Origin of the sequence: Cryptosporangium minutisporangium, from assembly GCF_039536245.1 — a bacterium.
Classification (GTDB): Bacteria; Actinomycetota; Actinomycetes; order Mycobacteriales; family Cryptosporangiaceae; genus Cryptosporangium; species Cryptosporangium minutisporangium.
Genome location: NZ_BAAAYN010000044.1, coordinates 169,866 through 397,289 on the forward strand (window position 1 = coordinate 169,866; position 227,424 = coordinate 397,289).

221 protein-coding genes, 1 tRNA gene and 5 pseudogenes (2 of these 227 running past the window's edge) are annotated in these 227,424 nt (G+C 70.7%); 116 read left to right on the forward strand and 111 right to left on the reverse strand.

Translation table 11 applies throughout. The features are described from left to right. Positions 1-509, reverse strand: the beginning of a protein-coding gene (locus ABEB28_RS31110) for an aminotransferase-like domain-containing protein (RefSeq protein WP_345732044.1). Its footprint begins 874 nt before the window's first position; only the first 509 of its 1,383 coding nucleotides appear in the window; it begins with the start codon at positions 507-509; its stop codon lies beyond the left edge, outside the window. 121 nt (positions 510-630) lie between these two features. Between ABEB28_RS31110 and ABEB28_RS31115 the strand changes: the two genes are divergently transcribed. Both ABEB28_RS31115 and ABEB28_RS31120 read left to right on the forward strand, forming a co-directional pair. Further along, positions 631-1,854: a Tm-1-like ATP-binding domain-containing protein gene (locus ABEB28_RS31115; RefSeq protein WP_345731811.1), complete on the forward strand. Its 1,224-nt coding sequence runs from the start codon at positions 631-633 to the stop codon at positions 1,852-1,854. Continuing rightward, a complete protein-coding gene (locus ABEB28_RS31120; protein ID WP_345731812.1) occupies positions 1,851-2,687 on the forward strand; it encodes a phosphoenolpyruvate hydrolase family protein in 837 nt (278 codons plus the stop codon). Before ABEB28_RS31115 ends, ABEB28_RS31120 begins: the two co-directional genes overlap by 4 nt. On the opposite strand, the pseudogene ABEB28_RS31125 reads toward ABEB28_RS31120, so the two are convergent. The 4 genes and pseudogenes from ABEB28_RS31125 to ABEB28_RS31140 all read right to left on the reverse strand — a co-directional run. After that, positions 2,676-3,008, reverse strand: a pseudogene (locus tag ABEB28_RS31125) (DUF5615 family PIN-like protein); the annotation flags it as partial. The gene ABEB28_RS31120 and the pseudogene ABEB28_RS31125 overlap by 12 nt on opposite strands. A gap of 33 nt (positions 3,009-3,041) precedes the next feature. Continuing rightward, positions 3,042-3,272 (reverse strand): DUF433 domain-containing protein, encoded by a 231-nt coding sequence (locus ABEB28_RS31130; protein WP_345731813.1) that lies wholly within the window; start codon positions 3,270-3,272, stop codon positions 3,042-3,044. Positions 3,273-3,386: 114 nt separating this feature from the next. Next, entirely contained in the window at positions 3,387-3,521 is a 135-nt protein-coding gene (locus tag ABEB28_RS31135) for a hypothetical protein (protein WP_345731814.1), read from the reverse strand. 483 nt (positions 3,522-4,004) lie between these two features. Beyond that, positions 4,005-4,075 (reverse strand) — tRNA-Gly (locus tag ABEB28_RS31140). Between the two features lie 140 nt (positions 4,076-4,215). Between ABEB28_RS31140 and ABEB28_RS31145 the strand changes: the two genes are divergently transcribed. Both ABEB28_RS31145 and dcd read left to right on the forward strand, forming a co-directional pair. Then, entirely contained in the window at positions 4,216-5,355 is a 1,140-nt protein-coding gene (locus tag ABEB28_RS31145; protein WP_345731815.1) for a low temperature requirement protein A, read from the forward strand. Positions 5,356-5,403: 48 nt separating this feature from the next. Next, positions 5,404-5,985 (forward strand): dCTP deaminase, encoded by a 582-nt coding sequence (dcd, locus tag ABEB28_RS31150; RefSeq protein WP_345731816.1) that lies wholly within the window; start codon positions 5,404-5,406, stop codon positions 5,983-5,985. A 156-nt stretch (positions 5,986-6,141) separates the two neighbouring features. Here dcd and ABEB28_RS31155 read toward each other — a convergent pair whose 3' ends face one another. The 5 genes and pseudogenes from ABEB28_RS31155 to ABEB28_RS31175 all read right to left on the reverse strand — a co-directional run bounded on the left by ABEB28_RS31155 (position 6,142) and on the right by ABEB28_RS31175 (position 13,790). Continuing rightward, positions 6,142-7,170 carry a hemolysin family protein gene (locus tag ABEB28_RS31155; RefSeq protein WP_345731817.1) on the reverse strand — a complete coding sequence of 343 codons (1,029 nt, stop codon included), beginning with the start codon at positions 7,168-7,170 and terminating at the stop codon, positions 6,142-6,144. A 326-nt stretch (positions 7,171-7,496) separates the two neighbouring features. Further along, positions 7,497-8,789, reverse strand: a pseudogene (locus ABEB28_RS31160) (hemolysin family protein); the annotation flags it as partial. A 195-nt stretch (positions 8,790-8,984) separates the two neighbouring features. After that, positions 8,985-11,360, reverse strand: coding sequence for a heterodisulfide reductase-related iron-sulfur binding cluster (locus ABEB28_RS31165; protein ID WP_376981596.1), 2,376 nt, complete (start codon positions 11,358-11,360; stop codon positions 8,985-8,987). A gap of 227 nt (positions 11,361-11,587) precedes the next feature. Beyond that, complete coding sequence (locus tag ABEB28_RS31170; protein ID WP_345731818.1) at positions 11,588-11,884, reverse strand: DUF4235 domain-containing protein; 297 nt, start codon at positions 11,882-11,884, stop codon at positions 11,588-11,590. Between the two features lie 97 nt (positions 11,885-11,981). Next, positions 11,982-13,790, reverse strand: a complete 1,809-nt coding sequence (locus ABEB28_RS31175) for a serine/threonine-protein kinase (protein WP_345731819.1) — start codon at positions 13,788-13,790, stop codon at positions 11,982-11,984. A 316-nt stretch (positions 13,791-14,106) separates the two neighbouring features. On the opposite strand from ABEB28_RS31175, the gene dnaK reads away from it, so the two are divergent. The 4 genes from dnaK to ABEB28_RS31195 are packed head-to-tail and all read left to right on the forward strand — an operon-like array spanning position 14,107 to position 18,505. After that, complete coding sequence (gene dnaK / locus ABEB28_RS31180) at positions 14,107-15,987, forward strand: molecular chaperone DnaK (RefSeq protein ID WP_345731820.1); 1,881 nt, start codon at positions 14,107-14,109, stop codon at positions 15,985-15,987. Then, a complete protein-coding gene (gene grpE, locus ABEB28_RS31185; protein ID WP_345731821.1) occupies positions 15,984-16,790 on the forward strand; it encodes a nucleotide exchange factor GrpE in 807 nt (268 codons plus the stop codon). The genes dnaK and grpE overlap by 4 nt, the downstream gene beginning before the upstream one ends. Before the next feature lie 18 nt (positions 16,791-16,808). Beyond that, positions 16,809-18,008 (forward strand): molecular chaperone DnaJ, encoded by a 1,200-nt coding sequence (gene dnaJ, locus ABEB28_RS31190; protein WP_345731822.1) that lies wholly within the window; start codon positions 16,809-16,811, stop codon positions 18,006-18,008. Then, positions 18,005-18,505: a heat shock protein transcriptional repressor HspR gene (locus tag ABEB28_RS31195; RefSeq protein WP_345731823.1), complete on the forward strand. Its 501-nt coding sequence runs from the start codon at positions 18,005-18,007 to the stop codon at positions 18,503-18,505. Before dnaJ ends, ABEB28_RS31195 begins: the two co-directional genes overlap by 4 nt. 79 nt (positions 18,506-18,584) lie before the next feature. On the opposite strand, the gene ABEB28_RS31200 is transcribed toward ABEB28_RS31195, so the two are convergent. Next, entirely contained in the window at positions 18,585-19,340 is a 756-nt protein-coding gene (locus ABEB28_RS31200; protein WP_345731824.1) for an SDR family NAD(P)-dependent oxidoreductase, read from the reverse strand. A 110-nt stretch (positions 19,341-19,450) separates the two neighbouring features. Here ABEB28_RS31200 and ABEB28_RS31205 point away from each other — a divergent pair, with 110 nt between their 5' ends. The 3 genes from ABEB28_RS31205 to ABEB28_RS31215 all read left to right on the forward strand — a co-directional run bounded on the left by ABEB28_RS31205 (position 19,451) and on the right by ABEB28_RS31215 (position 22,363). After that, positions 19,451-21,040 carry an SDR family oxidoreductase gene (locus tag ABEB28_RS31205; RefSeq protein WP_345731825.1) on the forward strand — a complete coding sequence of 530 codons (1,590 nt, stop codon included), beginning with the start codon at positions 19,451-19,453 and terminating at the stop codon, positions 21,038-21,040. Between the two features lie 92 nt (positions 21,041-21,132). After that, on the forward strand, positions 21,133-21,558 hold the full coding sequence (locus tag ABEB28_RS31210) for a MarR family winged helix-turn-helix transcriptional regulator (protein WP_345731826.1): 426 nt from the start codon (positions 21,133-21,135) through the stop codon (positions 21,556-21,558). A gap of 283 nt (positions 21,559-21,841) precedes the next feature. Continuing rightward, positions 21,842-22,363 (forward strand): hypothetical protein, encoded by a 522-nt coding sequence (locus tag ABEB28_RS31215; protein WP_345731827.1) that lies wholly within the window; start codon positions 21,842-21,844, stop codon positions 22,361-22,363. Between the two features lie 10 nt (positions 22,364-22,373). On the opposite strand, the gene ABEB28_RS31220 is transcribed toward ABEB28_RS31215, so the two are convergent. Both ABEB28_RS31220 and ABEB28_RS31225 read right to left on the reverse strand, forming a co-directional pair. Continuing rightward, the gene (locus ABEB28_RS31220; RefSeq protein ID WP_345731828.1) at positions 22,374-22,925 is read right to left on the reverse strand and encodes a hypothetical protein; all 552 of its coding nucleotides are present in this window, start codon (positions 22,923-22,925) and stop codon (positions 22,374-22,376) included. Positions 22,926-22,979: 54 nt separating this feature from the next. Then, positions 22,980-23,543: a hypothetical protein gene (locus ABEB28_RS31225; protein ID WP_345731829.1), complete on the reverse strand. Its 564-nt coding sequence runs from the start codon at positions 23,541-23,543 to the stop codon at positions 22,980-22,982. 168 nt (positions 23,544-23,711) lie between these two features. Between ABEB28_RS31225 and clpB the strand changes: the two genes are divergently transcribed. After that, complete coding sequence (gene clpB / locus ABEB28_RS31230) at positions 23,712-26,312, forward strand: ATP-dependent chaperone ClpB (protein ID WP_345731830.1); 2,601 nt, start codon at positions 23,712-23,714, stop codon at positions 26,310-26,312. 88 nt (positions 26,313-26,400) lie between these two features. Here clpB and ABEB28_RS31235 read toward each other — a convergent pair whose 3' ends face one another. Further along, a complete protein-coding gene (locus tag ABEB28_RS31235) occupies positions 26,401-27,222 on the reverse strand; it encodes an aldo/keto reductase (protein WP_345731831.1) in 822 nt (273 codons plus the stop codon). A 59-nt stretch (positions 27,223-27,281) separates the two neighbouring features. Beyond that, the gene (locus ABEB28_RS31240) at positions 27,282-28,655 is read right to left on the reverse strand and encodes a hypothetical protein (RefSeq protein ID WP_345731832.1); all 1,374 of its coding nucleotides are present in this window, start codon (positions 28,653-28,655) and stop codon (positions 27,282-27,284) included. 438 nt (positions 28,656-29,093) lie between these two features. Between ABEB28_RS31240 and ABEB28_RS31245 the strand changes: the two genes are divergently transcribed. The 6 genes from ABEB28_RS31245 to pyrE all read left to right on the forward strand — a co-directional run bounded on the left by ABEB28_RS31245 (position 29,094) and on the right by pyrE (position 34,379). Next, positions 29,094-30,089, forward strand: a complete 996-nt coding sequence (locus ABEB28_RS31245) for a DUF695 domain-containing protein (RefSeq protein ID WP_345731833.1) — start codon at positions 29,094-29,096, stop codon at positions 30,087-30,089. 124 nt (positions 30,090-30,213) lie between these two features. After that, positions 30,214-30,753, forward strand: a complete 540-nt coding sequence (locus ABEB28_RS31250) for a hypothetical protein (protein WP_345731834.1) — start codon at positions 30,214-30,216, stop codon at positions 30,751-30,753. 79 nt (positions 30,754-30,832) lie between these two features. Then, positions 30,833-31,633 (forward strand): SDR family NAD(P)-dependent oxidoreductase, encoded by an 801-nt coding sequence (locus tag ABEB28_RS31255; protein WP_345731835.1) that lies wholly within the window; start codon positions 30,833-30,835, stop codon positions 31,631-31,633. A gap of 30 nt (positions 31,634-31,663) precedes the next feature. Beyond that, complete coding sequence (locus tag ABEB28_RS31260; RefSeq protein ID WP_345731836.1) at positions 31,664-32,719, forward strand: GNAT family N-acetyltransferase; 1,056 nt, start codon at positions 31,664-31,666, stop codon at positions 32,717-32,719. A gap of 43 nt (positions 32,720-32,762) precedes the next feature. Continuing rightward, entirely contained in the window at positions 32,763-33,833 is a 1,071-nt protein-coding gene (locus tag ABEB28_RS31265; RefSeq protein ID WP_345731837.1) for an NAD-dependent epimerase/dehydratase family protein, read from the forward strand. 9 nt (positions 33,834-33,842) lie between these two features. After that, complete coding sequence (gene pyrE / locus ABEB28_RS31270; protein WP_345731838.1) at positions 33,843-34,379, forward strand: orotate phosphoribosyltransferase; 537 nt, start codon at positions 33,843-33,845, stop codon at positions 34,377-34,379. Positions 34,380-34,477: 98 nt separating this feature from the next. Here pyrE and ABEB28_RS31275 read toward each other — a convergent pair whose 3' ends face one another. From ABEB28_RS31275 to ABEB28_RS31285, 3 genes are all read right to left on the reverse strand, one after another. Further along, positions 34,478-36,298 carry a hypothetical protein gene (locus tag ABEB28_RS31275; protein ID WP_345731839.1) on the reverse strand — a complete coding sequence of 607 codons (1,821 nt, stop codon included), beginning with the start codon at positions 36,296-36,298 and terminating at the stop codon, positions 34,478-34,480. 187 nt (positions 36,299-36,485) lie between these two features. Then, positions 36,486-37,901 (reverse strand): hypothetical protein, encoded by a 1,416-nt coding sequence (locus tag ABEB28_RS31280; RefSeq protein WP_345731840.1) that lies wholly within the window; start codon positions 37,899-37,901, stop codon positions 36,486-36,488. 1,300 nt (positions 37,902-39,201) lie between these two features. Next, on the reverse strand, positions 39,202-39,939 hold the full coding sequence (locus tag ABEB28_RS31285; RefSeq protein ID WP_345731841.1) for a DedA family protein: 738 nt from the start codon (positions 39,937-39,939) through the stop codon (positions 39,202-39,204). A gap of 116 nt (positions 39,940-40,055) precedes the next feature. On the opposite strand from ABEB28_RS31285, the gene ABEB28_RS31290 reads away from it, so the two are divergent. Continuing rightward, positions 40,056-41,420, forward strand: a complete 1,365-nt coding sequence (locus ABEB28_RS31290; protein WP_345731842.1) for an FAD-dependent oxidoreductase — start codon at positions 40,056-40,058, stop codon at positions 41,418-41,420. Here the strand turns inward: ABEB28_RS31290 and ABEB28_RS31295 are convergent. Next, positions 41,400-42,023, reverse strand: a complete 624-nt coding sequence (locus tag ABEB28_RS31295) for a TetR/AcrR family transcriptional regulator (RefSeq protein ID WP_345731843.1) — start codon at positions 42,021-42,023, stop codon at positions 41,400-41,402. The two genes, ABEB28_RS31290 and ABEB28_RS31295, sit on opposite strands and share 21 nt — an antisense overlap. A gap of 103 nt (positions 42,024-42,126) precedes the next feature. On the opposite strand from ABEB28_RS31295, the gene ABEB28_RS31300 reads away from it, so the two are divergent. Together ABEB28_RS31300 and fbaA are read left to right on the forward strand one after the other, a co-directional pair. Then, on the forward strand, positions 42,127-43,698 hold the full coding sequence (locus tag ABEB28_RS31300) for an MFS transporter (RefSeq protein ID WP_345731844.1): 1,572 nt from the start codon (positions 42,127-42,129) through the stop codon (positions 43,696-43,698). A 140-nt stretch (positions 43,699-43,838) separates the two neighbouring features. Next, complete coding sequence (gene fbaA, locus ABEB28_RS31305; RefSeq protein ID WP_345731845.1) at positions 43,839-44,870, forward strand: class II fructose-bisphosphate aldolase; 1,032 nt, start codon at positions 43,839-43,841, stop codon at positions 44,868-44,870. Positions 44,871-44,937: 67 nt separating this feature from the next. Here the strand turns inward: fbaA and ABEB28_RS31310 are convergent, their stop codons facing one another. Then, positions 44,938-46,047 carry an LOG family protein gene (locus ABEB28_RS31310; protein ID WP_376980436.1) on the reverse strand — a complete coding sequence of 370 codons (1,110 nt, stop codon included), beginning with the start codon at positions 46,045-46,047 and terminating at the stop codon, positions 44,938-44,940. Positions 46,048-46,280: 233 nt separating this feature from the next. On the opposite strand from ABEB28_RS31310, the gene ABEB28_RS31315 reads away from it, so the two are divergent. After that, positions 46,281-46,703, forward strand: coding sequence for a DUF3151 domain-containing protein (locus ABEB28_RS31315; protein WP_345731846.1), 423 nt, complete (start codon positions 46,281-46,283; stop codon positions 46,701-46,703). Between the two features lie 104 nt (positions 46,704-46,807). On the opposite strand, the pseudogene ABEB28_RS31320 reads toward ABEB28_RS31315, so the two are convergent. Further along, positions 46,808-47,581: pseudogene (locus ABEB28_RS31320) on the reverse strand (MinD/ParA family ATP-binding protein); the annotation flags it as partial. Positions 47,582-49,461: 1,880 nt separating this feature from the next. Then, positions 49,462-50,346: a diacylglycerol/lipid kinase family protein gene (locus ABEB28_RS31325; RefSeq protein ID WP_345731847.1), complete on the reverse strand. Its 885-nt coding sequence runs from the start codon at positions 50,344-50,346 to the stop codon at positions 49,462-49,464. An 89-nt stretch (positions 50,347-50,435) separates the two neighbouring features. Here ABEB28_RS31325 and ABEB28_RS31330 point away from each other — a divergent pair, with 89 nt between their 5' ends. From ABEB28_RS31330 to ABEB28_RS31340, 3 genes are all read left to right on the forward strand, one after another. Further along, on the forward strand, positions 50,436-51,722 hold the full coding sequence (locus ABEB28_RS31330) for an adenylosuccinate synthase (protein ID WP_345731848.1): 1,287 nt from the start codon (positions 50,436-50,438) through the stop codon (positions 51,720-51,722). Positions 51,723-51,996: 274 nt separating this feature from the next. Continuing rightward, positions 51,997-53,112 carry a transporter substrate-binding domain-containing protein gene (locus tag ABEB28_RS31335; RefSeq protein WP_345731849.1) on the forward strand — a complete coding sequence of 372 codons (1,116 nt, stop codon included), beginning with the start codon at positions 51,997-51,999 and terminating at the stop codon, positions 53,110-53,112. After that, a complete protein-coding gene (locus ABEB28_RS31340; protein WP_345731850.1) occupies positions 53,109-54,173 on the forward strand; it encodes a hypothetical protein in 1,065 nt (354 codons plus the stop codon). Before ABEB28_RS31335 ends, ABEB28_RS31340 begins: the two co-directional genes overlap by 4 nt. A 33-nt stretch (positions 54,174-54,206) precedes the next feature. Here the strand turns inward: ABEB28_RS31340 and pdxR are convergent, their stop codons facing one another. After that, positions 54,207-55,682: a MocR-like pyridoxine biosynthesis transcription factor PdxR gene (gene pdxR / locus ABEB28_RS31345; protein ID WP_376980434.1), complete on the reverse strand. Its 1,476-nt coding sequence runs from the start codon at positions 55,680-55,682 to the stop codon at positions 54,207-54,209. A gap of 114 nt (positions 55,683-55,796) precedes the next feature. Between pdxR and ABEB28_RS31350 the strand changes: the two genes are divergently transcribed. From ABEB28_RS31350 to purD, 4 genes are all read left to right on the forward strand, one after another. Beyond that, complete coding sequence (locus ABEB28_RS31350) at positions 55,797-57,302, forward strand: CoA-acylating methylmalonate-semialdehyde dehydrogenase (RefSeq protein WP_345732046.1); 1,506 nt, start codon at positions 55,797-55,799, stop codon at positions 57,300-57,302. An 11-nt stretch (positions 57,303-57,313) separates the two neighbouring features. Continuing rightward, complete coding sequence (locus ABEB28_RS31355; protein WP_345731852.1) at positions 57,314-58,663, forward strand: aspartate aminotransferase family protein; 1,350 nt, start codon at positions 57,314-57,316, stop codon at positions 58,661-58,663. 120 nt (positions 58,664-58,783) lie between these two features. After that, the gene (locus ABEB28_RS31360) at positions 58,784-59,200 is read left to right on the forward strand and encodes a hypothetical protein (protein ID WP_345731853.1); all 417 of its coding nucleotides are present in this window, start codon (positions 58,784-58,786) and stop codon (positions 59,198-59,200) included. A gap of 177 nt (positions 59,201-59,377) precedes the next feature. Beyond that, a complete protein-coding gene (gene purD / locus ABEB28_RS31365; protein ID WP_345731854.1) occupies positions 59,378-60,622 on the forward strand; it encodes a phosphoribosylamine--glycine ligase in 1,245 nt (414 codons plus the stop codon). Between the two features lie 4 nt (positions 60,623-60,626). On the opposite strand, the gene ABEB28_RS31370 is transcribed toward purD, so the two are convergent. Together ABEB28_RS31370 and ABEB28_RS31375 are read right to left on the reverse strand one after the other, a co-directional pair. Then, the gene (locus ABEB28_RS31370) at positions 60,627-61,724 is read right to left on the reverse strand and encodes a WD40 repeat domain-containing protein (RefSeq protein ID WP_345731855.1); all 1,098 of its coding nucleotides are present in this window, start codon (positions 61,722-61,724) and stop codon (positions 60,627-60,629) included. 496 nt (positions 61,725-62,220) lie between these two features. Further along, on the reverse strand, positions 62,221-63,021 hold the full coding sequence (locus tag ABEB28_RS31375) for a hypothetical protein (protein ID WP_345731856.1): 801 nt from the start codon (positions 63,019-63,021) through the stop codon (positions 62,221-62,223). A 159-nt stretch (positions 63,022-63,180) separates the two neighbouring features. On the opposite strand from ABEB28_RS31375, the gene ABEB28_RS31380 reads away from it, so the two are divergent. Further along, complete coding sequence (locus ABEB28_RS31380; protein ID WP_345731857.1) at positions 63,181-64,242, forward strand: glycoside hydrolase family 6 protein; 1,062 nt, start codon at positions 63,181-63,183, stop codon at positions 64,240-64,242. Between the two features lie 11 nt (positions 64,243-64,253). On the opposite strand, the gene ABEB28_RS31385 is transcribed toward ABEB28_RS31380, so the two are convergent. The 3 genes from ABEB28_RS31385 to ABEB28_RS31395 all read right to left on the reverse strand — a co-directional run bounded on the left by ABEB28_RS31385 (position 64,254) and on the right by ABEB28_RS31395 (position 66,851). Continuing rightward, positions 64,254-65,444, reverse strand: coding sequence for an RNA polymerase sigma factor (locus tag ABEB28_RS31385; RefSeq protein ID WP_345732047.1), 1,191 nt, complete (start codon positions 65,442-65,444; stop codon positions 64,254-64,256). A gap of 86 nt (positions 65,445-65,530) precedes the next feature. Beyond that, positions 65,531-65,911, reverse strand: a complete 381-nt coding sequence (locus tag ABEB28_RS31390; RefSeq protein ID WP_345731858.1) for a YciI family protein — start codon at positions 65,909-65,911, stop codon at positions 65,531-65,533. Positions 65,912-65,993: 82 nt separating this feature from the next. Beyond that, positions 65,994-66,851 carry an oxygenase MpaB family protein gene (locus ABEB28_RS31395; RefSeq protein WP_345731859.1) on the reverse strand — a complete coding sequence of 286 codons (858 nt, stop codon included), beginning with the start codon at positions 66,849-66,851 and terminating at the stop codon, positions 65,994-65,996. A gap of 343 nt (positions 66,852-67,194) precedes the next feature. Between ABEB28_RS31395 and ABEB28_RS31400 the strand changes: the two genes are divergently transcribed. Then, a complete protein-coding gene (locus ABEB28_RS31400; RefSeq protein ID WP_345732048.1) occupies positions 67,195-68,043 on the forward strand; it encodes a serine/threonine-protein kinase in 849 nt (282 codons plus the stop codon). Between the two features lie 8 nt (positions 68,044-68,051). Here ABEB28_RS31400 and ABEB28_RS31405 read toward each other — a convergent pair whose 3' ends face one another. After that, a complete protein-coding gene (locus ABEB28_RS31405) occupies positions 68,052-68,759 on the reverse strand; it encodes an endonuclease/exonuclease/phosphatase family protein (RefSeq protein ID WP_345731860.1) in 708 nt (235 codons plus the stop codon). Positions 68,760-68,887: 128 nt separating this feature from the next. Here ABEB28_RS31405 and ABEB28_RS31410 point away from each other — a divergent pair, with 128 nt between their 5' ends. Next, positions 68,888-70,402, forward strand: coding sequence for an alpha/beta hydrolase fold domain-containing protein (locus tag ABEB28_RS31410; RefSeq protein ID WP_345731861.1), 1,515 nt, complete (start codon positions 68,888-68,890; stop codon positions 70,400-70,402). A 56-nt stretch (positions 70,403-70,458) separates the two neighbouring features. On the opposite strand, the gene ABEB28_RS31415 is transcribed toward ABEB28_RS31410, so the two are convergent. From ABEB28_RS31415 to ABEB28_RS31435, 5 genes are all read right to left on the reverse strand, one after another. Beyond that, the gene (locus tag ABEB28_RS31415) at positions 70,459-71,772 is read right to left on the reverse strand and encodes a sugar transferase (RefSeq protein WP_345731862.1); all 1,314 of its coding nucleotides are present in this window, start codon (positions 71,770-71,772) and stop codon (positions 70,459-70,461) included. A gap of 582 nt (positions 71,773-72,354) precedes the next feature. Continuing rightward, entirely contained in the window at positions 72,355-73,599 is a 1,245-nt protein-coding gene (locus ABEB28_RS31420; RefSeq protein WP_345731863.1) for a glycosyltransferase family 4 protein, read from the reverse strand. Then, positions 73,596-74,426 (reverse strand): YveK family protein, encoded by an 831-nt coding sequence (locus tag ABEB28_RS31425; protein WP_345731864.1) that lies wholly within the window; start codon positions 74,424-74,426, stop codon positions 73,596-73,598. Before ABEB28_RS31425 ends, ABEB28_RS31420 begins: the two co-directional genes overlap by 4 nt. Then, positions 74,419-75,600: a glycosyltransferase family 4 protein gene (locus ABEB28_RS31430; protein WP_345731865.1), complete on the reverse strand. Its 1,182-nt coding sequence runs from the start codon at positions 75,598-75,600 to the stop codon at positions 74,419-74,421. The genes ABEB28_RS31425 and ABEB28_RS31430 overlap by 8 nt, the downstream gene beginning before the upstream one ends. Continuing rightward, positions 75,597-76,745, reverse strand: coding sequence for a glycosyltransferase family 4 protein (locus ABEB28_RS31435; RefSeq protein ID WP_345731866.1), 1,149 nt, complete (start codon positions 76,743-76,745; stop codon positions 75,597-75,599). The genes ABEB28_RS31430 and ABEB28_RS31435 overlap by 4 nt, the downstream gene beginning before the upstream one ends. An 84-nt stretch (positions 76,746-76,829) precedes the next feature. On the opposite strand from ABEB28_RS31435, the gene ABEB28_RS31440 reads away from it, so the two are divergent. Beyond that, positions 76,830-78,527 carry a lipopolysaccharide biosynthesis protein gene (locus ABEB28_RS31440; RefSeq protein WP_345731867.1) on the forward strand — a complete coding sequence of 566 codons (1,698 nt, stop codon included), beginning with the start codon at positions 76,830-76,832 and terminating at the stop codon, positions 78,525-78,527. A gap of 141 nt (positions 78,528-78,668) precedes the next feature. On the opposite strand, the gene ABEB28_RS31445 is transcribed toward ABEB28_RS31440, so the two are convergent. Continuing rightward, on the reverse strand, positions 78,669-79,937 hold the full coding sequence (locus ABEB28_RS31445) for a glycosyltransferase (RefSeq protein ID WP_345731868.1): 1,269 nt from the start codon (positions 79,935-79,937) through the stop codon (positions 78,669-78,671). 208 nt (positions 79,938-80,145) lie between these two features. Between ABEB28_RS31445 and ABEB28_RS31450 the strand changes: the two genes are divergently transcribed. From ABEB28_RS31450 to ABEB28_RS31475, 6 genes are all read left to right on the forward strand, one after another. Then, entirely contained in the window at positions 80,146-82,104 is a 1,959-nt protein-coding gene (locus ABEB28_RS31450; protein ID WP_345731869.1) for an O-antigen ligase family protein, read from the forward strand. A 44-nt stretch (positions 82,105-82,148) separates the two neighbouring features. Next, positions 82,149-82,523, forward strand: a complete 375-nt coding sequence (locus ABEB28_RS31455) for a VOC family protein (RefSeq protein ID WP_345731870.1) — start codon at positions 82,149-82,151, stop codon at positions 82,521-82,523. Between the two features lie 32 nt (positions 82,524-82,555). Beyond that, positions 82,556-83,707 carry a serine hydrolase domain-containing protein gene (locus ABEB28_RS31460; protein WP_345731871.1) on the forward strand — a complete coding sequence of 384 codons (1,152 nt, stop codon included), beginning with the start codon at positions 82,556-82,558 and terminating at the stop codon, positions 83,705-83,707. Between the two features lie 70 nt (positions 83,708-83,777). Then, the gene (locus tag ABEB28_RS31465; protein WP_345731872.1) at positions 83,778-85,613 is read left to right on the forward strand and encodes a SpoIIE family protein phosphatase; all 1,836 of its coding nucleotides are present in this window, start codon (positions 83,778-83,780) and stop codon (positions 85,611-85,613) included. A gap of 5 nt (positions 85,614-85,618) precedes the next feature. Beyond that, on the forward strand, positions 85,619-86,350 hold the full coding sequence (locus ABEB28_RS31470) for a VOC family protein (protein ID WP_345731873.1): 732 nt from the start codon (positions 85,619-85,621) through the stop codon (positions 86,348-86,350). After that, on the forward strand, positions 86,347-86,880 hold the full coding sequence (locus tag ABEB28_RS31475; RefSeq protein ID WP_345731874.1) for a DinB family protein: 534 nt from the start codon (positions 86,347-86,349) through the stop codon (positions 86,878-86,880). Before ABEB28_RS31470 ends, ABEB28_RS31475 begins: the two co-directional genes overlap by 4 nt. A gap of 25 nt (positions 86,881-86,905) precedes the next feature. Here the strand turns inward: ABEB28_RS31475 and ABEB28_RS31480 are convergent, their stop codons facing one another. After that, positions 86,906-87,292: a tautomerase family protein gene (locus tag ABEB28_RS31480; protein ID WP_345731875.1), complete on the reverse strand. Its 387-nt coding sequence runs from the start codon at positions 87,290-87,292 to the stop codon at positions 86,906-86,908. 58 nt (positions 87,293-87,350) lie between these two features. On the opposite strand from ABEB28_RS31480, the gene ABEB28_RS31485 reads away from it, so the two are divergent. Continuing rightward, positions 87,351-87,803, forward strand: a complete 453-nt coding sequence (locus ABEB28_RS31485) for a MarR family transcriptional regulator (RefSeq protein ID WP_345731876.1) — start codon at positions 87,351-87,353, stop codon at positions 87,801-87,803. On the opposite strand, the gene ABEB28_RS31490 is transcribed toward ABEB28_RS31485, so the two are convergent. After that, a complete protein-coding gene (locus tag ABEB28_RS31490) occupies positions 87,791-88,270 on the reverse strand; it encodes a cupin domain-containing protein (RefSeq protein WP_345731877.1) in 480 nt (159 codons plus the stop codon). The genes ABEB28_RS31485 and ABEB28_RS31490 overlap by 13 nt on opposite strands. Positions 88,271-88,408: 138 nt before the next feature. Between ABEB28_RS31490 and ABEB28_RS31495 the strand changes: the two genes are divergently transcribed. Genes ABEB28_RS31495 through ABEB28_RS31515 form a run of 5 tightly spaced genes read left to right on the forward strand, consistent with a single transcriptional unit; the run spans position 88,409 to position 94,466 of the window. Next, positions 88,409-88,771, forward strand: coding sequence for a YciI family protein (locus ABEB28_RS31495; protein WP_345731878.1), 363 nt, complete (start codon positions 88,409-88,411; stop codon positions 88,769-88,771). A gap of 50 nt (positions 88,772-88,821) precedes the next feature. After that, positions 88,822-89,976: an RNA polymerase sigma factor gene (locus ABEB28_RS31500; protein ID WP_345732049.1), complete on the forward strand. Its 1,155-nt coding sequence runs from the start codon at positions 88,822-88,824 to the stop codon at positions 89,974-89,976. A gap of 57 nt (positions 89,977-90,033) precedes the next feature. Then, a complete protein-coding gene (locus ABEB28_RS31505) occupies positions 90,034-92,778 on the forward strand; it encodes an AAA family ATPase (protein WP_345731879.1) in 2,745 nt (914 codons plus the stop codon). A 56-nt stretch (positions 92,779-92,834) separates the two neighbouring features. Further along, positions 92,835-93,659 (forward strand): alpha/beta fold hydrolase, encoded by an 825-nt coding sequence (locus ABEB28_RS31510; RefSeq protein ID WP_345731880.1) that lies wholly within the window; start codon positions 92,835-92,837, stop codon positions 93,657-93,659. Positions 93,660-93,668: 9 nt separating this feature from the next. Further along, positions 93,669-94,466, forward strand: a complete 798-nt coding sequence (locus ABEB28_RS31515; protein ID WP_345731881.1) for an alpha/beta hydrolase — start codon at positions 93,669-93,671, stop codon at positions 94,464-94,466. Positions 94,467-94,512: 46 nt separating this feature from the next. Here the strand turns inward: ABEB28_RS31515 and ABEB28_RS31520 are convergent, their stop codons facing one another. Further along, the gene (locus ABEB28_RS31520; RefSeq protein WP_345731882.1) at positions 94,513-95,274 is read right to left on the reverse strand and encodes a DeoR/GlpR family DNA-binding transcription regulator; all 762 of its coding nucleotides are present in this window, start codon (positions 95,272-95,274) and stop codon (positions 94,513-94,515) included. A gap of 68 nt (positions 95,275-95,342) precedes the next feature. On the opposite strand from ABEB28_RS31520, the gene ABEB28_RS31525 reads away from it, so the two are divergent. Both ABEB28_RS31525 and ABEB28_RS31530 read left to right on the forward strand, forming a co-directional pair. Continuing rightward, the gene (locus ABEB28_RS31525; protein WP_345732050.1) at positions 95,343-95,708 is read left to right on the forward strand and encodes a DUF4406 domain-containing protein; all 366 of its coding nucleotides are present in this window, start codon (positions 95,343-95,345) and stop codon (positions 95,706-95,708) included. 16 nt (positions 95,709-95,724) lie between these two features. Next, positions 95,725-96,105: a PPOX class F420-dependent oxidoreductase gene (locus ABEB28_RS31530; RefSeq protein WP_345731883.1), complete on the forward strand. Its 381-nt coding sequence runs from the start codon at positions 95,725-95,727 to the stop codon at positions 96,103-96,105. A gap of 9 nt (positions 96,106-96,114) precedes the next feature. Here the strand turns inward: ABEB28_RS31530 and ABEB28_RS31535 are convergent, their stop codons facing one another. From ABEB28_RS31535 to ABEB28_RS31555, 5 genes are all read right to left on the reverse strand, one after another. Further along, positions 96,115-96,699 carry a TIGR03086 family metal-binding protein gene (locus tag ABEB28_RS31535; RefSeq protein ID WP_345731884.1) on the reverse strand — a complete coding sequence of 195 codons (585 nt, stop codon included), beginning with the start codon at positions 96,697-96,699 and terminating at the stop codon, positions 96,115-96,117. Between the two features lie 84 nt (positions 96,700-96,783). Continuing rightward, positions 96,784-97,080 (reverse strand): chorismate mutase, encoded by a 297-nt coding sequence (locus ABEB28_RS31540; RefSeq protein WP_345731885.1) that lies wholly within the window; start codon positions 97,078-97,080, stop codon positions 96,784-96,786. Between the two features lie 77 nt (positions 97,081-97,157). Next, positions 97,158-99,938 carry a helix-turn-helix transcriptional regulator gene (locus ABEB28_RS31545; protein WP_345731886.1) on the reverse strand — a complete coding sequence of 927 codons (2,781 nt, stop codon included), beginning with the start codon at positions 99,936-99,938 and terminating at the stop codon, positions 97,158-97,160. A 336-nt stretch (positions 99,939-100,274) separates the two neighbouring features. After that, entirely contained in the window at positions 100,275-100,475 is a 201-nt protein-coding gene (locus tag ABEB28_RS31550; protein WP_345731887.1) for a hypothetical protein, read from the reverse strand. 63 nt (positions 100,476-100,538) lie between these two features. Further along, the gene (locus ABEB28_RS31555; RefSeq protein ID WP_345731888.1) at positions 100,539-101,789 is read right to left on the reverse strand and encodes an alkaline phosphatase; all 1,251 of its coding nucleotides are present in this window, start codon (positions 101,787-101,789) and stop codon (positions 100,539-100,541) included. A 180-nt stretch (positions 101,790-101,969) separates the two neighbouring features. On the opposite strand from ABEB28_RS31555, the gene ABEB28_RS31560 reads away from it, so the two are divergent. The 3 genes from ABEB28_RS31560 to ABEB28_RS31570 are packed head-to-tail and all read left to right on the forward strand — an operon-like array spanning position 101,970 to position 102,954. Further along, on the forward strand, positions 101,970-102,254 hold the full coding sequence (locus ABEB28_RS31560) for a putative quinol monooxygenase (protein WP_345731889.1): 285 nt from the start codon (positions 101,970-101,972) through the stop codon (positions 102,252-102,254). A gap of 9 nt (positions 102,255-102,263) precedes the next feature. Then, a complete protein-coding gene (locus ABEB28_RS31565; protein ID WP_345731890.1) occupies positions 102,264-102,632 on the forward strand; it encodes a RidA family protein in 369 nt (122 codons plus the stop codon). Positions 102,633-102,642: 10 nt separating this feature from the next. After that, on the forward strand, positions 102,643-102,954 hold the full coding sequence (locus ABEB28_RS31570) for a peptidoglycan-binding domain-containing protein (RefSeq protein ID WP_345732051.1): 312 nt from the start codon (positions 102,643-102,645) through the stop codon (positions 102,952-102,954). Between the two features lie 67 nt (positions 102,955-103,021). Here ABEB28_RS31570 and ABEB28_RS31575 read toward each other — a convergent pair whose 3' ends face one another. Next, complete coding sequence (locus ABEB28_RS31575; RefSeq protein WP_345731891.1) at positions 103,022-103,198, reverse strand: hypothetical protein; 177 nt, start codon at positions 103,196-103,198, stop codon at positions 103,022-103,024. Between the two features lie 150 nt (positions 103,199-103,348). Between ABEB28_RS31575 and ABEB28_RS31580 the strand changes: the two genes are divergently transcribed. From ABEB28_RS31580 to ABEB28_RS31590, 3 genes are all read left to right on the forward strand, one after another. Beyond that, entirely contained in the window at positions 103,349-103,708 is a 360-nt protein-coding gene (locus ABEB28_RS31580; RefSeq protein WP_345731892.1) for a PadR family transcriptional regulator, read from the forward strand. Further along, positions 103,705-104,691 (forward strand): permease prefix domain 1-containing protein, encoded by a 987-nt coding sequence (locus ABEB28_RS31585; RefSeq protein WP_345731893.1) that lies wholly within the window; start codon positions 103,705-103,707, stop codon positions 104,689-104,691. The genes ABEB28_RS31580 and ABEB28_RS31585 overlap by 4 nt, the downstream gene beginning before the upstream one ends. Positions 104,692-104,757: 66 nt before the next feature. Further along, positions 104,758-104,931: a hypothetical protein gene (locus ABEB28_RS31590; RefSeq protein WP_345731894.1), complete on the forward strand. Its 174-nt coding sequence runs from the start codon at positions 104,758-104,760 to the stop codon at positions 104,929-104,931. A 4-nt stretch (positions 104,932-104,935) separates the two neighbouring features. On the opposite strand, the gene ABEB28_RS31595 is transcribed toward ABEB28_RS31590, so the two are convergent. From ABEB28_RS31595 to ABEB28_RS31625, 7 genes are all read right to left on the reverse strand, one after another. Then, entirely contained in the window at positions 104,936-105,766 is an 831-nt protein-coding gene (locus ABEB28_RS31595) for a maleylpyruvate isomerase family mycothiol-dependent enzyme (protein WP_345731895.1), read from the reverse strand. 63 nt (positions 105,767-105,829) lie between these two features. Then, positions 105,830-106,243 carry a PPOX class F420-dependent oxidoreductase gene (locus tag ABEB28_RS31600; RefSeq protein ID WP_345731896.1) on the reverse strand — a complete coding sequence of 138 codons (414 nt, stop codon included), beginning with the start codon at positions 106,241-106,243 and terminating at the stop codon, positions 105,830-105,832. 83 nt (positions 106,244-106,326) lie between these two features. Next, positions 106,327-107,133: an SAM-dependent methyltransferase gene (locus ABEB28_RS31605; protein ID WP_345731897.1), complete on the reverse strand. Its 807-nt coding sequence runs from the start codon at positions 107,131-107,133 to the stop codon at positions 106,327-106,329. A 186-nt stretch (positions 107,134-107,319) separates the two neighbouring features. Next, the gene (locus tag ABEB28_RS31610; RefSeq protein ID WP_345731898.1) at positions 107,320-107,451 is read right to left on the reverse strand and encodes a hypothetical protein; all 132 of its coding nucleotides are present in this window, start codon (positions 107,449-107,451) and stop codon (positions 107,320-107,322) included. Between the two features lie 121 nt (positions 107,452-107,572). Continuing rightward, a complete protein-coding gene (locus tag ABEB28_RS31615) occupies positions 107,573-108,478 on the reverse strand; it encodes a DMT family transporter (protein WP_345731899.1) in 906 nt (301 codons plus the stop codon). 205 nt (positions 108,479-108,683) lie between these two features. Next, positions 108,684-109,160 (reverse strand): DinB family protein, encoded by a 477-nt coding sequence (locus ABEB28_RS31620; protein WP_345731900.1) that lies wholly within the window; start codon positions 109,158-109,160, stop codon positions 108,684-108,686. Positions 109,161-109,179: 19 nt separating this feature from the next. Further along, complete coding sequence (locus ABEB28_RS31625; RefSeq protein ID WP_345731901.1) at positions 109,180-110,142, reverse strand: helix-turn-helix transcriptional regulator; 963 nt, start codon at positions 110,140-110,142, stop codon at positions 109,180-109,182. Between the two features lie 80 nt (positions 110,143-110,222). Here ABEB28_RS31625 and ABEB28_RS31630 point away from each other — a divergent pair, with 80 nt between their 5' ends. The 3 genes from ABEB28_RS31630 to ABEB28_RS31640 all read left to right on the forward strand — a co-directional run bounded on the left by ABEB28_RS31630 (position 110,223) and on the right by ABEB28_RS31640 (position 112,531). Next, positions 110,223-111,326 carry an epoxide hydrolase family protein gene (locus ABEB28_RS31630; RefSeq protein ID WP_345731902.1) on the forward strand — a complete coding sequence of 368 codons (1,104 nt, stop codon included), beginning with the start codon at positions 110,223-110,225 and terminating at the stop codon, positions 111,324-111,326. Between the two features lie 92 nt (positions 111,327-111,418). Beyond that, the gene (locus tag ABEB28_RS31635) at positions 111,419-112,180 is read left to right on the forward strand and encodes a phytanoyl-CoA dioxygenase family protein (RefSeq protein WP_345731903.1); all 762 of its coding nucleotides are present in this window, start codon (positions 111,419-111,421) and stop codon (positions 112,178-112,180) included. Between the two features lie 111 nt (positions 112,181-112,291). Further along, a complete protein-coding gene (locus ABEB28_RS31640; RefSeq protein ID WP_345731904.1) occupies positions 112,292-112,531 on the forward strand; it encodes a hypothetical protein in 240 nt (79 codons plus the stop codon). Positions 112,532-112,536: 5 nt separating this feature from the next. On the opposite strand, the gene ABEB28_RS31645 is transcribed toward ABEB28_RS31640, so the two are convergent. Genes ABEB28_RS31645 through ABEB28_RS31655 form a run of 3 tightly spaced genes read right to left on the reverse strand, consistent with a single transcriptional unit; the run spans position 112,537 to position 113,757 of the window. After that, the gene (locus ABEB28_RS31645; protein ID WP_345731905.1) at positions 112,537-112,854 is read right to left on the reverse strand and encodes a hypothetical protein; all 318 of its coding nucleotides are present in this window, start codon (positions 112,852-112,854) and stop codon (positions 112,537-112,539) included. Then, positions 112,851-113,192: a hypothetical protein gene (locus ABEB28_RS31650; protein WP_345731906.1), complete on the reverse strand. Its 342-nt coding sequence runs from the start codon at positions 113,190-113,192 to the stop codon at positions 112,851-112,853. The genes ABEB28_RS31645 and ABEB28_RS31650 overlap by 4 nt, the downstream gene beginning before the upstream one ends. A gap of 52 nt (positions 113,193-113,244) precedes the next feature. Then, positions 113,245-113,757 carry an Lrp/AsnC family transcriptional regulator gene (locus tag ABEB28_RS31655; RefSeq protein ID WP_345731907.1) on the reverse strand — a complete coding sequence of 171 codons (513 nt, stop codon included), beginning with the start codon at positions 113,755-113,757 and terminating at the stop codon, positions 113,245-113,247. A gap of 89 nt (positions 113,758-113,846) precedes the next feature. Between ABEB28_RS31655 and ABEB28_RS31660 the strand changes: the two genes are divergently transcribed. Then, positions 113,847-115,019 carry an MFS transporter gene (locus ABEB28_RS31660; RefSeq protein ID WP_345731908.1) on the forward strand — a complete coding sequence of 391 codons (1,173 nt, stop codon included), beginning with the start codon at positions 113,847-113,849 and terminating at the stop codon, positions 115,017-115,019. 6 nt (positions 115,020-115,025) lie between these two features. Here ABEB28_RS31660 and ABEB28_RS31665 read toward each other — a convergent pair whose 3' ends face one another. Continuing rightward, positions 115,026-115,556: a GNAT family N-acetyltransferase gene (locus ABEB28_RS31665; RefSeq protein ID WP_345731909.1), complete on the reverse strand. Its 531-nt coding sequence runs from the start codon at positions 115,554-115,556 to the stop codon at positions 115,026-115,028. A gap of 73 nt (positions 115,557-115,629) precedes the next feature. Further along, complete coding sequence (locus ABEB28_RS31670) at positions 115,630-115,875, reverse strand: hypothetical protein (RefSeq protein WP_345731910.1); 246 nt, start codon at positions 115,873-115,875, stop codon at positions 115,630-115,632. A 102-nt stretch (positions 115,876-115,977) separates the two neighbouring features. Between ABEB28_RS31670 and ABEB28_RS31675 the strand changes: the two genes are divergently transcribed. From ABEB28_RS31675 to ABEB28_RS31690, 4 genes are all read left to right on the forward strand, one after another. Beyond that, positions 115,978-117,048, forward strand: coding sequence for a hypothetical protein (locus tag ABEB28_RS31675; protein ID WP_345731911.1), 1,071 nt, complete (start codon positions 115,978-115,980; stop codon positions 117,046-117,048). A gap of 10 nt (positions 117,049-117,058) precedes the next feature. Further along, a complete protein-coding gene (locus ABEB28_RS31680; protein WP_345731912.1) occupies positions 117,059-118,018 on the forward strand; it encodes an RNA polymerase subunit sigma-70 in 960 nt (319 codons plus the stop codon). A gap of 63 nt (positions 118,019-118,081) precedes the next feature. Continuing rightward, positions 118,082-118,666: a dihydrofolate reductase family protein gene (locus ABEB28_RS31685; RefSeq protein WP_345731913.1), complete on the forward strand. Its 585-nt coding sequence runs from the start codon at positions 118,082-118,084 to the stop codon at positions 118,664-118,666. Positions 118,667-118,963: 297 nt separating this feature from the next. Then, positions 118,964-120,046: a MerR family transcriptional regulator gene (locus tag ABEB28_RS31690; RefSeq protein WP_345731914.1), complete on the forward strand. Its 1,083-nt coding sequence runs from the start codon at positions 118,964-118,966 to the stop codon at positions 120,044-120,046. Here the strand turns inward: ABEB28_RS31690 and ABEB28_RS31695 are convergent. Beyond that, complete coding sequence (locus ABEB28_RS31695; RefSeq protein ID WP_376980426.1) at positions 119,964-120,623, reverse strand: winged helix-turn-helix transcriptional regulator; 660 nt, start codon at positions 120,621-120,623, stop codon at positions 119,964-119,966. The genes ABEB28_RS31690 and ABEB28_RS31695 overlap by 83 nt on opposite strands. Positions 120,624-120,691: 68 nt before the next feature. Between ABEB28_RS31695 and ABEB28_RS31700 the strand changes: the two genes are divergently transcribed. The 5 genes from ABEB28_RS31700 (at position 120,692) to ABEB28_RS31720 (ending at position 123,581) form a co-directional block, all read left to right on the forward strand. Then, the gene (locus tag ABEB28_RS31700; RefSeq protein WP_345731916.1) at positions 120,692-121,168 is read left to right on the forward strand and encodes a pyridoxamine 5'-phosphate oxidase family protein; all 477 of its coding nucleotides are present in this window, start codon (positions 120,692-120,694) and stop codon (positions 121,166-121,168) included. Next, positions 121,165-121,842 carry an alpha/beta fold hydrolase gene (locus ABEB28_RS31705; RefSeq protein WP_345731917.1) on the forward strand — a complete coding sequence of 226 codons (678 nt, stop codon included), beginning with the start codon at positions 121,165-121,167 and terminating at the stop codon, positions 121,840-121,842. The genes ABEB28_RS31700 and ABEB28_RS31705 overlap by 4 nt, the downstream gene beginning before the upstream one ends. A 64-nt stretch (positions 121,843-121,906) precedes the next feature. After that, complete coding sequence (locus ABEB28_RS31710; RefSeq protein WP_345731918.1) at positions 121,907-122,086, forward strand: hypothetical protein; 180 nt, start codon at positions 121,907-121,909, stop codon at positions 122,084-122,086. 20 nt (positions 122,087-122,106) lie between these two features. Next, a complete protein-coding gene (locus ABEB28_RS31715; protein ID WP_345731919.1) occupies positions 122,107-122,994 on the forward strand; it encodes an MOSC domain-containing protein in 888 nt (295 codons plus the stop codon). A 2-nt stretch (positions 122,995-122,996) separates the two neighbouring features. Continuing rightward, positions 122,997-123,581 carry a GNAT family N-acetyltransferase gene (locus tag ABEB28_RS31720; protein WP_345731920.1) on the forward strand — a complete coding sequence of 195 codons (585 nt, stop codon included), beginning with the start codon at positions 122,997-122,999 and terminating at the stop codon, positions 123,579-123,581. On the opposite strand, the gene ABEB28_RS31725 is transcribed toward ABEB28_RS31720, so the two are convergent. The 3 genes from ABEB28_RS31725 to ABEB28_RS31735 are packed head-to-tail and all read right to left on the reverse strand — an operon-like array spanning position 123,578 to position 125,595. Then, a complete protein-coding gene (locus ABEB28_RS31725) occupies positions 123,578-124,336 on the reverse strand; it encodes a hypothetical protein (RefSeq protein WP_345731921.1) in 759 nt (252 codons plus the stop codon). The two genes, ABEB28_RS31720 and ABEB28_RS31725, sit on opposite strands and share 4 nt — an antisense overlap. Continuing rightward, positions 124,333-124,833, reverse strand: coding sequence for a SigE family RNA polymerase sigma factor (locus ABEB28_RS31730; RefSeq protein WP_345731922.1), 501 nt, complete (start codon positions 124,831-124,833; stop codon positions 124,333-124,335). The genes ABEB28_RS31725 and ABEB28_RS31730 overlap by 4 nt, the downstream gene beginning before the upstream one ends. Positions 124,834-124,860: 27 nt before the next feature. Further along, positions 124,861-125,595 carry a TioE family transcriptional regulator gene (locus tag ABEB28_RS31735; RefSeq protein WP_345732052.1) on the reverse strand — a complete coding sequence of 245 codons (735 nt, stop codon included), beginning with the start codon at positions 125,593-125,595 and terminating at the stop codon, positions 124,861-124,863. A gap of 89 nt (positions 125,596-125,684) precedes the next feature. Between ABEB28_RS31735 and ABEB28_RS31740 the strand changes: the two genes are divergently transcribed. Continuing rightward, positions 125,685-127,292 carry a DUF6194 family protein gene (locus ABEB28_RS31740; RefSeq protein WP_345731923.1) on the forward strand — a complete coding sequence of 536 codons (1,608 nt, stop codon included), beginning with the start codon at positions 125,685-125,687 and terminating at the stop codon, positions 127,290-127,292. A gap of 37 nt (positions 127,293-127,329) precedes the next feature. On the opposite strand, the gene ABEB28_RS31745 is transcribed toward ABEB28_RS31740, so the two are convergent. Beyond that, positions 127,330-127,557 (reverse strand): hypothetical protein, encoded by a 228-nt coding sequence (locus ABEB28_RS31745; protein WP_345731924.1) that lies wholly within the window; start codon positions 127,555-127,557, stop codon positions 127,330-127,332. A gap of 75 nt (positions 127,558-127,632) precedes the next feature. On the opposite strand from ABEB28_RS31745, the gene ABEB28_RS31750 reads away from it, so the two are divergent. Further along, complete coding sequence (locus ABEB28_RS31750) at positions 127,633-128,253, forward strand: TetR/AcrR family transcriptional regulator (RefSeq protein WP_345731925.1); 621 nt, start codon at positions 127,633-127,635, stop codon at positions 128,251-128,253. Here ABEB28_RS31750 and ABEB28_RS31755 read toward each other — a convergent pair. From ABEB28_RS31755 to ABEB28_RS31765, 3 genes are all read right to left on the reverse strand, one after another. Next, positions 128,250-128,822, reverse strand: a complete 573-nt coding sequence (locus ABEB28_RS31755; RefSeq protein WP_345731926.1) for a GNAT family N-acetyltransferase — start codon at positions 128,820-128,822, stop codon at positions 128,250-128,252. The genes ABEB28_RS31750 and ABEB28_RS31755 overlap by 4 nt on opposite strands. 50 nt (positions 128,823-128,872) lie before the next feature. Further along, on the reverse strand, positions 128,873-129,691 hold the full coding sequence (locus tag ABEB28_RS31760) for an aldo/keto reductase (protein ID WP_345731927.1): 819 nt from the start codon (positions 129,689-129,691) through the stop codon (positions 128,873-128,875). A gap of 81 nt (positions 129,692-129,772) precedes the next feature. After that, positions 129,773-130,165, reverse strand: a complete 393-nt coding sequence (locus tag ABEB28_RS31765) for a nuclear transport factor 2 family protein (protein WP_345731928.1) — start codon at positions 130,163-130,165, stop codon at positions 129,773-129,775. Positions 130,166-130,259: 94 nt separating this feature from the next. On the opposite strand from ABEB28_RS31765, the gene ABEB28_RS31770 reads away from it, so the two are divergent. Together ABEB28_RS31770 and ABEB28_RS31775 are read left to right on the forward strand one after the other, a co-directional pair. Next, positions 130,260-130,820 (forward strand): PadR family transcriptional regulator, encoded by a 561-nt coding sequence (locus ABEB28_RS31770; RefSeq protein ID WP_345731929.1) that lies wholly within the window; start codon positions 130,260-130,262, stop codon positions 130,818-130,820. A 49-nt stretch (positions 130,821-130,869) separates the two neighbouring features. Continuing rightward, positions 130,870-131,088, forward strand: coding sequence for a hypothetical protein (locus ABEB28_RS31775; RefSeq protein WP_345731930.1), 219 nt, complete (start codon positions 130,870-130,872; stop codon positions 131,086-131,088). A gap of 18 nt (positions 131,089-131,106) precedes the next feature. On the opposite strand, the gene ABEB28_RS31780 is transcribed toward ABEB28_RS31775, so the two are convergent. Continuing rightward, a complete protein-coding gene (locus tag ABEB28_RS31780) occupies positions 131,107-131,610 on the reverse strand; it encodes an NUDIX domain-containing protein (RefSeq protein WP_345731931.1) in 504 nt (167 codons plus the stop codon). Between the two features lie 45 nt (positions 131,611-131,655). Next, complete coding sequence (locus tag ABEB28_RS31785) at positions 131,656-132,195, reverse strand: CGNR zinc finger domain-containing protein (protein WP_345731932.1); 540 nt, start codon at positions 132,193-132,195, stop codon at positions 131,656-131,658. Positions 132,196-132,231: 36 nt separating this feature from the next. On the opposite strand from ABEB28_RS31785, the gene ABEB28_RS31790 reads away from it, so the two are divergent. Together ABEB28_RS31790 and ABEB28_RS31795 are read left to right on the forward strand one after the other, a co-directional pair. Then, the gene (locus tag ABEB28_RS31790; protein ID WP_345731933.1) at positions 132,232-133,233 is read left to right on the forward strand and encodes an EamA family transporter; all 1,002 of its coding nucleotides are present in this window, start codon (positions 132,232-132,234) and stop codon (positions 133,231-133,233) included. Between the two features lie 38 nt (positions 133,234-133,271). Further along, positions 133,272-133,574, forward strand: a complete 303-nt coding sequence (locus tag ABEB28_RS31795; RefSeq protein ID WP_345731934.1) for a hypothetical protein — start codon at positions 133,272-133,274, stop codon at positions 133,572-133,574. Positions 133,575-133,576: 2 nt separating this feature from the next. Here the strand turns inward: ABEB28_RS31795 and ABEB28_RS31800 are convergent, their stop codons facing one another. From ABEB28_RS31800 to ABEB28_RS31850, 11 genes are all read right to left on the reverse strand, one after another. After that, positions 133,577-133,981, reverse strand: coding sequence for a YkvA family protein (locus ABEB28_RS31800; protein WP_345731935.1), 405 nt, complete (start codon positions 133,979-133,981; stop codon positions 133,577-133,579). Between the two features lie 94 nt (positions 133,982-134,075). Next, complete coding sequence (locus ABEB28_RS31805; RefSeq protein WP_345731936.1) at positions 134,076-134,546, reverse strand: GNAT family N-acetyltransferase; 471 nt, start codon at positions 134,544-134,546, stop codon at positions 134,076-134,078. After that, entirely contained in the window at positions 134,543-135,724 is a 1,182-nt protein-coding gene (locus ABEB28_RS31810; RefSeq protein ID WP_345731937.1) for an MFS transporter, read from the reverse strand. Before ABEB28_RS31810 ends, ABEB28_RS31805 begins: the two co-directional genes overlap by 4 nt. After that, on the reverse strand, positions 135,714-136,082 hold the full coding sequence (locus ABEB28_RS31815; protein ID WP_345731938.1) for a hypothetical protein: 369 nt from the start codon (positions 136,080-136,082) through the stop codon (positions 135,714-135,716). Before ABEB28_RS31815 ends, ABEB28_RS31810 begins: the two co-directional genes overlap by 11 nt. 48 nt (positions 136,083-136,130) lie before the next feature. Next, entirely contained in the window at positions 136,131-137,057 is a 927-nt protein-coding gene (locus tag ABEB28_RS31820) for a helix-turn-helix domain-containing protein (RefSeq protein ID WP_345731939.1), read from the reverse strand. Between the two features lie 48 nt (positions 137,058-137,105). Continuing rightward, entirely contained in the window at positions 137,106-137,738 is a 633-nt protein-coding gene (locus ABEB28_RS31825; RefSeq protein ID WP_345731940.1) for an ABC transporter, read from the reverse strand. Continuing rightward, positions 137,732-139,294 (reverse strand): hypothetical protein, encoded by a 1,563-nt coding sequence (locus ABEB28_RS31830; protein ID WP_345731941.1) that lies wholly within the window; start codon positions 139,292-139,294, stop codon positions 137,732-137,734. The genes ABEB28_RS31825 and ABEB28_RS31830 overlap by 7 nt, the downstream gene beginning before the upstream one ends. Next, positions 139,291-140,160, reverse strand: a complete 870-nt coding sequence (locus tag ABEB28_RS31835) for an ABC transporter ATP-binding protein (RefSeq protein ID WP_345731942.1) — start codon at positions 140,158-140,160, stop codon at positions 139,291-139,293. The genes ABEB28_RS31830 and ABEB28_RS31835 overlap by 4 nt, the downstream gene beginning before the upstream one ends. Continuing rightward, positions 140,157-140,987, reverse strand: coding sequence for a cupin domain-containing protein (locus ABEB28_RS31840; RefSeq protein ID WP_345731943.1), 831 nt, complete (start codon positions 140,985-140,987; stop codon positions 140,157-140,159). Before ABEB28_RS31840 ends, ABEB28_RS31835 begins: the two co-directional genes overlap by 4 nt. Continuing rightward, positions 140,984-141,526, reverse strand: a complete 543-nt coding sequence (locus ABEB28_RS31845; protein WP_345731944.1) for an RNA polymerase sigma factor — start codon at positions 141,524-141,526, stop codon at positions 140,984-140,986. The genes ABEB28_RS31840 and ABEB28_RS31845 overlap by 4 nt, the downstream gene beginning before the upstream one ends. 92 nt (positions 141,527-141,618) lie before the next feature. Continuing rightward, positions 141,619-142,455, reverse strand: coding sequence for a TIGR03619 family F420-dependent LLM class oxidoreductase (locus tag ABEB28_RS31850; protein WP_345731945.1), 837 nt, complete (start codon positions 142,453-142,455; stop codon positions 141,619-141,621). Positions 142,456-142,529: 74 nt separating this feature from the next. On the opposite strand from ABEB28_RS31850, the gene ABEB28_RS31855 reads away from it, so the two are divergent. Next, positions 142,530-142,925, forward strand: a complete 396-nt coding sequence (locus ABEB28_RS31855) for a VOC family protein (protein WP_345731946.1) — start codon at positions 142,530-142,532, stop codon at positions 142,923-142,925. Positions 142,926-143,035: 110 nt separating this feature from the next. Continuing rightward, positions 143,036-144,724 (forward strand): tetratricopeptide repeat protein, encoded by a 1,689-nt coding sequence (locus tag ABEB28_RS31860; RefSeq protein ID WP_345731947.1) that lies wholly within the window; start codon positions 143,036-143,038, stop codon positions 144,722-144,724. Positions 144,725-144,726: 2 nt separating this feature from the next. Here the strand turns inward: ABEB28_RS31860 and ABEB28_RS31865 are convergent, their stop codons facing one another. Both ABEB28_RS31865 and ABEB28_RS31870 read right to left on the reverse strand, forming a co-directional pair. Next, on the reverse strand, positions 144,727-148,062 hold the full coding sequence (locus ABEB28_RS31865; protein ID WP_345731948.1) for an NACHT domain-containing protein: 3,336 nt from the start codon (positions 148,060-148,062) through the stop codon (positions 144,727-144,729). A 32-nt stretch (positions 148,063-148,094) separates the two neighbouring features. Further along, entirely contained in the window at positions 148,095-148,889 is a 795-nt protein-coding gene (locus ABEB28_RS31870) for an alpha/beta hydrolase (protein ID WP_345731949.1), read from the reverse strand. 55 nt (positions 148,890-148,944) lie between these two features. On the opposite strand from ABEB28_RS31870, the gene ABEB28_RS31875 reads away from it, so the two are divergent. Both ABEB28_RS31875 and ABEB28_RS31880 read left to right on the forward strand, forming a co-directional pair. Beyond that, positions 148,945-149,118 (forward strand): glycine zipper domain-containing protein, encoded by a 174-nt coding sequence (locus ABEB28_RS31875; protein ID WP_345731950.1) that lies wholly within the window; start codon positions 148,945-148,947, stop codon positions 149,116-149,118. A gap of 88 nt (positions 149,119-149,206) precedes the next feature. After that, the gene (locus tag ABEB28_RS31880) at positions 149,207-149,953 is read left to right on the forward strand and encodes a maleylpyruvate isomerase family mycothiol-dependent enzyme (RefSeq protein WP_345731951.1); all 747 of its coding nucleotides are present in this window, start codon (positions 149,207-149,209) and stop codon (positions 149,951-149,953) included. Positions 149,954-150,069: 116 nt separating this feature from the next. On the opposite strand, the gene ABEB28_RS31885 is transcribed toward ABEB28_RS31880, so the two are convergent. Next, positions 150,070-150,435, reverse strand: coding sequence for a VOC family protein (locus tag ABEB28_RS31885; RefSeq protein ID WP_345731952.1), 366 nt, complete (start codon positions 150,433-150,435; stop codon positions 150,070-150,072). 72 nt (positions 150,436-150,507) lie between these two features. On the opposite strand from ABEB28_RS31885, the gene ABEB28_RS31890 reads away from it, so the two are divergent. Both ABEB28_RS31890 and ABEB28_RS31895 read left to right on the forward strand, forming a co-directional pair. Next, entirely contained in the window at positions 150,508-150,915 is a 408-nt protein-coding gene (locus ABEB28_RS31890) for a MarR family winged helix-turn-helix transcriptional regulator (protein ID WP_345731953.1), read from the forward strand. 703 nt (positions 150,916-151,618) lie between these two features. Further along, entirely contained in the window at positions 151,619-152,437 is an 819-nt protein-coding gene (locus ABEB28_RS31895) for a MerR family transcriptional regulator (RefSeq protein WP_345731954.1), read from the forward strand. Between the two features lie 18 nt (positions 152,438-152,455). On the opposite strand, the gene ABEB28_RS31900 is transcribed toward ABEB28_RS31895, so the two are convergent. Next, a complete protein-coding gene (locus ABEB28_RS31900; RefSeq protein ID WP_345731955.1) occupies positions 152,456-153,700 on the reverse strand; it encodes a helix-turn-helix domain-containing protein in 1,245 nt (414 codons plus the stop codon). Positions 153,701-154,037: 337 nt separating this feature from the next. Between ABEB28_RS31900 and ABEB28_RS31905 the strand changes: the two genes are divergently transcribed. Beyond that, on the forward strand, positions 154,038-154,289 hold the full coding sequence (locus ABEB28_RS31905; RefSeq protein WP_345731956.1) for a hypothetical protein: 252 nt from the start codon (positions 154,038-154,040) through the stop codon (positions 154,287-154,289). Positions 154,290-154,297: 8 nt separating this feature from the next. Here the strand turns inward: ABEB28_RS31905 and ABEB28_RS31910 are convergent, their stop codons facing one another. From ABEB28_RS31910 to ABEB28_RS31920, 3 genes are read right to left on the reverse strand one after another with little or no spacing between them, the layout of a single operon-like run. Continuing rightward, a complete protein-coding gene (locus tag ABEB28_RS31910; RefSeq protein WP_345731957.1) occupies positions 154,298-155,086 on the reverse strand; it encodes a vWA domain-containing protein in 789 nt (262 codons plus the stop codon). Further along, positions 155,083-156,798 (reverse strand): hypothetical protein, encoded by a 1,716-nt coding sequence (locus tag ABEB28_RS31915; protein ID WP_345731958.1) that lies wholly within the window; start codon positions 156,796-156,798, stop codon positions 155,083-155,085. The genes ABEB28_RS31910 and ABEB28_RS31915 overlap by 4 nt, the downstream gene beginning before the upstream one ends. Then, a complete protein-coding gene (locus tag ABEB28_RS31920) occupies positions 156,795-157,877 on the reverse strand; it encodes an OmpA family protein (RefSeq protein WP_345731959.1) in 1,083 nt (360 codons plus the stop codon). Before ABEB28_RS31920 ends, ABEB28_RS31915 begins: the two co-directional genes overlap by 4 nt. 403 nt (positions 157,878-158,280) lie before the next feature. On the opposite strand from ABEB28_RS31920, the gene ABEB28_RS31925 reads away from it, so the two are divergent. After that, positions 158,281-160,059, forward strand: coding sequence for a sensor histidine kinase (locus ABEB28_RS31925; RefSeq protein WP_345731960.1), 1,779 nt, complete (start codon positions 158,281-158,283; stop codon positions 160,057-160,059). 8 nt (positions 160,060-160,067) lie between these two features. On the opposite strand, the gene ABEB28_RS31930 is transcribed toward ABEB28_RS31925, so the two are convergent. From ABEB28_RS31930 to ABEB28_RS31940, 3 genes are read right to left on the reverse strand one after another with little or no spacing between them, the layout of a single operon-like run. Continuing rightward, on the reverse strand, positions 160,068-160,733 hold the full coding sequence (locus tag ABEB28_RS31930; protein ID WP_345731961.1) for a response regulator transcription factor: 666 nt from the start codon (positions 160,731-160,733) through the stop codon (positions 160,068-160,070). 27 nt (positions 160,734-160,760) lie between these two features. Beyond that, on the reverse strand, positions 160,761-162,158 hold the full coding sequence (locus tag ABEB28_RS31935; RefSeq protein WP_345731962.1) for a sensor histidine kinase: 1,398 nt from the start codon (positions 162,156-162,158) through the stop codon (positions 160,761-160,763). A gap of 56 nt (positions 162,159-162,214) precedes the next feature. Continuing rightward, positions 162,215-163,216, reverse strand: coding sequence for a nitronate monooxygenase (locus tag ABEB28_RS31940; RefSeq protein WP_345731963.1), 1,002 nt, complete (start codon positions 163,214-163,216; stop codon positions 162,215-162,217). 81 nt (positions 163,217-163,297) lie between these two features. On the opposite strand from ABEB28_RS31940, the gene ABEB28_RS31945 reads away from it, so the two are divergent. After that, positions 163,298-164,110: an alpha/beta fold hydrolase gene (locus ABEB28_RS31945; protein WP_345731964.1), complete on the forward strand. Its 813-nt coding sequence runs from the start codon at positions 163,298-163,300 to the stop codon at positions 164,108-164,110. Here ABEB28_RS31945 and ABEB28_RS31950 read toward each other — a convergent pair. Both ABEB28_RS31950 and dnaE read right to left on the reverse strand, forming a co-directional pair. Next, complete coding sequence (locus ABEB28_RS31950; protein ID WP_345731965.1) at positions 164,095-164,640, reverse strand: DUF6300 family protein; 546 nt, start codon at positions 164,638-164,640, stop codon at positions 164,095-164,097. The two genes, ABEB28_RS31945 and ABEB28_RS31950, sit on opposite strands and share 16 nt — an antisense overlap. 2 nt (positions 164,641-164,642) lie before the next feature. Further along, entirely contained in the window at positions 164,643-168,188 is a 3,546-nt protein-coding gene (gene dnaE / locus ABEB28_RS31955) for a DNA polymerase III subunit alpha (protein WP_345731966.1), read from the reverse strand. Between the two features lie 313 nt (positions 168,189-168,501). Between dnaE and ABEB28_RS31960 the strand changes: the two genes are divergently transcribed. Further along, positions 168,502-169,917 carry a serine/threonine-protein kinase gene (locus ABEB28_RS31960; RefSeq protein ID WP_345731967.1) on the forward strand — a complete coding sequence of 472 codons (1,416 nt, stop codon included), beginning with the start codon at positions 168,502-168,504 and terminating at the stop codon, positions 169,915-169,917. Between the two features lie 214 nt (positions 169,918-170,131). Here ABEB28_RS31960 and ABEB28_RS31965 read toward each other — a convergent pair whose 3' ends face one another. Beyond that, positions 170,132-171,253, reverse strand: a complete 1,122-nt coding sequence (locus ABEB28_RS31965; RefSeq protein WP_345731968.1) for an NAD(P)H-dependent flavin oxidoreductase — start codon at positions 171,251-171,253, stop codon at positions 170,132-170,134. Positions 171,254-171,339: 86 nt separating this feature from the next. Between ABEB28_RS31965 and ABEB28_RS31970 the strand changes: the two genes are divergently transcribed. The 3 genes from ABEB28_RS31970 (at position 171,340) to ABEB28_RS31980 (ending at position 174,963) form a co-directional block, all read left to right on the forward strand. Beyond that, positions 171,340-172,056: a TetR/AcrR family transcriptional regulator gene (locus tag ABEB28_RS31970; protein ID WP_345731969.1), complete on the forward strand. Its 717-nt coding sequence runs from the start codon at positions 171,340-171,342 to the stop codon at positions 172,054-172,056. Between the two features lie 20 nt (positions 172,057-172,076). Continuing rightward, entirely contained in the window at positions 172,077-173,591 is a 1,515-nt protein-coding gene (locus ABEB28_RS31975; RefSeq protein ID WP_345731970.1) for an acetyl-CoA acetyltransferase, read from the forward strand. 142 nt (positions 173,592-173,733) lie between these two features. After that, positions 173,734-174,963 carry an outer membrane protein assembly factor BamB family protein gene (locus ABEB28_RS31980; RefSeq protein ID WP_345731971.1) on the forward strand — a complete coding sequence of 410 codons (1,230 nt, stop codon included), beginning with the start codon at positions 173,734-173,736 and terminating at the stop codon, positions 174,961-174,963. 154 nt (positions 174,964-175,117) lie between these two features. Here ABEB28_RS31980 and ABEB28_RS31985 read toward each other — a convergent pair whose 3' ends face one another. The 3 genes from ABEB28_RS31985 to ABEB28_RS31995 form a co-directional block, all read right to left on the reverse strand. After that, complete coding sequence (locus tag ABEB28_RS31985; RefSeq protein WP_345731972.1) at positions 175,118-175,714, reverse strand: hypothetical protein; 597 nt, start codon at positions 175,712-175,714, stop codon at positions 175,118-175,120. A 362-nt stretch (positions 175,715-176,076) separates the two neighbouring features. Then, positions 176,077-176,670, reverse strand: coding sequence for a recombinase family protein (locus tag ABEB28_RS31990; RefSeq protein WP_345731973.1), 594 nt, complete (start codon positions 176,668-176,670; stop codon positions 176,077-176,079). A 37-nt stretch (positions 176,671-176,707) separates the two neighbouring features. Continuing rightward, a complete protein-coding gene (locus ABEB28_RS31995) occupies positions 176,708-177,064 on the reverse strand; it encodes a recombinase family protein (protein ID WP_345731974.1) in 357 nt (118 codons plus the stop codon). Between the two features lie 211 nt (positions 177,065-177,275). Here ABEB28_RS31995 and ABEB28_RS32000 point away from each other — a divergent pair, with 211 nt between their 5' ends. Next, a complete protein-coding gene (locus ABEB28_RS32000) occupies positions 177,276-178,118 on the forward strand; it encodes a helix-turn-helix domain-containing protein (protein ID WP_345731975.1) in 843 nt (280 codons plus the stop codon). A gap of 25 nt (positions 178,119-178,143) precedes the next feature. Then, positions 178,144-178,350, forward strand: a complete 207-nt coding sequence (locus tag ABEB28_RS32005) for a DUF397 domain-containing protein (RefSeq protein WP_345731976.1) — start codon at positions 178,144-178,146, stop codon at positions 178,348-178,350. 92 nt (positions 178,351-178,442) lie between these two features. Here the strand turns inward: ABEB28_RS32005 and ABEB28_RS32010 are convergent, their stop codons facing one another. Together ABEB28_RS32010 and ABEB28_RS32015 are read right to left on the reverse strand one after the other, a co-directional pair. Beyond that, positions 178,443-179,231, reverse strand: a complete 789-nt coding sequence (locus ABEB28_RS32010) for a hypothetical protein (protein WP_345731977.1) — start codon at positions 179,229-179,231, stop codon at positions 178,443-178,445. Positions 179,232-179,286: 55 nt separating this feature from the next. Then, on the reverse strand, positions 179,287-179,730 hold the full coding sequence (locus ABEB28_RS32015; RefSeq protein WP_345731978.1) for a MarR family winged helix-turn-helix transcriptional regulator: 444 nt from the start codon (positions 179,728-179,730) through the stop codon (positions 179,287-179,289). Between the two features lie 73 nt (positions 179,731-179,803). Between ABEB28_RS32015 and ABEB28_RS32020 the strand changes: the two genes are divergently transcribed. Further along, on the forward strand, positions 179,804-180,178 hold the full coding sequence (locus ABEB28_RS32020; protein ID WP_345731979.1) for a cupin domain-containing protein: 375 nt from the start codon (positions 179,804-179,806) through the stop codon (positions 180,176-180,178). A 177-nt stretch (positions 180,179-180,355) separates the two neighbouring features. Here the strand turns inward: ABEB28_RS32020 and ABEB28_RS32025 are convergent, their stop codons facing one another. Next, positions 180,356-180,952, reverse strand: a complete 597-nt coding sequence (locus tag ABEB28_RS32025; RefSeq protein WP_345731980.1) for a hypothetical protein — start codon at positions 180,950-180,952, stop codon at positions 180,356-180,358. A 198-nt stretch (positions 180,953-181,150) separates the two neighbouring features. On the opposite strand from ABEB28_RS32025, the gene ABEB28_RS32030 reads away from it, so the two are divergent. Both ABEB28_RS32030 and ABEB28_RS32035 read left to right on the forward strand, forming a co-directional pair. Beyond that, positions 181,151-181,576: an OsmC family peroxiredoxin gene (locus ABEB28_RS32030; RefSeq protein ID WP_345731981.1), complete on the forward strand. Its 426-nt coding sequence runs from the start codon at positions 181,151-181,153 to the stop codon at positions 181,574-181,576. 213 nt (positions 181,577-181,789) lie between these two features. Beyond that, on the forward strand, positions 181,790-182,104 hold the full coding sequence (locus ABEB28_RS32035; RefSeq protein ID WP_345731982.1) for an STAS domain-containing protein: 315 nt from the start codon (positions 181,790-181,792) through the stop codon (positions 182,102-182,104). 60 nt (positions 182,105-182,164) lie between these two features. On the opposite strand, the gene ABEB28_RS32040 is transcribed toward ABEB28_RS32035, so the two are convergent. The 5 genes from ABEB28_RS32040 to ABEB28_RS32060 all read right to left on the reverse strand — a co-directional run bounded on the left by ABEB28_RS32040 (position 182,165) and on the right by ABEB28_RS32060 (position 186,952). Next, complete coding sequence (locus ABEB28_RS32040) at positions 182,165-182,713, reverse strand: GAF domain-containing protein (protein WP_345731983.1); 549 nt, start codon at positions 182,711-182,713, stop codon at positions 182,165-182,167. Beyond that, entirely contained in the window at positions 182,710-183,021 is a 312-nt protein-coding gene (locus tag ABEB28_RS32045; RefSeq protein ID WP_345731984.1) for a hypothetical protein, read from the reverse strand. The genes ABEB28_RS32040 and ABEB28_RS32045 overlap by 4 nt, the downstream gene beginning before the upstream one ends. A gap of 192 nt (positions 183,022-183,213) precedes the next feature. Beyond that, the gene (locus ABEB28_RS32050) at positions 183,214-183,666 is read right to left on the reverse strand and encodes a response regulator (protein WP_345731985.1); all 453 of its coding nucleotides are present in this window, start codon (positions 183,664-183,666) and stop codon (positions 183,214-183,216) included. A gap of 127 nt (positions 183,667-183,793) precedes the next feature. Further along, complete coding sequence (locus ABEB28_RS32055) at positions 183,794-185,458, reverse strand: PAS domain-containing sensor histidine kinase (protein ID WP_345731986.1); 1,665 nt, start codon at positions 185,456-185,458, stop codon at positions 183,794-183,796. Positions 185,459-185,515: 57 nt separating this feature from the next. After that, entirely contained in the window at positions 185,516-186,952 is a 1,437-nt protein-coding gene (locus tag ABEB28_RS32060; protein ID WP_345731987.1) for a sensor domain-containing phosphodiesterase, read from the reverse strand. 115 nt (positions 186,953-187,067) lie between these two features. Here ABEB28_RS32060 and lpdA point away from each other — a divergent pair, with 115 nt between their 5' ends. The 5 genes from lpdA (at position 187,068) to purB (ending at position 193,458) form a co-directional block, all read left to right on the forward strand. Beyond that, the gene (gene lpdA / locus ABEB28_RS32065) at positions 187,068-188,468 is read left to right on the forward strand and encodes a dihydrolipoyl dehydrogenase (RefSeq protein ID WP_345731988.1); all 1,401 of its coding nucleotides are present in this window, start codon (positions 187,068-187,070) and stop codon (positions 188,466-188,468) included. Between the two features lie 192 nt (positions 188,469-188,660). Further along, on the forward strand, positions 188,661-189,320 hold the full coding sequence (locus ABEB28_RS32070) for a hypothetical protein (protein ID WP_345731989.1): 660 nt from the start codon (positions 188,661-188,663) through the stop codon (positions 189,318-189,320). Between the two features lie 295 nt (positions 189,321-189,615). Beyond that, entirely contained in the window at positions 189,616-190,956 is a 1,341-nt protein-coding gene (locus tag ABEB28_RS32075) for an MFS transporter (RefSeq protein ID WP_345731990.1), read from the forward strand. Positions 190,957-190,990: 34 nt separating this feature from the next. After that, positions 190,991-191,956: a zinc-binding dehydrogenase gene (locus tag ABEB28_RS32080; protein ID WP_345731991.1), complete on the forward strand. Its 966-nt coding sequence runs from the start codon at positions 190,991-190,993 to the stop codon at positions 191,954-191,956. An 83-nt stretch (positions 191,957-192,039) separates the two neighbouring features. After that, positions 192,040-193,458 (forward strand): adenylosuccinate lyase, encoded by a 1,419-nt coding sequence (purB, locus tag ABEB28_RS32085; RefSeq protein WP_345731992.1) that lies wholly within the window; start codon positions 192,040-192,042, stop codon positions 193,456-193,458. Positions 193,459-194,008: 550 nt separating this feature from the next. Here purB and ABEB28_RS32090 read toward each other — a convergent pair. Both ABEB28_RS32090 and ABEB28_RS32095 read right to left on the reverse strand, forming a co-directional pair. Further along, positions 194,009-194,224, reverse strand: a complete 216-nt coding sequence (locus ABEB28_RS32090) for a hypothetical protein (RefSeq protein ID WP_345731993.1) — start codon at positions 194,222-194,224, stop codon at positions 194,009-194,011. A gap of 144 nt (positions 194,225-194,368) precedes the next feature. Next, positions 194,369-194,590, reverse strand: a complete 222-nt coding sequence (locus tag ABEB28_RS32095; protein ID WP_345731994.1) for a hypothetical protein — start codon at positions 194,588-194,590, stop codon at positions 194,369-194,371. Between the two features lie 454 nt (positions 194,591-195,044). Here ABEB28_RS32095 and ABEB28_RS32100 point away from each other — a divergent pair, with 454 nt between their 5' ends. From ABEB28_RS32100 to ABEB28_RS32120, 5 genes are all read left to right on the forward strand, one after another. Further along, positions 195,045-195,299 (forward strand): hypothetical protein, encoded by a 255-nt coding sequence (locus ABEB28_RS32100; RefSeq protein ID WP_345732053.1) that lies wholly within the window; start codon positions 195,045-195,047, stop codon positions 195,297-195,299. A 116-nt stretch (positions 195,300-195,415) separates the two neighbouring features. Then, positions 195,416-196,267, forward strand: a complete 852-nt coding sequence (locus ABEB28_RS32105) for a helix-turn-helix domain-containing protein (protein ID WP_345731995.1) — start codon at positions 195,416-195,418, stop codon at positions 196,265-196,267. A gap of 177 nt (positions 196,268-196,444) precedes the next feature. Next, positions 196,445-198,316 carry an ABC transporter substrate-binding protein gene (locus tag ABEB28_RS32110; RefSeq protein ID WP_345731996.1) on the forward strand — a complete coding sequence of 624 codons (1,872 nt, stop codon included), beginning with the start codon at positions 196,445-196,447 and terminating at the stop codon, positions 198,314-198,316. Positions 198,317-198,933: 617 nt separating this feature from the next. Beyond that, positions 198,934-199,287 (forward strand): hypothetical protein, encoded by a 354-nt coding sequence (locus ABEB28_RS32115; protein ID WP_345731997.1) that lies wholly within the window; start codon positions 198,934-198,936, stop codon positions 199,285-199,287. Between the two features lie 150 nt (positions 199,288-199,437). Beyond that, positions 199,438-199,734: a hypothetical protein gene (locus ABEB28_RS32120; protein ID WP_345731998.1), complete on the forward strand. Its 297-nt coding sequence runs from the start codon at positions 199,438-199,440 to the stop codon at positions 199,732-199,734. Positions 199,735-199,804: 70 nt separating this feature from the next. Here ABEB28_RS32120 and ABEB28_RS32125 read toward each other — a convergent pair whose 3' ends face one another. Further along, the gene (locus ABEB28_RS32125; RefSeq protein ID WP_345731999.1) at positions 199,805-200,437 is read right to left on the reverse strand and encodes an NAD(P)-dependent oxidoreductase; all 633 of its coding nucleotides are present in this window, start codon (positions 200,435-200,437) and stop codon (positions 199,805-199,807) included. 95 nt (positions 200,438-200,532) lie between these two features. Here ABEB28_RS32125 and ABEB28_RS32130 point away from each other — a divergent pair, with 95 nt between their 5' ends. The 4 genes from ABEB28_RS32130 to purL all read left to right on the forward strand — a co-directional run bounded on the left by ABEB28_RS32130 (position 200,533) and on the right by purL (position 204,447). Continuing rightward, positions 200,533-201,096: a TetR/AcrR family transcriptional regulator gene (locus ABEB28_RS32130; protein WP_345732054.1), complete on the forward strand. Its 564-nt coding sequence runs from the start codon at positions 200,533-200,535 to the stop codon at positions 201,094-201,096. Between the two features lie 155 nt (positions 201,097-201,251). Next, a complete protein-coding gene (purS, locus tag ABEB28_RS32135; RefSeq protein WP_345732000.1) occupies positions 201,252-201,512 on the forward strand; it encodes a phosphoribosylformylglycinamidine synthase subunit PurS in 261 nt (86 codons plus the stop codon). Continuing rightward, positions 201,509-202,186, forward strand: a complete 678-nt coding sequence (gene purQ / locus ABEB28_RS32140; protein ID WP_345732001.1) for a phosphoribosylformylglycinamidine synthase subunit PurQ — start codon at positions 201,509-201,511, stop codon at positions 202,184-202,186. The genes purS and purQ overlap by 4 nt, the downstream gene beginning before the upstream one ends. Then, a complete protein-coding gene (gene purL / locus ABEB28_RS32145; protein WP_345732002.1) occupies positions 202,183-204,447 on the forward strand; it encodes a phosphoribosylformylglycinamidine synthase subunit PurL in 2,265 nt (754 codons plus the stop codon). The genes purQ and purL overlap by 4 nt, the downstream gene beginning before the upstream one ends. A gap of 161 nt (positions 204,448-204,608) precedes the next feature. Here the strand turns inward: purL and ABEB28_RS32150 are convergent, their stop codons facing one another. Then, positions 204,609-206,984, reverse strand: coding sequence for a carboxypeptidase regulatory-like domain-containing protein (locus ABEB28_RS32150; RefSeq protein ID WP_345732003.1), 2,376 nt, complete (start codon positions 206,982-206,984; stop codon positions 204,609-204,611). A gap of 388 nt (positions 206,985-207,372) precedes the next feature. Here ABEB28_RS32150 and ABEB28_RS32155 point away from each other — a divergent pair, with 388 nt between their 5' ends. Next, on the forward strand, positions 207,373-207,699 hold the full coding sequence (locus tag ABEB28_RS32155) for a sterol carrier family protein (RefSeq protein WP_345732055.1): 327 nt from the start codon (positions 207,373-207,375) through the stop codon (positions 207,697-207,699). A gap of 37 nt (positions 207,700-207,736) precedes the next feature. Here ABEB28_RS32155 and ABEB28_RS32160 read toward each other — a convergent pair whose 3' ends face one another. Then, entirely contained in the window at positions 207,737-208,201 is a 465-nt protein-coding gene (locus tag ABEB28_RS32160; protein WP_345732004.1) for a cupin domain-containing protein, read from the reverse strand. Positions 208,202-208,542: 341 nt separating this feature from the next. On the opposite strand from ABEB28_RS32160, the gene purF reads away from it, so the two are divergent. Beyond that, positions 208,543-210,069 (forward strand): amidophosphoribosyltransferase, encoded by a 1,527-nt coding sequence (gene purF, locus ABEB28_RS32165; RefSeq protein ID WP_345732005.1) that lies wholly within the window; start codon positions 208,543-208,545, stop codon positions 210,067-210,069. Between the two features lie 98 nt (positions 210,070-210,167). Then, entirely contained in the window at positions 210,168-211,298 is a 1,131-nt protein-coding gene (gene purM, locus ABEB28_RS32170) for a phosphoribosylformylglycinamidine cyclo-ligase (protein ID WP_376980440.1), read from the forward strand. A gap of 170 nt (positions 211,299-211,468) precedes the next feature. Here purM and tgmB read toward each other — a convergent pair whose 3' ends face one another. From tgmB to ABEB28_RS32190, 4 genes and pseudogenes are all read right to left on the reverse strand, one after another. Further along, positions 211,469-212,413, reverse strand: coding sequence for an ATP-grasp ribosomal peptide maturase (tgmB, locus tag ABEB28_RS32175; RefSeq protein WP_345732007.1), 945 nt, complete (start codon positions 212,411-212,413; stop codon positions 211,469-211,471). Between the two features lies 1 nt (position 212,414). Further along, a complete protein-coding gene (tgmA, locus tag ABEB28_RS32180) occupies positions 212,415-212,855 on the reverse strand; it encodes a putative ATP-grasp-modified RiPP (RefSeq protein ID WP_345732008.1) in 441 nt (146 codons plus the stop codon). Between the two features lie 466 nt (positions 212,856-213,321). Beyond that, a complete protein-coding gene (locus ABEB28_RS32185; RefSeq protein ID WP_345732009.1) occupies positions 213,322-213,516 on the reverse strand; it encodes a DUF3073 domain-containing protein in 195 nt (64 codons plus the stop codon). Between the two features lie 204 nt (positions 213,517-213,720). Continuing rightward, a pseudogene (locus ABEB28_RS32190) lies at positions 213,721-214,048 on the reverse strand (Rossmann-fold NAD(P)-binding domain-containing protein); the annotation flags it as partial. A 527-nt stretch (positions 214,049-214,575) separates the two neighbouring features. Between ABEB28_RS32190 and bldC the strand changes: the two are divergent. The 9 genes and pseudogenes from bldC (at position 214,576) to ABEB28_RS32230 (ending at position 227,068) form a co-directional block, all read left to right on the forward strand. Beyond that, on the forward strand, positions 214,576-214,782 hold the full coding sequence (gene bldC / locus ABEB28_RS32195) for a developmental transcriptional regulator BldC (RefSeq protein ID WP_035858691.1): 207 nt from the start codon (positions 214,576-214,578) through the stop codon (positions 214,780-214,782). A 319-nt stretch (positions 214,783-215,101) separates the two neighbouring features. Beyond that, a complete protein-coding gene (locus ABEB28_RS32200) occupies positions 215,102-216,514 on the forward strand; it encodes a tetratricopeptide repeat protein (protein WP_345732013.1) in 1,413 nt (470 codons plus the stop codon). After that, positions 216,511-218,049 (forward strand): Hsp70 family protein, encoded by a 1,539-nt coding sequence (locus ABEB28_RS32205; protein WP_345732014.1) that lies wholly within the window; start codon positions 216,511-216,513, stop codon positions 218,047-218,049. Before ABEB28_RS32200 ends, ABEB28_RS32205 begins: the two co-directional genes overlap by 4 nt. 205 nt (positions 218,050-218,254) lie before the next feature. Then, positions 218,255-218,524 (forward strand): hypothetical protein, encoded by a 270-nt coding sequence (locus ABEB28_RS32210; RefSeq protein ID WP_345732015.1) that lies wholly within the window; start codon positions 218,255-218,257, stop codon positions 218,522-218,524. Between the two features lie 44 nt (positions 218,525-218,568). Then, a complete protein-coding gene (locus ABEB28_RS32215) occupies positions 218,569-221,619 on the forward strand; it encodes an FtsK/SpoIIIE domain-containing protein (RefSeq protein WP_345732017.1) in 3,051 nt (1,016 codons plus the stop codon). Next, a complete protein-coding gene (locus ABEB28_RS32220) occupies positions 221,616-222,116 on the forward strand; it encodes a hypothetical protein (protein ID WP_345732018.1) in 501 nt (166 codons plus the stop codon). Before ABEB28_RS32215 ends, ABEB28_RS32220 begins: the two co-directional genes overlap by 4 nt. Before the next feature lie 101 nt (positions 222,117-222,217). After that, positions 222,218-223,849: pseudogene (locus ABEB28_RS43230) on the forward strand (endonuclease Q family protein); the annotation flags it as partial. 162 nt (positions 223,850-224,011) lie between these two features. Beyond that, the gene (locus ABEB28_RS43235; RefSeq protein ID WP_425559021.1) at positions 224,012-225,712 is read left to right on the forward strand and encodes an ATP-dependent helicase; all 1,701 of its coding nucleotides are present in this window, start codon (positions 224,012-224,014) and stop codon (positions 225,710-225,712) included. A gap of 105 nt (positions 225,713-225,817) precedes the next feature. Then, the gene (locus tag ABEB28_RS32230) at positions 225,818-227,068 is read left to right on the forward strand and encodes an exonuclease domain-containing protein (RefSeq protein ID WP_345732020.1); all 1,251 of its coding nucleotides are present in this window, start codon (positions 225,818-225,820) and stop codon (positions 227,066-227,068) included. On the opposite strand, the gene ABEB28_RS32235 is transcribed toward ABEB28_RS32230, so the two are convergent. After that, positions 227,065-227,424, reverse strand: the end of a protein-coding gene (locus ABEB28_RS32235) for an FAD-dependent oxidoreductase (RefSeq protein WP_345732021.1). The gene runs 675 nt beyond the window's last position; the window shows 360 of its 1,035 coding nt (coding positions 676-1,035); its start codon lies beyond the right edge, outside the window; its stop codon occupies positions 227,065-227,067. The two genes, ABEB28_RS32230 and ABEB28_RS32235, sit on opposite strands and share 4 nt — an antisense overlap.

Sequence of the window (227,424 nt, forward strand, 5' to 3'; positions counted from 1 at the left end):
CGGGTCGGCAGACCGTCCCGGGTGTACTGGTCGGCGATCGCCTGACGCAGTACCGGTAGCCCGGCCGGGAAGTAGCCGTCGGTGGCCAGGTACGCGGTGAGCTCGCCGGCCAACGGGCGTCCGAGCACGTCGGCAGCGACCGGCGATGCGGGGAGCGAGCCGGTCGAGAGGTCGACGATGTCGACCGGTGCGCTGGTGAACGAGAACAGGCGGCCGCTCGGACGGCCGTTCAGCTGGCTGCGCGCCGAGCGGACGCGGGAGCCGGAGCCTCGGTTGGTGGCGAGGTGGCCGCGGGCTTCGAGCGCCTCGTACGCGGCGGTGACGGTGCCTCGGGAGACCCGGAGTGCGGTGGCGAGTCCTCGTTGCGGCGGCAACAGGGCACCGGCCGGCACCAATCCCGCGTCGATCAGTTCGACCAGCGCGGCGACCAGGTCCTCGGTGAGCGTGGCGCGGCCCGTCGTCCAACGGCCGAGCAGGCGGCAGAGCTCGCTCGCGTCGAGTGCCGTCATCGCCACCGGTGCACTGTCTCACTGTGCGGCGTCCGCGGCGTGGGCCAATCGGCAGGAATTGGCCCGGACCGTGGGTGCCGTCTGCGCCTAACCTCGGGTACCCCGGCGAAAGGTGAGGTCAATGGCGACCGTTGCGCTGCTCGGCACGTTCGACACCAAGGGCGACGAGTACACCTGGCTCCGCGACCGGCTCCGCGAGTTCGGCGTCGACGTCATCACGATCGACGTCGGTTCGTTCTCCACCAGCACGCTCGCGGACGTGCGCTCCGACGAGGTGCTGGCCGCAGCCGGCGCCGACCCCTCCACGCTGCGCGAACGCCGCGATCGCGGCGAGATGATGACCGCGATGGGAACCGGCGCCGCCCTCGTCGTCCGCCGCTTGTTCGACCAGGGCCGGGTGCACGGGCTACTCGCCGTAGGTGGCTCCGGTGGTTCGTCGGTGGCGGCGCCCGCCATGCAGGCGCTGCCGATCGGCGTCCCCAAACTGCTTGTTTCGACGATGGCCAGCGGCGACGTCCAGCCTTACGTCGGCGAAGTGGACGCGACGTTGATGTACTCGGTCGTCGACGTCGCGGGCATCAACTCGGTCTCGGAGGCGGTGCTCGGGAACGCCGCAGCCGGCATCGCGGGCATGGCCCGCGCGTACGAACGGCGGGCGCCGACGGCCGACCGTAAGCCACTCGTCGGGCTGACGATGTTCGGCGTCACCACCCCGGCCGCGGACGAGGCGCGCGAGCGCCTGACCGAGCTCGGCTACGAGGTGCTGGTCTTCCACGCGACCGGCACCGGCGGTCGGGCGATGGAGAAGCTCGTCGAGTCGGGGATGCTGGCCGGGGTCTGTGACCTGACGACGACCGAGCTCTGCGACGACCTCGTCGGCGGGGTGCTCAGCGCCGGTCCGGGGCGGCTGGAGGTCGCCGGGCGGCTGGGCGTGCCGCAGGTGGTCAGCGTGGGGGCGCTGGACATGGTCAACTTCGGGCCCCGCGAGACGGTGCCGCACCAGTTCGAGGAACGGAACCTGTTCGTGCACAACCCCACGGTGACGCTCATGCGGACGACGCCGGAGGAGATGGCCGAGCTCGGGCGCCGGATCGCGTTGAAGCTGGCGGCGTCGACCGGGCCGACCGCGCTGTTCCTTCCGCTTCGCGGCGTCAGCGCGATCGACGTCGACGGCGGACCGTTCCGGGACGCATCCGCGGACGCGGCCTTGTTCGACGCGCTGCGGTCCGAGCTGGCCGGGTCGGGTGTGTCGGTGTTCGAGCTGGACGTGGCGATCAACGACGCCGGGTTCGGCGCCGCGGCGGCGGAGGCGCTGCACGCGTTCATCAAGGGAGCTTCGACATGAGCAGGCAAGAGGTTCTGGCGAGGTTCCGGGCTGCGGTCGCGGCCGGTCGGCCGATCATCGGCGGCGGCGCCGGCACCGGGATCACCGCGAAGTCCGCCGAGGCCGGCGGTATCGACCTGCTGATCATCTACAACTCGGGCCGGTTCCGGATGGCTGGTCGCGGGTCGCTCTCCGGGCTACTGCCCTACGGCGACGCGAACGCGATCGTGATGGAGATGGCCTCTGAGGTACTTCCGGTCGTTTCGCGGACGCCGGTGCTGGCCGGAGTGTGCGGCACCGATCCGTTCCGCGTGATGCCGTACTTCCTGCGCCAGATTCGCGACATCGGATTCGCCGGTGTACAGAATTTTCCGACGGTCGGCCTGATCGATGGGGTGTTCCGCGCGAACCTCGAAGAGACCGGAATGGGGTACGGGCTCGAAGTCGACATGATCCGGCAGGCGCACGAGCTGGACCTGCTCACTGCGCCGTACGTGTTCGACGAGGAGCAGGCCGCCGACATGGCGCGCGCCGGTGCCGACATCCTGGTGCCGCACATGGGCCTGACGACGTCCGGGACGATCGGTGCGCAGACGGCGCTCACACTTTCCGAGGCCGCGGCGCGGGTTCAAGCGTTGGCGGACGCCGCTCGGCGGGTGAACCCGGACATCCTCTGCCTGTGCCACGGCGGTCCGATCGCCGAGCCGGCCGATGCGCAGTACGTGCTCGCGCACACCGAGGGCGTGGTCGGTTTCTTCGGAGCGTCGTCGATCGAGCGCCTCCCCACCGAGGTGGGCATCCGCAAGCAGACCGAAGACTTCAAAGCGCTGACGTTCAAGTCCTCAGGGCAGTAGTGGCAGCCGACGAATCCGAAGGCAGTCGTCGCCCAGCACTGCCACGGCGCCTTCGACCAGATCCCCTTCCATCGACTCGAGGTTGGCGAGGATGATCGCCGCTTGGTCGGCGGCGCGGCGGCCGACCAAGCGGCGGATCAGTACTACCGACGGCCTCCGCGAGCGGCGCATCGCGAGTAACGCGCCGAAGTCGGTATAGGCCGAGATCAGGACTCGGATTTCGGCATCCGCCCGTTCGAGAAGTTCGAGGTCGGAAGCGGCCTGCATGCCGTAGTCGCGTACGTGCGCGGCATCGTGCGGCTTCGGCGAGGCACTTCGCGACGAGCGGGGAGACGTTGTTGTCCACCAGGAACTTCAAGCCGAAAGCCTCAGCGGAAGCGCCCTTTCTCGGACCGCGACCGCTGCGAAGCGGAGGGCTTCCGTGATGTCGTCCGGCGTCAGATCGGGGAGCTCAGTGCAGATCTCGTCTGAGCTCATTCCGTCGGCGACCATGGCCACGACAGTCGTCACCGGAATCCGCAGTCCATGGATGCACGGTTGGCCGTCCATGATCGCCGGATCCACGGTGATCCGTTCGAACACCATGTGGCGGACCGTACTCCGCAGGTCAGGGGCTAGCGGCGGTGTGATGCTGCTACTAGCCAACTGCGGCGTCGTCCATCTCATTCCAACGAGTGTGCCTGAGGTTGATGCGCTCGGTCAGGGGCCGGACGGGGGGCGGATGTTGATGGGCGCGTCGAAGTCGTAGAACTCGGTCGTCGACGTGCCGTCGCGGCCCGTCACCGTGATCCGCCGGATGACATCGTCGGCGACCCACACCTCGATCCGGGACACCGTCGACGGATACTCCAGCTCGAACCAGGCCAGCTGACCTCGGCGTCAAGGTTCATGGCGAGTAGGACGACCCCATCGACCTTTCAGGCGTCTCGAGGGCCTGGAGCCGAGGGTCGGATAGGCCACCGCGTCAGTCCAGATGCCGAGAACGCCCGCGACGGTCGCCAGTCCCGGCAACACGAGCGAGCCAGACCAGGACGACATCTGGCGCACCGCAATTTGGCCACCGTCGGACGCCGAGCAACCGCCATCCGTAATCACGGCGCCTACCTCCAGGTCTAAGGCCCTCCGCCCGACCGATTGTCGAGTGGTCAACGCTTTGCTGATCGGTGAGGGGTTGGGAACTCGGCAATCCGTGGTGACGACCTGAGCGGGTGACGCACCGCGACCCTCGCACCGTGGGGTTTCCGGGGCTCGGCCCCGGAGCGAAATGGCGAAGAGGCCCTGGTCAGCGCGTTCCGCTGACACAGAGCCCCACCTTTGAGCGGGTGACGGGAATCGAACCCGCACTGTCAGCTTGGGAAGCTGATGTTCTGCCATTGAACTACACCCGCAGCGCTGGCTACTTTAGCGTCTCTTCGCAGCCATCGAGGCGGCACCCCATAGGATCGGGCACCAAAACAGGAATCTCCGTGCGTAGCAACGGTTGCAACGGTGTAATCGTCGCAACGGCCACCGCCACGGGGAGACCACTATGACCGTGCCCACGCAGCGCTACTGGCGTCGCGCCGAACTCCGCCGCGACGAGGAGGACGGCCGGCACCGCCCGGTCGGCTGGCTCGAGCTCTTCTTCGACCTGGTCTTCGTCGTCATCATCGGCGTGCTCGCCGAGGAACTCATCCACGACACCCACCACTTACCTGGCTTCGCCCTCCAGTTCATGGCCGTCTTCTGGGTCTGGAACGCGTTCACGTACTACAACGAACGGTTCGAGAGCGACGGGCTGGAGAACCGTCTCTTTACGTTCCTGGCGATAGTTACCGTCGCGGGCCTCGCCGTCTGGGCACCGCACGGGCTCGACGACAACTACGTCGGGTTCGCCGGGGCGTATCTGGCCGCCCGCGGTCTGAACATCGCACTCTGGCTCCGGGCCGGCGTCCACGAGCGGACTTTCCTGCCCATCGCGCTGCGGTTCGCCACCGGCTACGCGATCGCCGTCGCGTTGATCGTGGCCAGCACCGCCTTCGACGGAGCGCTCCGCACCACCCTCTTCGGCCTCGCGGTCGTCGTCGAGATCGTCACGCCCTCGTTCACCGCGAAACAGCAGAGCGTGCTTCCGCCGCTGAGCCGGTCGAAGTGGCCGGAGCGGTTCGGGCTGTTCACGATGATCGTGCTCGGCGAGACGATCATCGGGGTGATCCATGCCCTGTCGGATGCCGAGGACAAGGACCTGGTCAGCGGCGTCCTGGGGCTCGCGATCGGCTTCGCGTTCTGGTGGCTGTACTACGACTTCATCGCCCGGCGTCCGTCCCGCCAGCAGATCCTGACCGCGCTGGCATGGGTCTACCTGCACCTGGTCACCCTGCTCGCGATCACGGTCGCCGGCGCGGGGGTGAGCATCGCTCTCTCCGGCCACGACGTTCCGGGCCTGCTGTTCGTGGGCGTCGGTGCGGCGCTGGCGTCCCTCGGCGTTCTGGAGACGACGCTGGAGCGCGACAAGTCGGAGCCGACCCACCGGATCTTCAGCCCGGCTCTGAAGATCGGCTTGGGCGTCGGCCTCGCCGCGGTGGCGTTGCTGCCGCTGCATTGGTCACCCGTGGTGGCGCTCGCGACCTGCCTACTCGTGCTCGCGGTGCCGGCGCTCTACGGCGCGCGGGTCTGGTACCAGCGGTAGACGGGAACGGGGCAACAGCGCTCGGAACCCCGCCGGTAGGGTGCGGACATGCTGCTCTCCGACCGGGACCTTCGCGCCGAGATCGACGCAGGCCGGCTGGGCCTCGACCCGTACGAGCCGGAGCTCGTGCAGCCCTCCAGCATCGACGTGCGACTGGACCGCTGGTTCCGGGTGTTCCGGAACATGCAGTACACGCACATCGATCCGGCGGAGCGTCAGGACGACTTGACCGAGCTGGTCGAGACGCCGGACAAGAGCCCGTTCGTCCTGCACCCCGGCGAGTTCGTGCTCGGTTCGACGCTGGAGCAGGTCACGCTCCCCGACGACCTGGCCGGGCGGCTCGAGGGCAAGTCCAGCCTCGGCCGCCTGGGCCTGTTGACGCACTCCACTGCGGGCTTCATCGACCCGGGGTTCTCCGGTCACGTGACGCTGGAGCTCTCGAACGTCGCGAACCTGCCGATCACGCTCTGGCCCGGCATGAAGATCGGCCAGCTCTGCCTGTTCCGGTTGTCGTCGCCGGCGTCCGAGCCGTACGGGTCGGCGGTGTTCGGCTCTCGGTACCAGGGCCAGCGGGGGCCGACGCCGTCGCGCTCGTGGCAGAGCTTCCGCACCTGGTCCACCGAGCGCTGACGCGCGTCCCGGCCGAGCGCTGACGCGCTCGGTCGCGCTGATTTACGTCAAACTCGCCTCCAGCAGCGTCGTGGAAGCGGATTCGACGTAAATCAGCGCCGACGCACGTCGACGCGGGCCGACGCGCCGCGGTACTCCGCGGCGCGCCCGGTGGCGTCAGACCGCGGCGGCCTCTTCGCCGAAGACCGCGTGCAGGACGTCGTCGAGCGTCACCACGCCCACCGGCGTCACGCCGTCGGTGACCAGGACGAAGTGCACCCGCTCCCGCCGCATGAGCACGAGCAGGTCGGCCAGCGTCGTCGACGGCGGCACGGCCTTCAGCGTCCGGATCTTCGACGGCGGCAGCGGCGCACGCCGCTCCGCCCCGCTGATCCCCAACACGTCCTTGACGTGCACGAATCCGAGGATCTCCCGGCTCTCCCGATCCACGACCGGGAACCGCGAGCGCCGGACCCGGGTCGCGAGCACCTCCAGTGCCGCCGGGCTGACCTCCTGGTTGACGGTGTCGACCTGCGGCCAGGGCACCGCCACCGTGCCTGCGGTCTTCTCCGCGAGCGAGAGCGCGCCGGTGATGCGCTTGTGGTCCTCGGCGTCGAGCAGTCCTTCGGTCCGTGACTCGGCGACCAGGCTGGCCAGCTCGTCCGCGGTGTAGACGGTCTTCACCGCGTCCTTCGACTCGATGCCGATCGCCCCGAGCAGTGTCCGGGAGACCCACTTCAGCGCCACCAGGATCGGCCGGGTTGCCTGGGCGAACCAGAGCATCGGCGCACCGAGCCACAGCACGGCCTTCTCCGGGCCGGCCAGCGCGATGTTCTTCGGCACCATCTCACCGAGCACGGTGTGCAGGAACACCACGATCGCCAGCGCCAGCACGAACGCGATCGGGTGCAGCAGATCGTCGGGGACGCCGAGCGAGTGGAACGGCGCTTCGAGCAGGTGGGCGAGCGTCGGCTCAGCGATCGCGCCGAGGCCGAGCGAACAGATCGTGATGCCCAGCTGGGCGCCGGCGATCATCAGCGGGATCTGGTTCATCGCCCGGAGCGCCGCTGCAGCCCGGCGGGAGCCGAGCGCCGCCATCGGCTCCAGCTGCGTGCGGCGGGACGCGATCAGCGCGAACTCGCCACCCACGAAGAACGCGTTCCCGAGCAGCAGCAGGACCGTGACGGCCAACGCGAGCGTGCTCACTGGGCCTTCCCTCGTGACCCGACCGACGAGAGGTTCCCGTCGCCTTGGGGCGCTGTCGTCTGTTCGGACGCCGCTGAGCTGCGCTCCGCGGCACGGGCTGCATCGTCGTGCTGCTCGACCTGCTCCGGCGCGTCGCCGTCACCAGCGCTGGACGCGGCGACCGCGGCGTCCCCGGAGCCCTCGGAGCCCGCAGCGTCCGAAGAGCGGAGCGCACGGGGGCGGTCGGTCTCCGACGCGTCGCCGGTTTCGCGCGCGGACGCCGCCCGGGCGGCCGCAGCCTCCGCGGCCCGGGCGCGCTGCTCCTCGAGCCACTCCGCCGCCGGCCGCACCTTCACCTGCTCGATGCGGTGTCGCTCGACCGACGTGACGATGAACGTCCAGCCGTTGAACTCCACCCGTTCGCCCTCGACCGGAATGCGTCCGAGCTGCGACATCACGAAACCTGCGAGCGTCTCGTACGGGCCGTCCGGCAGCCGGAACCCGGTCTCCTCGGCGAGCTCGTCCTCGCGCAGCAGGCCGGGCACCAAGCGGGCCTGGTCGGCGTCGGGCGCGGTGATCCGGGGTGCGTCCAGGCTGGTGGGCGGGTCGTACTCGTCGTCGATCTCGCCGACCAGCTCCTCCACCAGGTCCTCGGTCGTGACGATGCCGTCGGTGCCGCCGTACTCGTCGACGACGACCGCCAGCTCGGCACCGGCCGCACGCAGCGCCGCGAGCACCCCGTCGAGATCGAGGCTCTCCGGGACCAGCACGGGATCACGCGAGATCGACCGGGCCAGCGTCTCCGAGCGGCGCTGGGCCGGTACGCCGAGCGCGTCGATGACGCCGACCACGCCCACGACCTGATCGAGCGTGTCGATGTAGATCGGGAACCGGGTGTGGCCGGACGCGGTGGCCAGCGCGAGCAGGTCGTCGACGGTGGCGGTCGCCTCCAGACCGACGACGTCCACGCGCGGCGTCATCGCCTCGGCTGCCCGCTTGTCGCCGAACCGGATCGTCCGCTGGAGCAGCGTCGCGGTCTCGGTCGGCAGCGCGCCGGCCCGGGCGGAGATCGCGGCCAGCAGCCCGAGCTCCTCGGGGGAGCGGGCGCTGGCCAGCTCCTCCTGTGGCTCGATGCCCAGGCGTCGGACGATGATGTTCGCGGTGCCGTTGAGCACCGCGATGATCGGCCGGAGAATCGTCGAGAAGACTCGGAGCGGCCCCGCGGTCCAGAGCGCGACACCGCGCGGACGGGCCAGCGCCGCGTTCTTCGGGACCAGTTCGCCGAAGAGCATCGAGATGAGCGTCGCCAGCAGCAGCGCGATCGCGACCGCCACGCCGTCGGCGAGGTTCTTACTGCCCGGCAACAGGGACGTCAGCGGGTGCAGCAGCTGTGCGATCGCGGGCTCGGCCAGGTATCCGGTGAGCAGCGCGCTGAGCGTGATGCCCAGCTGCGCGCCGGAGAGCTGGAACGAGAGGGAGTGCAGCGCGTTGGAGAGCCGTCGCGCTGAGCGGTCACCCTGGGCGGCCTGCTCCTCGATGCTCGCTCGGTCGACCGTGACCAGCGAGAACTCCGCCGCCACGAAGAAAGCGTTCGCGGCGGTCAGCACAGCGAACGCGATCAGGGGTAGTAGGACGTCTATGACCGGTCACCTCTTCTTGAGGCGACTATGTCGGGGTCTCACGACAACCAATGGTACGGCTCGATGTCTCGCCGCACCCGTATCAGTCCTGTCGGACATGTAACGCTTCCCGACCCACACGGCCCGATCGGCCCGTGAACGTCGGAGGGCGGCCACCCCGGTGAAGGGACGGCCGCCCTCCTGGCGGGAGAAAGCTCAGCTCGTGGCGGGCTTGTCCGCCGTCGCGGTGCCGTTCGGGCTTCCCGCCGCGCCGGGCTCGCTCGCCGGCTCGTTGGGGCCGACCTCCTCGGCGGAGATCGGGTTGCCGACCGGCGTCGCGCTCGCCTTCTCCGTCGTCGAAGCTGGTGCCGAGGCGGCCGCCGGCTGGATCGCCTTCAACAGCACCTGCGAGACGTCCAGCACCTCAACCGAGTCGGACGCCGTCCCGGCGGCCTTCGCGCCGGTCACACCGTCGGAGAGCATCGTCAGGCAGAACGGGCAACCGATCGCGACGACCTCGGCGCCGGTCGACAGCGCCTCCTCGGTCCGCTCGACGTTGATCCGCTTGCCGATCCGCTCTTCCATCCACATCCGGGCTCCACCGGCGCCGCAGCAGAACGACCGCTCCTTGAAGCGCGGCATCTCGGTCAGCTTGGAGTTCGGCGACGCGTCGACAACCGCGTCGAGCACCTCGCGCGGCGCCGAGAACACCCGGTTGTGCCGGCCCAGGTAGCAGGGGTCGTGGTACGTGATGTTCTGCTCCAGCGGCGTGACCGGCGTCAGCTTCCCGTCGCGGACGAGCGTCGAGAGCAGCTCGGTGTGGTGGACGACCTCGTAGTGGCCGCCGTCCTCCCCGATGCCCGGGTACTCGTTCTTCAGCGTGTTGAAGCAGTGCGCGCACGTGGCGACGATCTTCTTGTCCTTGGGCTGACGCTCCTCGAACGCCGCGTTCAGGACCTCGACGTTCTGCATCGCCTGCATCTGGAACACGAACTCGTTGCCGATCCGGCGGGCCGGGTCACCGGTGCAGGTCTCACCGGTACCGAGGATCGCGAACTCGACGCCGGCCTCGTGCAGCAGCGTGGCCACGGCCTTGGTGACCTTCTTCGCCCGGTCCTCCAGCGCGCCGGCGCACCCGACCCAGAACAGGTACTCGACGTCCTCGGGGAGCGGCTCGCCCTGCTCGACCTTGCGGACCTCGAACCCGAGGTTCTTGGTCCACTCCTCGCGGTCGTTCGGGTTGGCGCCCCAGGGGTTGCCCTTGTTCTCGATGTTCCGGAGCATCACGCCGGCTTCCGACGGGAAGCTGGACTCGATCATCACCTGGTAGCGGCGCATGTCGACGATGTGGTCGACGTGCTCGATGTCGACCGGGCACTGCTCGACGCAGGCGCCGCAGGTGGTGCAGGACCAGAGCACGTCCGGGTCGATGACGCCGAGCGACTCCGCGTCGCCGATGAGCGGACGCTCGGCCTCGGCCAGCGCGACCGGGGAGACGCCCTTGAGTTGCTCCTCCGAGGCCTTCTCCTCGCCCATCATGTCCTTGCCGCCCCCAGCCTGCAGGTACGGCGCCTTGGCGTAGGCGTGGTCGCGCAGCCCGGTGATCAGCAGCTTGGGGGAGAGCGGCTTACCGGTGTTCCAGGCCGGGCACTGCGACTGGCAGCGACCGCACTCGGTGCAGGTCGTGAAGTCGAGCATGCCCTTCCAGCTGAAGTGCTCGACCTGGCTGACGCCGAAGACGTCCTTCTCCGGGTCGGCCTCCTCGAAGTCCAGCGGCTTGCCCTCGCTGGTCATCGGCTTCAGCGCGCCGAGCGAGACCGCGCCGTCGGCGTTGCGCTTGAAGAAGATGTTGAAGAACGCGCTGAACCGGTGCCAGGCGACGCCCATCGTCGGGTTGAGGCCCAGGACGATCATCCAGGTGAACGACACGATCACCTTGACCGCGGCGGTGAGCACGATCGCGGTCTCCAGCGTGCTCTGCGACATGCCGGAGAACGCCGTCGCCAGCGGGTAGCTGAACGCGAAGTGGATGCTCCACGCGTCGTCGTGGCCGGTCAGCACCGCTTCGAAGGCGCGGATCAGCAGGATGCAGAGCGGCACCGCGAGGATCACGAATTCGACGAAGTACGCCTGCCAGAAGTTCGACCCGGCGAAGCGCGACTTGCGTCGAGCGTTACGCGGGTGAGCTTTCTGCCGGATCACGGCGAGCACGGCGATCGCGATGATCGTGGCGACCGACAGGAACTCGGTGATGAATTCGTACGGCCAGAAGTGCCCGATGAGCGGCAGCACCCAGTCCGGGGCGAACAGCTGCCCGATGGCGTTGACCAGCGTCAACACCAACAGGATGAAGCCGAACGCCACGAACCAGTGGGCGACACCGACGGCGTGCCACTTCACCATCTTCGTGTGGCCGACGAACTCGCGGAGCATCGTCTTGGTGCGCTCGCCCTTGTCGTTCGTCCGCGAGTAGTCGGGCGCACCGAGTTTGATCGTTCCGACGATCGTCATGATCGCGCGGACGAAAAGGGTGAGGCCGACGACGGCCACCCCGAGGGCGATAACCGTGGCAATGATCTGGACGGCGTCCATTGCTGACGATCCTCCTGCGGGATCAGCGCGCTTCACTGGGCACAACGGGCGTGCCCGGCAGCCTACGCCGAGGTTAACCCGTCAGTAACGTGACGCGCCTCTCAGCGCCGTTCGGGTACCCCATCCATCGGTCTTGACCAGGAAGGACGCCTGCGAGATGTGGCAGCGGTAACGCTGTTAGGCAAGGCTAATCCGGTCGCCTGAGGGGGTGTGGAGCGCGCTGGACGTCAGCCGACGTCGCGCAGGCCGGGCGGGAGCGCGCCGCGCCGCTTGCGCCAGTACTTGGCCGCGTTACGAGCGGCGAGCAGCTGAGCCAGACCGATCACCGCACCGGAGAGCAGCGCGAAGCCGATGGCTTCCTTCCAGGCGACGTCCGGGTCTTCCGGGTTGTTCGGCGGCGGGTTACCGGTGGCCGCGCGCCAGGAGCCGTCGAGGCCCTTCTTCGCGACGAAGGCGGCGGCAGCGACCGCACCCCCACCGACGACCTTCCAGAGCAACTTTTCGGAGACGGTCTCCTGCGACACGGGTTTCCTCCCAGAGACGCTGCGGTGAGCGGAGGCGCACGGGGTCGGGCGCTCGCGAGCAACCCTTCCCCTTCGCCCCGCACCCTACGCAGGCGAATTACTTGGGTGTGAGCGAGCCCGCAATCTGCTCGAAGCCCACCAAGTAGTCGCCATAACTCTTCTCGGGCGCCCGCAGCGAGATCTCGTAGAACGTGTCGCCCTGAACGAATCGGAAGATCCGCACACGGTGGGTCTGGTTCACGACGACGCCGGTGTGGGTGAATTCGAGAACCGCGCCTCGGTGTTCGCCGTACGTCTGCTCCCGTAACAGGGCCCTGGAGTAGTCCGGGAACGAGCCGAGCTTCTGCGCCGCCGCTTCCTCTTTCTGGAGCTGCTGGAGGGCGCTGCCGTCCGCCGGCCCGACGATCACCAGCACGTACGGGCTGCGCCGCAGGACGGTGTTGTCGTCGGTGTGCTGGGCAGGCGTCAGGTGGTCGAAGTAGCAGCCCTCGTGCCCCTGCTTCTCGATCTCCGCCGGGTCCTCCAGGCAGTAGACCTGCCAGGTCTCCGGGTAGCGGAGCGAGTACTGGTCGCTGCTGTACTGATTGCCCGACGGTGGCGCGCTCGTGGTGGCCGTCGGCGAGGCTGAGGGCGTTCGGCCGGTACCGTCGCCGGACAGGTCCAGCCAGCCGTTCTTGCGCGCCGCAACACCGGCGGCGCCGGCCAGCAGCACGACCAGGACGGCGGCGAGCAGCCAGAGGCCCAGCTTGCTACCGTGCTGCTCGGGGGCGGGCGGACCCGGTGGCGCCGCGATCGCACCGTAGCCGTGCGGTGGCACGGAGGTCGGCGGCGTGCCACTGGACATCTGGTGAACGGCGGCCGGATCGAAGCCGGGGCCGCCGGAGACCGGCCGCGGACCGGAGAGGTCGGGTACGAACGGCACTGATGCCCGGCCCCAGTCGGCCTGCGGGCTCGGGTCGAGCCGGTATTCCTGGGGCGCCGACGTGATCGGTCCGGGCGGATCGGCCGGCATCCACCAGGCCGGCCGCTCCGGCGGCGTCCCCCACGACGTGGCGGACAGGTTCTCGACCGGCAGGCCGTCGGCGACGCGGCGCAGCGCCCCGCGGGTCCGGACGGCGTCCCACCGCTGCTCGGGGTCCTTGTCCAGCAAGCCGGCGATGACCGGCGCGAGGTTACCGGCCCGCAGAGCAGGTGGAACCGGCTCCAACGTGATCGCCGTGATCACCGCGAACTGCTCGTCGCGCGCGAACGGCGCCTTGCCCTCGACGGCCGCGAAGAGCGTGCAGCCCAGCGACCAGAGATCGGACGGTGGGCCGACGTCACCGCCGGTGAGTCGCTCCGGGGAGAGGTAGGCCGGGGATCCGACCAGGTGACCGGTGCGGGTCAGGGACGCGTCCCCGGAGACCGAGGCGACGCCGAAGTCGGTGAGGACGGCGCGCTCGCCCTGTTCGCCCGCGCACACCAGCACGTTCGCCGGTTTGACGTCCCGGTGCAGGACGCCCGCCCGGTGGGCGTGGTCGAGCGCGTCCAGTACCTGCAGGCCGAGCGTGGCAGCGCGCTGCGGTGACATCGGGCCGTCGGCGCGGAGTACCTCGGCGAGGTTGCGCGCTTCGACGTACTCCATGACGATCCAGACCCGGTCCGGCTCCGGCAGCACGTCGTACACGCCGACGACGCCGGCGTGACGCAGCCGGGCCGCGGCTCTGGCCTCGCGCAGGTACCGCTCGCGGAGACGCTCGGCTTCGGTCGACGGGAGTCCGTGCGGGATCGGGACTTCCTTGACGGCCACGTCGCGATGGAGCAGGTCGTCGGTGGCACGCCAAACCGTGCCCATGCCACCGCTGCCCAGGTGTGGTCCCAGGCGGTACCGGCCGCCGACGAGTCGGCCGTTTGCCCCGTCCGTCACGGCGAGAAGGCTAATGCCCTTCGTCGTCGATGCGTGTCCGCTCCGCGACTCGTAACGGATCGACACAGATTAGTGCGCTTCCGCGGTTACCGTCCGGACGGTGCCACCGCCCGGCCTGCCCTATCCGACATCGACCCCGCTGGGCGGCGTGTCCAAATCTGCCCCCGGTGGTGAGGAACAAGACAGCGCGAGCTATCGTTGAGCCGATCAGCAAACTTGCGCGAGGTTGACTCAAGTTCGGTGAGTCCGGAGAGCAACCCTCGAACGAGACAACTGCGCGGAGACTTTCTCCGCAACCCCCTAGGAGGAGGGATCCATGGCACGAGCGGTCGGCATCGACCTCGGTACCACCAACTCGGTCGTCAGCGTCCTCGAGGGTGGCGAGCCGACGGTCATCGCCAACGCCGAGGGCAAGCGGACCACTCCGTCGATCGTCGCTTTCGCCAAGAACGGTGAAGTTCTCGTCGGCGAGGTCGCGAAGCGTCAGGCTGTGACGAACGTCGAGCGGACGATTCGCTCGGTGAAGCGCCACATCGGCACGGACTGGACCGTCGACATCGACGCGAAGAAGTACACCCCGCAGGAGATCAGCGCGCGGGTGCTGCAGAAGCTGAAGCGGGACGCGGAGTCGTACCTGGGTGAGCCCGTCACCGACGCGGTGATCACGGTTCCGGCGTACTTCTCCGACCACCAGCGGCAGGCCACCAAGGAAGCCGGCACGATCGCCGGTCTGAACGTGCTGCGGATCGTGAACGAGCCGACCGCGGCGGCGCTGGCCTACGGCTTGGACAAGGGCGAGAAGGAACAGACCATCCTGGTCTTCGACCTCGGTGGCGGTACGTTCGACGTCTCGCTGCTGGAGATCGGCGACGGCGTGGTCGAGGTCAAGGCCACCTCCGGTGACACCAGCCTCGGTGGTGACGACTGGGACCAGCGCCTGGTCGACTACCTGGTGAAGCAGTTCTCCGCTCAGAACGGCATCGACCTGTCGAGCGACAAGATCGCGATGCAGCGCATCCGCGAGGCGGCCGAGGTCGCCAAAATCGAGCTATCGGGTCAGCAGTCCACCAACGTGAACCTGCCGTACATCACCGGCGGTCCCAATGGTGCGCTGCACCTGGACGTGAACGTCTCCCGGGCGGAGTTCCAGCGGATGACCGCTGACCTGCTCGACCGCTGCAAGGGCCCGTTCCACCAGGCGATCAAGGACGCGCAGATCCGGGTTGCCGACATCGACCACGTGGTCCTCGTCGGTGGTTCGACCCGTATGCCGGCCGTGACCGACCTGGTCAAGGAGCTGACCGGCGGCAAGGAGCCGAACAAGGGCGTCAACCCGGACGAGGTCGTGGCCGTCGGTGCCGCGCTGCAGGCCGGTGTGCTCAAGGGTGAGGTCAAGGACGTCCTGCTGCTCGACGTGACCCCGCTGTCGCTGGGCATCGAGACCAAGGGCGGCATCATGACCCGCCTGATCGAGCGGAACACGACGATCCCGACCAAGCGCTCGGAGATCTTCACGACCGCCGACGACAACCAGCCGTCCGTGCAGATCCAGGTTTACCAGGGCGAGCGCGAGATGGCGGCGTACAACAAGAAGCTCGGAATGTTCGAGCTGACCGGCATTCCGCCGGCGCCGCGCGGCGTCCCGCAGATCGAGGTCACGTTCGACATCGACGCGAACGGCATCGTGAACGTGTCCGCCAAGGACCTCGCGACGGCCCGCGAGCAGAAGATGACGATCACCGGTGGGTCTGCCTTGAACAAGGACGACATCGACCGGATGATGCGCGACGCCGAGGCGCACGCCGAAGAGGACAAGCAGCGTCGGGAGCAGGCCGAGGTCCGCAACGTGGCCGAGTCCCTGCAGTACCAGACCGAGAAGTTCCTGGCCGAGAACGGCGACAAGATTCCGGCCGACAAGAAGACCGAGCTGTCCGACGCCCTGTCGGAGCTGCGGTCGGCGCTGGGCGGCAGCGATCTCGAGGCGATCAAGACGGCCCAGGAGAAGGTCGCGAAGATCTCCCAGGAGGTCGGCACCGCGATGTACGCGAACACGCAGGCCGCGACCGGTGCGGCCGAGGCCGGCGAGGGCCCGACCGCGACCGGCGCCACGCCGCCGCCGTCCGCCGCGGCCGGTGGTGACGACGTCGTCGACGCGGAAATCGTCGACGACGAGAACCGTGGGGGCGCTCAGAAGTGAGCACGACGAACGACGGGCACTCCGAGGAGCAGCCGAAGGTCGTGATCCGCGACCGGCGCCGCATCGATCCGGAGACCGGGGCGCCGCGGGAGATCGCGGTGTCCAGCCTCGGCGGGGATACGGCGGGGGCTGGTTCCTCCGCCGCCCCCGCGGCGGAGGAACCGTCGGACGGTGGCAACAACGTCGACGCCCCGGCCGCTGGGTCGGCCGGGGTGCACGACAGCGTGGGGGAAGGAGGCGGTATGAGCGCGACCGAGGTCTCCGAACAGACCTCCGACGGCGGTGAGGCAGCCGCCAAGCTGACGGTCGAGCTCGCCGAACGAACCGCCGACCTGAAGCGAGTGACGGCCGAGTACGCCAACTACCGGCGTCGGGTCGAGCGCGACCGTCAGGTCGTGGCCGACCAGGCCACCGGGGCGGTGCTCACCGCTCTGCTCCCGGTTCTCGACGACGTGGACCGGGCGCGGGCGCACGGCGACCTGACCGGTCCGTTCGGGGCGGTGGCAGAGCAGTTGGTCGCGATTCTCACCAAGCTGGGGCTGAACGCGTTCGGTGAGAAGGGCGATCCGTTCGACCCGACCTATCACGAGGCGGTCGCGCACACCACGAGTCCGGACGTCACCGAGACAGCCTGCATCGACGTGCTCCGCAAGGGCTACACGCTCGGTGACCGGCTGTTGCGGGCGGCGATGGTCGCGGTGGCCGATCCGGCGAGTCCGGGTGGCGACTCTGCTTCGGAGCAGTCGGGATCGGGTGCGAACATAGCTGGCGTCGAGACGTCTGGTGAGTCGTCCGCCGAGTGACGAAGGGAGGCGCGCCCGGTGAGTACCAAGGACTGGATCGAGAAGGACTACTACGCGGTCCTGGGCGTGTCGAAGGACGCTTCCCCGGATGTCATCAAGCGGGCGTACCGCAAGCTCGCGCGTGATCTCCACCCTGACAAGAACCCCGGCAACAGCGAGGCCGAGGCCCGGTTCAAAGAAGTTTCCGAGGCCTACGGCGTCCTGTCCGACGAGCGGAAGCGCCGCGAGTACGACGAGGCGCGGACGCTCTTCGGCTCCGGCGCGTTCCGGCGTCAGGCCGGAGCCGGGGGGTTCGGGGGCGCTGGCCCCGGCGGCATGCCGTTCGACTTCACCGATCTGTTCAACGCCTCGCAGACCGGCGCCGGTGGGCCGGGGCCGGCCGGTGGTGCGCACCGCGCACGCGGCGGCGGCCTCGGCGACCTGTTCGGGGCGATGTTCGGCGGCGGCAGGCAGCCCGGCTCGTCCAATCGCGGCGGTGACATCGAGACCGAGGCGACGCTCGACTTCGCCGAGGCGGCCCGAGGGGTCACCGTCCCGCTGCGGTTGCACGCGCCGGGCGTCTGCGAGACGTGTCAGGGCAGCGGTGCCAAGCCGGGCACCAAGCCGCGCACGTGTCCACTCTGCCTCGGTACCGGGCTGGTGAGCCGGAACCAGGGCGCGTTCTCGTTCTCCGAGCCGTGCCGGGAGTGCCAGGGCGCCGGCTCCGTGGTGGACGAGAAGTGCTCGGACTGCAAGGGCACCGGTGGCATCACGAAGACCCGGACGATGCACGTGCGGATCCCGGCCGGGGTCAGCGACGGGCAGCGGATCCGGCTCAAGGGCAAGGGCCAGCCGGGGCAGCGGGGTGGGCCACCTGGCGACCTCTACGTCGTCGTCCACGTCCGGCAGCACACGCTGTTCGGCCGGAGTGGACTCAACCTCACTCTGACCGTGCCGGTCACGTTCCCCGAGGCGGTGACCGGTACCGAGATCCGGGTACCGACGCTCGACGGGTCGGTGACCCTGCGGATTCCGCCGGGGACGCCGAGCGGGCGAACCATGCGGGTCCGTGGAAAGGGCGTCCGGAAGGGCGATTCCCCTCCGGGTGACCTGCTGGTCACCATCGAGGTCGAGGTGCCCCACAACCTCAACGAGGCCGCCCGGAAGGCGCTGGCCGACTTCGCCGCCGCCACACCGGGTAATCCTCGGGCGCACCTGGAACGGGAGGGAGCGCGATGAGTGAACCGGCACGGTCGGCGCGCCCGGCTCCGGCGCCTCGGTCGGCGCAGGCCCGACGAGCCGGCGGATCGTTCGACAACGCCGATCTGGAGATCGAGATCGACGTGGCGTTCGAAGGCCCGGTGTTCGTCATCTCGGTGGCGGCGCAGCTGGCCGGTATGCACCCGCAGACACTCCGCCAGTACGACCGGCTCGGGCTCGTGCAGCCCGGCCGGTCGGCCGGCGGTGGTCGGCGGTACAGCGCGCGGGACGTCGTCCTGCTGCGGGAGATCGCCCGCCTCTCCCAGGAGGAGGGCGTCAATCTCGCCGGCATCAAGCGGATCATCGCGCTGAGCAAGCAGGTCCGCGAGCTGGAAGAGCAGGTCGAGGACCTGATCGCCGAGGTGCACGCGGCACGGCAGGAGGCCGCCGAGGCGCGGGCCGCCATGCCCTACCGCGGCGAGTTGGTGCCGCTGAGCCAGACCGTGTTGCCGGTCTGGCGTCCCAAAGGTCGCTGAACACGCCGAGAGCCGCCCGGGTATCAGCCCGGGCGGCTCTCGGCGTGTCGGCCGGGCCGGCGATCCGGCCCAACGGCTGTCACCAGGGAATGACCTCGCGGTCCTGCCAGAGCAGGCCGGTCGGGGCCGGTGAGCCGTCGGGCTGCGCCTCCGGACGGGTGCACAGCCAGAGCACGGTGTCGGCGCCCTCGGCCGCGGAGCGGGGTGCACTCGGACCACCCATGTCGGTTCGGCTGCGCCCGGGAGCGACCGCGTCCACGAAGACGCCGCGGCGGCCGAGCCCGGTCTCGTAGGCGAAGTTACGGGTCAGTGCGTTCAGCCCGGCCTTGGCCACCCGGTACGGCGCGACGCCGCCGGTGTTGCCGGGCCCGGTCATCCGGCCCTCGTCGGCGGAGATGTTGACGATCCGCCCCGATCGGCGAGCCATCATGCCCGGAGCGAACGCTTGGATCAGCAGGAACGGCGCGTCGAGCACGACTGCCGAGACCGACCTCCACTCGCCGTACGTCGCCTTGAGGGTTTTGGAGGTTCGGTTGCCCAGGATGCCGGCGCCGTTGACCAGGAGATCGAACTCGCCCAACTCCCCGAGCTTCTCCGGCAGGCGGCTGACCAGACCGGGCTGGCTCAGATCGCACGGCGCGGCAACCGCGTCCAGCCCGTCGGTGCGAAGTTTGAACACCGCCTCGTCCAGGCGTTCCGGGTCTCGCGCCACGCAGACGACGGTGGCGCCCGCTCTGCCCAACCCCGCTGCGACTTCGTAGCCGATGCCCCGACTTGCGCCGGTGACCAGTGCGACCTTGCCTTGCAGCTTGCTCCCGCCCAGATCTCGCTCCACGCGACCAGCCTCCCGAATCAGCCGCCGGGGCGCCAAGTCCGACCCGCGTCCGGCCGGTGGATGCCCCGCGCCAAGATGCAGAAACGGACAAAGCGCGGAACGATCGCGGTATGCGCATTCTCGTAACGGGCGCTACTGGCTACATCGGCGGGCGGTTGGTGCCGAGGCTGCTCGAACAGGGCCACCACGTCCGCTGCCTGGCCCGTACCCCCGCGAAACTCCGTGACCTTCCCTGGGCGTCCCGAATCGAGATCGTCCAGGGTGACGTCACCGATCCGGAGGTCGTCCGGACGGCCGCGGACGGGATCGACGTCCTCTACTACCTGGTGCACAGCCTCGGGAGCCGCGGGTTCGACGACCTCGACCGGCGCGCCGCCGAGACGGTCGCGCAGGCCGCGGCGGACGCCGGCGTCCGCCGCATCGTGTACCTGGGTGGGCTCTACCCCAAGGGGGTGCCGGCGGACGCGCTCTCGCCGCACCTGCGCTCCCGGACCGAGGTCGGCAGGATCTTCCTGGACTCCCCGGTGCCCACCGTGGTGCTGCAAGCAGCGGTGATCATCGGTTCGGGCTCCGCGTCCTTCGAGATGCTGCGGTACCTCACCGAGCGGCTGCCGGCCATGGTGACGCCGCGCTGGGTGCGCAACCGGGTCCAGCCGATCGCGGTCCGAGACGTGCTGCGCTACCTGGCGGCCTGCGCGCACATCGAACCCTCCTCGATCTCCGGTCAGCTCGACGATGATCGGGCCGGGGAGAGTGCCGGGCGAAAAGGATTCATTCCGGACGGCGTCAACCGGGTGTTCGACATCGGCGGGCCGGACGTCCTGACCTACCGGGACATGATGCAGCGCTACGCGCGCGTCGCCGGCCTGCCCCGCCGGGTGATCGTGCCGGTCGGCGTGTTGTCGCCGAAGCTCTCGGCGCAGTGGGTGAACGTCGTGACGCCGGTGCCGCGGGGGATCGCGATTCCGCTCGTGCAGTCGCTGGTGCACGAGGTGGTCTGCGGTGAGCACGACATCGCCGACTACGTGCCGGACCCGCCGGACGGGCTGACTCCGTACGAGGACGCGGTCGACCTCGCACTGCGGCGGATCCGCGAGGACGCGGTGGAGACCACCTGGTCCTGGGCCTCGACGCCCGGCGCGCCGAGCGACCCCCTGCCCAGCGACCCCGAGTGGTCGGGCGGTAGTGCCTATACGGACGTGCGCGAGCGGGTGGCTGCCGCGTCCCCCGCGACGCTCTGGCGGGTCGTCGCCGGGATCGGAGGGGAGAACGGCTGGTATTCGTTCCCGCTCGCGTGGTCGGTGCGCGGCTGGCTGGACCGGCTGATCGGCGGGGCAGGGCTGCGACGGGGCCGACGCGACCGGGACGAGATCCACGTCGGCGAGGCGCTCGACTGGTGGCGGGTCGAGGAGATCGAGCCCGGTCACCTGCTGCGGCTGCGGGCGGAGATGCGGGTGCCCGGCCGAGCCTGGTTGGAGCTGACGGTTTCGCCGGATCCGGCCGGTTCCCGATACCGCCAGCGGGCGGTGTTCCTGCCGCGAGGGCTGGTCGGACACGCCTACTGGCTGAGCATCGTGCCGTTCCACGGCATCGTTTTCGGGGGAATGGTCCGGAACATCACCCGGGCTGCCGAGCGCGCGGAGAACGGTCGTCCGATGGTGACGCCGACGGGTCTCCCGCTGCAGTCACCGCTTCGCTGAGCGGAACCCAAGAATCTGCTGAGCTGCGACGGCACAAAGTAGGTACGTGCAAGTACCCTGCTCGGAATGACGTGGCCGACGGAGGAGCGCCGGTGAGCGAGCAGGACCACGACCGGGTCGAACGTGAGTTGTCGCTGCTCATTCGGCAGGCGCGGACGTTGATGGTCACCAGTGCCTCCAAGGTTCACACCGGTCTGGAGCTCAGCGCTTACGCGACGCTGCGGCTACTCGACACGGAAGGGCCGCTGCGGGCGTCGACGATCGGCGAGCGTTTCGCGCTGGACAAGTCCACGGTCAGCCGGCAGCTCAGCCGACTGATCGACTGGGGCCTGGTCGAGCGGACACCGGATCCGTCGGACGGCCGGGCGCACCTGGTCGCGATCACGCCGACCGGGCACGAGCGGCTGATGGGCGTCAGCCAGGAGCGGAAGCAGGAAGTGCGCCGCATGCTCGAGCGCTGGGACGAGAAGGACGTTGCCGAGTTCGGCCGCCTACTAGAACAATTCAACCGTAAGTGAGCGGCCCGCCGAGAACGACGCTGACGGCCATCTCGCTCGGTTGCGACCAAACCCGGGTCGCGGCCCTCACTGCGACGGACGCCAGCGCCGTCCTCGGCGGGCTCCAGGTTTCAAGCACTGCACGCGCCTGGCGGCGCTTTCAAGCAATGCGCCTAGCGGCGCTTCACGAGCCACTGCGTCGGGGGACGCTGCGCCGCGCGGCGGCATTGGCGGCCCGTCGGGCGTGGACGGCGTGTGACAGGGGATATTGATGTCAGGTGACTACGCCTGACGAGGAGAGACGGTGCGACGGAGAAACTGGCTGGCGATCCAGGTTGAGCTGATCGCCGGCCACGGCCAGCCACTCTGGCCACGCCCGGGACGGCTGTTCGCGGTGGCCCGCTCGCACACGTTCGCGGAGTTCGCGGCCGCGGTCGACCAGGCGATGGCGCGCTGGGACCTGCCGAAGTCGTCCGAGTTCGTGCTGGCGGACGGCGTCCGGGTGGGGCCGGAGAAAGGCGCCGAGGACAGCACGCTGGTGAAGATCGGCGAGCTCAACCAGGGTGACCAATTCGCCTACCTATTCGACCTCGAGGCCCGCTGGGAGCACCTGTGCACGGTCGTCGAGCGTCCGTTCGATCCCCGGAAGACGCGCCTGAGCGGTGTGCCCGACCTGCCGACTCCGTACTGGGGGTGGGGGTCGCTGCCCGACCAGCACGGCCTGCGCTGGGTGAAGGACGACGGTGAGAAGCCGGGGCCGCGCCAGCCCGCGCAGCCCTACGGCGACCTGCCGCCGCTCCTCCCCGGCTGGGGGGTGGCGGCGTAGGCTCGCGAGCTCACGCCCCGCCGAGCAGGCGACGCTTGTGCGACGAGCGCCGCAGACCGGTCACCAGCGCGATGATCCCGCCGATCGTGACGCCGAGGCACGGCAACGCGGTCAGTGCGAGGATGCCGCCGGTCAACCCACCGGCGAGCTGGCCGAGCTCCGGCGCCTCGCCGATGGCGAACGGCGGGCCGCAGCTGATCTGGTAAGCGCCGTCGGTGGCGACCGAGAAGTCGGTCACCCGCTGCCAGTCCCGGCCGTCGCGAGTGACCGTGAACGACGTCTTGGTGCCGTGGGTGGTGATGCCCTGGTCGAAGGAGCACGAGTCGGTGGAACCTTCCAGCTCCCAGGCGGCGTACCGGGTCCCAGCGGAGAGCTGCACGGTGGCTTCCGCTTGCGGACCGTCGTTCCGGTACTCGAACGGCGGGATCGACCTGGTCGCCGAGACGATGCCGACCACGAAGCCGCCGACGCCGACCGCAGTGAACAGCACGGCGATCACCGCCGCGGCGGCATACCAGCGTCTACGCGGTCGGAGTCGGCCTGGGTCGATCGGGTGGCTCATGGCAGCGATGGTGCCCCTCCGACGCTATGCCCGTTGGCCGTCCGGACGGACGGATCACCTGTACGGGCCTCTGGTCTGCAGGCGTCGCTTGTGGGACGAGCGACGCACACCGACCACCAGCGCGATCACACCGCCGACCACGACGCCCAGGCAAGACAGGCCGAGAACCGAGAGGAAGGCTCGGGCGACCAGCCCGCCGAACTCGTCATCGTCGGCCGACTCGCCGAGCGCGGACTGACTCGCTTCGCACCGGTAGGTATAGGCGCCGTCGTAGGCGACGGTGATTTCGGCTACCCGCAGCCACTCCCGACCGTTGCGGGTGACCGTCACCCTCGACGACAGGGGCTCCGAATCGATGCCGTCGCCGAGGACACAGGTATCCGAGGCGCCTATGGGTACGTAAAGGGCGTAGCGGGTGCCGGCCTCGAGTGCCACCGAGACGTTCCGACCGTTGCTCTCATGGATGGAGTGGAAGCTCGGGATCGCGCTGATCGCAATCACTCCCGCGTAGAGGAAGACTCCGATCCCGACCGCGACGAACAGGCCGGTGATGGCGGCGGCGATGGCGTACCAGACACGGCCGGGGCGAAGCACGCGGGGATCGATCGGCTGCGCCATGGCGGCTCCCTCCGCGGGGCTGCCTCGATGGTCTCCGCTCGGTCAACCCTGGCGGCGATCGGGCAAACTTGAGTGGAATACACTCAAGTTTGTTGCCGTTCTTCGAATCGACAGTCCCAGTTCGGGACAGACCCAGTGAGTCGTCTGACGGGAGCTCCGCAGCTAGCTATGAACGCTGAGATCCTTACCACCAAGAGCCGCGAGGTGCTGGCCACGGCCCTGTCCGCGGCGTCCGATGCCGGGCACGCGACGATGGAGCCCGCGCACCTGTTGGTCGCGCTGCTCGACGTCGACGGTTCGACTGCGCCTGCCCTGCTGCGTGCCGTGGGGGCGAGCCCTGAGCAAGTTCGGGTCCGTGCCACGTCCGCGCTGCGGCGCCTGCCCAGCGCGTCCGGCGCCAGCGTCGCCCAGCCCCAGGTCGCGCGGGCGACGCTGAACGCGATCGAGGCCGCCGAGCGGATCGCCAAGCCGCTCGGCGACGAGTTCGTCTCCACCGAGCACCTGCTAGCCGGTCTGGCAAAGGCGGGCGGCGAGGTCAGCGACTGGCTGAAGTCGGTCGGCGCCGGCGAGGACGCGCTGGTCAGCGCGTTCACCACGGTCCGCGGGGGCAACCGCCGGGTGACGTCGCCCGATCCGGAGGGCACGTACAAGGCCCTGGAGAAGTACGGCATCGACCTCACCGAGCGGGCCCGGGAGGGCAAGATCGACCCGGTCATCGGCCGGAACGCCGAGATCCGGCGGGTGGTCCAGGTGCTCTCCCGGCGCACGAAGAACAATCCGGTGCTCATCGGTGAGCCCGGCGTCGGTAAGACCGCGGTCGTCGAGGGCCTCGCCCAGCGCATCGTCGCCGGCGACGTGCCGGAGTCGCTGCGGAACAAGCGGCTGATCTCGCTCGACCTGGGTGCGATGGTCGCCGGCGCGAAGTACCGCGGTGAGTTCGAGGAGCGGCTGAAGAGCGTCCTCGAGGAGATCAAGAGTTCCGACGGGCAGATCGTCACGTTCATCGACGAGCTGCACACGGTGGTCGGCGCGGGTGCGTCCGGCGACTCGTCGATGGACGCAGGCAACATGCTCAAGCCGATGCTGGCCCGCGGTGAGCTGCGCATGGTCGGCGCCACCACGCTCGACGAGTACCGCGAGCGGATCGAGAAGGACCCCGCGCTGGAGCGGCGCTTCCAGCAGGTCATGGTCGGCGAGCCGAGCGTCGAGGACACCATCGGCATCCTCCGTGGCCTGCGCGAGCGGTACGAGGCGCACCACCGGGTGCGGATCACCGACGCTGCGCTGGTCGCCGCCGCGACGCTGTCCGACCGCTACATCACGTCCCGCTTCCTGCCCGACAAGGCGATCGACCTGGTCGACGAGTCGGCGTCCCGGCTGCGGATGGAGATCGACTCCCGTCCGGTCGAGATCGACGAGAAGCAGCGCGCGGTCGACCGGCTGCGGATGGAGGAGCTCGCGCTGGAGAAGGAGTCCGACGCGGCCTCCGTCGAGCGACTCAAGCGCATCCGGCAGGACCTCGCCGACCGGCAGGAGGAGCTCGCCGAGCTCAACGCCCGCTGGGAGCAGGAGAAGGCCGGCCTGAACCGGGTCGGTGAGCTGAAGCAGAAGCTGGACGACGTGCGAGGGCAGGCCGAGCGGGCTCAGCGCGAGGGTGACCTGGCGCAGGCGTCGCAGCTGCTCTACGGACAGATTCCGGCGCTGGAGAAGGAGCTGGCCGAGGCCTCCAGCACGGCCGAGGCGACCACTCCGATGGTCAAGGAGGAGGTCGGCGCCGGGGACATCGCCGACGTCGTCGCGCAGTGGACGGGTATCCCGGCCGGCCGGCTGCTGGAGGGTGAGACCGCCAAGCTGCTCCGGATGGAGGACGAGCTCGGCCAGCGTCTGATCGGGCAGAAGGAGGCCGTGTCCGCGGTGTCGGACGCGGTGCGCCGGGCCCGGTCCGGGGTGGCCGACCCCGACCGTCCGACCGGCTCGTTCCTGTTCCTGGGTCCGACCGGTGTCGGTAAGACCGAGCTGGCCAAGGCGCTGGCCGAGTTCCTGTTCGACGACGAGCGGGCGATGGTCCGGATCGACATGAGCGAGTACGGCGAGAAGCACTCGGTGGCTCGGCTCGTCGGTGCTCCGCCCGGTTACGTCGGGTACGAGGAGGGCGGTCAGCTCACCGAGGCGATCCGGCGGCGTCCGTACACGGTCGTCCTGCTCGACGAGGTGGAGAAGGCCCACCCGGACGTGTTCGACATCCTGCTGCAGGTGCTGGACGACGGCCGTCTGACCGACGGGCAGGGCCGGACCGTGGACTTCCGGAACACGATCCTGGTGCTGACCTCCAACCTGGGCTCGCAGCTGATCACCGACCCGTCGCTGGACGACAAGGGGCGGAAGGACGCGGTGATGGAGGTCGTCCGGGCGCGGTTCAAGCCCGAGTTCCTCAACCGGCTCGACGACGTGGTGGTGTTCCACGCGCTGGGCACCGAGGAGCTGACCCGCATCGTCGACATCCAGCTCGACCGGCTGGGCGCGCGGCTGTCCGACCGCCGGCTCACGCTGCAGGTCAGCGATGCTGCCCGGGAGTGGCTGGCGATCGGTGGGTTCGACCCGGTGTACGGCGCCCGGCCGCTGCGGCGGCTGGTGCAGTCCGCGATCGGTGACCAGCTGGCGCGGGCGCTGCTCGCCGGTGAGGTCGTGGACGGCGACACGGTCTACGTCGATGTCGACGCCGAGCGCGACTCGCTGGTGGTGAGCTCGGAGCCGATCATTCAGCTCTGACGCGCTGATCTACGCCGAATCCGCCTCCACGGCTTCCGTGGGGGCGGATTCNTCACGTGAGCGCCCCGTCGCGGCGCGCCGCGACGCGTCAGAACGTCGCGGTGTCGGGGTCGGCGCCGATGCGCTCGCCCGGCAGCGCGCTGATCGCCGCCATCTGGTCGGCGTCCAGCTCGAAGTCGAAGACCTCGAAGTTCTCGCGGATCCGGCTCGGCGTCACCGACTTCGGGAACACGATGTTCCCGAGCTGGATGTGCCACCGCAGCACGGTCTGCGCAGGCGTCCGGCCCACCGCGTCGGCGATCTTGGCCAGCTCCGGCTCGTCGAGCAGCCCCTGGCCCTGCCCGATCGGGCTCCACGCCTCGGTCAGGATGCCGTGCTGCGTGTTGTAGGCGCGCAGCTCGTCCTGGTTGAAGCCGGGGTGCAGCTCGATCTGGTTCACCGCGGGCACCACGTCGGTCTCCGCCATCAGCCGGTCGAGGTGCGACTTGTGGAAGTTCGACACACCGATCGCCTTGGCCCGGCCGTCGGCCAGGACCCGCTCCATCGCCTGGTACGCGTCGACGTACCGGTCCTGGTCGGGGCGCGGCCAGTGGATCAGGTACAGATCGACGTAGTCCAGGCCGAGCCGCTTCAGGCTGGCGTCGAAGGCCTCGGCCGCACGTCCGTGGTCGGCGTTCCACAGCTTCGTCGTGACGAAGATGTCTTCCCGGGGAACGCCGGACTCCCGGATCGCCTGCCCGACGCCCTCCTCGTTGCCGTACGCGGCGGCCGTGTCGATGTGCCGGTAGCCCGTTTCCAGCGCGGTGCGTACCGGTCCGACCACCTCGTCCGCCGGCACCTGCCACACGCCGAAGCCCAGCTGCGGGATTCGGACTCCGTTGTTCAGGGTCAGATAAGGCACGTCACCCATGTGGGTCCTTCCTGTGATCGGTACCGATCAAGGATCTCCCACGGCCGAAGAGCGGAAACCTACCGGCCCGCGATCGCCGCGCGGAGCGCAGCGGTCTCGTCCTTGTCCGGTCCGTACGCGGCGACCAGGTTTCCGTTGCGGCGGTCGAACTGGGCGACGAACGGCCGCCCGTTGGACGAGCCGAGGTAGGCGGCGGTCGGCGTGCCCTCCGACGACCACGGCACCCGGTCCTTCCCGGCCGCCGCGGCGCGGATCAGCGTCCGCCACTCGGCGAGGTCCTGGTCGGTCGGCGTCCGCTCGTACCAGCCGGGTGCGCTGCGGTCGAACGTCGTCACGACCTCGGCGTCGGTCATCGTCGGAGTCTCGCAACCGGGCGCACCGGGCAGGCAGGCCACCGCTTCCGGAGCCGGGCCGACGGCGCTCGCGTTCGCGCTGACCTGGTACGACGTCGTCGAGCTCCCAGCGCCCGGCGCGGTCGCGGCGGCGTAGAACGACCGCCACGAGGCGGTGGCGATCCGGCACGTAACGGCGGTCGCTGCGGCGGCGGCGACGGCCACGCGCCCGGAGCGGCAGCGGCCGAGCACCCTGCGGCCGCTGATGACCTTGCTGTTGAGAACCGCGGTCACCGGCGTATCGGTCGAGACGTTCCGGATCCGGCCGGTGACCGTGCAGCCCTGGGCGTTGCACGCGCTGCGCAGCGACCCGTCGAAGCGCAGGCTGCGGTAGGCGTCGTAAGTGCCGGTCCGCAGCAGGGGCAGCGCCAGCGCGACGTCCCGAGCGATCTCGGCCGTGGCGGCGGGAGGCGTGACCGCCACCATCAGCGCGACCGGCCGGCTCTCCTCCGTCAGCAGCTCGCCTTCCAGCCGCACGACCTGGTGCGGCTTCGTGACCGTGACCCAGAGCGCGCCGGCCGATGCCTCGACCCGCCGCGCCTTCATGCCGTTGATCTCGGTCGTGGGCGGCATGTCGTCGAGCTCCAACGAGCCGAACCCGTCGTCGACGGCGGTCGCCAGGTCCTCCGGGCGCAGCGTCTCGGCGAGGTCGAGGCCGATCGTGGTGTCGGCGATCGCGACCCACACCCGGTCGTAGGTCTCCGCCCGGTTGTCGGTTCCCCACCAGGCAGCGCGTGCCCGCACGTAGGTCGTGGAGTCGACGACCAGTACGTCGCCGACGGTTCCGTGGCGTCGGATCTTTCCCGCTCCGTCGCCGGCGCCGTTGATGCGGACGTCGATCGCCAGCTCTTCCCCGGCCGCAGTCTCCACCGTGCCGTGGACCCGGACGCCGTCCGCCGTCCGCAGGGCGGAGGTGGCGGCCCGGACGTGGTTGGCGACCGAGTCGTACGTGACCATCTTTCCGTCGATCGGGCTGCAGCCCGTCAAGGCGAGCACGAGCACCGCAGCGCTCGCCAGCAGGACCGACCCCCGGAAACGCAAGCGGACACGCCTCCCCGTCTGCCATCGGCTATTCGTCCGAAGCGTCAGTTTACGGACGCCACTGTCCGGACTCACCGTAGCGACCCCTCGCACCCGTACTTGTAGTAGGCGGGACATTACGGGCTACCCTCCGCCTTCCCGTTCAGTCACGATTCGTCCCATCCGAGCCGGGCCGCGCTTCCGTCCCGTCCTGATGGGTCGAAGCCTCAATGATCCGAAGCCGCCGCCGTTTCGGATTGGTCCGTCGGGTACCTGACGCAGAAATCCGTCCCTACTACGCGAAGGCTGCGTCGCGCCGATAACCGCAGCCCGGCTAATCCGAGCGATTCGCCCGATCGGGCCACGCCGCGCGAGCGTGCGGTCACCTGACGTCATCGATCGGATGTCTGGGCCGGACCGCTGCGGCGGGCGCTGGCGCGGGTTGGCAAACTGCCTTCCATGGCGCTGTTCGAACGTCGCACGCGCGACCCCCGGGACAGCATTGCCGCGTTCTGGAGCTGGTGGGCACGCGCTCGCGACCAAGTGGGCGCCGGGCTCGACCGCGACGACCTCGGCAAGCTGCATCGAGACCTCACCGGACGAGTCCGCGCCATCCATCCGGAGCTGGCCTGGGAACTGACGTCCGGACGCGAGGCCAAGCACGCGCTGGTGGTCAGCCCGGAGGGCTCTCCGGCGTTGCGTCCGGTGACCGAACGCTGGCTGCGGGCCGGGCCGGGACCGGACGCCGACTGGGAGTACTACGCCTCCCGGCAGCCCGATCCGGCGGCGTACACCGGCTCGGTCCAGCTCGGGGGCCGGCCGTTCCACCCGGGCTCCGCCCGGTTCGGATTCGAGATCGACCTCGACCGCGCACGGGTGCACGTGGCGGTCTGGCACCCCGACTTTCCCCGGTTGGACGAGGCGATCCGGCTGCAGGCGTCGTTCCTGCTCCTCGACTGGGCCCTCGGTGAGGACGACGTCGAGCGCTGGCTGGGCGAGGTCAAGGTCACCGGGGAGGACCAGCCGTACGGCGTCGACGCGCTGCGCGCGGCTGTGGCGGAGCTGGCTGCCCACTACAAGCACGGTGAGTGGGTGACCGTGGACGGGTTCGACGACCGTGACCGGCCGGTCGCGGTCCGGGTTCGGGTGCCGTTCGCCCGCCTCGACTATCCGCTCTACGACCTGCACGGACGAGTGCGGATGGCGTTCGCGCCCGGCTCGGCGGAGGAGGCCGCGCTCGACGGCATCCAGAACGGGTTGCTGGGTCGGCTCGGTGACTCCGCCGTGCTGGTGGCGGTCGTGACCGTCTCCGGCGTCCGCACGCTGCACCTCTACGCGGACAGCAACGGCGTGGTGCCGGACCAGGTGGCGGCTTGGGCGACGCAGCAGTCCATCCAGATCACGCCGGAGTGGCGTCCCGATCCCGGCTGGGAAGCGGTTCGCGGCCTCTACTGAGACGGCTCCACCGCACCACGGGGTGAACGATCTCAGTCAACTCACATCTGTCACTTAAGGAATCGACCGTTCTACGGCAGGGTAAGGGGCCTGCACTCGGCTCATACCCGCAGAGAGGAACGGCATGACCAACACACCGCCCCCGCCGTACGCCGCACCACCGCCGGTACCCGGCCAGGAGCCACGCCCTCCGCGGCCGACCACGGTCACCGCAGCGGCCGGCATTCTGGTGGGTCTCGCGGTTTTATCTCTCATCAGCGTGATCGTCTCGATGCTCACCCGGGACACCGTCCAGCGGGCCACCGACGAGTACCTGGAGGCGAACAACACCACCAGCGGTGGTAGTTCGACGCTCCAGGAAGTCATCGGCATCGTGTTCGGCCTGCTCTTCGCTGCGGCATTCGTCGCGCTCGCGCTCGGCGTCCTGCGTGGCTCGAACGTCGCCCGGATCATCACCTGGGTGGTCTCCGGCCTGGCGCTCTGCTGCGTCGGCGTCGGGACGGCCGCGTCGCTGCTGGTCATCGCGAAGTACCTGCCGGGCGGGTACCTCGCCTACTCGTACACGCTCACCGCTGTCGAGCTGATCGGGTTCATCGCGGTCATCGTGCTGTTGGCGCTGCCGGCGTCCAACGCCTACTTCCGCAAGCCGCAGGCTGGGTTCTGATCTCCACCGACGCGGGGTCGACGGCGCAGGCCGTCGGCCCCGCGTCGTGTCAGTAGCGCTGATCCGGAAGGATGCACGCATGACGACAGCACTGGTCACCGGCGCGACGGCCGGGCTCGGCGCAGCGTTCGCCCGGGCACTCGCCGCCGAGCGACGCGACCTGGTCCTGGTTGCTCGCGACGCCGACCGCCTCGCCGCGACGGCGACGGAACTGACCGAGAAGTACTCCGTCGAGGTCGAGGTACTCCCCGCCGACCTGGTCAGCGACGAGGGCTGCGCGTTGGTCGAGGCCCGCTTGGCGGACGCCGCTCGCCCGGTGGAGCTGCTGGTCAACAACGCGGGCATCGGGCTCCGCTCGGGCTTCGTCGAGAACACGATCGACGACGAGGAGCGCATGCTGCGGCTCAACGTCCGGGCGGTCATGCGGCTCACCCACGCGGCGGTGCCGGGGATGATCGCGCGCGGTCACGGCGACGTGCTCAACGTGTCGTCGGTCGCGGGCTTCGGACCTACCGCGCCGGGCTCGACGTACTCGGCCACCAAAGCCTGGGTGACGACGTTCAGCGAGTCGGTGCACCTCACGCTGAAGCACCAGGGCGTCCGAGTGATCGCGCTGTGCCCCGGCTTCGTCCGCACCGAGTTCCACCAGCGTGCGGACATCCCGACCGGCGACATCCCGGACGCGCTCTGGCTCGACGCCGACAAGGTCGTTCGGGACGCGCTCGCCGACCTGCGCCGGGGCCGCCCCACCAGCGTGCCGAGCGTCCGCTACAAAGTTCTGGGCGGGATCGTGCGCTACGCACCACGCCCGGTTTACCTCCGGTTGATCGGGCGCGCCGCGAAGACCGTCGGCAGGACGACTACACCGCCGAGAGACTGAACGGGCGTCGAGTCGCCCAGGGGTGATCGCGTGCAGACGTTGACGGTGGAGGCGGTAGACCCGCGGAGCGACGAGGCGTTCCGGCGCTGGTTCTCGGTGCTGACCGCCGCGCACCCGGTCGACCAGCCGCACCTGCCCCCGCCGGTGCTCACCGAGGCGCGGGACGACGCGCCGCCGCCCGACGACCCGTACGACCGCTGGCACCACCTGGTCGCCGTGGCCGGAGGCGAGAGCGTTGGCGCGGCGCGGATCGAGCTGACGTCCGACAGCCCGAACCTGGCGTACTTCGAACTCGTCGTCCGTCCGGACCAGCGCCGCCGAGGGATCGGCTCGGCGCTGCTCGCGGGCGTGGAGAGCTGGGTGCTCGGGTCGGGCCGTGCGGTGGCGCTCAGCGAGACGCGGCGTCCGTTCCAGGATGAGCGGGAGGGCGGCGCAGGGCCCGACGGTGGTGCGGCGTTCGCGGAGAGACACGGCTACCGCGCCGGCCCGGTCTCGGTGCTGCGGACGCTGGATCTTCCGGTAGCGGAGCAGCGACTGGCCGCCGCCGATCCCGGCCCGGTGCCCGGCTACCGGGTGGTGACGTGGACTGATCGCTGCCCGGAGGAGTTGCTGGAGGCGCGCGCCGCGCTCAACACGGAGATGTCCACAGATGATCCGGCGGCCGGTACACACCGTCAGGCCGAGGTGTGGGACGGCGCCCGGGTGCGGGCGTACGAGGACCGGTCGATCAGCCACGGGCGGCGTAAGTTGTGCGCCGGCGCCGTCCACGAGCGCACCGGCGAGCTGGTCGCGGCGACGGTGATCGCCGGCGTCGGTGCGCAGCGGACCCACGTTCACCAGTGGGGGACGGTCGTGGGACGGAAGCACCGCGGGCATCGACTCGGGATGCTCGTGAAGGTCGCGAACCTGCGGCACCTGGCTTCCGCGTGGCCCGAGGCGCGGCAGATCTCGTCGTGGAACGGCGATGCGAACGCGTCGATGATCGCGATCAACGCGGCCCTCGGGTACCGGGTCGTCGGTGACGGGACCGATTGGGAGAAGGTGCTCGGCTCCAGCCCCAGCGTCGGAGAGCGCGTTCGCCGGTAGCCGAACCGGTCGGATTCCCGGCCCCGGCGGGTGAGGGTGGGGCATGCGACTTCTCGTACTCGGTGGAACGAAGCTTCTCGGGAGTGCGGTGGTACGTGCTGCCCTGGATGCCGGCTGGCACGTCACGACGCTGACCCGAGGTCTCCACGGTGCGCCGCCGCCGGGTGTCGACGCCCGGACCGGTGACCGGACGACACCCGCCGGGTTGGCCGCGCTCGGCGACGACGAGTGGGACGTCTGCATCGACACGTCGGGGTACGTGCCGCGGGACGTCCGGCTGAGTGCGCGGACGCTCGCCGGCCGGGTCGGACGCTACGTGTTCGTCTCGACCGTCAACGTGTACCCGGACTGGCCGGAGCGGCCGGTGACCAGCTCCTCCCCGGTCAGCGACTGCCCGCCCGACGCTGGACCGGACGACGGTGACTACGGGTACCTGAAGTCCGGATGCGAACGGGCGGTGCTCGAGTCGTTTCCGGACGCCACGACGATCAACCGCGCGGGGCTGATCTTCGGTCCGCGGGACAACATCGCCCGGGTGTCGTGGTGGGTCCAACGGGTGGCGGCCGGCGGCGAGGTGCTGGCACCGGGGCGTCCGGACCAACCGCTGGCGCTGATCGACGCGCGGGACATGGCGGAGTGGATGCTGGGCGCGCCGCCCGGTGCGTTCGTCGTCAACTCGGCCGCGGGTACCCAGACGTTCGGGTCCCTGCTCGCCACCGCGCGGGACGTCACCGGGTCGGACGCGCGCTTCACCTGGGCGGACGACCAGGTGCTGCTGGACGCGTCGGTGGAGCCGTGGACCGAGCTGCCGCTCTGGCTGCCTGAGTCGATGTCCGGGCACGCGTGGGATCTGGACGTGTCCGGCGCGTACGCAACCGGTCTGCGCATCCGCCCGCTGGCTGAGTCGATGTCCGGGCACGCGTGGGATCTGGACGTGTCCGGCGCGTACGCAACCGGTCTGCGCATCCGCCCGCTGGCTGAGTCGCTGGCCGACGTCTGGGAGTGGGTGCGGGAGCACGGGCTGCCCTCGCCCGAGGACGCCGAGCGCCCCACCGAGCTGGAGAAGCGGATGTCCCGCGAGCGCGAGCAGAAGATCCTCACGGGCCTCGCCTAGGCTGGCGGCGTGGCCGACCGTGATGAGCTCCTCGACCTGATCCGTGACCTCGCCGTCGTGCACGGCAAGGTGACCCTCAGCAGTGGCCGTGAGGCCGACTACTACGTCGACCTGCGCCGGGTGACGCTGCACCACGCGGCGGCGCCGCTGATCGGCGGTGTCCTGCTCGACACCACGGCCGATTGGTCGTTCGACGCCGTCGGTGGGCTGACGCTCGGCGCCGACCCGGTCGCCGCCGCGATGCTGCACGCCGCCGCCGCGCGAGGCCGCAAGCTCGACGCGTTCGTCGTCCGCAAGGGCGAGAAGGCCCACGGCCTGCAGCGACGGATCGAGGGCCCGGACGTGGCCGGGCGTCGCGTCCTCGCGGTGGAGGACACGTCGACCACCGGCGGCAGCGTGCTCACCGCGGTGGAAGCCCTGCGGGCAGCGGGCGCGGAGGTCGTCGGTGTGGCGGTCGTCGTCGACCGGGGAGCCGGACCGGCCGTCGAGGCGGCCGGCCTGCCGTACCGCGCCGCCTACTCGCTCGCCGACCTCGACCTCAGCTGAACCGTCCGGCTCGGCAGCGAGCGCAGCCGGGCCACTGACGGCGGAGACGCGAACGGCCCACCGCGGAGCGCGGCGGGCCGTTCGGCGGCGAGACGGAGTCAGCTCGGCTGCGGCGCCTGGCTGCGGACGTCGTTGAGCGACTTGTGCATCTCGTCCTTGTACTTGTCCGGCGACTGGAACCAGACGCCGACCTGGTAGGTCAGGGTGCCGCCCGGCTTGTCGGCGAAGAAGTGGCTGAAGTCGACTGCGTAGAACCCGTCGTCGTTCTTCGGGATCTCGACGTACGTGGTCGTGGCGTCGGACTTCTTGAGGTTGGGCTCTTCCTCGTCGTCGAACCAGGCCTCGTTCATCGTCTGCTGCTCGGTCGCCGTGCAGCCGGTCGGGCAGCGCCGCAGCATGATGTTGAAACGCTGCTGGTGACTGGTGCCCTCGGTCTTGACGCAGCCCCACGCGTTGGCGTCCGGGAGCTCGTCGATGGAGCCGCGCAGGCAGCTCCAGCCCTCCGGCAGACGGAACGCGAACGGCCAGCCGGTCAGGTCGAGCAGCTGGGTCTTGTCCTCGCTCCCCCAGGTCGGACCGATGACGGTGACGGGCTCGGCGTCCTCGCGGATCGTCGGCGTCGTGCTCGGGAGCGGCGACCGGGACGGCGTCGGACTCGGGCCAGCGGTCTCGGCCGGCAGTGGGCTGGCCGACGGCTTCGGCTTGGCGACCGGCTGCTTCGCCTTGTCGTCGTCGCCGCTGTTGATGAACACCACCGCGAAACCTACGGCGACGATCACCAGGGCGGTCACCGCGGCGATCAGCCCGATCAGCATGCCGGCACTACGTCGGTTGGGGTCGTCCGAGGGCGGCGGGGCTGCGTAGGGCGAAGCGACGCCGTTCGGGTCGTGCGGGACGGCGGGGTCGCCGTAGGCCGGTGCGCCCTGGTCCGGGTAGCCGCCGCCCTGGGCGGGATAACCGCCACCTTGGTCGGGATAGCCGCCGCCCTGGTCGGGATAGCCGCCGCCCTGGTCGGGGCTGACGTAGCCGCCCGCAGCGAACGAGGCCGGAGGCCCGGAGTGCGGTGGTGCGGACTGGGGCGGTGCCGACTGGGGGTCCGGCTGGCCGATCGGTGACGAGAACGGGTCGCTCGCCGGCGGCCCGGACTGGGGCGGCCCCGCCTGCGGTGCTCCGAACTGCGGGGGTCCGGACTGCGGCGGTCCGTACTGCGGTGGCCCGGACTGGGGCGGAGCGAACGGGGATGGGGTCTGCGGTGGCCCCGATTGGGGAACTCCGGACTGGGGCGCCGCGGAGACGGGTGCGGAGTACGGCGTCGAGGAGACCGGCGGGGAGTACTGCTCGGCTGCGGGCGGCCCGGCCTGGGTCGGCATCTGCGGCTGGCCGGGATAGGGCTGCCCGGGACCCGGCGGCTGGCCGGGGTACGAGGGTTGGCCGGGGTACGAGGGCTGGCCGGGGTAGGACGCCTGCGGCTGCCCGTACGGCTGCTGGCCCGGGTACTGTCCGGGCGCTGCCCACTGCGGATTCGGCGCGCCCGGCGCCATACCGGCCAGCGCGGCGCCGACCAGCGCGGTGGGGTCGGTGCCCGGCGGCAGCGCCTGCGGAATCACGTTCAGGATGCGCTCGACGCCACGTCGTCCGGGCTCGTACCGACTGGCCACCCAGGGCCGCTGCCCCTGCAGGTCGCCGGCGTGCGCGGCGACGAACTGCGGATTGGTCGGGTCGACCGATGCGCGGTCGCGATTGACCAGGTCGGCGAATGCGTTCCGCCACGCCGGGTCGGCGCCGGCCTCCTGGGTGAGCGCGACCATCACGACCGGGCGTCCGCCCTGGTCGACACCGCTGAACAAGTCGGCCACCGCTGCGTGGTGCACCAGCCGGACCTGGGTGAACGCGCCTAACTCGTCGCCGGGTTGGGTCATCGGGGTTCTCGCTCCACTCGCTTCCATGCGTGACCCGGCACCGGACCGGCCCCGTTGGCCCAGTGATGTTACGGCCCTGAGTGACAGGTCAGCCCGGCCGAGGCTACACGGCCCGGTCACCCCGGGAGGCAGTTGCGCCTCCGTCCGCGGCCCGGTAACAACCCGGAAATCACGAACCAGGGAAACGTTAAGGCGTCTGGGTCCGGATGTCGTTGGTGACCTTCTGAAGCTCGGCCTGTTCGGAGGGCGGGCTCGTGCCGACGACGACGACCTGCCAGCGCAGTGGTTCGCCGCGCCCGTCGCCGAAGAAGTGACTCATGACCAGCCGGTACTCGTTGTACTTGGCATCGGCCGACTCGTGGTAGCTCGTCGTCGCGTCGCCCCTGGTGAGGGGACCGGGCACGTCGTTGGTCAGTAGGGTCTGCTCCGCGCCGTCGCACGGCGCGTCGCACTCGCGGACACCGATCTCCACGAGGGTTCCCGCGCGGCCAGGCGGGCGGCACACGGCGCCGTCGCTGTTCTTCCCGTCGACGACCTGCGCTCCGTCGCACATCCAGCCGACCGGGACGCGGAACGCGAACGGCCATCCCGCACGCTGTTCGGTGCGCGTCTGCTCGCCGGAGGCGAATACCGCGCCGACGACCACGACCTGCAGCTCCTGCTTGAGCTCCGGAAGATTGCCCGCGCGCTGTTGGGCGTTACGGCTAGGGGCCGACGCGACGGACTCGGAGGCTGCCGGAGTGGAGGACGACGGAGCCTCGTCGTCGTTACCGCCGGACACCGCGAAGATCGTCACCAGCCCGCAGACTGCGAGAACGACCACGGTGAGGACGGCGACCAACGCCAGGACCGCCGTCCGTGCGCCGTTCCGCCGAGGTGGCTGGGGCTGGGGCTGCGGTTGGGGCGGCAGCTGCGGCCGTGGGAACGAACCGGTGTTGCTCGCGATCGGTCCGCCGGGGCCCGGCCCGCCCCGGCCGCCAGGCGCACCGGGTCCGCCCTGGCCACCCGGTCCGGTCGGGCCACCCGGTCCGGTCGGGCCACCCGGTCCGGTCGGGCCACCCGGTCCGGTCGGGCCACCCGGTCCGGTCGGGCCACCCGGTCCGGTCGGGCCACCCGGTCCGGTCGGGCCACCCGGTCCGGTCGGGCCACCCGGTCCGGTCGGGCCACCCGGTCCGGTCGGGCCACCCGGTCCGGTCGGGCCACCCGGTCCGGTCGGGCCACCCGGTCCGGTCGGGCCACCCGGTCCGGTCGGGCCACCCGGTCCGGTCGGGCCACCCGGTCCGGTCGGGCCACCCGGTCCGGTCGGGCCACCCGGTCCGGTCGGGCCACCCGGTCCGGTCGGGCCACCCGGTCCGGTCGGGCCACCCGGTCCGGTCGGGCCACCCGGTCCGGTCGGGCCACCCGGTCCGGTCGGGCCACCCGGTCCGGTCGGGCCACCCGGTCCGGTCGGGCCACCCGGTCCGGTCGGGCCACCCGGTCCGGTCGGGCCACCCGGTCCGGTCGGGCCACCTGGTCCGGTCGGGCCACCCGGTCCGGTCGGGGCACCTGCGGCCGGGCCCGGCGAGCGCTGTGCCGTCGGCGGGCCCGGGTGGGGGATGGGCACTGTCGGGTTGTGAGCCCCGGGAGGGAGCGGGCCGTGTTTCGGTGCGCCCTCGGCACGCACCGCGGCGTCGCCCGCTCGGCCGGCCGGTGTGCCGGCGTGCACGGGGGAGCCAGGCTGCGGAACCGGCGAGCCGGCCGCACCGTCGGGTCCGGCCGGCGCGGAGGGTGCGGTTGCGGGGGAGGCTGCTGCGGGTGGCGCGGACGCCGCCGCCGGTGACCCGGTGGGCTCGACGGCGGGGATCGGCTCGGTCACCTGGGACCCGCTGGTCGGTGCGGCTGCGTCACCGGTCGCGGTGGGGGCGTTCGGTCCGGACGTCCCAGCGGGTTGCCCAGTCGGTATCGGCGCTGTCGGCTGGCCGGAGTCGGCGATCGGGGCGCCGGGCGAACTCATCGGCGCTTGCGGGGCCGGTTGTCCGGACGCGGGCTGCCCCGAGGCGGGCTGCCCCGAGGCGGGCTGCCCCGAGGCGGGCTGGGCCGAGGCGGGCTGGGCCGACGTCGGCTGGGGCGGCGTCGGCTGGGGCGGCGCGGAGGGCTGGCCGGCCGCGGCCGGTGACTGCGGCTGCTGCCCGGAGAACGCCCCCTGCTGCTGGGGAGCCGCCTGCGGCGCGGGCCGGGGGGCCGGTGGCTGCGGACCTGGCTGGTTCGGGTGCGGCGCCATGGGCTGCGGCCCGGCCTGCCCCGCTTGGCCGACACCGGGCTGGCCGACGCCCGGCTGCGGTGAACCAGGGTGGGGTGAACCAGGGTGCGGTGAACCAGGGTGCGGCGAGCCCGGCTGCGGCGGACGGGGAGCGTGGAGCAGCGCGCTCGGGTCGGTGCCCTCGGGTACCGCGCCGGGCAGGGCCGTCAGGATCCGCTCGGCACCACGTCGACCTGGCACGATGCGGCTGGCCGCCCAGGGACGGCGTCCGTATAAATCGCTGACGTGCACCGGGACGTCGAGAGGGCCGAGCGTCGTGGCGTCCTTCGCCACCGCATCGGTGAACTCGGCCGACCAGTTCGGGTCGCGCCCGGCCTGCTCGGTGAGCGCGATCAGCACGACCGGACGCCGTCCGTTGCGCTCGAAGCCGGTGAACAGCTCCACGGTCGGCGTGTGGTGGATCAGACGCAGACCGGTGAACGGGCCGAGATCGCTCGCCGACGTCGTCATGTGCCTTCTCCGCCCGGGTCGACCGCCGTAGATCGATGCGGCCAGTTCTCGCTGTTCCGAGGCCGATGCCACGGCTGAGCTGGCTCGGAGACTAGCAGCGTGGAGCCAGCGCGGTCCGGTGTCCTCGCGTGCCCGGTCGACTATCCGACAGCGGTCAGAACTTCGGCGGCGTACCGGACCCGAGCGGCGCCTCGTCGGCGGCCGCCTCGGGCTCGTTCTTCTTGTGCCGACGACTGCGGATCCACTCGATCAGGACCGGCAGGATCGAGAGGAAGATGATGAACGCGATGCCGGGCACGAGGTACTTGTCGATCGGGAAGTTCTCGTCCACGACGTCGCCGAGGAAGTACCCGAGCAGCACGATTCCGTCGACCCAGAGGATCGCGCCGACCACGTTCCACAGGAAGAACTGCCTGGTGGGCATGCCGAGCATTCCGGCGACCGGGTTGAGGAACGTCCGCACGATCGGAATGAACCGAGCGAACACGACGGCCTTGGCCGGACCGAACTTCACGAAAGCCTGCTCGGCCTTCTCCACGTAGATGCCCTTGAACAGCCGCGAGTTGGGCCGGTCGAACAGTCGCCTGCCGTACTTGGCGCCGAGGAAGTGCCCGAATTGGGCCCCGGCGATCGCGCAGATGGGACCGCCGATCAGCATGCCCGGGAGGCTCAGCGACGCGCCGACGATCGTCGCGCCGGTCGCCGACGTCGCGATCCCGGCGAGGAAGAGCAGCGAGTCGCCAGGCAGGAAGAAGCCCAGCAGCAGGCCGGTCTCGGCGAAGAGGATCGCCCAGATGCCGAACAGGCCGAAGGTCGTGACCAGATACTTCGGATCGATCGGGTTCGCGGCGAGCAGCTCGTTGGCGGCGTGGACGGTCTCGGATACCTGCACGCGCCGAGGCTACCGTGGCTTTCCTAGGAGCCGCCTGAGCCCGTTCCCGGCGTCTGCTGTACGCCTACGTAGCGTTACCTGCTGTTGAAGAGCGCACCGCGCGTTAGCGTGTGGGGATGGCAGAGCGGCTGATCGTGATCGGCGCTGACGCGGCCGGGATGAGCGCGGCCAGTCAGGCGCGGCGTCGGCGCGATCATCGGGACCTGGAGATCGTCGCCTTCGAGCGGGGAACGCACACGTCGTACTCCGCCTGCGGCATCCCGTACTGGATCGCCGGGCTGGTCGACGAGCGCGACGACCTGATTGCCCGCACCCCCGAACAGCATCGCGACCGGGACATCGATGTCCGCACCGGCCACACGGTCCTGGGCATCGACCTCGACCGCCGGACGGTTACGGTGCGCGAGCCGCTCGGCGACGAGAGCTCCCACGAATTCGACCAGTTGATGGTGGCCACCGGCGGCGAACCGGTCCGGCCGGACTGGCCGGGCATCGACGGCCGCGGCGTGCACGGCGTCCAGACGCTCGACGACGGCGAGGCGGTCAGCGCGTCGCTGCGGTCCCGGGACGCCAAGCGGGCGGTCGTGATCGGCGGCGGGTACATCGGCGTCGAGATGGCCGAGGCGCTGATCCGGCACGATCTCCAGGTGACACTGGTCGAGCGCGCCGAGCAGCCGATGAACACGCTCGACCCGGACATGGGGGCGCTGGTCACCGATGCGCTGAAGGGCTTCGGGGTGGACGTCCGGACCGGCGTGACGGTGCAGGGCGTCGAGCTGGACGACGACGGCTGGGTGCGTGCGGTCGCCACCGACGCGGGTGAGTTCGCGGCCGACGTCGTGGTGCTCGGGCTCGGCACCCGTCCCGGCGTGACGCTGGCCCGGGACGCCGGCCTGCCGATCGGGCCGAGCGGCGGCATCGTCACCGACCGCCGGATGCGCGTTCCGGGGCATGACGGCATCTGGGCTGCCGGTGACTGCGTCGAGGTGGTGCACCGGGTGACCGGGCGTCCGGCGGCGATCCCGCTCGGCACGCACGCGAACAAACAGGGACGTGTCGCGGGCATCAACATCGGCGGCGGGTACGCGACGTTCCCCGGCGTCGTCGGTACCGCGGTGACGAAGGTCTGCGAACTGGAGATCGCCCGCACCGGGCTCCGCGAAGCCGAGGCCGAGGAGGCGGGGTTCGCGGTGGTCAGCGCCTCGATCGAGTCCCACACGGTCGCGGGTTACTACCCGGGAGCGAACACCGTCACGGTGAAGCTGGTCGCCGAACGGGGCACCGGGCGACTGCTCGGCGGACAGATCGTCGGGGGAAACGGGGCCGCGAAACGGATCGACGTGCTGGCGGTCGCGCTCTGGAACGGGATGACGGTCGACGAGATGACCGGCCTCGACCTCGGGTACGCGCCCCCGTTCTCGCCGGTCTGGGATCCCGTCCTCGTCGCTGCTCGAGCGGCGTCAGACGCGGTGCACGGCTGACTCGAGCAGCCGGGTAATCATGTCGTCGACCTGGGCGTCCAGATCGGGCCAGGGGAAGTTGGGTCGGGCCTGACGCAACATCACGATGCCGTGCAGCGCGCACCAGAACTGCATGGTGAAGAGGTTCGCGTCGACGTCGTCCGGCAGCGCCTGCCGGACGATCCGCAACACGGCGTCGTAGGCCCCGACACCCAGATATTGGACGCCCTCGGGCAGCGGTACGCGCTCCGCGGTGAACAGCACCCGGTACCGCGCGGGCTCGCGCATGCCCGAGTCCACATAGGCGTGGGAGATCGCCAGGATTCGCTCCCTGGGATCGTCGCCGGCAGCGGAGGCCGCGGATTCGACCTCCTCGGTGAGCATGTCGAGCCAGCGGCTCTTCACCGCCCGCTGGAGCGCGCCGATGTCGTCGAAGTGCAGGTAGATCGACGTGGTGGCGACCCCGACCTTCCGGGCGACCGCCCGTAGCGAGAGCGCGCTCGGTTCTCCGGTCTCGTTCAGCAAGCCGCATGCCGCGCTGACGATCTCTTCCCGCAGTCGATCGCCCTCCCCGCGCCTGGCCGGACGGCGCCGAGGGCTGTTCGTCGTCACTTCGGCAGACATGCGCTCCCTCTCTCCGCGCTCATCCTATCCGTTGACAGTGGTAGGGCAACGGGCGTACACCTACAGGCGTCAGGCTACGGCCGTACAGGAACGCGGAGGGATCGTGGAAGAGACCAAGCAGCACCCGGGCTGGACGCTGGCCGTGGTGTGCGCGGCGATGTTCATGCTCTTGCTCGACCTCACGGTGGTGGCGGTCGCGCTCGGCGAGCTACAACGCGACTTCGACGCCGACCTCGCCGAGCTGCAGTGGGTGGTGGACGCGTACACGTTGCCGTTGGCCGGGCTGCTCCTCACCGCCGCGACGCTCGGTGACCGGGTCGGGCGTCGGCGGATCTTCGCGGCCGGACTGGTGTTGTTCACGATCGGCTCGCTGGCGTGTGCGCTGGCCTGGTCCGCGCTCTCACTGGACGCGTTCCGCGCGCTCCAAGGCGTCGGGGCGGCGTTGCTGTTCGGCACCGGCCTACCCCTCATCGGGGCTGCGTTCCCCGATCCCCGTCGGCGTGCCGGAGCGATCGGGGTCTTCGGCGCCACGCTGACCGGCGCAACGGCGGTTGGTCCGCTGGTCGGTGGTGCGCTGGTCGACGGGCCGGGCTGGCGCTGGATCTTCCTGATCAACGTTCCGATCGGGTTGGCCGCGCTTGTCGCCACGCGGTGGCGGCTGAGCGAATCGCGTCCGGAGAACGCCCGCCGGGCCGACTGGCCGGGCACCGTCCTGCTCAGCGCCGGGCTGTTCGCGCTGCTGCTGGGGCTCATCCGGGGCCACGCGGACGGCTGGGGTTCGCCGCTGATCGTCGGCTTGTTCGTCGCCGCAGGCGTCCTCGTTGTCGGTTTTGTCGTGCGGCAGGCTACGGCGGCGCAGCCGATGGTCGACCTGAGCCTGTTCCGCTCGCCGACCTTCACCGGCGCCGCCCTGTCGGTGTTCACGGTCTCGGCGGCGCTCGTCGGGGCCACGACCTACCTGTCGCTGTACTTCCTCAACACGCTCGGGTACACGCCGTTCGAGGCCGGGCTGCGGTTCCTGCCCCTGACTCTCGCCTCGTTCGTTGCGGCGCCGCTGGCCGCCCAGGTCGCCCACCGGGTCTCGCCCCGACTGACGGTCGGCGGCAGCGTGCTGCTGGCCGCGCTGGGGATGGCGCTGATGAGCCAGGTGGACGGGGGGTCGGCGTGGACCGCGCTCGTTCCGGGCTTCGTCATCGCCGGGATCGGCATGGGCGTGCAGGGCGCGGTCGTGTCGCAAGCGTCGCTCGCCGCGGTGGAGCCCGCGCGGGCCGGCATGGCGACCGGTGTCGTCAACACGCTCCGACAGCTCGGGGTGGCGGCGGGTGTGGCGGTGTGGGGCGTGATCTTCCAGGCTCGGGTGGGGGACGAGGTGACGTCGCAGCTGTCCGGCTCGGGGCTGCCCGACAGCGACGTGCGGACGCTGGCCGACGCCGCAGGCGCCGGGGCGGGAACGCAGATCGTCTCGGCGGTGCCCGAGGCGCTGCGGGATCTGGTGAGCGCGGCGGCCCACTCGGCGAGCGCCGCCGGGATCGGCCGACTCATGTCGATCGGAGCCGTGGTCTCGGCGGTCGTCGGGGTGGCGGCGTTGATCCTGGTGCGGGTACCCGCGTCCACGTCGCCGGAGGCGGGCCCGGAGTCGGCGGTGGACGCCACCCCGGCCGGCGCCGCGGTCTGACGGGTCGGCCGGCGGGCGTCCGATCGCGCCCGGTTGGCGTGATCATTCCCGCTTTGTCTGGGCGGGCGGCTGCGACGTGCCCCGCTGGCAGGGAATACTGCGGGATTGAAGACGGCCGCACGACCCCGAGGAGCGCACTGATGCCTATCGCCACCCCCGAGGTGTACGCCGAGATGATCGACAAGGCGAAGGCCGGTTCCTTCGCCTACCCGGCCATCAACGTGTCCTCCTCGCAGACCCTGAACGCGGCCATCCGCGGCTTCGCGGAGGCGGAGAGCGACGGCATCATCCAGGTGTCGACCGGTGGCGCCGAGTACCTCTCCGGCCCGACGGTGAAGGACATGGTGACCGGCTCGGTCGCGCTGGCCGCGTTCGCCCACGAGGTCGCCAAGAAGTACGACGTCAACATCGCGCTGCACACCGACCACTGCCCGAAGGACAAGCTCGACGGGTTCGTCCGGCCGCTGCTCAAGATCAGCCAGGACCGGGTCGCCGCCGGCGAGAACCCGCTGTTCCAGTCCCACATGTGGGACGGTTCGGCGATCGACCTCGACGAGAACCTGAAGATCGCCCAGGAGCTACTGGCCGAGGCCGCCAAGGCGAAGATCATCCTCGAGATCGAGATCGGCGTCGTGGGCGGCGAAGAGGACGGCGTCGCGCACGACATCAACGAGAAGCTCTACACCGCCGAGGGCGACTTCCTGCACACGATCGACGCGCTCGGCAGCGGCGAGAAGGGCCGCTACCTGCTCGCCGCGACGTTCGGCAACGTGCACGGCGTCTACAAGCCGGGCAACGTCGTGCTCAAGCCCGAGGTGCTCAAGCGGGGCCAGGAAGTGGCGACCGAGAAGCTGGGCCTGGCGGCCGGGTCGAAGCCGTTCGACCTGGTCTTCCACGGCGGCTCGGGCTCGCTGCTGGAGGAGATCCACGAGTCGCTCGACTACGGCGTCGTGAAGATGAACGTGGACACCGACACCCAGTACGCGTTCACGCGGCCGATCGTCGACCACGTCTTCAAGAACTACGACGGCGTCCTGAAGGTCGACGGCGAGGTCGGCAACAAGAAGACCTACGACCCGCGGAGCTGGGGCAAGAGCGCCGAGGCCGGCATGGCCGCCCGCGTCGCCGAGGCCTGCCAGGCCCTGCGGTCGGCGGGCACCGCGAAGAAGTAGTCGTGTTCGAGGCGTTGCACGTTTGCGTTCCCTCTGAGGGCTGCGAACGTGCAACGCCTCTTCCGGCTCAGCCGCCGGTGAGCAGCGCCACCGCCTCGTCCACGTCGTCGGTGAGGTGGACCCGCGCCGGCTCGGTCGGCGCCTGGGCGAACAGCGGCCTGAGCAGCGCCTCCACCGGCAGCACCTCCGTCCAGTAGCGACGGTCCAAGAAAATCATCGGCCCGGACGCCCCGTCGCTGTTGTAGAACGCCTTCGTCGCGGCCTGGAACACCTCCTGGACGGTGCCCGCCTTGCCCGGCGCGAAGACGATGCCGCCACGCGCGGCTCGCAGGATCGTGTCCTCCCGGATCGCGTTCGAGAAGTACTTCGCGATCTGCCCGGCGAACAGGTTCGCCGGTTCGTGTCCGTAGAGCCAGGTCGGGATCGACAGCCCACCCGCCCACGGCTCCGCGCTCGGATACCGGGACCGCACCGCCAACGCCGCCGCGGTGTACGGCTCGTGGTCGGCGAAGTACGGCGCCGCCGTGAGTTCCTCGAGCGCGGACGGGAGCGCGGCGTCGGGGAGGTAGGCGCCCAGGTTCGCGGCCTCCATCACCCCCGGCCCACCGCCGGTCAGCACCAGCGCCCCGGCCCGGGTCAGCGCGTGCCCGAGCGCGGCTGCTTCCCGGTACGCGACCGATCCGCGTGGCTCGGCGTGCCCACCCATGACGCCCACCACCGGCCCGGCGTCCGGCGCGGACTTCCACGCGCCCAGCGCGTCGGTCAGCGCGTTGTCGATGCCGTGGTCGTGCAGGCGCTGGGACAGCGCCTCGCGAATCGGCGGCAGCGGGCCGCCGTGCTCCACGAAGTGCTCGTACACGGCCGTGTCGTACATCCCGGCGAAGCCGCCGCGCTCGAACCCCGCGGTGAGGTCGGCCGGGGTGTAGAGCGTCGACGGGTGGGTCGGGTACGGCGCGTGGGCGAGCTCCGGCACGACGGAAGCCCCGCGGCCGACGAGATCGGCGGCAACCTCCGTCGAGAGCCGGCACCCGAGGAACAGGGCGTCGTCCACCGCGACGCCGCTCAGGTCGATGCCGGTGAGGTCCAGTCCTTGGACGGCGAGCCCGGCGAGGCTTCGTTTGTCCAGCCACAGGCGGAGTTCGGCCAGGGTTTCGATTTCGTCCGGGGTGGCGTCCACCGTCCCATATTGCCGTCCGGGGCAAATCCGGCCGGCCGCCTGGGCGAATCCGGTGCAGTTCGTGTCAGATCCCCGACGTCCCGAATTTCCGGCGAGTTTCCTTGGAACGCGCGGCATGGTTTCCGCCCGGTGATTTGTTATTGCGAGCTAGCGGCGCAATTGCGTCGCGTAATACTGCCCACACCTGCAGGTACGTCGGTCCGCCACGTCCTCCCGCCCGTCAGGATGAACCCATGAGCCTTCCTCGTGACCTCCTCCCGCAGCCGCCCTCGACGCTCCTGCCGGAGGACCCGGAGGAACTGGCGGCCGTCCGAGCCGCCGCGGCCGGCGAGGAGGACCCGTCTGCCGTCGCGGCCCGCTACCCGACCAGCAGTGGCGCCTGGGCTGTCCTGGCCGACCAGGCGTTCGCGAAGGGCGACGCGATCGCCTCCTACGCGTACGCCCGCACCGGCTACCACCGCGGCCTCGACGCGCTGCGCCGCAACGGTTGGAAGGGCCACGGCCCGGTGCCGTTCTCGCACGAGGGCAACCAGGGATTCCTCCGGGCGCTGAACGCGCTGGCCCGCGCGGCGCTGGAGATCGGCGAGTCCGACGAGGCCGCCCGCTGCGCCCAGTTCCTCCGCGACTCGGACCCGTCTGCAGCAGACCGCATGTAGACGCACCTCGGACCGAACGAACGGCGGGCGCCCGGATGCCGGGTGCTCGCCGTTGTCGTCCGCGGGTCAGTGCACAGCCACCGGGGACGCCGCCGAGCGCCGCGTCAGAGGCCCTCGGCGATCGCCGCCGCGATGCGGAGCCACGCGTTGCGGGTACGGGACGAGAGATCGCCGTAACGGATCGGCTCGCCCGAGTCGAGCAGCCGCTCGTACGGCGCCAGCAGCACCGCCCGGGTCCGCGCCGCGAAGTGCCGCTGGATCGCCGGGAGGTCGACGTCCTTCCGGCTGGCCGGCATCGCGACCACGGTGACCGCCCGGCGCACGAGTTCGTGCCGCCCGGTCTGGTCGAGGTGGTCGAGCATCCGCGCGGCGGTCTCCGCGGAGTCGCCACGCGCAGACATCGTCACGACCAGCTGGTCGGTGGCGTCGATCGCGGCTTGCCAGTTCTCCGCCCGGACGTTGTTGCCGGTGTCGACGACGATCAGCTTGTAGAACCGGCTGACGACCTCGCGGATGTTGACGAACGCCTGCGCGGTGAGCATCTCACCGGCGGTCGCCGACTCGTCCGACGCCAGGACGTCGAACATCGCCTCGCCCTGGGACCGGACGAACGGTGTCAGGTCGCCGACCTTGCCCCCGCTGCTCTGGAAACTGGGGAGTGCGCGCAGCACGTCGCGGACGGTGTGCACGTGGTAGTCCTGCTGGGAGCGCATGCCCAGCGTGCCCTGGGTCTCGTTGTTGTCCCAGGCCAGCACGTATCCGCCGCGGTTCTGGCCGAACGTCATCGCGGTCATCAGCACGGCGACCGTCTTGCCGGCGCCGCCCTTCGGGTTCACCACGGTCACCTGGCGCAGCCCGCCGAAGTTCCGCCGGACCTTCCCCACCGCGTCGCGGTACTCGATCTCCCGCTTGGAGAGCTGCGGGCTCACGGTGCCGAACGTGACCCGCCGGATCAGCGCCGGCACGCCCATCGTCGGCTCCGGCGGTCGCGGGCGGTGTGCCCGCCGAGCGGCGAACTCCTCCGCGGTCGGCGGTACCGCCGGCTGGTCGAAACTCTGCGGCGTCGGACCGGTCCGCCACTCCGGCTGCGGCCGTGGGTGCTGTTCCCGTGCCTGCTGCGGACGCTCGGCAGCAGCGTCCGGCGCGGGCCGGTAGGAGTAGTGATCCGCGGGCCGATGCAGGTCGTGCGGGGCCGGCGGCGGTACCTGCGGCTGGGCTTCGGAGTGCGGTGGTGCGGCTGCCTGCGGTGGTGCTGGGTACTGGCCTTGGGCGAGCGGATCTGCGGCGGGCGGAGCGGACCACTCCTGGCTCGGCGGCGACTGATGCCCCGCCTCCGTGGACTCCGTCGGCCAGTGTGGCGCGGTCAGCGGATCGGGGTCGGCCGGCTGTCCGGACACGGGGTGCTCGAACACCGGCTGCCCAGAAATCGGCTGCCCTGAGATCGGCTGCCCTGAGATCGGCTGCCCGTAGTCCGGCTGCCCGGAAGTCGGCTGCCCGTACACGGGCTGGCCGGATGTGGGCTGGCCGGACGTGGGCTGGCCGGATGTGGGCTGGCCGGACGTCGGGTGGGCGGCCTGCGGCTCCCCTGACGTCGGTGCACCGGAAACGTGTGCGCCCGACACCGGGTTCGGCGCCGCGTACCCCTGCTCACCGGCTGGCTGCGCGGGCCACTGCGTCTGGTTCGGATCCGGCTGCGGCCACTGCTGGGCCGGCCACTGCTGAGCGGGCTGCTCCGGCCCCTGCTGGGCCGGGTGGGCCGGCGGCGGCTGGGCCGGCCACTGCTCCGACGGCTGCTGAGCCGGCCACTGCTGCTCCGACGGCTGCTGAGCCGGCCACTGCTGCTCCTGCGCCGGCCACTGCTGCCCCGCGGCCGGTGGCGGCCACTGGTTCTCCTGCCCCGGCCACTGCGTCTGTGCCGGCCACTGCTGCTGCGCGGGCCACTGGTTCTCCTGGCCCGGCCACTGCTGCTGGGCCGGATCCTGCTGCGGCCACTGTTGCTGCGCGGGCCACTGCTGTTCGGGCGCCGGCCACGCAGCCTGCTGCGGCCACTGCGCGGGCTGCTGCGCCGGCCACTGATCCGGCTGCTGATTCGGCTGCTGACCCGGAGGCTGTTGGGCGGGCCACTGCTCCGGTTGCTCGCCGGGCCACTGCTGCGGTTGCTCGGTCGGCTCGGCCTGGCCGGGCCAGCCCTGCGCCGACGGTGGCTGCCACTCCTCGCTCGGAGCCACCCCGGGCACGGTCTGCGCGTACGGACCGGGATGCGGGGGCGGCGTCGACTGAGGGCTGCCCGGAGTCGGCCAGTGCGGCATCGCCGGCTGTTCCGACGGCGACGGCGGGGCCGACGTGGTGGCGTCCGGACCCGGCTGCGCGGGCACGTCGGGCGTGTCGGAGAGCCGGACCACCCCGTTGCTGGCGGTGGTGCTGTCTACCCACCCCGAACCGCTCTGCAAATGCTCGGCCTTGGGCGTGCCGTTGGGTGGCGTCTCCGAGCCGTCCGTAGACGGCCACCCGATCGCAGACGGCTCGCCGGGCAAGTCGGCGTGCGCATCGGAGTCAGGACGGCCATTGGCCTCACCGTTGCTCTGGCCGGTGCCTTGCACGGGATTGGAACCCCCCAACGTTGTGGCCGGAGCATTGCAGAGTCTGGACCCGGTGTGGAGTGAGGATCGTCCAGCCAGCCCGTGCGCAGGAGGCTGAACCACCCTCAGCATGCCCAGTATCCATACTGCCGGTACCTACCGACGGCTGATAACGCCGGTTATTGGGTGTACACACCCCACGCTCCGCGCTCCATCCACCACGTCCGCTTCCGGGTAACGGTGCCGCTCACGCCGTCGTCGACCACCGGAACGCCCCCCGCGGAGGAGTCCGGTGCGTCGTTCGTCACGATGTTGAAGGACACGGCCCGGCCGCGCGCGCGTCGGACTTCGATCTCACCGTGGGCGCGGCGGCGGCCGAACAGGCCGCGCGGACGCGGGACCGGCAGCGCCAACCCCACCTCCAGGACGCCGTCCACCGGATCCGCGGTGGCCACCAGCGGCAAGCCGGTGAGGGTGGAGTACCCGTCGGCGTTGGCGATCGCGCAGGCCAGCAGCGGCTCGGTGCCGTCGGTGAGCACGTTGTCGTCGACGTCGATCCGGGCGTGCCAGGCGACCGGCCGGCCGGAGGAGTCCGCGCCGCCGAGCAGCGCACCGTGCAGCGTCACCGAACCGCCGTCGTGCCGCAGGAGGTCGACCCGGCGCTCGGTGCCTCCCAGGACGGCGGCGGCCACGTCCGCGGGCTGGCGCGGCAACCCCAATTTCGCCGCGAGATCGGCGTCCGAGTGCGCTTCGAGAGGCAGCACCCCGATGGCGGGGAGGTCCGGCACCGTGCGGTCGCTGGGCAGATCGGCGGGGCGCTCGCCGCCCCGCGGCAGCGACCGGCGGACCATCCGGCGCAGCACCGCCCGCAGCTGTCCGTCGCCACCGGCGACCACCAGACGGGCACCGTCCACCGTCGCCCGTTTGACGGCGGCGTCGACATCGCTGTCCGAATCCAGCTCGACTACCTCGACGTCCGCGCCCTTCCGCAGCGCGTCGCGACAGGACAGCACGGGCACCCGGGTTGCAACGCCCGGACCCGGCGCGAGTAGCAGCACGTCCACGTTCGTTAGCCTTACATCCTGTCCGTGTCGGCTGTGCCCCCACCCCGGGGAAACCGGCACGGCCCATTACCGGGGTTGATGGAGGACGTATGCCCGCGATCGTGCTCGTCGGTGCCCAATGGGGGGACGAGGGGAAGGGTAAGGCCACCGACCTTCTCGGCGACAAGGTCCAGTGGGTCGTGCGTTACCAGGGCGGGAACAACGCCGGCCACACCGTGATCACCCCGGACGGGGAGAAGTACGCGCTCCACTTGATCCCCTCCGGCATCCTGACGCCCGGCGCGACGTCGGTGATCGGGAACGGCGTGGTGGTCGACCCGGCCGTGCTGATCGGGGAGATGGACGGCCTCATCGAGCGTGGCGTCGACGTGTCCCGCCTGAAGATCTCGGCGGACGCGCACTTGATCATGCCGCACCACCGAGCGCTGGATAAGGTCACCGAGCGTTATCTCGGCAAGGCGCGGATCGGCACCACCGGCCGGGGCATCGGCCCGGCGTACGGCGACAAGCTGGCCCGGATCGGTATCCGGGTCGCCGACCTGCTCGACCCGGGCATCCTGAGCCGCAAGCTCGACACGGTGCTCGCCGAGAAGAACCAGATCCTGGTCAAGGTCTACAACCGCAAGGCGCTGGACCCGGCCGCCGTGGCCGAGGAGTACCTGGGCTACGCCGAGCGACTTAAGCCGCACATCGCCGACACCCGGCTGCTGTTGAACAAGGCGCTGGAGCACGGCGACACGATCCTGCTCGAAGGCTCGCAAGGCACGCTGCTCGACGTCGACCACGGCACCTATCCGTTCGTCACCTCGTCGAACCCGACCTCCGGCGGAGCCTGCGCGGGCAGCGGCATCGGCCCGACCCGGATCACCAAGGTGATCGGGATCCTGAAGGCGTACACGACGCGGGTCGGATCCGGCCCGTTCCCGACCGAGCTGAACGACGAGTACGGCGAGCGGCTCCGCAAGATCGGCGGCGAGGTCGGCGTGACGACCGGCCGCAACCGGCGGACCGGCTGGTTCGACGCGGTGATCGCTCGGTACGCGACCCGGGTGAACGGCCTGACCGACATCTTCCTGACCAAGCTCGACGTGCTGTCGGGGCTCGACCGCGTGCCGATCTGCGTCGCTTATGACGTCGACGGCGAGCGGATGGACGACATGCCGATGACGCAGACCGACTTCCACCACGCGAAGCCGATTTACGAGTACCTCGACGGGTGGTGGGAGGACCTGTCCGACATCCGGACGTTCGCCGACCTGCCGAAGAACGCGCAGGCCTACGTCACCCGGCTCGAAGAGCTGTCCGGCACGCAGGTGAGCGTGATCGGCGTGGGGCCGGGCCGCGACCAGAATGTCGTCGTCAGGGATCTCGTCTGATCGTTTGTGACCGGTTTGGTCGGGACGCGGAGTGACGTCAGTTCGCCGACGGGATCGCCGCGATCGTCCGCCGCCAGGGGGCCGGTCTGTACTGACGGCCGTGTCCACCGGCTAGTCGCGCCGCGCGGGGGCTACGTCCCCGCGCGGCGCTTTTGCGCTGGGCCGGGGCCGTGTTTGTGAGGTGATCGACGGCGGTCGGGTCCGCGGCTGATGCACGATCCCGCTATAACGGCGGTACGAGACGACGCTGCTGGGCGTGCGGAAGGCGGTGACGATGGGTTCTTCGCCCACGGACGACGAGCAGCCGTCGCCGCCACCCGACCCGCCGCCCTCCGACGAAACCGCCGGCAGCACCGCTCCGGGCGGGTTCACCGCACCGCCGCGCAGCGGTCTGCCGCCGCGGTGGGTCGGCGGCGGCCGGACGTTATCCAAGTTCGACGGCCTCGGCCTCGCCGCCCGGCTGGCCCGGCTGGCGGTGGTGGTGTTCCTGCTGGTGGGCGCCGTCGTTGTCGCCGCGGTGACGGTCAGCGGTGTCGGCCCGCCCTCCCAGGACGATCTCCGGCGGCAGGCCGGACTGCTCGACAAGCGTCAGCTGCTGATCGGCGTCAAGGACGACCAGCCCGGGATGTCGCTGCTGGAGAACGGCGTCTACCGGGGTTTCGACGTCGAGATCGCGTACCTGGTCGCCGCCAGCCTCGGGTTCACCCCGGACGACGTGCGCCTCCTGACGATCGAGAGCGAGGACCGAGCCCGGCGCCAGGCACTCGACGTGAAGACGAAGAAGATCGTCACGGTCGACCTGGTCGTCGCCACGTTCAGCATCACCGCCGCGCGCGAGGCCGACCCGGACGTCACGTTCTCGGCGCCGTACCTGCGCACCGAGCAGTCGGTGCTGACGCGGAAGAAGTCCGGCAAGCCGTACGAGGCGCTGTCCGACCTGGCCGGCCAGACCGTCTGCACGCTCAACACCACGACGTCGAAGCAGAACCTCGAGGCCGCGGGCGTCAACCCGGTCGGGAAGAACAAGATCAGCGAGTGCGTCCGCGGCCTCCGGGAGAAGCGGTACGACGCGGTCTCCACCGATGCGGCGATCCTGGCCGGGTTCGTGTTCCAAGACCCCGAAGCGTTCACGATCCACGACATAGGCGCCGAAGGCAGTGAGCTCTACGGCATCAACGTGGGCACGAATGAGGCGCTGAAGACACTCGTCGACCTGGCGCTCTACCGCTCGTACACCGAGCCGACCGACCGCCGCTGGGAGACCGCGTACGACACCTATCTGCGCCGGGAGCAGCCGGCCGCGATGCCGCAGCAAGTCGCCGTCGCCAAGCAGCCCGACGTCGAGAAGCCTTCGGTGCGGATCTGGCCCTGGCAGGAGCAACAACAGTGACCCGGCCGCAGCCGGTCATGCTCCCGGCCCGCCGACGTCGGGGCCGGGACCAGCAGTGGATGCTCACCGCGTTACCGGCTTTCCCGCTGCTCCTGCTCGTGCTGCGACTCTGGTACCTCAGCCGGCAGGACCTGCAGACGATGCTGCTGCTGGTGCAGAACGTGAGTCCGCTCGGGTTGATCGGCTCCCTGCTGATCACGTTGGTCTGGGTGCCCCCGGTGTTCATCCTGGTGGGGCGGGCGTTGGGGGCACTGCTGCTGGTCAGCTCGATCGACGCCGGCCGGTCGTGGCTCGCCCGTGCCGCCGGTCGGACCCCGGGGTGGGTGGTGCTGTCGGCGGTCGGGGTCGCGGCCGTCACCTGGCAGCTGCGATTCCTGCCGACGCTCGGCATGCTGCTGCTCGTCATCCTCGCGCTGGACGTCCGGCTGCGGTACGAGGACCACCCGCAGCTGGTCCGGCTGGCGTGCGTCGTCGTGCCGGTGGCCTGCTCCGTGCTGGGCCTGCTGCTGTTCGGCCCGGCCACCCTGGACGCTCTGCGGGCCGGTGAGGCGGAGACCGCGTTCCTGCTGATGGGGCCGGTGCTGGCGCTGCCGTTCCTGACCGGACCGTTGCCGGCACCGTCCGCCCGGCTGGTGACGCACTGGGTGGCGATGGCGGGGCTGGTGATCGGGCCGATCCTGGTCGCCGCGATCTTCGTCCAGGCACCGGTGCTGCCGGCCGTCGCGGTGGAACTCAAGCCGGACGTGGCCGGGCTGAGCCCCGAGGCCGACGACCCCGGGGTCGGGGAGCGGGACGACGTCACCGTGGTGCGCGGTCAGGTGATCACGGTGGACGACCGCACGACGACGCTGCTGGAGTCCGGCGGCAAGGTCCAGTTCGTCCCGAACGACGCGGTGATCTCGCAGGTGCTCTGCCCCGACCCGATCGCACCGCCGTACAGCGCGGTGACCGTGCACGGGTGGCAGGTCGAGCGGGCGATGCTGTCCTGGCTGGCGCCGTCGCGCTCGCAGACGGCGGAGCCCGACCCCCGCTGCCTCGGACGGCCCGCCCCACGACGCTGAGCGCCCGGGCGCGGCGATGCACGATTGTGGCCCCTATGACGGCCGCGAAGGTGCAAGGTCGCGCCAGGCGGTGGCCAGCTCGGCGATACCGGCGTCGATGCGGTCGGTGGGCACGCTGGCGAAGCCGATCTTGACCGCGTTCAGTCGCCTCGGGGCGCGCAGGTGGTAGGCGTCGCTCGGCTCGATCAGGACGCCACGGGTGCGTGCCGCCGCAGCGAGCGCGCGGCTGTTCAGATCGGGAGGCCCGACGGCCCAGAGGGCGGTGCCCCCGGCCGGGAAGGTGTCGCCGAAGGCCGGGCGCCACGCCAGGTGTTCCTCCACGGCCGCCACCGTGCGCCGCCACCGGTCACGCAAGATGGTCCGTGCCCGGCGGAGTGCCCGCGCGTAGTCGCCCGACGTGATCAGCAGCGCCAGAGCGCGTTGTTGCTGGCCAGGGACGTGACGTACGTGGAACCGGCGCCGTTCCCGCAGGGCGGCGACCAGCCGGGCGTCCGCCACCAGGAAGCCCAGTCGGAGGCCGGGAGCCAGGAACTTCGAGAAGCTGCCCAGGTACACGACCTGTCCGCGGTGGTCGAGCGCTTTCAACGCGGGCGTCGGACTACCGGAGTAGCGGAACTCGGCGTCGTAGTCGTCCTCGATGATCACCAGGTCGGGCGACGCGTCCAGCAGCTGGTGCCGGCGCCCGACGGTGAGCGTGACGTTCGTCGGGTACTGGTGGCTCGGCGTCACCGCCACCGCATCGCAGGAGGCCAGCGTGTCGGTCGGCACCAGCCCGCCACCGTCCACGTCCAGGGGCACCAGCGACGCTCCGGCCCGCACCGCGATGTGCCAGAGGTCCGGGTAGCCGGGATCCTCGACGGCCAGCCGTTTGCCCGGGCCGAGCAACTCACCGGCGATCAGCGCCTGGCCCTGCTGGGAGCCGAGCGTCACCAGCACCTGCGACGGGTCCGCGTCGATGCCGCGGGCCGGAAGGATGTGGCGGCACAGCGCCTCGACCAGCATCGGGTCGTCCGCGTCGCCGCTGTCGGACAGGCTCGGCCAGAAGTGCGGTGGCTCCAGCGCGGCGCGCAGGGCCCGCTGCCAGGCGCGGCGAGGGAAGAGATCGGCCGAGGGCTGACCGCTGAGGAACGGGTAGCGGTAGCGCTGCCAGTCGCGGGGGCGGTGCGAGATCGGCAGGTCGGCGTCGGGCGCCTGGACCAGCCGGGCGTCCCAGTCGAATCGGCCGTCCGTCCGCCGCGGGGCGGGCTCGGGCTCGGGCCGTAGCTCGGCGTTGACCGCGAGACCCGACCGTGGCATCGGCGTCACGTAGCCCTCGGCGATGAGCTCCTGGTAGGCGGTGACGACGGTGTTCCGGGAGACGCCGAGTGCGGTGGCGAGTTCGCGGGACGACGGCAACCGGCCTTCGGCCCCGATCCGCCCGGAAAGGATCTCCCGCTCCAGCGCGACCCGCAGTTGCCGGTAGAGCGGCACGCTGCTGCTCCGGTCCAGCTCGGCCAGGAGGGTCACCACACCAGCCTCGCACGCAACTGGACCCATTACAACGGCGTGAACTGGATCTTGGCACTGGTCCAGATCCGGGTGACGGTAGCCCTGGACCCCCACGACCCCCCGAAGGAGAAGCCGATGCGCACCGTCCCGCACTGGATCGACGGCAAGCCGACCGAGGGCGCCGTCGACGCCGGCGAGGTCCGCACCGGGCCGGTGTACGACCCGAGCAGCGGCGAGCAGATCGCCGCCGTGCCCTTCGCCGGCGCCGCAGACGTCGACACCGCCGTCGCCGCCGCGAAGGCCGCGTTCAAGACCTGGCGACGTTCGAGCCTCGCCCAGCGCACCCGCGTCCTGTTCGCGTTCCGGGAGCTGCTCGACCGCCACACCGACGAGCTGGCCCGCATCATCAGCCGCGAGCACGGCAAGACGGTCCCGGACGCCAAGGGCGAGGTCGCTCGCGGGCTGGAGATCGTCGAGTTCGCCTGCGGCATCGGCGAGCACATCAAGGGCGACCAGAGCCCCAACGTCTCGACCGGCGTCGACTCGTTCTCGGTGCGCCAGCCGCTGGGCGTCGTCGCCGGCATCACGCCGTTCAACTTCCCGGTCATGGTGCCGCTGTGGATGGCGCCGATCGCGATCGCCTGCGGCAACACGTTCGTCCTCAAGCCGAGCGAGAAGGACCCGTCGGCCGGCGTCCGGCTGGCCGAGCTGTGGGCCGAGGCCGGCCTGCCCGACGGCGTCTTCAACGTGCTGCACGGAGACAAGGTCGCGGTCGACGGCCTGCTGAACCACCCGGACGTCGCCGCGGTGAGCTTCGTCGGTTCGACGCCGATCGCGAAGTACATCCACCAGACCGCCAGCGCCAACGGCAAGCGTGTCCAGGCCCTCGGCGGCGCGAAGAACCACATGGTCGTGCTGCCCGACGCCGACCTGGACCTGGCCGCCGACGCCGCGGTCAGCGCGGGCTACGGTGCGGCCGGCGAGCGGTGCATGGCCGTCTCGGTCGTCGTCGCGGTCGGCGCGGTCGCGGACGAGCTGGTCGGCAAGATCGCTTCCCGGATCCCGAGTGTCAAGGTCGCACCGGGCGACGCGGCCGGCGCCGAGATGGGTCCGGTCATCTCCGCCCAGCACCGCGACAAGATCAAGAGCTACATCGACCAGGGCGAGGCCGCCGGTGCCACGCTCGTCGCCGACGGCCGCGCGGTCAGCGTCGAAGGCCGCGAGAACGGCTACTGGGTCGGCCCGACACTCTTCGACAACGTCGGCAAGGACATGTCGATCTACACCGACGAGATCTTCGGCCCGGTGCTCTCGGTCGTCCGCGCCGAGACCTACGACGACGCGCTCGAGCTGGTGAACAGCAACCCGTACGCGAACGGCGTGGCGCTGTTCACCTGCGACGGCGGCGTCGCCCGGCAGTTCGGGCTCGACGTCGAGGTTGGCATGGTCGGCATCAACGTGCCGATCCCGGTGCCGGTCGCCACCTACTCTTTCGGTGGCTGGCGGAACTCGCTCTTCGGCGACGTGCACATGTACGGGGCCGAGGGCGTGCGGTTCTGGACCCGAGGCAAGGTCGTCACGACGCGGTGGCCCGACCCGTCCCACCGTGGCGTCGACCTGGGTTTCCCCCAGAACAAGTAAGGAGCACTTGAATGACCGACGTCGAAGCTGGCGCGCGCGCCTACGAGCTGGACCGCGCGCACGTTTTCCACTCCTGGTCGGCGCAGTCGCTGATCAAGCCGATGGTGGTGGCCGGCGCGCAGGGCTCCTACATCTGGGACCCCGAGGGCAACCGGTACCTCGACTTCACCTCGCAGCTGGTGTTCACGAACATCGGGCACCAGCACCCGAAGGTGGTCGCCGCGATCCAGGAGCAGGCGGCGAAGCTCTGCACCGTGGCACCGGCGTTCGCGAACGACGTCCGGAGCGAGGCGGCGCGGCTGATCGTCGAGCGCGCGCCGGAGGGCCTGAACAAGGTCTTCTTCACCAACGGCGGCGCGGACGCCAACGAGAACGCGGTCCGGATGGCCCGGCTGCACACCGGTCGCCGCAAGGTGCTGACGACCTACCGCAGCTACCACGGCAACACGGCCACCGCGATGCAGATGACCGGGGACCCGCGCCGGTGGCCGAACGACGGCGCCGCGACCGACGTCCACCACTTCTTCGGGCCGTACCTGTACCGCTCGCCGTTCTGGGCGACGACCGAGGAGGAGGAGAACGACCGCGCGCTGGCCCACCTCGAGGCGACGATCCAGCTCGAGGGCCCGTCGACGATCGCCGCGATCGTGCTGGAGTCGATCCCTGGTACCGCCGGAATCCTGGTACCGCCGGGCGGTTACCTAGCCGGGGTCCGGGAGCTGTGCAACCGGTACGGCATCGTGTTCGTCGCCGACGAGGTGATGGCGGGCTTCGGCCGGGCCGGCGAGTGGTTCGCGGTGGACCACTGGGGCGTCACCCCGGACCTGATCACGTTCGCGAAGGGCGTGAACTCGGGTTACGTGCCGCTGGGCGGCGTCATCATCTCCGACGAGATCGCCGCGACGTTCGCCGAGCGTCCGTTCCCGGGCGGCCTCACGTACTCCGGTCACCCGCTGGCGTGCGCGGCGGCGGTCGCGACGATCAACGCGATGGCCGAGGAGGGCGTCGTCGAGAACGCAGCCCGGGTCGGCGAGGAGGTCTTCGAGCCCGGCCTGCGCGACCTGGCCTCCCGTCACCCGGTGATCGGTGAGGTCCGGGGCCTCGGCGTGTTCTGGGCACTCGACCTGGTGCGCAACCGGGAGACCCGGGAACCGCTGGTGCCCTACAACGCGGCCGGCGCCGACAACGCGCCGATGGCCGAGTTGCTGGCCGAGGCGAAGCGCCGCGGGCTGATCCCGTTCGTCAACATGAACCGGATGCACGTGGTGCCGCCGTGCACGATCAGCGACGGTGAGGCCAAGGAAGGCCTCGCGATCCTCGACGAGGTGTTCACCGTGCTGGACCGGCACTACCAGGGCTGATCCACGTTGCGGGGCGGGGCCGGTCGCGTTGGCGGCCGGCCCCGCGTCGCTGGACGGCACGTCACGGCGAGTTAATGAAACGGTACATCTTCTCTGCAATAGGCATGATCTACTCAAAAGGTGTCTCTACCGCTCTGCGTCCTCGCGCTCTCTCTCGGAACGGCGGTCGGTGCGGTACGCGGTAGCTGCCGATGTGCGTCCGCGCTCGCCGTTCTTGCTCCGGTCTGGGTCCTCGCCAACGGTCCCGTGGAGGGCCTGGTCCTCTGGACGCTCGACAGCGAGCACGGGCTCACGATGGCCGACCTGCTGACGATTCCGATGCTCTCGCTGGCAACCTGGCGGCTCGGACGGAGCACCGAGGTGCAGCGGTGGCTCGCTGCCCGGTCCGGGCCGGCGCCGCGTCCCCGGGTCGCACCACACCGGGTCACGCTGACGCGACTCGGCGGCCGACGGGCTCGGTCCGGCCCGCGCTCGGCGGCGCGCCTGTCCGACAGCGGCGTGACCATCGCCCCCGCCCGCGCCAGCAACCCCCACTGACCACCCGACGGGGTGGTTTCCCGAAAGCCAACCTCTGCGGGACCCGGGAGAGGTGGTCTTCCTACAAAACCCGCCCCGCGCCCGCCCTGCGGGCCCCGCGCGCCCGGTGCGGGTGGCGGTGTCCACAGCTTGGCGGCCGGGGCACCGGGCGACTGGCGCCGCCACTAGGCTCGTCGCGTGCGCGTCCTCGTAATCGGATCCGGTGCCCGCGAACACGCCCTGTGTACGGCGCTGGCAGCTGACCCCTCCGTCGAGCGTCTCGTCTGCGCTCCCGGCAATGCCGGCATCGCCGCGATCGCTCAGATCGAGCCGGTCAAGGCGACCGACCCCTATGCCGTCGCCGCGCTGGCCCGCCAGGTCGACGCCGACCTCGTGGTGATCGGACCCGAGGCGCCGTTGATGGCCGGCGTCGCCGACATGGTGCGCGAGGAGGGCGTCCCGGTCTTCGGCCCGGACGCCGCGGCCGCGCGCATCGAGGGTTCGAAGTCGTTCGCCAAAGCCGTGATGAGCGCGGCGCGCGTCCCCACCGCCGAATCCCGCACCTGCGACGACGCCCCACAGGTGGAGGCCGCCCTCGACCTGTTCGGCGCCCCGTACGTGGTGAAGGCCGACGGGCTCGCCGCGGGCAAGGGCGTCGTGGTCACCAACGACCGCGCCGCGGCCCTCGCCCACGCGGCGGAGTGCGGACGGGTCGTGATCGAGGAGTACCTCGACGGCCCGGAGGTGTCGCTGTTCGTCATCACCGACGGCAGCGCGGCCGTCCCGCTGCTCCCGGCGCAGGACTTCAAGCGCATCGGCGACGGCGACACCGGCCCCAACACCGGCGGCATGGGTGCGTACACGCCGCTGGCCTGGCTACCCGAAGGCTCGGTCGACGAGGTGATGCGTGATGTCGTCACGCCCACGCTCAACGACCTCGCCAGCCGGGGCACCCCGTTCGTCGGCGTCCTCTACGTCGGGTTGGCGATCACGGCCCGCGGGCCGCGGGTGATCGAGTTCAACGCGCGCTTCGGTGACCCCGAGACGCAGGTCGTCCTCGCGATGCTGGAGACGCCGCTGGCCGGGCTGCTGCACGCGGCCGCCACCGGGACGCTCGGCGCCCACCCGCCGCTGCAGTGGCGCGACGGCTCCGCCGTCACCGTGGTGATGGCCTCGGCTGGGTACCCCGGCACCCCGCGCACCGGGGACGTCATCACCGGCGCCGACCAGCCCGGAGTGCTGCACGCCGCGACCGCGCGCAACGACGCCGGAGAGCTGGTGACCAGCGGTGGCCGGGTGCTCTCGGTGACCGGCACCGGCGACGACCTGGCTGCGGCCCGCGCGGCGGCGTACGCGAAGGTCCAGCAGATCACGTTCGAGGGTGCCCAGTTCCGCTCCGACATCGCCGCCAAGGCCGAGGCCGACGAGATCACCGTCGCCTGACGGGTCACACGCTCCAGATCCGGAGTTTGCCGTCGGCCTCGGCGGCGGCGAGGTACTTGCCGGTCGGGCTGAACGCCAGCGCGTCCACGAACCGGAACTCGCCGGACGGCGGGTTGCCGACCGACCTGAGCGTCGTCGGGTCGTAGAGCTTCACCGGCCCTTCGATGCTGGCGCAGACCAGCATCTTGCCGTCCGGCCGGAACGCGAACGCGCCGATGGAATCGGTCTTCGGTACCGGGACCGTGCGCCCGGTGCGCGCGTCCCACTGGTGCAACCCGGACGCGCTGACGGTGGCGACCACTCGCCCGTCCGGTCGGTAGATCAACTCGTCCCCCGCCGTCCCCACGGTCGTCGACGGCGTGTCCGCCTGACGGATCCGCTGCCGCGTCGCGACGTCCCAGAACGACACCGAACCGTCGTCGGAGAGCGTGGCCAGCACCCTTCCGTTCGGGCTGAACTTCACGGCGGTCACCGCGACTTCGTACGCCGAATCTTCGGGCGTCGCTCGGATCGGAGCACCGAGCTGCTGGCCGTTCGTCGGATTCCAGAGCCGAACGGTCCCGTCCGCACTGGCGGTGGCGACCAACCGCCCGTTCGGTGAGAACGTCACACCGTTCACGACGCCCATCCGCCCGGCGCCGAACGGCCGGGTCACCAGCCGCCCGGTGTCGAGGTCCCAGACCTCCACCGAGCCGCGCATCCCACCGGCGACCAGCCGGCTTCCGTCCCGGCTGAACTCGAGCGACTTCATGTCCTGGGCCCCGGCCGCCGGCATGCCGTTCGTCGAGTCGAACCGCGCCAGCCGTGCCTTCCGCCCGACCTTCCACAGCGTGACGGTGCCGTCGACGTTGGCGGTCGCGTAGAGGTCGCCGTACCGGCGGTCGAACTCGACGTCGTTCGCCCGGACGTCGACGTCGGCAACCACCTTCCAGGTCGGTCCGAACGGCGACGGGGACGGGGTGACCGCGACGCTCGGAGCGCCGCCGTTCGTCACCCGGGGAGCGGCCAGCGCCGCCGCGGCCAGCCCGACGACCAACAGCAGCACCCCGACGCCGAGAATCCAGCCCAATTTCGAGCGGCGCGGTGGCGGAACCACCGCCATTTCCGGATCTTCTTCTCCGGCGAGCAGGGCCTGAATGCGTGCGGCAAAAACGTGGTCGCGGTCCAACTCGAATTGCAACGTTCGAATTGCCGCATCTTTCGCGTCGTCGTCCGTGGGATGCTCCGTTATTCGCTGATACGCACCGCGTCCGGCGTCGCTGAGCAGTAAACGATCGGCAACCGCTTTGAACAGTGATCCGAACGTGGGATCCGCTTCAGCCTCCGCCGGGTTCGCGTCCGCTCGTACCAAACGACTGGTTATCGCCTCGATGGCCTGAGAAGCGGGTACTGCGTCCACGGGTGTTTCCCCCTGTGCCAGTAGCGCTCGGCGGCCGTGGCTCGGCCGGGCGGAACAGGGGCAGAATAACGCGGACGCCGGGCTCTCCGGCTACGCTCACGCCATTTCCGTGCGGACGTCCGATGTCCGATTGAACGATGTCACCCAACGGGAATCGAGTGCGAAAACCACGCGTTCCGTGCGGACTGCCGCCGGTGTCTCAGTCGGCCTCAGACGCCGCCCAGGTGCCGTCGTCGCTCACCGTGATCCGGTAGGTCAAGTCGTCACCGTTCGTGAACATGAGAAGGCACTGGTAGGTGCCCACACCGGTCGCGTCGACGGCCTCCTCCAGGCAGACGGCGTCGGCGACCGTGACGCCGGCCGCGCTGCTCGACTCGAGCTGCCGCTCGAGCTGACCGGTCGTCATCACGGTCACCGACTGCAGGTAGGCCGGGATCGCCACCGCGATCGCCAGACCCAGGACGAGGGTCCAGAGCGCGAAGCTCCCGACCAGCGCACCCGCGAACACGGCCCAGTAGCGGCCGCCGGGGAGGCCGAGAGCGCGGGCGTCGCTGGAACGGCGGGCGGCAGAGATCGCGCCGAAGATCCCGAAGAGCACGGTGAAGACCCCCACCGGCCAGGCTTTCGGGCCGTCGAAGGCGGGTGCCCAGCTCGGAGCGGCGGCGTAGCCGTATCCGTAACCGGGCGAGTCGAAGCTCACCGGGCGCGCGGCCGGCGGGTAATCGCCCGGGAACGAGCCGGTCGGGGAGTACGGCGGGATCGAAGCAGCGCCGCGGGTCCAGGCCTGGTTCGCGCCGGCGAGCGCGGCGGCGGGGGCGGGGAGCGCGGCGTCGGGGACCGGGAGCGCGAGCGCGCGGTCCGGCGAGACGAACCGGACCTCGGTGGCCGGCGGGTCGAAGCCTTCGGGCCCGGCGATCGTGGGAAACGACAGCCCACCATCCGCGGTCGGCGTCGACTCGGCGGTGTTCGGGGTCGGCTGGTTCGCGGTGGAGCTGGTCATCGGGGCTCTCCAGGGAGGAAGCGTGGTTCGCGCTACCCCGACGTCGTCCCCCGTTCGTCGGACGCCATCTGATTCGGGCATCCGCACCCGCTCTGCACCGGCGGCGAAACGGTGGGCCCGAAGCATCAGGTGCGGACCGGACCGGCCGATGAACCGGTCATGCGGACGCTCGGCGGTCGGCGCCGTGGGCTGCGTGTCCTCGCCGCCGCCGCGATCAGCATCACCACCCTCGCTGCGGGTGAGCCGACCTCGACGAGCCTCGAGCGCGCTTTCGCGCAGCCCGGTAACGCACTGGTGGCCACCGCGGCCGCCACCACGCCGAACGCCCAGCGGGCCATCGTCCGCAGCCGTGCGCTGTTCACCGCGCCCGGCAGCGCGGCAGCCGTCGCCCTGGCCAGAACCCCGCGGTCGGATACCCGCACCCGAACGCTGCTCGGCAAGATCGCCGGCCAACCGCAGGCGGTGTGGCTCGGTGACTGGCTCAGCCCGGTGAAGGCGCGGACGCAGGCGGCGTCCCTGGTAGCCGCCGCGAAGAAGGCCAACAAGCTGCTGCCGGTCGTGCTCTACAACATCCCGTTCCGTGACTGCGAGGGCTACTCCGCCGGTGGCGCGAAGAGCGATACCGCCTACCGCACCTGGGTGAACCACGTCGCGGCCGGTCTGGCCGGTGGCAAGGTCGTCGTGGTCCTGGAGCCGGACGCGCTACCCCACCTCGATTGCCTCACCGCCGCCCGGCAGGCGTCCCGGCTGGCCTTGCTGCGGTACGCCGTGGCGAAGCTGACGAACACACCCGGCGTCGCCGTGTACCTGGACGCCGGGCACAGCTCGTTCAAGCCGGCCGCCACGATCGCCACCCGGCTGGAGCAGGCCGGCATCGACCAGGCCGCCGGGTTCGCGTTGAACGTCGCGAACTTCCAGACCACGGCGCGCGAGCTGGAGTACGGACGGCAGGTCTCGGCCGCCTCCGACGGTGCGCACTTCGTGATCGACGTGAGCCGCAACGGCAACGGCCCCTGGACCGGCACGCTGTCCTGGTGCAATCCACCGGGACGGGCGCTCGGGGCTCGGCCGACCACCTCGACCCGCGACCCGCTACTGGACGCGACGCTGTGGGTGAAGACGATCGGGCTGTCCGACGGCACCTGCCGAGCCGGCGCACCGAAGGCGGGTGTCTGGTGGCAGGCGTACGCGATCGGGTTGGCGTCCCGCGCGCGGTGGTGATCCCCGGCCGCTCAGAGCTCGGAGATCGCTCGCCGCAGGAACGCCTGTTCGGACTCGTTGTCGGTGCGGGCCAGCGCGGCCTCGAACGCGGCCCTGGCCTCGGCGTTGCGGCCGAGGCGGCGCAGCAGGTCGGCGCGGACGGCGTGGAACAGGTGGTAGTCGCCCAGCGGTAGTGCGTCGACGAGCGGAAGTGCCGCAGCCGGCCCCTCCACCTCGGCGATCGCGACGGCCCGATTGAGCGCGACCACCGGGGTCGGGGTCAGCGTCAGCAACTGGTCGTAGAGCCGCCGGATCTGGGTCCAGTCCGGTTCCGGTCCGTCGGTGTGCACCGCGCTGATCGCCGCCTGCACCTGGTACGGGCCGGGCTGCCCGCGCCGCAGGCATTGGCGGACGAGAGCGCGACCCTCCGTGACCAGCGTCGCGTTCCACTTCGATCGGTCCTGCGCCGTGAGAGGTACCAGCGTGCCGTCGGCGCCCACCCGGGCGTCCCGGCGGGCTTCGGCGAGCAACATCAGCGCCAGCAGCCCTCGCGCCTCGGGTTCGTCGGGCATCAGCTCGACCAGGAGCCGGCCCAACCGGACCGCCTCCGCGCAGAGCTCGGCGCGGACGAGCCGGTCACCGGCGCTGGCTGCGTACCCCTCGTTGAAGATGAGGTAGACGACCGCGAGCACGGCGCGCAGGCGGTCCGGCAGGTCGGCCTCCCGCGGCATCCGGTACGGGATGCGAGCCGCGGCGATCTTCTTCTTCGCGCGGGTGATCCGGGCCGCCATCGTCGGCTCGGGCACCAGGAAGGCGCGTGCGATCTCCGGAGTCGTCAAGCCACCGAGCAGGCGCAAGGTGAGGGCGACCCGCGCGGCCGGTGCGAGCGCGGGGTGGCAGCAGGTGAAGATCAGCCGGAGCCGGTCGTCCTGCACGGCACCCACCTCCTCCGGTGGCTCGTCGTCCAGCAGGGCCACTGCCTGGGCATGGCGCGCGTCCCGACTGCGCTCGCGGCGGAGGCGGTCGATGGCGCGATTGCGGGCAGTGGTGATCAGCCACCCGGCGGGGCTGGGTGGCACACCCTCGGTCGGCCAGCGGCCGACGGCGGCGGTGAACGCGTCCTGGACGTACTCCTCGGCCAGGTCGATGTCGCCGCAGACGCGAACCAGGACGGCGACCGTGCGCCCGTACTCGGCCCGGAACACGGCCTCGATCTCCTCGATCGTGGCCCTGGGGCCGGCGCCGTCCGCTACGGGTGCCGGTCCGTGCGCCGCCGGGCTGTGGCGCACGGAGCCGGTGTCCGGGGTGGTCAGGAGCCCGCCCAGTGGAAGGGACGGACCTCGATCGGCAGCCCGATCGTCGCGGCGGTCTTCCGCCCCCAGCGCAGCGCTTCGTCCAGATCCTCGGCCTCGATGACCGTCAACCCACCGAGGTACTCCTTGGCCTCGATGAACGGGCCGTCGGTGAGCAGTACCTCGTCGCTGGACAGGGACCCGTTCGGGAGGAGTTCGCCGGTCGTCCGCACCACGGTCGCGGTGCTCGGCGCCTCCAGGCCGCCGGAGAACACCCAGGCGCCGGCGTCCCTCATCTCCTGCTCGAGCTTCGCGACGTTCTCCATGATCCCGGCGAGGGTCTCCGGCTGTGGCGCCTCGCCCTCGGGCTGGTAGACGCTGAGCAGGTACTGAGCCATCGTGAAACTCCGTTCGATCGGTTGCTCCGTCAGCCCTTACACGAACGGACCCCGGCCGGATCGACAACTCCTCCGAGAAATTTCAGTGTCGGCGCGCCACCCGGCGGTGGGCGGCGTACGCACGGGAGATCAGCCGGACCCGCGGTGGCATCCGCGACCACACCGCGCCCATCGTCCGCATCACCCGGCGGAACCGGCGTTCGTCACGGTCGGTCCAGGTGATCCCGAGCTTCTCCCGGACCACCGGCGGGAACACCCCGTGGTTCAGCCACCGCAGCGGCCGGGCGACGAGGGGTGCGGCACCGCGCCAGAGAACCTTCGGCACGCCCGGGTAGGGCGAGTCGCCGAAGTGGTCGAAGAGCTGCAACAGCCGTAACGCCGCCGGCGTCGGTTCCAGGACGTCGGCGCACATCCGGTCCCAGTACGCGCAGAAGGCGGCGTAGTCGGGAGGCACTGGGCGCATGCTCAGCCCGTACATCGCGTACCAGTCGACCGACTCCCGGTAGAGCTGCTCCTTCTGCGCGGCGGTCAGCTCGATCCCACCGATCTCGATGCCGAAGAAGATCGCCCGGACGAACGTCGCGTGGGCCCAGTAGTACGTGTCCGGGTCGAGCGCGTGGTACCGGCGGCCCTGGTCGTCGACGCCGGTGATCGGCTCGTGGTACCGGCGGATCTGTTCGGCGGTCGCCGCGGCGTCCGAGCCGTCGTACACGACACCGAGAATCTGCGGGAGCGAGCGGATCAGCCGGTCCCAGGGATCGTCGTAGACGTCGGAATGTTGCGTCACGCCGGCCCCCAGCGCCGGAAGCATGTTCTGGAGAATTCCGTACGCCGCTCCGTGGAGGTAGCCGAGCCGGGAGCCGAAGTGCTGCCAGACCATCGAGTTCGGCCCGAACGGCTCCGGCGTCACCCCGTGCGCCGCGGTAGCCGGAGCGTCCATGGATCCTCCCCGCAGAGCACTCTGGTGGCATCCCTGCCACCAATTAGACCGAACCATGCCACGGTCGAGGAATGAGGGGAACAGCCGCTAACCGGTGTTCCCGAAGTGGGAATCCCGCGCGTTCGGGAATTGCGGGGGCAGTGTGGAGGCTGATCGGCGCTACGGAGGAACGGATTATCGTCCGAACGGACGATCACCCTGGTCACGGTATTGGCGCTTCCGTCGTCTCTATTAAATGAACCTAGTAAAAGCGTGAAGACGGCGCAGTTGGTTTGGTGTCGCATCGGAACCCACCTAACGTACCGAATGCAAGTGGGGATGCAGTCATGGGGTGGGGGAGCCGATGCGGGTGATCGCTGGGCGATACGAATTGCAGAGAGAATTGGGCGTGGGGGGAATGGGGGCAGTCTGGCTGGGGCGGGATCAGGTACTAGGGCGATCGGTGGCGATCAAAGAGGTTCGGCTGGCGCCGGTGGACGCGGTCGGCACCACGAAGCTCACCGCGGCAGCGTTCCGGGAGGCGAGGACCGCGGCAGCTCTGAGCCACACCCATATCGTGCCCGTGTACGACGTGGTGGAGCACCGCAGCCGACCGTGGATCGTGATGCTCGCGATCGAGGGGCCGACGCTCCTCCAGCGGGTCCTGGACAGTGGGCCGCTCGACGTCGACACCGTGGCGACGATCGGGGCGAGCCTGGCGTCGGCGCTGGACGCCGCCCACGAGCAGGGCATCGTGCACCGGGACGTGAAGCCCGCCAACGTTCTGCTCGCCACCGACGACCATCCGTGGCTCACCGACTTCGGGATCGCCCAGACGCTCGCCGGGGCGTCGTCGACCTCGTGCCGGGCGAAGGGGAGCCCGGGGTACGCCGCACCGGAGCAGGTGCGCGGGGAGCCGCCGGGTCCGGCGGTGGACGTCTTCGGGCTCGGCGCGACGCTGTACTACGCGGTCGAGGGTGAGCACGCGTTCAGCGGCGACGACGGCTGGGCGACGTTGATGGCGCCCGAGTTCGGAGTGGTCCGTACGCCGGAGCGAGCGGGCTGGTTGGAACCGATCCTGCTGCGCATGCTGGCCCGGCGCCCGGCCGACCGTCCGACGCTCACCCGGATCCGAGAGGCCTTGCGGACGGGTCGGCTCCCGCAGCGTCGCGGTCCCGTGCGTGGGTGCTTGCCGCGGCTGCGTCGTCGCTGAGACGTCGCCTACTCCGCCGCGGCGGCACTGGCCGGCGTCACGGTCGCGACGAGGGCACGGTGATCACCCACCGGAAGAATGCGGGAGTGCACGGACTCGACCGTGAGTCCCTGCGTGATCACGTAGTCGATGGTCCGATCGGGGTGCCGCAGCGGAAAGGTCTGCAGCCCGGCCGTCGCGATCCAACCGGCCGCCTCGACGGCCGGGACCACTACCGACGGGGGCAGGTTGAGGTCACCCATCAACAGGTGCGGACCAGGGCGGCGGCGAAGCACGTCGATCACGGACGCGAGCTGGATCTCCGCGAGCGCCGGCCGGAAGTCGAGGTGGGTGACGCCGACCGAGAGCGTCTCCCCTGCGGTGTGCACGTGAGCGAGGATGGCGACCCGCTGCTCGGCCCCCTCGTACCGGGACGTCTGGGGCAGGATCACGACCTCGCGATCACCGAGGTCGCCGTCGACGAGCAGCGCGTTGCCGTACTCACCGCCCTCCATCTCCATGGCGGCCCCGAAGCACGACTGCATGCCGGTCTCCTCCGCCGCGAGCGCGGTGAGGTCGGTCCCGCCGGAGCGGGTGGTACACCGGTCCACCTCCTGCAGGGCGATCACCGAGGCACCCAACTCGGCGCAGGCCTTGCCGAGCAGCCCGGGCTCGATCGAGCCCGACTCGGTCCGCCCGTGCTGGATGTTGAACGTTGCGACAACCACGGACCCCATCCGGGTGCCCCTTTCTGTCTGCCTTAAAGGCGCTTACCCCGCAGGTGGGTCACACATGTTTGGGAGGCGGAACGGGTAGCGATCGGTCATCTCCCCACGATGAGAGCTCTGCTGGATGAGAGGACACGATGCACCCGCCACGCCTCCCGCTCCCCGGCGACGTCGACCGGGCGGTGGCCGACGACCACGTCGTCGTGCTCCGCCTGCTCGAACACCTCCAGGCGGGGCCCGGCGACCGCCGGGCGCTCGCCGATCAGCTAGTGCACCGGTTCTCGTTGTTGTCCACCGGGATGGAGCAGGTGGTCCTCCCTGCACTGGAGAAGTACAGCGGCGACGCCGGGCCGCGGCCGACCTCCGCGATCGTCGCCGAAGCGATCAGCGGGCAGCACGCGGCGAAGGAGCGGCTGGCCGTGCTGGACGCCGCCGAGCCGGGCGAGCCGGAGTTCGCGCAAGCGCTGCTCCGATTGATCGAGGGCACCCGGGTCCACCTCGCCCAGGTCGCGGACGAGTTGCTGCCGGTGCTGCGCGCCTCCGGTGCAGACCTGCAGGCGCTCGGCCGGGAGTATTTGGCGGCGCGTCGACGCTCGTCCGGCCACGCGCACCCCGATGCTCCGGCGTCGCCGGCTGCGTCCCGGATCGTCGCGGCCGTGACCTCGGTGATCGACGGGCTCCGTGATCGGTCGTCCGGGCGCACCGACCGGCTGGCCACCGACGCATCCGGGTTGCTCGACCACGACGCCCAACTGGTGATGGACGCGTTCGCGCGGCTGGAGCCAGCGCCGCTGGACACGCTGGAGGTGGCCGAGGCGCGGCAGCGCCCGTCCATCGCGTCCGTGGTGTCGGCGCCGCCCCCGGTGCCGGTGGGGAAGCAGACGATCGCCGGTGTGCCGGTGGTGCTGTTCCGGCCGACCGGAGCCGAGGAGCAGTTGCCGGTCGTCGTGTACGCGCACGGTGGCGGGGGTGTGCTCGGCGAGGCCGTCGACGCCACCGCGCAGGCGCTCTGCGATCAGCTGGACAGCGCGGTCGTCAGCGTCGACTACCGGCTGGCGCCGGAGCACCCGTTCCCGGCCGGACATGAGGACTACCGGGCCGTGCTGGAGTGGGTGCTGGCGAACGCGGCGGAGTTGGGTGCGGACCCCGCCCGGGTCGTAGCGGCCGGGGAATCGATGGGCGCGAACATCGCCGCGTCGGCGTGCCTAGGGCTGTCCGGAACCGGGTCGGTGGGCTCCCGGCGGCCGGCGGCGCTGCTGATGATCGTGCCGGTGACCACCGTACGGCAGGACACGCCGTCCATGCTGGACGCAGCGGACGCGGCGACGCTCGACCGGCCGTCGTTGGACTGGTTCCTCACGCACCTGTTCGCGCAGCCCACCGACGCGGTGGATCCGCGCTTCGCCGTGCTGGAGGCACCCACGGAGGCGTTGGCCGCGCTGCCGCCGACCCACGTGATCACCGCCGACCGCGACCCGCTGCGGGACCAGGGCGAGCAGTTCGCCGTGCGACTGGCCGAGGCGGGCGTACCGACGACCGTGCGCCGCTACGCAGGGGTGCCGCACGGGTTCTTCGCCCTCGGCGCCGACGTGCAGGCGTCCGTCCAGGCGCAAATGGACGCCGCCGAAGCGATCCGCCCCCACCTCGCGTAGCGCTTACTACGGTGCTGGGGCCCGCCCACGGCAGCGTCGCCCTGGACGGGCCGCCACTACCTACCGCCGGCGCGTAGTACTTCTAGGAAGGTGCGGATGAACACCTTCACGTCGAGCCAGAGGGACCAGTTCTCGATGTAGTAGTTGTCGAACCGCGCACGGTCGGAGATCGGCGTGTCCCCGCGCAGGCCACTGACCTGAGCCAGGCCGGTGAGCCCGGCAGGCACCCGGTGCCGGTACGCGTACTGGCGGTGCTCCGCGGAGAACCGCTCGACGAAGTACGGGCGCTCCGGCCGCGGTCCGACGATCGTCATGTCACCGCGCAGGATGTTCCAGAGCTGTGGCAACTCGTCCATCGACGTCCGGCGCAGGACCCGGCCGACGGGGCCGACCCGGCTGTCCTCCGCGATCGACCAGTTGGTGGCGGACTCCGCCTCGTTGCGCGGCCGCATCGAGCGGAACTTGTACAGGACGAACGGCCGCCCGTCGCGCCCGACCCGCTGCTGCTCGAACAGCACGCCCGGACCGCCCTCCAGCCGCACCGCCACCGCGATCAGGGCCAGCAGCGGGCTGAGCAGGACCAGCCCGACCGCCGCGACGATGAGGTCGACCGCCCGCTTCATCAGCCACATCGGGCCGTTCAGCCGGGGCTGCCGGATGCGCATGATCGGGATCGCGCCGATGTGGTCGGGCAGTCCGGTCTGGGTGTGGAACTCGCGCATCCGCGGCACGACCAGCAGGTCGCAGCGGGAGGCACGGGGGCGGCGCACCAGTTCGACCAGGCGCGCGTCGTCCGAGGTGTCGGCGACCAGCAGGACGTCGGCTCCGGTCACGCGGATGACGTTCTCGATCTCGTCCAGACCGCCGCGCCACGGCACGTCGATGCCCTCGGCCGGCCCGGCGTCGCTGACGTGGGCGGCGACCCGGAGCCCGTACTGCGGGTAGCGCCGGAGGAGGTCGGTGAGCTCCATCGCGGCTTCCCCGGACCCGACCAGGACGGTGCCGTGCGCGACCAGTCGGGCGCGGCGTCCGTACAAAATGATCTGTCCGGTGAGGAACCGCCCGACGATGACGAGCGCCATCGCCGCCGCGGCGGCACGCAGGAAGTTGCCGAGGATGACGGTGTCCTCGTGCCGGATCGAGGTGATCACGGCGACCACCGCAGCGGCGGTGAGCAGCCGTCCCAGCAGCAGCGGTAATTCGTCGAGGATGCTCAGGTGGAGTCGCGCGCGGTAGCGGCCGCCGGTGGCGAAGAGCGCAACGGTCAGCAGGGCCATCGAGAGGACGGCCTTGAGGTTGCCCAGCGTCCAGATGGCCGGGATCGACAGCATGACCAGGTCGACCGGGAGGACGATGTAGTACGCCTTCATGTGCGGCACCCACTTGCGCAGGCGTCGCTTGATGAACCCGTCGCGCGGCGCCGCTGGCGCCGCCGGTTCGGTCAGTGGCTGTGTCGTAAGGGGATCGACATCGACCACCGGGTGTTCACCAGTTATCTGCGACACCATTCCCACCCCTGAGAAACGGGCTTCGAGGCCCGTGGTCGGTTGACGGCAGTTGGGTTGTCGGATCACGCGTAGCGAGGATGTAATGCCCCGGTCACACAATGACGCGTAATGCTGGCGTCACATCATGATCGCTCCTCCTCGACCTGCTGTCTCCCCCTGAGAGGGTGACGACCTCGATGTTTAACGAGGGATTAACGGGTTCCGGGTCGTCCGATCGAACTGCTGACCAGGCAATATTCGGGGCTCTGAGGGAATCGTCGGCTATCCGACTCGCCCTTTGGCTGAAAGGTTGATAACGACCGGACGGCTGGCGGGTGGAGCACTCCGGGCGGTTGATCTTGAGCCTCGGAATGTGACAGGACATCGCTGTCGTTGTGGACCATTACTGGGCTGCCCGACTTGCCGTATAAATCCCGTTGCGAGCTGGGATACCCTGGTCGTTCGTCACTTGGCCAGTGCGCTGCGGAAGCCCGCGACCGCGCGTTCGGCGGCGCTCTCCCAGGACAATTCCTTCTTCATGAAGCGGTAGCCGGCGATGCCCATGCGTTCGGCGTCGGCTGGGGAAGAAAGCAGCGCCAGCAGGGCCTCCGCGAATCCGTCGGGTGTCGGCTGGGCAAGCAATCCGGTCTCGCCCGCCAAGACGACGTCACGCATGGATCCGACGTCCGTCGCGACGACGGGTCGAGCGAACGTATATGCCATGTGCACCACGCCGCTGATATTGACGATTTCATAGGGAAGGGCGACGACCCGGGCTCCGGCGAACAGACCAGGCACATCTTCCATCGCGACATACCCCGGCTTCAATTGGACGCCCGGGATCTCGGCGGCTTGCTTGGTCACCGCGTCCAGATCGAGGTCCGCCATCACCGGACCCGCCACCACGAGCTCCGCGGTCGGCATCTCCGCACGGACCTTCGCGAAGGCGCTGAGCAGCATGGGGATGTTCTTGTACCGCGTCCAGGTCCCGAAGAAGACCACCCGCGGCGGAGTCGTGCTCGCGCCGGGCGTCTGGGCGGCGGCGGGCGCGAAAGTGGAGTACTCGCCGTGGCCGATCACGGCGGTGCGCTGCACCTCGGGGTAGGCCTTGACCAGGTCGTCCCGCGGTCCGGGGCCGAGCGTCAGCACGAGGTCGAACGCCCGGTAGGCCGCCCGCAGCGCCCGCATCGTCACCGGGTCGGACTTCTCGACCGAGTCGTGGTCGCCGCTGACGTCGTACGGCGTCGGGTTGTGCGCGACCTCGGCGATGACCGTGCCCGGCCGCCGCTTCTTCGCGAGACGCACCGCGAAGTAGCTGTCCAGCGCGAACCGCATCTCGCCCAGTTGGACGACGTCCGGGCGGGTGCTGCGGACGTGCCGCACGAGCTTCGTCCAGGAGTACGTCAGCCGCGCGGCGCGCCAGACCCGGCGAACCTTCCGGAACCAGTTGGCCTCGCCGGTGTCGGCGCCGGGATGCCAGGTGGGGAAGAACGATCGGACGGTGAAGCCGGGGACGTTGGTGGACAGCTCCGGCTCCGGGCCGGTCAGCAGCGTCACCTGGTGACCGAGCGAGGCGAGCGCCTCGCCCAGCATGAAGTTGAACTGGAACATCCCTCCGCTGGGGAGGAACTCCACGAGGACGATGGTCAGCGGGGTCTGATCCGCGGACGTCTCATTCGACGTCTCGCCGACGGTGTTGCTCGCGGTCACGAAAAGAGAACCCGTTCGTCGGCCGAGTTGGACTCGGTGGTGGACGGTGTCGGATCCGTCTTCGTCGACGGTGTCTCGGTCTTCTTCTCACCCTTGCCCGCCCACTCGGACGTGCCGGTGAAGCCGTTGGGTGTCTCGGCGGTGGCGTCGGCGGCGGCCGGAGCTGCCGCCGCCGCGGGGGCCGCCGTCGGGGTGGCCGAGGACGCGGCCGAGAACGGCGGACGCCGGACCGGTCGGCGTGCTCGGCGCCGGGACTGCAGCACCTGGTAGGCCGCCTGCTGTACGGCGAGCGCGACCGCCAGCGCAGCGATCACCGTGCCGCCGAGGACGATCCACGGCGCGGTACCCGCCGAGTACGCGGTGCCGGCCGCCGGTCGCACCTGCGTCGCGGTGTAAGGCTTGATCATCGACTGCAGGTAGGTGGCGCTCAGCGCCGCGGTGCGGTCGGCGACCTGCTCGGCGATGCCGGCGGTGCTCGCCTCCGCCTCGATCAGCAGCACCGACGTGGACGGCACCACGGTCACGGTCACGGTGGTGTCGGCGGCCTCGGCGGTGGAGAGGCCCAGCGCCTTCTCGGCCTCGGTCTCGAAGCGCCCGCTCTGGGCGACCTCCGCCATCGTGGCGACCACCTGGCCCCGACTGAGTGTCTCCAGGAAGCTCGCCTGTTCCTGGGCGTCCAGAGTGCTCGCCGGCAGCACGATCAGCGAGGTCTCCGCCTTGTAGCGGCCCTGCTGAGTCAGCGCGAACACCGCGCCGGCGGCCAACACGAGTAACGCCGCGACCACAGCGATCTGCAGGCTGCGCCGCAACGGCTGGAAATCACTCACTGGACGGTCCCATCTTTGGTGCTCGGCTGCGTCCTGCGGCATCGCGCCTCGGGCGCGGCGACCTGACCAGCACCGATCGGTAGGCGGCCGCGAGGCGGGCGCTCAGTATCGGCAGGTCGTGCCGCTCCTCGGCGCGTTTCCGTGCTGCTGCTCCGATCGTCTGGCGCCGTGTTTTCGACGCAAGTACGTCCGCTAGCGCTTCGGTCAGGGCCGGTACGTCGCCGGGCTCGACCACCCGACCCTCGACACCGTCCCGGATCATCGTCGGTACTGCTCCGATCGCGGTGGCCACGACCGGCAGACCGCTGGCCATCGCTTCCAGGATGGCCATCGGTTGGCCCTCAAGATAGGACGGAAGGACAAACACGTCGGCGTCCCGCAAGCGCACCCGGACCTGTTCGCCGTACTCCGGCCCGACGGCGGCGTCCGCCAGCCCGGCGGACTCGAGTGCGCCCATCACCCGGGCGTACTCCTCGTCCGGGGTGGGGCCCTGGCCGCCGATGATCACCAGGTTGAACCGCACGCCTCGCGTCCGGAGGTCGGCGCAGGCCGCGGCGAGTTCCGGTACGCCCTTGCGGGCGCAGACGACGCCGACGAACAGCACGGTGGGGACGTCGGCGTCGAGGCGCGCGAGTTCGAAACTCCCCACGTCCACCGCGTTGTCGACGGTCTCAACCGGCGTCTTCGGCAGGATCTCGGAGAACGTGCTGGTACCGGCGTCGGAAACCGTGAGCACCAGCGCGCTGACCCCGACCGCACGGAGGATCCGCCGGTCCCGGGCGCTGTAGTCGGCGACCTCGGGTCGTCCGGCGTTGCCGGTGGCCGAGTGGACGTGGGCGACGACGCCCCGGGTGCCTGCCCGCGCGGCCAGGCAGAGCGCCGCCGCCCGGATCGTCGGCAGCCCCGGGTCGGCGACCAGCTGGACGTGCACGACGTCGGCGCGCCGGGCGGCTTCGAACGTCTTCCACGCGTCGCTCAGCGCGTGGGTGATGTTGGAGAAGACCAACTTGCCGCCCTGGCGGGTGGCGGTGCGGGCGGTGTTGAGCAGCTCGACGTCGAACTCGGCGGCCAGGCGCGGATCGGCGGTGATCGTCTCGGCGAACGTGGCGATGCCACCGCGCATCGGTGCCGCCTCGGCGACCACCACCACGCGTGGGCGGGCAGGAACAGTCACGCGGCCGTCCCCACCGGCCGGCCCGCCGCGGCCTCCTCGTACAGGCCGCGCAGCTGCCGCGCCCAGTTCACCGCGTCGAAGTGCTGTTCGACGTGCGAGCGGGCCGTCACTCCCATCGCCGCGCGACGGGACGGATCATCGAGCAGGGAGATCAGCGCGTCGGCGATCGCGTCGGCGTCGCCGGGCGGGGTAAGCAGGCCGGTGACACCGTCCTCGACGATGTCCGGGATCCCGCCGATCCGGCTCGCGACCACCGGACGAGCGCACCCGGCCGCCTCGATCAACACCGTCGGCAGGTTCTCGCCGTAGGTGGAGGGCAGCAGGACGACGTCCGAGGCCCGCAGAATCGCGGCCACATCGGACCGGGCACCGGCGAAGACGACGTCGTCCTGCAGGCCGGCCTCGGTGACCTGGCGGCCCAGGTTCTCGGTCTCGTTACCAGCGCCGACGAGTAGCAGGCGGGCATCGGGGCGAGCCGCGCGCACCAGCGGCCAGGCCCGCACGGCGTGCGTGATGCCTTTGAAGTCGCGGTGAGCGGCGAGCACGGTGACGACCGGACGGCCGGTGAGACCGAACTCGGGCGGCATCAGCGAGGGGCCGGGGGAGAAGTGGGCGAGGTCGACGCCGTTGTGGACGACGACCCAGTTCTTCGGGATCCGACCGGACTTGCGGTACTTCTCGGCGAACGACGCCCGGGACGCCTCGGAGACGAAGATCGTGCGGTAGGAGCGGCTGGCCACCTCGACGGCGAGCTTCTCCCGCCACGCCGCCCGGCCCGGCAACGGCCGGTGGACGTGGTGGAACGTGCAGAGCGCCTTCCGGCCGGCGAGCTTCGCGGCGGGCACCGCCAGCGTCATCGCCATCTCCAGATGGGCGTGGACGACGTCGGCGCCGGACTCCTTGATCGCGGCGGCCAGCAGACGCGGGGCGCGGGGATCGAGCGTGCGGCGGATCCCGAGATAACGAGGAGTCAGTCCGGACTCGCGCAGCAGCGGTTCGAGTTTCGAGTGCTCGTCCGACGGGGGTAACAGGCTGAGCACGTCCATCTCGAACCCGGCGGTACCGGCGACCCGGCCGAGTTGCGCGATCAGTGTTTCGGCGCCTCCTAACCGAAACGCGTCAACGAGCGTCAGGACCCGAACCATATAACTCCCACCCGTGGACGCCTTAGGCAGTGCGGCCGACATCTGTTCACGTCGACAATGTCTGGTTGCAGAAGATTACGCAGCGTGCCCGTCGACAACGACGGGGCGAATAGATCGGGGCTGGTTTCGCCGCCCACGTTAGCATGCGCTCGGGTCACGGTTCCGGAGCCGACAGAACGCCCGATGCCCGCCGTTCGGCGGCCCGCGAATGGGACATTCAACTGCCTGGGGGGAGGAAACGTGTCACAGTCCAGCGCTTCCGAGGACGCGATCGACGGACGTGACCCCGGAAGAGAGGACCGTGAACCGCCCGTTCAGCCGAGCTTGGCGGGGGCCGCCACCAGGGGTTTTCTCTGGACGACGCTCGCCTGGGGCGGTAACCGTCTGGTGGTGCTGGCGCTCACCGCGTTACTAGCGCGCCTATTGGTTCCGGAGGATTTCGGCCTCGTAACTGCGGGGTTGACGATCATCACGTTCTTTGACGCCGCTCTCGATCTCGGCGTCGGCTACGCACTCGTGTACGAACAGGAACGGGGAATTAACGCGCGGGTACGGCTCGCCGCCGGACTGAATCTGGCACTCAGTGCATCGCTCTGCCTAATCGGTGTGGCGGCGTCGCCGCTCATTGCCCGGCTATTTGGCGAATCGGACCAGACGGCCTTATTTGCCACGCTCTTTCTCTACCCGCTGTTCCGTGGCGCCAGCCAGGTGAACGACGCGGTCCTGAAACGTGACATGTTGTTCAAGAAGCGCACGGTCGCGGACCTGACCAGGGCCGGTGTACGGGTCGCGGTGTCGGTCCCGCTGGCGCTGACCGGCTACGGCGCGTGGAGCATCGCGCTCGGGATCATCGCCGGCGAGGCGGCGTGCGCACTGTTCATGTGGATGCTGGTGCCGATTCGCCCGGACTTCCGGCTGCGCTGGAGCAAGATCAAGACGCTGGTGTCGTTCGGCGGCGCGGTGACCGGCGTGCGGGTGCTCGGATCGTTCCGCGCGAGCGTCGACTACCTGTTCATCGGCAGCGTGCTCGGCTCCGCCGCGCTCGGCTACTACGGGATGGGCTACCGGCTTCCGGAACTCGTCATCGCGAACGTCCTGTGGATCTTCACCACGGTGGCGTTCCCGGTGTACGCCCGGGCGCGCGTCGAGGGCCTGGACAAGCTGCGAACGACGATGCTGAAGGCCACCCGGCTGGTGGCGTTGTTCGGCCTCACCGCCGGCACGACGCTCGCCGTGCTGGCCCCGCTCGCGATTCCGGTGATCTTCTCGGCGACCTGGGAGCCCGCCGTCGTCCCGATGGCGCTGATCTCGTTGGCGCTGGCCTGCCAGTCGCTGGGTTGGGCGAGCGGCGACGTCTTCTCGGCCCTCGGCCGGCCGGGTTTGCTGCTCGCGGTCGACATCCCAGCGACGATCATCGTCACGATTGCGTTCGGTGTCGCGGCTCCGCAGGGCATCGCCGCGGTCGCCGCCGTGCACATCGGATTCGAGATCGTCTACGCGATCATCCGGGTGACGATGGCAGTCCGCGTCACCGGCGTGGCGGCCAGCGCGATGGCGCGGACGCTCGCCCCCGGGTTCGCGGTCGCAGCCGCGGTCGCCGCGGTCGGTCTGCCGCTGCGCTCGTTGTTACCCGAGAACTCGTTCTGGTCGCTGCTGGCGCTGACCGCCGCGTGCGGTGCGGTGGCGTTCGTCGTGGCCGGGCTGACGGCCCGACGCGAGTTGCTCGGCGTGCTCGGCGCCGTCCGCGATCGTGCGGCGCCACGTGCGGTCCCCGCCGCCTGAGGTTTGGCGGTCGGCTCGGCGGGCAACGGATGCGGCATGAGCGCTGCCATGTGGATCGCCATCGCGATTGCCCTGCTCGCCGGACTCATCGGCGTTCCGCTGGCCCTGCGGCGGGGCGAGCGGGAGAAGTAGTCCCAGGCTTCAGGAGAAGAACTCGTCGTAGCTACGGCGGATGACGTCGGGAGCGAATCGCTTTTCCCAGGTCTCGCGGGCAGCCGCGGACAGTGTTCGGTTGGTGGTGGGGTCGGCGGCCCGGGCCAGCAGCGTCGCCAGCTCGGCCGGGGTCGAGCCGACCAGGCAGCCGTTCTCCTCGCTGACCTCGGTGCCCTGCACGCCGTACGGCGTCGCGACGACCGGCAACGATCGGGACAGCGCCTCCAGCACCTTGATCTTGATACCGCTGCCCACTCGGAGCACCGACAGCAGTGCCGAGCAGCCGGCCAGGGTCTCGCCGAGGTCGTCCACCCAGCCGACGAACTTCACGTGCTCGCCCCAGCGCGCCGCCTCCGGGACGCCGACCTCGGTGCCCTTGCCGATGACCAGCAACTCGAAGTCCGGCAGCGCGGCGAGTACCTGGTCGCGGCAGTTGCTCAGGAACCAGGCCAGACCGTCGGCGTTCGGGGCGTAGTCCAGCCCGCCGAGGAACGCGAACCGCGCCCCCACCGGTGCGCGTTCGAGCGGCGCCACGTCGGGTAGCATCGGCAGCAGCGTGTGGATGTCGGTGCGGCCGGTGAACGTGCGCAGGCGGTTGGTCTCCTCGTCGTTGACCAGCAGCGTCGCGTCGAACCAGGCCGGCTGGTTCCGCTCGGACGCGCCGACCAGGCGGCTCTCCAGCCGGAGCAGCGGCCGGTACACCGACTTGCGGCTCAGCAGCGGACGCGCCGGGCCCGGCAGCATCTTGTGGAACTCGCCAAGCGGGTTGACCTGCCTGTTGCTGGGTCCGTTCAGCTCCCGCAGCATCGTCTTGTAGCGCTCGGAGAACAGATCGTCCTCGTACAGGACGCGCCGCCGACGCGGCACACCGGCGGCGTACTGGCCGGTGCGGATCGTGTCCCAGACCTCGAGGTCCGCGTCGATCGTCGCCAGCAACTCGCCGATCTCCTTGGCGATCCGCGGTGCGTACACCGCGGCCTCCTGGATGGACGTGTGCGGCCCCGCGACAACCCGGCTGACCAACGACCAGACCTGCTCCGTCGACCGCGGCTTCGCGACGACGTGCAGGTGGTACCTGGTCGGACGCACTTCGACGTCGGGTTTGGCGATCAAGATCAGGTGGACGTTGTCGTCCCCATGGGTGTCGCACAGGTGGTCGAGGATCCCACCCATCACCACCCGCTTGCCGTACGAGCGTGGCTCCGGCTCGGTCGTGGTGATGTACACCGCTCGCCTGACCTGGGTGGATTCCACCATCGGCTCCCCCTCCAACGGCCGGTGGCCGCCTCGCGGCACATCTAACCGTGTCTCTGGGTTCGGTGCGTTACGTCCCCGAACGGAGGACCTGACGAGCGAGAACCAGCCATCGGATACTGCCGGTAACGACACTGGCGTGAAACCCCGCGACTTGAAAGTTTAGGTAGCCTCGCCAGAGTCGTGACCCCCCGCATCGTTCAGGAGCGTCGTGGTCTCCACAATCGCCGGTCTCGTCGCGGTTGGCGTCGTTGCGGCTTCACTTGTCGCGCTCGCCCTGCTCCGACCGACGATCATCCTCGTCGTCACGGTGATGCTCGACGCCACGAATCTCAACGTCGTCGTCGAGACGAACACCGGCGTCAGTCCGTTCAAGCCGATGCTGGCCCTGGTCGTCCTCGCGCTGTTCGTGCTCTGGCGGCAGAACAAGCTGAAGGTCGGCTGGTCACCGGTTCTCACGGCACTGCTCGTCCTGGTCGCGGCCTGGTTCGTCACGATGTTCAACTCGGTCGACCCGCCGACGAGCTGGACGCTGTTCATGGACTACGCGAACGGTTTGGTCTACTTCGCGCTGGTGTACGCGCTGCTCTGCGCCACCGGTTCGTGGAAGGCCGTGCTGTCCGCCGTCGTCGGTGGGCTGGCGGTCATCGCCGCGCTGACGATCGTCCACCAAGTCGTTCTGGACAACGTGGGGAACCTCTACGGCCTGAGCAACGTCCCGCTCGTGGAGGAGCACGGGGCGATGACACCGCGGCACGCGGGGACCGCCGCGGACGTGAACTTCTGGGCCCGCGCCCTGGTGATCGTGGTCCCGCTGGCCTTGAGCCTGTGGGCGATCAACCGCGGGCTGACCAAGCTGTTCTGGGTCGGTGCGACGCTCGCGCTGGTCGGCGGGTTGTTCCTCACCCAGTCGCGGGGTGGATTCCTCGCGGTGCTGCCGGCGATCGTGGTCTGGTTCGTGATGGCCGGTGGGAAGTACCGCCGGATGCTGGCCTACCTGCCGCTCCTGCTGCTCGTCGCGATACCGGTCAGTGGGGTCTGGGAACGGCTGGCCACGCTCACCGACGTGTCGGCGTCGTCGAACATCGCCGCGGCCGACCCGTCACTGGTCACCCGGGCGCGCCTGCAGGAAGCCGCGTGGCGGATGTTCCTCGACGCACCGGCGTTCGGCCACGGCATGGGCACGTACGGGACGCTGTTCCCGCAGTACGACCGGTACTCCGACCAGGGCGACCCGGTCACGATCGTGGTGGCTTCGCACAACTTCTACTTGGAGCAGGCCGCCGATGGCGGCTTGGTGCTGCTGGCGGCGTGGGGGATCCTGTTCGGCGCGATCTTCTTCGTGTGCTGGCGGGTGTCGCACCTCGCCCGCTCGATCGGACGGCAGACAGAGCACCTGCTCGCGATCGGGGTCGCGTCGGCGCTGGTCGGGTGGCTCGCCGCGAGCGTGTTCCTGCACCTGTCGGACTTCCGGGTACTGCTCCTGCTGGCCGGGGTCGCGGCCGCGCTCGACGTGCGGGTCCGATGGGCGGTCGGCGCGCTGCCGGAGCCGACGGAGGTGGATCCGCCGCCTCGGGCCCGGGTGATCGATCTCCGGGCCTGGACGCCACGGGTGCTGCTGCCCGCGGCCGGGCTGGTTCTCGTGCTCGGTGCGGTGCTCGTCGTCCGGGCGGTGCCGACGACGTGGAGCGTGGAGCTGGAGAGCCGGGCGTCGGTGGTCGCGGCCGACGAGGACTGGTTGACGGCCTACCAGCGTGACCTGATCACCCGGGGCCAATTGGTGCCGTCGTTCACGGTCGTGGCCAATTCCGCCGATTTCTCGAGCGTCGTCGCGCGTCGGGCCGGGCTGACCCAGGACCAGGCGGACCACGTGAGGGTGTCGCTGGAGGTGTCGCGCCAGGGTGGCGCGATCACGGTCCGCGCGTCCGCCCGGGACAAGGCGGTAGCCGAGGACGTCGCGGTGGCGGCCGGGCAGGTGGTCGCGGAACGGGTGAAGGCGCTCAACACCCCGTTCGTGATGCAGCAGCCCCGGCGACCGGTCGCGGTGGCGGGCCACCCAGGTCTGATGCCAGGGCTCGGCGCGCTGTTCGCGGCGGTGCTGCTAGCAGGCGCGGCCGCGGTGGCAAGCCCGCGCGCACGCGAACCCGAGCCCACGCTCGAGGCCGTCTGACACGTGGGAGACCGGCCAGATCGTGGATCCGCGACACTCGGCGCATGAGCGTCTTCCCGATCATCAACTGTCGTGAGATCGCGCCGGTGCGTGAGTTCTACGAACGTGTATTCGGTGGTGAGCTCTCGTACCGCTTCCCGGAGGAGGGCGAGCCGGTCTACCTCACGCTGCAGATCGGCACCGGCCAGGTCGCGATCGGCCGTGGCACCGAGCCAGCGCTCTACGGTGAGACCCCGCTCCCGGCGACCGGCCACGCCGTCGACCTCTGCCTCTACGTCCCCGACCTCGACGCGGCGATCGAGAAAGCCGGTGGGGACGGACTCGTGACCCCGCCGGCTGACATGCCCTGGGGCGAACGTGTCGCCTATCTCCGCGACCCGGCGGGCACGATGCTGTTGGTCATCCAGGAGCAGGGCTGAGCAACCCGCCACCGGGTTGACATGCTGTACGGATGGGTGAGCTGTCGACCGCGCAGGTTTCGGACGTGCTGGGCGCGTACGTCGAGAGCGGCGCGGTCCCGGGGGCCGTCGCGCTGGTGAGTCGGCGCGGCGAGGTGACCGTCGACGCGATCGGCGTCACCGAGCCCGGCGGCGCACCGATGCGTCGCGACACGATCTTCCGCATCGGGGCGATCACGATGCCGGTCGTCGCCGCGGTCGCGCTGATGTTCACCGAGGAGGATCGCCTCGGCCTCGACGCCCCGGTCGACCTCTGGCTGCCCGAGCTCGCCTCGCGGCGGGTGATCCGGTCGTTCACGGCGGATCTGGACGACACCGAACCGGCGCAGTCCCCGATCACGCTCCGGCACCTCCTGACCAACACGTGGGGGTTCGGCCTGTTCTTCGGTGCGGGCGACGCACCGCTGCGGCGCGCGGCCAACGAGCTCCGGATCATGAACGGGCCGCCGGTACCGGAGAACTCCGACAGCCCGGACGAGTGGCTGCGGCGGCTCGGCACGCTGCCGCTGGTGCACCACCCGGGCGAGAGGTGGATGTACAGCATCGGAGCGGACGTGTTGGGAATCCTGCTCGGCCGGGCGTCCGGACAGCCGCTGGAGCAGGTGTTGCAGGAGCGGGTGTTCGACCCGCTCGGCATGGTCGACACCGGCTTCTTCGTACCCGCGGCCGAGCTCGACCGGGTCCCGCCGGCGTACGTGTCCGACCCGCGGAGCGGGGAGCTGCACGTCTACGACCCGGGGCAGTGGGGCACCGAGTGGCGGGAGCGGCCGACCTACCCGTCCGCGGCCGGCGGGCTCGTCTCGACCGTCGACGACCTGCTGGCGTTCGGGCAGCTCCTGCTGGCCGGCGGCCGGGTCGGGTCGAACCGGTTGCTGGCCAGGCGGTCGGTGGCATCGATGACGTCCGACCAGTTGACACCGCACCAAAAAGCGGGGGCGCACGTCTTCCCCGGCTTCTTCGAGCGGCACGGCTGGGGCTACGGGCTCGCGGTGACGCCGTCCGGTCGGTTCGGCTGGGACGGTGGGCTGGGCACCTCGCTCTGGGTGGAGCCGGAGTCCGAGACGATCGGCATCCTGATGACCCAGCGTTCCGGCATGCCGCTGCAGTCCGACCTCTACCGGGACTTCTGGGCCGCGCTCGGGTGAAGGCGTAACAGGCGGGGTGACGGCGGGTTCCGTAGAATTTTTGCGTGACTGCGCCAGGTCGAGGTGACTGGTGAGCCATCCGGACGCGTTCCGAGCCGCGCCGGACGACCACCACCGGTTGGATGCCGTGCAGCGCACCGGGCTGGGCGCCTCGGCCGACGCGGCCTTCGACCGGTTCGCGGAGATGGTGTGCGCCGTGCTGAACGTGCCGGTTGCCCTGGTGGCGCTGGTCGGTGCGGATCGGCAGGTCTTCCCCGGCGCCTGCGGGCTGGGCGAGCCGTGGGCGACGACCCGGCAGACGCCGCTGAGCCACTCGTTCTGCCAACACGTCGTGGCCGACGCCGAGCCGCTGACCGTGGTCGACGCCCGAGCGGATCCCCGGGTGCGCGACAACCTGGCGGTCGAGGACCTGGGGGTGGTCGGTTACGTGGGAGCGCCGCTGACGGACGCCGACGGAGCCACGCTGGGCTCGCTCTGCGCGATCGACCACCGGCCACGGCAGTGGACCGACCGCGAGCTCGGACTCCTGTCCGACCTGGCCGCCGCGTGCTCCGACAGCCTGCGCCTGCGGATCGTGACCGAGACCGCCCGACGAGGCCACGCGCAGGCCCGAGCGGCGGAGCGGCAGACCGGTGCGGCGTTCGCCCGCAGCCAGTTGCTGCTGCGGGCGAGCCAGGCGCTGGCCGCCACGACCACCCTCGACGAGGTGGTCGACACCGTTCGGAACCTCGTGACCGGCGTGCTCGACCCGGAGCCGGCGTACGTGGGGATCTCGCGGCTGGAACCCGGCGGTGTGGTCTCGCTGGCGTCCACGCAGCACCTGCCGGAGGGGGTCGCCGCGCGATGGGCGCGCTACGGCCTCGAAGCGGCCACACCGTCGGCGCTCGCCGCGCGCACGGGGCACCTGGTGCTGCTCTCGGACTTGGATGCGGTCGCCGAACGCGCCCCGGAAGCGGTGGCGACGTTCGAGGAGATGGGTTGGCAGTCGTCGGCGAGTGTGCCGTTGCCGAGCCAGCGCGGCCCGATCGGCGCCCTGACGTTCGTCTGGAAGGTGCCCCACCGGCCGGATGCGTCCGAGGAGGCGGTGCTGATCTCGCTCGCCGGTTACGCAGCGATGGCGCTGACCCGCGCACGGGTGCTCGACGATCGGCGCACCGCGGCGGCGACCCTGCAGAAGGCGTTGCTCACCCCGCTACCGGCCCACGGTGATCTGCGGCTGGCCGCGCGGTACGTCCCGGCGCACCACGAGAATCACGTCGGCGGTGACTGGTACGACGCGATCAGCTTCGACGGTCACCGCTTGGCGCTGGTGATCGGCGATGTCGTCGGGCACAGCATCGCGGCCGCCGCGACGATGAGCGAGTACCGCAGCATGCTGCGCACGCTCATCGTCGATCGGCAGGAGCCGCCGTCGGTGATCTTGCGCCGACTGGATCAGGCCACCGGCACGCTGGGCGCGGGGGGCTTGGCGACCGTGCTGCTCGCCTACCTGGATGCGGCCCCGGACGGTGGCCACGTCCTCACCTGGTCGAACGCCGGCCACCCGCCGCCGATGACGCTGCACGCCGGGCGGACGAGCCTGCTGACCGGTACCGACCCGCTCATCGGCGCGGTCCGCGGATTTCCCCGGCGGGACCACACCGTCCACCTGCCCGCCGGGTCGGTGCTGATCCTCTACACCGACGGCCTGGTCGAGAGCCGCACCCAGCTCGTCGACACCGGTCTGGAGCGACTGGGAGAGCTGCTGACCTGGCACGCCGGGGTCGAGGCCGACCAACTGGCCGATCTGCTCGTCGATACGGCCGCGAGCGCGGGTCAGGACGACGTCGCGGTGTTGGTCGTGGAGACGCCGCGCGGGTTCCACTCGGGACGGACCCCATTTCGTCGGACGTCGGGGGCAGGATAGGCCGCATGACCGGAGTAGGACGCTTGGAAATGGTCGCGATCGACGCGCCCGACAACCGGAAGCTCGCGTCGTTCTACGCGGACCTCGCCGGATGGCAGATCTTCCGCGCCGAGCCGGACTGGGTTGTCACCCGCACGCCCGAGGGGAAGGAGGTCGCGTTCCAGCTCGCTCCCGACCATGTCCCGCCGCAGTGGCCCGGGCAGGAGCGTCCGCAGCAGTTCCACCTGGACCTGCTCGTGGACGACCACCAGGCGGCCGCCGAGCGGGCCGTGTCGCTCGGCGCGACCCGGCTCGCGGACGGGGCGACGTGGGTGACGCTCGCCGATCCGGCCGGCCATCCGTTCGACCTCTGCCAGCGGGACGGCGTCGGTCCGGCGATGGAGCTGTTCGCGGTGACGATCGACGCCCCGGACGCCGCGGGTCTGGCCCGGTTCTACGCCGCGCTGACCGGCGCCGAGGTCACCTACGAGGGCCCGGAAGGCGCGATGATCTCCGGCGTCGACTATCGGGACGTACCGGCCAGCGTGATGTTCCAGCAGGTCAACGAGTACACCCCGCCGCAGTGGCCGGATCCGGCACACCCGCAGCAGGCCCACTTCGACGTCCGCGTCGACGACCTCGAGGCCGGGGAGGCCAAGGTGGTCGACCTCGGCGCGCGGCGGCTGCACCAGGCTCCCGAGGGCTGGTTCGTGTTCGCCGACCCGGCCGGTCATCCGTTCTGCCTGACGGTGGGGTGAGCACGGTGGGACATCCGGAGCCGCCGATCGCCGGCACCGAGACCGACACGCTGCTCGGCTCGCTCGACCGGCAGCGGGCCACGCTCGCGTGGAAGTGCGGTGGTCTCGATGCGGACGGACTGAACGCGACGGTGGGCGCCTCCACGGTCACGCTCGGCGGGTTGCTCAAGCACTTGGCGCTCGTCGAGGACATGTACTTCACGGTGCGGCTGCGGGGCGGCGGGTACCCGGCCGTCTGGGAGCCGTACGACGGCGACGGCTGGGAGTGGCGGTCGGCCGCCCACGACTCGCCCGAGCAGCTGATGACGATCTGGGAGGACGCGGTCGCGCGGTCCCGCGCCGCGGTCGGTGCGGCGTTGGAGGAGGGCGACCTCGGCCAGCTGACCGTGTGGAGGGCCGAGGACGGGCGCCAGCCGAGCCTGCGCCGAGTGTTGATCGACCTGATCGAGGAGTACGCGCGGCACGTCGGCCATGCCGACCTGATTCGCGAGTCCGTCGATGGCCTGGTCGGCGAGGACCCACCCGGATGAGCCGGGGATGATCGATGCGTGAGTGCTACGACTCGACGAGGGTTCCGGCGACGGCGGTGCGTCCGTCGGGAGCGCCGACGAACTCGATGGTGACGCCCGCCCGGACGTGTTCGCCGATCACGGTCGCTATCGCGTCGGTGACCCCGGCCGCCAACCCGCCGAGGATGTCGGCGCCCTCCGGACGGCTGAACACGCCGTCCCGGATGCCGAAGGTCACGCGGGGCGCCGGTGCCTCGGCGGGCTTACCGCCGATGCCCCAGCGTCCGGCCGGGTATCCGAGAAGCTGGACGACCGCGATGTCGCGGGCCCAGTCGCCGTAGACCGCGACAACGGCTTCGGTGAGGGCGGCGATCAGGTCGGCCTCGCGGCCGTCGAGGTCGTTCTCCAGCGCGTGGACGAGAAGATGCGGCACGAGATCCCCTTTGTTTGCAAACTAGCTTTGACCTCAAAGGTATTAGGGGGGTGGCGAGGTGTCAACGGACGACGCCGTCCGGGAACTGCTCCTGGTGATGCCTCGGGTGATCGGGCGGATCAAGCGGCTGGCTCCGCCTGAGCAGCTCCGGTCGGCCGAGCTGGCGCCACGGCACCTCTCGCTGCTCTCGTTGCTCCTGCTCGACGGAGCCCAGGCCGTGTCCCAGCTGGCGGAGCGGCTGGAGGTCGCGCCGACCACGGTGAGCCTGATCGTGAGCGACCTGAGCCGAAAAGGCGTGCTGGTGCGGCGGGAAGACGACAACGACCGCCGCCGCCGCATCGTCGACATCTCCGCGGAGGCCCGGCCGGCGATCGCCGAGTGGCTGCAGCCGGGTGCGCAGGCGTGGCGGAAGGCGCTGGAGCCGTTGAGCCCCCGGGAACAGCGGCTCGTCGTCGACACGTTCCTCGCCTACGAGGCCGCCGTCGCCCAGGGTCTCGATCAGAGCCAGTAGTTGTCGTGCGCCAGGTAGAACTCTGCCTTCTCCTCGTCGCTCTTGTCCGCCAGCGTGAGCAGGCCCTCGAAGTAGCCCTCGCGGGGCGCGCCGGGGGAGAAGTGCAGCAGCATCGACGCCGGTTCCCCGGACTCGTTGCGGAACGCGTGCACACCGCCGATCGGCACGTGGACGAAGTCGCCGGGCTGCGTGTCGATCCAACGACGCCCGTCGTAGATCCGCACGCTGCCGGACAGGATGTAGAACGACTCCGAGATCGAGCGGTGGAAGTGCGGCCCCGGACCGCTGGGCTCCGGCCCCATCTCCCACCGATACAGGCCGAACAGCCCGCCCGTCGACTCGTGCGTCGCCAGGTAGTGGGCCGTGTTGCCGTTCGGGTAGGTCAGCTCGGGCAGCGCGTCCCGGTGTCGGTACGTGGCGCTCGGTTCGCCGGTGTCCCCGGAGTAGAGCGGCGGCGGATAGCTCATGTGGTCCTCTCTGGTCGCGTTCTTCCCCGACCTTCACATTCCGGCGAGCGAACCGCGAAGATTTTGCCGGGCGCTGTCGATTTTCGTCCGACTCGTCGGTCGTAGTTGACACAACGGTGCGACGAAACGGAGACCGGCATGACCGAGAACGCGACGACCGAGCGCAGGCCGCAGTACGCGGTGTTCATCTACGAGGCCGTCCCGCCGGAGGACCTGCCGCCGGACGTGATGGCGGGCCACATCGGCCTGCCCGAGAAGATCGCGGCCGCGGGCGGGCGCGTCGTCGCCGGGCTCGGATTCCAGGACCCCTCGACGACCACCGCTGTCCGTGGTGACCTGCTCACCGACGGACCGTTCGTGGAGACGAAGGAGGCGCTGGCCGGCATCTACGTGCTGGAGGCCCGAGACCTCGACCACGCGCTGGAACTCGCCCGGATGACGCCGATCGTCAGCGGCGGCGTCGAGGTGCGGCCGCTGGTCGATTTCCAGGTGCTGCCCTGAGGGCCGTGCACCAGGCGGTCGCCGACGCGCACCGTCGCGAGTGGGCCGCGGTGCTCGCCGCGACGGTGCGGGTTACCCGTGACCTGGACGTCGCCGAGGAGAGCGTGCAGGACGCGTACGTCTCCGCGCTCTCGGCGTGGGAGCGGGACGGCGTCCCGGACCGTCCGGGAGCCTGGCTGACCACCGCAGCGCGGAACAAGGCGCTGAACGCCCTGGCGCGCCGGCAGACGCTGCGGGCGAAGCTGCCGCTGCTGGTCCTACCGGAGGAGCTCACCGTGCCGGAGGCGATCCCCGACGACCGCCTCCGCCTGGTCTTCACCTGCTGCCACCCGGCGCTCTCCGCCGAGGCGCGGATCGGGTTGACGCTGCGTCTGGTGTGCGGTGTCAGCACGGCGGACGTGGCGTCTGCCTTCCTGGTCCCGGAAGCCACGATGGCGGCCCGGATCACCCGCGCCAAGAAGAAGATCGCCGCAGCCAGGATCCCCTACCGGGTGCCGGAAAGCGACGAGCTGCCTGCCCGGCTGGACTCCGTGCTGACCGTCGTCCACCTGCTCGCGACCACCGGCCACACCGCGCCGTCCGGCGACGCGCTGGTCCGCATCGACCTCGCCGAGCGCGCGCTGGACCTGGCCCGGCTGCTGCACGCGCTGCTTCCGGAGGAGGCCGAGGTCGCCGGATTGGTCGCGCTGCTCCTCGTCCACCGGGCCCGGGAAGGAACCCGCACCGACGAGGCCGGCCGGCTGGTTCCCCTCGCGGATCAGGACCGGTCGGCCTGGGACCGGAACCTGATCGCGGAGGCCGACCAGCTGGTGGTGCGCGCCTTGCTGGCCGGCCCGCCGGGCCGGTTCACGCTGCAGGCCGCGATCGCGGCCCTGCACGCCCAGGCGCCCAGCTACGCCGAGACCGACTGGCCCCAGATCCGGACGCTCTACGACGCGCTGCTCCGGGTGTGGCGGACACCGGTGGTGGCGCTCAACCGGGCGGTCGCCGTCGCGATGGTGGACGGCCCCGCGGCAGGTCTCGCCGCGGTGGAGGTCCTCGAAGCGAGCGGCGAGCTGGCGGGCTACCACTACCTGCCCGCGGCCAAGGCCGACTTCCTCCGCCGCCTGGGCCGTTTCGCCGAGGCGGCCGACGCGTACGCGGCCGCCCTGGCCCTCACCGACAACGCCGCCGAGCAGGATTTCCTCCGGGACCGACTGGGATAACCGGGACCTTTCGCTGAAACGGTTCAGGCGCCGTGCGCTCGCTAGTACGGTCACGGCGTGGCGCTGTGGGGGCGGGACGCGGAGCAGGCCGAACTCGATTCCGTGCTGGCATCGCTGGGCGATGGGCTCAGCCGGGCACTGGTCCTGCGGGGCGAGGCGGGCATCGGCAAGACAGCACTGCTGGACTACGTGGCGTCCGCCGCCGACAGTGAGGTCCGTGTCCTGCGGGTGGCCGGCGTCGAGGAGGAGACCGACTTCCCGTTCGCCGCGCTGCACCGGATGCTGATCCCGTTCTTCGACCTCCGCGACCGTCTCCCCGCCCTGCAACGGGACGCTCTGCTGGTCGCCTGCGGGCTGGCCGATGGCCCGCCGGCCGACCGGCATCTAGTGAGCCTGGCCGCGCTCGCCCTGTTGGCCGAGGCGGCATCCGACGGCCCGCTGCTCTGCTGCATCGACGACGCCCAATGGCTGGACGCCGATTCGGTGGTCGCCTTCGCGTTCGTCGCCAGGCGGGTGCACGCCGAGAGCATCGGGCTGGTGTTCGCCGTCCGTACCGGGACGCCGTTCACGGCGCTGGACGGCCTACCCTGCGTCGACCTCGAAGGACTCTCGGACGCAGCGGCCGGACAGGTGCTGCGGGCGGTCGTACCCGGTGCGCTGGACCGTCGAGTGGCCGACCAGATCGTCAGGGCCACCGGCGGCAACCCGCTGGCGCTCAGCGACCTTGGAGCAGAGTTGACCGCCGACCAGCTACGCGGGGGGCGTCAGCTGCCCGAGCCGTTGCCGATCGGGACCCGCTTGGAGGCGCACTACCGCCGTCAGGTCGACGCGCTGCCGGAGGACACCCGAACCTGGTTACTGCTGGCGGCGGCGGAGCCGACCGGCCACTTCGGGCGGATCAACGCCGCCGCGGCCGCGCTGGGACTGCCCGCGGACGCGCCCGAGCCCGCGGAGGCCGCTCGCCTGGCGTCGATCACGACCGAAGTCCGTTTCCGGCATCCGCTCGTACGGTCGGCCGTTTACAGCGGAGCGCCACCGGCCGATCGTCGCGCCGCCCACCGGGCGCTGGCGTCCGCGACGACCGCGGCTTCCGAGGCCGACCGGCGGGCCTGGCATCTGGCCGCGGCGGCTCTCGGACCGGACGGGGCCGTCGCCGACGAGCTCGAACGTTGTGCGGAACGGGCGGCAGCCCGCGGTGGATATGCCGCGCGGGTGAGCTTCCTGGCCCGCGCCGCCGAGCTGACCGTCGACGATCGGCAGCGCGCTCGGCGGTCAGTGGTGGCCGCCCAGGCCGCAGTGACGGCCGGCGCGCCGCTGCAGGCGCGGACGCTGCTCGACGGACTCGACCCGGCATGGCTCGACGACGTCGACCGGGGCCGGGCGCTGATCGCCCGCGCCTACGCGGGCATCACGATGGGCGACGGCGCGGTGGCCGACGCCGCCGCGATGTGCCTCGCGGCGGCAGAGGCGTTCGGTGAGCGCGCACCCGATCTGGCCCGGCTGGCGCTGTTTCGGGCCGTGCAGTGGGCGATCAACGCCGAGCACCTCCTCCGCGGAACGACGGTGACCGCGATGGCGGACGCGATCCTGGCCCATCCGTGGCCCGATCCGCTCATCGAGTCCCGGGACCTGCTCGCGGTCGGGTTCGCCACGGTGGCCGCGCACGGCTACGAACAGGGCGCGCCGCTCCTGGCGCGCGGCGTCGAGGCACTGCTCGCCGAGGGCACCACTGACGCGCAGCACCTGGAGCAATGGGTCGTCGCGGTGACGGCCTGCATGATCCGGCGAGACTACGTGTCAGCCGACGCCGTGGAGCGCCGCGCCATCGACGTCGCCCGGCGGACCGGCGCGCTGTGGGAGCTCGACGTCGCGCTCTACACCTACTCGATGGCGAACACCGAGCTGGGACGGCTCGACGTCGCGGAGCAACTGGTGATCGAGGGGCACCAGATCCGGTCGGCGCTCGGTGCGACCGCCGAGCAGTGGGAGGTCTACCAGCACCCCGAGTTGCTGGCCTGGCGCGCATCCGCGGAGTACCTGCCGCAACGGCTCGAAGCCATCGCGGATGCCTCGGTGCCGCTGGGCCACGGTGCGGTGGTGCGAATCGCCCGCTTCGCCGAAGCCCTCCTGGCGCTGGGCACCGGACGCTACCCGGAGGCCTGCACGACTCTTCGGCGACTGATCGACGGTGACGAGCTCTGCGTCCACACCCGAGTGTTGGCGGACCTCGTGGAAGCCGCGATCCGGTCGGGCGACCGGGTGCTGGCCGAGCGTGCTCTGGCGATGCTGGACACCCGGGCGAGCGCAGCCGGAACACCGTGGATGGAGTGCCTGTTCATCCGCTCCCGGGCGCTGCTCACGCACGGCGACGTCGCCGAGGACTGCTACCGCGAGGCGGTCGACCGGCTGACCAGGACCGAGGCCCGGCTCGACCTCGCCAGGGCGCACCTGCTCTACGGCGAGTGGCTGCGCCGGGAGAAGCGCCGCCGGGACGCGCGCGACCAACTTCGGTCCGCGGTGGCGTTGTTCGAGGACATCGGTGCCGCCGCGTTCGCCGAGCGGGCCCGCCGGGAACTGGCCGCAACCGGTGAGACCGCGCAGCGCGGACCCGAACCGCAGCGATCCGCGCTGACGCCGCAGGAAGCCACGATCGCCGCGCTCGCCCGCGACGGTGCCACGAACGCCGAGATCGCGGCCACGCTCTTCCTCAGCGCGAGCACCGTCGACTACCACCTCCGAAAGGTGTTCCGGAAGCTCGAGGTGACGTCCCGCCGGCAACTGCGGCAGGCTTACCCGGATTAAGGACTACGCGTTTCACGGGATACGAGCGCGCCACCGCCACCGCCACCATCAACGGCATGCCCTTCCTCACCGCCGCCGACGGCGCGCAGATCTTCTACAAGGACTGGGGCGCCGGTAATCCCGTCGTCCTGAGCCACGGTTGGCCACTGAACTCCGACAGCTGGGAAGCGCAGATGCTCTTCCTGGCCTCCCGCGGCTACCGCGTCATCGCCCACGACCGTCGCGGACACGGGCGGTCGGATCAGACGTGGCACGGCAACGAGATGGACACCTACGCCGACGACCTCGCCGCGCTGATCGAGATGCTCGACCTGCAGGGTGCCACGCTGATCGGCTTCTCCACGGGCGGTGGTGAGGTCGCCCGGTACGTCGGCCGGCACGGCACCGCCCGGGTGGCCCGGGTTGCGCTGGTGGCCGCCGTCCCGCCGTTGATGCTTCAGACGGACGACAACCCGGGCGGCGTCCCGAGCGAGGTCTTCGACGATCTGCGAGCGGGATCACTGGCCGACCGATCCCAGCTCTACAAAGACCTGGCCGACGGCCCGTTCTTCGGCGCGAACCGGCCCGGCGCCAGCCCGTCCCAGGGCATGCGGGACGCGTTCTGGCGCCAAGGACTCCAGGCCGGTCACCGTGGCGCCTACGAATGCATCGCGGCGTTCTCCGCCACCGATTTCCGGTCCGATCTCGACAAGTTCGACGTCCCGACGCTGGTCATCCACGGCGACGACGACCAGGTCGTCCCGTTCGCGGTCGGCGGCAGTGCCTCAGCGGCCCGGATCAAGGACGCGGAATTGAAGGTCTACGCCGGGGCACCGCACGGACTCACCGACACCCACAAAGACGAGCTCAACGCCGATCTCCTCGCCTTCCTCCAGTCGTAAGGAATTGCCATGACTGACACGATCGTCCTTGTCCACGGCCTCTGGATGACCCCGCGCTCCTGGGAGAACTGGGTCGAGTACTACAGCGCGCGCGGCTACCGCGTTCTCACTCCCGGCTATCCCGGTTTCGAGATCGAGGTCGAGGCCCTCCGCGAGAAGCCGGAGATCATCGCGAACCTGACTGTCCCGGAGACCGTCGAGCACCTGGCCGGCGTGATCGAGGCGCTGGACGCTCCGCCGATCCTGATGGGACATTCGTTCGGCGGAACGCTCACTCAGCTCCTGCTGGCCCGCGGGCTGGGCAGCGCCGCAGTGGTGGTCAACTCCGCGCCGACCGAGGGCGTCCACGTCACGCCACTCTCGCAGGTAAAGTCGCTGTTTCCGGCGCTGAAGAACCCGGCGAACTTCCACCGCGCGGTGGGCTTCACCAAGGAGGAGTTCCACTACGCGTTCGCGAATACGCTGTCCCGCGAGGAGTCCGACCGGGTTTGGGAGAAATACGCGATTCCGGCGCCGGGCAACTGGGTCTGGGCCTACGGCCTGATCGCGAACCTCAAGCCCGGACACCAGGAGACCTGGGTCGACTACGACAACAACAAGGTGCCGCTGCTCTTTATCGGCGGCGGCGCGGACCACATCATGCCGCCGTCGGTCAACAAGTCGAACGCGAAGCACTACGCTAAGTCGCCGGTCCCGGCCGAGTACCACGAGTTCCCGGGGCGCTCGCACTGGACGTGCGCCGAGCCCGGTTGGGAGGCGGTTGCCGACTACGCCCTGGACTGGGCGCTGAAGCACCGCCGAGCCTGATCCGTATCCACGACGGCCCGGCCAACAACCGCGGCCGGGCCGTCCCTCAGCCTTCTGCCGGAATCACCGGGACACCGGTGGCGGTGATGTCGCGTAGAGCGGGGTGGTCGGCTACGACGTCGGTGACGACGCCGGCGACGTCGGCCAACGGAAGCACGGCGAATCGCGACGCGGCACCGATTTTCTCGGCGCTGGCCAGCACGTAGGTGTCGGCGGAGCGGCGGGACAGAGCGCGCTTCATCGCGGCCTCGTCGGCGTCGCCGGTCGTGAGACCCGCGGTGGCGTGCACGCCGGTCACGCCCATCAGGAACACCTCCGCGTTGACGCCGGCCGCCGCCTCGACCGCGGCGGCTCCGCAGGCGACCGCCGAGTGTTTGAAGATCCGCCCACCGATCACGTGGATCTCGATCTCCGGGTGGTCGACGAGCGCGGCCGCCACGGTGGGGCTGTGGGTGACGACAGTGGCGCGCAGATTCGCCGGCAGCGCACGAGCCACCGCGAGCGCCGTGGTGCCGCCGTCGAGGATCGCGGTGGAGCCGGGCGTGATCAGCTGCGCCGCCCGCGCGGCGACACGCTGCTTGCTGTCCGTCTGCACGTTTGTGCGCGTTTGCAGGTCGGCAATCGCCGGGGAGACGGGCAGTGCACCGCCGTACACCCGCTGGCACAAACCGGCAGCGGCCATCTCGCGGAGGTCGCGCCGGATACTGTCCTCGGAAATTCGCAGCTCAGCGGCGATGTCCTTGGCCACGATCCGGCCGTCTGACCGCAACCGGCTGAGAAGTAGTTCTTGGCGCTGAGCGGCGAGCATGCGTAATCCCTCTTGTTTGTGCACGGTCTTGCACATAGGCTACGCCCATGACGACGACGAAGCCACTGATGATCCTGATCGCCGGCCCTTATCGTTCCGGCACCGGTGACGATCCCGAGCTGATGACCGCCAACCTGCGGAGATTGGAAGAGGCCGCGTGGCCGATCTTCCGGGCCGGTCACGTACCGATGATCGGCGAGTGGGTCGCGCTGCCCGTTCTGCACGGTGCCGGTGGCGCCGGTCCGACCGACCCGATCGCCGAGCAGGTGATGTACCCGACCGCACAGCGGCTGCTCCAACACTGCGACGCCGTCCTGCGCCTGCCCGGTGTGTCGACCGGCGCCGACCAGGACGTCGCGATCGCGCACGAGCGAGGCCTGCCGGTCTGGTACCGACTCGAAGAGGTCCCGGGCCTCGAGGTTCCCGCGGCCTGACCGTAGCCTTGGCGGCGTGAACGCCGTGGACGAGATCGGGCGCAGCAAGTACGTCAGCCTCACGACCTTTCGGAAGGACGGCACGCCGGTGGCGACGCCGGTGTGGCACGTCGCGCACGGCGGCGAGCTGTACGTCGTCACCGAAGCGAAGTCGTGGAAGGTCAAGCGGATCCGGAACAACCCGCAGGTACAGGTGACGGTCTGTGATCTGCGCGGGAAGACGGCACCGGACGCGCCGACCGCGTCCGGTACCGCGCGCCTGCTCGACGACGCCGGCACGGCGCAGGCGCGGAAGCTGTTGGCGCAGAAGTACATCCTGTCCCGGCTCGGGAACGGGTTCGCGCGCCTTCTGCGCCTGCGGCGTCCGCCGATGATCGGAATCGCCGTCCAGCTCTGATCTATCCGGTCAGGGGGTCCACTTGGGGTCGCGACCCAGGTAGCGCAGCAGCTGTGCCGCGGCGTCGTCGCTGGGCTGGGCGTCGAGCGCGGGAGCGAACGCGAAGGCCCGCAGCGGCTCGGCGATCGTTTCGGCCGCCGCGGTGAGCTGCTCGGCGAGCTCCGCGGAGAGCGGCGACGGCTGGCCGGTCGCCACGGCGATGTCCCACGCGTGGATGGCGGCGTCGAGCGCGGCGGCGCCGACGACGATCTCGGCGGAGAGCGGCCCGATCGGCAGCGGGCACGGCACCTCCGCGGTGCCGGGTGCGACCGCTGCGAGCGCCTGGGCGGTGCTGGTCAGCGCCGACTCGACGAACGTCTGCTCCTGCCCGGGGCGGTCTTCGGAGGGGTCGAACGGGTTCTCGGTCGGCCCGTCGTTGCCGGTGAGCGCGGCGCCGTAGGCGCGCTGGTCGCCGACCGCATGGCGCAGCACCTGAGCGACGTTCCACTGCTCGCACGGCGTGGGCAGGGTCCACGCCTTCTCGTCGACTCCCGCGACGACGGTGCGCAGCGCGCCGTGAGCCTGCTCCAGGACGGTCCAGCGAGTGGCGTTCATGTGCCGTCTCCTCTGTCTCTGGAACGGAACGAACTGTTCCGTTCGAGGCCCAGAGTAGCGGAATGGATCGTTCCGCTCAAGCTTTCAGCCGACTGAATTCGTATCGCTGTGCACGCGGAGCTCGAGGTCGATGAAGGCCGCGATCATCGCCCGGTAGGTGGCCTCGACCACGTCCTCGTTCGCGTCGGCCTCCGCGGCCAGCGCTCGCACCTTACGAATTACCTGCTCGACCCGGTCGGGAGCACGCACGGCAGCGGTGTCGGTCTTGAGCTGACCGGCGCGTCGGACGAGCTGCTCGCGCGCGGCGACCAATCCGACGATCTGCCGGTCCAGGTCGTCGATCCCGGCCCGGATTTCTGCCAACTGCTCCCCGTTATCCATGCGCGCCACACTATGCAGCCTGTCGACACCTCTCCGAGGGCTGGGGTGAAGGCCGGCGATGTCCGCCCGTGCGGCCCTCAGTCGGAGAGACCGCTCTCGGTGACCAGGCGCGTCAGGCCGGTTCGGGACGGCACGCGGAGCTTCTTGTAGATGCTGGTCAGATGCGCCTCGACCGTCTTCGGCGAGACGAAGAGCGCGGAGCCGACCTCGGTGTTGGTCAGGCCGGCCGCCACCATGCGAGCGACCTGCAGTTCCTGCGGACTCAGCCGGTCCAGCCCGCCGGCGCGCCGGGCCCGCGGCGGCTGGTGTCCGCTCGCCGCCAACTCGGCGAGGCAACGCTGGGTCCACGGCGCGGCACCGAGTGCGGAGAACATCCGGTGCGCGGCCAGCAACGGCGCCCGTGACCGCGCCTTCTGCCTGGTGCGCCGCAACGCCTCGCCGTGGCAGAGCAGGGTTCGCGCGTGGTCGAACGGCGTCGGCAGCTGCTCGTGCACCGCGAGCGCGGCGCGGAAGGCGGCGTCCGCCTCGTCGGGGTCGTCGGCGAGCAACGCGCGGCCTCGTGCGCTCACCGCGCGCTGCCAGCGCAGGCCGGTGCGGTCCGCGCACTCCTCCAGCCACGCCAGGATCTCTCGCGCAGCAGCCGCGTTTCCGGCGCGGACGTGAGCTTCGATCGCATCCCCGGCGAACGGCGTGATGTTCGGGTTGCCCAGCCCGAACCGGACGAAGACCTCGTGGGCGTGTCCGAGGTGGACGGCCGCGTCCGCACCCGCACCGCGGCTCAGACAATCCAGCCCGAGCGCGGCCTCGCGGTAGATCTGCATCGACCGGACATCGGTGAAGTCGGTGAACTCGAACGCCTGCGCGGCCCGCCGCGCGCACCCGGCGTGGTCACCGCGGGCGGCGTCGAAGCGGGCCTGCATGAGCAGCCCGGCGGCGACCACACCCCGCTGCCGCAGAGCCCGGCCCTTCGCCGTCGCTTCCACGCAATCGGCGTACGCGGCCGACCACTGCCCCAGCCACCAGCCCAGCTCGCTCCGCACGCCGAATGCGAACGCGTAGGCGACCGGGTTGCCGCTCCGGCGTGCCCCGTCGAGGACGGCGTGCAGCAGACGCTGCGCGTCGTCGTAGCGTTCGAGGGTGAAGCAGACCTGCGCGAGGTTGGTCAGTTCGATTCCGGTGGTCGCCGGGTCGGTTCCCTCGAACGCGGCGACGGCACGGTCCAGCTCACGGCTGGCCTCCTCGATCCGGTTGGTGAGGGCCAGGCTTTGGCAGAGGAACAGCGCACACCGGTCGGCCTCGCCGGGCGATCCGGCGAGCTCCATGCCGCGGCGTGCGGCTGCTATCCCCCCGGCCGGGTCCGCGTGCATCACCGCGGGGAGTGCGGCTTCGTGAGCGAGCGCGGCGGCTCGGACGGCGTCGCTCGCGGCGATCGCTTCGGCGGCCGTACTCATCAGGCGGTGTGCGTGCCGGACGTTGCCCATCCAGGTGAGTGCTCTCCCGTGGAGCAGCGCGATGTCTGCCCGTAGCACCGGGTCGGTCGCGCAGGTCCGGGCCTCCTCGCACCACCGCGCCGCGTCGTCGCAGGCACCGCCGGCGAAGGCGTCCCGCGCGGCGTCGAGCAGGCGGGAGGCGGTCAGGTCGGACCGCGTCGGCGTCAGCTCCGCGGCCCGTCGCCAGGCCTGCGCCGCGGCCAGATAGGACCCGCACTGCCTGGCCTCCTGCGCGGCCCGGACGAGCTCCACCGCGACGTCCTCGTCCGGCCGTGATACGGCGCTCGCCAGATACCAGGCCCGGGTGGCGCCGGTGGCTCCCTCACCCAGCGCACGGTAAGCCTGCCTGCGGACGCCCAGCGGCACGTTGCCCAGTGCGACGCTGCGCAGGATCGGGTGGACCAGCTCGTACCGCTCGCCGATGACCCGGACCAGGCGCGCCTCCTCGGCCGGCACCAGATCGTCCGCCGCCAATCGGCAGACCGACAGCGCGCGGTCCACCGCGTCGACGGTCGGCTCGCGAGCGGCGGCGATCAGCACCAGCGCGCGCTGCGTCGGCACCGGCAACGCGCGGATCCGCGACGTCCAGCCTTGCTCGGCGCGGCCGCCGCGGGCGGGGGAGGCGGGAAGTGGCGCCTCGCCGCGGCGCTGCGCGTCGCTGAGCCGGCAGGCGAACTCCAGCAGGATCAGCGGGTTCCCGCGGGAGAATCCGACCAGCGCGTCGAGGACGCCGGGCGCGACCTGCAGTCCGTGGCTGTCCAGTACCAGCCGGCACTCGCGCTCGGAGAGGCCGGTGACGTCGAGCACGGCGTGGCCGCGGGGCTCCTCGGTGAGTCGCCGGGTCGCGCCGATGAACGCGACGTGGTCGGACGCCACCCGCCGCGCCACGAAACGGAAGACGTTCACCGAGTCGGCATCGACCCACTGCAGGTCGTCGACGAGCGCCACCAGTGGACGGTCGTGACCGGCCAGCGACAGCACGTTGAGGGTTGCGACGCAGACCGCGTAGGGGTTCACCGAGGAGCCGCCCCGCACCACCTCGCCGAGCGCGAGTGCGGTCTCCAGGTTCTCCCGCTGTGCCCGGGGCAGTGCGCTGAACCGCTGGCGGAGGGGCAACAGCAGTTCGCCGAGGGCGGCGAACGGGAGGGTGGTCTCGGTTTCCACGCCGCGCACGCGATACACCTGGTAGCGCGGGACGGCTCTCTGTTCGACGTAGTCGAGCAGGGTGGTTTTGCCGACGCCGGGATCGCCGCGTACCAGCAGCGCACGGCCGGCGACCGGTAGCTCGTCGAGTAGCTCGTCGAGATACCGCCGCTCAGCGTCCCTGCCGATGAGATCGAGACCCGCTCTCGGGCGAGTCGTGGTCACCGTAGTGATCGCCACCAACTCCAGTTGCGGTCGCTCCGGGCAATAGCCGCTCAGATGTCGGCCTATGTCCAAATTAAAGCATTACCGCTGTATCGGTACACCCTGTCCAAGCCCGGGTGCTGCTGAAACGGGCGGGGCCAAACCGGTGCGGCCGCTCGGGAGCGCAAACTCTAGGGAATTCCCCAGTATCTCGGCGTCCGGTCCCGGCGTTTTCCTGATCGCGACCATCACAACGGCGACCAAGGGAACCGCAATGAGTGTTCGACGAACGATAACGGGAGTGATCGGCGCGTCCGTTCTCGTACCGCTCGCGGTGCTGTCTTTTGCTCGACCGGCTCAGGCTGCCGAGTGCACCGTGGTGCGGGTCGCCCCGCTGTTCGGCGGCAGCATCACCGTGCACGCTCCGTGCTCGGCGGTCCGAACCCGCGTCGTGACCCGCGTCGTCAACCGCTGTGCCGTCGTTTCGCGGCAGCACGTGAGCTGGTCGACGAGTGCCGGGCGGATGACCAGCGAGTCGATCAGCCGGGTGAACTGCACACGCAGGTGACGGGAGGCCCGGCCGGCGAACGTCCACCGGCCGGGCCACCGCTCGGGGAAGAGCTACTTCGTCAGGATCTTGGACAGCACCTCGTGCACGTACGTGTTGGGGTGCTTGCCGGTGAACTGGCCGGCGTACGGGCCCGCCGCGGTGACCGGCACGTCCACGCCGGTGTGGCTGGGCGTCGTCCAGTCGAGGTTGAACTTCAGAGGGCTACCCGGGATCGAGAACGGCCCGTCCTCCCGGGAGATCGCGTCGCCGGACTCGTCGCCGGTCCCGGTGTCCTCGACGGTCAACCCACCGCACTCGTGGTCGCCGGTGACGACGAGCAGCGTGTCCGGGTGTTCCGCGACGTAGGCCTTCGCCACCGCGACGGCCTTGTCCAGCTCGCCCATCGACTGCAGCATCCGCGTGCCGTTGTTGTTGTGGGAGAACTCGTCGATCGCCTCCTCCTCGATCATCAGGAAGAAGCCGTCCCGGTCCTTGGAGAGCGTCGACAACGCCTTCGACGTCATCGTGGCCAGGCTGACGACCGGGCTGTAGACGTCGCCCTTCCCCTCTTCGCGCTGCTGGAACATCTCCTGGTTGGAGAAGAGACCGAGCAGCTTGCCGTTCGGAGCCGCCTGCAGCTGCGCCGGCGTGGACACGTACCGGTAGCCGCTCTGCCGCGCCTTCGCGATCAGATCGCCCTTCGTGCTGCGGCTGCCCTCGGTCGGATCCTCCGCGGGCTTGTCCGGGTACGCGCCCGGGGTGCCTGCGGGCAGCCACCAGTCCTCGCCGCCGCCGAGGATCACGTCGGGTTTGCTGATGTCGAGGTACTGCCGGGCGATCTCGTCCTGCTGTCCCCGGTCCGGGACGTTCGAGAACCACGCCGCCGGAGAGGCGTCGGTGACCTGTGCGGTGGTGACCAGGCCGGTGGCCTTGCCTGCGCGCTTGGCCTGGAAGCCGAGTGTCGGCACCGGCTTCTTGTTGACGTCGTACCCGATCGAGCCGTTGTAGGTGCGCTGGCCGATCGTCCACGCGGTCGCACCGGCCGCCGAGTCGGTGATCGGGTTGGTCGGATCGTCGGGGCTGGTCGTCAGCTGTCCGGAGACCCGCAGGGTGTCCATGACCAGCTGTCCGCCCAAGCCCTTGAGCGCGAGGCGGGCCGCTTCCCGGTGGGCCGGGCCCATGCCGTCACCGTTGACGAAGATGACGCTGCGCGCCCGCTGCCGTTCGTTCGACGCGTCCGCGGCGATCGTGGTGGCCCCCACCGCCACGAGCACTCCTGTCGTGACCGTCGCGGCGAGCCAGCGCAGTGGTTTGGCGTCCACACGAGCCTCCCGAGTGTCGTCGTGATCTCGTAAGGCAACACCTTTTCCGCATGGTTCGCACCGAATTCTTTCCATTCCCCGAGTTGGTGGGTGACGCGCCACCGCGGTACGAGGACCGGCTCTCCGGGCCATGCTGGACCGGATGTGTCCGTCTTCCTCCCAGAGCCCGAGGAGCAACCGTTGATCATCGTCGCCGGCCAGCTGTTCGTAGACCCTGCCGACCGTGACCGATACCTGACCGCGGTGGCCGACGTCGCCCGAGTGGCTCGGCAGGCGCCCGGGTGCCACGACTTCGTCCAGGCCGCCGATCCGATCGACGTCGGGCGGATCAACGTCTACGAGCGCTGGGAGTCCGACCAGGACCTCGAGCGGTTCCGCACCTCGGGCGAGCCTGCGCCGGAGCCGCCGCCGGTGCGCGGCGCGGAGGTGCACAAGTATCGGATCAGTAGCGTCGAGGCGCCGTAACCTCCGCGGGTGGAGATAACGACTATCGACCCGCAGCCGCGCTCGTACGGGCAAGGAGCGCTGGTCACCGGCGCTGCACGGACCCTGTTCGTCAGCGGGCAGGTGCCGGAGGACTCGGCCGGTGTCGTTCCGGCCGAGTTCGACGAGCAGTGCCGGCTGGCCTGGGCCAACGTTCTCGCGGTGTTGGACGCCGCTGGCCTAGCGCTGTCCAACTTGGTCAAGGTGACCGTGTTCCTCTCCGACCGGCGGTATCGCGAAGCCAATGCGCGTATCCGCGATGAGGTGCTCGCCGGTCACAGTCCGGCGTTGACCGTGATCATCACCGGCATCTACGACGAGAAGTGGCTGCTGGAGATCGAGGCGATCGCGACGAGCTAGTACCTCGCAAATACCTCACGCGGTCGTCGCTGTCCAGACTGGGTACCTCGCCGCATCCGACCTCGACTGTCGGTTCGGGCCGAGGACGAAGGCGGCCACTCAGGCCTGGCAGCGCAACCGCGATTTGGACGACGACGGAGTCGTCGGGCCCGACACCTTCGGCAGGGCGGACAACAACCTCTACTGGGTCGGCTCCGAGATCCGGTACAACGGCTCGAGGACCGACGCCCACAACTTCTACCGGACGAGCTCCGGCCGCTGGTATCTCGGCGGCGGATCCACGCACTACTACTCGTACAACAGCACGTCGATGTGTAGCTGACGCGTCGCTTTCCGGCCCGGTCCCGTTCGCGGGGCCGGGCTTTTTCGCGTGGGCCCGGTGTTCGTGGCTAGTCGATCCAGCGGTACGCGGCGCCGCCCAGGATGAGGATCGACGCGAGGGCGGTGATGAGCGCGTTCTGCCACCACCGCAGACCTCTGCCCTGGTCCTGAGCGCCGGGTTGGCTCGGGGCCGTCGGTTCCGCCGGAGCTGCGGGCTCCGTCGCCTCCCAACGTCCGGTGTACATCTGTGCCCCCAACGATGCGAGGAAGGGCGCCGAAATGGCCCACTCGCTAGTTGTTGACGGACTCGACTCCGCAGTCCGCGACACCATGTCCTCGCCGACACAGGGGTGTGCGCGTTGCCATAGTGTGTGAGACACAGTATGGTGTTGGACATGACAAGCGATGCGACGCTCTCCAGCCACCTGCAGGAGTTGCGCCGCGGCACGGTCGTCGTCGCGAGCCTCACCGTTCTGCGCACCCCGGGCTACGGCTACTCGCTGCTCGAAACGCTGAGCGAGGCCGGGTTCGAGGTGGAGGCCAACACGCTCTACCCGCTGCTGCGGCGTCTGGAGGCCCAAGGCCTCCTGACCAGCTCCTGGAACACCGACGAGGCGCGACCGCGCAAGTTCTACCGGACCACCGAGCAGGGCGACGCGATCGCTGTCGCCCTGCGCACCGAGTGGTCCCGCCTCGACAACGCCATCACCGACCTCGACACCCCCACCAGCACGGCTCTAGGGAGCGAGAAATGACCGGCCTGATCGACCGTTACGTCTTCACCGCAGTGCGGCACGTTCCGGAAGCGCAACGGGCCGACATCGACCGCGAACTTCGCGCCTCCATCGACGACGCGGTGGACGCCCGCATCGAGGCCGGCGAGGAGCGGGAGGCAGCGATCGACGCCACGCTGCGCGAGCTGGGCGACCCGCGCCGCCTGGCCGACCGCTACGCCGACCGGCCGCAGTACCTGATCGGCCCGGAGCTCTACCCGATCTGGCGCCGGGTGATGCTGATGCTCTTCACGGTCGTGCTGCCGATCGTGGTCGTCCTCTCTACCGTCCTCCAGGTATTCGACGACCCGAGCCTCGGAAAGGTGATCGGCGCGGCGATCGGCGCGACCCTCACGGTCGGTGCCCACCTGGCCTTCTGGACCACAGGGGTGTTCGCGATCCTGGAGCGCACCGGCGTGGGCCGCACCGACCTCGCAGTCGGTGAGTGGACGCCCGACGACCTCCCGAAGTACGAGCCCAGCTTCCTGACCGCCAGCCAGCTGGTCGCGAACGTCGTCTGGCCCGTGCTGCTCGGCGCCGCGCTGGTCCTGCAGCAGTTCACGCTCACCGACGAACCGGTGCTCGATCCGGCCAGCTGGTCGTTCTGGTGGCCCTACCTGCTGGTCGTGTTCGCCCTGGAGGTCGTCTACGCCGTCTGGGTGTATCGCCGCGGCGCCTGGACCCACGCCGTGACCGCCGTCAACGCCGTGCTCGCGCTGCTGTTCACCGTGCCAGTGGTCTGGCTGCTGGCCACCGATCGGTTCTTCAACCCCGAGTTCCTGAACGAGACCGGTTCAAGTTCGTTCAACACCGATTCGTGGCTGACCAACATCGTCATCCTCTCCGTCGTCCTGATCGGGGTCTGGGACATCGTGGAGGTGGCGCTGCGGGCCGAACGGGCGCGGCGAGGCCTGGCCACGCAGGTCCCTGGTACCGGTGACGACCACCGCATCGGCGTCGCCTGACCGAGGCGCGCACCGCGCCCCGTCCCCGCTGGGACGGGGCGCGGTCGTGATCTGGTAAGGAAAACTGTGCTTCAGGAACTGTTGGACGCATACCGGCCGCGAACGGCGTCCGAGGTGGTGGACGTCGAGCGGGCCAAGGCGCTGCAGCGGCTGACGGTTGCCGAGGCGAGTGCACGGACGACGGAGTCGAACCTGCGGGAGTTCATCGCCAGAGCCGGCGAGCTCTTCCCGCCCCGGTAGTCGGTCAGCGCACGATCGAGACGAGCTGCACCGCCGCCGCAGCGAGCGCGTCATCGCCGTCCACCCGGGCACGAGCGAGGGCTTCGTCGGGCTCCAACCCTCGGGTCGCCACCCGCCAGAGCGTGTCCGGCGTCAGCTCGACGCGGGCGTCCGGCGCATCGGTCTCACCGCGGGTCAGCGCCCAGCCGTCCGGGCCGCGCCGAGCGGTCCAGGCGTCGTCGACGGGGCCGGTCACCGCGATGGTGACCGACGTGCCGTCGGTGTCCGCCAGGACTCGGGGCAGCGCGCGGAGGAACGCGTCGATCACCGGGTGCACCAGCTGGCGGGAGTCGGCGCCCGGACGTCCGACGGCGTCCCGGATCTGTTGCTGGTGCACCCAGAACTCGGAGTACTCCCGGGCGATGTCGAGCCAGGCGGGCGCCGGGGCATCGGGTACCGCCCACGACACGGAGACGCCGGACGCGCCCAGGTCGCAGGTAGCCCAGTACGCGTCGAGTTGAGGGCCGAATCCCGCGATCAGGGCGCTGAGCACCCGAGGGCTGAGCCCACGGGCGGTCGCGACGAACTCGTCGTTGGCGCGGTTGAGCAACGGGGCGAGATCCCGGTCGGGCACCGGGATCCAGCCCGCGGACCAGCCGTCGCGGCCCGCGGACAGCCGTCGCAGGTAGTCGTGCACGAGGTGCGCCGCGAGGTCGTGGACGGTCCAGCCGGGGCAGACCGTCGGCGCCGACCAGTGCGCGTCGTCCAGGGTGCCCAACAGGGCCAGCAGCTCGGCTCGCTCCACCGCGAAGAGCGGCCGCACGTCGATCGGCGGGCCGATCCGGGTCCAATCCACGGCGGCAGTAGACCACGCGCGGTCGGCGGTGGGCAGGTGGATAAACCCGGAGTCGGGCCGCGGTCAGCCGTGCACGGTGCGACGAGCTTCGTACCAGGTGTCACCTACCGGTTCACCGTCTAGATTCCAGCTCCAGGACACCGTTGGTGCGATGCGGAGGAAGTGGCCCGGTCCGACCATCCCCGACCGCTCGAACGGCCCGTCCGCGACGCCGTAGACGCGCAACGAGCGCGCGACGAACGGTTCGACGGAGACGATGTCGTCGAAGACGAGCGCCACCTTGGAACGGCCGCCGCGGACGTTGCGCATCTTCCGGGTCGCCAGGACGGTCTGACCGGTGCCGCCGACCCAGAAGAACGTGCCGTCGAACTCGACGGCCACCGGGACGACGTCCGGTTGCTCCTCGGGGCCGACCGTGGCGAAACGCGCGATCGGTTGGGCAGAGAGGTAGGCGACTTCCTGGTCGGTGAAGGTCATCAACGCATTGTCGCGATTCGGTGCCGTCTGCGCAGCGGCCCCGGAGTGCGGTGTGCACTCCGGGGCCGATTGCGACGCGGAACTCAGCGCTTGCGGGCGATGCCGCCGGCCATCAACCGCTCGGCGACGGTCAGCTCGTGGCCGATCGGCTCCTCGGGGCGCCACTCGGGCAGCGAGACCAAGCCCGGCTCGACCATCTCCAAGTCGCCGAAGAAGCCCTGTAGCTCCTCCAGCGTGCGGAAGCGGCCGGTGCCGAGCACGCTCAGGTAGGTCTGCTCGAGCGCTGCGGCCTCCGGGAAACTCGCGCAGAAGCTCGTCATGAACAGGTAACTGCCGGACGGCACGGCGTCCATGTAGGCCTTGGCGACGCCCTGCGGGTCCTCGCTGTCGTGCAGGTGGTGGAGGATGCCGACGAGCAGGACACCTACCGGCTGGGAGAAGTCGATGAGGCGCTGCACTTCGGGAGCAGCGAGGACGGCCTGCGGATCCCGAAGGTCGGCCGTGACCACGCCGGTGTTGTCGTTCTCGGCGAGGATCGCTCGGCCGTGGGCCAGCACGATCGGGTCGTTGTCGACGTAGACGACGCGGGCGTCGGGTGCCGAGCGCTGGGCCACCTGATGGGTGTTCTCCCGCGTCGGCAATCCGGAGCCGAGATCCATGAACTGCCGGATACCGGCTTCTTCGACCAGGTAGCGCACACCGCGACTGAGGATCTGTCGGTTATAGGCGGCTACCTCGGGCAGCTGCGGCACGATCTTGAGCATTTCGCCGACAACGGCCCGGTCGATCTCGAAGTTGTCCTTGCCACCAAGGACCACATCGTAGGCTCGCGCGATGCTCGGCTTTGAGACGTCGATGCCGGTGGGAGCCGGTTGTTCCAGGGCGCCCATGAATCCCCCCTTCGCAGTGTTCGGTCCATGTCGCCGACGGCATCTTAGGGGACGCCCGCTACGGCCGGCTCGGCTTTCCGGCCACTATGGAGGGTGACGGCGCGCTGGTCACCCGGTGGGTCCGAGCACGAAGCGCCGGAGAGCGGTGTTCCGCTCCCCGGCGCTCCGGTGATTCGAGGGGTCAGCTCAGTAGCTGTAGTCCCAGCAGTCGTTGTAGCGCTTCTTGTGGTGGCGGGGACGGCGGCGCGGCTTGTAGCAGTCGTTGTAGTCCCAGTCGTTGCAGTGGTTGTTGTAGTCGTAGTCGTAGCAGCCGCTCATGTCGTCCAGCCTCCTGAAGTAGTTGGGGCTCGTTCCCCGTGCACCAATAGATTCGCGCGACCCGCCAGCCGGATCGATCGGCGACCGAACGCCCCGAACGTTCGATTCCGAACACAGCGAGTCACGTCCGCAGTGCCTCGTGGCGTGGCGTCCCCGCCCGTGTACGTCCGCTGTCCACGACGGACGCCAGGAGCAGCACCGCCCCGAGCACGACGGGGACGCTCAGCTGCTCGCCGAGCAAGCTCACCGCCAGGACGGTGCCGGTCAGCGGTTCGAGTAGGGCAACGACCGTGGCGGTGGCGGCGGTGCTGCCGCGCAGGCCGCGGAAGTACAGCAAATACGCCACCGCCGTCGGAACGGTGGCGAGCAGGCACAGCAGCCCGATGGACGCCAACGAGAGATCGACGCCGAGGCCTGCGGTGGTGCTCGAGACGATCGCGAGCGCAGTACCGCCGAGCAGGAAGCCGTAGCCGGTCGACGTGGCCTCGTCCAGGTTCGGTACCGGGCGGCGGCCGACGAGCGTGAGCAGGGCGAAGCCGGCGCCGGCCAAGACGCTGAGCGCGGCACCCGCGAGCGTCGCCCCCAGAGATTGGCCGGTCGGGGCGCCGACGAGCAGACCGAGTCCGACGACGCCGGTGGCCACCGGCCGGACGTCGGCCCAGGACGGCAGCCGGCGTGCGGCCAGCGCGTCGGCAACCACCACGAGGATCGGCGCGGAGCCGATCGTGAGAAGCGTCGCGACGGTGACCGAGCTGACCGCCACGGCGGCGAAGTAGCTGGCCTGGAAGGCCGCGGCGAGGGCGGCGATCGCGCCGACCCGGCGCCACGCGCGGGTACCGCGCGGCACCCGGCCGACGATCAGCAGAGCGACGACGAGCAGGCCGCCGCCGAGCAGCAGCCGATAAGCGGCCACCGCGGGCGCCGATACGGAGCCGACCTCGGTCAGGGCCCGGCCGGTGACACCGCCGGTGCCCCAGCAGACGCCGGCCGCGACCAGCAGGGCGAAGGACGAACGAGAAGAAGACAACGGAGAACTCCAGCAATGATCGAGGACACCGGTCGCGGAGAGCGGGACTCGATCGCGCCAGGGCAGCACCCAGCGCTACGCCGCCGAGCGGCGTGGAGAGGAACCCGCTCAGGCGCGGGGCGGCGGGGAGATGATCAGCCGAAGCACGGCGGGAATGCTAACAGCCGATCAGGAGGACGGCGCCCGCTGATCGCGGGTGGCCGCCCTACTCGCTGAGGATCTGCTCGCGCAGGATGTCGGCGTGGCCGCAGTGCTGTGCCAGCTCGCGCAGCACGTGGAGATAGACCCAGCGCAGCGGGAGCGGGCCCCGGCGGTTGCCGTGGAGGACATCGTCCAGCGCCAACGAGGAGGTCGCGCGGCGGGAGGCTTCGCACGCCTCCCGGTGCGCCTGCCGGACGCTGTCGATCGTGTCGGCGTCGTCCAGGACGAAAGATTCATCCGGCGTCCGGGGGATGCCGATCGCCGCTCGCGACCGGCGGGTCACGGCTTCGTCGAACCAGACCTTCTCGACGAAAATCCCGTGCTTCACCAAGCCCAGCAGTGTGGTGCGGGACGGCACGAGCGAGCGGCGCGCCTGCTCCTCGGTGAGTCCGTCCAGACACGCGGCGAGCGTGCTGCGGTGCTCGTCGAGGAAGGCGTCGAACTGAGCGCGCTCGGGCCGGTGGAGGACCTCATCGCTCATGCCCGAAGCTTGCCAGATGCTAGTCGCCGAGGCCGAGGGCGCGACCCATGCGGGCGTGCAGGGCCCGGAAGTGTTCGACGAGTTCGATCGGCTCGTGCACCGTGAACTCGAAGCCGAACAGCGTCACGTGCAGCGCCAACCCGTCGAGGGAGTTCGAACCGGCGCGCAGCGTGCAGCTGTGCTCGTCGATCGTCTCGATCAGCCCGGCGTCGGCCGGTACCCGCGTCGCGACCTGATCGGCGGGGGCGTGCATCGTGAACCGTCCTTGGTAGCGGTAGTTCTGAACGCCCACCGCCCACGAGGCGTAGGCGCCGATGTTCTCGTCCGGCGGCGTCCGGGGAGTGAAACGCGGGCCGGGCGGCGTCCAGGGACGTAGCCGGTCGACGCGGAACGTGCGCCAGTCGTCGCGATCGACGTCGAACGCGACCAGGTACCAGCGACGGCCGGCGTGGACGAGCTTGTGTGGCTCGACCAGGCGGAGGGTCTCGGTGCCGTCGTGACTGCGGTAGTCGATGCGGAGCCGCTGGTGGTCACGGCAGGCGCCGGCGATCGTCGTCAGCAGCTCGGCGGAGACCACCGCGCCCGGCCGGTGCGGTGAGACCGTGGCCGCCCCGAGAGCCGAGACGCGGTGGCGCAGCCGCGGCGGCAGAATCTGTTCCAGCTTCGACAGCGCGCGTACCGAGGTTTCCTCGATGCCGACCACCGTGCCGTTCGCCGCGGTGCGCAGGCCGACCGCCACCGCGACGGCCTCCTCGTCGTCGAGCAGGAGTGGCGGCATCGTCGCGCCGGCCCCCAGGCGGTAGCCGCCGATGTTTCCGACGGTGGCGTGCACCGGATAGCCGAGCTCGCGGAGCCGCTCGACGTCGCGGCGGACCGTGCGCACGGTGACGCCGAGCCGGTCGGCGAGTTGCGGACCGGGCCAGTCCCGGTGCTGCTGCAGCAACGAGAGCAGACGGAGCAAGCGCGCGGACGTTTCGAGCATGCGGCTGATTCTCCTCGGCAACGAGGACAGAACCTGACCTCTTTGGCTGACACAGTCGAATCAACCCCGAGGAGGTAGTGGTGACCATCACCCCGTTCCGCATCGACGTTCCCCAGACCGCTCTGGACGACCTCGAGCAGCGCCTCGCGAGCCTGCGCTGGCCGACGCAGGTCCCGGACGTCGGCTGGGCACGCGGCGTCCCGGTCTCGTGGCTGGCCGAACTCGTAGAGCAGTGGACGACGTCCTACGACTGGCGGGTCATCGAGCAGCGGCTCAACCAGCACCCGCAGTTCACCACCGAGATCGACGGGCAGACGATCCACTTCCTGCACGTCCGTTCGCGGCACGATCAGGCGCTCCCGTTGCTCCTGCTGCACGGCTGGCCGGGTTCGATCGCGGAGTTCCTCGACGTCATCGAGCCGCTCACCGACTCGGACGAGCCCTTCCACCTGGTGATCCCGTCGCATCCGAACTTCGGCTTCACCGGCCCGGCCGGCGCTGGGTGGGACGGGCGCCGGATCGCGACCGCGTACGCCGAGCTGATGGCGCGGCTCGGCTACGAGCGCTACGGCGTCCAGGGCGGTGACTTCGGCGCGATGATCGCTCCGGAGATCGGCCGGGTCGACGCCGAGCACGTGGTCGGCGTCCACGTCAACGCGGCGACGGTGGGCTTCATCCCGCTCGAAGAGGTCTCGGAGGACGAGCAGTTCACCGAGGCCGAGAAGGCCCGGCTGGGGCGTCTGCAGGAGTTCATGTCCGACGGCAACGGCTACTTCCAGATCCAGGCCACCCGGCCGCACACGCTGGGCTTCGCGCTGGCCGACTCCCCGGTCGGGCAGCTGGCCTGGATCGGCGAGAAGTTCCACGACTGGGCGAACCCTGCCGGGTCGATCGCCGCCGCGCACGTGCTCGACCACGCCACGCTGTACTGGCTGACCAACACCGGCACCTCGTCCGGCCAGCTGTACTACGAGGCGATGCACTCCCAGCACTGGCCGACGCCGTCGTCGGTGCCGACCGGGGTGGCCAACTTCGCCGAGGACATCGCGATCCGCCGCTACGCCGAGCAGGTGAACAAGATCGTGCACTGGGCCGAGTACGAGCAGGGTGGTCACTTCGCGGCGCTGGAGGTGCCGGAGGTGTTCGTGGCGGAGGTCCGGACGTTCTTCCGCATCGTTCGCTGACCGCGTTGGCGTCGGCCCCGGAGTGCGGTGGTCACTCCGGGGCCGATCGTTATTTGCTCGACAGCTCGGACCTCTGTGCGGAGGGTCGAGGGGTGACTGTTGACCAGATCGCGTTCGTCCGGGACGGCTTCGTACACGTGCCCGGCGCCTTCCCCCGCGACGTGGCCGACGCCGCTCGCGCGCTGCTGTGGGAACGCACCGGCTGCGATCCCGATGACCCCACCACCTGGACTCGGCCGGTGATCCGTCTCGACGGCTACGGCGACGAGCCGTTCCGGGTCGCCGCCAACACGCCGACGCTGCACGCCGCCTTCGACGCGCTGGTCGGCGCTGGCCGCTGGCGGCCGCGAACCGGACTCGGCACGTTCCCGATCCGGTTCCCGCACCCGGACGATCCCGGTGACGGCGGCTGGCACGTCGAGGGCAGCTTCGGGGAGCGGACCGGGTACCGCACGAACGTGGTGTCGCGCGGCCGGGCGCTGCTCATGCTGTTCCTGTTCTCGGACGTCGGGGCAGACGACGCCCCGACGCGCATCCGGGTCGGCTCCCATCTCGACGTGCCACCGATCCTGGCCCCGGCCGGCGACGAAGGGCTCGACTTCATGGAGCTGGCGAAGCAGGCCGTGCCCGCCTCAGCGGATCGGCCGGTCGTCCACGCCACCGGCGAGGCGGGTGACGTCTACCTCTGCCACCCCTTTCTGGTACACGCCGCGCAGCCGCACACCGGCCGCCAGCCGAAGTTCATGGCACAGCCGCCGCTGGACCCCGTGGGTGAGCTGGTTCTCGACCGACCCGACGGGGCCTACTCGCCGGTCGAGCAAGCGGTGCGGCTCGGGCTCGGAGTACGTCGGTAGTGGTCGGCGACTGCGCGGACGCGGGTCGGCGTAGCGCGGCGGCTCCGCCGCAGGGTGGGGAAACGAGGCGAGCCCTCGACTTGATCGAACACACGTTCGTAACCTGCGGACATGCGAGTCGTGCGGCATTGGTGGAACCAGCAGTGGGGACGGTTGGGGCGCCGTGACGTCTACGTGCGCAGTGACGGCAGCCGGTTCCAGGTCGAGGTCGCCCAGGGCGGAGCCGAGGGCAGACGCTGGCTGGCGTTGTTCGACAGCCTCGACGAGGCGATCGCGGAGGCGGAGAAGCACTTGGGGGACCCGAACGACCGGTGGCGGGACGTCAGCGACGCGCACCACTCATCGGGCTGATCGGCTCACCCGCCGAAGAAGTACGCGGTCGGCGGTAGGACGAACACCAGTTGGCAGCCGGGCAGCAGGACGGTGGAGACTCCGAGGGCCGTAGCGCGGACCGTGCTCCGCCAGGGCGAGCGCTGCGGCCCGGTGAGGAGCACTCCCCAACCGATGGCCACCCCCACGACGATCGAAGCGGCGAGGAACAGCGGCTGTACCCGCTCGTAGGGGGCACTGCCGGTGAGCAGGATCCACAACCCCCGGTACAGCTGGAAGCCGCCCCACACACCCGCAGCGACGAGGAGCGGCACCAGCAGCATCGTGGTCCGGCGTGAGCTCATAGCGTCCGCCACAGGACCCCCAGCCCGATCAGGAGTAGGAGGAACGGCGCGACCAGCGCGCCGACCCCGGCGGCGGCCAGGGCGTCGAGCGACGGGCGGCGACCCGGGCGACGGCGAGTCGCCACGAGCACCAACCAGCCGACGAGGACGCCGAGGCCGGTGGCGGGAACACCACCAACTGCCACGGCGGCGAGCAGGGGCGGCGCCAGGTACTCCGGCACCAGCGGCCGGAGTGCGAACACCAGGAGGAGATGGGCGCCAGACAGATAGTTGACCACCAGCAGAGCCGTCCACCACGGGCGCTTCCCGACCACCGGCGACTCTGCGGACGTGGTCACGCCGTGATTGTGCCGCCGCCGGTAGATCTGCAGTGGCGGACGGACAAAATCGTCACTCGGGCCCGCTCCAGCCGGCGGACGGCGTCACCGGGCGCTCGATCGTCTCCGGGCGGGACACCGTCGCGTCCTGGTACTGCGTCGAGAGGACCACGTGGGTGTGGAGTTCACCGTGCCGGCCGAGTTGCTCGATCACCCCTTCGAGGTGGGCCAGCGACGCGGCGCGGATCTGGATCATCGTGCAGTGCGCTCCGCTGAGCTTGTGCACCTCGGTCACCTCGGGGTAGTCCGCCGCGCGGCTGGTACGCAGCAGACAACTGCCGAGCTTGCAGCGGAGCTGGACGAAGGCGGTGATGCCGTAGCCGGCCCGCACGGGGTCGACGACCGCCCGGTAACCACTGATGACGCCGACCTGTTCGAGTCTGCGCACCCGCTCGGCGACGGCTGGCGACGACAGATGGATGCGGCGTCCGAGTTCGTTGAACGACAGTCGGCCGTCCTTCTGCAGCTCGTCCAGGATGCGCCAGTCGACGTCGTCCAGGGCATATTCCGAACGTGAGGAGTTCACCGCTACAGCCTTCCGAATGACAGGTCGATCGTCGATACCGACGGACGTCGCCCATGGGCTGGGAGGGCCGACTTTCTTAGCGTTTGCGCATGTCACTAAACGATCGCAGGTTGGCAGCGCTCTGGGTCGCCGGTGCCGCAGGCGGACTGGCGCAGACGCTGCTCGGCGTCGCCGCGACTCTGGTGGCGGCCGAGATGGCCGGTAACGCTGGCACGGCAGGCTTCCCGCAGGCGCTGCAGGTGCTCGGCGCCGCGGGCTTCGCGCCGGTGGTTTCCCGATGGTCGTCCCGGACGGGCCGGGGGATCGGCCTCGCCATCGGTGCGACCGTCGGGGCGGCGGGCGGTGCGGTGTCGGTCGCGGCCGTGGCCCTGCACAGCGTGCCGCTGCTCTTGCTCGGCAGTTTCCTCGGAGGCGGGGGTGCGACCGCGGTCGCCCTGGCCAGGTACGCCGCGGTCGAGGTCGGTGGCCACCGGGGCGCCGGGCGTGCGGTCTCGTCCGTGCTCGCAGCCGTCGCGGTCGGGGCGGTCGTGGGGCCGAACCTACTGGCACCGACCGTGCATCTCGACCGCCTGGTAGGTCTTCCTCGCTTCAGCACGGGCTTCCTCCTCGCGACCGTTGTCTTCCTCGTCGCCGGAGCGGTGTGGGCGATCGGCGCGCCTCGCGGCGCGATCGGACCGGCTCCCGCGGGTGTGCGGTGGGCCTTCGGTCGATCCGCTTTTGCCGTCGCCGTGCTCGGTCTGGCGAACCTGGTGATGGTGGCGACGATGACGATGGTGCCGGTGCAGCTGCACCACATCGGCGGTGGTCTGGGCTCGATCGGGATCGTGGTCGGCGTCCACATCGCTGCAATGTTCGCGCCGGCGCCGATCAGCGGTTGGGTGGTCGACCGGTTCGGGATCGGCCATGGCGCAGCGGTGGCCTGCGGGACGCTCCTGGCGGCCACGTCGCTCGCGGCGCTGTCCGCAGGATCGGTGTGGGGGCTTCTCGTCGCGGTCGCACTGCTGGGCTTCGGCTGGAGCGCCGCCGTGGTCACCGGCAGCGCCGCGTTGGTGCGGTGGGCTCGACCGGAGGAGCGGCCGAGGCTGGAAGCGGCGGGCGAGGTCGGGATGGGTGTGGCCGCGGCGGTCGGCGGAGCGGCGTCCGGCCTGGTGGTCGGCGTCGGCGGCTACGCAACGCTGGCGACGCTCGGCGCCGCCTGCGTCGCCGTCGGGCTGGTGCCGCTGTGCCTCCGCCTGTCCACACTGGTTCCCGCCGACGCCTGAGGCGGGCTAGTCGACGCTCGGCGCCGGGTCGGTGCGCAGTCGGCTGTAGAGCAGGCCGTCGTGCCACTCGCCGGCGCGGAATTCGCAGGCGCGCAGGACGCCCTCCAACTGGAATCCGGCTTTCACCAGGGCCTTCTGCTCGGCAGTGTTCTCCGGGTGGGTGCCGGCTTGGATGCGTTGCACCGGGGTGTGGCTGAACAGGTAGTCGCAGAGCATCGCCTGTGCCCGCCAACCGACGCCCTGTCCGCGCCACTCCGGCAGCACGACGATGCCGATCTCCCAGTACGCCCCCGCGCTGCCCATGCTGCCGCGTCGCCAGTTCACCATGGCCACCGTCGTCCCGTCGTCGGCGTCGACCATCAGCCAGCCGAGGTCCTCGCCGAGAAAGCCGTCCTCGGCGAACCGCCGTGCCGGATGACCCGGATCGCGGAAGCCGTTCCAGTCCAATCCGACGAAGTCAGGGTCGGTGCGGAGCCGCCGGAACAGCTCCAAGTCCTCCTCGGCGGCCGGCCGAAACCGTAAGGGCAACAGATTCACGAGCCTCTCTCCGATCCTCTCGCTGAGCGGTGTGCACTTCAGCGACCTATGGCCTGCCGGAGTGCACACCGCCTCACGGTGTCATGGCCCTACCGCGAAGCAGGACGTGAAGGCCCTCGGTGAACTCCGCGTCGGCGGTGAGTCGGCCGGCGTGCCGGGCGTTGGCGGCCGTGTGCGGGAACTCGTCCGGCGGCAGTGCGGCCAGCGCTCGGGTGCCCCCGCCGGCCAGCGGTCCGAGGTGTTCGAGCTGCGGCCAGGTCGGCGACCCGTTCCTGACCCTCGCGCACGCCCACCCGGTCGGCGAGGGACCGTCGACCAAGGTCGATGGACGGGCGACCTCCGGCCGCTGAGCGGGGACCGGCGGCGACGCGACCCTGAGTTCGTGCAGGTGACCAGGCCTGCGGAACCTGAAGGAGCGCCGATGTCTCGTCGACGGCGGATCGCGCCGGTGCTGGCGCTCGGGGTGCTGGCGCCGTGGGCCGCGGAGTGCTCGTGGGGCGGCTTCGCACTGAGCGACTACCTCATCGTTGTCGTGTTCCTCGGGCCGCTCTACGGAGGGGCGGCCGTGTTGATCCGAGAGGTGGTCCGCCGCACCGGCGGGGGCTGGCCCCAGATCGCGCTGCTCGGTTGCGCGTTCGGCATGTACCAGGCGGGCCTGGTCGACCAGGCACTGTTCAACCTGGACTACCTCAGCGACACCGAATACGCCGACCTGGCCAGCGATCCGCGGGCAACGCTCGTGCCCGGCCTGGAGTTCAGCGCCGCAGACGCGCTGAACTACGTCGGCAACCACATCGTGCTGAGCATCTGCGTGCCGATCGCGATCGTCGAGTCGCTCGTCGCGCCGGACCGCCGACGCGAGCCGTGGCTCGGGCGGTGGGGACTGGCCGTGGTCGGCGTTCTGTTCGTGCTCGGCAGCCTGCTCATTCATTCGGACGCCGCCAAGGGCTTCACCGCAGAGCCGCACCAGCTGGGGTTCGCCGTCGTGGTGGTCGTCGCGCTGATCGTGGTGGCGGTGCTGACGCCGTTGCCGACGCTCGAACGACGATTCGCCTGGAGGTGGCCGCGGCCGAGCGCGTGGAGTCGCTCCGACGCGCGGCCGGCACCGCGGCCGTTCTGGAGTGCGGTGGTGACGCTGGCGGCGGCGGCCACCGCGGGCGTCGTCCCCGGGTGGGGTGGCGTCGCCCTCTTCGCGGGTGCGATCGGGGTCGCCGTCGTCGTGGTCGTGCGCTGGTCGCGGCGGCCCGGGTGGGACCAGCGGCACGTACTCGCGGCGTTCTCCGGGCCGCTCGTCCTGGTGGCCGCGTACGCGTACGTGGTGCCGAACTACGCGCCGGCCAGCCCGACCGAGGCGCTCATCGGCGACCTCGCGATCAGCGTCGTGACGCTGGCGCTGCTCGTCCCGGCGTTCTGGCGCCTGCGCCACGAAGAGCGCGTCGCCGCCCGCCCGATCGATGAGCAGGCGACGTCGTCCGAGGGTGCGGACCGTTGATACTGGGCCCGTGACCGATTTGGACGCCGCCCGCGCCGGTGACCAGCACGCGTTCGGGACGCTCGTCGGGTCCTACCGTCGGGAGCTGGAGGTCTACTGCTACCGCATGCTCGGTGGCACCCAGGACGCGGAAGACGCGGTGCAGGAGACGCTGCTGGCGGCCTGGCGCGGCCTGCCCGCCTTCGAGGAGCGCAGTTCCCTGCGCACCTGGCTCTATCGGATAGCGACCCGTTGCTGCCTGCGGCTCGCGGAGCGTCGTCCGCCGCGGGTGTTGTCGTGGGAGCACGGGCCCGCGCGAAACTGGGGTGAAGACCTCGGCGCCCCGGTCGATGGGCCGGTCTGGGTGGAGCCCCTCGCCCCGGATCCCCTCGCCCCGGATGCCTTCGCCCCGGATCCCGGCGCGCAGGTCGAGCGGCGGGAGACGATCGCGCTCGCGTACATCGCGGCGTTGCAGCGGTTGCCCGCGACACAGCGAGCCGTGCTGATTCTGCGGGAGGTGCTCGCGTTCTCCGCGCAGGAGGTCGCCGACCTGCTGGAGACCAGTACCGCGTCGGTCAACAGCGCGCTGCAGCGGGCCCGCGCCACGATGTCCGCGACGCCGGACGAGTGGCCCGGCCGCCCCGAGGTGGCGCACCGCGAGGCCGCGGACGCGTTCGTTGCGGCGTTCGTCGCCGGTGACGTGGATCGGCTGGTGCGGTTGCTCACCGACGACGTGCGGTTCACCATGCCGCCGCTGCCCGCGTGGTTCGACGGCGTGGACGCGGTCCGGGAGTTCTTCGCGACGCGCGTGTTCGCAACGCCGTGGCGCGCGGTGCGGGTGCCCGACGTGAACGGGCAGCCAGCGTTCATCGGGCACCAGGAGGGCGGCGCTGCGCTGGTCGTCTTGCACTTCCGCGGCGGGCAGGTGTGCTGGGTGGCGTCGTTCCTGGAGCCGGGGATGGTGGCTCGGTTCCAGGGAATTTCCGGCTGACCGATGAGTTCGGGCGCGGCGGCGTCTCTGACCGGGGGAGAACACTTCCCGATAGGAGCAGCCATGCGTTCGGTCATCGTCACGAACATCGTCTCTCTCGACGGTTACTACGCCGCCTCGGACGGCAATCCGTTGGTGCTGAACATGGATGAGGCGTTCGACGTCTACAACCGCGAGCGAATCGAAGCCGCCGACACGGTGCTGCTCGGGCGGACGTCGTTCGAGGAATTCGGCAGCTACTGGCCATCGATCGCCGATGCACCGGAGGACCCGGAGAACCCCGCACTCGATGAGGAGAACCGGCGGATCAGCCGGGCGTGGGCGGTCACGCCGAACGTCGTGGTCTCGGACCGGTACACGGTGCCGCCGGCGCATCCGTGGGCGGATCACACTACGGTCGTGGCCCGCGACGGAGTCAAGGAGTGGCTCGCCAACTCATCGGGCGAGGTCGTCGTGTTCGGTAGCCGGACGATGTGGAACGCGCTACTCGACCAGGGGCTGATCGACGAGGTGCACCTGATGGTGAGTCCGACCGTGCTCGGTGACGGCGTGCCGGCGTTCACTGCGCCGCGGCGTCTGCGGCTCCTCGGTACGAGGACGTTCGACGGCTCCGACAACGTCCTTCATCGGTACGCCGCCCAGCGCTGACATGCTGGGGCGATGAGTCCGCTGGTGCCAGGTACGCGCTGGAGGCCTTTCCGCAGTGGCAGCGAATAGTCCGCGAGAGCCTACGGATCCGCACCCGGTCGGGGCGCCGGTCGCTGTACCGGACGCCCTTCGGGCGCCGCCGGGACCTGATCGAGCTCTGGGACGCTCTGTACGCGGACGCGCAGCGCTTCGCCGCCGACGCCGGGTGGGACGCCGACTGAGAAAAGGTCCCGGCTGTCCGGACACGTACGCGTCGGCGCTTGAGTCTCCACCGGGTGGAGCCTGCACGCTGATCACATGGACGCCCCGTACTCGATCGGAGACCTGGCCCGTCGGACCGGCCTGTCGGTCCGGACGATCCGGTTCTACGCCGACGCCGGCGTGGTGCCGCCGACCGATCGCAGCGCCGCCGGCTACCGCCGGTACGACGCCGACGCCGTGGCCCGCCTGGAGCTGGTTCGCACACTGCGCGAACTCGGCCTCGACCTGTCCACGATCCGGCGAGTGGTCGATCGTCGGCTCTCGCTGGCCGAGGTCGCGGCGGCGCACGCCGAGGCGCTGGACGTCCAGATCCGCACCCTGCACGCCCAGCGTTCCGTGCTGTCCCTGATCGCCGCACGGAGCGCCGACCCCACGGAGGTTCCCTTGATGCATCGGCTGGCCCGCCTGTCGGCGGCGGAGCGCGAACGGCTGGTCACCACGTTCGTCGACGAGACGTTCGGTGATCTGGACGCCAACCCGGACTTCGTCGCGATGATGCGTGCCGCTCTGCCGGAGCTGCCCGACGATCCCAGCCCGGAGCAACTGGACGACTGGGTGGCGCTGGCCGAGCTGATCCAGGACCCACGGTTCCGGGCAAGTGCCCGGCGCGCCGCCGAATACCAGGCGGCGCAGCGGGCCGACGGCGACCGGACGGGTCTTCACGGCGCGCTGACGGAGGAGGTCCGGACGCTGGTGGAGGAGGCGCTGGCGGCCGGCGTCGAACCGGACTCACCTGCGGCTGGGCCGATCGTCGACCAGCTGGTGGCGCGGTACGCAGCCGAGTTCGGTGCGGCGGACGATCCGGCCTACCGCGCGTCGCTGGTGACCCGCGTGGAGGTGGGAGGCGACCCGTACGCGGAGCGGTACTTCCAGCTGCTGGCGCGGCTCAACGGCTGGCCGGAGTTCCCGTCGCTGCAGCCGGTGGTGCGGTGGCTGCCGGCAGCGCTGCTCGCACTTCCGACCAGCGCACGAGACTCATCGTTCCTCCTCAGCAGCGATCTTCCTACCTCCGAACAACCTGTGGGTCCCTGGGCGACTATGCGTGGGGACCGGTCGGAGTGGGCCGGGGGAAGAGGGTCAGGAAGCGGGCCGCCACCACTCGGCAGCCGCGGACCGTGACCCGGCCGGCGGCTTCGGCAGTCGCGACGTCCTCGTCGGTGAACACCAGCGCACGAAGGGCCGCGGCGCTGCTCTCCAGCTCCGCGTCCACCGCGTCGGCCTCCGCGCGAACGATCCCGAAGCGTCCGTCCTCCACCGTCGCGACCAGCCGATCACCGTCGACGACCAGTGAGCACCGCGCCCGCAGGTCGCCGGCGGCGGCCGCGTCGAACGTCGTCCGCAGCGCCAGGGCAAGCGCGTCCACGCTCATCTCCACGGTCGACGTGAGCGGCGTCCGACTGCCCCAGCGGGCCAGCTCCAGCAGCGCCGGCGCGAGCGCGTGCCCGCTCTCGGTGAGTTCGTAGACCCATGTGCTCGTCGGCGGGCCGAGCTGCCGTCGACCCAGCACACCGGCGTGCTCCAACTCGGTGAGCCGCTGCGTGAGCATGCTCTGGCTCGCCCCCGGCAGACCGCGCCGCAGGTCGGAGAACCGTTTCGGCCCCAGCAGGAGTTCTCGGACGACCAGCAAGGCCCACCGGTCGCCGACGAGGTTGAGCGCCCGGGCCAGTCCACACGGGTCGTCGTAAGTTCGCGCCACGAACGTCATTGTATTGTTCCCGAACCCTCTGGTACTAAATTAGCACCAAGTTGAGAGGGTCTTCGATGATGAACCCCGCACAAGGCGACGTCGGCCTGCTGGACCATCCGGTGGCGAAGACGTTGCTGACCTCCACCGAGCTGGCCCGGTTGGCCTACGTTGCGGCCGACGGCACGCCGCGCCTGTTCTCGATGCTCTTCCACTGGTCCGATGGCGAACTCGTGATGGCGACGTTCGGCGGTGCCGCGAAGATCGCCGCGCTGCGGGCGGCACCCGACGTCGCGGTCCAGATCGACGTCCCCGGGCCGCCACCGCACGTCCTGCAGTTGCGCGGGCGAGCCGAGCTGACCGAGGTCGACGGGCTGGTACCCGAGTACGTCCTCGCCCACCACCGGTACTACGGCCCCGAGCAGGGTGCCGCGAACATCGCCGGGCTGGACCGCCCCGGCACCCGGATGGCGCGAATCGCCGTGCGGCCGTCGTGGGTCGGCGTCCTCGACTTCGAGACCCGGTTCCCCGGGCACGGGCCGGGAGCCCACGCATGAGCGCCCGAACGTACGGTCTGCTGCCGGGAGCCGGCGGGAGCGCCTGGTACTGGCACCGGGTGGTGCCGCTCCTGCGGGAGCGCGGTCACGAGGCGATCGCGGTCGACCTGCCGGCCGACGACGACGCGTACGGCCTCGAGGACTACGTCGACGTGGTGGTGAACGCCGTCGGCAAGCGCGACGACCTCGTGCTGGTGGCCCAGTCCATGGGTGGTCTCACCGCACCCCTGGTCTGCGACCGCGTTCCGGTCTCCGAACTGATCCTGGTCAACGCGATGATTCCGGCGCCGGGCGAGTCCGGCGGTGAGTGGTGGTCCGCGACCGGCCAAGGTCAGGCGCAGCGCGAGTCCGACGAACGGGAGGGCCGCGACCCGGACGCGCCGTTCGACCCGATGGTCCACTTCCTGCACGACGTCCCGGCCGAGGTGCTCGCCGACGCGGACGCTCACCAGCGGGACCAGTCCGGCACGCCGTTCGCGCTGCCCTGGCCGCGGGACAGCTGGCCGGACGTGCCGACCCGCGTACTGAGCAGCCGCGACGACCGGCTGTTCCCGGTCGACTTCCAGGTGCGGGTGGCGCAGGAGCGCCTCGGCATCACGCCGGAGATCCTGCCCGGCGGGCACCTGGTCGCGCTGAGTCGCCCGGTCGAGCTGGTGGACCTGCTCGTCGACTGAGTGTCGCGGCCCGGAGAGGTCGTCCGCGAGGAACCCGCCCCGACGCCCGGCCGTTTCTCGGAGCATGCGAGGTGCGCGGGCGTACGCCTATGCCGTCTGGGCGGCCAAGTACGTCATCGTCGGGCTGATGATCGTGATGACCATCCTCGCGGCCTCGATCGGGCTGATCGTTCCCGCCCGGATCCCCGAGTTACCGGTGCGTCCCGGCGTCGTCGCCGAGCAGCTCTACGAGCGACCCGATTGACAAAAACGTAGGGTCGGCGGGTGGCAACCATCGTTGAGCTGGCCTATTACCCGGTGAAATCGTGCGCGCCAGCCGTGGCGAGCTCGGTGACGATCGTTCCGGCGGGCCCGCCGCACGACCGTGCGTTCCTGGTGACCGACCCGGACGGCGAGTACCAGACGCAGCGGGGCCTACCGCGGCTCGCCGTCGTTCGCCCGTCGGTCAGCGAGGACGGAACCACCCTCACGCTGAACGCCCCGGACGTCGAGCCGTGCGCGGTGCCCGTCGACGTCACCGGCCCGCGGCGGCCGGTGACGTTGTTCGGCGAGGGATTCACCGGCATCGACCAGGGCGAACCGGTCGCGGACTGGCTCTCGACGGTGCTCGGCGGACGGTACCGGCTGGTGCGGGTTCCGCCCGAGCACGACCGGGTCACGAAGGGCGCGGCGGACGGCGTCGACGGCACCGCGAGCTACGCCGACAGCGCGCCGCTGATGCTGCTGTCGCGGGCGTCGCTGCGGAGCTTGAACGCGCGCCTGACCGACGGCGGCAACCCGGCGTTGCCGATGGGGAGGTTCCGGCCCAACCTCGTCGTCGACGGGTGGGACGAACCGTTCACCGAAGACCGGCTCCGACGCTTCCGCGTCGGCGACGCCGAGCTGGCCTTCGCGAAGCGATGCATTCGGTGTGTGGTGACCACCGTGGATCAGGAGACCGGCCGGAAACAGGGCCCGGAGCCGCTGCGCACGCTGGCGGCGTTCCGCCGCGACTCCAGCGGGGTGGCGTTCGGCGTCAAGCTGTCGGTGCTGCGCGGCGGCAAGGTGTCGGTCGGCGACGAACTAGAGGTCGACGCGTGGGGCGAGCCCCTGCTCGGCCGACGCCCCGGGAAAACCATGCGGGGTGAAGCACCGGGAACGTCCACGATGTAGGGATGCGGATCTACCTCGAGACCGAACGGTTGGTGCTGCGGTACTTCACCGACGAAGACATCGACCTCATCGTCGAGCTGGACAGCGACCCCGAGGTGACCCGATACATCACCGGCGGCAGGCCGACGCCGCCGGAGCAGGTACGCGACGAGGTCCTGCCGCGCTGGAAGTCGTTCTACGAGCGGAACGACGGCTCCGGTTACTTCGCTGCGATCGAGAAGTCGACCGGCGAGTTCCTCGGCTGGTTCATCCTCCGGCCCAACGGCAAGCCGACGCGAGCCGACGGTAGCGCCCGGGTCGGCGTCGAGCTGGGCTACCGGCTGCGTCGTTCGGCGTGGGGAAAGGGTTACGCCACCGAGGGGTCGAAGGCGCTGATCCGGAAGGGCTTCACCGAGCTCGGCGTCGAACGGATCTACGCCGAGGCGATGGCCGTCCACGGTGCCTCCCAGCGGGTGATGGAGAAGGCCGGCCTGCGGTACGTGGGTACGTGCCGGGACGACTGGCCCGACCAGGTCCCCGGCGACGAACACGGCGACGTCGAGTACGCGCTCACGAAGGACGAATGGATGGCTGCCCTTCCGGGTTAGTCGTCGATACGGGTGAACTTCCCGGTCCCCCACTCGTACGTGCGCTGCATCGTGTCCGACGGCGAGTTGTAGTCGACGAAGATGTAATAGCCGCCATCCCTCAGCGTGATCACCGGGTCGACGTAGGCCTGCATCTCGTCCACGATCCCGATCGGGGTCGGGCCGCCCTTCGCGTTCCCGGTGAAGGCCGCGAGGACGAATCGCGACTCCGGTCCGCCGGTGTCGGCGTCACCGTGGCACTCGATCACCACGATCGCGTCCGTGTGGCCGTCCCGGTTGACGTCGCCGTAGACCGGATCGCCGCCGAAGCGCAGGATCGAGTACTGCCAGGGACCGAACGACGCCTTGCCGTCGGTGAACTGCACCCGGCGGTGCGGGCACATCGTGTTCTCCGGCATGTTCATGACCGAGTTCTTCCAGTCGATCCGCCCCAGCGACGTCACGCGCGAGGCGGACGATCCGGCGCTCGGACTCTCGGTGGCCTTCTGCTCGTCCTCGTACCAGGGCCACACCTGGGATTCCTTCGAGGGCGGTGTCGCCGGCCGGATCCGGTGGGTGGTGTCGCGTTCGAACCCCAGGGCAACGATGCCGGTCACTGCGATCACCAGCACCATCACGCCGGTGACGAACGCCCCCCGCTGGTGGCGACGTCGTTCGGCGGCTCGTACCCGGGCCGCGGCCGGACCGAGGCCCTGGTACGGCGCGTCCGGTGCGGCGCGCAGATCGCGCAGGTGACCCTCGATGTCCTCGTTCACTGCGTCCTCCGCTCCAACGCCGGCTCGCTCAGCTGAGCCGCGAGCGCCGTGCGGCCGCGGTGCAGCCACGACTTGACCGTTCCGCCGGCAACCCGCTCGCTCGCGGCGATCTCGGCAACTGGTAGGTCGGCGAGGTAGTGCAGGACGATCGCCCTGCGGTGCTTGGTGGGTAACGTCGAGAGCGCCGCGACGAGTGCGACGTGCGCCGGGTCCGGCGGTGGCGCCACCGGCTCCTCGCGTTGCCCGGAGAGGAACGCCAAGGCGCGGCGGGCCTTCCGCCAGCGGCTGATCGTGAGCCGCCAGGCGACGGTCCGGACCCAGGCGGCCGGTTCGTCGTAGGCCCGAATCGTCGACCAGCGCGCCCAGCCGCGGGCGAACGCCTCCTGGACGACGTCCTGCGCCTCGCCGCGGTCACCGGTGTAGGCGTAGAGCTGCTTGCACAGCGTTGGGAAGTGCGCGGCGTAGAACGTCGCGAACTCCCCCTCGTGGGACTCCACCGGCGACCCCCGTCCTCCGTGGTGCTCTCACAAGGGAACACGCACGCGCGAACCGTCGGTTGCAGTCGAATTCACCTCGCGGAATCGCAGGTATTCGTCGAGCCGACCGGCCGCGGTGAGCATCGCCCGGCCCCGATCGACCAGCCGCTCGCGCCATCCGGCGAGCGAGGCGGCCAGCGCGTCGACCCCGCCGGCGGTGCGGACCTGGTCCAGCACCGTGGCGATGTGGTCGAGCAGGTAGCCGCCGCGTCGCAGCAGGTGGGCGAGCTCGGCGTCGCGGAGGTCGTCCGCGCGGTAGACGCGGTGCCGACTGACCCGATCGCGCTCTGGCCTGAGGATGCCGGCCCGCTCCCACTTGCGCAGCGTCGCCGGGTTCACGCCCAGCCGGTGGGCCACGGCACTGACTGGCAACGGACGATCCGGTCGGTCGTCCCGCGGTGTCACCAGCAAGCCGATCGCGGCCCCGACGGCGTCGAGTGTCTCGCGGTCGCGCAGGAGCTGGACGTGGCTGCGATCGACGGCGCGCAGAGCGTCGTCCACCGCGTTGTTGTTGACCGCGCGGAGGATCTCACCGCCGGTCGCGTACCCGTGCGCGGGAACCTGGGCGAGGTACGCGCGCAGCGCGATCGCGTGCAGGTCGGAGTAGATCCGGTAACCGCTGGCGGTGCGCTCGGCCGGCGGGAGCACACCCCGGTCTTCGTAGTTGCGGACGGCCTGAGCGGTCAAGCCGTGCTCGCGCGCGAGGTCCACCGGCCGGTAGATGTGTACTCCCGTTTGAGGCTTCAGGACGCTACTCCCAGCACTGCTTCGAGAAAGTCTCAATCGCTGGTTCAAAGATACGGTTCAAAGACATGGATACCGCACTGGAAGCCCTACTGGACAACGACCCAACGGTGCTGGCCGTCGGCGAGCCCACCCACGGCGAGCTGGCCTTCCCGCGGTGGCGCAACCGGCTCTTCGCGGAGTTGGTCGAGCGCGGGTTCCGGTCGATCGCGCTGGAGACCGACCGGGTGGCGGCGCTCGACGTGGACGCGTACGTCCGCGGTGACGTGGAGTCGCTGGCGCGGGACGGGTTCAGCCACAACTTCGGACAGCTGGCTCCGAACCGGGAGCTCGTCGAATGGATGCGCGAGTACAACACCTCCCATGACGAGCACCTCACGTTTTACGGTTTCGACGCTCCGCTCGAGCTGACGAGCGCTCCCAGCCCGCGGCGTCACCTGCAGGAGCTGTGCGCGTACGTCGCGCCCGAGCGGTGGGCGGAACTCGACGCGCTGCTCGGCGACGACGAGCCGTGGGACGAGGTGCTGGACGCGTCGAGGTCGTTGGGTACCTCGGCGCAGGCCGGGGCGCTCCGGGTAGCCGCCGACGATCTGATGACCGCGCTGTACGCGTCGGCTCCGCGGTTGGTGGCGGCGTCGTCGGTCGTGGCGTGGCGCCGTGCGCAGGCCTACGGCGTGGCCGCGCTCAGCCTGCTGCGGTACCACGCCCAGGCAGCGGTCGGCGGACCCGATCGGACGTCCCGGATGGCCGGGGTGCGCGACGCCTGCATGGCGAAGAACCTGCTCGACATCCGGAGCTTCGAGCAGCACCGGGGACCGACGCTCGTCTTCGCGCACAACCGTCACGTGCAGCGATACGGGAGCCGGTTGCTGCTGGGCGGCGCGGAGTTGGAGTGGAACAGCGCCGGGTCGATCGTCAGCACCCTGCTCGGCGACCGCTACGCGGTCGTGACCGGCAGCCTCGGCGAGGCGCCTACCGGAACGTACGAGGGCGCTCTGGACGCTCTGGGCGAGGGATTGTTCGACGTGACGCGCGTCCGTGAGGTCACCCAAGGGCTGAAGCCGCGGGACGACGTCAGCCCGGCGCAGGGGTACCTGCCGCTGGCCGCCGAGGATCTGGAGCACACCGACTTCGTCCTCCACCTGCCTCCTGCTCCGCGTCCGGCCGGGGACGAGCCGCGCGAGGAGGGCGCCGTGCCGCCGGGACCGTCGGCGAAGGATGCTGCCGCGCAGATGAGCCTGCTGCCGCACGTCACCACGGTGGTCGCGGACGAGGCCGGTGGCGCGCCGGAGAGCAACTGGGGCAACTACTTCTTCCTGATCGACGACGACCGCATGCGGCCGTTCGCCTCGATCGTCATCCGGAACATGCCCGGCTTCGACGAGGAGTCGCAGCTCGACCGGCAGGGCGTCTACCGGCTGAACCTGAACGTCGGCCGGGAGGAGTTCGAGCGGCTGTTCGGGTTCCCACCGCGCGAGTTCGAGGCCCGGCGCGGCGAGTTCGACTTCGCCGCGCTGGACGAGGTGATCCCCAATCCGATCTACGGCGCCCAGGGCTGGGTCAGCGTCCTCAACCCGAATCGGACACTGTCGGACGTGATCGGCCTGGTGGAGATCGCCCGCCGCAACGCCGTGGCCCGGCACCAACGGCGGGCCACGGCAGCCGGCGGGTCGTGATCGGCGGCTGCCGGCTCTGACGGTTCCGCCGGCGGGGTCAGGTCCTGGCCTTGCGGCGTTCGAGCAGCGTGATCGCGGCGATCGCCACGGCGAGGATCACGAGCGGGACGATCCACCGGGCCGCGCCGGGGTCGTCGCCGAAGACGAAGCGCAGGAGACCGCCCCGCCGGGTGCCGAGCGCGAACTGGATCAGCGGGATCACGCCGAGCGTGATGCCGAGGAAGAAGCAGAGGCCCTGCCAGCCGTCGATGGCCTTTCGGGTCATGAGCTCACCCCATTTCAATGCGACTGCATTGGGCGCCTTCGACGTTACCATGCGGTCGCATTGTTATGGTGGGTCGTGCCGCGCACCGCCGACCACGAACAGAACCGCACCGTCCTGAGCCGGGCGGCGTGGGACCTCATCGCGCGCGGCGGGCTGGAGTCGGTGTCGCTCCGGACCGTCGCCGCGCAGGCGGGCGTCTCGATGGGGCGGGTGCAGTACTACTTCGCCACCAAGGACGACCTGCTGCTCTACGCGCTGCGCGACGCGCACCGGCGGATGGAGCAGCGGATTGCTGCCCGATTGAGCATCGAGCCGGACGACGACCCGCGGGCGGCGCTGGTCGCGGTCCTCGATGAGCTGCTCGGCAGCGACCCGGAGACCCGGGACGCCATCCGCGTCCACCTGGCCTTCGCCGCGCGGGCCCGGGAGGACGAGCGGCTCGCCGAAGTTCTGGTGGAAGGCGACGACGAGCTGCTCGCGCTGGCGGTGCACGTCGTCGCGTCGGCGAAGGAGGCGGGCCGGGTCGGGCCGGACGTCGATCCGTCGCTCGACGGTCAGGCGCTGTGGGTGCTGGCGCGTGGGTTGGGGACGGACGTGGCGCTCTACCGGCTACCGATCGAACGGGCCCGCGCGATCCTCGCCCACGCGGTCGCCCGGGTCGCGCCTGACGCCAAGGCCCACGGTTCCCACGATTAGTGGTGGCCGACGGGGTCTCGCTGCGCGGCGCGCCACTCCGGGGCGAGGACCGACCACACCTCGATGTCGTAGCGCCGGCCGCGGTGGAGGTAGTTCTGGCGCAGGACTCCCTCGCGCGTCATACCCAGCCGGCGGGCGACCGCGACGCTCGCGTCGTTGCCCACCGACACCTGCCACTCGACGCGGTGGATGCCGCGCTCCTCGATCGCCCAGTCGATGATCAGCCGCGCCGCGCGGGTCACCAGCCCTTTGCCGACCGCGGCCGGCTCCAGCCAGCAGCCCGCTTCCGCGGTGCTCTGAGCGAGGTCCATCGTCCGGAACAACACGCCGCCGACCAAGGCCTTCGGAGTCCAGATGCCGTAGATGCGGCCGGTGTCGGTGGCGGCCTTCTCCGCGTACGACTGCAGAAACGATCGCGCGGAGGCCTGATCGGTGACCGCGTCCGCGAGCCCGATGAACCGGCCGATGAACTCGCGGCCGCGGTTGATGTGGGCGAGGAACTCCTCGGCGCGCCACGGCTCCAGCGGCTGCAACAGCGCCCCGTCGTCCCCCATCGGGACCGTGAACATCGCGTCCTCCTCGAGTCGGCGCTCACATCCTGCCAGGGGACGGCCCGGCGCTAGTGGAAGGCGGTGAGACGCTGCCGCTGGTCCTCGGTGAGCGACAGCGACGCGGCCGCGACGTTCTCCGCCAGGTGGTCGAGCGATGCGGTGCCGGGGATCGGCAGCATCATGGGCGACCGGTGGAGCAGCCAGGCGAGCGACACCTGGGCCGCCGTCGCGTCGAGCTCCGCGGCGACCGCGACGATCTCGGGGGCGTCCAGCAGCGGATGCACCGGACGCCACGGGAGGAACGCGATCCCGGCCTCGGTGCAGGCGTCGAGGACGGCGTCGTGCTCCCGGTCGAGGACGTTGTAGCGATTCTGGACGCTCGCGATCTCGGCGATCGAGCGGGCCTCGTCCAGCTGGTCGACGGTCACCTCGGACAGCCCGAGGTGACCGATCTTCCCGGCGAGCTGCAGCTCGCGCAGCGTCCCCACCTGGTCGGCCAACGGAACCTCGGGATCCACCCGGTGCAGCTGGAGAAGCTCCAGCCGATCCTGACGCAGTCGCCGGAGGCCTTCGTCGACCTGGTGGCGCAGGACCTCCGGGCGCCCGCACAGCTCGCCACCCTCCGGGGTGTTCACGACGCCGACCTTCGTCGTGATCAGCAACTCGTCGGGGTAGGGGTGGAGCGCCTCGGCGAGCAATTCCTCGTTGGCGCCCCACCCGTAGAGGTGCGCGGTGTCGATCAGCGTCACGCCCAGCTCCACCGCCCGGCGGGCGACGGCGATCGCAGTGCTGCGTTCGGCGGCCGGTTCGGTCGGCAGGCGCATGGCGCCGAAACCCAGGCGGTGGACGGTGCGGTCAGTTCCGATGCGGATCGTCGTCGGGGGCACGCGTCGATGATCCCGCTGTGGTCAACGCCGGCGAGCCGCGCCCCGGCAGGGAGTCGATCGACGGCGTGCGGCGAGTAGGCGTCAGCCGCTTTGCGCCTCGCGTCGGACGCGCTCGAACTCGGCGCCCATCGCCTCGGCCAGCGCGTGCGCGCCGGACAGCGGACGCACCATGACCGTCAGCTCGTCGATCAAGCCCTCGTCGTTCAGGTGCAGGAAGTCGCAGCCGTTGACGTCCTTGCCTCCCACGGTCGCCCGGAACACCAGCGCGTGGTCGCGACCGTCCGGGCTGGAGATCTCGCGCACGTAGTGCAGGTTCTCGAACACCCGCAGGGCGGCGCGCAGGATCGCAGCGGTCAGCGGCTTACCGGGGTACGGCTTGTACGCGACCGGGCTGTGGAACACGACGTCGTCGGCGAGTAGGGCTTCTGCGGCTGCCGCGTCACCCGACTCGGCGGCCTTGCGGAACGCTTCCATGGGTTCTCCCTATTCAACTTTTTGACTATGCGGCCGAGGGTATGAGCAGGAGCGGTCCCCTGTCCATAGTCGCTTTGTTGACTAAGATTCACGCATGGCACTGCGGGATGCGGTCATGGCCGCACTGCTCGGCGGCGAAGCGTCGGGCTACGACTTGGCCAAGGTGTTCGACGCTTCGGTGGCCAACTTCTGGCTGGCGACACCGCAGCAGCTCTATCGCGAGCTCGACCGGATGGAGGCCGACGGGCTCGTCCGCGCGCGCGTCGTCGAGCAGGAGCGACGTCCGAACAAGCGCCTGTTCTCCCTCACCGAGGCTGGGCTGGAAGCGCTGCACCGCTTCACCACCGAACCGGCCAGGCCCGGCGTGATCCGCGACGACCTCCTGGTGAAGGTCGCGGCCGTGGACGCCGGGGACAGCGCCGCCGTCCAGGAGGCGATCCGCGAGCGTCTGACGTGGGCGGAGGCGAAGGTGGCGTTCTACGAGCGGCAGCGCACCCGGCTGCTGGACGGCCGCTTCGAGGACGAGTTCCTCGCCGAGGCCGAACGCGTGGGGCCGTACCTGACGCTCATGCGCGGGCTGTCGTTCGAGCGGGAGAACGTGCGCTGGTGCGAGCGCGCCCTCACCGTCCTCGAGCGTCGAGTTGCGCCACGATGACGGAGAAATCAATACGACGTATGGGCGTCTTTCTGGCCATACTGGATCGATGAATGACGAACGGGAGCTCTGGGAAGTGCGGGTGGGCTTCGTCGCCACCGAGCAGCAGGCCGAGCAGCTGAAGGAGCAGATCGCGCGGCTGCTCTGCCCGGAGCCCGACCACGCGCCGCCGTGCCGGCTGCCCTGGCAGATCGTGCTGTCGCGCCCGGACGACACAGAGGTCTACGAGTCCGTGCTCATCCAGGACCGCATCGAACACCGAGCCTGAAAGTCGAACCAGTAGCGCTCACTCCCGGTAGAGGTAGCTGATCGCGCCGCTGCGCTGGGCTTCCAGAGCGGCGTCCAGCCGGGCCGAGACCAGCGGGAGCAATCGTCGCCGGGCCTCCTCCGGCTCGCAGAACCGGTAGGCGGTGACCTCGCCGTCCACCAGGCGGATGTCGGCGGCCTGATCCCCGGTGAGCGTTCCGCCGTCGAACACGAACGCGAGGATGTCGTCCCAAGGCTCGTGCGGCGGAATCCAGTCGACGACGAGCAGCTGCCCCGGCGTCCGGTCGAGCCCTAATTCCTCTCGCAGCTCCCGGGCCGCGGCGAGGTGTGGCGCCTCGTTGACCTCCACCATGCCGCCGGGGAGGTCCCAACCGAGCTTGTAGTGCGGATCGACGAGCAGGATCCGCCCCGCCTCGTCGCGGATCACCAGGTCGGCGGTGACGCGCTTCCGAGGCAGTCGGACCACACCCTCGCCGAGATAGGACTGCCACTCCAGAGCCGTCGGCTCGGCCTCCACGTTCACGCTCCCCGGTTACGGCCGTCACGCCGAGGCCCAGCGTAGGGCCGGTCAGCGACCGGCTTTGCGAGCGCGGTACGCCGCCACGTTCGTGCGATTTCCGCAGCCACCGTCGCAGAACCGCCGCGACCGGTTCTTGGAGAGGTCGACCAGGACGTCGTCGCAGTCGTCCGCGGCGCAGACCCGCAGGCGCCCCAGCTCGTCCATGCGGACGACGTCCACCATCGCCATCGCGGTCTCGACCAGGATCCGGACCGCCAGGTCGGCCTCGGCCGAGATCGCGTGCAGGTGATAGTCCCAGGTGTCGTGCCGGACCAGCTGCGGAAGCGCGCCGGTCTCCCGCAGCATCGCGTTCGTCTCGGCGACGACCTCGTCACGGTCGGCGTGCCAGAGCCGCTCCAGTCGCGGCCGCACCGCCCGCACGGCCTCGAACTCCGCCTGGTCACCGGCGATCCGGCCGGAGTAACTCCAGCGTTCGACGAACGCGACGACGTCGGCCGGACCTGCGAGAGCGTCCGGGGTCGGGTGTGCGGTGTTCACCAGCTCGGCGGCCGCGACGAGGGCCGCCTCGGTGTCATGAGCAAAAAGCACCTTGACTCCTTACCGAAGGGCTCCTAGGTTCGGGTCATGAGTGTAACGAGGATTGCCTCTTACGCCGACCGGCGCCGTGGTGTCGTGGGTCTCGGCCTCGCGCTGGTCTCCGCCGTCGCGTTCGGCACGGCCGGCAGCTTCGGCGGCGCGCTGATGTCGTCCGGCTGGACGTCCGGCGCGGTGGTGACCACCCGCATCTCGCTCGCCGCGCTGATCCTGACCGGACCGGCGCTGTTCGCGCTGCGCGGCCGATGGCGGGCGCTGCGGTCGAGCCTGGGTGTCGTCGCGCTCTACGGTGCGGTCGCGGTCGCCGGCTGCCAGCTGTTCTTCTTCAATGCGGTGCAGCGACTCGACGTCGGCGTCGCGCTCTTGCTGGAGTACATGGGCATCGTGCTCGTGGTGTTCTGGATGTGGGTTCGCCACCGTCGGCGTCCGCGCTGGTTGACGCTGCTGGGCGTGGTCGCGGCGGTACTGGGGCTGGTGCTCGTGCTCGATCCGTCCGGGGGCCTGGACGCCGTCGGTGTGATCTGGGGTCTGCTCGCCGGCACCGGGCTGGCCGTGTACTTCGTGCTCTCGGCCCGGCAGGACGACGCGGTGCCGCCGCTCGTCGTCGCCTGGGGCGGCATGGTCGTCGGCGCGCTGACACTTGGCGCGTTCGCGCTGTTCGGCGCGTTGCCGGTGCACGCGGCGACCACCGATGTCGAGCTGTTCGGGCGAAACATGAGCTGGCTGGTGCCGGTGCTGGGGCTGTCGGTCGTCGCGGCCGCGATCGCCTACACGGCCGGCGTGGGCGCGGCCCGGCTGCTCGGTGCGACCGTGGCGTCGTTCGTCGGGCTGACCGAGGTGCTGTTCGCGGTCCTGTTCGCCGCGCTGTCGGTCGGCCAGGTCCCCGGCGCGCTGCAGTTGGTCGGTGGGTTGGTCGTGCTGGTCGGCGTCGCCCTGGTCCGAGCGACCGAAAGCAGCCCGACCGAAGGTGGGGAAGCCGCTGCGGTTCCGCCCGCGGCCGACGCGGCTCCGCCGGCAAAAATCGGGGTCTGAGGGACTGAAATGTCGGAGCCGGGTGGTACACCGAAGGCATGACTACGGTCGTGGAGGCCTTCGCCAGCGTTGCCGCCCAGGTCGTGGAGCGGTTCGTCGGGCGGAACGGACGGGTACGCGGTTCGGCCGTCGTCCACGCCGTGCACCCCGAACGCTGGCTGGGGGAGATCCGGGTTCCGGCGCCGGCGTGCCGGGTGGGTGTGGCCGGGTTCGAGCTCGACGCGCTGGTACCGACCGACGATCCGGTGACGTGCGCCCGGTGCTTGCAGAGCGGGCAGCACAGCACCGTCAACAGCGCGGGCCCGCGCCAGCTCGCGCTCTGGGAGGCCGAGAACCCGTGACCTCACGGCGGCGGTAGCCGGCAGAGGCGGTGGAGCGTGGCCAGGCCCGCGGGGGTGCCCGGCCAGTGGCGGGCCAACGCGTCGGGGCCGGCCGCTCGCGCCACCGAGCGCAGCGCCAACGCCACGACGACCGCGTCGTCGGCGTACCCGATCACCGGGAGGAAGTCGGGAACGAGGTCGATCGGCAGCAGCAGGTAACCCAGCAGCAGCGCGAGCCGCACGCGGACACCCCGGCCCAGCGTGCGGTCGGCCGCCAGCCGCCGCAGCAGCCGGAGGACGTCCGGCAGCAGGCGCATCGTCTCCCGCAGCGTCACCGGATCGCCGCGTCGGCTCGCGATCCAGAGCGCGCCGACCAGCAGCAGCCAGACGAGCAGCAGCCCACCGGCCACGCCGAGAAGAACGCGCATCAGGATCTGGCTGCCCGAGTTCGGTCCACGGCGGCGTCGAAGCCGCTCACCATGTCGGCGTCCCAGGACGAGGCGTCCAGCCACAGGCCGGGGATCAGGATGACGTCCATGCCCCGAGATCCTTACGCAAATGAACCAGGTCCACACCGGGGCGGAGTGCGGTGCGGTGTGTTTCGACGTAACCGTGCCGGATGTAGAGGCGGAGGTTGCCCTCGCTGAGATGTCCGGTGAACAGCGCCGCGGCGGCCACACCGGACGCCTGCTCGATCGCGTCCAGCAGGCGCGAACCGACGCCGCGGCCCTGCTGGTCCGGCGCGACCGTGAGGCGACCGACGTGGACGGTGCCGTCCTCCACCCGGGCGCGTACCGCACCGACGATGCGGTGACCGGCGACCGCCTTGAGCGCCAGTGACCCGGCGAGCTCGGATTCCAGCTCCGCCAGCGTCTGGACGAGCGGCGGCAGGTTCGGGTCGCCGTAGAGGCGTGCCTCGGTGACGTACGCCGCGCGCTGCAGCGTGAGCAGCTCCCCGGCGTCCGCGGCGGCGACCGGGAGGATGTCGATCATGCGTCTGCCTTCGGGGGGCGGAGTGTGGTGGCGAGCAAGCCGGCGACGGCGAGGAGCACGGCGACGCTGATCAGCGCGCGCCGGAGCGACTCGTGGTCGCCGAAGAAGCCGATCAGGGGCGGTCCGGCGAGGAAACCGCAGTAGCCGATCGAGCCGATGACGCTCACTCGTCGGGCGGCCAGGCGAGGCTCGTCGGCACCGGCGCTCATGCCGACCGGGAAGCCCAGCGACGTCCCGATGCCCCAGAGCAGTACCCCGACGAACGCGACCGGGGCGACCGGACCGGCCACGAAGAGGAGAACGCCGACCACCGCCACCACCGCCAGCGTGCGCACCACCGGCACCCGGCCGTACCGGTCGAGAAGGCCGGGGCCGATCCAGCGGGCAGCGGTCATCGCCGCGAGGAACGTCGCGAACGCCAGCGTCCCGATCGTGTCCGATGTCGAGTACCCGTCGATCATCGTGATGCCGATCCAGTCGTTGCCCGCTCCCTCGGCGAACGCGAACGCCAGCACGGCCGCGCCGATCAGCAGAGTGCGCGGTTCCCGCCAGGCGTCGATGGCCCGTCCGGCCACGGGCTCCTCGTCGGCGTCCACGTCCGGTACGAACGCCCGGACGCCGACCGGGACGACGATCCCGACCAGCACGGCGACGACGCTCAGGTGGACGACGACCGGAACGCCCGCGGCGACGACCACCGTGCTGACCAGCGCGCCCGCCACGGTGCCTGCGCTCCACCCGGCGTGGAACCGGGGCATGATCGACCGGCCGGCCAACCGCTCGGCGACCGCGGCCTGAACGTTCATCCCGACGTCCCAGATGCCGTTCGCGAAGCCCACCAGGAACAGCCCGACCACTACCGGCGCGACGCCGGCGAGCTGACCGAACGCGATCGCCAGCAGCCCCACGGTGGTGAGCAGCGCCATCGCGGCCACGGTCCGGCGCGACGTGAAGCGGGAGACCACCCAGCCGGCGAGCGGAAGTGCGACGACCGAACCGAAAGCCAGGCAGAGCAGCACCAGCCCGAGGCGCGAGGCGTCCAGATCGAGGCGGTCGCGGACCTGCGGAATCCGTGCCGCCCAGCTCGCCATGATGAAGCCGGAGACGGCGAAGGCGAGGTAGGTGGCGCGAACGGCCCCGGTGACTTCCGCCTGGCGAACGTCCCGGTCAACCGCCATGCGGAACGTCTCCGGATCCCGCCGGGAGTTTTCGCTGGCCCGGCAGGGCGGTGGGCTCGGCGTACTCGTCGAGCCGCTCGGCGACCATCTGTCCGAACAACCCGCTGAGGCGGCCGCACTCCCGGCACTGGAAGTTGGCGTCCATCTGGTGGCTGCCGCAGTGATCGCAGCGTCCGTGATCGCGTGGGTCGTGGTAGGCCCGCAACGCCTCGGCCAGTGCGCGCGCGACCGGTGCGCGCACGGTCAGACGTACGCCGTTGACGTCGAGTTCGGTGTGGATCGGCGCATCCGGCTCGTACCTGTCGGTCCGGGCGACGAATTCGACCAGTGCGGTCAGGACGTCATCGGAAGCGGGCATATTCACACCTAACCAGGTTCACTCATCGCTCGGCACACGGCGGAAGTCTCACCCGGCCGCCGTCCGGGCCCGGAGCGCAGCGACGAACCAGGTCAGCGCGGGGCCGACGGGGTCAGGTGGTGACCATCCGTTCACCACCGAGAGCAGCTGCTCGTACCGCTCCCGGTGCGGGTCGTTTGCGATCTCCAGCCGAGCGAGCAGGCGTTTCCGCAGGTGCGGGCTGTCCGGCTCACCGGTGACACCGGCGTACGCGGTCACCACCGCGGCGACCAGCTCGTCGGCGGCGGACGAGGCGGGCGGGATCGCGGTGGCGGTGGGCGGCAGGTGGTCCCGGACGACGGCGACGGCCTCCGGGCGGGGAAGCGTGCCTGGTGCGCGGTCCTGGGCGTGACGCCCGGCCAGCCGGCGCATCCGCTCCCGGAACTCGGGGTCCTGGACCAGGCCGACGAGCTCGACCCAGGCGTCGACCTGGGCCGGAGTGGGCCCGTCCGGCAGCTCCGGGGTCAGCGAGCGACGAATCCCGACGAAAGCCGGGTCGGCGTCGTCCAGCCCGTCGAACGTCGCGGCGAGGAAGTCGTCGACCAGGCGACGCCGTTCGTCCTCGGACAGTGCGGCGAGTCGGTGCACCAGGCTCATCTCCTCGGTGGTGGGCCCGTGCTTCGCGATCGCGACGAGCAGGGCGCGGCGGAAGCGCAGCGTGCGGATCTGGACGTCGAGTGCCTCGGCGTGCGCGGTCGCGACGTCGGCCAGCGTGATCTCGCGGTCGAGGATTTGGCGGATCGTGGCCAGGTCGACGCCGAGGTCGCGGAGGCTGCGCACCAGGTCGAGGCGGGCGGCGGCGTCCTCGTCGTAGACGCGGTGGCCGGCGGCGTTCCGGCTGGACGGTGGCACGACGCCGCGATCGGCGTAGAAGCGGATGGCCTTCACCGTGAGCCCGGTGCGCCGGGCCAGGTCGCCGATCGAGTAGAGCTCCACGAGCCGTAGCCTCGCGCCTCCCCTCGGGGGAGGCGCAAGCTAGCCGGCCTAGCGCCGCACGATCGCTCCGATCAGCAGTGCCGCGCCCGCACCGGCGAGCACGACGCCCCAGCGGTCGTGCGCGGCGGCCCAGGCCGGATCGGTGACCCCGACGAACAGCGCCACGCCCCGCGGGAGCAGCGCCGCCGCACCGACGACCACCAGCAGGGCCGGAGCGGTGATCGCGCTGGCCACCCCACGCTCGGCCAGCCGGTACCCGGCCACCGCGAGCGCGAGCGCGAGGACGATGATCGTCGCCGCCTCGAGCGTCGTGCCGGGCAGGAGCAGCAGATCTCCGACGCCCTCCTCGGCGCCGGTCAGCACGATCGTCAGTGCCACGACCCACCAGACGGCGGCGACGCCGAGCGCGAGCCCTACCCGGAGTGCGGTGGTCACCCAGGCCGGTCCGGGAACCACCAGGGTCGTGGGTTTCGACGGGTCGTCGAGCAGGAACACCGCACCGATACCCGCGCAGACGGCGGCCAGCCGGAGTTGCAGCGTGAGCGATTCGGGGTCGAGCGCGGTGTTCAGCGCGGCCGGCACGGCGAGCAGGAGGAGCCCGGCAGCCGCCGCGAGGAGGAACGGTCCGGTGCGGGCGGCGCGGACGGTCGGCCACGCTGCGGCCAGCGCGAACCTCAGCACTGCATCCGCTCCGCGGCCGGGAGCTGCGGGGCGGCCGGGACACCGACGAGCGCGGCGAACCGATTCGCGTCGGTCCCGGGCGCGATCAGCTCGTCCCAGTGCTGCCGCACCACCTTCGGCGCGTCCGGCTTGTCGAGCAGCGCGAGCCCGGCGGCGGCGTCCGCATCCGGGACGCTGAGCATCGAGAAGCCGCTGGAGTCACCGAGCACCAGTGAGTTCCAGCTGGTCTCGTCCAACTCGCGCAGTCCGTCGGCGGTTCGCTCCGATGCCTGGCCGACCAGCCAGATCAGCAGCGCGCCTCGAGACCCGCACACCGGAAGCCCGCTCCGCCAGGACCCGCCGGTGATCAGCCGATAGGCGACCGCGCCGGCGAACACCGCCGCCGCCTTGTCGTCGCCCCACTGGGTGCCGACCGGAACGGCCTCCGGCGTGCCCGCGGCGACGTTCGCCTGCTCGACGGCCTCGGCGCGGGCCACGTCTTCCTCGTGCGTAACCACCGTGCCGTCCTCCGGATAGCCGACCGCCAGAACCCGCTGCCGGACGGCGAGTGGCGGGCCGGCCACCTCCGGCACCGCCCTGCGGACGCTCCGGAGCACGGCGTCCCAGTCCTCGATCCACGGCGCGAAGTCGTCGAATGCGCAGTACCGCACGTCCGAGACGGTTCGGCAGGTCTGTACCGACGCCGGGTCGTTGGTCGCCGCGAGTCGTGCCTCGCGTACCGACGGGTCGGTGCGGAACTGCGTGGCCGCGCCTCCGGCCAGCACGATCAGTGTCAGGGCCCCCGCCACCCACATCCGACGCGCACCGGATCGCACCAGCGCGAGCAAGGCGAGCGCCCCGATCAACCCCACCAGGTACAGCAGGTGTCGTCCGGCCGGCCGCTCCAGCAGCTCGAACGGAACCGGCATCGGGAACTCCGGCGAGATGATCGGTAGCAACAGTCGCCACCGCACTTCGGACGCTGCGCCGACCGGAGCGATGAACGCACACGACGTGAGCACCAGCGCCACCAGCGGTGCCACCACGGCCGAGCGGACGATCCGCGCGAGCAGCACACCCACCGTGCCGAGCAGCGCGACGACCGCCGGGCCGGTGAGCAGGTCGGCCCAGTTCACCACCCCGGCGGCGCCCGGGAGAGCGGCGAGCACGCCCGCGCGCACCGCCACCAGGACGACGGCCAACCCGGTCGGCGCGAGTACCGCCACCAGCAGTGCTCCGGTCCGCCACGACTGCGGCAGCACGAGCACGTCGAACAGCGCGTCGGCGCGGTGCCGGTGCGCGCGTAACGCGGCGAAGTTGGCCGCGACGAGTGCTCCGTTACCCAGCACCAGCAGCGAGAGGAACTGCACCGTCACGGCGTCCTCGTGCAGCACCGGGTAGCGGTTGATCGATCCGCTCACCCATCCGTATATCCACGGTGCGAGGAACAGCACCGCCGCCACGATGGTGATCGGCGACCGCAGCAGCTTGACGGCCTCGACCCGGGCCAGCGCCCGCAGGGCCCGGCTCCGATCCGGCGTCACGTCCTGGGACGGCGGTGTCAGCACCGCGGTCATCGGGCACCGGCCGCGGCCAGGTCCACCAGCGTCAGGTAACCGTCCTCCAACGTCGGGTCGATCAGCTCTGCCCCGGGCGGCGGATCGCCGACGTGCCGGAACAGGCCCGTGCCGGTCCGCCAGGACACCAGCGCGTTCGGCTCCCGCTCGCTGCTCGTCCAGACCCGGCCGCTGGCGAGCGCGGTCAGGTCGGCCGGCGAGCCGCTGAACCGCACCCCGCCGTGGTCCAGGACGATCACCTCGCGGCAGAGCGAGGTGACGTCCTCGGTCTGATGAGTGGAGAGCAGGACCGTGCGTTCCTCGGCGATCTCGGCGACGAGTTCCCGGAAGCGCATGCGCTGTTCCGGGTCGAGGCCGACGGTCGGCTCGTCGAGGATGAGGACGTCCGGATCGCCGACCAGCGCCGCCGCCAGGGCGACTCGCTGGCGGGAGCCGCCGGAGAGCGTCCGGATCCGATCACCGCGCCGGTCGCTCAGGCCGACTGCGTCCAGCGCACGCCGAACCTCGGCGTGCCTGCTCCGCCGGTCGGTCAGCTCCTTGAGGATCGCGACGTAGTCGACGAACTCGAACGCGGTGAACGAGCGGTGGAACCCGGGATCCTGCGGCAGGTATCCGATCCGACGCCGGGCGGCCAGCCGGCCGGAGCCGGTCAGCGGGTCGTGCCCGAAGATCCGCAGGTTCCCCGAGTCCGGGGTCACCGCGGTCGCGACGATCCGCAGCAACGTCGTCTTGCCTGCTCCGTTCGGACCGAGCAGACCGGTCACGCCGGTGCCCAGGGTGAACGAGACGTCGTCGAGCGCCACCGTCCGTCCGTAGCGGAGCGAGAGACCGGTCGCACGGACGGCGAAATCGGTCGACGTGGTCATCGAGGCCTCCAGGCGGTCGGACGGGTGCGGTCGAACGCGGCGATCTGGTGCCGCAGGGCTATCGCCGCGACGAGGGCGGCTGCGGCGATGGCGGACTGTCCGGCCACCGAGTACGGCGCCGAGGACGTGGAGTGCAGTGCGTCGGTGCTGAAGACCACGCCGAACCAGCCGAGCCCGACCACCGCGGCGGCCGGTACCGAGCCGAGGCGCGGCGTCAGGAGCAGCGTCACGATGGTCAGGGCCAGCGACGGCAGGAACCAGCCGACGATCCGGAGGCCGTACTCGGCCATCGTCAGGCTGGCGGCGGCCGCCAGGACGGTGTTGGCCGAGAGCACGGCCGCGCAGCGGAGAAGGAGCAGGCGGAACGTGGAGAACGGGGCGACGACCGTGGTCTCGTAGGTCGGGTCGATGCCCGGCCCGAACGAGACAGCGACGCCGATCAGCGGCAGCAGCGGTGTCAGCGCGAGGAATACGACCGGATCGACGTACTGGGCCAGCAGGGCGGCGAGTGTGAGCGTCACGGCGACCGCGGTGAGCCAGGACCCCCGCAGCGCCGGGGTCGCCGCGAGCAGTCGCCCGGTGTACTCCGGGACGCCGCACGCGACCAGCAACCGCTCGATCGCCCCGGGCCGCGGTGCGTCCAGTTCGGCGTCGAGCCGCTCCCAACCGGCGTCGACCACGGTCGGTCCGGCGACGGCGCTCAGTTCGTCCCGGCAGGTTGCGCACGCCGCGACGTGCGCCTCCACCGACCACAGGGCGGGCACCGGCAGGGTGCCTGCGGCGTACCCGGCCAGGTCGGCTTGCGATACGTGCCACCGTGAGTTCATGCCAGCTCCTGGCGCAGCTGCCGGCGGGCTCGCATCGCCCGCGTCTTGACGGTTCCGGGTGGGATGCCGAGCAGGACCGCGGCCTCGCGGGTGGTCAGCCCGTCGAGCACGGTGGCCTGCAGGACGGCGCGTAACTCCGGTGAGAGCCGCGCGAGCGCCCCCGCGAGATCGCCGTGCTGGACGCCGCGCAGCACGACGTCCTCGGCGGAGGGTTCCGGGCCGCCGCGGAACCGGGTCATCAGCTGGCGCAGGCGCTCCTTGGCGCTCTGCCTGCGCAGGGCGTCGACCAGGCGACGGGAGCCGATCCGCCACAGCCATCCGGTGACGTCACCCTGCTCGCGGTAGCGCGCGGCGCCGCCCCGCCAAATACCCAGGAACGTCTCCTGGACGACGTCGTCGACCACCGCGTGGTCGTCGCACCGGTGCCGCAGGCGCAGCACGAGCCAGCCGGCGTGGCGGCGGTAGAACGCCTCGAACGCGGCGCGCTCACCGGCCGCTGCCCGCGCCAGCAGCTCGGCGTCGCTCGGCGAAGTGTCCACACCCCAACATCGCACTCACCCGACCGAACGGTTCACGGCTTCGCGAGGCAGCCACCGCCCCGAAGGCGCGACAACCATCCCGCGCGTCGGGCTCAGGCGAGGTTGAACCTCTTGGCGAACGCCGACAGTTGCTCGGTCGTCTCCGCACCCACGACCAACCGGGTGACACCCTGCGCGGCGTACGCCTCGACTTGAGCCGGCTCCAGGTCGATCGAGCCCCACCGGGTGTACTCCAGCGCGTCCGGGTCACGCCCGGCACCCCGAGCCTCCGCCCGCGCCAGCTCCAGCTGTTCGACGCGCTCCTGCGGTGTCAGCGCACCGCCCGGGAAGTAGCCGTTGCCCCGGCGGCCGGCACGCCGGGCGGCGGCCCGGCTGGATCCACCGACGTGGATCGGCAGCTCGGCGACTCCGTAGGGCTTCGGGAAGCTGCAGATGTTCTCGAATCCGAAGAATTCGCCGTGGTGACTGACGCCGTGTTCGTCACCACGCCAGAGCAGCCGGAGAACGTCGATCGCCTCGTCGGCTCGGCGGCCCCGACTCGAGAAGTCGACGCCGACCGCCGCGGCCTCGCCCGGCAGCGTGCCGACCCCGACCGTCAGCAGCCGCATCCGCCCCCGCGACAGCGCGTCGATCGTCGCGAGCCGTTTCGCCAGCACCACGGGGTGCCGGTACGGCAGCAGCAGCACCGCGGTACCCAACAGGATCCGTTCGGTGGACGCCGCGACGAAGCTCAAACAGTCGAGCGGGTCGGCGTAGGGCAGCGCCGGCGGGAAATCGAACGGCCCGAGCTTCGCGCCCGGATAGAGGACGAGGTGCTCGTTGACGAAGAACGACTCGAAGCCACACGCTTCGGCGTGCCGGGCGAAGCCGACGAGCCGATCCGGATCCATCCCGGCGGTGGCGGTGCTGTAACTGACGCCGAATTCCACCTGGCGGACGCTAGGGGTTGACGTCGACGTCAACGCAACGTTTGGGGCGTCGGGACGGGCGGAACGCACGAGCCATGAGCTATCCGATCCTGCGACAGACGGTGTTGGACTGCGAGGACACCCGGGAGCTGGCCGAGTTCTACCGGCAGTTGCTCGGCTTGGAGTACCGGCCAGGGGACGAGCCGGAGAACGGCGACAAGGACTGGCTCGTGCTCCGCAATCCGGGCGGGGCTCAGCTCGCGTTCCAGCAGGTCGAGAAACTCCCCAGAGCGACCTGGCCGGAGGGCCAGCACCCGCAGCAGCTGCACCTCGACCTCACGGTGTCCGACCCCGAAACGCTCACCGCGCAGCGCGACCGCGCGCTGGCACTCGGGGCCGAGCCGCTCCTCGACCGGTTCGACGATCCGGACGAGCCGCTCTACGTCTTCGCCGACCCGGCCGGCCACCCGTTCTGCATCTTCGTCGAGTAGCCGCGATCCTCGGGAAGCCTCTGACGGCGACTTTCGGGAAACCCGCGCACCGGACCGCTCGGAAGCGCGCAGTACGGTGGTCACCTCGGTGACTGCGAGAGGAGAGCGGTGTGGCGGGATGGTCCCTGACCGGCCGGTCCAACCCGAAACCCGTGCTGAAGATCACTGACCAGCGCGGCCGGCCTCCGCGCCTCGGCGACGTCTCGCTGAGTGACCTCGGTGTGCACGCCCCGCACCCCACCTACGTCGCCCGCGAGGCCGATACCGCGCTGGCGAAACTGTTCGCCGACGATGCCCCGCTGATCGTCGTCCACGGGAAAAGGCTGGTCGGTGCGACCCGCACCCTGGCCGAAGCGGCCAGGACCCACCTGCCGGACCACACCCTGCTGGCGTTCCACCCGGACCCACGGATACCGCTGACCGAGCTGGTCGCGGCCGCGAAGCGGTACGCGAAGAACGGCGCGGTGCTCTGGTTCGACGGCGCGGGTACCGAGCTGCTCCGGCAGCTCGGCCAGGTGGAGCTCCCGGCGGGGGTACGGGCGTTGGTCACCGCCCACGCCGGTCTGCTCGGCGGTGCCCGGTTGCCCGACCCGGTGCCGGGTGCGGCGGTCGAGGTCGGTCCCCTCACCGCGAGCGAGCTGGACGCTCTGCGCGAGGCCCAGAGCGACGTACCGGCCGACGCGAAGGCCACCAGGGTGGGGCTGCTGCTCGTACCGCTGGAGCCGGTGAAGACCGCGCTGTCCGGCGACAGCGACGAGCGCAGCATCCGGTTCGACCGGCAGGCGCTGCTGCACCTGCTCACCGACTGGCAGCGGATGGATCCGCCGGTGCCGCTGACCGCCAAGATCCTGGTGACGCTCTACGGCGACTACCGGCGCGAGCTGGCACATCTCGACGGGCGGGCCGCGGTGTCGACGCCGGGGCGCGAGCGCGCGATGGAGTGGGCGCTGGAGCTCGGGCTGCTCACCGAGGTGTTCGCGAAGGGCGGCGAGTTCTACTACGGCAGCGGGCTGCTGTCGGCGGTCGCGGACGGACAGCGGCGGCCGGTGAGCGGGCCGTTCTGGCAGTACGTCGCCCGGGCGTTCGAGCCGGATGCCCGCCGCACGATCGGTCTGACCGCGTTCGACCGCGGCGACTACCCGCACGCCCGCGACCTGCTCGACCAGCTGGACGACGTCCCACAGCACGTGACGTACGTGATCGCGTACCGGGCGCACCGCGGCGGCAGCGTGGCCATCGCGCGGCGCTGGTACGAGAAGGCGATCGCGGCCGGGTCGGTGCCGGCGCTGGTCGATCTCGGGGTACTGGAGGCCGCCGAGGGGCGGGCGGACGAAGCGCGGAAGTGGTTCCAGGCGGCGGTCGACACCGGGGACGCCACGGAGGCCCCCCGCGCGATGCGGGGTTTCGGGGTGCTGGAGAAGGAGCAGGGCAACCCGGAGCAGGCCCGGCAGTGGTTCGTCGACGCGGTGGGCGGCGAGGACTCGGTGCAGGCCGCGAACGCGATGGTCGATCTCGGTGTGCTGGCGGAGGAGCGCGGAGAGGTCGACGAGGCCCGCTCCTGGTACGAGAAGGCGAGCGAGAGCCACCAGCCGGCCGCCGCGTCCGTCGCCGGCGCCAACCTGCGCGTCCTGACCGACGAACCGAGCACCGACCCTGCCGCCGACCCGCCAGCCACCGAGGACGCCGCACCGGCCGACGCCGAAGACGCCGCACCGGCCGACGCGGCCGAACCCGAGGACGCTGCGACGCCCGAACCCGAGGACGCCGCAACGTCCGAGGAGCCCGGCTCCGCTCGCTGACCTCAGCGAGCGGCTTGATCGGCGGGCCACCCAGCAGCCAGCAACTGACGGGCGGTGAACCCGTCCAGGGCCGCCGCGGACGACGCCGCACGCTCACCGAGCGTCCGTAGGGTCTCCGGCTCGTCCGGCCACCAGGCGGCGAGCACCTGCACCGCGACCAGACGCACGTCGTCGTCCGGGTCGTTGGCGGCCCGATCGAGCAGCAGCCGCCGGGTGTCCTCGTCGGGCCGAACCCGGGCCACGATGCTGACCACGCTGTGCCGGACCGACTGCGCCGAGTCGTCCATGGCGCGGCGCAGCACCAGTCGTCGAACGTCAGGGTCGTGCGTCCACCGCTCGGCCAGCACGGTCATCGCGGCCGTGCGGACGACGGCGTCGTCGGTTGCCGTCTCGACGAGCCCGGTCAGCGTCCGGAGCGTGTCGGGATCGTCCGGCCAGCGGTCGGCGAGCGCGTACACCGCCGCGTGCGCGATCCATCCGCGGGAGTTCTCGGTGATCGACCGAACCTGTGCCAGGGCCTCGGCGTCGCGGCGTGTGTCGTCGGCGAGCACCGTGAAGGCCGACCCGTCACCGTGCACGGGCCGGGCGGTCGCGGGGGCGGCTCGAAGCGCCTTCTGCGCGTCCGCGTGGTCGCTCCAGTCGCGTCGGAGGATCGTGGCCGCCTGCCGGCCGACCAGCGGACCGTCGTCGAACGTCAGCCGGTCGACGACGAGGGCCAACGTGCTCGGCTCCCGAGGGCGGAGGCGGCTGATCGCGGCGAGGGCGACCCAGCGCGGTTCGGCGTGGGGATCCCCGGCCGCGCGTTCCTGGAGCAGACGCAGGGTACGGGGGTCGTCCGCCCAGCGCGCGGCCAGCTTCTCGAGCGCCGCCCGCCGCAGGAGCGGCGCCCGGTCCTGGACCGCGACGGTTCGGAGGAGGCTGTCTCCGTCCGGCCACGTCTCGCCCAGGATCTGCACGGCTGTGGCCCGGACGAGAGGCGCGTCGTCGTGGAGCGCGCGGTGGCCGACGAGCGTCCTGAAGGCCGCCCGGCTTCGCCAGTGCCGCGCCAGCGCCCGCAGCGCGGCCGCCCGTACCGCGGCGTGCGCCGAGGCCGCCTGCTCGTGCAGCCAGCCAGGAGTGTGCGGGTGGTGGTCGGCGAGAGCTTCCACGGCTGCGGCGGCCAGTTCCGCGGCGTCCGACGTGGTGACCAGGTCGTACAGGAACCGTCGGATCGTCTCGTCTTCGGCGCAGAGCGCGCCGAGCACCCGAACGCCGGTGGGCGACGGAAGGCTCCGGCCGTGCGTGAGGTACCAGTCGCGGTATTCGTCGCGACCGGGCCAGGCCGCGCCGAGCGTCGCCAACACCGGCAGGACGCCGTCCTCGAACTCGGCGAGCGCGGTCGCCGAGCCGACGGCGCTCGCGTGCACCAACGCGAGCATGAGCGCGCGGATCACCCGACGACCCTGCGGGACGAGCCGACCGACCGGACGGACTTCGCCGAGGCACCGGACCGCGAGGAGCAGCGGGCGGGGCATCGCCCGGTCGCGGAGCCACCACAGCGGGTCGGTGCCTAACAGGTCGTCGACGACCTGGCCGACCACGCGGACGTCCACAACTCCGGCCAGCAGCACCAGGACGTCGTGCCAGGCCGGGTCGTCCCAGTGGAGGGTGCAGAGCTCGCGGAACCGGTGCGTGAGCGCCGCCGCGGCGAAGTACTCCAGGAACGCCCGATGGACGAACACGTAGCTTCGGTCGTCGCACCGGCGCAGCAGGAAGCTGCGCTCGACGAACTGGTCGACCAGCGCGCTCGCGACGATCTTCGCCCGGCCCGGTGGCTCGCCGTACCGCTCGGCCAGGTAGTCGCCGAACTCCGCGAGCAGATCCGCGCGGGTCAGACGGTCACCGCTCTGGACGCGCGCGGCCACGCGCCGGAGCAGCGCGAACCGATCGTCTCGGTCGACGTGGTCCATCGCCACCCGCCCTTCACGCAGGTGGCGGCTCCCGTCCCACTCCTCCACCAGCACGGAGGCGGCGTGGGCGTAGACGCTCCGTCGGTCCCGGGGGAGTTCGTGGCGACGCCCGGCGATCGCCAGCATCGTCAGGAGCAGCGGGTTGCCTGCTAGCTCCCGCAGCGACGGTGAGCTCCGAATCGCGTTTTCCAAGCGGTGACCGGCGTCCGGCTGACCGGCGCGGGCGTACCAGGTCGCCAGGAACGTCTCGACCCGCCCGGCGTCGAAGTCCTCGAGGACGAAGTGGGTGAACCCCGCATTCTCCAACGGAGCGCGCCGGTAACCCACCGTCCGTGAAGTGACCACCGCACGAAGGTTCGGCCAGCGGCTCACCGTCGTCACGATCTGCCGGGCCACCAGCTCCCGCAGCTGCGGTTCGAGCACCTCGTCGAGGCCGTCGAACAGCACCAGCGCCGGACCCCCACCGTCGAGATAGTCGACGAGTCGTCCGCGCGGAATCCCGCTACCGGCCAGCCGGTACTCGCGGTCCAGGTAGTCCAGGACCGAGCCCTCCGTGGCCCACCGACCGTACGACCCCAGCTCGACGACGATCGGCAGGTGGCCGGCGAGGGCTGGGAGCGAACCCTCGTCGTCGGCCAGCGCGAGCGCCACGAACCGGACCAGCGTCGACTTGCCTGCCCCCGGGTCGCCGAGCAGGACCAGGTGGCGCTCGGAACCCGCGAGGACGTCCAGGACCGGGCTCCCCGAGCCCCGCGGCGGGTCGGCACGTACCCGCGGAGGTACGAACACCGACTGGAGCCGCATCGGCGGATGGTCGTCGTGGCCCGTCGGTGTGAGCACGTCGAGGTCCAGGTGCCGGTACCGCCCGGACAGCGCTGCTCGGTGAGCCGTCGGCCACTCGTCGTCCGCCTCGGCGGCGTCGAGTTCGCGGAGCGCCTGGTAGACGGCGAGCTCCAGGGCGGCGGGTGTGTCGACCTGCTGGCTGACGAAACCGGCCCGCCACAGCCGTCCCCGGAACGCGTCGATCGCTGCTCCGTCCTGGTCGACGAGGCGCCGCGGTATCGGCGCCTCCTCGTCGAGGAGGAAGACCAGCCTCGGGATGCCGGCTTCGGTGGCCGTCCGGAACTCAAGCTCGGTATAGGACAGTTCGGCGCCGGGCACGAGCGACCCGTAGCGGAAGCCGATGATCCCGACGTAGACGGCGCTCTCGCGGACGCGCTGGCGGCAGTAGGTCGCGGGCTCGCGGTCGCGTGCGGCGAAGTACTCCATGTCGATGGGCGTCCGTTCGGCGCGGACGATTCCGCGGAGTGCCGCCTCGGCGAACGATCGGTCGGCGGGGTACTCCGCCATGTCGGAGGTCCGGCTGACGAAGACCGGTCCGGGAGCCACGACCCGAGTCTATAGAGGAGGTACCAACGAGTTCAGTGGGTCGTGATCCACGCGACGGTCTCGCGGATGACCAGGGCCTGCCACTCCCGGGTCCGCGGATCCGCGTAATCGGGGTCGTCGTGCACGGCGAACCCGTGCTGCGCCCCGTCGATCTCGATCAGTGTGCACTTGGCGGGCACCTGGTCGACCGCCTCGCGCGACGAGTCGACGTTGACGAACGTGTCCTTGCTGCCGTGCACGAGCAGTGTGGGCGTTGCGATGCGACGTAACGCGTCCCGGGCGGACAGGTGGAACACCTCGTTGAGCAGCGCGCGCCCGAGCTTGAACGACGGTGAGTGCTCGACGTAACCGCAGCGGTCCAGCTCCGCGGCGGCCGCCGGGTTGATCCGGTCGCCGGACCAGTACGGCTTCTCGTCCACAAATCTTCGCTTGTAGTCGAGGAGCGGGTTGTACAGGACCAGGCTCCGGAGGGTGCAGGACGCGGCCACCAGCGCACAGATACCGCCGCTGAAGCTCGTTCCGATCAGCGTCGGAGGTGCCGCGAGCCGGCTGACCTCGTCCAGTGCGGCCCGTACGTCGTTGGCGACGGCGGCCAACGTCAGCTCCTCCTGGCGTCCGCCGCTCTCGCCGTGACCTCGCAGGTCGAATCGGAGGGAGGCGATGCCGGCCGCGGTGAGTGCCTCGGCGAGCCGGACGTAGAAGCCGCCTTCGTCGCGGCTCACCCCACCGCCGTGGACGAGCACCGCCGACCGGGTCGGCGGATGCGGCGGCACGGCCAGGGTGCCGATGAGTCGAGTACCGTCGTGGCTACGGAATGTGACGGACATCAGGCACCTCCCGGTGCGGGGTGACCTCATCCGCGTACCCCTTTACCGTGGAGATATGAGCAAGAAGCAGTCTCCCGAGAGCAAGGCCAGCACCGGCATCGCCTTAGGGGTCGCGCTGGGTGTCGCGTTCGGTCTGCTCTTCCACAACTTCTTGATCGGCATCGCGTTAGGCATCGCGATCAGCGCCGGGTATGGGGTCAGCTGGTCGGATCTTCGCCGTCGGCGCTGAGTCGTGGATCGGTCCAGAGGGTGAACGCGTCACCGCGACGCGCGGACCGGTTAACGCACAGGGGCTCCCGGCGAGCTACCGTCACGTCATGGACCACGGGGAATACTGCAAAGCGCTGTTCCGCGAGATCGATCGGTTAGCCGCGCTCCTGTCGGACGCCGACCTGACCACGGCGGTCCCGAGCTGCCCCGCCTGGGACCTGGCGAAGCTCGCTGCTCACGTCGGCTCGACCGAGCGGTGGGTCACCGCGATGATCTCCTCCGGCTCCACCGAGAGGCTGCCGCTCTCGGATTACGAGCAGGACATCCCCACCGAGGCGACCGCGCTGTCCGACTGGGTAGCCGCCGGCGTCGACGCGCTGATCAGCGCTCTCGTCGCGGCCCCTGCGCACCAGCAGGTGTGGACGCTCGGCGGAGCAACCCGCCCCACGCTGTTCTGGGCCCGGCGGATGCTCCACGAGGCAACCGTCCATCGAGTGGACGCCGCACTGGCGCTCGGCGCCCCCGCCACCATCGATCCGGCGGTGGCCACCGATGGTGTAGAGGAACTGCTGACGATCCTTCCGTACGCACCCCGGCTGGCCGGTTTCGGTGCGGTCCGCGGGGACGGGCGGTCGATCGAGCTGGTCGCTACCGACGTCGACGTCCGGTGGTGCATCGACATCGGCTCGTCCGGGTTCGAGTGGTCCCGGGTGACGGCCGCGTCCGACGCCGACGTCACGGCAACCGCCCCGATCGCCGGCCTCTACCTGTTCCTCTGGGGACGGCCTTCGGTCCCGCAGATCACCGGTGACTCCGGCCTCCTGGCCCGCTGGTCGGCCGCGACCGCTTTTTAGATCGACGCGTGCCCGGCGGACGTGGGTGAGCTCGCCCGCGTCCGCCGGGGCTGAGCGCGCGACGTTCCGCTCCGCCGTCGGGCGTCCGAAGTGCTCCTCGCGTCCTCGTTCCGCGCTCACGACGGCGACACGGTGAAAAACTCGTAGCTGTGGCCGTCCGGATCGCCGACGTAAACGCCGCGCCCGCCGGCCAGGTGGTTGATCCGGCGGTCCCAGCCGTGCTCGGGCCCGGAGCCGAACGGAATGCCGTCCAGCCGGCCGAGCAGGGCGTCGAACGTCTCGTCGTCGACGAGGAAGCCGTAGTGGCCGGCCGTGAACGGGCCGCGATCGTCGAAGTCCAGCGTCAGGTCGTCGTTGACCTGGACGGGAGTGAACGGCCCGGTCGGCGGGCCGACGCTGCGGCTGATCAGCCGCGCGAAGAACGCCGCCGAGGCGTCCTTGTCGCGGGCGCGGACGATCGTGTGGTTGAGGACGACGGTCATGCGAGCACCTCCGATATATGCGATCCGCATGCAATATAGATGCGATCCGCATGCGTTGGCTAGAGTGCCGACATGACCGACGGTGGGCCTGCGCTGTTCCGGCTGGTGCGGTTCTGGTCGCGGCGCTGGGCCCGGGGCGCCGTGGAACACCCTCAGGTGGTGCTGGTCGTGGAGGCCGTGCACGCCGCCGGTGCGGACGCGAGCGTGAACGACGTCGCCCGGCAGCTGGGGCTGGACCAGTCCGGAGCCAGCCGGATGGTGGCGGCAGCCACCGCCGAGGGCTACCTGGTACGCGCCCGCGCCGCGACGGACGCCCGCCGCACCGCCCTACGGCTCACCCCCGCAGGCTACGAGCTCCTGACCGCGGCGCGGAGTTGGCAGCGCGAGACGTTCGAGCAGCTCACGGCGCACTGGCCGGCGTCGGACCGGGAGCGCTTCGCGGGCTACCTGCACCGCCTGGCCGACGAAGCCGGCGCCTGACCCGTCTCGCGCCCGCCGCAACCGGGCCGCATACCACCGAGACGTCTACGTGGACGTGGACGTACCGCTTACACACGAACTGAGATGCTGCGCCGCCGGGCTGATACTCCCGCCGGGTTCGGCGATCACCGGTCGCTCGGCCGCGTGCTTGCGTGACCTTCCTCTTGGCGAGCCCGACGACCCGGTGCACGTCATCGTTCCGGAGGGCCGGCGGAGTCAGATGAAGGGTCTACGGGTGCGGCGAGCCTTCCTTCCTCGGGCACACGTTCATCCCGGGCCGCCAGCCGTCACGGTGCCGGAGCGAACCGCGTGGGAGATCGCGCGTGAACGCAATCTGGTCGAGGCGGTGGCAGCGCTCGACCTGCTGTATCACTGGAACTACGTCCGGCAGGAGGCGATGGTCCGCTGGGTGGCCCCGCAGCGAAGGCGCTCGCATTGGCGGACGGCCGTGCCGTATCGCCGCAGGAGTCGCGCGCTCGGGTCCGCCTCACGCTGGCCGGATTCCCGCCGCCGGTACCGCAGTTCAAAGTCTTCTGCGGTGATCAGTTCCTTGCCCGAGTCGACTTGGCGTGGCCGGCCGCACGAGTGGCGGTCGCGCCGCGCTTGCGTAGGCTCTCGCGGATTGGTGAGTTACTGGGGTTACGGCGGATCGGATAGCCCGCTCTGCTCACCAATCGATGCGTACCGGAACGTAGGTCGTGCCATGTTCAGTATCGGAGACTTCGCGACGCTGGGTCGGGTGTCGGTGCGCATGCTGCGCCACTACGACACCCTCGGGCTCCTCGTGCCGGAACGGGCCCCGTCGGGGTACCGCTACTACCGCGCCGAACAGCTGCACGCCCTCAATCGGATCACCGCGCTGAAAGGGCTCGGCTTCTCGCTGGCTCAGGTGAAGACGATCCTCCACGACGACGTCGGGGTGGACGAACTGCGCGGGATGCTGCGGATGCGGCGCGCGGAGCTCGACGCGCAGATGGCCGCCGATCAGGCCCGGCTGCGCGCCGTCGAGGTGAGGCTCCGGTTGATCGAGAGCGAGGGCCGGATGAGTGTCGACGAAATCGTCGTCAAGCCCGTCGCGCCGGTCCGGGTCGCGGCGCTGCAGACCACCGTGAGCAGCTACGACTCAGGGGAGATCGGGCCGGCGATCCAGCCGCTCTACCAGGAGCTGTGCGCGCACCTGGACGCTGCGGGCATCGTCCCGATCGGCGCCGGCGTCTCGTTCTTCGACGGCACCGGCGAGGACGGCCAGCCGATCCGGATCAGCGCGGGCATGCAGGTCGGCGCGGCACCGGACCCGTCGTACGGCTTCGAGATCGTGGACCTCCCGGCGATCCCGGCGGCGGCCACCCTCGTGCACCGCGGTGCGATGGACACCGTCGACGCGAGCTACCAGGCGCTCGCGGCCTGGATCTCCGACCACGGGTACCGGATGCTGGGGCACTCCCGCGAGGTGTACCTGGAGTTCTCCGAAGACCACGACAAGTGGGTCAACGAGATCCAGATCGCCGTCGAGAAGGCGTGACCACCAGCGGGCGGCGCGTCAGCGCGTCCAGGAGCGGACCGTGTCGAACAGGCGCTGCACCGCGAGTGGGCGCTCGGTCCCACGGCGGAGGACACCCGCGAGCCGACGCAGCTCCGCCCGGATTCGGGACGAGTTGACGTCGCTCGCCGTATCGTACGCCGCCAACCCCACCCGGGCCGCCTCCTCGGGTTGGCCGGCCCGGGCCAACGACGTCCCCATCAGCGCCAGGAAGTAGGCCCGGTCCCGCCGGGAGAACCCGTGGTAGGCCTGCCAGCGGGCGTGCGACTCCAGCGCGCGCTCCGGCTCGCCCGCTTCGCAGTAGCAGAGCGCGGCCTGCACGCAGAACAGCGGGAAGACGTAGGCGGCGCCGAGCTCGTCGGCGTCCGGTTCGCCGCTGCCATGGAGCAGGTTCTCGGCTTCGTGCAGCTTCGCCTGGATCGCCGGGAGGCGCGCGCCCAGCATCGCCTGGGCGCGCGCCTCCTGCTGCGCGGCTTCGGCTCGGACGCGGGCCGGCACCTGCCACGGCCCTTCCTGCACCGCGCGGGACAGCGTCAGCATGCGGGGCGCGTCCCGGTCGTCCCACGCGGCCTGGCTCTTGCGCAGCAGCACGTATCCCTGCATCGCCAGGTCGCCGGCTTCCTGCGCCCACTCCGTCGCCCGGTCCCGCCAGTACGACGCCTGGGTGCGTCCGCCGGCGTCGCGGTAGAGCCAGCCGGTGAACTCCGCCGCCCGGGCGCCGACGCCGAGCAGGTCGCGTCGTAGCTCGGGACGGATCGTTCTCGCGCTCCGATCCACCGCACCGACCAGCCCCAACGCGGCCGGTAGCGCGGTCCGCGGTCCCCACGAACCGTCTTCGCGCCCGAGCGCCCGCAACCGTTCGCGGAACTGCGCGACGACGTCACCGTCGAAGTAGTGCCGGGCGTCCTCCAGGGCGGCGGTGATCTTGCCGAGGTCGTCCGCCGTCAGCGCGGGCAGGCGGGTGTCCGGTTCCGGGCTCGGCGTCAGTACGTCGACGTCCGGCTCGGCCGTACCGGAGAGCAGGTGGGAGAAGCGTTCCCGCTCCGCGACGGACGCCCGGGCGAGCGCGGTGTCGAGTATCGCCTGCATGTCCGGCCGTGGTCGGATGTCGGTCCCGCCCGCCTCCCAGTTGGAGATCGTGCGCGCCGCCACCCCGAGACGGCCGGCGAAATCACGAATACTCAGCCGCAACGCTTCCCGCAGAGCACGCGCTTCTCGCCCCGTCCAGTGGGTGACAGCGGTCATCCGGCCTCCGGTTCGCGGGGGTAGACGGTGCCCGGATGCGCGTCTTCTGTGCTGGGAACGTGCGGAGTTTTCAGCGCGAGTGCAGCGGCGCTGCAGCGGTCCGGCCTACCTGCCGTGTCCGCCGCGTATCAGGCTAGAGGTATCCGCTTCGTCGCGCCGTCCGGGAGCTGCGGCGGAGAGCACCTCGGCTGCCTCCTCTCCACTCCGGACGGCGGCCACGCCCAGCTCCTCTCCCGGCGGTGCGTGGGTTCGCGCGGCATCTGGCTTACCCGGTCGCCGGCCCCGCGTCCTCCCTACCGCCGGGAGAGGCCTCGTTTCTGGCGGAAGGAGTCCTCCGATGGCTCAGCATCCCGCGGCCACACCGGTGAGACCGGCGGACCGTACGTTCCGGCCACCGGGCTGGAGCCGCGACGCCACTGCCGAAGACGTGGAGACCGCGCACCGGATACTGCCGATGCATGCCCCCACCGACTCCACCCAGGGCTCCTGCGCGAGCGCGCTGCACCTGATCAACGCGCCGGCCTGGCCCTGCGAGCAGTACCTCTGGGCCAAGGCGGTCCTGGACGCAGCCGAACGCCGCGAGATCTAGGTCGCGCCCTACTTCGTCGGCGACGCCGAGACCCGCGAGCGAGCGAGTTGCTGGCCGGTCAGCTCGGCGATCGTGCGTCCGATCGCGACCGCCGTCGCGTCGGCGTCGTACCCGTCGAACTTGCGCGGCTGCGCCGACGGGAAGGCCGTGGTCCAGCTGCTCGGGACGTCGATCGCCTGGCCGGGCACGAGCAGCTCGATGTCGCTCACGTCGTGCTGCTGCAGCAATGCCCGTCCGGCCGGCTCGCTGAGCGGCAGGTCGGTGACTTGCGCATCGGAGAGCAACAGCACCGCGGTGTCGCACTTCGTCGCGCGGAACGCGTCCACCTGCGCGAGCGCCGGGCCGATCAGCGTGCCGCCACCGTCGGCCACGCCCGGTGCGGACGGTGTCGTTCCGGCCGACCGGGCGGCGGTCGGCGGGAGGCGCACGCTGGCGGTCTGGGCGAAGTCGACGAGGGCGAGTTCGTCGGAGTCGCGAAGGTTCTTCGCCAGCCACGGAAGCAGCCGGCTCAGCGCGGCGTCACGCGCTCCGGCGTAGTCCTGCATGGACCCGGACGTGTCGACCATCAGCGTGATGCGGAGGCACTCCGGACCGCGACGGCCCTCCAGCGCGTAGTCGCCGAGGGCGCCGGCGATCGGTGCGGTGCCGTTCTCGTCCTCGCGTTCGCAGCTGACGAAGAGCAGCCAGAGCAGCGGCAGGAGCAGCAGGAGCCCGAGGAGCGCCAGCCGGAGGCGGCGGGACGGATCGCCCAGCCGGGGCGACCGCCCGAAGCGAGGCCCGGGAGCGAGCGTCGTCACGGCCGGTGTTCCGGCGCGGGGATCGGCGGCCCGTAGCCGTTGACCGGTGCCTCCTCGGTCGGCCTCCAGGTCGGCGGCTGCGTCGGCGTGCCTGTCGCCGATGCGGAACCGAACGGCTCCAGGTGGAACAGGCGCTCCCGTAGCTCGGTGATCCGCCGCGCGGCGGACGCGGAGTCCTCCGGCCGGCTCCGCGACAGGTGCTCGATGGCGTCCTCCACCCGGCGCAGCGGGCCGATCGCCATACCGGTCCCGAACAGCACCAGCGGCTCGGTCGAGGGAAGGCCGGTGAGCCCGTCGCGGGTGCCGTCGTTGCCGGGCGTGGCCCAGTTGCCGAGGTGCGCGGAGCGCGGGTCGCCCACGGCCGGCGGCTCGGGTACCCCGTAGGGCCCGGGGGCACCGTAGGGCCCGGGCGCACCGTAGGGCTGTCCGGCGGCGGGGTAGGACAGGGTTCCCGAGGGTGGCGGCCCGGCCTGCTCCGCGACCTGCTGCCCGGGGGTGCCCGGCAGTTGCTGGGTGACCGCGTTCTCGGCCGGCGTCGGCGCAGCGGCCTGGTCGCCCGGGTGCGCGCTGGCCGTCGCGGCGCCGGGCGCGTCCGGTGCGGCGGGCTGCTGTCCGGCCTGCAGCGGCTGGGGTTGCGTGGCCTGCGGCCCCGGCTGCTGGTACGGCACCTCCGGGTACTGCCCGGCCTGGCCCTGCGGCCACTGCGCGTACTGCGGCGGCACGTAGGTCGGCGGCGCGTAGCCGTTCGGCGACACCGCCCGGGCGTCCGCGATCATCCGCGCTCCCACCGCGACGATGCGCTCGTACGCGTCCAGCTGCGTCTGCACCTCGGCCCGCAGCTCCTCCCAGGCGCGGTGATGAGCCAGATCGGCCTTGGTCTTCGCCACGACCAGCTTGTCGAACACCCGGGACCGCTCCCGCGTCTGCTCGCGGATCTCGGACACCAGGAACACCCGGGCCGCCGCGTCGGCGAGCAGTACCGCGACGAAGATCGCCGCCATCGGGAGTGCGGGCGGCGGCAGTGACCCGATCGGCGCGGTCTCCTCGTCGAACCGGAAGTTGATCAGCCACCCGACCGCGATCAGCGCGAGCACGAACGCGATCGCTGCGAAGACCGCTCCGATCCGGTCCTTCCGTCCGACGCCGGGGTACCCGGCCAGCCATCGGTGGCCCAGCGGACCGACGACCCGCGCCGTCGCCACTCCGACCACCGGAATGAAGACCGCGAGCAGTGCCGCGCCGACGCGGGACGGGTCGTACCACGGCGTGTCCGGCTCGACGATGTCGTCGAAGATCGAGTACCAGAAGAAGACCTCGACCACGATGAAGACCACCTCGACGATGGTCAGCACCCGCCCGGTGATCAACGGGCGGTGCGGGTCGAAGTCCTCGGCGAACACCTCGGAACGACGATCCGCTGCCCCGTCCGACGTGGTCCGGCGGTGACCTCGCCAGATCGGGTCGGCCCTGGTCGCGTCCAGGCGCTGACCGGCCAGCACCGCGCCGAAGTCGGCCGCGTCCAGCTGGTGTTGCTTGCGTAACAGCCGTCGGGAAGCCTTGGCGTCCGCCGCGGCGATCGTCGAGTTGACCTCGACCAACACGCCGATCTGGCCGGGCGTCATCCCGGCGGGAGCCGCCGGCTCACGGGCGAGTACCCGCTGACGCTGACGTTCGACCCCGCGAGTGCCGAACAACCGGGCGAAGAAGCTCATCGCGTGCACCCTCCGGGTCGGATCTCGATCTCCACCCGCCGGTTGCGCGCGGCCGCGGCGGTGTCGTGGCGACCGTTGACGAATTCCTCGACGGTCGGGCGCTCGGCGCCGTAGCCGATCGACTCCAGCCGTGCGGTGTTCACTCCGCGGGCGGACAGTGCGGTGACCACGGCCTGCGCCCGACGCGTCGAGAGGTCCTGGCGATAGGCGGCGTCGCCGTACCGCGCGGTGTGTCCGGAGACGACGGCGGTCGCCTCGGCGTCGTTCTTCAGCTGGTCGGCGATCGGGTCGAGGACGCCGTCGGCGCCCGGTTGCAGGTCGGCGCTGTCCGCGGTGAACAGCAGCGACGAGGGGATCGACACCCGGGTCGCGCAGCCGTCCCGCACCTCGGTCGCGGCGGGCACCGTGATCGGATCGGCGGGCAGCCCGGACGGCGGCGGCGTCGTGCGGGCGGCGTGCTCGGACTGGAAGGTCACGCTGGCGCCGGCGGCCTTCAGCACCGCGGTCCAGATCGTCTGGAGCGACGTGCGTGCGGACTGCGGCAACCGCTGCTCGGTCGACGTGTCGCCGAGGCCGGTCCAGAGGATCTTCTGGCCGCGCAGCGCGGGCGACAGCGCGTTCGCCTCGCGCAGCGCGTCGGCCAGGCCGGCCGGCTCGACGTCGAACTGCTGCTTGTTGAGGTCGAACTCACCGCTGTTGGACACGCCGTCGGAGACCACCAGGATCGTCTCCGGTTTGTCCTCGGCGGCCCGGCCGAGCGCAGTGAGGATGCGGCTGCCGGGGCCGGAGGGCCGCAGTTCTTCACCTCGCGCCCAGGTCGGGACGCAGTCCAGGGCGAGCGCGCGTGCGCGCTGCGAGGCCTGCGAGTCCGATCCCGGGGCCGGGTCGAGCGCGACCGTGCGTGAGGGCGGGGCCGCCGCACCGTCGACGCCGATGAGGACGAGCGCGTCGCTCCGCTCCTGCGCGGCCTTCAACGCCGACGTGACGCCCGGCGGCAACGCGCCGAACAGCGCAGATGCGGTGTTGTCGACGACGAGTGCTGTCTTGCGCGCGCCCGCCTCCGGCGCGACGTCGGCCACTCGGGCGCACTCGGAGTCCGAACGTCCGGTAGCGGTGTCCTCCGACGGCTCGTCGCTCGAGCAACCAGTGAGAATGGTGAGAGCGGTGGTGGCTACGATCAGTAACGAGAGACGGGTCCGACTCCAGCCGGACAGTCCGTTTCCTCGCATCAACACATCTCCCCACGTCGCTTGGACTCGCTGCTCACAGCGTTTCTGTTCGACGCAAGGCGGGACGAGGGTGTCCACCCGACCGATAATCGGGAAATCCCCTGCTGTTACCGGGGGTTATCCCTCTAGGGAAATCAGTTTCCTTGCTCGCCCCGCAGGTGAGCGCCGTCGCCGCCCGTCGCATGTGGGCGATGGTCGAGGGGCGAAAAGCGCAGTAACAGATTGATCACCGCACGGCCCGCTGGGGGTGTCTGTGGCTCGACGCACGACTTCAGCGCTACGTGCCCTCGCCGTCGCCGTGCTCGCGGGCGCCGTCGCGTTCGGCTGCGGCTATCCGTACTGGACCGACCATCCGTGGTACGGCGTGCTCGCGGTGGCTGAGTGCGCGGTCACGGCGGCCGTCGGCGTTACGCTGATCGGGACGCCCGCCACCCGGCCGGCCGGAGCGTTGCTGATCGTCGCCGGGTTGGCCTGGGCGCTCTCCGGGGCCGCCGACTGGAACGTCGGCGTGGTGCCGTTGCTCGCCGACTGGGCGAGCGCGACGTTCTTCCTGACGCTCGGCGTGGCCGCGTTGCTGTACCCCACCGGTCACCTGCAGCACCGCGTCGAGAAGTGGTGGATTTACACGGCGGTGGCGGTGATCGGCGGCGGTCAGCTGCTCGTCACGGTGGCCGGTCGTCCGGAGTGGCTGGGGTACTCGCGCGACGTACCCTGGCCGACGCTCCTCGGTGACCGTGGACTGTTCGAGAGCGTGCTGGTCGCCGTATCGGTCGTCAACATCGCGCTCGCGCTGTCCTACGCGGCGGTGCTCGGGTTCCGGGTGCGGCGGGCCACCGCGTTCGCGCGCCCGGCGACGATCGGCGTGGTGGTGGTCGTCGCCTGCGTGGGCCTCGTGGTGGCCGTGACCCAGCGCGGGCAGGCGCTGGTCGACCTCGACGCCGCCTACGACGCCGCGGTCGTGCAGGGCACGGTGGCGCTGGTAGTCCCGCTCGCGCTGTTCGGTGCCGGGGTGTACGAGCGGTGGCTGGCCGCCGCCGTCACCGACCGCCTGCTGCGGCAGACCCAACCGGCCTCGGTGGTCCGGGTCCGGGACGCGCTCCGCACCGTGCTCCGCGATCCGTCGCTCGATCTGCTGTTCTGGTCGCCGGATCACGGCGGCTGGGTCGACACCGGCGGACGGTCGATCACCGTCAACCTCAGCCGAGCGGCTACGCGACCCGCCGACTCCCCGGACGGCCGGTGGTTACGGCTGGTCGCCGCCTCCGACGGCAGCCCACTGGCCGTCGTCGACGTCGATCGGTCGCTGGGTGCGAGCCGGCGCTTCGTCGACGCCGCGATCGACGCCGGGCGTCCGGCGCTGCAGAACGCTCAACTGGAAGCGGTCGTGCGGGCCCAGCAGGCGACCGTCGTCGAACAGCTCCGGCGGACGCGACACGCGCAGGCCGAAGCGCTGGCCGCCGAGACCAGGGCGCGCCGGCGACTGGAGCACGACCTGCACGACCGGGTACAGGTGCAGATCACGGCCACCCTGCAGCGGCTCGCGGTGGCGATCTACCGGAACGACGATCCACAGGTCGCCGCGCTGCTGGGCGAGTGCAAGCGGCTGCTCGACGTGGCCGCGCGCGACGTCCGGCTGTTCGCCCGCGGCGTCAACCCGGCGGTGCTGGAGTCCGACGGGCTCCGCGGTGCCTTACGTGCGCTGGCGGACGGTTTCCCGGGCCTGGTGGACGCCCGCGTGGTCGCCACCCGTTACCCGGCGACGCTGGAGTCCGGGCTGTTCCTTGCGCTGTCGGAGGCGGTGGCCAACGCGGTCCGGCACGCCGGGGCGTCGTCGATCCTGGTCGAGGTGGCGCAGGACGGCGAGTTCGTGGTCGGCCGGGTAACCGACGACGGAAGCGGAACCGCTCGGCTGAGCCCGACCGGTGGCCTGGAGAACCTGCGGGAGCGGATCGGTGCGCTCGGCGGCAGCACCGAACTGGACAGCGAGCCGGGCCGGGGCACCCGGCTGACGATCCGGCTGCCCGTGCCCTAGGCAGGGTCCTAACTGCGCTGGGCGCGGAAGTACCGGAGGACGGCGATCACGCGGCGGTTCTGGGTCGTGTCGGCGGGCAGGTCGAGCTTGGTGAAGATTCGGGCGATGTTGTTCTCCACGGTCTTCGTGGTCAGGTGCAGCTCGGCCGCGATGCCCTCGTTCGAGTGCCCCTCGGCCATCGACCGGAGGACGTCCATCTCCCGGGCGGACAGCCGATCCAACTCGTGCGGCCCTTCCGCGGCGAGGCGGTCGACCAGCTCCGGCTCCACCACGGTCTCACCGGCCACGATCCGCAGCAGCGCACCGCGGAGCGTCTCGACGTCGGCGACCTGGTCCTTGAGCCGGTAGCCGAGGCCGCTCGACCCCAGCCGCTTGAGCAGGCGCATCAGGTACGGCGCTTCGGCGTACTGGGAGAGCATCAGGATGCCGAGCTGCGGATGGCGCTCCCGCAGTTTCTCGGCGGTGTCCAGGCCGCCCTCCGGATGCGGGGCCATCCGGATGTCCAGGATGACGACGTCCGGCACGTCGCCGTCCACCAGCGACAGCAACTCGGTACCGTCCCGCGCCTGGTGGACGACCTCGACGCCGGCCGCCTCGAGCAGTAGGCGCAGACCTTCGCGGAACAGCGCGGCGTCGTCGGCGATCGCTACCCGCAACGTCCTTCCGGCGGTCACCGGCGACTCCTCATCGGCGGCTCCTCATCAGCACGGGAGATCGACGTCGACGACGAAGTCCGCGGTCGGCAGCTCGGTGATCGAAAGGGCCCCGCCCGCCGCCCGCACCCGGAGGGCGATCGAGCTCTCCAGCGCCTCGTCGGCGGTGAGTCGCCGGGCGCAGGGGTCGGTCCGGCCGGTGATCCGTAACCGCAGGCGGACGCCGTCGGTCGTCGCGATCACGTCGACCACCCCGTCCGCTCGGTGGATGTACGCAGTGAGCATCCAGCAGACCACGTAGTAGGCGAGTGCTTCCGCCGTCGGCGCGAACCGGCCCGGGGGGACCACGACGCGCACCGGGATCCCGTAGCGGCCGGCGGCCGACTCCACCGCCACCCCCAGACCGGACTCGGTGAGCGTCGTGGAGTGGATGCCGTGCGCCAGCTCCCGCAGCTCCCGCAGAGCCAGGCCGAGCTGGGCCTGCGCGTCGGCGAGCACCTGCCCGGCCTGCGCGTCGGTGCGGCTGCGGGCGGCACCCAGCCGCATCGTGAGTGCGGACAGACGGGTCTGAGCACCGTCGTGCAGCAGCTGCTCCAGCTCGCGGCGTTCGGCCCACCCCGCCTCCAACGCTCGGGACTGGACCCCGTGTGCGCTCGCCACCGCGTTCAGCCGCGCGGCCTCCAACGCCGGGCCGATCAACGTCATAGTGGCGGCTACCTGGTCGCGGAACCGCACGTGCTGGACGTCGACGTACACCACCGCCACCGGGTCCCTGGCGGGGCCGACGACGTCCACCACCAGTCGGTCGTCGCGTCCGGTCACGGTGTGGCCGTCGGCGTCGACGTACGTGCCCCCGCCGGGCAGCCAGTAGTGGACCTCCAGCCGGGGATCGCCGAGCGACCGCCGGAGCGTCGTCTGCACCGCGGTCCCGGTGATCGGCCGGGGCAGCTTCGCGACCTGCTCGACGACGTCGAGCTGGTACAGCCGGACGCGCAGCGTCGTGGCGACGATCGCAGTGGCCAGCAGCGCGAGCACCACGTCGACCACCACGATCGGAAGCGTCGACGTCAGGTCGGCCAGGACCGGGGCGCCGCCCGACCAGAGCAGCCCGCCCACGACCCAGGCCGCAGGCCGAGCGCCGACGCCCGGCCGCAGCCCGTTCAGGAGAACGCCGAGCAACCCGAAGGCCGACGCGACCAGCGTGTTCGCCGCCGCGAACAGTGGCTGGGTGCCCCAGAGCGGACGTTGGAGCTCGGCGGCGAGCACGCCGACCGCGACCGTCACCGCGGCTGCGGTGACGAGGAAGCGGGAACGGCTCGTCCGTGTGGCTCGTCCGGCCAGCTGCTCACGGCTGAGCCGGGTCGTCGGTGAACCCGGTCCGACCGGCGGCTGCTGAGGTCGCGTGACCTCGGAGAAGGCCGGAGGCTGGGACGGGTTCAGTTGCACGCTTCTTGAGTAACGGTCCGGTCGCGGCCCCGGCCAGGGTGCTTACACCCAAAGCATCAGGGGGTGAGGGCGCGGATGATGGCGCCGGCCGGAGCGACCTGCGCGGACGCGTGCCCGGTGCCTGCCCACAGTGCCATCCGGTCGGGGTCACCGGCCTTGGTGGCGGCGGCGCGCAGCGGCCGGGTCAGGTGGTGGACCTGCGGGTAGGCCTCGATCTCCGCCGGGCCGTGATCCCGGATGAACGCGTTGACCAGGCCGCGGGCGCGGCGCCCGGTGAAGGCCCTGGTGATCGTGGTCTCCGCGGCGCTCGCCAGGGCGGCCTTGTGCGGCTCGGACGCCCCACTCTCCGGCGCCCGGAGGAGTGCGGTGCCCACTTGGGCGTAGGACGCGCCTGCCGTGAGGACGCGTCGGACGGCGTCCGCGTCGGCGAGGCCACCGGCGGCGACCAGCGGGACGTCGGTGAGCGGGCGGACCTCGGCGAGCAGGGTGTCCAGCGGAACCGGCTCGGCGTCCGGCGTCCAGGCGCCACGGTGCGCACCGGCCTCGGCTCCCTGCAGGAGCAGCGCGTCGGCGCCCGCCGCGACGGCGCTTCTCGCCTCGTCGGCGGTGGTGACGGTGACCGCGACCGCCGAGCCGGCGCGCTGAAGAGCGGCGATCGTGCCGTCGGCGGGGCAACCGAACGTCAGGCTGACCACCGGCAGCGGATCGGCCAGCAGCAACTCGACCTTGGCCGCCCAGTCGTCGTCGTCCCAACGGGGAGCACCGAGCGCCACGCCGAGCCGGTCGGCGTCCGGTGCGATGCGGCCGGCGTAGGCGTCGATCGCTTGGGCGTTCGCCCGGTCCGGCCAGGGCGCGAACAAGTTCACGCCGAACGGCGCGCGGGTGCGATCGCGAACCGCGGCGATCCGGTCGTGCAGCTGGCCCGCGGTCAGGTAACCGGCGGCGACGAACCCCAGCGCGCCGGCCTCGGTGACCGCCGCGACCAGCTCGGGGGTGGTCGCCCCGCCCGCCATCGGCGACTGGACGATCGGCAGCTCGGTGACGGGCAGCGTCGGCACTCCCCAAGCTTTCCACACCTGTGGATAGAACCTGTGTACGAAGAATGTTTGCCCACGTCAGAGCGGAGGCACGCCCAGGCCATGGCGAGGATCACTGTGCCGAATGGGGAGCTGTTTCTCGACGAGCGCGGACAGGGCACACCCGTCGTGCTGCTGCACGGTGGTCTCCTCGATCATCGGATGTGGGACGCCACCGTCGAGCGGCTCGCCGCCGCTCACCGGGTGATCCGATACGACGCGCGGTCGCACGGCCGATCGACGTCGGCCGCGGGAGACTACTCGCCGGCCGAGGACCTCAGGGCAGTGCTCGGGGCGGCGGCGCCGGAGGGTGCCGCGGTGGTCGGGCTCTCGCTCGGCGCCAGGACAGCGATCGACTTCGCCCTGCGGTGGCCGGATCTGGTCGAGCGGCTGGTGCTGGTGTCGCCGGGGGCCAGCGGGATGGAGTTCGCCGACCCGTTCATCGTGGACCTGCAGGCCCAACAGGTCGAGGCGGTGCAGCGCGCCGACGCGGACGGGTTCGTGGAGTCGTTCCTGCGGATGTGGGTCGACGGGCCGCAGCGTCGGCCGGACGAGACCGATCCGGGCGTCCGAGCGGCCTGCCGCCGGATGGCGATGACGGTGGCGACGGATCACTACACCGCGCACGGCGCGCTGCTGGAGGACCGGGCCGTCGACCGGCTCGCCGAGCTGCGTCCGCCGCTGCTGGTGGTGACCGGTGCGTTGGACTCCACCGACATCCTCAGGCTGTCCGACGCGATCATCGACGCTGTGCCGGGGGCCGCCGCCGTGCGGATCCCGACGGCGGCGCACACGGTTCCTCTGGACACCCCGGACGCGTTCCACGCCGCGGTGGTGCCGTTCTTGGCGGCGCGCGAACCTCAGGGCCAGCGATAGATCCGAGCCCGCGGTGGCCACGGGCGGGCGGCGCGGGGTTCGGCGTCCGCGAAAGCCACCCACGCCTCGGTGCGGTCGCCGCCCACCATGCCGGCCAGCGCCGCCCACTCCCGGGCGTCCACGTAGGGGCGGCAGTCGTCGCAGGCGAACCAGTCACCCGCCGGAACCGAGACCGCGGGACCCGCCCGGTAGGCCCAGCGCGGCACCGCGGCTTCGCAGAAGTCGCACATCAGCCCCGCGCCGGTCGCCGTCGGGGCCGCTACGGACGCTGCCCACGCGTCCACCGTCGCCTGCAGCGCGGTGCCGTCCACCGAGGGCGGCGAGACCGTCTCCACCCACGGCAGCAGCAGCGCGGCCAGCTCCTCGACCTGGGCGGGGGTGTTGATCCGGCCGTTCACGGCGAACCACAGCACGACCGGACCACCCGTCGGATGGTCCAGGTCGCACTGCGCGCACAGCACCGCGCTCTCCGACGACCCGACCTCCACAGCCAGCAGGGCCGGCCCGCCGCAGCGGGGGCAGTAGACCACCGTTACTCGATCGCCGCCGGACCCAGCAGGGCCTTGAGATCGGCCATCAACGCCGGTGTCGGTGTGACGCGGACGTTGTCGCCGAGCTTCCACCGGGTCGCCCGCGCCTTGTGCTGCAGCTTGAGGTGCACCTCGGTCGTCCCCGGGTGGATGGAGAGCGTCTCCCGCAGCTGGGCGACGAGTTGGTCGTTGACCCGGTTGGCCGAGACCACGATGATCACCGGCTTCTCCGAGTCGGCCTCGCCCAGGTCGAGCAACGCCAGGTCCTGGGCGAGCAACTGGGGCTGGTCCTCACGTTTGTCGATGCGGCCTCGCACCAGCACCATGGCGTCCTCGACGAGGTGCTGGCCGACGAGCTCGTAGGTGGCCGGGAAGAACCGGACCTCGATACCACCCTCGAGGTCTTCCAGTCGGGCGCTGGCCCAGAGCTTCCCCTGCTTGGTGACCCGCTTCTGCAGCCCGGACAGCAGACCGCCGACCGCAACCGTGCGTCCATCCGGGTATTCGTCGCCGGTCAGCGCCGAGATCGGACAGTCGACCTTCGCGGCCAGGAGGTGCTCCACGCCGGACAGCGGGTGGTCGGAGACGTACAGCCCGAGCATCTCCCGCTCGGTGGCCAGTTTCTCCATCTTCGGCCACTCGTCGGTGCCGATCGGTGGCGTGAACGCGACGCTGAGGTCCTCGCCGCCGGTGTCGCCCCCGAAGCCGGAGCCGAACAGGTCGAACTGGCCGACGGCCTCGCTCTTCTTGATCTCGGCGAACGACTCGACCGCGGCCTCGTGCACGGCGAGCAGGCCCTTCCGCGTGTGCAGAAGCGAGTCGAACGCACCGGCCTTGATCAGCGCGTCGACGACCTTCTTGTTGCAGACGATCGCGGGCGTCTTCTTCAGGAAGTCGTAGAAGTCCTTGTACGCACCCTTCTCGGCGCGGGCCGAGATGATCGCGTCGACCGCGTTCGCGCCGACGTTCCGGACACCGCCGAGGCCGAACCGGATGTCGGTGCCACGCGGCGTGAAGTTCGCATCGGACTCGTTGACGTCGGGCGGGAAGACCTTGATGCCCATCTTGCGGCACTCGTTGAGGTAAACCGCCATCTTGTCCTTGTCGTCCCGGACGGACGTCAAGAGCGCCGACATGTACGCGGCGGGGTAGTTGGCCTTGAGGTAGCCGGTCCAGTAGGAGACCAGCCCGTACCCGGCGGTGTGGGCCTTGTTGAACGCGTAGTCGGAGAACGGGACCAGGATGTCCCAGAGAGCCTTGATCGCCTGGTCCGAGTAGCCGTTGGCCTTCATGCCCTCGGAGAACGGCTTGAACTCCTTGTCGAGGATCTCCTTCTTCTTCTTGCCCATCGCGCGACGGAGCAGGTCGGCAGCGCCCAGCGAGTACCCGGCGACCTTCTGCGCGATCGCCATGACCTGCTCCTGGTACACGATCAGGCCGTGCGTCGTGTCCAGGATCTCCTTGAGCGGCTCGGCCAGCTCCGGGTGGATCGGCGTCTTCTCCTGCTGGCCGTTCTTCCGTAGCGCGTAGTTGATGTGCGAGTTCGCGCCCATCGGCCCCGGCCGGTAGAGCGCGAGCACCGCGGAGATGTCTTCGAAGTTGTCCGGCCGCATCAGCCGCAGCAGCGAGCGCATCGGCCCACCGTCGAGCTGGAAGACGCCGAGCGTGTCACCGCGGGCCAGCAGCTCGTACGTCGCTTTGTCGTCCAGCGGCAGCTTGAGCAGGTCGATCTCCGGGCCGCCGTCGGCCACGATCGCCTTCAGGCAGTCGTCCAGGACCGTGAGGTTGCGCAGGCCCAGGAAGTCCATCTTCAGCAGGCCGAGCGTCTCGCAGGTCGGGTAGTCGAACTGCGTGATGATCGCCCCGTCGGAGGCGCGCATCCAGACCGGGATGTGGTCGGTGAGCGGCTCGGCGGACATGATCACGCCGGCCGCGTGCACACCGGCCTGCCGGATCAGGCCCTCCAGGCCCCGAGCGGTGTCGATGACCTTCTTGACGTCCGGGTCGCTCTCGTACAGACCCCGGATCTCGCCGGCCTCGTTGTACCGCTTGTGGCTCGGGTCGAAGATGCCCGAGAGCGGGATGTCCTTACCCATCACGGCCGGCGGCATCGCCTTCGTGATGCGGTCGCCGACCGCGTACGGGTACCCGAGGACGCGGGCCGAGTCCTTGATCGCGGCCTTGGCCTTGATCGTGCCGTACGTGACGATTTGGGCGACCTTGTCCGCGCCCCACTTCTCGGTCACGTACCGAATGACGTCACCGCGCCGACGCTCGTCGAAGTCGATGTCGATATCGGGCATCGAGACGCGGTCGGGGTTGAGGAACCGCTCGAAGATCAGGCCGTGCGGCAGCGGGTCGAGGTCGGTGATGCCCATCGCGTAGGCGACCATCGAGCCGGCCGCCGATCCACGGCCGGGACCCACCCGGATGCCGTTCGCCTTCGACCAGTTGATGAAGTCCGCGACGACCAGGAAGTACGACGGGAACCCCATCTGCAGGATGATGTCGATCTCGTACTCGGCCTGGTTGCGGTGCTGCTCGTCGTAGCCGTCCGGGAAGCGGCGCTTCATGCCCTCCCAGACCTCGTGCCGGAACCAGCTCTCCTCGGTCTCGCCCGCGGGCACCGGGAACTTCGGCATGAGGTTCTTCTTGGTGAACATGCCGGTGATGTCGACCTTTTCGGCGACCGCCAGCGTGTTCCGGCAACCCTCCTGCCAGGCGTCGGAGGAGTCGATGCCGTACATCTCGGCCGCCGACTTGAGGTAGTAGCCGGTGCCGTCGAACTGGAACGTCGGCGCCGCGAGCGTCGAGCCGGTCTGCACGCAGAGCAGTGCCGCGTGTGACGTCGCCTCGTGCTCGTGCGTGTAGTGCGAGTCGTTCGTCACGACCGGCGGGATGCCGAGTTCCCTGCCGATCTGCAACAGCCCGTCGCGGACCTGGCGCTCGATGCGCAGGCCGTGGTCCATCAACTCCAGGTAGAAGTTGTCCTTGCCGAAGATGTCCTGGTACTTGCCGGCGGCCGCGCGTGCCTCGTCGAAGTGGCCGAGCCGCAGCCGGGTCTGCACCTCGCCGGAGGGGCACCCGGTCGTGGCCATCAGGCCGTTCGAGTGCTCGGCCAGCAGCTCGGCGTCCATCCGTGGCCACTTCACGAAGTAGCCCTCGGTGTAGGCGCGCGACGAGAGCTGGAGCAGGTTGTGCAGCCCGTCGTCGTTGCGGGCCCACATCGTCATGTGGGTGTAGGAGCCGGACCCGGAGACGTCGTCGCTCTTCTGGTCGGGGCGACCCCACTGGATGCGCTTCTTGTCGTACCGGCTGGCCGGCGCGACGTACGCCTCGGTGCCGATGATCGGCGTGATGCCGGCGGCGGTGGCCTTGGTGAAGAAGTCGTAAGCGCCGTAGGTGTTGCCGTGGTCGGTCATCGCGACCGCGCTCATCCCGAGCCGTTCGGCCTCGGTGAACATCTCTTTGAGCCGCGCTGCTCCGTCAAGCATCGAATACTCAGTGTGCACATGCAGGTGGACGAATCCATCGGCGGCGCGGGGCATCGGACGAGCGCCTCCTGGGGCGGGAGTGGCCGGGGAGCACCAAGCACCCTACCCGCCTCGAGCACGCCGCGGGACCAGCGACGCCGAGGTGTGGACAACGGCTCTGACCGGCTGAGGAACGGTTACACCGTCCGGTGGAACGCCCGTGTCAACGACTGGCTGAGACGCCTTTTCGGCGGCGGGATCGCGCTGCGTGATCGGTCTTGGTGACGGTCCGGCGAGCGTCGTTCTGGCCGGGCGCATGTTCACTGTGCGTGACAGGGATGACGCGTTCACCGATTACTGCCTGCGCCGGTGCAGTACCTTGGCGCTCATGTGGCAGGAGGGCGACCACCAGGCCGAGCCCGCCCTCCTCGATGCCGAAATTCGGAGCGTGCGCACCGAGCTCGACGAGGTGACCGCGCGGCGGCGGGGGGCGCTCGACCGGTACGACGTGGTGAGCCTGGTGCTCATGGTCGTCGGCCTGGTGGTGTTCGCGTCGGCAGCCGTGGCGTCCTACGCCTCCGGGCAGAACGGACGCGGGCAGGTGTTCGCGGTGTTGACGCTGCTCGCGGTGCCGCTCGTCCTGGTCGCGGCGTGGCGGTCGGTCGGCCGGTATCTCGTGTTGTCCCGGCGGGTCGGCCGGATCCGGCAGCGGGAGGCACAGCTCGCCACGCGTCTGGAGACGCTCGGCGGCACGGTGACGCTGCCGGCCGCCCCGACCGTGCCGAACGTCACCCCGGCGGCTCCGACCGCAGTGGACCCTGCCGCAGCAGATCCGGCCCCGACCGCCGTGACGCCGCCGGCCGTGACGCCGCCGGCCGGTGCTCCGACGGCCGTGACGCCGACTCCGGTGGTCTCCGGGGGCACGCGGCCGAGCACCACGGACGCGATCGGGATGCTCGAAGCGGCACTGCCCGCCTACGCGGTACGGGGCGAGTTGGGCCAGGGCGGCTGCGGCATGGTGTTCCTCGCCGAGCACCGTCAGGCCGGCTGGTTACGTGCGCTGAAGTTGCTGACCGAGATGGAGTTGGTGCCCGATTCGCAGTCGCGGTTCCTGCGTGAGGCGCAGGTGATGGAGAGCCTCGATCATCCGCACGTCGCCCGCGTCTACGAGTACGTCGAGCACGATGGCTTCAACCTGATCGTGATGGAGTACCTGTCCGGCGGCAGCGCCGCGGCCCGCCTGGCCGAGCTGCTCGGACGGCCGGAACCGATCTGCGCGATCGGGCTGGCGGTGGCCGACGCGCTCGCCGCGGCCCACGCCCGGGGCGTCGTGCACCGGGACATCAAGCCGGGCAACCTGCTGTTCGCCGAGGACGGCGCGGTGAAGGTCACGGACTTCGGCATCGCGAAGCTGCTCGCCGGTGCCGACGGCGAGCCGGCCAGCGTCCTCGCGCTCACTCCCGGCTACGCCGCGCCCGAGCAGCTCAACGCCGACGAGATCACCGCCCGCACCGACCTCTACGGCCTGGCCGCGACCTTGTACCGCCTCTTCACGGGGCAGACCCCGCCGCTGCCCGGCGTGGACGGAGCGCCCCGGACTCGGATGAGTGCGATCCCGCCCGGCATCGCTGCGGTGCTGGAACGTTCGCTGAACGGGTTCCCGTCGAATCGCCACGACAGCGCGACCTCGTTCGCGCTGGACTTGGCGGCCGCAGCCGGCACCGCACTCCGCCCCGGTTGGCTCGACGCCGCCGGAATCCCCTTCCGCGGCGCCCCACCCATCCGGGTCGCCGCATCCTCCTGAACCCGCGCCCAGGTGGTCTTCCCGAAAATCCACCTCTCCGCGCCGCCCCGTGCGGTGGTCTTCCCGAAAGTCCGTCGCCCCGAGCCCCCGGAGAGGTGGCCTTCCCGAAAGCGTCGCTCCGCGCGCCCGGAGGGGTGGTGTTCCCGAAAAACCACCCCACCCAGGGCGCCGGCGAGGACTTCCCGAAAAGCCACCCCAGGACGGCGGCGGGCAGTCAGTCGAGCGTGCGGGCGACGCGCTCCACCGCGTCGGCGTAGTCGGACGCCATCTCGTACACCACGTCCCGCGTTGACTTCACCTCGTTCATCAACCCCACGCCCTGTCCGACCCAGTACGTCGCCAAGTCCTGCGCCCCCGCGTGCCCGGACGCCGCGAGCGCGTCGACGTGCCGCAGCGCCGGCTCGCTGATCAGCGTCTGCAGCGGCATCGGCAGCGGCTCCGGGCTGCCCGGCTGGGCCCAGGCCTCCGTCCACGGCGACTTGAGCTGCCGCGACGGCTTCCCCGTCCGCCCCTTCGACCGCACGGTGTCCCGCGACGTCGCGGCCAGGAACTTCTCCCGGGTGTGCGGCGCGGTCTCCGCCTCGGGGGTGGTCAGCCACACCGATCCGGTCCAGACCCCGGCCGCACCGAGAGCGATCGAGGCCGCCATCTGCCGCCCGGTCACGATCCCGCCCGCTGCCAGCACCGGGATCGGCGCCACCGCCTCCACGACCTCTGGCACCAGCACCAGCGTGCCGACCTCACCGCAGTGCCCACCGGCCTCGGTGCCCTGCGCGATGATGATGTCGACGCCGGCCGCGACCTGCTTGATCGCGTGTTCCCGGGCACCGACCAGCGCGGCGACCGGCACTCCGGCGGCCTTTCCGCGCTCCAGCATGACCGCCGGCGGCACGCCGAGCGCGTTGGCGATCAGCTTGATCGGGTGGCTGAACGCGACGTCCAGCAGCTCGTCCGGCGCCGGGATGCTCTGCGCGAACGCCAGCCCATCCGTCCCCGTCTGCGTGGCGGGGCTCACCCCGTGGGCAGCCAGGATCTCGTCCACGTAGGCCCGGTGCTCCGCCGGAATCGCCGCTAGCAGGGCGTCCATATCGATGGAGACGCCAGGCTGCAGCGCAGCCGCACGTTCCGGAACGATGATGTCGACCCCGTACGGACGGCCCTGGATGTGGTCGTCGATCCACGCCAGCTCGGTCTCGAGTTGCTCGGGAGTGAACATCGATCCACCGAGCACCCCGAACCCACCGGCCAGGCTCACCTCGACGACGACGTCGCGGCAGTGGCTGAAGGCCAGCAGCGGTAGGTCGATGCCGAGTAAATCGCAGATGGCGGTCTTCATCAGCGCGCTCCTCGTTGAGTGGGGTCGAGGTCATCGTGAACTCATGTGTTCATGTTGTAAAGTCTCGTTCCTGATCAGGAGGGGCCATGGCGCAGGAACGACCACCCGGAGGGCAGCGGGTCTACGGGGGGCTGAGCCCGGCCGAGCGGGTCGCCCGCCGCCGCGAGCAGTTCCTCGACGCCGCCGTCGAGGTGTTCGGCACCGTCGGCTGGGCCGGGTCGACGGTCGCCGACATCTGCCGCGCCGCGAAGCTGTCGCCGCGTTTCTTCTACGACGAGTTCCCCAGCCGTGAGGTGCTGTTCCTCGCCACCACCGATCGGGTCGCCAGCCAGGTCGAGCAAGTCGTCCGCGACGCGATCGCGACCGGCTCCGGCGATGTGCAGACCCAGGCGCGGCACGTGCTGACCGCACTGGCGGAGTACTTCACCGCCGATCCGCGGACGGTGCGGGTCGCGTTGATGGAGTCGCTCGCCACCCCGGAGTTCCGCGAGCAGCGGCGACTTCTGCTGGCGAGTTTCGTCGAACTGGCGGCCCGCCTGATGCGCCCGCTCCGGACCACGTCGGACGACGCCCCGGAGCGCGAGCGGCGTGACCTGCTCTCGGCAGGACTCCTGGTCGGGGGCGTCGTCGAGGTGTTGATCGCCGGCGCCACCGCGAACGAAGCGCACCCAGGCGCCGTGCCGCGCACCGACACCCCGAAGCGTCTCCCGACCGACCTCGGGGCGCTCGCCGTCCGGCGCCGCGGTGCCGCCGAACTCGTCGAGCACCTCACCGCACTGTTCACCGCTGCCGCTCGGCTCTGAGCTCCCGGAGGGCTAGACCTATGGACGACCACCGGTTACCCGTTCTCGTCGGTGTCGGGCAGGTCCGTGCCAACCGGAAGCGGGTGGTCGCCGAAGCGCGGGAGCCGCTGGCGCTGATCCTCGAAGCGCTCGACGTCGCCGCGGCCGACGCGAGCGCGCCCGGTCTCCTGGCCGCCGCCGACGCGATCTACACCGTGCGGGTCGCCAGCTGGGCCTACGACGACTTGTCCCGGGTGGTGGCCGACGGTGTCGAGGCCACGCCGCGGCACCGGGTGGACAGCCCGATCGGTGGTCAGTGGCCGGTCCGGCTGCTCGACCAGGCCGCGACCCGGATCGCGGCCGGCGAGAGCAGCGTCGCGCTGCTGGTGGGCGGCGAGGCGGCGGCGTCCGCCGCGGCGCTGCACAAGGCCGGCGTCGACCCGGTCACGGATCTGGGGTGGAGCGCCCGCCCCGGCGGCCCGGCCCCGATCGACGCCGCAGACCTGGGCAGCCCGGCGATGCAGGCCGCCGGGCTGCTGTTACCCACCCGGGTCTATCCGCTCTACGAGAACCGTCTGCAGGCCGACCTCGGGCTCACCCCGACGGAGAACGCGGAGTGGTCGGCGCGCCTCTACGCCGACCTGAGCGCGGTGGCCGCGACCAACCCGATCGCCTGGAACACCGAGGCGCTCGACCCGGCCGCGGTCGGCACCGTCACGGCGAAGAACCGACTGGTCTGTGAGCCCTACCCGCTCTCGATGAACGCGCTGCCGTTCGTCGACCAGGCCGCCGCGGTGATCGTCACGTCGCTGGCGGCGGCGCGGGCCGCCGGGGTGCCCGCCGAGAAGATCGTGCACCTCAACGCTGCCGCCGGCGTGGACGACATCGGCGACGTGCTGGCCCGTCCCAAGCTCGGCCGCTCCACCGCGCTCGCCGACGCGCTGACCGGCGCCCTCGACCGGGCATCCGTCTCCGCCGCCGACCTGGATCTGGTCGACATCTACAGCTGTTTCCCGATCGTCCCGAAGCTCGCCGGTCTCGCGCTCGGGCTGCCCCGGGACGCCGTCCTCTCGGTCACCGGCGGCCACTCCTCGTTCGGCGGACCACTGAACAGCTACTCGCTGCACGCGCTCGCCCGCGCGGTCGAGCGCATCCGGCGCGGTGACCGGTTGGCGCTGGTGCACGCCAACGGCGGATTCCTGACCTATCAGCACGCGGTCGTGCTCGGGTCCACCCCTACCGGGTTCGCGAGCGGTCCGGTGCAGGCCCGTACGGGTGGCCTTTCGGTCGCGGACGCCGGGCAGCTCGGCGACGTGGACCTGGTGGTCGAGACAGCCACGGTCGAGCACGACCGGGACGGCGCTCCGAGGCAGGCGTTCGTGGTGGTGAGCACCGAGGACGGTGTCCGTGCTGCGATCGCCACACCGTCCGGCGACCCCGCCGCGGCGGCTACCTGGTCGTTGGACGCCCTTCCGCCCGGTACCGCGACCCACACCGGACGCCGAGTGCACCTCCGCTCGGCGGACGGCGTCCCGACGCTCGTCGTCGGGGGCTGAGTGCGGAAGTTAGGTACCGGACGCATACGACCTGTCACGCATTGCGGAAACCCGTGTCGCTTGGACGCAAATCAGTGATCGCCTGATCTCGTAGCGCAACCTTGGCTACCGTGCCTCCAGCTCAGTCATCAAGGGGGCAGTGGTGCGCCAGAGAGCTCTGCTCGCGGTGGTGTTACTCGTGCTCCTGATGACTGCGGCGTGCGGCGGAGACTCGGATGACGCCCCGGACGACGACCCGTCCAGCTCCCGCCCGCCCGCCGCCGCCCCCGCGCCCAAGCGCTTCGATCCACCGGCCAGGTTCGCCAGCGAGGGCCAGACGCTCGCCAAAGCTCCCCGCCGGGGCGGAGCGCTGGGCAAACCGGAGGTGGCCGCGGTCTTCGTCGGCAGCACCCTGGTCTACGTCGACGAGTCCTCGCTCGCCGGCATCGACGTGGTCACCGGCGACGACCGCTGGGTCACTCCGATGCCGGGTGTGACGATCGCGGAGTCCACCCAGATCGCGACTCCCATCCTCTACGAGGACCGGATCTACGTCGCGGCGGCGATGACGGTGCCGGACGGCCCTCGGGTGTCCAGCCACCGGGCGATCTCGCTGGCCGCGGTGGACCCCTCCACCGGCGCGGAAGTGTGGACCGCCACGATCGAAGCGCTGCCGGGCGATCCGGTCCAGGACGTGCGGTTGGTCGGCGTCACGGCGGACTCGATCGTGCTGGACACCTCGACGACCACCTACGTCGTCGATCCGCAGACCCGGCGCACCCGCTGGCAGACCCAGTTCTTCGAACCGACGGTCGTCGACGGCACGGTGGTGGCCGGTCAGCTCGGTGAGGACGCCACCGAAACGAAGACCAGGACGGTCGGCCTGCGGCTGACCGATGGTGTGCAGCTCTGGTCCAGTGCGGCGGCGGCGCAGCAGGGCCGGTCGTTCCCGCTGGGGCCCGGCTTGATGGCGGTCCACGGGCGGGACTTCGCCAGCGCGGAGCCGTTCTTCGATTTCCTCGACCCGGCCACCGGCGAGAGTCGCTACCCGGGCGACAGCGACGAACTCAGCGCGCTCCAGAGCTGCTGGTTCGACGGTCGGACGCTGGTCGTCTGCGCGGCGACCGGCACCCGTACGGTCGCGGTCGGCTACAACTGGTCCGACCTGGCGGAGATCTGGGAACTCCCGGTCGGCGACCGGGCTGCCCCTCGCGTCACCGGGGCTTGGCACGGAGCCGTCTACGGCCTGTTGAAAGGCAAGCCGGTCACTCTGGACGGACGATCCGGAGCCGTCCGCACCAACGCCGCCGGGGCGGCGCCCGCTCTGGTCAACGAATACGCGGGGGTGTCCGCCGAGTCCGGATCGTTGCGATTGTTTCCGGCTCTGGCCTAGGGCGTGCTGAACAGCCGAATGCCCCGGGTGCCTGACGGCGGTACCCGGGGCAGTGAGGGTTATTCAGCCTCCCACCTGTGCCCGTTCAGAACGGTGCGGAAGGGCCGGCTGAATAACCCTCTATCGATACGCGGATCAAACCGAGCTAACTCGGTCAGTAGCCCTGGGTGTTCAGCACCCAGGTGCCACGGCAGCGCCAGTCGTTGCTGCCCCACTTGTTCCAGCTCTGGTGCCAGCCCTTGTAACCGCGCTTCGTGAAGTCGCAGTCGTAGGAGTCCCACCAGCCCTTGTGCACGCCACGCTTACCGGCGGCCTTGCAGGCCTTGTAGCTGCGGTGGAAGCCCTTGACCCGGTCGTGCTTCCACTTGTGGCCGCCCTTGTAGTGGCCCTTGTCCTTGTCCCAGTGCTTGTCCTTGTCCCGGTCGTGGTCACGCTTGCAATCGGCGTCGCAAACGTCCTTCTTGCCGTGGTCCTTCTTGTACCAGTCACCCTTCGAGTGGCCAGACGAGTAGTCCTTCTTCTTGTCCGCAGACGCCCACTTCACCTCGGTCTTCTCGATCTTCGTGTAAGACCCGGCGACCGCAGAAGACGACTCGTGGTCGGAGCCCCAGTCGTTCTGGTAGCTGCCACCCGCGTACTCGTCACCGCTGGGCGTCGACGCGGATGCCGGCGCGGCGAGACCGATCGTGGCGCCACTGGCCAGGGCCAGCCCTGCAACCGAGAGAGCCGTCCGTCGTGCCTTGCTTCCCATTTACTGCCTCCTCTGGTGTTTCAGGCGGAATGAGCAAAGCAGACGCATCGGCGTTTTTTCGGCCCCGAAAGGGGCCTTACGCCAATCACTATTTGTGTGAATAGGGAGTTTTGCCCGCCAGAGTGAACCGCCGAGATACGTTCGGAAGATCGGCTCTCGGCCGTTCGGCCGGTTTTGCCGAGATGCCCGTTACCTAACTCGGAGAACAGATGTGCCGCTTCTGCGGCTTTCGGCGTTCTCGATCATCCACTCCGGACGCGTTGGTGAGTGATCGCCATTCCTCGCGTCCGAGAACCCGCGCACACAAAGAGGACGGACCGGAGCGATGTCCGGTCCGTCCTCGTGCTCGAAGGGTGAAAGTGTTACCCGGCTGTCGGGTCGATGACCTGGATCGTGCCGCCCGCCGACGTCGCGTTGTGGCACAGCGCCCGACGGAGGACGTCGTTCGGTGCCAGGTGATCCCAGGTCGGCACCACGATCGCCGACGCCTCGCGCAGGTAGAGGTGGCGGAGGCAGGCGGAGAACCCGGGGCGCCGTGCGTCGTCGTCGGTGACGTCGTCGCGGTGCACGCGGAGCAGCGTCAGGCCACGTTCGCGGGCGTACTGGGCGATGGCCGCCACCAGCGGTGCGGTCACGTCGTCGTCGAGGTCGTCGGTCTTCCGTGCCAGCGCGACGAGCGGATCGCTCGGGGCCGACGTCGCCCGTAGATACCCCACGACCACGCGGGAGACCTCGCTGCGGGGCGGCTCGGGCTCCGGCTGCCGAACGGGGGACGCCCGGTCGAGCGCGGCGAGCAGCCGGGTGGCGTCCGGATGTTCTTCCGGGGCGACGACCAGCGGCGGCGGCCAGGCGGTCGGTGCGGTGGGTGTCGCCGGAAGCGTGACCGGCGCGGCGAAGCCGTGCCGTCCTGCGCCGTGCGACTCGGCCGGGCTCAACTCGCGAACCCCTGCGGTCATGCTCGTCGGTACTCCTTGCGCCGTCACGGTCGACCGGTCACGTTCCAGGTCGGGCTGGGTCGTGGGATTCCTCGGCGACGAACAGTCGACCGCCGGCGTCTTCCACGAGGTAGGCCAGCGAGTCGCGGACGTCGGGATGCCAGGACAGATGAGCGACGTCGAGCAGCAGGACCCCCTCGGCACGCCGTTCCCGCACGTCGGCCAGTGCCGCGGCGAAACCGGTTCGCTCTCCGCGCTTACCCCGGTTCGCCTTCGGACCGACGGCGTCCGCATAGACGTGTCGCAGCTCCAGCGCGCGGTGTTCGGCGTAGCGTCGTAGAGCTTCGTGATCCGCGATCGAATTCGGATCGCCCGTGCGAGGCGGTCGTAGGTAGCCGACAACTGTCGTTGCCATCTGGTCTCTCCGGGTCTCGGGCTGCTGGACAGGCGTCACCGCACGGAAGACAGGGCGGTGACACCTCGGCGGTCCCGGTAGACGCCGTGGGTCACATGCTGACGACCTCTGTCTCGATAGTGCATCCGCGTCCCCTGCAATGCAACTCCCACTTCGGCGTGGTGCGATTTCGAGGCTGGTGTGGTGGTTCGCGTGGTGCCACACTCGCGCCGTGTCAGGAAGCCCCACGGTTCGTCGCCGTCGTATCGCCAGAGAGCTGCGCCACCTCCGCGAGAAGGCGGGGATGACGCTCGAACAAGCCGCCCGTCAGCTCGACATGTCACGCAGCAATCTTTCCCGTATAGAGACCGCTCAGATCGGTATCAAGCCCCGAGATGTCCGGGCCGCACTGGCCCTCTACGGCATCACCGGTGAAGATTCCGAATCCCTCATCGAGATTGCCCGCGGCGCCCAACAGCGGGGCTGGTGGCAGAACTACGCCGACGTGCTGCCGTCGTGGTTCGAGTTCTACGTCGGCCTGGAGGCCGAGGCGGTCAAGATCAGCACCTACGAGGCCGAAGCCGTTCCCGGCCTCTTGCAGACCGAGTCCTACGCCCGTGCCGCCTTCCGGCTCACCGCCGGGGACGACGACGTCGACCGTAAGGTCGCGGCCCGCCTGCGCCGTCAGGACCTGTTGAGAGGAGATTCTCCGGCGGAATTGTCCGTCGTCCTGAACGAAGCAGTTTTGTTGCGGGCGTTCGGTGGCGTAACGGTGATGCGTGAGCAGCTTCTGTACATAGTCGAGCTATCAGCGCTACCCAACGTAACCGTTCAAGTCTTGCCATTTTCGGTCGGCGGGCACCCCGCGATGACGACACCCTATGTCATCCTTAGTTTCCCGGATCCTGACGACAATTCTGTCGTCTACCTGGATAACCTCACTGTGGGTATCGCTCTGGAGGAACCGGACCAGGTGGAGGGGTATACCCTCGTGCACCAAAAGCTGTGTGGCATAGCGCTCAGTCCGGAGCAATCCGTACTCCGGATCCGCGAAGCCGCTGGTGACATGTCGTAGTCGTGGCAGGAAAGCTGAGGCAGGTATGGCAAACATCGATCTCACTTACGCTCCGTGGCGCAAGAGCACTGCGAGCACGGGGAACGGCAACTGTGTCGAGGTTGCTCTGATGGAGTCTGTCGTTGCGGTGCGTGACACGAAGGACCGGCGTGGACCGGCTCTGGTGCTCCCCGCAGCCGGCTGGCGCTCGTTCATCAACGGCGCCAAGTCCGGCGAGTTCGACCTGAACTGAAACGCACGACCCAACCACCTGGGATCCCCGCACGCGGACCGCGCCCGGCCGTCCAGGCCGCGGCCGGATCCCGCGGCGGGGGTGGTGTCGAACTACGAGGCGGGGCGGATAACCAGGTCGCGCAGCGCAGCGTCGCTGCCCCAAGCGCTGAATCGCACTGCACCGCATCCGCCGGTCACTGGGACGGCGCCGTCGGTCAGCGGCTGTCCGTCGAACCACGCGGCGGCGTGCGTCCCGTCCAGGTCGACGCGGATCGCCGCGTCCTCCGCCGTACTCGCGAGCGCCCCGAGCGTCGTCCCGTCTCCGGCGACCAGCCGGACCTCTTGGTCGGCGCGGGAGTACTCGATCGAGAGCACGGCCGGGACCGTCGGGTCGGAGCCGGCTCGGATCTGGAGCGCCAGACCCGACGGAGGCTGCTCGGCGGCCGGGACCGCGTTCGCGGTCTGCGGAGTGCTCCCCGCGCTCTTCTGCCGCGCGTCTGCGCCGAGTGAGACGTCGCCGGTGCGGACGCTGGCCTCGAGCCGACCGTCGCAGAACTGTGCGTCCGAGAAGTAAGCGCCGCCGGTCGCCGGATCGGCGGTGGGTGCGTGAACGGTCACGCCGCGCTGCGGATCGCCGCTGACCGTGGCGTCGCCGTACGGCTGCGCGGTCGTCGGCCGCAATGCCGCCGACTCCGGCCGTTCGTCGGAGCGGGGCTTGGTCAGGTCGTGGGCGCGTAAGCCGACCATCAACGCGAGCAGTAGGACGATCCCCGCGACGATCGCGCCCATGCGTGCCGGTGCGCCGCGCCGGGTGCCGCGGACGCTGAGCGCGACGAGTACGCCGATCACGACGATCACCGCCGCCACAGTGACCTGATCGGACCTGCTCAGAGACTCCACTGCACCGCCCTCCGGTATGGGGCGTGCATGCCCGCTCCGGCGGAGGCCTAACACCTCACCAGGTGGCCGGCCGGAGAGGGCCGCGTCCGGCGATCCGGCGGAGGTCGGCGACGAGCGCGGCGATCCGGTCCGGCCCCAGCACGGCTGCCCAGGCGCTGACGGCCTCGGTGGCGGCTGCGTCGGCGGCGCGGGTACAGGCCCACCCCCGGTCGGTCAGCACGATGAGGCGTGCACGGGCGTCCGACGGGTGCGGACGCCGTTCGACGTAACCCTTACCGACCAGTTCCTCGACGAGTTGGCTCGCGGCCTGTTTGGTGACGCCCAGGTGCTCGGCGATATCGGTGACGGTCGCGCCGTCCGGGGCGAGGCGGGCGAAGACGTAGCCGTGTGTGGGGCGGAGGTCGTCGAAGCCGCGCCGGGCCGTACCGCTGTGGATTTGCCCGACGAGTGTGCTGGCCGCGCTGAGCAGCAGCGTCGAGAGCGCGAGTTCGTCCGCCATGGAATCACCTTGACACAGAAGTCAGCCTGCTTGACTATTTGGTCAAGCAGATTGACTAAAGGAAGGAGTGGCGATGCCCGTTCTGAACGCCGCCTCGGCGGTGACCCACGAGGTGCACGGAAGCCGGTTCACCTCCTACGTGCGACCGGCGGCCGGAAGTGCCGAACTCTGTGCCTGGCGGCTGGACGTGCCGCCCGGCACCACCGGAGTGCCGCACCGGCCGAGCCGGGAGGAGGTGCTGGCGATCCTGGGTGGGGCGGCCCGGGTGACCCTCGACGGCGAGGTGCGTACCGCGGTCGCGGGGGACGTCGTGCTGGTCCCCGCCGGCGCGAGTTTCCAGCTCGACGTCGAGGGTGACGAGCCGCTGCGCGCCTGGGTGACGACGTCGGTCGGCCTCACCGCTCTCCTGGAGGACGGCTCGACGCTGACCCCACCCTGGGCGCACTGAGCACCGCAGGTGCTCAGTGGTTCTGACCTGGAGCGCGCTGAGGGCGGCGCTGGCAGTCGAGCGCGAGGCCGCAGCGAACCACTGATTCGCCGTTGTCGGGCGCCGCGCGAGGCAGCATCCGCTGGGCTCGACCTTGCGGTGGTCTCAAGGCCTCGCGCTCGCCTGCCGGCGTTGTTCTCAGCGTGCCGCGCTCCGGGTGACGACTAGTTGGCCTCTGTGGTTGCCCCAGGCGGAGCGCCATGCGGCGGCTAGGCGGGCGCGGTCGGCTTGGTCGACCTTGATGCACCCGAGCGTCCGGTAATGACGGAACGGCGCGCCAGGGGCGCCGCTCGAGTGGATGAACAAGTCGTTCCGCACCGTCTTCCGATTGCGACAGACGCGGTCGGACACCCGCCAGACGTCGCCGCGGACCGCCGGATTACCGGCCCGGTAGTTCGGCCGGAACCAGACCGAGTACCGCCCCACCGGCAGTACCCCCCGGTTCTTCGCGCACTCGTTCAGGGATCCCAACCCGCTACCCGCTCGGACGGTGACGAACCGGCGCGCCTGGTCGCGGCGCGAGGAGTAGTAGAGCGTCAGCCGGCTGTTCTGCGGCGCGCGGACGTTGATGACGTAGTGGAAGCGGGGCAGTGTCCGCGCGGAGTGGCGGTCGTAGACGCCGGTGACCTGCGTGCCCGCCACGGCCGGCGGTGCGGCCAGCCCGAGTGCGACGACGGCGCCGAGGGTGCTGACGGCGCCGGTGGCGACGGCCACGATGCTGCGAATGATTCTCAACCCGATCTCCTCTCGACGCGCGCACGGATAGCGCGCGAGAGAACAGGACACACCAGCAGAAAAGCCCCTAGTGGAGCGGGTTGGTGTTTCTAGATTTATCGACTCCGCTCCAAACGTGGCGGACGGCCCAGGTGCCGATCGAGAGGGCGGACCCGAGTACGTTCAGGCTGACCTGTACTACGCGACTTGGAGTTGGACATGGCGCTTACCAGCACCGCGACCGCGCACTGGGAAGGAAGCCTTTTCGAGGGCAAGGGGTCGGTCAACCTCGACTCCTCCCGCGTCGGCTCGTTCGACATCAACTGGAAGGCCCGCTCGGAAGGGCAGGACTCCACGACCACGCCGGAGGAGTTGCTGGGCGCCGCACACGCGTCCTGCTTCTCGATGGCGCTCTCCAACGGGCTGGCCAAGGCCGGCACGCCGCCGACCGCGCTGAACACCACGGCTGACGTGACGTTCGTGCCCGGCACCGGCATCACCGGTATCGCGCTGACCGTGCGTGGCGAGGTTCCCGGCATCTCGGCAGACGACTTCGCGGCCGCCGCGGCTGACGCCAAGGTGAACTGCCCGGTCAGCAAGGCGCTCGCGAGCGTCGAGATCACTCTCGACGCCGCGCTCGTCTGAGCCTGCGACTGATCCGAAGGGCCCCGGGAAACCGGGGCCCTTCGCTGTGTGGGCACTCTCGACGTCGGCGCGGAGGTGTCTGCCGAAAAGGGCTCGTTTGTGAGACCGGGGCTGCGGATCCGCTCCGAGCCGGAAAACTCGGGTGAACTGGGCGTGAGTACCGGCCGTTATGCGGGTAGCCCTTCGAGTGCCACCTGGTGAGGGAGGGCAGCCATGGAAAGGCCGCCAACGCGCTTCGACGTCAGCACGACCGAAGGCTGCACCGTCATGCGCGTCTTGGGTGACCTCGACTCGGACTCGGCGCCCACGCTCCGATCGATGCTGGCCAAAGAGTTCGACGCTGGGCGCGATGTCATCGTCGACTTGGCCGACTGCCCGTTCCTCGACTCGGTCGGCATCGGTGTGCTGGTCTACGGCTGGAAGGCCGCGGAAACCCAGGGCGCACGCTTCCACCTACGCAACATCGGCCGGTACGCGCAGCGGGTACTGGACTTGGTCGGGCTGAGCGACCTGATCCCGGTGGCGTGACAGAAATCGGCGCCGACCTCCGTCGCAGGGTCGGCGCCGATTCCGTGGGTGGCCGACGAGTCAGCCGTTGGTGAAGAAGGTGGGCGTGAAGTCGGCGGAGTGCCGGCTCGGGTGCTGCTCGAACGCCCGCACGACGTCCTCGGCGGCTTCCCGGAGTTCGGCGATCTCCATCTCACTGAACACGTGCGGCGCGGTGTCGAGCACGCAGTGGGCGCCCAGCACCTGGCCGGACGGCGCGATCAGCGGCGCACCGGCGTAGGCGCGGATCCCGTCGAGTTCGACGACCGGGTTCGTGCACTGCATGGGATCGGTGGTGGCGTCCGAGACGATGTACGGCTCGCAGGTCAGCACCGTCTGAGCGCAGAACGCCCACTCCGCGGGTCCGCCCGGGCCGCCGCGGAGCCAGCCGTCGACGCCGTGGCTGCCAGCGATCAGCATCGCGTTGTCCAGCATCAGCGTGCTCATCGCCATCGGCAGGTGCAGGTGCGAGGCGGTCCGCATCGCGATCGCGTCCAGCTGCTGTTTGAGGTGCGGGTCGTCGAGTTCGTAGTTCGCCAGTGCCGCCAGGCGCTGCCGGTCGGCCAGGCGGTGGTGCAGGAGGGTGCTCATGCGCTGCTCCCGATCAGTTCCCGGTCGGTGGCGATCGCGTCGAAGGCCGCCACCCGGATCTCCAGCGAGCGGCCGCACAGCGCGGTGATCGGATCGCTGGACTTCATGGCCTCGATGACCCGGTCCAGCGCATCGGGGTCGGTCTCACGCCCGGTGAGACGGGTCTCGCGGAGCAGCTGGTGCCAAATGCGGTCGGTGATCTCGGCGTAGATCTCGGCCAGAGCCTGGTGGGCCTCGTCGAGGTCGGGCCGGGGCAGGCCGTAGGGCCCGGACGTGGCGCCGGGTGGGGGGTGCGGGAGATCGATCATGGTCGTCGTCCGTCCTCACGTGCCGCCACGGGAAAACTACGGGCGGTTACCACGATGATCACCCATTTTGCCCGTTTCGCCAAGATCCAGCCGCCGATCGCCGCGCGCACAGCGTCCATATGGCGTTGTGGCAGTTTCAAGCGCCGCCAGGCGCGCGCAGTTGAAATTCGTTACGGACCTGGAGCGGGCCGCCTACCGGCGACGGCCGGGGAGTTGGGCTGTCTGTCCGTAGAACTGCTCGATCTGCACTACGACGTTTTCGAACTCGGCGAAGTCGACCGGCTTGGTGACGTACGCGTTCGCGTGCAGGTCGTAGGAGCGCAGGATGTCTTCGTCCGCGGCCGACGTGGTCAGCACCACGACCGGGATGCTGGCGAGCGACTCGTCGAGCTTCAGCTCCTCCAGCACTTCCCGCCCGCTCTTGCGCGGCATGTTCAGGTCCAGCAGTACGAGATGGGGTCGCGGCGCGTCCTCGTAGGTGCCCTCGCGCCGGAGGAACTGCATGGCGACGACGCCGTCCGGCACGACGTGCAGCGTGCTGCCGATGCCGTGGGTGGCCAGCGCCTCTTCGATGATCATGACGTCGCCCGCGTCGTCGTCGACGATCAATACCTCGAAGGGTGGGGGCGAAGAGTACTCAGTCATGTGGGGCCTCCTACCGCGCAGACGGATCAGGGTCCCGCGCGCTTCTGGACGGGAGACTGCCGCTCATCGTACGGGTGTGGCGACGTTCGGCGGTATAGCGACCGTCCAGGCTGGGTATGGCTGACTGTTACGCCTCTTCGGGGCCGCGGATCGGTAGCGTGACGGCCATCGTCGTGCCCGGATGACCGTGCCGGACCTGGATCGTGCCGGCGTGCCGCTCGGTGATCGCACGGGCCAGTGTCAGGCCGAGACCGGTGCCGGTGATGCCGCGAGCGGTGGCGGCGGACGACCGGAAAAAGCGTTCGAACAGCCGTGACCGCTCCGCCTCCGGGATCCCGATTCCGCCGTCCGAGATCGTCAGTGAAACGAGCTCGCTGTCCCGCTGCAGTCGTACCCGGACGTCACCACCGTCCGGGGAGTAGCGCACCGCGTTCGAGAGCAGCTGATCGACCAACTGTCGCAGACGTGTGGGATCCGCGCAGATCGCCAGCGTCCGCGGAGCGTCCACTCCGATCGTGACGTCGTTCGTTTCGGCCATGGGCCGCAGCGTGGACACCGCTGCGTCGAGCAGGTCGACGAAGTCGACCTGCACCAGGTCGAGCGTGATGTCGCCGGACTCGAGCCCGGCGAGGTCGAGCAGGTCGGTGACGATCCGGCGCAGCGCGTGCGCGTTGCGGTCGACGGACTCCAGCAGGGTCCGGTTGTCGCCGGTGATCCGCTCGGTGTCGGTGAGTAGGAGCTCGGTGTGCGAGACGATCGACGTCAGCGGCGTGCGGAGCTCGTGGCCGACGAGTGCGAGGAAGTCGTCCTTGGTTCGGGTCAACTCCAGCGCGAGCTCGTCGGCGCGGCGTCTGGCCAGGAACTGCCCGACGTGCGCGGCGACGCCGCCGAGCAGCCCGAGCAGTGCCTCGTCCGGTTCGTCGACCGTGCCGCCGAAGAAGGTCAGGACGCCGATGAACTGCTCGGAGGTCCGGATGGGCACCGCGACCGCGGACCGGAGGCCGTAGCGGCTCGCGGTTGCGGCGAGGCTGGGGTGGCCGCTGGTCGTGACGTCGGCGTACCAGCGTGGTGTGCCGGTCGCCCAGACCTCACCGGGCAGCCCGACGCCACGGGCCAGCGGCTCGGGCAGCGGATCCGACGGCTGGTGCCCCGGCGCGACCCAGCGGGCGGCCGCGTACAGCATGCTCTCGGCCTCGTCGGCCAGCCAGAGCTCCCCGTACGGCCAGGACAGCCGAGTACCGACCGCCGCCAGGACCCCGGTGCCGGCGTCGGCGAGCGACGCCTCGGTGGTCAGTGCTTCCGAGACCGCGAGTTCGCAGTCGCCGAGCCGCGCGGCCATCCGGCGCTCGGTGATGTCGTGGAGGGTCAGCAGCGCTCCCAGCAGGCGCCCCTCGTCGTCCCGGACGGGCTGGCCGTGCACCCGGTAGGTCCGGGGGCGCTGTCCGTCCGGGCCGAGGTGGATCTCCATGCCCTGCAGCCGCTCGCCGCGCAGGGCCCGGCTGAGCGGGAGTTCCCCTTGCACGACCCGGGACCCGTCCGGGTTGCGCAGGCAGCCGGTGATCCGTTGGACGTCGGCACCGATCCGCAGCTCACCGCGGCTGTCGGAGTCGTGCTCCCAGCTCGCCGCGTCGCCGCGGTCGCAGGCCCGCGCCATCGCGCGGTTGAACAGCAGGATCCGTCCCTTTGAGTCGCACAGCACGACGGCAGCGTCGAGGTTCTCGAGTAGCGCGCGGAAGTACGGCTGCGGAAGGTGGGCCGGGAAGTCTGCGGTGATCGTGTCCTGCTGAGGCATCTCGCGGACATTAATCCAGAAACGGCGTAATTCTCTCGCCGCGTCCGAACCCCCTCGTCAGCGGTAATGGTCCGGCGGCACGGGAGCGAGCCAGCCCACCAGAGCGCGGGCCGCGCGTAGTACCAGCGAGCGCTCGTAGGTCAGCACGTAGTCGAAGCGACGCTCGGCGTCCGGTCCGTCGTCGCCGACGTCGCGGGCCACCAGCGCACCGGCGAAGTGCGGACCGACCACCACGACGTTCCACTCGTGCCGGAGCGGGTCTTGCGCATCCAGCACAGCGCCCCGGACACCCGGCGCCGGCTCGATCGCCACGCCCTCGCCGAGAGCTGCGACCAGACCGGCCGACTCGGCGAGCCGGGCGAACCGCTGCCTGGTCGTCGGCGTCAGGAACCGGTCGTGCTGGAAGCACGCGAGGACGACCGGCGGCTCCTCGCTGTCCAGGCCCTTGGTCTCCAGGTACTTGCTGATCGCGAGCAGCGAGTCCTTCGACGCCCGCCGCGCCGGACGGCAGGACGACAGGATCTGGAACGGGGTGCCGGCCGGCGCCTGGGGCATGCCCCGGTAGAGGCGCTCGGGCGGCAGCGACGGTGCGCGCTCGGTCGGCAGCGGCCCCGGCCGCCCGGTCAGCCAGCCCTGCACGATCGACGCACCCATCGTGCGGGCGGTCGCGAGGTGCGTCGAGGTCTCGACGCCCTCGGCGAGGATCGCTGCGCCGGACCGCTCCGCCTGCGCGATCACGCTGTTCACGACGCGGGCCGTCGACAGGTCGTGCGGATGCCGCAGCAGGTGCATGTCCAGCTTGATGACGTCGGGGTCGAGCAGCGGCATCAGGGCGAGCGATGCCGGGATCGCGCCGACGTCGTCCAGCGCGATGCTGCAGCCGGCCGCCCGGAGCGTCGATGCGGCCGTGAGCAGGCCCGCGGGGTCGGCGGCGATCGAACGCTCGGTCATCTCGATGACCAGGTGCAGACGACGCTCGGCCTCCCGGATCGCGGGCAGCAGGTCGTCGGGGCAGGGGGTGGACGCGGCGAGCGGCTCGGCGTTGACGAACAGCGCGGTGGACCGGTCGAGCCCGGCGGCGATCGCGGCGCGGCCGATCCGGGCGCGGCACGCCCAGTCCAGCTCGGTCAGCCGACCCACCTCGGCGGCGGCCGCGAAGAGCGCGGCGGGGTTCTCCCACGGCGTGCCGACCGGGCCCCGGCTCAGAGCCTCGTACCCCATCAGCGCCCGGTCGTCGGCGCGGACCAGCGGCTGGAACACCGGAAAGATCGCGCGGGCGTCGATCACGTCGTGGATGGTGGGGAACCGGTTCGCCGCGCGGTCGGCTCGGCTCGGCCGCACCGCACCGACCGCTCCCTGCCGGGCCTGCGCCGCGATCGACCCGGGACGCGGCACGACTCGGAGCGCGCCGTCGTCGCTGGGCAGCGCCTTGGCGGCGGAGCGCAGCGAGGACTGCGGCTGGGTCGCGAGCGGGGCGGGACGGTTGTCGGTCACGTCGAGTTGATCGGTGGCGTGGGTTACTCGGTGAGTAGTGAGCGGTTGCGGTTCGGGTGTCTCGTCCTCCGACCTGCCCGGTGCGTTCGCGGGGTTCCGGCATAGGCTGGAAACCGTGAGCACACACTTCGATGTCGTGGTACTGGGCGCGGGCCCGGGTGGGTACGTCGCCGCGATCCGAGCCGCGCAGCTCGGCAAAAAGGTGGCGATCATCGAGAAGCAGTACTGGGGTGGGGTGTGCCTCAACGTGGGCTGCATCCCGTCCAAGGCGCTGCTCCGGAACGCCGAACTGGCCTACATCTTCCAGAACGAGGCCAAGCAGTTCGGCATCACTGTCGACGGCACGGTCTCGGTGGACTTCAAGCCCGCGTTCGACCGGAGCCGCAAGGTCGCCGACGGCCGGGTCAAGGGCGTCCACTTCTTGATGAAGAAGAACAAGATCCAGCAGTTCCACGGCTGGGGAACGTTCACCGACGCGAACACGATCGAGGTCGCGCTCAACGACGGCGGCAGCGAGACGGTCACGTTCGACAACGCGATCATCGCGGCCGGTGCCACCACGCGACTGCTGCCCGGCACGCAGCTGTCCGAGCGGGTCGTCACCTACGAGGAGCAGATCCTCACCGACAACCTGCCGGAGAGCATCGTCATCGCCGGCGCCGGCGCGATCGGCGTCGAGTTCGCGTACGTGATGCGGAACTACGGCGTCGACGTCACGATCGTCGAGTTCCTCGACCGGCTGGTGCCGCTGGAGGACGTCGAGGTCTCCACCGAGCTGGCCAAGCGCTACAAGAAGCTCGGCATCAAGGTGCTCACCTCGACCCGGGTGGAGTCGATCGACGACTCCGGCGAGCGCGTCAAGGTCGTGGTGTCGAAGGACGGGCAGCAGCAGACCCTGGAGACCGACAAGGTGCTCCAGGCGATCGGGTTCTCGCCCCGCACCGAGGGCTACGGCCTGGAGAAGGTCGGCGTGAAGCTGACCGAGCGCGGCGCGATCGACGTCGACGAGTTCTGCCGGACGAACGTCCCGCACGTGTACGCGATCGGTGACGGCACCGCCAAGCTGATGCTGGCGCACGCCGCCGAGGCGATGGGCATCATCGCGGCGGAGACGATCGCCGGCGCCGAGACGATGTCGCTCGACTACGTGATGATCCCGCGGGCCACGTACTGCCAGCCGCAGATCGCCAGCTTCGGCTACACCGAGGCCCAGGCGCGCGAGAAGGGCTACGACGTCCAGGTCGCGAAGTTCCCGTTCACCGCGAACGCCAAGGCGCACGGCCTGGGCGACCCGGGTGGCTTCGTGAAGATCCTGTCCGACGCCAAGTACGGCGAGCTGCTCGGTGCGCACATGATCGGCCCGGACGTGACCGAGCTGCTTCCGGAGCTGACGCTGGCGCAGCAGTGGGATCTGACGGTGCACGAGGTGGCGCGGAACGTCCACGCTCACCCGACGCTGTCCGAGGCGGTCAAGGAGGCCGTCCACGGCCTCGCAGGGCACATGATCAACTTCTGACGCCGCGGCCCGACACTCATTTACGTCAAATCCGCCTCCACGCGCGCCGTGGGGGCGGATTTGACGTAAATCCGCGCGGAGCCCGGGCGCGCGTCTGTTCGCTGGACAACGTTCGCGTCGCGAGCGTGCTCACGTGTCAGCGAGACGTCACTAGCGCTGACTAACGAATCGATGGCCCATACGTTCTTCGGCATGGGAATCTTTTCTGCGTTCAAGCAAGCGGCCGACGGATTCAAGCAGCTGGCCGGAGGTGTCGACGAGGAACTCCTGCGGACCGGTAGACCGGCTCGCGGCCTCATCCTCGACATCCAGCTCACCGGTACCACCGTCCAGGTGGGTGGACCGCCGGAGCGGGTTTGCGTCTTCACGCTCGAGGTCACGCCCGACGACACCCCGGCCTACCAGGCCGTTGTCCGTCAGCGCATCGCCGAGCACGTGCTGCCGCGCCTCCAGCCCGGGATGACGTTCGTCGCGGTCCGGGTGGACCCGGCCAACCCCGGCCGAGTCGCGATCGACTGGGCCAGTGAGCCGCCGGTGGTCCGGGCAACTCCGACGGCCGGTGTTCCGTCCGCGGCCGAGCTGCTCGCGACCGGCATCCCCTGCGAGGCCGTGATCATTCAGAGCGCCCCGCTGGGGATGCGCAACCCGCAGGGCGTCGACCTGCACGCGTTCGTTCTGACGATCATGCGCCCGGGTGTCGCGCCGTACCAGATCCAGGTCGGCAACCCGGTTCCGCAGCACGCGGTGCCGCTGGTCTACCCCGGATCGCGGCTGAGCGCCCGCGTCTCGCCGTCCGAGCCGAATGCGGTCGCGATCGACTGGGACACGTCCCTGGCCGCCGCCCAGCGCTGACGTTGACGTCCGGGCGTTAGCGCTGGCGCGCGGATTTTCGGGAAGAGCACCTGTCCAGGGGCCGGCGGGTGCGGATTTTCGGGAAGAGCACCCGTCCGGGGGCCGGCCGGGACGGGTTTTCGGGAAGAGCCCCTGCGCGCGGGCACGCAGGGGCGGATTTCGGGGATCGCGTCAGCCGCGGGCCGCGGACTTTCGAGACCTTGCGGTTTCAGCCAGTGGAACGGCGGCGTTTTCGGGCGGCGGTGTGGGGCAGGGCGGAAGAGCCCACACCGCGCCGCACGCCAGGAGGCCGCCCGTGCAGCTCACCGCACTGGACCGCGTCGCCCGCACCGTTCTCGCGCTGTGCTGGATCGTCGTCCTACTCGAGGGGTTCGACCTCTTCGTCTACAGCACGGTGATCCCGGAACTCCTGGACGACCCCGACTGGCAGCTCACCGCGTCCGAAGCTGGCCGGATCGGCAGTTACGCCACGTTCGGCATGCTGATCGGCTCGCTCGCGGTCGGCACCGTCACCGACTGGATCGGCCGCCGGAAGGCGATCATCGGGTGCACGGTCTGGTTCTCGGTGCTGATGGCGGCCTGCGCGCTCGCACCGAACCCGACCGTCTTCGGGATCGGCCGCTTCCTCGCCGGGCTCGGCCTGGGTGGCTTGATCCCGACCGCGATGCCGCTGGTCATGGAGTACATCGGCGAACACCGCCGGGGCGCGGGCGCTACCTGGATGATGACCGGCTACCACGTCGGCGGTCTCGTGGTGGCCGCGCTTGCGATCGCGGTGCTGCCCGCGTTCGGCTGGCGCGCGATGTTCTGGGCCGGCGCGCTCCCGATCGTCGTCATGCTTCCGCTGCTGTGGCGGTACCTGCCGGAGTCGGTCGACTTCCTGCTGGCCCGCGGACGGACGGCTGAGGCGGAGGCCGTCGCCCGCCGTCACCACGTCGATCTGGACGCCGCTCGAGCCCGGGTCGCGGCGGCGGACACCGGAGAGCAACCGACCCGATCGGCGGCGCTCCGCACGATCTTCGGTCACGGGTACCTGGCGGCCACACTGCTGTTCTTCCTCGCGTCATTCTGCGGGCTGCTCCTGGTGTACGGGTTCGGGACCTGGTTGCCGGAGCTCATGCGGGATTCCGGCTACGGCCTCGGCTCTGCGCTCTCGTTCCTGGTCGTGACCAACGTCGGGGCGGTGGCCGGGCTGTTGCTCACCGGACCGATCGCCGACCGGCTCGGCACCAAGCGGGCGTCGGCGATCTGGTTCCTCACCGGGGCGGTGTTCGTCGGTCTGCTCAGCATCCGGATGCCGTCCGCGCTGATCTACCTGGCCGCGGCGCTGGCCGGGTTCTTCCTGTTCACCGCGCAAGTGGTGCTCTACGCCCACGTCGGTTACCACTACCCGACCGCGACGCACGCGACCGCGCTCGGCTGGATCGCCGGCGTGGGGCGGGTGGGCTCGGTGATCGGGCCGGCGCTGGGCGGCGTACTGCTCGACGAGGGCGCGGGCGTGTGGAGCTTCTACGTGTTCGCGCTGGCCGGACTGATCGGCGCGGTGGCGATGGCGCTCGCGCCGCATTCGCCGTTGGCACCGACCCCTTCGCACTGGTCACTCCGCGGACGCGCTGGTTCGCCGAAACCGGCTTGACCTCAACGAAACTTCAGGTTGCACGCTGTTCGGCATGCGCGCGATCATCCTGACCGAATTCGGTGCCCCGTCCGTCCTCGTCCCCGTCCAGGTGCCCGACCCCACACCCGGGGAAGGCCAGGTCCTGGTCGACGTCGAGGTGGCGAGCATCTCGTTCGTAGAGACCCAGATCCGGCAGGGCCGGCCGGGCCCGTATCCGCTGCCCGACCTACCGTTCGTCCCGGGAAACGGCGTAGGCGGTGTGGTCGCGGCCGTCGGCCCCGGCCTCAACGCGGACCTGGTCGGCCGGCGGGTGTTCAGCATGACCGGAGGTTCGGGCGGCTACGCGGAGAAGGCGGCAGTGAGTGTCGCCGACATGGTCGAGATCCCGCCGTCGCTCTCGACGGCCGACGCGGTGGCGCTCGCCACCGACGGCCGCACGTCCGTCGGGCTGTTCCGGCTGGCCAAGCCCGCCACCGGTGAGACGGTTCTGGTCGAGGGGGCGGCGGGCGGCCTGGGGACGATGCTCGTCCAGCTGGCGCTCGGGGCGGGGGCCCGGGTGATCGGTGCCGTCGGCAGCGACCACAAGCTGGACGTCGTCCGCAAAGCAGGAGCGGAGGCCGTTGACTACCGGCAGCCGGACTGGGCGGGTCGGGTCCGCGAGCTGACCGACGGTCGCCCGGTCGACGTGGTCTTCGACGGCGTCGGCGGGCCGATCGGCAGCACCGCACTCGGGCTGGTCGGCACCGGGAGCCGTTTCGTCGTGCACGGCGCGGCCGGCGGGCCGATGACCGACCCCGCGACGGTGGCCGCGACCGGCGCGAGCGTGCTCACGCTCTGGGACATGCAGAAGAAGGTGGGTCTGAGCCTGCCGCAGCTGGCCGCGGCCGCGCTGGCGGAGGGCGCCGAGGGGCGCTTGCGGGCGGTGATCGGGCAGACGTTCTCGCTGGAGCGAGCCGCGGACGCACACGCAGCGATCGAGGCACGGACGACGGTCGGCAAGACGTTGCTACTGGTGTAGTCCCTGTTCCGCTAGCCGCCACCGTCGCCGGGCGCGCTCGGTGCGCCGGTGCGCCCGGTCCTGGACTAGGCGAAGATAGGGGCGTGATTCCGAACGTACTCGCCGCCCGATACGCCTCGCCCGAGCTGACGAAGCTCTGGTCACCCGAGCACAAGATCGTGCTCGAGCGCCGGCTGTGGATCGCCGTGCTCCGGGCGCAGCGTGAGCTCGGCGTCCCCGTGCCCGACGGTGTCGTCGAGGCCTACGAGGCCGTCGTGGACGACGTCGACCTGGAGTCGATCGCAGCGCGCGAGCGCGTCACCCGGCACGACGTGAAGGCCCGCATCGAGGAGTTCTCCGCGCTGGCCGGGCACGAGCACATCCATAAGGGCATGACGTCCCGCGACCTCACCGAGAACGTCGAGCAGCTGCAGACCCGGGCCTCGCTGGAGCTGATCCGCGACCGGGTCGTCAGTTCGCTCGTGCGGCTCGCCGCCCGGGCAGTGGAGTTCGATGCGCTGGTGCTGACCGGCCGCTCGCACAACGTCCCGGCGCAGGCGACGCTGCTCGGCAAGCGGTTCGCGTCGGCCGCCGAGGAGCAGTTGCTCGCGTACGAGCGGATCTCCGAGCTGCTCGAGCGGTATCCGCTGCGCGGCATCAAGGGGCCGGTGGGCACCGCCGCCGATCAGCTCGATCTGCTCGGCGGCGACCCGATGAAGCTGGCCGCTCTCGAGGAGGCCGTCGCCCGGCACCTCGGTTTCCAGCGCACCTTCACCAGCGTCGGCCAGGTGTATCCGCGTTCGCTGGACTTCGACGCGGTCTCCGCGCTGGTGGTCGCGGCGGCCGGGCCGTCGAGCCTGGCGACGACGATCCGCCTGATGGCCGGTCAGGAGCTGGTCACCGAGGGCTTCAAGGCCGGCCAGGTCGGCTCGTCGGCGATGCCGCACAAGATGAACACCCGCTCCTGCGAGCGGGTCAACGGGCTGGCCGTGATCCTGCGTGGCTACGCGTCGATGACCGGTGAGCTGGCAGGCAACCAGTGGAACGAGGGCGACGTGTTCTGCAGCGTCGTCCGCCGCGTCGCGCTGCCGGACGCGTTCTTCGCAGCGGACGGCCTGTTCCAGACGTTCCTCACCGTGCTGACCGAGTTCGGGGCCTACCCGGCGGTCGTCCAGCGTGAGCTGGACCGGTACCTGCCGTTCCTCGCGACCACGAAGGTGCTGGTCGCGGCGGTGCAGCGGGGAGTGGGACGCGAGGTCGCGCACGAGGCGATCAAGGAGCACGCGGTCGCCGTCGCGCTGGAGATGCGGGAAAAGGGCATCGAGCGCAACGACCTGCTGGACCGGCTGGCCGGCGACGAGCGGCTGCGGCTCGACGCGGCGACCATGCGCGGGCTGGTGGCGGATCCGACCGCGTTCACCGGAGCGGCGTCGGCGCAGGTCGCCGAGGTGGCGCGGCGGGTCGCCCAGGTGGCGGCTCGGCACCCGGCAGCGGCGACGTACACGCCGGGCGACATCTTGTAGGTACGAGTTCTGCTGAACATCTGAGAGACAGGAGGGAGGTGAAGCAAGCTGGATGGCATGAGTGTATCTGCTGATGCGTTGGCGCCGCGGTGGCTCGGGGCCGAACGCCGGAGTCCCGAGTCCTTCGACGAGTTCCACGGCCCCACCTCGGGAGTCGTAGCGTTCCCGGGCTGGCTCGCGTGGTCCGGCCGGACGGCCTTCGATGTGGCCGACGCGGGCGCGCGGCTGACCCTGTACCAAATCCTGGTGGACGTCGGACAGCGCGACGACGTCGCCAAGTACATGAATGCCGAGGGGCGCTCGAGAATCTGTGCCGTCGTCACCAGCCCGAGTTCGTACTTGCCGAACTCGCCGATCGGCTGGACGCGGTCGACTTCCTCGACGACGACGACTTCCGGGCCTACGGGCTGGATGACGAGCGGATCGCCGAGTTACGCCGGAGGGCCGTTGAGTGACGGGATGACATCGGGGTGCGGTTGGCGTCGGACCCCGAGGGCAAGGACGACGGGTCCCAGCGCTTCGACTGGGACCGCTATCTGAACGAACGCAGTTAGGACGTCGCCGCCCGCTCGAGCGCCCAGCGCATGCGCGGCACCGCGATCTCCGGGTGCTCGCCGAACTCGGCGGCCAAGCGCTGCGCGCATCCAGCCGGCCCGAACTGCTCCAGGGTGGTTTCGATCGCGGCTCGGAGCTGCGCGGTGCTGCACTTCTCGGACGGCTGCAGCGCGCTGACGAAGAGTGCCTCTGCCTTCACGGTGAGAGTCATGGTGTTCCCCCTACGGATGCCGCCTCCCCCGAGGCGACACCAGCAACGATCTGGTGGGGGAGGAGCTGCCTTGGTCGCAAAGCGGGTGCAACTCAGGAGCCGGTCGCGCGGGGATCGCGGCTGCACCCGAAGTGAGGGAGTGCCTCAGATATGGGGTACCCGCGGCTCGTCGAGGGGCGGTGGGGGCACATCGGTGGCTGCCCGCATCATCTCGACGCCGGTGCGGTACGCCGCGCACTCCCAATTCGTCTGGCAGATCGGGCACTCCGGCGAGCCGTCGATCGGGAGATGCGCACTGCGCAGTTCGTAGCCGGCGAGCCAGAGGTCCGCGTCGCTCGCGTCGGCCGGTGGGTGCGGCAGGCTCACCCGGGGGTCCGGCGACCGCTCGACGGGCTGGGCGGACGCGGACCCGCAGGCCGCGGGCGCCCGGGCCGCGGCCGGGTGGCACTGTCGCCGTGCGGACGCGACTGGGTGCCTTCTCTGGCGTGCGGCGAGCTTTCTCTCGCGTCTGACGACGTTCTGCGGTGAACTGCCGGGGTCGAGCGAACCCGTGTCATGCGCCCTCCGATCGCCTTCACCGTGGGCGTCGTGTCGGGCTCGGTGTGACGCGCGGCCGCGACAGCCCCGGTGACGGAGTGGGGGGACCGTGCGACATCGTCGGCGCCCGGCACCCCTCACGAGGATGCCGGTTAATAGCGTGCGGTTTCAAGAAATTGCGAGAAATTATCTCGAGTTAGCCGGTACGGGGTTGGGAAAATCTCCACGTTTAGCAACTATCTGAGTCCTCAGTGCTGTGCCGCACGGTGCTGGGCAGTTGACTGTGGACTCGGGGGGATTATTCGTGAAACTCACGTTCCGCGGCACGAACAGTTCGCACGGCTCCTGTCCGTCCGTCTACGAAACCGACCGCGGCACCCTGGTCATCCAGGGATGGCGGGTCACCGATTCCGAGGCGATCGCCGCACTCACCGAGCGGGGCTTGCCGGCGCACGAAACCGCGGTTGAGATCCCGATGGAACTTCTCGGGTATTTCCCTTCGGACCGCGGTTTGGGGGCGTCGGCGAGCCGGTCCTGATACGCCAGGAGACCGTTGGGGCGCTGTTCGCCCAATGAGGACGGTGGAGGCGCCCACAAGGCGGTGGTCGGTGTCCGGGCGCGAGGACCCCGACCGTTACCCTCGTGCCGGGAGGGATGACCGGTTCCGTGGCCAAGCCCCATGACGCCCTGCGCGTCTTCGGATTGCAATTGCGCCAGGTGCGCGAGGACGCCGGCCTGACCGGGCGGGCGGTCGCCGAACGCACCGGTTGGCCGCACTCCAAGGTGTCCAAGTTGGAGCGCGGTCAGCAAACTGCGACCCGATCCGACGTTGATGCGTGGGTGGAGGCGACCGGTGCCGAACCGGAGGACGCCGAGCGCCTGCACGCCGCACTTCGCCAGGCGCGCTTGGAGTACACCGAGTGGCGGCAGCGGCTGTCTACCGGAACGCGCGCCCGGCAGGTCCAGCGCCGTGCGGCGGAGGCCGAAGCAACGCTGATCCGGGCGTTCGAGCCGGGCGTCCTCCCCGGCTTGCTGCAGACCGCCGACTACGCGCGGGCGGTCTTCCAGGGCCTGGTCAGCACGTACCAGGTGGCCAACGATGTGGAGGAGGGCGTACGGGCGCGACTCAGCCGGCAGGAGCTGCTGCAACAGCCCGGCAGGCGATACCAATTCGTGCTGGCCGAAGCTGCGTTCTACTGCCGGATGGCCGATTCGGCCGTGATGCGGGCACAGCTCGACCGGTTACTCAGCGTGGCTCGGCTGCCCGCCGTAGACCTGGCCGTCGTGCCGCTCGGGGCACGGTGGCCGGTCGGCCCGCTGAACGGGTTCTGGATTTTTGACCGGGACTACGCCTTGGTGGAGACGCTCGGTGCCGAGTTGACTCTCCGTGAACCCGCTGAGATCGCGGTCTACGAGCGCATCTTCGAAACGTTCTCCCGCCTGGCCGTCCGCGGTCCAGCGGTCACCGATCTGATTCTCGGCGCCACTCGCCGGTACGGAGGGTGACGTCGGCTTCCGGCCCTACCCACCCCGTCCACGGGCCTTGAACTGGAAAGAGCGTCCTGCCATTCGGCCTGCGCGACCCCAGTCCGTCGCGCCAGTGGCCAACGGTCCGTATTCTGGGCGCTTCTCGGGGGATACGAACGCTTCCGAGTGACGCCAGTGTGACCACGGGGAACGGTGATGACCCAGTATCCGGCCGGCGGCGGCCAACCGAGCGAAGGCGAGAATCCGGGAGCGCGACCGAACCCACCGGCGGGAGACCCCGGCTGGACACTTCCACCGGAGCAATCGCCGACTGGACCTCCTGCCCCAGGGCAGTCGTCCGGACCACCGCAGGGCGCCTTACCACCGGAACAACCTCACCCAGGGTATGCGCCGGGTGGCTACTCGCAGTACTCGCAGCAGCCGTCGGCGGACCAGCCCGCGTATGGTCAGCCACCTGCTCAGTACGGACAGCAGCCACCGGCCTACGGGCAGCAGCCTCCCCAGTACGGTCAGCAGCCCGAGTACGGGCAGCCACCTCAGTACGGGCAGCCACCTCAGTACGGGCAGCCACCTCAGTACGGTCAGCAGCCCCAGTACGGCCAGCCGGAGTACGGCGGCCAGCCTCCGCACTACGGGCAGCAGCCGGAGTACGGCCAACAGCCTCCGCAGTACGGTCAGCCCGAGTACGGCCAGCCTGAGTACGGCCAGCAGCCGCAGCAGTTCGGGCAGCCGGAGTACGGCCAGCCCCAGTACGAGCAGCCCCAGCAGTACGGCCAGCCTCCGCAGCAGTACGGCCAGGAGTACCAGCAGTACGGCGAGCAGCCACCGTACGGCGAGCAGCCCGCCTACGGGCAGGAGTACGCCGCGCCCCCGCCGGCGGAACCGAAGCGACGGTCCAAGGTCGGTATCGCGCTCGTCGTCGTTCTCGCGCTCCTGCTCGTCGGCGGCGGCGGCACGGCCGCCTGGGCGATGCTCAAGGACGACGAGAAGGGCGGTGGCGACACCGCGAAGGTGCCGGTCGCCGCCGAGTGCGCCAGCGGCACGATCGCAGTCGTCGGTGACACCGGGGGCGGAGCGGACAGCGCGGGCGAGTCCGCGATCGCGCTCGCGAACCTCGCCGCTGAGGAGTACCACGCCAAGAACCCGGACTGCACGGTCGCCATCCGTGGTTTCGACAGCGGCGGCGAGGAGGGCAAGGCCAAGTTGCTCGCGGACAAGATCATCGCCGACAAGTCGATCATCGGCGTTCTCGGGCCGCTCTACTCCAAGGAAGCGCAGGCGACCGCGCCGCTCTTCGACAAGGCCGGCGTGCCGATGGTGAACCCGACCGTCTCCACGGTTTCGCTCGGCGACGGCAAGTTGAAAAGCTTCCACCGGACGGTCGGTACCGACGCGGACACCGGCGTTGCGATGGCGAAGTACATCAAGAGCGGCGACCCCGCCGCGAAGGTCTTCGTCATCGATGACGGGACGACCTACCCGAAGGCGACCGCGGCGGCCGCCCGCGCCGCGCTGGGCTCCCTGGTCGTCGATTTTGCGACCATCAAGCAGGGCCAGACCGACTTCAGCCTGCTGGCCTCGACGATCGTCGACTCGGGGGCGACCGTGATCGCGTTCGCCGGATTCTCCGCAGAGGCGGCTGGGGTGCGGAACGCGGTCACCGAGGCCGGTGGCGAGAAGATCGGCTTCGTGGCCGGCCCCGGCCTGCTCGACTCGCTGTACGTCACCGAGACGGGCGAGGCGGGTAAGGACACGATCGTGATCTGCGCCTGTGTGCCCGGCACCGGTCTGCCGGAGGAGTTCCGGCAGAAGGTGGAGGACAAAACGACGACCAGCCCCGCGGCCTTCACCGGTGAGGCCTACGACGCGGCGAACGCGTTCATGGCGGCGTTCGGGGCCGGGAAGAAGAGCCGCGCCGACGTCAACAAGTTCCTCGACACGTACTCGGCCAAGGGGATCACCGGCCCGATCGCGTTCGAGCCCGGCGGAGACCTCAAGGGCACACCGCCGGAGTGGTACTTCGTCATGGGCACGGACGGGTTCTTCGGCAAGAGCCGGGTGCAGTAACCCGGCTGCTCTCTCCGGGTGACCGCAGACAGCGGACGAGCGGCGTTGCGTCCTCCCACGGACGTGACGTCGCTCGTTTTCGTGGGCGCCGTGTAACGGCCCACGTATCCGCACGCTCCGCTCCCGGTCACCCCTACCGCCGTGTGAAGGCGGTGCCGATTTGCTTCTCGTGAGCGACGAAGTGCTTTGATTGCGGCCGTAGAACGCGAGCGATTCTCGCGGAATCTTTGTTTGTACCGAGCGGTGCCCGGGAACGAGAACTTTGGAATTCCCGAATTCGAACGCGCGTTCGGGAAGTGGTCGGAGATCAGGAACGGAAATCGGGAAATCCCCTAATGGGAGGGGTGTGCCCGGGGTTGCTCGAATTCGACCGACTCGGTTATGTTTTTTTCGGTTCGCGGGTGGGGGAGTCTCCGCCGCGGATTCCTGTCCATGGTGACCCGTCGATGGCCACGCGGAACAGCAACAACAGATCCTTCTCCGGTTAAATGGACTGCTTCCTCATGTCCGGACGTCCGTGGTGAGGCGTTCAATTAATCGGGACTCCGCTGTGTGAGACAGCGGAAGGATCGGCCGGGTGGTCGTGACGTTTGCCAACACTGAAGGGAATTTCACGCATGAACGTGTGGATGCGCCGTACTGCTGGTGTTGTGATGATCTCGGCCGGCCTGGTCGCTGGCGCGGCGACCGCTGCCTCGGCGGTTCCGAACAACCCGTCGGGTGACATCGACGTCGACGTCGAGCAGGACTACGGCTTCAACATCAAGGACGTCAAGCAGGAGCAGGAGATGACGGTCACCAGCAAGAACGAGTGGGGTGACTTCGACAGCGAGGTGAAGCAGTACGGCAAGAGCCCGTTCAACGTCTCGGGCAACAACAGCTTCCGCACCGAGACGTACGGCCAGCAGGCCCAGAACGTCGGGCACGTCTTCGAGCGGAGCCCGTTCGGCAACACCCGCGTCCGTCGATGACTCCGCGTCCCATCCGGGCCGCTTAGTCAGTCGGTCGACCTGTCACGGGGGTGTAGGTGCTGGTGGGCTTTGCCCGGTATTCCAGCCCAGCGGTCACCGGCGATTGTTCGCGTTGATCGTTATTCTTCTTGTTACCGAGAAAGGGAATCTGTGAATACCTGGGTTCGTCGTGGAGCATGCGTTGTCGTTCTGTCCGCCGGTGCCGTCGCGGCAGGTTCGACGGCTGCGCAGGCGGCAGACAATGGCCAGAGCTATGACCGAATCGGGCAGGTCGCCAGCAATTCGGCCTCCGCGCAGAACATCTTCTACAACAACACTCAGCAAACGGCCGGACTGGTCGCCGTCAACGTGACCGCGGGCAACATCATGTTCGCGAGCTCTGAGGCGAATCAGCAGCAGCACGTCGGCCCGGCTTTCTACCGAAGCAAGTTCGGCTGGCTCCGCTGAGAGTGCGTTGAGATGGCGTCCGGTTCCCCACTCCGCAGCCGGCGGAGCGGGGATCCGGCGTATCTCCGGTTCACCGGGCGACGGTGATCGTGCGTCCGACCGACTCCGAGCGGTCGACGAGTGAGAGCAGGCAGTCCGCGACATCCGCACGGGCCACGGTGTAACCGCGGCGGACGCCGTGGTGCCCAGTGCGGTACCGGCCGGTGTGGGGTCCGTCGGTCAAGCGGGGTGGCCGGACGATCGTCCAGTCCAGGCCGCTGGCCCGGATCACGGCCTCCATCGTTGTGGTGTCCGCGAACGACTCCCGGAGCACGACACCCAGGAGGGGCTTCACCAGCCGGCGGGTGACCAGGTCGTCGTTCTCTTCGATGAACGCCCCGCTCGCGCTGACCACCAGGACGCGCCGCACGCCGACCTGTGCGGCCGCGGCAACCAGGCTGCGGGCACCGTCGGCGCAGACCGTGGTCGGTCCGCGGCCGCGGTGACCGAGCGCGGAGATCACCGCGTCCCGGCCGACGAGGAGCGGTGCCAGCGTGGCCGGGTCCATCACGTCGCCGCGGACGACGTCCAGGGCGGGATGATCGGCGATCGGCAGCCGGGCCGGGTCGCGGACCACTGCGGTCACCTGGTCCCCGTCCTTCAGCGCTTGCAGCACGACCTGGCGTCCGACGCCGCCGGTGGCTCCCAACACGGTCAATTTCACGACGACCTCCAGCGGTTAGTAAGTACTTACCACCCTAGACTGACGGCACACCCCCGACGACGTCAAGGGAGAGCGCGCTGAGTACCCGGGATCGGATCCTCGACGCTGCGGCAACGGTCATGCGTGAGCGCGGCCTGGCCCACGCCACCACCAAAGAGATCGCGAAGGAAGCCGGCTTCTCCGAAGCCACGCTGTACAAGCACTTCACGGACAAGACCGAGCTGTTCGTTCGGGTCCTCGCCGAGCGCCTACCGGCGTTCGTCCCGATGCTCGCCAACCTCGCCGAGGGGCAGGGCACTGTCCTGGACAACCTGCGCCTCGTCGCGGCCGCTGCGATTCGCTTCTACGCGGACAGCTTTCCGATCTCCGCCTCGATCTTCGCCGAGCCCAAGGTGCTCGACGCCCACCGCGCCGCGCTGCGCCGTACCGGTTCCGGGCCGCACCGGGCCAACGACGGCGTCGTCGCGTATCTCACCGCCGAGCAGGGCCTCGGACGGGTCCGCGCCGACGCCGATCCGGCGTCGCTCGCCGCGCTCCTGCTCGGGGCGTGCTTCCAGCACGCGTTCCTGTACCAGTTCACCGACCGGTCCCTCGACGTGGACGCCGAAGACGCAGCGGAACGCCTGGTCGCCGCCCTCGCCCCGGCGGTCGTGCCATAGACCACGCGGTCTCGCCCAATTGCTGCCCGGCGCTCTGACCGGCGGAAACGGTTCGATCCCGGAGCGTAGGACGGGCGGTCGTGACGGGGTTCCGTCGAACGCTCGGTAGGCTGAATCGCTGGAACACAGCATCCCGCCACCTCGTTGGAGTATCCGTGCCCGCGTCGACCCGCGTCGTCGTCGATGTCATGCTCAAGCCCGAGATCCTCGACCCGCAGGGTCAGGCGATCGCCAACGCCCTACCCACCTTGGGATTCTCTTCGATCGCCAGCGTCCGTCAGGGCAAGCGGTTCGAGGTCGAACTCGCCGGTGAGGCCACCGAAGAAGCCTTGGACGAGGTGCGCCGCGCAGCCGCGACGCTGCTCGCGAACCCGGTGATCGAGGACTACGAGGTCCGTGTCGAGGTCGCTAAATGAGCCCTCGTATCGGAGTCATCACCTTCCCCGGTTCGCTCGACGACCGCGACGCGCTGCGCGCGGTCAAGCTGGCCGGCGGTGAGCCGGTCGCGCTCTGGCACGCGGACGCCGACCTACGCGGCGTCGACGCGGTGATCCTGCCCGGCGGCTTCTCGTACGGCGACTACCTGCGCGCCGGCGCCATCGCCCGGTTCGCACCGGCGATGAACTCGTTGGTCGACGCCGCACGCGGCGGGCTTCCCGTGCTCGGCATCTGTAACGGCTTCCAGGTGCTCTGCGAGTCGCACCTGCTGCCCGGCGCGCTCCGCCGCAACCATCACCTGCACTTCCGCAACCGCGACCAGAAGCTCCGGATGGAGTCCACGTCCACTCGCTGGACGCAGGACTACCAGCCGGGCGAGGAGATCCTCATCCCGCTGAAGAGCGGCGAGGGCGCCTACCTGGCGGACGAGAAGACGCTCGACGCGCTGGAGGCCGAGGGCCGGGTGATCGCCCGCTACGTCGGCAATCCGAACGGCTCGGCGCGCGACATCGCCGGCATCAGCAACGAGGCCGGGAACGTCGTCGGTCTGATGCCGCACCCGGAGCACGCGACCGAGGCGCTGACCGGTCCCTCCACCGACGGGCTCGGGTTCTTCACCTCCGTGATCAAGGCGCTGGTGCCTGCCGCATGAGCGAGATCAGCACCGACACGGTCAGCAACGCACAGCAGACCCCCGACGACGAGCAGCCTTACTTGGAGCTCGGCCTCAAGGACGACGAGTACGCCCGGATCCGCGAGGTTCTCGGTCGTCGACCCACGCAGACCGAGCTCGCGATGTACTCGATCATGTGGAGCGAGCACTGCTCCTACAAGTCGAGCAAGGTGCACCTCCGCCAGTTCGGCGAGAAGGCGCCCCAGACCGACGCCCTGCTCGTCGGCATGGGTGAGAACGCCGGTGTGGTCGACGTGGGCGGCGGCTTGGCCGTCACGTTCAAGGTCGAGAGCCACAACCACCCGAGCTTCGTCGAGCCGTACCAGGGCGCGGCGACCGGCGTCGGCGGCATCGTCCGCGACATCCTGACGATGGGCGCGCGCCCGATCGCGGTGATGGACCCGCTCCGCTTCGGTGCGCCCGACCACCCCGATACCGCCCGGGTGCTGCCCGGCATCGTCGCGGGCGTCGGTGGCTACGGCAACTGCCTGGGGCTGCCGAACATCGGCGGCGAGGTCGTGTTCGACCCGTGTTACCAGGGCAACCCGCTGGTCAACGCGCTCTGCGTCGGCGTGATGCCGCACGACCGGATCCAGCTCTCGGCCGCGCGCGGCGTGGGCAACGTGGTGGTGCTGCTCGGCGCCAAGACCGGGCGGGACGGCATCGGCGGTGTGTCGGTGCTGGCGAGCGCCACGTTCGAGGAGGGTGCCGAGACCCGGCGTCCGTCCGTGCAGGTCGGCGATCCGTTCGCGGAGAAGCTACTGATCGAGTCGTGCCTGGAGATGTTCGACCGCAAGCTGGTCGTCGGCATCCAGGACCTGGGCGGCGCGGGCCTGACCTGCGCCACCACCGAGACCGCCGCGGCCGGCAAGTCCGGCATGCGGGTCTGGCTCGAGCGGGTTCCGCTGCGCGAGCCGTCGATGGAGCCACACGAGATCCTCGCCAGCGAGTCGCAGGAGCGGATGCTGGCGATCGTCGAGCCGTCGAAGCTCGACGAGGTGCTGGCGCTCGCCGCGAAGTGGGGGGTGCTGGCCACCGCCATCGGTGAGGTCACCGAGGGCGATCGTCTCGTCATCACCTGGAACGACGAGGTGGTGGTCGACGTCCCGCCGCGCAGCCTCTCCGACGAGGGCCCGGTCTACGACCGGCCGATCGAGCGTCCCAGCGACTTCGACCTGGTCCGGGCCGACCGGGCCGAGACCCTTCCGCGCCCGAAGACCGGTGACGAGCTGCGCGAGACGCTGCTCGAGCTGGTCGCCAGTCCGAACCTGGCCGACAAGACCTGGGTCACCGAGCAGTACGACCGGTACGTCCAGGGCAACACCGTGCTGGCCCAGCCCGAGGACGCCGGTGTGATCCGGCTCGACGAGGAGACCGGGCGCGGGATCGCGCTGGCCACCGACGGCAACGGCCGGTACGCCAAGCTCGACCCGTACGCCGGGGCGCAGCTCGCGCTGGCCGAGGCGTACCGGAACGTCGCGACGACGGGTGCGGCGCCGCTCGCGGTGACCAACTGCCTCAACTTCGGCAGCCCGGAAGATCCGCACGTGATGTGGCAGTTCCAGCAGGCCGTGACCGGCCTCGCGGACGGTTGCCAGCAGCTGGGTACGCCGGTGACCGGCGGCAACGTGAGCTTCTACAACCAGACCGGGGCGATCGCGATCCACCCGACCCCGGTCATCGGTGTGCTGGGCGTGTTCGACGACGTCGCCCGCCGGACGCCGATCGGTTTCCAGGACGACGGGGAGTCGCTGCTCCTGCTCGGCTCGACCGAGGAGGAGCTGTCCGGCTCGGAGTGGGCGTGGGCGATCCACGGCCACCTGGGCGGTGTCCCGCCGAAGGTCGACTTGGCGCGGGAGAAGCTGCTCGCCGACATCCTGATCGCGGGTTCGCGCGACGGCATGCTGTCGGCGGCGCACGACCTGTCCGACGGCGGGCTGGCGCAGGCGCTCACCGAGGCGACGCTGCGGTACGGCGTCGGTGCGCGGATAGTCCTGCCGGAGGGCGCCGACCCGTTCGTCTGGCTCTTCTCGGAGTCCGCGGGGCGGGTGCTGGTGTCGGTGCCGCGCACGGAGGAGCTCCGGTTCACGGACATGTGCACGATGCGGAACCTGCCGTGGACGCGCATCGGCGTCGTCGACAAGGTCGGTGGGGCCCTCGAGGTGCAGGGCCAGTTCACGATCCCGCTCGACGAGCTCCGTGAGGCCTGGACGGGAACGCTCCCGAAGCTCTTCGGTTAGTCGTTCGGTACGCGAACCGGCCGCGCGCGAGCGCCCGCGGCCGGTTCTGCGTTGCTGGGCCGTCGTACGTGCCCACCCGAATCGTGCTGTGGCGGGCGAGGAGGCATCGGCGGCGCTCGGGGAGCTGAGCGCCGCCGGCCGGGTGCGGGCTGAGCGGATGCTCAGCGCTGGCCGGCGGGAGGCCAGTACTGCTGTGCCGACCACTCCGGCTCGCCCTGCTCCGGAGCGGGCGGTGCCTGGCCCGGCTGCGGCTGCGGCGGTGCGGCTTGCGGGTAGTTCCCGTACGCGCCGGGCGGGGCCGGCGGACCGCTGTGCGGCGGCGTCGCGGACGGATAGGCCTGCGGCGGGTACGCCGGGTAGCCAGCGGCCGGCGCGGGCGTCTGCGGCCACTGCGGGGCACCGGGAGCGGCATGGTTCGCCGGAGGGCCGGACGGCCAGCCCTGAGCGTCGGCCTGCCACGGCGGGGCCGACTGGGGGTAACCGGCAGCCGGGGGCGCCGAGGCCGGTGGCGACGCCGGGGGGTAGCCGCCGTACGGAACGGGCGGCAAGGGCGGCGCGGACGCCGGGTAGTTCGCGGCGGGCGGCGCGGACGAGGGGTAGTTCATCGCCGGTGGCGCGGAGGCCGGGTAACCGGCTGCGGGCGGCCCGGGCGCGGGGTAACCCGCAGCGGGCGGTGCCGAGGCCGGGTACATGGCGGTCGGCGACGCAGACGTCGGGAAGGACGGCGGCGCGGTCCACTGAGCCGTCGGCTGCATGACCGACGGTTGCGGAGGCGGTACCGGGCTGTGCGCGGCCGGATAACCCCCCGCCGCATAGCCCCCCGCCGCGTGCGAGGCCATGGGCGACGCCGGTGGTGCCGACATCGGCATCGGCGGTGCCGACATCGGCTGCGACGCCATGGGAGGCGCGGACATCGGCTGCGACGCCATGGGAGGCGCGGACATCGGGGTTGGCTGCGGGGAGGCGGCAGGCGGCGTGTCCCAGCCCACCAGCGGCGCGTCCGCGAGCGGTGGGTTGCCGTAAGCCGGACGGCCCGGCGTCCCCCATGACTGTTCGAAGCCCGGGGTGGGGGCCGGCGGGCCGGAAGGCACCCCGGGCGCCTCGGCCGGAAGGGCCGAGGCGTACTGGTCGCTGAGCGGTCCGGCGGCACGCGTGTGCGGCGCCGCAGCCCAGCCCGCATCGCCGACCGCAGGCCAGGCCGTGGTGGGGTCGCTGGGCGCGACCGGCCTCTCCGACACCTGTGCGGGGACGCCGGACGCTGGTGCGTCGTCGGCGGACCCGGGGTCGACGGTCGGCCACTCCGCGGTGCGCTCGCCGGAGGACGAGCTCTGACCGGAGCCGCCGGACCAACCGCTCGGCCCGCCCGACACCTGGATCGGCTCGGTCGAACGGTTCACGTTCGCCTGAGCATCGTTCGCCGGTGACCAGCCGCCGGGCTGCCAGCTTCCGGTCGGCGCCGGAGCGCCCCAGACCGCGGTGGCGTCGGCACCCGCGGCCGCGCCCACCCGCTCGGGCTGGCCGAACGGCGGCTGATTGGCGACCGTGGTCTCGGACAGCACGCTATTGGGAACCCGCATCGGCATCGTCGGCATGATCGACTCGGCCCCGACGAGGTCGGGCAGGTCCCGGCCGCCTCCACCGGGACCGCCGGAGTCCGTGTCCTTGCGCTTGTACAGCCACCAGCCGAGTGCGCCGAGACCGCCGAGCGCCAGCACGATGCCGATCACGACCAGCACGGTGTCCCATGGGAAACCGCCATCGTCGGACTTCAGCGCCTGCGGGGCCGGACTGGCGGACGCGGCCGGGCTGGTCGGTGCCGCGGAGGGGGTCGGGCTCGCGCTGGCCACGGCTGGGTCGAGCGCGAGCTGCACGTTGGTGATCGTCCCGTTCTGCGGGGTCACGGTGGTGCGGCTGAACTTGTAGCCGGCCATCGTCGCTTCGATCGTGATCTGCCCGCCGGCCAGCGGTTGACTCGTGCAGTTGAACGCGCCGGCCGCGTCGGTGGTCGAGGGGCAGGTCGCGCCGTTGACGTCGCGCGCGACGACGCTGACGCCAGTGATCGGCTGACCGGTGCTGCCGTTGACGATCGTCCCGCTGACCACGGTGACGGGGGGAGGCGCGGCGGTGAGGGTCAGCGTGAACTGGCTGCTGTCGTTCGCGCCGTTCGGGTCGTCGCCGCCGGCGTCGATGGCGATCTGGCCGGCGGCCGGCGGCAACTGCTCGGACGGATCGATCGACCCGGCCGGCGGCGGGCTGATGACCAGGGTGAACACCGCGGTCTTGCCGACCTCGAGCTCGTTGACCGGGCAGGCCAGCACGGTCGGGCCGCTCACCTGGTTACAGGCGGGGGAGCTGCTGGCCAGGATGACGCCGCGGTCGCCGTACGGGATGACTACGTTGGCGTTGAAGGCATCGGCCTTGCTCGGGCCGTCGTTGGTCACCGCGAACACGAGCGTGGCGGGTTGACCGCCGGACTGCGTCGTCAGGTTTCCCTGCCGGACCTCCAGGCGGAGGTCGGCGGGCTCGCCCGCGGTCACCGGGGTGGAGGGGAGGGAAACGAGGCTTGCTGCCGCCAGGGCTGCTAACAGCGTCGCGCCGAGCCGCCTTGCGTACCGCACCACTGTCTCCCGCGTCTCCCGGGTCGCGCTCGGTGGCGCTCCGACCGTTCTGCCCGACACCGCGCCCCATTCGGTGATCCGACGGACCACTATGCCTTGCCGACGAGGGCGATACCTAACGTCTCGCCGGTTTGCCCGAGTCACCTGCGGAACCTCCGTCCGCTCGGACCGGCCTGCCTCGGCCGTCCGGGCCGTCAGCCGGTACCGATGGTTGCACGCCGCGGCGACCTGCTGCGGAGAGCGAGGGTGGATCTGTGGATAGCGTTACGGTTCCGCTGTGGCGAAGGTGATCGAGGATCCGGACGCCGTGGCAGCCGCCGCCGCGTCCCTGGACGCGAACCAGCCGGTGGCGCCGACGGTGCTCCGCAACGCGGTACGGCATCTGCTCGGGGTGCTGGCGCGGCGCGCTCCCGGGCGCTCGGTGGAGGTGCGGGTGCCACCGTACGGGGCGGTGCAGTGCGGTGAAGGGCCGCGGCACACCCGGGGGACACCGCCGAACGTCGTCGAGACCGACCCGCAGACGTGGGTGGCGTTGGCCACCGGGCGGACGAGTTGGGACGAGGCGATGGCGGCGGGCAAGGTGTCGGCCAGCGGCTCGCGCGCCGACCTCAGCACGTGGCTGCCCCTGACGTGACCCTGCCTGCGGGCCACCTCGAGCGTGGCCACGCGGATCAGACGACGGCGGCCGGTACCACCGGGACGGACGTCGCGGTCGTCACGATGCGCGGCGCCGCGCCCCGCGGCGGCGACGCCAGGTATACGGCCACCGCGCCGTCGCCCTCCACCGTGAGCCGGTGGGTGTCGCCCGGTCGGGTGCTGACCATCTCGCCGGCGGTGACCACCCGCTCGTCCAGACCCTCCCGGGACGCCCGGGTCTCCCGCAGGGCGCCCGACACGACGGCCACCGTGCCGAAACCGTGTTCGTGGGCGTGCAGGTCACTCGCGGCGTCCGGGCCGAGCCTCACCAGCCAGGCGTCGTAGAGGAAGTTGCCGCGCAGCTCCACCGCACCGCCGACAGGTACCTCGTCGACGACTGTGGGATCAGTAACAGTGAGCAACAGCTCGGCCCGCTCGCGCAGGGCGGTGGGGGTCAGCGAGGAAGGTGCGAGCAGGTAGGGCTCGGGGAAGTCCAGCACGACGAGTTCGTCTCCGGTGAAATGCCAGCCAGCTGGCGGAATGCTCGTGGCGTCCGGAACGGACTGCGCGCGAGCCGGGCGACCGTCAGCGACAACACTCGTCGTACACGTGGCCGCGCCGACTCAGCCCCGAGCGGCCGGCGGTCGCCGGCAGCGGGACGAGGTTCGAGGTCGCGGTCACGACGCACAGTGAATCACATCGTGGCTCCGGGCACACACCGTCGAGTGCGCGATCACACCGCGGAAATGAGCGGGCGACAGTATGCAGCATTCCGATCTTCTCGGCGGGCCACGCGTCTCGCCGGGAGTCAACCGTCCCGCGGGTCAACTAGAATGGCCGCGTGCTCCGTGGTGACGGCAAGCTGACGCACGAACTCGACCCCTCTGATACCGGCCCCCAGGACGCCTGTGGGGTCTTCGGTGTGTGGGCGCCCGGAGAGGACGTCGCCAAGCTGACGTACTACGGGCTCTACGCGCTGCAGCACCGCGGCCAGGAGGCCGCCGGTATCGCGGTGAGCGCCGGTACCGGCGTCGTCGTCTACAAGGACCTGGGACTGGTGTCCCAAGTCTTCGACGAGACGACGCTGGCCAGCCTCCAGGGCCACCTCGCGATCGGCCACGCCCGGTACTCGACGACTGGCGGCTCGACCTGGGAGAACGCCCAGCCGACGCTGCGGTCCACGTCGGCCGGCACGTCGGTTGCGCTGGCCCACAACGGCAACCTGGTGAACACCGGTGAGCTGGCCAGGGCGGTAGCCGCGACCGGCATCGGCTCGGAGGGCCCGGTCTCGACCAACGACACGTCGCTGGTGACGTCGCTGCTCGCTTCCAACCCCGACCGGTCGCTGGAGCAGGCGGCGCTGGAGGTGCTGCCGACGCTGCGCGGCGCGTTCAGCTTCGTCTTCATGGACGAGCACACGCTCTACGCCGCTCGCGACCCGCAGGGCGTCCGGCCGCTGGTGCTGGGACGGCTGGAGCGGGGCTGGGTGGTGGCCAGCGAGACCGCCGCGCTCGACATCGTCGGCGCCAGCCTGGTCCGTGAGGTCGAGCCGGGCGAGCTGATCGCGATCGACGAGGGCGGCCTGCGGTCCGAACGCTTCGCGATGCCGGAGCCCAAGGGCTGCATCTTCGAGTACGTCTACCTGGCCCGGCCCGACACCTCGATCTCCGGGCGCAGCGTGCACGCCACCCGCGTCGAGATCGGCAGGCGGTTGGCGTTGCAGAGCCCGGTCGACGCCGACCTGGTGATCCCGGTACCCGAGTCGGGCACCCCGGCCGCGGTCGGGTACGCCCAGGCCAGCGGTATCCCGTACGGCCTCGGGCTGGTCAAGAACTCCTACGTCGGCCGGACGTTCATCCAGCCGTCGCAGACGATCCGTCAGCTGGGTATCCGGCTGAAGCTCAACCCGCTGCGCGACGTCATCCGCGGTAAGCGGCTGGTGGTCGTCGACGACTCGATCGTGCGGGGCAACACCCAGCGCGCGCTGGTTCGCATGTTGCGCGAGGCCGGCGCGGTCGAGGTGCACGTGCGCATCTCGTCGCCGCCGGTGAAGTGGCCGTGCTTCTACGGCATCGACTTCGCGAGCAAGGCCGAGCTGATCGCCAACGGCCTCGACACCGACGGCATCCGCGCGGCGATCGGCGCCGACTCGCTCGGTTACGTGTCGCTCGACGAGTTGGTGGCCGCCACCGAGCAGCCACGCAAGCGACTGTGCATGGCGTGCTTCGACGGCAAGTACCCCATCGCGTTGCCTGCCGACGACATGATCGGTAAGCACATGCTCGAGGGCATCGAGCGTGGTGTTGGTCGGGAGCCGCTGCCCCTGGTGGCTTCGCCAGGCGGAGCCGGAGCGCTCAGCCGGCCCTGAAAGACCCGTCAGCGGACGGTAGTAGTCGTAAGGCCCCTCCGCGGGGTTGGAGAACTCAGCACGGGGCCGGAAAACATGGAGGCAGAGTGAAGGACGTGGTGACGTCCGGGGCGCCAACCCAGAGTGGTGCCCGAGTGACGCGTACGTCACGCGATGCCACGAACGGCGGCGACGCCGAGGCCGGTGCCTCGTACCGCGCTGCCGGGGTCGACATCGAGGCCGGTGACCGGGCCGTCGAGCTGATGCGGTCGAAGGTCAAGAAGACGTTCCGGCCCGAGGTGGTCGGCAACATCGGCGGGTTCGCCGGGCTGTTCGCCTTCGACACCGACAAGTACAAGAAGCCGGTACTCGCGTCCTCGACCGACGGGGTCGGCACCAAGCTGGCCATCGCCCAGCAGATGAACATCCACGACACGGTCGGGATCGACCTGGTCGCGATGGTCGTCGACGACCTCGTCGTCTGCGGCGCGGAGCCGCTGTTCCTGCAGGACTACATCGCGATCGGCAAGGTCGTGCCGGAGAAGGTCGCCGACATCGTCGGCGGCATCGCGGACGGGTGCCGGTGGGCCGGGTGCGCCCTGCTCGGCGGCGAGACCGCGGAGCACCCGGGGCTGCTCTCGCCGGACGAGTACGACATCGCGGCGACCGGCGTCGGAGTGGTGGACGCGGACAAGATCCTCGGCGCCGACCGAATCAAGGCCGGCGACCAGATCATCGCGCTGGCCTCCTCCGGGCTGCACTCGAACGGCTACTCGCTGGTGCGGCACGCACTGCTCGCCGACGGGAAGATGCGGCTCGACCAGGTGGTGCCCGAGCTCGGCCGGCAGCGGACGCTCGGCGAGGACCTGCTGACGCCGACGACGATCTACGCCAAGGCCTGCCTCGCCGTGATCGAGGAGTGCGAGGTGCACGCCCTCGCGCACATCACCGGTGGTGGGCTGGCGGGGAACGTCGTCCGGGTGATCGGCGAGGACGTCGACGCGGTGATCGATCGGGCGACGTGGCGGCCGCAACCGATCTTCGACCTGATCGGGACCGTCGGGCGGGTGACCCGGCCGGAACTGGAGCGGACGTTCAACATGGGGGTCGGGATGGTGGTCGTCGTACCGCCGGACCAGGCCGACCGTGCGGTGGCGTCGTTCTCGGCTCGGGGCGTCAAGGCCTGGGTCGCCGGCGAGATCGTCTCCGGTACCGGCATGGTTCGTCTGGTAGACGAGCACCCTAATTAGGGCGGCCCGCTCAGGGCGACGCTGACGGCCGTCTCGCTCGGTTGCGACCAAAGAACGGTCGCGGCCCTCGCTGCGACGGACGTCAACGTCGCCCTGGACGGGCTCCAGGTTCATGCAAACTGCGCGCGCTTGGCGGCGCTTCACAAGCAACTGCGTCAGGTGGACGTCGCTCAGCGCGGCGCCAACGCCGAAGCGATGGCGGCGCAGATCGGGAGGCCGGTCTCGTGCTCGATCCACGCCCACTGGCCGTTCGGGTTGAGATCGAGGAAGAACCACTCGCCGGCCGGCGTCACGACAAAATCCACCGCCGCGAAGCGCAGCCCCAGCTTCTGCATCATCCGGCACAGCGCCTCGCGGACCTCCCCGGGCACGTCCGTCACCGCGTACTCGATTGCGTCGTAGTCGCTGCGCCAGTCGATCTGCCCGGCGGGTGAGCGGGCGGTCAGCGCCGCGGCGAAGAACTCGTCGTCGACGACCGTGAGCCGCACCTCGTAGGCCTTCTCCAGGTGCTGCTGGAACAGGTGCGCGGTCAACCGGATCGAGTCGTCCGCCAACTCCTCGGCGGCGACCGGCGAGGTGTACACGAACATCCGGCGCCCGTCGCGCTCCGACGTCGCGGAGAAGGGCTTGTAGACGACCGGGCCGATCTCCCGGGCGAAGCGCTGGGCGGCGTCCGGATCGTTGGTGATCAACGTGCGGGGCACCCTGAGGCCCGCCGTCACCGCAGTGGCCAGCTGCACCGGCTTGTACTCGGCGTAGCCGATCCGACTGGGATGGTTCAACCAGTTCCGGACCGTCGCGAGCAGCCCACCGAGACCGATCCGGGCCTCCAGCTCCGACCACTGCCGGTCCGCGGTGCTCATCGGCGGGAACACGAACGCCGACGGGCGCCGGTAGTACGCGCCGCTGACGTCCTCCAGAGCCACCGACCTGACCGGCGACGTGAGCCCGGTGTGCCAGCCCAGCTCGCCCAGCTCGGCCGTGACGGCGAGGCTGGTGGGGAAGTCCGCGGTGTCCACCCGATGGACGGTGACCCCGCGCTCGTTGAGAGCCGTCACCACCAGGTCCGCCGTGGGATCGAGCCGCTCGGTCAGGATCAGAACGATGGGCGGCACGTCAGGACGACTTGTCGTGGATCTCGTCCTCGCGCGGGATCTGACCGGTCGTCCGGAGCGTCAGCCCCATCGAGTGGTGGATCAGCGGCGTCCAGCCGGCACCGTCCCGGGCCAGCGCGACCTGGGTGTCGTCGTCGTACGCGATCGCGTCGAGCGAGAGGTCCACGGCGTTCTGCGGCAGCGTCGCGAAGCGCAGCCCGAACGGCCGCCCGGCAGCCGTCCGGTCCGGAGCGGCGGCCGCCGACCGATCCGGAAGAGCTAACTCGACGCCCGAGCCGCCGGTGGGGCGCTCGTCGGAGTCGTGACCGGTCTTCACACCGTCACTGCCGAGCAGGTCGCCCGACCGCAGGGCCATCGTCGCGAGATCCGCGGTGGCACGCCCCAGGGGTAGCTGGTCGCTGATCGGGAACACCGCCGCGTATGCCGCGTGCTGGCTGGTCACGAACGTCTCCTTCTCCAGGGCCCGGCACGCCGCGAGGCGCCGACCTGCCGGGCGGTTTCGGACTTCGCATCCGAGCGTTCCCGCGCCGCCACGTGCCGGAGAGAAGACGGCCAGCGTGCCGCGAAATGCCGCGGATGCGACGAACGGTGCAAACAAGGACTAGCCAGGCTTGCACCGTTCATAGCTCCGCGGTTCAGCATCTCAGAACCTTGGGGGCGGACGACCGAAGATCCCGCACTCAGTCACCACGAGGTGACGCTCCCCACCCTTCGTGGTTCGGCAAAGCCCACATGTAACGGCGTGAGCTGTCTCCCCCGTACCTCGAGCTCTCCTGGGCCTCCACCCGCCTCGCATGAAACGCCGCGCCGAAAGTGCCGGCGCGGCGACGGTGTGGGGCGACTATCGGCCGGAGCCGCCAGTCGCTGGCCAGACCAGCGAGCGGGAACGTCGTGACTGAGTTCGCGGCTCAGCGCCGCGGCGCCCAATCGTCTTCGTCGTAACGACCCGAGTACTCATCTTCGTACTCGTCGTCATCCGTGGAGGTGGAACTGGGGGAACTCGAAAGCTCCCGTTGGAGAGCGTCGAGGTCGGTGTTGGGAGAGCTGTACTTCAGCTCACGCGCGACCTTCGTCTGCTTAGCCTTAGCACGGCCGCGCCCCATTGGCTCGACCCCCTCGCACAGGTGTATCGGGGCGTCATGCGAGAGGCCCCGGATGATGGCATGTCTCGTAGTGACACCGTACCGTCCCCACCCAACGTTCGGCACCTCGCGGGTTGGGCCGATCAGCTCTCGGGTGGCGCTGGGCGACGATAGCCCCACTGAAACGGGCGTCGTCGTCCGGCGCGAGCGGCTGCGAAGACGAGATTACGTGACGCGCATCACACCTGGTGAAGGGCTGCCGGCCAGGATCGACCGCAGCCGTCCGACCTGCGCCATCCGCTGCTCGGCCAGCCGATCCCCGCGGCAGCGGCCGGGATCGTGCCATCGGCGTCGGCGCGGCGGAACACGCGAGCGTCATCTCGTGGATCCCGGCGGTCCGGCGCTAGGCCCACGCGAAGGCGGAGCCTTCGATCTCGTCCGCGACCTGGGTCACACCGCCGGAGTTCACCACGTAGTCGGGCGCGTACAACATCCCGCGGTCGGCGAGGAGCTCGTCGATGCCGGGGTGCGCGCCACCGAGCGCGCACGGCGCGACCGGCCAGCGGGGCGGTGCCCCAGCGGCGGGCCGCAGCGGCCCGATCGCTAGGTCGCGGTTCAGCGGTCGGTGCTCTGCGGCGGACGCGCCGGATAGCGGCCAGGAGCCTCGCAACAACGAAGTTCGGAAAACACGACTTAGGCCGGGGCAGCCGCCCGTAAAGGGGAATACAACTCGTCCGATCGGCAGGTACCTCCGGCAAAGGGACGGTCACGGAATGAAGGCGGATGGGTGGGCTAGTCGGGACAGACCGCCACTTCCGACGACATGGCGGATCCGTATTGGCCGAACGGTTGAGATGCGGCGGAATCACCGTCGAATAGGGGCCTACCTGCGGATACAGTCGCCCTACCGACCCTTCGGACTACCGTCAGTAAACGGCCGGTATGCGCACTGTCCCACTATTAGGCCGGATCGGTACGCAGGATCATCCTTTCGGCCCATGTCGGGCAAGGCGGACACCCGGGAGCATGGAGGGCAATGCGGCGCCCTCCCCGCCGCATACCCCTCTGAAGGAGATTTCGATGGCTACCCGTACCCCCGAATCGGAGCCGCTGCTCACCCCGGCCGAGGTCGCGACGATGTTCCGCGTCGACCCGAAGACCGTCACCCGGTGGGCCAAGGCCGGCAAGCTGAGCGCGATCCGGACGCTCGGCGGCCACCGTCGCTACCGCGAGTCGGAGGTCCGGGCGCTCCTGGCCGGCATCCCGCAGCAGCGGACCGGCGACTGAACCTTTCCGGTACGCGACCAGCTGCCCCCACAGCCTTGCGGTCGCGACACCGAACCCTTTCCACCAGGCGACCTCAGTAGTCGCCGGTCGAAAGAGTTCACTCACCGGCTCGGGCGCGACTCACGACTCCTCCGTCGTGGGTCGCGCCTCTTTTTTGTCAGCCTGTGTAGGGCGCGTATGGACGGTCGAACAGACGTTGACGGTGCGCGCGAGGCTATAGTCCGAGCACGAGCGTGACCGCCACCGCCGGGCCACCCCCAGGCGGTAGACACTTCAACGGCCGCGCCCGAGCGGCGCAACACAAAGCGGAGGTCGCGCAGTGGGCAGCCTCGGGTCCGACGGGCAGATCGGCCCCGGTCCCTCAGCGCCGGACGGCGACTACCACGCCCTGCTCGGTCTGGATCGGAACGCTGACGAGGCGACGATCCGCCAGCGCATCACGACCGAACGCCGGAAGTGGCGGCGGCGCACCACCGCGCCCGACATCGACGCCCGCCAGGAGGCGGAGCGCTGGATGCAGGCGTTGGACGCCGCGGAGCGCGCGCTGCTGTCGTCAGGTCCACCGTCGACAAGCGCCCACGGAGCCTCCAGCGCGCCGCACGCCGCGGAGGCGACCGAACCACCGGAAACCCCACCGGCCGGGAAGCGTCCAGGCCCACCGCCGGTCGCGCCGGCCGCTCGCGAGTGGCTGGTTCGGGCCGTCGAGCAGCTCAAGAACGGCCAGTCCGACCTGGCGATCTTCACCGCTCGTCGGGCCGTGGACGAAGACCCGCAGAACGCGTACGCGTGGTCGGTGCTGGCGGACGCGGCGGCCCGCTCGGACGACTCGGAGACCGCCCAGTCCGCGATCGAGCGAGCGCTGGCGCTGGAGCCGGAGTCGGCCCACCTGCATGCCGAACGTGGCTGGATCCTCGATCGCGGCGGTCGTCCGGATCGTGCGGTCGCGGCCTATCGAACCGCGGCCGAGCTCGATCCGAGCCGGATCGACTACCGGGTCCGGATCGTCACCGCGTTGCTCCGCGCCGGTCGGGTGGACGAGGCCGTGCGGGAGGCCGAGGACGCGTACCGCGCTCGCCCGGACGACGGCGACGTGCGAACCGCGCTCGGCACCGCGCTGGCCGAGCGCGCCGTCGCGGCGCAGCACGAGCTGGCCGACGGTCGCCTCGTGATCGCCAGCGAGGCCCAGGCGAGCTACGTGCTCGCGCTGGCGAGCCGCGGCATCTCCGTCCGGCCGGCTGATCCGGCCGTCCTCGAGGACCTCGAACAGCAACGCGAGTACGCACGGCGAGCGCGCCGCCGCCGGTTCTCCCCGAACGCGTTCCGTCGCAACTGGCGCTGGCCGGTCGGTCTCGGGTTGCTGCTGGTGTCCGGCTGCTGCTGCGCGCCGAACATCTACCGCGCCAGCCGCACCGGCGACCTCGTCCAGCAGGCGTTCGCCGGCGGTGTCCTGATCGTCGTGCTGACGTTTGTCGGTGCCCTGCTGTACACCTGCTTCGAGCCGGTCTACAAGCGCAACGCCGCGCTGATCGCCGAGACGGTGCCGCGCCGGGTCGGCCGCGGTCCCGGTGACCGCGCCGGCGGCGCGAAGGACCGCAGCGGCAACGGGGATGGTTCGTTCCGCCCGGAGCCGGGGGATCCCACGACCGGGCCCGGCGTTCCTGACCGCAAGGAGAAGGGCCGCCGCGGGCCGCGTTGGCCGGGCCGCGGAGGAGGGGCAGGGGGACTGGCGTGAACGCGATCGGCATCGACCTCGGAACGACGTTCTCGGCGGCGGCGACCGTCGCGAAGAACGGCGACCCGTACATCCTGCTCAACCGGGAAGGCCACTCGACCACTCCGTCGGTGGTGTGCTTCCGCGACAACAAGCCGGTCGTCGGGATGGCTGCCCGCCGCTCGGTGACCGCAGCGCCGGTGGACTGCGTCGAGTTCGTCAAGCGCCACATGGGCGATCCCACCTGGCGCTTCCCCACGTCGACCGGCGAGGAGTACACCGCCGAGCAGATCAGCGCGCTGATCCTCAAACGGATCGTGGAGGACGCCTCGACGGCGCTCGGCGCCCCGGCGTCGGAGGCCGTCATCACGGTGCCTGCCTACTTCGACGACGCCCGCCGCAAGGCCACCGCGGACGCCGGGGAGATCGCCGGGCTGGACGTTCTGCGGGTACTCAACGAGCCGACCGCGGCCGCTCTCGCCTTCGGCTACAACGCCGACCGCGAGGAGACGCTGCTCGTCTACGACCTGGGCGGGGGCACGTTCGACTGCACGGTCATGCGGATGGGGTTCGGACGCTTCGACGTGCTGGCCACCGCGGGTGACCGGAACCTCGGCGGATTCGACTTCGACAACGCGCTGATGATCCACGTCTCCGAGCTGATCCAGAAGGCCACCGGCCTCTGGCTGCTGGCTCCCGGCCTGGACGACGGCGAGACCGAGGCGATCCTGCGGGAGCACTGCGAGCAGGCCAAGCGGCAGCTGTCGACGCTCCCGGAGGCGAAGATCAGCGTGGACATCGACGGCGGCGAGCACGTCGTCACGGTGACCAGGCCGACGTTCGAGGCCCTCACCCGGCCGCTGCTCCGCCGGACCGAGGAGATCGTTCAGGAAGTCATGGAGGAAGCCGGGATCGGGTTCGGCCGCCTGGGCAGCGTCCTGATGGTCGGCGGCTCGACTCGGATGCCGATGGTCACCGCCATGGTCGAGAAGGTCACCGGAGTGCGGGCCGACCGCTCGGTACATCCGGACGAGGCGGTCGCGCTCGGAGCGGCCGTGCTGGCCGAGGTGCTCGCCACCGCCCGCAGGCACCCGGAGAGCCGTCCACGCCGGACCATGACCGTCAACGACGTGACGTCGCAGGGCGTCGGCGTCGTGGCCCGGGCCAGGGAGAGCGGCGAGCAGGTCAACTCCGTCGTCATTCCGCGGAACACGCCGATTCCCTGTCAGGGCCGGCGGCGATTCCGGACGCTGGCCGAAAATCAGCGAGAAGTGTTACTGGTGGTCACCGAGGGCGATGATCCGGACCTTCGTTACGCCACGGTGGTCGGCTCGGCCCGGCTGGCGATTCCGCAGAAGACCAGCGCCGTCGAGTTCGACATCGTCATCTCCTACGACGAGGACGGCATCATTCACGTCACGCTGACCGAACCGGACGACGACGGCGGGCAGGGAGGTCGGCAGATCGCCGAGTTCGAGATCGACCGCCAAGCCAATCTGGACGCCGCGGACATCCATCGGATGCGGGCGGCGTTGCGGAGCCTGGAGGTCGGCTGAGTTCTCCCACCGGTCGGCAGTTACTCTCAGTCGTCGTCGTGACGCTTCCCACGCGTACGGCCGTGGAAGTGTCGTTACAGGTTGCGGTTGGATAGTCCGGACGCGATCAGGGCCGGGATCCGGGACGCCGGGTTAGAGCCCAGGTCGAACGGCTACCCTACTCACAGGCGGTTCGCCGAAGGGCACTGAAAGTGAGGAATAGTCAGTGTCGACGCAGTCGAAGCTCGTCCAATTGCGACAGCAGGTCGCCGCGCTCTCCGATCGATCCACGAAGCTGTCCCAACAGCTCGTGGCGATGAAGCAGAGCTTCACGGTGACGATATCCGCAGTTCAGGGGACGATCGGCGGCTCCGCGCGCCGGACCGACCAGAACATGGTGGCCGCTCTCCAGGCTGCGGAGAAGAAACTGGACGAGGCTTCGGCCGCCCTCCAGCAGGTCTCGTCCGAAGGGAAGAAGTTCGCCGGCACCCTGTAGCGCTCCCACGCGAACCCCAGGCGACCGAGGAGACGACGCGTCGGATGATGCCTCCACGCACGAACCAGTCCGGCGGCGGCCAGTCCGGGTCGGGCGGACCGCGCTCTGACGGCGGGGCCGAGTCCGGTGGCGGGCAAGCCCGCTCGGGCGGGCCGGGTGCCCGTCGGGCCGGTGGATTCTGGTCTCGTCCCCGCCGCGAGAAGACCGACCAGCAGGGCGCCGAGAGCCCGCGGAGCGACGGGTACCAGCACCGGGACCGGCCGGCCGGCGCGTCGCCGCTGAGCGAACCCGACGACGGCACGGACCCGCTGCCCGACGAGGAGCGTCAGATCCGGACGACGTTCCTCCGGCTGCGCGGCACCGCGGACGCCCTCCTGGCCGCGGCCGACGCCGGGCGCAGCGCCGCGACCGGTGCCTACGACATCGCCGAGCGCGACGCCGCCCGCCGCACCCACCGCGCCATCCAGAGGGCCGAGGCCGACGCCGCAGCCGCCTACGAGGAGGCCCGGGACCTACTGGCCAACCGGGTCGGCCGGATCGCGCCGTGGGCCGCGTCGGCGGACTGGGGCGACGCGGGCTGGCGGTCGGACGACTGGCTGGGCACCGGACCGGCTCGATACGTCCGGCTCGGTTCGTTCTCGGTGCCGGGGGCCGGGCCGCGCAGCGGCGGCGCTCACCCGGATCAGCTGCCGGCTCTCGTCCCCCTGCTCGACGTCGGCTCGCTGGGCTTGATCGCCGAGGGCGACGACAAGGAGTGGCCGATCGGCGCGATCCACTCGGTGCTCCTGCGGGCGCTGGCCGCCGCACCACCGGGACGGTTGGAGATCGTCACCTACGACCCGCGGATCCGCGGCGTCACCAGCCCGTTCGCGGCGTTGCGCAAGGCCGGGAACGACCTGCTGTCCGACCCGCTGGCCACGCCGACCGAGCTGGTGCGCCGCCTGGTACTGCTCCGTGCGGCGGTGATGCGGGTGGCCGAGCTGGCCGGCGCCCACCACGTCCCGGACCTCGCAGCACTCACCAAGGCCACCAAGGTCCAGCCCGAGCCGTACCGCCTGCTGGTCGTCTGCGACTACCCGTACGGCATCGACTCCGCGGCGCAGACCGAGCTCATCCGGCTGGCCGAGGGCGGTCCGCGCCGCGGTGTCTCGCTGCTCGTCCACCACGACCCGCGCGTACTGCCGGAGGACGGCGTCAACCCGGCCGAGCTGCTGGGCCACCTGACCGTCGCCCGGGGGCGGAACGCGGCGATCACCGTGAGCTCACTGCCCGCCGTCACGGTCCGGCCCGATAATCCGCCTCCCCGCGAGCTGATCGAGCGGGTCTCGGCCCGTGTCGCCGAGGGCGCCCGTCGGGGTGCCGCGCCGGTCGTCGAGTTCGAGCCGCTGTTGCCCGAGCCGGACAAGCGGTGGTCCGAGGACGCGATCCGGGGGATGACCGCCAAGATCGGGCGGGCCGGCCTGGACACGGTCGAGCTGGAGCTGCGGGGCTCGGATCCGTCGCTGCCGAACGTCCTCATCGGAGGCGCCTCCGGCCAGGGCAAGTCGAACCTGCTGCTGGTGCTGCTGCATTCGATCGCGGCGTCCTACTCCCCGGACGAAGTCGCGATGTACCTGCTCGACTTCAAGGACGGGCTGGAGTTCGACCGGCTCGGGCCGCGCCCGGGGCGTCCGTGGCACCTACCGCACGCCCGCGTCCTCGGTCTGGAGGGCGACCGCGCGTTCGGCCTGGCGGTGCTGCGGTACCTGGACGCCGAGTTCCGTCGCCGCGCCGAGCAGTTCCGGCTGGCCGGGGCGAACGACCTCGCCGGGTACCGGACGCTGCGCCCGGGCGAGACCGTGCCCCGACTGCTCCTGGTCATCGACGAGTTCCAGGTGCTGGTGGCCGAGGACGACGACATCGCCCGCGCGTCGATCGTCATCCTCGAGACGTTGGCTCGGCGTGGCCGCGCGGTCGGCGTCCACCTGGTGCTCGCCTCGCAGACGCTCTCGGGCATCGAGACGCTGGTGACCAAGGAGCGGTCGATCTTCGGCCAGTTCCCCTGGCGGGTCTCGCTCAAGACCGAGGCCAGCGAGTCCGAGGCAGTGCTCGGCCGACAGAACACCGAGGCCGCGCAGCTGCGATTTCGTGGTGAGATCGTGTTCAACCGCGAGTACGGCGATCCGGCGCACAACCGGCGCGGCGTCGTCGCGTACGCCGACGAGCAGCGGTTGGACATCCTGCGACGGCAACTCTGGGAGAAGGGCGGCCGTCCGGCGGCGCCGCGCGTGTTCTACGCCGCGCGACCGTCTGACCCGAGCCTGCTCACCGACGCACTGCAGCGGGTGCTCACCGACGCGCCACCCGGCGACGACACCAAGTACGCGCTGCTCGGCCTGCCGGTGGACGTCGACCCGGCGCCGGTCGCGTTCGGCCTCACCGCCGACCCCGGCCGCACGCTCGCGGTGGTCGGCGACGGCCGGGACGACGCGTTCGGGACGCTGGGTGCGGTGGTGTGGTCGCTGGCCGCGCAGCACGTGCGCGGCGGTGCCGAGTTCGTGATGCTGGACGCCGTCGGCGGTGACATGGGCTCCCCGGAGACCGCGTTGCTGGCGGAGACGGCCGGCGCCTTCGACCACGGCGTCGTCACGTACACCGGTGGTTCGGTGGGAGCGGGCCTGATCGAGCTCGCCCGGATCGTCGACGAGCGGATCGCGAACGGCGGCAAGCACGCCGACCTCACCGCGGAGCGGCGACCGATCTACGTGCTCGGCATCGGCCTGCACCGGGCGCCTCGGCTGGACCATTTCGACGACACCGGGGTGGTCCCCACCGACGCGCTGCGGACGTTGGTGCGCGAAGGGCCGCTGGTCGACGTCCACCTGATCGGGTGGTGGAACAGCCTGCGTGTGTTCAGCGAGCACGTGGGGTACGAGTACGCGCCGCTGGTGGGCGGTTACGTGTTCCTGCGGGTGCCGGAGGCGGATGTGCAGGGAGTGCTCGGGCCGTACTTGCGGTACGCCCCGCAGCTGCACCGGGGCCTGTTCTGCGACCTCTCGCACGGCGGTCGGCCGGTACCGGTCGTGCCGTTCGGACTCCCGGCCGGTGGACGATGAGCCGGCCGGCGCGCGTCGATTCGGAGTGGACCGATTACCTCGCGGCGGTGAACCAGCTGGCGAACCTGCCGAACCTCGCCGACGAGCGTCGACGCAGCGCGAAGGCGGACGAGGAAGCGGCGATCGCGCGGGCGAAGAACGCTCAAGAACTCGCGCTCAAGGCGTGCGAGGACTGGCGCACCTACGCGAAGCGGACGCTCGCCAACGCGGAGGCCCGCCTGGTCGCCGCGCACATCCTGGTGCCGGACGCGTCCGCGGCGCCGACGATCGCGTACGACGCTCCCGAGCCGCTGATCGAAGGGCTGCAGGAGCTGGACAAGAAGCTGGCGACCGAGGTGGACGGGCTGCACGAGGCCCGGCGGCTCGGCCGCCAGCGCGCGATGGAGCGGGCGGCGGAGGCGGCGCGGAAAGCGGCGCTGCGCCGGGAACTTCTCCGCATCGCCGGCCTGATCGCCCTGATCATCCTGGGAGCCCTACTCCTCCGCGTCATCTTTTGATTGCATGGCCCGCCGTAGCAAGTACAAGAGCGCGCCTGACGGCGCCCAACTGCGGCGTGGCGGGGCACTGATGCCACTGTGGCCCGTGGGAAGATGCGGCGATGCCGTCGGAACACCCCCGCCCCACGTTCCACGCGGATCTGCACATCCACTCGAAGTACAGCCGCGCCTGCAGCCGTGACTGCGACCTCGAACATCTCACCTGGTACGCCAAGCGCAAGGGCCTGACCCTCGTCGGCACCGGCGACTTCACCCACCCAGCCTGGAACGCGCACCTCCACGAGACGCTGGTCCCCGCCGAGCCGGGCCTGTATCGCCTCAACGACGACCTGGCGAAGTCCGTCGACCGCACACTGCCCGGCATCGTCGCGGCCAGCACCGTCCGATTCATGCTCAGCGTCGAGATCTCGACGATCTACAAGCGTGACGACAAGACGCGCAAGGTGCACCACCTCGTGTACCTACCGGACCTCGAGGCCGTGCAGAGGTTCAACGCCAAGCTCGCCCGGATCGGCAACATCGCCTCCGACGGTCGCCCCATTCTGGGCCTGGACTCGCGTGACCTGCTGGAGATCACGCTCGAGGCCAGCCCCGACGGCTACCTCGTCCCCGCGCACATCTGGACGCCGTGGTTCGCCGCGCTGGGCTCCAAGTCGGGCTTCGACGCGATCGCCGACTGCTACGCCGACCTCGCCGACCACATCTTCGCGGTCGAGACCGGCCTGAGCTCCGACCCGGCGATGAACTGGCGAGTGTCCTCTCTCGACCGGTACACGCTGGTCAGCAACTCCGATGCGCACTCACCGCCGGCGTTGGCCCGGGAAGCGCACAGCTACACGTGCGAGCTGGACTACTACGGCGTCCGCGAGGCCCTGCGCACCGGCGACGGGTACGCCGGGTCGATCGAGTTCTTCCCGGAGGAGGGCAAGTACCACGCGGACGGGCACCGCACCTGTGGAGTGCGGTGGGAACCTGCGGAGACGATCGCGGCCGACGGGAAATGCGCGGTGTGCGGGAAGCCCGTCACGGTCGGCGTCCTTTCCCGGGTGGAGGCCCTGGCCGACCGTCCCGACGGTGAGCGTCCGTCCGGCAAAGCGAACTTCCGCAACCTCGTGCCACTGCCCGAGATCGTCGGCGAGATCCACTCGGTGGGTCCCCGCAGCAAGACCGTCACGCGCGAGGTCGACGGCCTGGTCGCCGCGCTCGGCCCGGAGCTGGACATCCTCACCGAGGTCCCGGTCGACCAGGTCACCGCGGTCGGCGGCGAGCTGCTCGGCGAGGCGATCGGCCGCCTCCGCCGCGGCGACGTCATCCGCCAGCCCGGCTACGACGGCGAGTACGGCGTGATCAGGCTCTTCGAGCCTTCCGAGCTCCGGAATTCTGCCGGCACGTCCGCGCTCTTCGCTCTGCCCACCCAGGATGATTACGCCGTCCGGCGAACCGCCGCTGGACGGTCACCCGTTCCGGCGCACGCCGAGAGCCCCGGAACGGCCGGTACCGCCGTCGCGGCGACCACCGGCTCGGCCGCCGCCCGCGAGGGCACCACCGCACGGAGCGGCTCCGGACGGAACGCCGCCGTGGGCCGCTCGGCTGATCCCGCGGCTCTGGTCGCGACCGTGGCGCAGCAGCGCGGCGAGCCGCCCGAGCTGTTCGACGCCGAGACGGTCGCCGCCGTCGCCGCACCACGCCGCACCGGCCCCGGACGGCAGCGCGTCGCCGCAGATCCAGTGACCACCGCACGGGGAAGCACCGCACGGCCCGAACAGGATGCGACGGGGCCCGCCGAGCACGGCGGTGCCTCGTACGGCGGCCCGCCGACCGACCACGCGGACGAGTCCGCGGCGGCCGACCAGGCAGGCGTAACCCCTCTGCCGTTGGAGATCCCCGATCGAGGGGTGCTGGAAGGGCTCGACCCGGAGCAGCGGGCGGCCGCGGGAGCGGCCGACGGGCCGCTGCTGGTGGTGGCGGGGCCGGGGACCGGGAAGACGCGGACGCTGACGCACCGGGTGGCGTACCTGGTCGCCGAGCGTGGCGTGCCGGCGGAGTCGTGCCTGGCGATCACGTTCACCCGACGGGCGGCGGCGGAGCTGGCCGAGCGGCTGGCGGCGTTGCTGCCGTCCGGCCGGGGCGAGCCGTTCGTGGCGACGTTCCACGCGCTGGCGCTGACGATCTGCCGGGAGCAGTACGCGCTGCTGGGGTTCGCCGGGCCGCCGTCGGTCGCGGACGACGCCGACCGGGCGGCCGTGCTGGCGGAGCTGGACGTTCCGATGGACAAGCCCGTGCCGGACGAGCTGCGCGAGGGCTTCCGCAAGCGGCTGCGCGCCCGTGGGCTGCTCGAGCTGGACGAGCTGGTGCCGTTGGCGGTCTCGGTTCTGGAGCCCGGTTCGGCGGCCTCGTACCGCGACCGGTGGCCGCACGTGCTGGTCGACGAGTACCAGGACGTCGACGCCGACCAGTACGCGCTGCTGCGTGCGCTGGTGCCGACGGACGGGAACCTGTTCGCGATCGGTGACCCCGACCAGTCGATCTACTCGTTCCGAGGTGCGGACGTCGGGTTCTTCCTGCGGTTCGCTTCGGACTACCCGACGGCCACGACCGTGACGCTGACCCGGAACTATCGGTCGGCGCCGCCGATCGTGGCCGCCGCGGTGCAGATCGTCCGGCCGGGGACGCTGGTTCCGGGGCGCGGTTTGTCGGCGGAACGTCGCGACCTGGGCGCCGCACGTCTGGCGGTGCACCGGGTCGCCACCGAGGCGGAGGAAGCCGGCTGGGTGGCCGCGACGATCGACGCGCTGGTCGGTGGCTCCTCGTTCCACTCGCTGGACTCCGGCCGGGTCGACGGGTCGGACGAGGTGGAGGTGCCGACGGGGTTCGCCGACATCGCGGTTCTGTACCGCACGGATGCCCAGTCGCGGACGTTGCAGTCGGCGTTCACGTCGGCGGGGCTGCCGTTCCAGAAGCGCGGTATCGACCGGCTGGCCGACCGGCCGGGGGTGCCCGCGGTGCTGCGTGAGCTGGTGCATCATCCGGGGCCGGTGGTGTCGCGGCTGCGTGCGGCGGGGGAAGCGCTGGCTGCGCGGGTCTCTGCGCCCGACTTGTTCTCGGCGGAGGAGTTGACGCTCCGGGCGTCGGACGTCTGGTCGGCGGTGGAGTTGCTGCGGCCGGTCGCTTCGGCGTCCGGGGACGATTTGGACGGGTTCCTGGCGGCCGTGGCCACCGGGGCGGAGGTCGACGCGCTCGATCCGCGGGCGGACGCGGTGTCGCTGCTGACGCTGCACGCGGCGAAGGGCCTGGAGTTCCCGGTGGTGTTCCTCGTCGGCTGCGCGGACGGCGTGGTGCCGCTGCGCTTCCCCGGCGAGGACGAGGACGAGCGGGCCGTTCGCGAGGCCGAAGAGCGGCGGTTGTTCTTCGTCGGGGTGACGCGGGCCCGGCGGCGGCTGTTCCTGTCGGCGGCGCGGCAGGTGACCCGTCGCGGCGTGACGTCGGCGGCGGCGTTGACGCCGTTCCTCGCCCCCGTGGACGAGGGACTGCTCGACCGCACCGGTACCGCCGAGACGCCCCGCCGCCCCGCCGCGCGCCAGATGCGCTTGATCTGAGGGCGCCGGGCGGTGCGCACTTTCCGCCCCAGGGCGGACGAATGTGTGCAACGGTTCGGCTGCGCGGTGGCGGCTCGGCGGGGTCGGTGGCTTATCCTCGACGCGATGAGCGTGACGGATGAAGCCGGGGCCCCCACGTGGGTCGTCATCGACGCTGAGACCACCGGGCTGAGCCCCAAGGAGCACCGACTCGTCGAGTTGGCGATCGTCGTGCTCGACGAGCGGGGCAACTCGATGGGCGAGGCGGCCACGCTGGTCAACCCCGGCATGGACATCGGCCCGGCGGACGGCCACGGCATCCGCAACGAGGACGTACTGGACGCCCCGCGCTTCGACGAGCTCGCCGGCTGGCTGGTCGAGTGGCTGCGCGGCAAGGTGCTGGTGGGGCACAACCTGCTGTTCACCTCGGCCTTCCTGGACGAGGAGTTCCGCCGCAGCGGCTTCGAGATGCCGCACGTGCCGGCGATCTGCACGATGACGAACGCTCCGCGCTACCTGCCGTCGCTGCCGGGCCGCACGCTGGAGCAGTGCTGCGCCGCGGCGGGCATTCCGCTGGACGGGCCCCGGTCGGCGCTCACCCACGCGCGGGCCGCCGGGGAGCTGTTCGGGACGTTCCTCGCCCAGCGTCCGACGCTGCCGTCGCCCTGGGTGCAGTACATCGAGCGGGCCCGGCGGATGGCGTGGCCGCGGATCCCGATGCGGGACTTCCAGATGGCGCCGCGGGCCGAGGAGGAGTGGGAGGCCGCCGACCCGGAGCAGACCGCGATCGTCAGCCCGGAGATGGCGCGGATGGCCGCGGCGTACGCCGGTCTCTCGTCGAAGACCGCTGAGGCCGACCTCGCCGATGCCGCCGTGAGGGGGGCGCCGAACCCCGAGGTCGACAGCGAGTTCGTCGCCGAGGTGGTCGAGGAGGCGCCGCGGTCGCCGGAGGAGTCCGGGCCGGTCAGCGCATATCTCGGTGCGCTCGACAACGCGGTGTCCGACCGGGTGCTCTCGTTCACCGAGGCGATCCACCTCAAGGACCTCGCGGCCGCGCTGGCGATCTTCGAGGCCGAGCAGGGCGACGCGCACCGGCAGTACGTGCGGACGCTCGCGGCGACCGCGTGGGCCGACAAGCAGGTCACCGACGAGGAGCGCGACGACCTGGTCGCGGTGGGCAAGTTGCTCGACCTGTCCGAGACCGAGGTCGACGGGCTGATCGAGGAGACGAAGCCGGAAGAGGCCGGGGGCTCGGCTCCGTCGTCGTCGACCTCGAGCTCGGAGTACGAGGCGGGCTGGTACCCGGATCCGTACGGCCAGCCGGGTCTGCGGTGGTACGACGGGCAGAACTGGACGCATCACACGCACACGAGCTAGGTGTTCTGAAAGCGGCTGACTAGCCGGGACGCGCGGGCCAGGCGTCGGGTGGGGCGGCGGCGGAGGCGGTCGTACCGCTGGAGTGCGGTGGTCACGTCGCGCGCAGTATCCGGCCCTACACCCCCCGCCCGCCCACCCGTACTCGAAGAGACTGCACCCAACTGGGCAGCCAGGCAGTCGGCGTCCACCAGGGCCTGGCACGCTCCCTGGCCCAGTGACGGAGCCATCGCGTGGGCGGCGTCCCCGACCAGCGCGACGGTCCCGTGCACGTACCGGCGCGGCCCACGCCCCAGGTCGTGGATCTCGTGCCGTAGCAGCCCGTCGTCGGTCGCGGCGTCCAGCACGGCCGGAACCGG

Coding starts and splice junctions, on each gene's coding strand:
- ABEB28_RS31115 (WP_345731811.1), top strand. CDS start 631: ATGGCGACCGTTGCGCTGCTCGGCACGTTCGACACCAAGGGCGACGAG.
- ABEB28_RS31120 (WP_345731812.1), top strand. CDS start 1,851: ATGAGCAGGCAAGAGGTTCTGGCGAGGTTCCGGGCTGCGGTCGCGGCC.
- ABEB28_RS31130 (WP_345731813.1), bottom strand. CDS start 3,272: ATGGTGTTCGAACGGATCACCGTGGATCCGGCGATCATGGACGGCCAA.
- ABEB28_RS31145 (WP_345731815.1), top strand. CDS start 4,216: ATGACCGTGCCCACGCAGCGCTACTGGCGTCGCGCCGAACTCCGCCGC.
- dcd (WP_345731816.1), top strand. CDS start 5,404: ATGCTGCTCTCCGACCGGGACCTTCGCGCCGAGATCGACGCAGGCCGG.
- ABEB28_RS31165 (WP_376981596.1), bottom strand. CDS start 11,360: ATGGACGCCGTCCAGATCATTGCCACGGTTATCGCCCTCGGGGTGGCC.
- dnaK (WP_345731820.1), top strand. CDS start 14,107: ATGGCACGAGCGGTCGGCATCGACCTCGGTACCACCAACTCGGTCGTC.
- ABEB28_RS31195 (WP_345731823.1), top strand. CDS start 18,005: ATGAGTGAACCGGCACGGTCGGCGCGCCCGGCTCCGGCGCCTCGGTCG.
- ABEB28_RS31205 (WP_345731825.1), top strand. CDS start 19,451: ATGCGCATTCTCGTAACGGGCGCTACTGGCTACATCGGCGGGCGGTTG.
- ABEB28_RS31220 (WP_345731828.1), bottom strand. CDS start 22,925: ATGAGCCACCCGATCGACCCAGGCCGACTCCGACCGCGTAGACGCTGG.
- ABEB28_RS31225 (WP_345731829.1), bottom strand. CDS start 23,543: ATGGCGCAGCCGATCGATCCCCGCGTGCTTCGCCCCGGCCGTGTCTGG.
- clpB (WP_345731830.1), top strand. CDS start 23,712: ATGAACGCTGAGATCCTTACCACCAAGAGCCGCGAGGTGCTGGCCACG.
- ABEB28_RS31235 (WP_345731831.1), bottom strand. CDS start 27,222: ATGGGTGACGTGCCTTATCTGACCCTGAACAACGGAGTCCGAATCCCG.
- ABEB28_RS31245 (WP_345731833.1), top strand. CDS start 29,094: ATGGCGCTGTTCGAACGTCGCACGCGCGACCCCCGGGACAGCATTGCC.
- ABEB28_RS31250 (WP_345731834.1), top strand. CDS start 30,214: ATGACCAACACACCGCCCCCGCCGTACGCCGCACCACCGCCGGTACCC.
- ABEB28_RS31255 (WP_345731835.1), top strand. CDS start 30,833: ATGACGACAGCACTGGTCACCGGCGCGACGGCCGGGCTCGGCGCAGCG.
- ABEB28_RS31265 (WP_345731837.1), top strand. CDS start 32,763: ATGCGACTTCTCGTACTCGGTGGAACGAAGCTTCTCGGGAGTGCGGTG.
- ABEB28_RS31275 (WP_345731839.1), bottom strand. CDS start 36,298: ATGACCCAACCCGGCGACGAGTTAGGCGCGTTCACCCAGGTCCGGCTG.
- ABEB28_RS31290 (WP_345731842.1), top strand. CDS start 40,056: ATGGCAGAGCGGCTGATCGTGATCGGCGCTGACGCGGCCGGGATGAGC.
- ABEB28_RS31295 (WP_345731843.1), bottom strand. CDS start 42,023: ATGTCTGCCGAAGTGACGACGAACAGCCCTCGGCGCCGTCCGGCCAGG.
- fbaA (WP_345731845.1), top strand. CDS start 43,839: ATGCCTATCGCCACCCCCGAGGTGTACGCCGAGATGATCGACAAGGCG.
- ABEB28_RS31315 (WP_345731846.1), top strand. CDS start 46,281: ATGAGCCTTCCTCGTGACCTCCTCCCGCAGCCGCCCTCGACGCTCCTG.
- ABEB28_RS31330 (WP_345731848.1), top strand. CDS start 50,436: ATGCCCGCGATCGTGCTCGTCGGTGCCCAATGGGGGGACGAGGGGAAG.
- ABEB28_RS31335 (WP_345731849.1), top strand. CDS start 51,997: ATGGGTTCTTCGCCCACGGACGACGAGCAGCCGTCGCCGCCACCCGAC.
- ABEB28_RS31350 (WP_345732046.1), top strand. CDS start 55,797: ATGCGCACCGTCCCGCACTGGATCGACGGCAAGCCGACCGAGGGCGCC.
- ABEB28_RS31355 (WP_345731852.1), top strand. CDS start 57,314: ATGACCGACGTCGAAGCTGGCGCGCGCGCCTACGAGCTGGACCGCGCG.
- ABEB28_RS31370 (WP_345731855.1), bottom strand. CDS start 61,724: ATGGCGGTGGTTCCGCCACCGCGCCGCTCGAAATTGGGCTGGATTCTC.
- ABEB28_RS31375 (WP_345731856.1), bottom strand. CDS start 63,021: ATGACCAGCTCCACCGCGAACCAGCCGACCCCGAACACCGCCGAGTCG.
- ABEB28_RS31380 (WP_345731857.1), top strand. CDS start 63,181: ATGCGGACGCTCGGCGGTCGGCGCCGTGGGCTGCGTGTCCTCGCCGCC.
- ABEB28_RS31390 (WP_345731858.1), bottom strand. CDS start 65,911: ATGGCTCAGTACCTGCTCAGCGTCTACCAGCCCGAGGGCGAGGCGCCA.
- ABEB28_RS31395 (WP_345731859.1), bottom strand. CDS start 66,851: ATGGACGCTCCGGCTACCGCGGCGCACGGGGTGACGCCGGAGCCGTTC.
- ABEB28_RS31400 (WP_345732048.1), top strand. CDS start 67,195: ATGCGGGTGATCGCTGGGCGATACGAATTGCAGAGAGAATTGGGCGTG.
- ABEB28_RS31405 (WP_345731860.1), bottom strand. CDS start 68,759: ATGGGGTCCGTGGTTGTCGCAACGTTCAACATCCAGCACGGGCGGACC.
- ABEB28_RS31410 (WP_345731861.1), top strand. CDS start 68,888: ATGCACCCGCCACGCCTCCCGCTCCCCGGCGACGTCGACCGGGCGGTG.
- ABEB28_RS31415 (WP_345731862.1), bottom strand. CDS start 71,772: ATGAAGGCGTACTACATCGTCCTCCCGGTCGACCTGGTCATGCTGTCG.
- ABEB28_RS31435 (WP_345731866.1), bottom strand. CDS start 76,745: ATGGTTCGGGTCCTGACGCTCGTTGACGCGTTTCGGTTAGGAGGCGCC.
- ABEB28_RS31445 (WP_345731868.1), bottom strand. CDS start 79,937: ATGGTGGAATCCACCCAGGTCAGGCGAGCGGTGTACATCACCACGACC.
- ABEB28_RS31455 (WP_345731870.1), top strand. CDS start 82,149: ATGAGCGTCTTCCCGATCATCAACTGTCGTGAGATCGCGCCGGTGCGT.
- ABEB28_RS31460 (WP_345731871.1), top strand. CDS start 82,556: ATGGGTGAGCTGTCGACCGCGCAGGTTTCGGACGTGCTGGGCGCGTAC.
- ABEB28_RS31470 (WP_345731873.1), top strand. CDS start 85,619: ATGACCGGAGTAGGACGCTTGGAAATGGTCGCGATCGACGCGCCCGAC.
- ABEB28_RS31490 (WP_345731877.1), bottom strand. CDS start 88,270: ATGAGCTATCCGCCGCCGCTCTACTCCGGGGACACCGGCGAACCGAGC.
- ABEB28_RS31495 (WP_345731878.1), top strand. CDS start 88,409: ATGACCGAGAACGCGACGACCGAGCGCAGGCCGCAGTACGCGGTGTTC.
- ABEB28_RS31510 (WP_345731880.1), top strand. CDS start 92,835: ATGCCCTTCCTCACCGCCGCCGACGGCGCGCAGATCTTCTACAAGGAC.
- ABEB28_RS31515 (WP_345731881.1), top strand. CDS start 93,669: ATGACTGACACGATCGTCCTTGTCCACGGCCTCTGGATGACCCCGCGC.
- ABEB28_RS31520 (WP_345731882.1), bottom strand. CDS start 95,274: ATGCTCGCCGCTCAGCGCCAAGAACTACTTCTCAGCCGGTTGCGGTCA.
- ABEB28_RS31525 (WP_345732050.1), top strand. CDS start 95,343: ATGATCCTGATCGCCGGCCCTTATCGTTCCGGCACCGGTGACGATCCC.
- ABEB28_RS31535 (WP_345731884.1), bottom strand. CDS start 96,699: ATGAACGCCACTCGCTGGACCGTCCTGGAGCAGGCTCACGGCGCGCTG.
- ABEB28_RS31540 (WP_345731885.1), bottom strand. CDS start 97,080: ATGGATAACGGGGAGCAGTTGGCAGAAATCCGGGCCGGGATCGACGAC.
- ABEB28_RS31575 (WP_345731891.1), bottom strand. CDS start 103,198: ATGTACACCGGACGTTGGGAGGCGACGGAGCCCGCAGCTCCGGCGGAA.
- ABEB28_RS31580 (WP_345731892.1), top strand. CDS start 103,349: ATGACAAGCGATGCGACGCTCTCCAGCCACCTGCAGGAGTTGCGCCGC.
- ABEB28_RS31585 (WP_345731893.1), top strand. CDS start 103,705: ATGACCGGCCTGATCGACCGTTACGTCTTCACCGCAGTGCGGCACGTT.
- ABEB28_RS31600 (WP_345731896.1), bottom strand. CDS start 106,243: ATGACCTTCACCGACCAGGAAGTCGCCTACCTCTCTGCCCAACCGATC.
- ABEB28_RS31605 (WP_345731897.1), bottom strand. CDS start 107,133: ATGGGCGCCCTGGAACAACCGGCTCCCACCGGCATCGACGTCTCAAAG.
- ABEB28_RS31610 (WP_345731898.1), bottom strand. CDS start 107,451: ATGAGCGGCTGCTACGACTACGACTACAACAACCACTGCAACGACTGG.
- ABEB28_RS31620 (WP_345731900.1), bottom strand. CDS start 109,160: ATGAGCGATGAGGTCCTCCACCGGCCCGAGCGCGCTCAGTTCGACGCC.
- ABEB28_RS31625 (WP_345731901.1), bottom strand. CDS start 110,142: ATGCTCGAAACGTCCGCGCGCTTGCTCCGTCTGCTCTCGTTGCTGCAG.
- ABEB28_RS31640 (WP_345731904.1), top strand. CDS start 112,292: ATGCGAGTCGTGCGGCATTGGTGGAACCAGCAGTGGGGACGGTTGGGG.
- ABEB28_RS31645 (WP_345731905.1), bottom strand. CDS start 112,854: ATGAGCTCACGCCGGACCACGATGCTGCTGGTGCCGCTCCTCGTCGCT.
- ABEB28_RS31660 (WP_345731908.1), top strand. CDS start 113,847: ATGTCACTAAACGATCGCAGGTTGGCAGCGCTCTGGGTCGCCGGTGCC.
- ABEB28_RS31675 (WP_345731911.1), top strand. CDS start 115,978: ATGTCTCGTCGACGGCGGATCGCGCCGGTGCTGGCGCTCGGGGTGCTG.
- ABEB28_RS31685 (WP_345731913.1), top strand. CDS start 118,082: ATGCGTTCGGTCATCGTCACGAACATCGTCTCTCTCGACGGTTACTAC.
- ABEB28_RS31690 (WP_345731914.1), top strand. CDS start 118,964: ATGGACGCCCCGTACTCGATCGGAGACCTGGCCCGTCGGACCGGCCTG.
- ABEB28_RS31700 (WP_345731916.1), top strand. CDS start 120,692: ATGAACCCCGCACAAGGCGACGTCGGCCTGCTGGACCATCCGGTGGCG.
- ABEB28_RS31705 (WP_345731917.1), top strand. CDS start 121,165: ATGAGCGCCCGAACGTACGGTCTGCTGCCGGGAGCCGGCGGGAGCGCC.
- ABEB28_RS31710 (WP_345731918.1), top strand. CDS start 121,907: ATGCGAGGTGCGCGGGCGTACGCCTATGCCGTCTGGGCGGCCAAGTAC.
- ABEB28_RS31720 (WP_345731920.1), top strand. CDS start 122,997: ATGCGGATCTACCTCGAGACCGAACGGTTGGTGCTGCGGTACTTCACC.
- ABEB28_RS31740 (WP_345731923.1), top strand. CDS start 125,685: ATGGATACCGCACTGGAAGCCCTACTGGACAACGACCCAACGGTGCTG.
- ABEB28_RS31745 (WP_345731924.1), bottom strand. CDS start 127,557: ATGACCCGAAAGGCCATCGACGGCTGGCAGGGCCTCTGCTTCTTCCTC.
- ABEB28_RS31755 (WP_345731926.1), bottom strand. CDS start 128,822: ATGTTCACGGTCCCGATGGGGGACGACGGGGCGCTGTTGCAGCCGCTG.
- ABEB28_RS31765 (WP_345731928.1), bottom strand. CDS start 130,165: ATGGAAGCGTTCCGCAAGGCCGCCGAGTCGGGTGACGCGGCAGCCGCA.
- ABEB28_RS31770 (WP_345731929.1), top strand. CDS start 130,260: ATGGCACTGCGGGATGCGGTCATGGCCGCACTGCTCGGCGGCGAAGCG.
- ABEB28_RS31775 (WP_345731930.1), top strand. CDS start 130,870: ATGAATGACGAACGGGAGCTCTGGGAAGTGCGGGTGGGCTTCGTCGCC.
- ABEB28_RS31790 (WP_345731933.1), top strand. CDS start 132,232: ATGAGTGTAACGAGGATTGCCTCTTACGCCGACCGGCGCCGTGGTGTC.
- ABEB28_RS31795 (WP_345731934.1), top strand. CDS start 133,272: ATGACTACGGTCGTGGAGGCCTTCGCCAGCGTTGCCGCCCAGGTCGTG.
- ABEB28_RS31800 (WP_345731935.1), bottom strand. CDS start 133,981: ATGCGCGTTCTTCTCGGCGTGGCCGGTGGGCTGCTGCTCGTCTGGCTG.
- ABEB28_RS31805 (WP_345731936.1), bottom strand. CDS start 134,546: ATGATCGACATCCTCCCGGTCGCCGCCGCGGACGCCGGGGAGCTGCTC.
- ABEB28_RS31810 (WP_345731937.1), bottom strand. CDS start 135,724: ATGGCGGTTGACCGGGACGTTCGCCAGGCGGAAGTCACCGGGGCCGTT.
- ABEB28_RS31815 (WP_345731938.1), bottom strand. CDS start 136,082: ATGCCCGCTTCCGATGACGTCCTGACCGCACTGGTCGAATTCGTCGCC.
- ABEB28_RS31830 (WP_345731941.1), bottom strand. CDS start 139,294: ATGACCGCGGTGCTGACACCGCCGTCCCAGGACGTGACGCCGGATCGG.
- ABEB28_RS31835 (WP_345731942.1), bottom strand. CDS start 140,160: ATGACCACGTCGACCGATTTCGCCGTCCGTGCGACCGGTCTCTCGCTC.
- ABEB28_RS31840 (WP_345731943.1), bottom strand. CDS start 140,987: ATGAACTCACGGTGGCACGTATCGCAAGCCGACCTGGCCGGGTACGCC.
- ABEB28_RS31855 (WP_345731946.1), top strand. CDS start 142,530: ATGAGCTATCCGATCCTGCGACAGACGGTGTTGGACTGCGAGGACACC.
- ABEB28_RS31870 (WP_345731949.1), bottom strand. CDS start 148,889: ATGTCCGTCACATTCCGTAGCCACGACGGTACTCGACTCATCGGCACC.
- ABEB28_RS31875 (WP_345731950.1), top strand. CDS start 148,945: ATGAGCAAGAAGCAGTCTCCCGAGAGCAAGGCCAGCACCGGCATCGCC.
- ABEB28_RS31880 (WP_345731951.1), top strand. CDS start 149,207: ATGGACCACGGGGAATACTGCAAAGCGCTGTTCCGCGAGATCGATCGG.
- ABEB28_RS31885 (WP_345731952.1), bottom strand. CDS start 150,435: ATGACCGTCGTCCTCAACCACACGATCGTCCGCGCCCGCGACAAGGAC.
- ABEB28_RS31890 (WP_345731953.1), top strand. CDS start 150,508: ATGACCGACGGTGGGCCTGCGCTGTTCCGGCTGGTGCGGTTCTGGTCG.
- ABEB28_RS31895 (WP_345731954.1), top strand. CDS start 151,619: ATGTTCAGTATCGGAGACTTCGCGACGCTGGGTCGGGTGTCGGTGCGC.
- ABEB28_RS31900 (WP_345731955.1), bottom strand. CDS start 153,700: ATGACCGCTGTCACCCACTGGACGGGGCGAGAAGCGCGTGCTCTGCGG.
- ABEB28_RS31905 (WP_345731956.1), top strand. CDS start 154,038: ATGGCTCAGCATCCCGCGGCCACACCGGTGAGACCGGCGGACCGTACG.
- ABEB28_RS31915 (WP_345731958.1), bottom strand. CDS start 156,798: ATGAGCTTCTTCGCCCGGTTGTTCGGCACTCGCGGGGTCGAACGTCAG.
- ABEB28_RS31945 (WP_345731964.1), top strand. CDS start 163,298: ATGGCGAGGATCACTGTGCCGAATGGGGAGCTGTTTCTCGACGAGCGC.
- dnaE (WP_345731966.1), bottom strand. CDS start 168,188: ATGCCCCGCGCCGCCGATGGATTCGTCCACCTGCATGTGCACACTGAG.
- ABEB28_RS31960 (WP_345731967.1), top strand. CDS start 168,502: ATGTGGCAGGAGGGCGACCACCAGGCCGAGCCCGCCCTCCTCGATGCC.
- ABEB28_RS31965 (WP_345731968.1), bottom strand. CDS start 171,253: ATGAAGACCGCCATCTGCGATTTACTCGGCATCGACCTACCGCTGCTG.
- ABEB28_RS31970 (WP_345731969.1), top strand. CDS start 171,340: ATGGCGCAGGAACGACCACCCGGAGGGCAGCGGGTCTACGGGGGGCTG.
- ABEB28_RS31975 (WP_345731970.1), top strand. CDS start 172,077: ATGGACGACCACCGGTTACCCGTTCTCGTCGGTGTCGGGCAGGTCCGT.
- ABEB28_RS31985 (WP_345731972.1), bottom strand. CDS start 175,714: ATGGGAAGCAAGGCACGACGGACGGCTCTCTCGGTTGCAGGGCTGGCC.
- ABEB28_RS31990 (WP_345731973.1), bottom strand. CDS start 176,670: ATGACCGCAGGGGTTCGCGAGTTGAGCCCGGCCGAGTCGCACGGCGCA.
- ABEB28_RS31995 (WP_345731974.1), bottom strand. CDS start 177,064: ATGGCAACGACAGTTGTCGGCTACCTACGACCGCCTCGCACGGGCGAT.
- ABEB28_RS32005 (WP_345731976.1), top strand. CDS start 178,144: ATGGCAAACATCGATCTCACTTACGCTCCGTGGCGCAAGAGCACTGCG.
- ABEB28_RS32015 (WP_345731978.1), bottom strand. CDS start 179,730: ATGGCGGACGAACTCGCGCTCTCGACGCTGCTGCTCAGCGCGGCCAGC.
- ABEB28_RS32020 (WP_345731979.1), top strand. CDS start 179,804: ATGCCCGTTCTGAACGCCGCCTCGGCGGTGACCCACGAGGTGCACGGA.
- ABEB28_RS32030 (WP_345731981.1), top strand. CDS start 181,151: ATGGCGCTTACCAGCACCGCGACCGCGCACTGGGAAGGAAGCCTTTTC.
- ABEB28_RS32035 (WP_345731982.1), top strand. CDS start 181,790: ATGGAAAGGCCGCCAACGCGCTTCGACGTCAGCACGACCGAAGGCTGC.
- ABEB28_RS32040 (WP_345731983.1), bottom strand. CDS start 182,713: ATGAGCACCCTCCTGCACCACCGCCTGGCCGACCGGCAGCGCCTGGCG.
- ABEB28_RS32045 (WP_345731984.1), bottom strand. CDS start 183,021: ATGATCGATCTCCCGCACCCCCCACCCGGCGCCACGTCCGGGCCCTAC.
- ABEB28_RS32050 (WP_345731985.1), bottom strand. CDS start 183,666: ATGACTGAGTACTCTTCGCCCCCACCCTTCGAGGTATTGATCGTCGAC.
- ABEB28_RS32055 (WP_345731986.1), bottom strand. CDS start 185,458: ATGCCTCAGCAGGACACGATCACCGCAGACTTCCCGGCCCACCTTCCG.
- ABEB28_RS32070 (WP_345731989.1), top strand. CDS start 188,661: ATGGGAATCTTTTCTGCGTTCAAGCAAGCGGCCGACGGATTCAAGCAG.
- ABEB28_RS32080 (WP_345731991.1), top strand. CDS start 190,991: ATGCGCGCGATCATCCTGACCGAATTCGGTGCCCCGTCCGTCCTCGTC.
- ABEB28_RS32090 (WP_345731993.1), bottom strand. CDS start 194,224: ATGACTCTCACCGTGAAGGCAGAGGCACTCTTCGTCAGCGCGCTGCAG.
- ABEB28_RS32105 (WP_345731995.1), top strand. CDS start 195,416: ATGACCGGTTCCGTGGCCAAGCCCCATGACGCCCTGCGCGTCTTCGGA.
- ABEB28_RS32110 (WP_345731996.1), top strand. CDS start 196,445: ATGACCCAGTATCCGGCCGGCGGCGGCCAACCGAGCGAAGGCGAGAAT.
- ABEB28_RS32115 (WP_345731997.1), top strand. CDS start 198,934: ATGAACGTGTGGATGCGCCGTACTGCTGGTGTTGTGATGATCTCGGCC.
- purQ (WP_345732001.1), top strand. CDS start 201,509: ATGAGCCCTCGTATCGGAGTCATCACCTTCCCCGGTTCGCTCGACGAC.
- purL (WP_345732002.1), top strand. CDS start 202,183: ATGAGCGAGATCAGCACCGACACGGTCAGCAACGCACAGCAGACCCCC.
- ABEB28_RS32185 (WP_345732009.1), bottom strand. CDS start 213,516: ATGGGGCGCGGCCGTGCTAAGGCTAAGCAGACGAAGGTCGCGCGTGAG.
- bldC (WP_035858691.1), top strand. CDS start 214,576: ATGGCTACCCGTACCCCCGAATCGGAGCCGCTGCTCACCCCGGCCGAG.
- ABEB28_RS32215 (WP_345732017.1), top strand. CDS start 218,569: ATGATGCCTCCACGCACGAACCAGTCCGGCGGCGGCCAGTCCGGGTCG.
- ABEB28_RS32220 (WP_345732018.1), top strand. CDS start 221,616: ATGAGCCGGCCGGCGCGCGTCGATTCGGAGTGGACCGATTACCTCGCG.
- ABEB28_RS32230 (WP_345732020.1), top strand. CDS start 225,818: ATGAGCGTGACGGATGAAGCCGGGGCCCCCACGTGGGTCGTCATCGAC.